This is a genomic window from Halopelagius fulvigenes (assembly GCF_042662625.1).
Lineage (GTDB): Archaea > Halobacteriota > Halobacteria > Halobacteriales > Haloferacaceae > Halopelagius > Halopelagius fulvigenes.
The window spans coordinates 127,662-344,642 of sequence record NZ_JBHSXH010000009.1 but is presented as its reverse complement, the minus strand read 5'-3'; the positions used below and the strand labels follow the sequence as shown (position 1 = coordinate 344,642).

The window sequence follows — 216,981 nt, the reverse complement described above, 5'->3', positions numbered from 1 at the left end:
GGTGGACTTCCTGGCTCTCCTGCCGACGTTCGCGGTGTTGCTGTTGCCGACGCCCCTCGCGGCGAACATCGGCTTCCTCCGGGTGCTCCGAGTCGTCAGAATCCTGCGGTTCTTCCGGTTCACGCAGGACGAGGAGTTCTTCTTCGGCACCGTCTCCGCGGAGACGCTTCGGGTGACGAAGCTGCTGTTGACGGTGCTGTCCATCTTCTTCGTCACCGCGGGCCTCTTCTACAGCATCGAACACCGGGTGAACCCCGGCGTCTCGAACTTCGGGGACGCCTTCTACTTCGCCGTCGTGGGACTGACCACCGTCGGGTTCGGCGACATCGTGCCGGTGACGGCGGCGGGTCGGTTGGTGACCGTCGCGTCGATTCTGGCGGCCATCGTCCTCGTCCCGTGGCAGGCGGGGAAGATTGTCCGCGAGTGGTCGAACAAGGGGAAGGTGAACGTCACCTGCCCGAACTGCGGCCTCTCGCACCACGACCCGGACGCCTCCCACTGCAAGGCGTGCGGCCACGTCATCTATCAGGAGTACGATTCGCGGCGGTAGAGGGGAGTCAGAGCGGCTTCTCGGGCGCGCCCTCCGCGAGCATCGACTCGAACATCGCCCGGAACAGGTCCTCGTCCACCGACTCGACGACGCGCGTCCGGGGTTCGCCGTCGGTGATGCCCAACTCGTCTACGAGACTGTACCCGCGGGTCATCCCCTCGCGTTCGTCCACGTCCACGAAGTACCGCGAGGACTCGGTGACGAGTTCGTCGTCCGCGACGAGGCACGCCGCGGTCAAAGAGTCCGGTTGGGTCGTCGCGTCCTCGCCGCGGCGTTCGCGACTGAACTCCCGCACCCGTTTCGTCGCCGTCCGATAGAACTCCGAGTACTCGGTATCTATCTCCGCCAGTCGGTCGAGGAACTCCGCCTCGAACGTCGCGTCCCTGACGGTGAGGCCCCAATCGACGAGATTCACGTCGAGTTCCCGGACGACCATCTTCGCGGCGTCGGGGTCGGCCCAGAAGTTGTACTCCGCCGACGGGGTGTCGTTGCCGAGGGTGTTGACCGCCCCGCCCATCACCCACACCTCGTCCAGCAGTTCGTTCAGTTCGGGCTCCCGCCGGAGGGCGAGGGCGACGTTCGTCAGGGGCGCGATGCAGCAGAGCGTAATCTCGCCCGGCGACTCGCGGGCCGCCTCCGCGATGGCGTCGGGCGCGAACCCGTCGGCGGAAGGGACGCCCGTGTCCGGGAAGAAGTCGCCGCCGAGTCCGCCCTCGCCGTGGATGTGCGGGACGTGTTCGTGGTCCTTCACCAACGGCCGGCGTGCGCCCTCGTAGACGGGCACCTCGCCCGCGAGTCCCGCTACATCGAGGGTGTACTTCGCGTTCTCCACGTGGTAGTCGAACTCGACGTTCCCCGGGGCGACGGTGACCGCCTCCAAGTCGATAGAGTCCGCGGCCGCCAACAGGAGTATCGCCTGCGTGTCGTCGCCCGCAGTGTCCGTATCGACGATAACTCGACGAGACATAACCTCCTCCTTCGAAGCGGACGTTCTTAACCGCCGTGATCCGTAAGATACCTTACCTCATCGGGTGGAGAAGCGAGTCCGGGTGTGGGGCGTCGTGCGCGGCGCGACGGAGGCGACGCGGACGGAGCGGTCGATTCCGCTGGTGGAAGTCGTCGGTATCGCGTCGGTAGAATCGTGACCGCGGGTCGAACCGCCCGCCCGGGCGTTCCGCGCCTCAGTTCAGCGTGTCCACTTCGTCGGTCAGGTCGCTCCGGTCGTCCACGGGGCCGTTGACGAACAGACCGTGGCCGATGAACGCGGCGGCGACGACGCCGAACCCCGCGACGGAGAGACTCGAAGACACCGAGGTGAGGGTGCCGACGGCGACGCCGAGAACCATGCTCACGAAGACGCCGACGAGAATCAAGTCGTAGTACTGCCACGTGTAGCCCATACGGGCACATCGCCGCGCAGAACCGAAGTTCTGGCGGTCGAATCTCCCTCGTTTACCGCGAGAGCCTCCTGCGAGCGCGTACCACGGAAGCCCTATCAACGACGGGATGCTGAACTACGTATGGAATACGCTGATTCTCTCGACCGGGCTCTCGACGTTCTTCCGGACCGCTCGCAGGAACAATCTCGACTCACTATCCCGGATCCCGAGGGCGAAACCGACGGCGCGTTCACCCGCCTGACCAACCTCGGCTCCATCGCCGACGCCCTCTCTCGGAAGCCCGAACACGTCCACCGCTTCATCCAGCGAACGCTCGGGACGAACGGGCAACTCGACGAGAACCGCGCGCGGTACAGCGGGTCGTTCTCGGTGTCGGACTTCGACGAGGCCCTCGACAGCTACGTCGCCGAGTACGTCACCTGTTCGGAGTGCGGACTCCCCGACACCCGCCTCGTGACCGAGAACGGCGTCGACATGCTCCGCTGTGAGGCGTGCGGTGCGTTCCGCCCCGTCGAAAAGCGCTCCTCGCAGTCGAAACAGCAGACGCAGGAGGCCGTCGAGGAGGGTCGCACCTACGAGGTGAAGATCACCGGAACCGGCCGCAAGGGCGACGGCGTCGCCGAACGCGGCAAGTACACGATATTCGTCCCCGGCGCGCAGGAGGACCAGGTCGTCCGCGTCCTCATCGAGAACGTGAGCGGGACGCTCGCGTTCGCCCGACTCGTCTAAGCGCTCTCGACTCCTCTCGACGCTCTTCTCCGAGTGCCGTTTTCGTTTTCCGCTGCTCGCTTCGCTCAGTCGTACGTCTGCCACGACGCCGACCCCACGTCGATCCGGACGAGGACGTTCTCCTCCCACGCGTCGGGGTCCGCGCCGTACTTCTCGTTTATCTTCCGCGTCGCCGCCCGCGTCTCCGCCTCGTCCTCGACGACGGCGGCGGTGCCGAGGAGCGTCACCATCCACTGCGCGTGCCCGCCCTCGTCTTTCTGCACCGACAGCGCCACCTTCGGGTTCTCGCGGACGTTCCGCAGTTTCGTCCCGGTGGTGACGAGTTCCACGACGCCGTCCTCGTACCGGTACCAGAGCGGTGCGACGTGCGGGCGGCCCTCGTGGCAGGTGGCGAGGTGCGCCATGAGCGGTTCGCTCGTCAGCAGTTCCTCGGCTCTCGAATCGACGCCGCGGGACATGCGAGAGTCGTGACGCGCCGACGACAAAACGGTTCGGCGCGGACGGCCGACAGAACACGTCAGAAACCGGTACGGTCGCCCGAAACCGCCCGAACGCTTCTGTCGGTCGCGTCCGTACCTCCCCGTCCGCGGGACGCGTCCGCGAGTTCAACTATGTCATCGGAAACCGACGATTCGACGGACGGAGCACAGCGGTTGTCAGTCCACCTGGCGAACGGTCCGACCGTCGCCTGCGGGAACTTCAAAGCCATCGAGGAGGGGATCCTCCTGTTCGAGGACGAAGAACGGGAGCGAATCTCCGGGTTCGTCCCGTACGGCGAACTCCGGTTCGTCCTCCCGACGGACGGCGACATCCGCCCCGCCGCGACGGACGCCGCGGGAGGCGGCGAGGGCGGGACTGACGGGGGCGAAGAGGAGATGGAAGTCGAGACGGAGGTGGAGGTAGAGGCAGGAGACGGGGTGGAAGTCGAAGTCGAGGCGGAGACGGAACTCGAACGGGAGGGCGGAGACGAGATAGAAGCCGAGTCCGAGGTGGAAGTCGAGGCCGAACGCACCGACGGAGCGGAGTCGGAGGCCGAAAACGAGGAGGAGGAAGAGGAAACCGAGGCCGACGGTGCGGACGAACCCGCGACCGCGCAGTTCGACGACGACAGCGAAGACGAGGCCGACAACGTCGAGGTGCAGGGCGCGGAGGAGGCCGCCGAGGCGGAGGCGCACGAACCCGACCCCGCGACCGAGGCCACGGCGACCGGCGAGGAGTCGGAGACGACGTCGGAGGCGGCGGCCCCCTCGCAAGCGACGACCGAGAGCGAATCGGACACCTCCCGAAGCGCCGGCGACCCGACGGAGGTAGGCGGCATCGGCGAGGCGTACGGCGCGGACCTCAGAGACGCCGGTATCGACTCGCTCGCCGCACTCGCGGACGCGAACGCCGAGGACGTGGCGGACGCCGCCGACGTGAGTCCCGAACGGGCCGAACAGTGGGTGGCCGACGCCGCCGAGGCGACCGACGGAGACGTCGCAGAGGAGGAGTCCGACGGGACCGGCGCGGAGGCGTAAGCCTCAGTCGTCGGCGACCCGGTTCGCCGCGACGAACTCCTCGGTCGTCTCGCGCCACGCGGCGACGAGTTCGTCCTCGAACGGTTCGGTCTCCAGTGAATCGACGGCGTCCCTCTCGTCCAACCAGCCCACAGTCCGGCGGACGCCCGTCTCGAAATCGACGGTGTACTCGAACCCCAAGTCGCGTTTCGCCTTCTCGTTGTCGAAGACGGTGCTGTACCGGAAGTGGTCCCTGAGCATCCGCGTCCTCTCGGGCGCGACGGCGGTGAGAACGTCCGTCGGGACGTGGACCAACTCGGGTTCGGGCGCGTCGAGTGCCGACGCCACCCGGCGGTGGTACTGGTTCCACGTCATCGTCTCCTCGCTGGTGACGTTGTACGCCTCGCCATAGGCGTCCTCGTTGCCGACTGCGCCGACGAACGCCGCGGCCACGTCGTCGCGGTGACAGGGGCCCCACAGCGAGGTGCCGTCGCCGTGGACGACGACGGGCACACCCTCGCGGATTCTGTCGATGTAGTACGACCCGGTGCCGAACGTGTGGACGAGGGTTCCGCCCTCGCCGTAGGTGTTCCACGGGCGGACGACGGTCACGTCGAACGCTTCGCCGTGATTCTCGAAGAAGACGTCCTCGGCGGCCGTCTTTCCGGCGGCGTAGTCGCTGACGGACGGGCGGCGGGGCGCGTCCTCGGTCACCGGGTTCCGCGGCGGCGGGCGGTGGTAGACGTCGATAGTGCTGCAGAAGACGTACTGGTCGATTCGGCCGCGGAAGGCGCGGACGGCGCTCTCGGCCTCCGCCTCGGTGAAACACACCATGTCGATGACGCAGTCCGGTGCGGGGTCGAGTTCGCGCATCTGCGCTTCGAAGCGGTCGAAGTCGGTCCGGTCGCCCCGGAGCGTCGAGACGGCGTCGGGAATCGCGGCGTCGGTTTCGCCGCGGTTGTAGACGGCGACGTCGTGGCCCGCATCGACCAACTGTCGGGTGATGCCGGTACTGATGAGACCGGTTCCGCCGACGACGAGAACGTGCATGGCTTCGACGCGTCCGCCGGGCGTAAAAACCTCGGCGTCCGGCGTGTCGGTCGCGGACCGGACCGCGGGCGGGCATCAGGCGGGCCTCAGGCGAGCGTCACGTCGAGGTAGAGCATCACGGCGACGCCGACCATCATCCCCGCGGTGGCGACGTGTTCGTGCCCGCGCGCGTGCGTCTCGGGGACTATCTCGTGGCTGATGACGAACAGCATCCCGCCGGCGGCGAAGCCCATCGCGTAGGGGACTATCGGGGCGACGAACGCCGCCGCGACGGCCCCGACGACGGCCAGCGGAATCTCGACGAGGCCGGCGCGCACCCCCGCGACGCCGGCGTAGAAGTACGACCCGAGGCCGGCGCTCCGGGCGGCCAGCGAGACGGCCAGTCCCTCGGGGACGTTCTGCGCGCCGATGGCGAGCATCAGGGCGACGGCGTTGCCGATGTCGCCGGACCCGAACCCGACGCCGACGGCGAGTCCCTCGGGCATGTTGTGGAGCGTGATGGCGACGATGAAGAGGACGACGGACGCCATCCTGCTATCTCCGGGGTCGACCCGACGGCCGGTGACGACCTGTTGGACGTTCGGAGCCCAGTCGTCGGCCCTGTCGAGGAGGACGACGCCGAGTGCGAACCCGACGAACACCGGGAACGGTCCGCCGAGTTCGATGCCCGGAAGCAGGAGGCTCGTGAAACTTGCCGAGAGCATGACGCCCGCGGCGAACCCCAGCGCGGCGTCTAACGCCCGTTCGCTCGGGTTCGGGTAGACGACGATGGCGAGTGCGCCCGCCGTGTTACAGAGCGCGATGAAGACGCCCCCCGCCAGTCCGAGCAACAACGGGTCCGTCCCGACGAGGGAGACGAAGGTGTCGGCGACGTTCATCTTCCTTCGAGCGTCGTCCCGGCGGTACGTGTACCTTCCGCCGCGTCGGAGTTCGTTTCCGCCGACCGTTCTCTCCGCGCGGGAACGGAGGGGAGGATATAGGCGTGCCGGGTGCAAACGCCCGAGAGAGGTATGTTCCAGCGAATCCTGTTGCCCACGGACGGAACCGACTCGATGCAGACGGTCGTCGAAATCGCCGCCGACGTCGCCGAACGTCGGGACGCGGAGGTACACGTCCTCTACGTCGTCGACGACCGGGCCTTCCTGACGCTCCAAGAGGAGATGCAGGAGGACGTCATCGCCGAACTCGAGGGCGAGGCCGAAACCGCGACCGACCGTGCGGCAACCAGCCTCTCGGAGGCGGGCGTCGCCGTGACCGAAGCCGTCAGGAAGGGCGACCCCGCCGACGAGATTCTCGCGTACGCCGACGAGATAGACGCCGACCTGATAGCGATGGGGACGCGCCGCGGCGACTACACGAAGAACCTCATCGGGAGCGTCTCGCAGAAAGTCGTCGCCGGGTCGAGCGTCCCCGTCCTGACGGCGAACCTCAACGGCGACGGGGAGTGACCGGATAGCGGCGTCCGTCGGTTCTCGGCGTCGGCGTCGCCGCCGCCTCAGTTCTCGTCGCTCTCGAAGTCGATGGCGACGGAGTTGATGCAGTAGCGCTTGCCCGTCGGGTCGGGGCCGTCGTCGAAGACGTGTCCGAGGTGGCCGCCGCAGTTCTTACAGAGCACTTCGATGCGGCGCATCCCGTGGCGGGTGTCCGTCTCCGTCTCGACGTTGTCGTCGTTCGCGGCGAAGAACGCCGGCCACCCGCACTCGGAGTCGTACTTCGTCTCGGAGTCGAACAGTTCCGCTCCGCACCCCGCACAGTGGTACGTCCCCTCCTCGGAGCGGTCCAGATGCTCGCCGCTGAATCGGGGTTCGGTGCCTCGCTCCCGCAGAATCTCGTACTCCTCGTCGGTCAGTCGTTCGCGCCACTCGTCCTCGGAGTTCGGCATGTCTTCCGCCGCGCGTTCGCTCATACCTCTCGTACGCGCCGCGGACGGAAAACGGCTTTCCGCGCTACTCGTCGCGCCGGAGCAACGACGGGATGCGCAGCATCTCCAGTTCGTCGACGTCGAGTTCCAGCATCGACGCCCGGGAGACGGCCTTCGGCAGACCCGCCGGCGTCCGGTCCACGTCGAGCGTCGGCGGCGCTTTCGGCGACCCGTCCTCGTCGATGAGGGCGTCCCACAGGTCGGAGTCGGCGTCGAAGTCGCCGCGGACGTCTTGGACCTGCCTGCGGCCCTCGTTGTAGGCGAGGTCCAGCACGCTCCGCTGGTACGCCGTGCTCGTGAGGCGTCGGATGCGCGTCCGTTCCTCGGGGAACTCGTGGCCGAGTTCGCTGGCGATACCGAGGGCGTACATCCGCCGAAGCGCGTCCTCGGCTTCGAGCGTCCGCCAGTCGGTATCGAATACCTTGTCGTACATGGCCTACAGGTCCACGCGCTTCGCCGGGTCTACCACCAACCCGTCGTCGGAGAACTCCAGCGAGCGAATGTCGCAGTCGATGTCCGTCCCGCGCATCTTCACGACCTGTATCCCGCGCGTCATCCCCGTCGCTTCGAGGTAGTTGTGGAAGAAGATGACGCCGTGCGCGAGGTAGTGCTCGTCGGAGTACGAACTCGGGTCGGTCATCTCGGAGATGAGGAGCGTCGTCGCCTCGCCCTGCTTCAACGCGGTGAGAAAGCGCGTCATCTCCTCGTCGCCGCCAGCGAAGAACAGGCGGAGCAGCATCGTCGAGTCCACGACGAGGCGGTCCACCTGCCGCGAGTTGACGAACGCGACGATCTTGTCCGTGAGACTCTGCACGCTGGACGGGTTGTTCCCCTGCGAGAACTGGTTCAGCAGGTGCTTGCCCTTCTGGCTCACGAGGTTGATGAATCGGAACTGCTCGGACGACGTGAGGGTCTCGAAGCCGAAGTCGTACCCCGACATGTCGTTCACGAGTTCCTCTTTCGTCTCGTGCATCGTGATATACATGCAGTTCTCGCCGTTACGAAGTCCCTCCGCGATGAACTGCGCCGTGAACGTGGTCTTGCCACTTCCCGGCGGACCTGACAACACGTAGAGTCGTTGGGGGAGGAACCCACCTTCGATGAGATGGTCGAACCCGCTAACCCCACTCGGAATCCGCATAGGGGTACTCTCCGAAGACTGGGTTATAACAATTCCGGGGTTGGCGAGACTGAATGTCTCACTCGGGGAACAGTTCCACCTCGCGTTCGACGGCGTCGATTCGCGCCACGTCCTCCTCGTCGAGGGTCAGAGACGTCACCGCGTCGCGGTTCGCGCGGAGGTGTTCCGCCGAACTCGACTTCGGGATGACCGAGAAGCCTTTCGCGCGCAACCACGCGAGACTGACCGCCTGCGGCGTCGTCTCGTGTTTCTCGGCCACCGCGACGACTTCCTCCACTCGGGTCACCGCCCCGCCCGCCATCGGCGAGTACGCCACTGGGACCGCGCCGTGTTCACGCGCGTCCGCGAGGAGTTCCGGTCGGGTGAAGAGCGGGTGGTACTCCGTCTGGTGGGCCGCTATCGGCGAATCGAGGTGGTCGCGCGCCGTCGCCAACTCCTCCGGTTCGAAGTTGCTCACGCCGACGTGGCGAATCAGGCCCTCGTCGCGGAGGCGGTCGAACGCCGCGAGGGTGTCCGCGGGGTCGTACGCGTCGATGGGGCGGTGGACGTACAACAGGTCGAGGTACTCCACGCCGAGTCGGTCCATACTCTCGCGCGCGCTCGATAGCACGTCGTCGTACGCGAGGTTGTCCGCCCACACCTTCGTGGCGAGGAACACCTCCTCTCGGGGAACGGCGGCCGCCGCTATCGCGTCGCCGACGACGGACTCGTTGTCGTAAATCTGCGCGGTGTCGACGTGGCGGTAGCCCATCTCCAACGCCGTCGTCACCGCTTCGGCCTCCGACGGCGTGCCGAGACCCATCGTCCCGAGTCCGAGTGCGGGCACGTCCGCCTCCCCGAGCGTCGGTATCTCCGGTTCGTCGTCCATACGCACACGGGGGACCGTAGGGATTTGAGGTTCGGGGGTCCGTCCCCGAACCGTAATGCGGGGTGCGCCCCTACGCCCGCCCATGCGACGCCCGAATAAATCGAGCCACTGCGGGGCGACTGGCCGTGATAGCGACCGAACCGCGCCGCGAGACGGCGGGAGCGAGGCGTGACGGGGCGAGTCGGCGTCGTCGGCGCCGGGGCGGCGGGCGTCGGGGCCGCGTACGCCATCGCGGAGGCGGGCGCCGACGCCGAGGTGACGATACTGGAGAAAGGCGGCGGCGTCGGCGGGCGCGCCGCGACGCGGCGGCGACGCGGGTGCCGATACGACCACGGCGCGAACTACGTGAAGAACGCCGACGAGCGGACGGCCTCTCTGATTCCCGAACTGGGCGCGGAGGGCCTCGTGAACGTCGAGGAACCGGTGTGGACGTTCGACGCCGCGGGCGAACTCTCCGAGGGGGACGCGGCGGAGAACGCCCCCGAGAAGTGGACGTGGACGGAGGGAATCGCGGAACTCGGCACGCGCCTCCTCGACCGAACCGACGCCGACGTGCGGACGCGAACGCGGGTCGAAACCGTCGCGCGCGAGGACGACGGGTGGACCCTCTCGTGCGTCGACGGCGAGACGTTCGGGCCGTTCGACGCCATCCTCCTGACGCCGCCCGCGCCGCAGACGGCCGCCCTCCTCGATATGACCCACTGGGACGACGACCGGTTGGACGACGTGAGACGGAAGGTCAGTGCAGTCCCGTACCGGACCGTCAAAACCGTCGTCCTCCACTACCCGTTCCGCGAGGAGTACCCGTGGTACGGCCTCGTGAACGCGGACAAGGAACACGAGATAGGCTGGCTCTCCCGCGAGGAGTGCAAGGACGGCCACGTCCCCGAGGGCGAGAGCCTGTTCGTCGCGCAGATGAGCCCCGAGTGGTCCGCCGAACGATACGCCGAACCGGTAGAGGAGGTAGCGCCCGCCGCGGCCGGACACGTGGCCGAACTCCTCGGCGACGACCGGTACCGCGCGCCCGACTGGACCGACGACCAAGGGTGGCGACTGGCGCTTCCCGACGAGGGCGTAGACGAGGACGTGATTCGCTCGGCGGAGGACGCCGGCCTCTACTTCGCCGGCGACTGGGTGGCCGGCGAGGGGCGCGTCCACCGCGCCCTCTGGAACGGGTACGACGCGGGCGAGCGAATCGCCGAGAGCATCTGAGACGCGTCCCCGCGGTCACTCCGCCTCGTGTATTCGCTCGCCGCGGTGGAGGCGCGCGGCGATGGTGAACGTCTGCTCCCGTTCGCGCCGCGTCGGGAAGTGAGCGGCGAGGTACCGCGCGACGGCGACGAACAGCGTCCGAATCTCCTCCGGGTCGTCCCGCACGTCTATCTGCGAGAACCCGGCTTCGAGGGCCTGAAACGTGTGGAACCCGGCGTCTTCGCGGAGGAGCCCCCGCCCGAGTCGTTCGCGGAGTCGCGCCGGGTCGCCGCCGCGGTCTAAGAAGTGCGCGGCGTGCCGCCCCGCGGCGTCCACCCGCCCCTCCGCGTCGAACGCGGCGAGGAGTCCGTCGAGGTGCGTCTCGGCGTCTCCCTCGCCGTCGGCGTCTCCGCCGGGCCGGTCCGGCACCGGCGCGGGCGGCGTGTTCAGGAAGCGGTCGAGGTAGACGTTCGTCGCCGCGTCGAACACGCCGCGGTAGAGTTCCGTCGCCCCCGTCCGCCGCGCCAACCGGTGGACAGCGTTGGCGTAGGTGAACGTGTGGTGGACGGTGTTCCAATCAGAGAACTCGTTGACGGTGCCGAACCGGGCGACGTGCGTCCCGGCGGCGTAGGCGACTTCGCCCGCGAGTTCCTCCACCGTCGCGCCCTCGGCTATCGCCGACGTGAGCGCCGAGAACACCGTCTCGGGGTCGTCCGCGAGGAGCGTCTCGGTGAACCCCTCGGGGGCGGTCCACGACTTCGACTCGCCCGCCGCGACGAGTTCGTCCAACCCGTCGAACGTCCCCTCCAGCATCGACGCGAGGTCCACGGGTTGCCGCCACGAGGACCGTTCCTCGGCGCGGGCCGCCGTCGCCAACCCCCGAACCAGAGTCGGGAGGACCGCCTCCGCGCGGTCCCGCCCGACCGTATCGAGGGCTTCGAACGCCTTGTTGACGAAATCGAGCGTGTGACCGGCGTTCAGGTAGCGGTGGTCGGTCGCCGCCGCGGCCAGCATCTCGGCCACCCGCGCGTCCGAGCAGTCGTTCGCTATCGCCGTCCGGAGGACGCGTTCCGCGCCGTCGGCGTCGCGCACCTCGACGTTCTCGCGGAACCACGACTTCAACCGGTCGTACGGCACGTCGCGCGCGCCGAACGCCTCCTGGTCGAACCGCGGCGGTTCGTCCGCGCAGTCGTTCGCCACCTCCGCGAGACCCTGATACAGCGCGCGCGTTCGGTCCTCCTCGCGGAGGTGCGGGAGGACGTTCGCCATCGCGGTCAGGACGGTCAGTCCCGGCCCCCACCCCGCCTCTCTGTACCGCGCGCCGAACCGGACGCCCGTCTCGACCACCTCCGCGGACGGGACGCCCGCGTCCGCGAGGCCGAGTACCGACTTGGCGACGACGAGTCGGAGGTTCCGTTCGAGGCCGTCCTCCAAGCGCGCCGCCCACCGCTCCGCGGGCGGTTCGTCGCGTTCGGGGTCCGGGTTCACGTACACGTCGCCGTCGCGCACCTCGACCGGGTACGTCCGCACGTCGTCCGCCCACGGGTCGAAGGTGTCGCCGCAGGAGAGTTCGAAGCGGGCGTGGTGCCAGTGGCAGGTGAGGACGCCGTCTTCGACGCTGCCGTCGGTCAGCGGAAAGCCCATGTGCGGACACCGGTTGTCGGTCGCGAACACCTCGTCCTCGTGGTAGAAGACGGCGAGCGGCGTCCCCCGTCCGGTGACGAGCGTTCGACCCTCCTCCTTCAGTTCGTCGAGGGCGCACGCGCGCACGAAGTCGCCCTGCGGTTCGGATGCCATGCGATGAGTAACCGTGCCACGCACCGTAAGCGTTCGCTGAAGCGAGTATACGTAGCGTCGGTGACACGTCTCGGCGCGCTGCGGAGGTTACCCGGAGACGGGCTTCGAGAGGGAGTGAGGGACGGTCTCGATACGTAACGGCGGCGTGCGGTGGGCTGACACCCGTCTGCCGATAGCTTTTATTCGAGGAGAGCGAACAGTCTGTCGTGCCTGCCCTCACCGTTCGAATCGACCCACACGTCCACTCGGATGCGTCGTACGACGGCTCGGACCCCGTGGAGTTGATTCTCGAGCAGGCGGCCGAAATCGGCCTCGACGCCGTCGTCATCACGGACCACGACGTCATCCACGAGTCGATTCGGGCCGCGGAACTCGCCCCCATGTACGGACTCGTCGGCATCCCCGGGGTGGAAGTCTCGACGGCCGACGGGCACCTCCTCGCCCTCGGCGTCGAGTCGATGCCGCCGCGCCGCGAACCCCTCGGCGACACCGTCGAGTGGATTCGCGACCGCGGCGGCGTCGCCATCGTCCCGCACCCGTTCCAGCGGAGTCGCCACGGCGTCCGCAAGAGCCAACTGACCGACGCCGACGCCATCGAGGTGTACAACTCGTGGCTGTTCACCGGGTGGAAGAACCGCCGCGCGCGCCGGTTCGCCCGCGATTACGGCTACCCCGGCGTCGCCGGCAGCGACGCGCACAAGGTCGGATACGTCGGCCGCGCCTACACCGAGATAGACGTGCCCGACGTGACCCGCGCGACGCTCACCGCCAAGGACGTCCTCGACGCCATCTACCACGGGACGACGCGCGTCGAGGGGCGGCGGACCCCGATTCCGACGAGCACTCGCCACTACGGCGGCGCGGCGTTTCGGAAGAGCGGCTACTACGCGAAGTTAGGCGCGATCAAGAGCGGGTCGCTGGCGAAGACGGGCGCCGTGCAGGCCGCGCGAACGCTCGCCCGCGTCGGCCCGTTCTCCAGATGACGGCGCGCGGCGGCGAGTAGCACCACTCCGATCCGACGGTCGCCGACGCGGACGCCTCTGCCGAACGATATACGGGCGTCTACCGTGCACGTTCTCTCGTGTCTCTAGGAATCGGCCACTTCGCGGTCGGCGCGGCGGGAGCCCTCGCCCTGCTTCTGGTCACAGGCCTCCACCGGAGGACCCACCAAGACGGGGCCATCGCCATCGTGAGCGGACTCTGGGCGATCGTCCCCGACGTCGGACAGGTGATTCCCGGCGTCACCAGCACCGACGGAACGCCGCTTGCCAACCTCTTTTGGTTCCACTACTTCCTCGATTCTCACCCGTTTACCGATAGCGCGGCGGGGAGCGCGGTGTTCGTCAGCGCTCTCGTCTGTGCGGTGGCGTTGCTGGTTCTGATAGAGGGGAACAGAGAGGGAACGTAGCGGCGTTCGGCTATCCGTCTCGCTCCGCCGAACTCACCAACTCCTCGTACTGCGCGCCGGTCTGTTTCAGCGTCTCCGTCGAGTAGAGGCGTTCGTGGTCGAACGGCAGGTGGTCGGCGGCGAGTTCGTCTATCTTCTCGTCCACCGCGTCCGCCTCGCGGCCGTGAATCATCGTAAAGAGGTTGTAGTCCCAGTCGAGGTCCTCCCGGCGCGGCCGGTGGTAACAGAGCGTCACGTACGGAAGCCGACCGGCGGCCTCGCCGCGAGCGTCGAGTTCGTCGTCCGGCACGTCCCAGACGACCATGCAGTTCGAGTCGAAGCCGGTGACGACGTGGTTGACGACGCAGCCGATTCGCTTGATGCACCCGTCGTCGAGGAGGCGGGAGATGGCCGAAACGACGTCGTCCACGTCCGCGCCCACGGCCTCGGCCACGTCCGCGTACGGCGTCGGCGAGAGCGGAAAGCCGTCCTGAATCTCGACGAGGAGGTCGGCTTCGAGCGTCGAGAGGTCGCCGGTCGCCTCCTCGGAGATGCGCGTCGCGGAGACGTCCGTCGCTTCGAGGCTCTCGCGGGCGAAGCGGTCCCGGTTCACGACGGGAAACTCCAAGTCGATGTAGTAGTCCGTGAGCATCGGCAGGTTCAGTACCGTACAGCCGGTTCGCTCCTCGATTTCCGCGAGAATCTCGTCGCGGCGGTCCCGCGAGGCGGCGGTGACGACGAACCACATGTTCCACTCGTGGTCCCGGCGGTAGTTGTGGTTCACCTGCCGGTAGCCGTTTACCACCTCGGCCACCTCCGCGAACCGCGACTCGGGCGCGCTGACGGCCGCGAGCGTCGAACTCCCGATGACCGGCGGGTTCAGCACCGCGCCGAACCGCCGGAACACCTTCCGCTCTCGCAGTCGCCGCACCCGTTCGACCACCTCGGACTCCGGGACGCCCAGTTCCTCCCCCACCGTCCGGAACGGCCGCGGTTCTATCGGGAATCCGCTCTGGTACTCGTCGATGAGGGCGGCATCGACGTCGTCCAGTCTCGCGCGCCAATCGCCCTCCAGTGCGCTCATTGCGTAGACGTAGGAGCGAGCGAACGTACAGGTTTCGGGTTACGACGGCGCGATCTGACGGCCCCCGCGCGAGTAGTTCGACCGGCGGATTCCGACCCTCGAACGGACTACTTTTGTCGGGGCAGACCAACGTTCAAACATGGCTCAAGCGTCCGAGACGGACGAGTTCGGGGAGTGGCCGCTGAAGCGTCTCATGACCGAAGTGGTCGGCTCCGGGACCAAGTCCGCGGAGGACATGACGCGCGAACAGGCGCAGGACGCGATTCGGCGCATCTTCGCGGGCGAACCTGACCCGACCACCCTCGGAGCCTTCTGGCTCGCGAACCGCTGGAAGCACAACAACGCCGAGGAACTCGCGGCGTACGCCGACGTGATGTGCGAGCACGTCGAGTACGCGGAACCCGACGCCGACCCGGTCGACTGCGGCGCGAACTACGACGGCAAGGGGAAGACGGCGATTCTCGGCGCGGCCGCGGGCATCGTCGCCGCCGCCGCGGGCACGCCCGTCGTCGTCCACTCCGGCGACCGGGTGCCGACGCAGAAGCGGGACGCCTACAAGCACGTCCTCGACGAACTCGGCGTCCGGACAGAACTGGAACCCGAGGAGAGCGCCGACATGGTGGACGAGACCGGATTCGGCTTCTACTACCAACCCGCGTTCAACCCCGTCGTGGACGACCTGTGGGACCGCCGCGACCGGATGGGCGTCCGCACGTTCTTCAACACCATTGAGACCATCGCGAACCCCGCCGACGCCGACGTCCACCTCGGGTCATTCTACCACCTCACGTTCGCGAAGAAGATGGTAGACACCTTCGAGCGGTCCGAACACCACGACCTGCGCCGCGTCCTCATGTTCCAAGGCATGGAGGGGTACGACGACATCCGGCCGGGGTACACGAAGGTGGCCGAGTGGACCGACGGCGAGTTCGACGACTTCGAGATAGAGACGGCCGAGTACGGCATGGACTTCGAGTACGACGACTTAGGCGTGAGCGAGGACGACGTGGCGGGCGACTCCGCCGAAATCACGGAAGCTGTCCTCGCCGGCGAACGCGACGACCGCTTCGCCGACGCCGTCGCCCTCAACGCCGCTCTGCGCATCTACGCTCGCGAGGACGCCGACAGCATCGACGAGGGTCTGGAGGTGGCCCGCGACGCCATCGAGAGTGGCGACGCCGAGGCGGTCCTCGAAGACCTGCGCGCGTTCTGAGCGACGCCCCGGAAACCCTCTCTCTTTCGTCGCAGTTTCGAATTCGGACCTGTCGCCTCCCCGCCGAAGCAGTCAACCGCCTGCGGAGCGAGTTCGTCGGGGATGGAGTACACGAACCTCGGGAACACGGGACTAGAAGTGTCTCGGCTGTGCATGGGCTGTCTGAACTTCGGAACCGAACAGCCGTGGATGCTCCACGACCGAGAGGAGGCACAGGAGGTCCTCGACAGGGCGTTGGAACTCGGAATCAACTTCTTCGACACGGCGAACGCCTACTCGGGCGGCGAGAGCGAGGAGATTCTCGGCGCGGCCGTCGCCGAACGCGACAGGGAGGAACTCGTCCTCGCGACGAAGGTGTACTTCCCGATGCGCGAGGGGCCGAACGGAGGCGGCCTCTCCCGGAAGCACGTCCTCGACCAAGCGCACGCGAGTTTAGAGCGCCTCGACACCGACTACATCGACCTCTACCAGATCCACCGCTGGGACGAGAACGTCCCCATCGAGGAGACGCTCTCGGCGTTGGACCGCCTCGTCGAGGAGGGGGTCGTCCGCTACGTCGGCGCGAGTACGATGCCCGCGTGGAAGCTGATGAAAGCGCTGCACGAGGCCGACGTGAACAACTACGAGCGGTTCGTCTCGATGCAGTGCGAGTACAACCTCGTGGACCGCCACGAGGAGGCGAACGTCCTCCCCCTCTGTGCGGACCAGAACCTCGGCGTGATTCCGTGGTCGCCCCTCGCCGGCGGGTTCCTCACGGGGAAGTACGAACGCGGGGAGGACCCCGACGAGGGCCGGGCTGCGACGGACGAGTACACGGAGAACCGGTTCACCGACGAGAACTGGGCGGTGCTCGACGTGGTCGAGGAACTCGCCGAGGAGAAGGACGCGACGGCGGCGCAGGTGTCTCTGGCGTGGTTACTGCGCAAGGAACTCGTGGACGCGCCCATCGTCGGTCCGCGGACGGTCGAACACCTCGAAGACGACGTCGGCGCACTCGACGTGGACCTCACCGACGAGGAGATGGAGCGGTTAGAGGAGCCGATAACGCCCGTCTGGAACCGGGACATCGGCGACGTGTGAGGGCCTCCTCGGAGACGGGCGGCGGCGTCACTCCACGCCGTCGCGTAGCGGAAGCGCGATACCGACGAGCGTCTCGCCCGCGGTGACCGTCGCCTCGCGCGCGACGGAGTAGACGAACCCCGCGCGGTCGGCCGTCACCTCCTGTAGCACCTCGTACGTGGTCGGGTCGTAGACGCGCCCGAGGTGGTCGCCCGCCTCCACCGTCTCGCCGAGGACGGTGTCGGGGCCGGGGTGGAACAGCCCCGAATCCGAGGCGGTGGCGCGCCCGAGGTGGTTCCGCGCCGTCCGCAGGTCCGCGGGCATCTCCGGGTCGCCCGAGAGCATGTCGAGTTCCTTGAGGACGTTCGTCACCCCGCGGACGCCGGTTTCGATGGCGGGTTCGACGAGTTGCTTGCTGTGGGCCAACTCGGGCGTGATGGAGGGGATGCCCTCGCGGGTGGCCGCGACGCGGAGTTTGCCGCCGAAGTTCCGCTCTGACCACTCCGCGTCCGCCTCGTCGCCGGCGGCCTCCGCCAGTAGCAGGTCGGTGCCGAACGCCGCGGCGAGCCGTCGGGACTCGTCGCTGCCCTTCAGGTAGACGGTGTGGGTGAGCATCTCGGGACTGCCGGTGTGTAAATCGACTATCGCGTCGGCCTCGCCGGCGTACTCCCAGAGGGCCGCCGCCATCCGTTCGTGGAGCGACCCGTCGGCGTCGCCCGGCCAGACGCGGTTCATGTTGGAGTTGACCGAGTCGAGTTCCTCCGGCGTCGTGTAGGAGACGCGGTCGAACGTGAGGGGGTCGGCCACGGGAACCGCCACGAGCGTCCCCGAAACCGCGTCGTGGTCGAGTCGTTCGTGGAGGCGGCGGAGGACTTCCGTCCCGTTCACCTCGCGGCCGTGTTGGGCGGCCTGCACGTACAGCGTCGGGCCGTCGGCGTCGGCGGCGCCGCCGTACGTGTGGACGGTCGTCTGCACCGGAACGCCGGAGGGCAAGCGCGCGAGGGTGAGCGTCTCGGCCGTGTGCATACCCGCACCTCGGACGGGCGCGCCTTGTATCATGCGGGGGTCGCCCCTCGAAGGCACCGTTTTTGTACCCGACGACCCACCATCCCCTATGGTAGACGAATCCGCGATGGACGACCCCGAGAATCCGGTTGCGACGCTCCAGACGAACCGCGGCGACATCGTCGTCGAACTGTTCGAGCAACGCACCCCGCGGACCGTCGAGAACTTCGTCGGCCTCGCGACGGGCGAGAAGGAGTGGAGCGACCCGGAGACGGGCGAAACGCGGACGGACTCGCTGTACGACGGCACCGTCTTCCACCGCATCATCGAGGGCTTCATGATTCAGGGCGGCGACCCCGAGGGGACTGGCCGCGGCGGCCCGGGCTACACCTTCGACGACGAGTTCCACGACGAACTCAACCACGACGAGGCGGGCAAACTGTCGATGGCGAACCGCGGTCCGAACACGAACGGGTCGCAGTTCTTCATCACCCTCGACGCCCAACCCCACCTCGACGGCAAGCACGCCGTCTTCGGGCAGGTCATCGAGGGGATGGACGTCGTCGAGGAGATCGGTAGCCTCCCGACGGACCGCAACGACAAGCCGATGAAGGACGTCGTCCTCGAATCCGTCGAGATCGAGGAGTAGAACTCGTAAGCTCAACGGAGGCGGGACCGGAATCGCCTCGCTCGCGATTCTTTTTCGTGACCGCAATCGACAGCGCAAAGGCCGGCGGCGCACTAGCTCGGCGTAATGAGTGAGTCCGACGGGTCCGGGGATGGACCGCTTCGCCCGAGCGATATCGGCGACGACGAGAACGCGCCACCGATAGAGGAGAAGCCCTACAAGATCATCTTCGAGGCGAACAAGTGCTTCGCGGCCGGGCGGTGCGCGGAAGTCGCCGACAACTGGGAGATGGACCTCGCGACGAACCTGGCGAAGCCGAAGTCGTACTTCATCGGCGAGGACGAACTGGAGGAGAACGTCCGGGCGGCGGAGGTGTGCCCCGCGAAGAAGGACCGCGGCGTCATCCACGTCGTGGACCGCCGGACGGACGAGGAGATAGCGCCCGACCCGCACGGGGACGGGACGCTCAGCGTGGACTGGTAGTTCTCGGGTGCGTCCGCCGCCGACGAAGCGAAACCATCTTTGGTCAGTCCCCGGAAGTGGTGGGTGCGCGGGGGTGGCTGAGCCAGGCCAAAAGCGGCGGACTTAAGATCCGCTCCCGTAGGGGTCCATGGGTTCGAATCCCATCCCCCGCACTTCTCGTCGCCGAACGACAGTGAGGCGTCGGTATCGTACCGATGGCGTTCGACTCGGAAGCGGAGCGAGCGGTAGTGAGCGGAGAGACCGTGGTTCCCGTGAGCGACGCGAACGGGAACTCGTGAGACGCAAAGCGTCTCACGGTGGTTCGAATCCCGTCCCCCGCGCTCGTTTCTCCGAACTGCGACCGCCGAGGGGCCCGAACGCCACCGACGTGCGCCTCACCGCCAGAGAGATAGCTTGTGACCGGTCGAAGGGGCGTCCACGACCTCTTCTTCCGGTTTCCACGGCGCGGACCGCCTCCACTCGTCGGCGCTCTCGATCAAGTTTCGAACGTCCCGTACGAACGGCATGGGGTCGTCCGCGCTGAGGTAGTCGAACCGAGGGTGTCGGACGAGCGAGGACGCGACGTCGACGACGGCGTCCGCGAATCGGGGTCGTTCGACGAGGTTGTACTCCTCGAAGAGGACGCTGTGGAGGTAGAGCAACTCCCCGCGGAGGAGGTGTCCGCCCATCCCCGCGGTGTAGGTCGCTTCGGACGCGGCCTCCGCGAAGCGCGGGCGGTCGGTCGCTTGTAACCAGTAGAGATACGGGAAGTCGACGCCGGCTTGGACGGTGAACGGGAGCGACGACCAGAACCGGGGGTTCACCTCCATGAGTTTGAACTCGCCGGTCCGTTCGTCGCGGAGGAACTCCACCATCGCGACGCCGTGCCAGTCGAGTCGGTTCAACAGACTCCGCCCGGCCGCTTCGAGTTCCGGAATTCGGACCGACTCCCTGTACGCGCTCGGCCCGCCGGCGTACTTCCACCCCCGTCGTTGGCGGTGTTGGAACGTCGCCATCGGCTCGCCGCGGTCGTAGATGGCGAAGAAGCCGTACTCGTCGGACTGCGGGACGTACTCCTGAACGAGGGGGACGTGACCCATCTCGGCGCGTATCTCCGAGCGATTCGGTTCCTCACCGGGCGCGAGATACACCGTCGAGGCGTCCGACACGCCGCTTCGGGAGCCGTCGACGTACTCGGGTGCCAGAACGGTGTACCGCGACTTGACGATGGTCTCGCGGTCCCAGTCCGACCACTCGTCGAGCGTCGCCGTCTCGGGGGAGCCGACGCCGGCCGCCTCCGCCTCCGCGAACAGTTTCACCCGGTCTTGGACCTTCCGTAGCGTCTCCATCGTCGGCCACGGCGTCCCGACGTACTCTCCGAGCGTATCGCGGTTCTGCGCGAGTACGTACACGTCGGCTTCCCTGAACGGGACGACGGTCCGAACGTCGGGCCGTTCGGCGAGGGCCACCAGCGCGTCTCCGTACGAGTCGAGGCTCTCTCCCGGGTCGGGAACGCTCGCGCGCCCCTCGCAGTACTTCGAGCTGAATCCCGGCGGCGTCGCCTTCTCCGACACCGCGAGCGTTCGAACCCCGCGGCGCCCGAGGGACCGAAGGCAGGCGGCGCTGCTGGCGACGTTTATGGCGGGAACGACTGCGACCCCTCCCCCATCGGCCATTTGCTTGTTCATTGTTGACATTTTCAGTCCAACGACGCCTAATTATATCGGTGCTTACGCCACGTAGGCTGTCAATTAATGGGATAGATCACACGAATCGGGACATGAGAAGGCGCACTCCGGGACGTCCGAAGCGGCGGTGAGTTCGAGCGTCCGCATCGCGGACGACGGAGACGAACGCGCCGCGCGGCGGTCCGCACGTCGATAACGCACCGCTCCTCCGACGACGTTATCCCCGTCTCGCGCCAGTATAGGGGATGAAGACCGCGAGCCGGTCGCACCGGTACTCCGACGGACAGGGCTTCGACGACCCCTACGAGGGATTCGACCTCGGACCCGACGGGCCGGTGGTGGACGTAGACCCCGTGGACGACTACGCGCTCGCGGAACTCGTCGAGGAGGCGTCGCTCGTAGCCGAGGACGTGGACGTGGCGGCCTTGGTGGACGTGGGTCTCGACTACCTCGCCGTCGAGCAGTACGAACAGGCCATCGACGCGTTCGGCCGGGCGGCGTTCTACGCCGAGGAGGGGAGTCGAGAGGCCCGAACGGCGTGGGTGAACAAGGGCGTCGCACTCGCCCTCCTCGGGGAGTACGACGAAGCGGCCGGCGCGCACCGCGAGGCACTCCGCATCGGCGACGGGACGCCGGCGGACGGTCGGGCGTCGTCGACGTCACCGGACGACGATATCTCGGCGACGGCGCACGCGAATCTCGCGTACGCCCTGTGGGAACTCGGCGAGAGCACGCGTCCGTTGGAGCACGCCGAACGCGCCGTGACGCTCGACCCCCGCCTCGCGGAGGCGTGGTACGACAGGGGGTACTTCCTCAATGAGAGCGGTCGGCACGAGGAGGCGCTGACCTGCCTCGACAACGCGCTGACGCTCGGTCTGCGCGACTCGTGGGTCCACGACGAACGCGCGCGCGCACTCGACGCCCTCGGCGAGTACGAGGCGGCGGCCGAGGCGGAAAACCGGGTGACGGGCGGCCGCATCCGCCGGGGGGACGCCGCCCGTCTCACCGAGTGAGAACCGTCTTCGACGCGCGTGCGAGCCCCAACTTATTCGGGGCTGGCTAATTAGATGTAATTACACGATGTCCGTACGACCGCTCGTGGGGCCGACCCGGTACGATTACCAGCTCGGCGTAATGGGGATGAGTCTCGTCTGCGGCGGCGCGGTCGGCGCTCTCTCCTCGATTCCGCTGTACGTCGCGGGCAGTCTCGGCGCGCTCTTGGCGGCGGTCGTTCTCGTCGTCGGGACGGTCACCGAGTTCGCGTGACGTTCTCTCCCCTGCTAGCGACGAGAAAAGTGGACGTTCTTCCGCGTTTCGTCCGGAAGAAGACGACGGCGAATCGACGTTCGGACCGTCTATCGCCGGCGTCGGCGGACTCGGCGCAGAGCGACGACTGAAGGTCGGAGAGCCTCCTCGGAGATTCTCCCCGGCGGACGGACTGTCTCTCCTATTCGTACGAAAGCCGTTGGACGGTGACAGGTCGTCGCGGACGGACGGAGATGCCGCTACGCGTCGAACGAACTCGGCGTCGTAACGGACGGGTGCGTCGCTCCGAACGCGGCGTGGCGACTGGCGGTGTAGCAGAATGGGAAAAGGTAGCGGCCAGCCGGGAGCAGCCCGGCGAGCCGCTGCCGCCCTGAATTGGTCCCCGCTGACGCTTCGGCCCTCCAAAGCGAAGCGTCACTCGGTGAGATGGCCGGGAGGAACTTAAAAGTGCCGCACCTGCCGCGATACGTTCGCCGCCGCTGATGTATCCAACGAGATACGTCGCCCGAGTGAGGATTCCGCGCGGGCGTCGGACGCGAGGGGCTTTTGCCCCGCCGTCCCCTCCGTGGGACCATGAGCGACGTATCCGGACGCGTCCGACGGGCGTTCGATGACCACAACTCCTTCGAGCAGGTAGGCGACGAGACGTTCGAATCGACCGCGACTGCGTTCGACGGTCGGGTTCGCGTCTCCGAGGACGGCGCGGAGGTGACGTTCGACGTGGAGGTTCGCGTCCCCATGCTGGACGCCGTCGTCGAGGGCGACGTGGCCGACGTGGTCGAAGACGGGTGGTACGAGACGTTCGCGCTTCGAGCGGAGGACATCGGCGGCGTGACGAAAGTCGAACGCGACCTGTCGGTGGACGTGCGCCGGGAGGGCGAGGAGGCGGTGGTCGAAACCTCGTTCGCCGACGTGAACGAACGCCGCGGCGCGGACGACGCCGGCGCGGTCATCGACTACGTCGAGGGGACGTACGTGCAGGGCGTCATCCCCGGATACGAGTACACCGACCCGGTGTCGAGCCTCATCGACCGGGCGAGCGAGGCGGCGGGCGGAGACGGCGGAACGCCGCTCTGAACGGCGAGAAATTAGGGTTTCGGTGACGGAGCGGACGGCGACGGGGGGAGTCAGTCCATCGCCATGTACGTCTGCGTGTCTTCGATGCCGTTTATCTCGTGGATGCCCGCGGCGATCTCTTTCACCTCGCCGGGGGAGCCCACCTCCGTTTTGACGACGAAGTCCACGTCGCCGGCGACGATACTGACGCTCCGGACGCCCTCGTCGAGCGATAGCATCTCCTCGCGGAGGCGGTCTACGTCCCCGGTTGACGCCTTCACCATGACGTAGGAGGTGACCATCTCAGGCACCCCCCGTGGACGCGGACAGTTTCTCGCCGACGACGAGTTGCCGGACTTCGTCCAACACGGAGAAGTCCGCGAGCACCGCGATTCTGTCCCCCTCCTCCAGCGAGTGGTCCGGCATGGGCAGTCCCATCGGTTCGTCCGCCTTCCCGAACGCGAGGATGCGCGCGTTCGCCGGGAGGGCCACCTCGTCTATGGTGTACCCCTGCATCGGCGACTCCTCGGAGACGGTCATGAGGACGACCTGAAGGTGTTGTGCGATGTCGGCGATGGCGCGAACGGACCCCCCGAGGAGGGCGTTCTTCGCGCCGATCGCGCCGAGGCGTTCGGGGTAGACCACCTCGTCCACTTCGTTGGCGTACTTCTGGTACACCTCCTCGCGGTAGTCCTCGTCCACGCGGAGGACCGTCCGGAGGCCGTGGTGTTTGGCGATGGAACAGGCGGCGAAGTTCACGTTCAAATCGCCCGTGAGTGCGCCGAGCGCGTCGGACTTATCGATACCCGCCGCTTCGAGCGTCTCCTCGCGGGCGCCGTCTCCCTCCACCACCTCGAATCCGGCGTCGCGGGCCCGGTCGATTCGGTCCCGGTCCCGTTCGACGAGGGCCACCTCGTGTCCCTCCCCTTTGAGAACCCGGGCCGTTCGAAGACCGACACGTCCGGCACCGATGATAACGAACCGCATATGAGAGACGTACGCCGCGTGAGATGAATAACCTTGCCCCGGCGAGCGGCACAAACGCTTTGAGCCGATGCGTGCATGTGTCTGTCATGGTACACGCCTTCATCATGGTGAAAACCGCCGCGGGCGAGTCGGAACGGCTGCTCGACCCCATCCGAAAGCTCTCGACAGTCACGGAGGCGCACATCGTCGCGGGCGACTACGACATCATCGCGGAAGTCGAGTCCGAGGAGGTGTACGAGGTACTGAAGACCGCCTCCAGCGGCGTTCAGGGGTTGGAGGGCGTGACGGACACGAAGACGTACATCTCGATGGATGACTGACGGGGGCGGTCAGCGGTCGAGTTCGTTCGGGTCGTGCCGCGAGAGGTGGTCCCGCATCGCCGCCTTCTGCCGTTCGACGCCCGGCGGGAGCGACCCGTACGCGTGGTCGAACACGTCGTCGGGGTCCGCCGGCGGGACGGACTCGGCCTCCTCGACCGCGGCTTTCAGCTCCGCCTCCGTCTCCTCGCGGACCGTCTCGACGAAGTCGTCGTCTATCACGCCCTCCCCGCGGAGGAACTCCTCGTACCGTTCGAGGGGGTCGCGCGTCCGCCACTCCGGTAAGTCGGGCTCCTCGCCGCGGTAGACGCTCGGGTCGTCCGCCGTCGTGTGCGGCCCCCGCCGGTATGTGAGACTCTCCACGAGGACCGGGTCGCCGCCCCGCGCCGAGGCGAGGGCGTCGGTGACCGTCTCGCGGACCGCCAACGGGTCGTTGCCGTCCACCTGCACGCCCTCGAAGCCGTACGCCTCCGCTTTGACGGCGATGGAGTCGCTCGCAGTCTGTCGGTCCCGGCGCATCGAGATGGCCCAGTCGTTGTTCTCGCAGAAGAAGACGACCGGCGCGTCGAAGACGCCCGCGAAGTTCAGCCCCTCGTGGAAGTCGCCTTCGCTCGTCGCGCCGTCGCCGAAGCAGACGAGGACCGCGTACTCCTCCTCGCGGTAGTTCGCGGCCATCCCCGCGCCCGTCGCCAGCGGTATCTGCGTGGCGATGGGCACCGCCTGCGGGAAGACGGGGACGTCGTGGTCCGAGTGGTACTCCGCGCGGCCGCGGCGGAACAGGAGTACGTCGCTCATTGGGACGCCGCGGGCCAGTTGGAGGGCGTTCGAACGGTAGGTTGGGAATAGCCAGTCGTCCTCCCGAAGCGCGTGGGCCGCGCCCACCTGCGACGCCTCCTGCCCGCGGAACGGCGGGTACCCGCTCATCCACCCGCGTCGCTGGAGGGCGAGGGCGCGGTCGTCGAACCGACGCGCCCGGACCATATCGCGGAAGGCGGCGCGGGCGTCCACCTCGGTGAGCCACGTCTCTTCGAGGGAGCGCTCTCCGACGAGTCGGTGCATGCCCGAGTTCTCGCCGCGACTCCTGATAAAGTTCCGCGATCGTCCGCGAGAGCGGGGACACCTCGAAACCCGAGGGTGTAAAGTTCGGCGGCGACGTACTCGGCGTATGGTCTCGGTCGTCAACCTCGTGCTGTTCGGGGCGGTCCTCGTCGGTCACACGCTCCTGGCGGCGGTGTTAACCCGGTTCTTCCGCATCCGGCTGAAGACGCAGTGGGGGTACGTCGTCTACTCGCTGCTTCTCATCCCCGTCGTCCTCATCGTCTCGACGCTCGTGTTCTTCGGCGTCCTCCCCATCGGTGCCGGGTTGAACCTCGACGTCCCGGTGTTGCTCGGGGCGTCCGTCGGCATGCCGCTGGCTCTCGGGTTCGCCATCGACACCCTGTACGTGCCGCCGCCGGAGGAGTACGACCTGCCGGAGACGCAGTAGTCGGTTACGCTTCGTCGCGCCGTTCGCGTTCCCGCAGGAGTCGTTCGACGCTCCGTTCGACCATCTCGACGACGTCCTCCGGCGGTTCCGTCGCGTCGATGCGGACGAAGCGCTCGGGGGTGGCCTCGATGAGTTCCTCGTAGTTGTCCCGCACGTCGGCGAGGTACTCCGCTCGCTCGAACTTGTTCGTCGCCCCCGCGCGGGCGGCAGCCGTCTCGGGGTCCACGTCGAGGTAGATGGTCGCGTCCGGCGGGCGGGAGAACGCCGCGTGGATGCCCTGCACGTATTCGAGCGGTCGCGTCAGGTCCGTCTCCGAGAGCGTGGCCGCCTGATAGGCGAACCGCGAGTCGGAGTAGCGGTCCGAGACGACGAGCTTCCCCGCCTCCAACGCCGGGCGAATCACGCGCGAGAGGTGGTCGGCGTGGTCCGCAGTGAACAGGAACAACTCGGCCAACGGGTCGGCCCCCTCGTCGGACATCGACCGGTAGACGGCGTCGCCGTACCACGACTCCGTCGGTTCGCGGGTGAACACCGCGTCGGGATAGGCGTCATGTAGCGCCTCCCACGCGGTCGTCTTCCCGCTTCCGTCGAGTCCTTCGAGCGTGATGAGCATACTCCGACGTGGAACTCGGAGGGAGTAAAGCGTCGCGGGATTCGGACGGGCGGACGCCCGCCGCGCCGCCGACGGGTCGCCGGACGGCGGCGGGACGGCGGCAGAACGGCCGCGAAACCGGGGGACGGGAGTACATTTACCTGTCCAGAAGCCGACGTAGACGCCATGAACGTCCTCGTCGTGGGCGGAACCGGATTCATCGGGAGCCACCTCTGCCGCGAACTGATCGAACGCGGGCACGAAGTGACGGCCCTCTCGCGGAGTCCCGGCGGCGACGGCTTGCCGGAGGCGGTGAACAACGCGATGGGGAACGTGACCGCGTACGACTCCATCAAAGGCGCGTTCGAGGGGGTGGACGCCGTGTTCAACCTCGTCGCCCTCTCGCCGTTGTTCAAGCCGAAGGGGGGCAACGAGATGCACGACAAGGTCCACCGACACGGAACCGAGAACGTCGTCCGCGCCGCGGAGAACAACGACGTGGACCGGTACGTCCACCTGAGCGCGTTGGGCGCGGACCCCGACGGCCCGACGGCGTACATCCGCGCGAAGGGCCGGGCCGAGGAGATAGTCACCGACTCGGACCTCGCGTACACCATCTTCCGTCCGTCGGTGGTGTTCGGCGAGGGCGGCGAGTTCCTCTCCTTTACGAAACTGCTCGCGCCGCCGTACGTGAGTCCGCTTCCCGGCGGGGGGAAGACGCGGTTCCAACCGCTCTGGGTCGGCGACTTCGCGCCGATGCTCGCGGACGCGGCCGAAGCGGAGGAACACGTCGGGCGAATCTACGAAGTCGCCGGTCCGGAGAAACTCACCCTCGCGGAGATAGCGAAACTCATCCACGAGTCCGAGGGTCGGTCGACGACCGTCGTCCCGGTTCCGATGCCGTTGGCGCGAATCGGCCTCGCCGTCGGCGGGGCGATTCCGGGGTTCCCGATGGGGGCCGACCAGTACCGCTCACTTCAGTTCGACAATACGACCGACGACAACGACGCGGGCGCGTTCGGCGTCGATAACGACGACCTAACGACGGTCCGCGCGTACCTCTCCCGTCGGAACGCTGACGACTGAGCGGGGGGTCGCTCCGGAGCCGAGCGGCCGAAAAGATTATAAACGAAGTGATCCTTCCACCTCGAAGGACTCCCATCCGTCGGTGTAACGACTCGTTAACAACACGGTTACGTCCGGCGATTTACCCCGTTATAGTCACCTAAGCAGATATTCCTCCATCACAAAACTTATATCTACGTTGATGTTCGCATATATTCAATGGCGAGGGGACCGGAGAAACGATGAAGCTCGCAATGATCGGATTCGGGCAGGCTGGGGGAAAAGTAGTCGATAAATTCGTCGAATACGACAAGCGTCAAGGGTCGGGCATCGTCCGCGCGGCCGTGGCAGTCAACTCGGCGAAGGCAGACTTGATGGGACTCAAACACATTCCGCAGGACCAACGCGTGCTCATCGGGCAGTCGCGCGTGAAGGGCCACGGTGTCGGTGCCGACAACGAACTCGGCGCCGAAATCGCCGAGGAAGACATCGACGAAGTTCAAGGTGCCATCGACTCGATCCCCGTCCACGAAGTGGACGCGTTCTTGGTCGTCTCCGGACTCGGAGGCGGTACCGGGAGCGGCGGTGCGCCCGTACTAGCGAAACACCTGAAACGAATCTACACCGAACCCGTGTACGGCCTCGGCATCCTGCCGGGCAGCGACGAGGGGGGAATCTACACCCTCAACGCCGCGCGGTCGTTCCAGACGTTCGTCCGTGAGGTGGACAACCTCATGGTGTTCGACAACGACGCGTGGCGGAAGACCGGGGAGTCCGTACAGGGTGGGTACGACGAGATCAACGAGGAGATAGTCAACCGCTTCGGCGTCCTGTTCGGCGCCGGAGAGGTCGAACAGGGGGGCGAGGTCGCAGAGAGCGTCGTCGACTCCTCCGAGATCATCAACACGCTCGCCGGCGGCGGCGTCTCCACCGTCGGGTACGCCTCCGAGACCGTCGAGGGGTCGGGCGGTTCGGGCGGGGGACTGCTCTCTCGACTCACCGGCGGCGAGGAGGACACGAATCTCGACACCGCCCACACGACCAACCGAATCACGTCGCTCGTGCGTAAAGCGGCGCTCGGACGCCTCACGCTCCCCTGCGAGATAGAGGGAACCGAACGCGCCCTTCTGGTGATGGCCGGCCCGCCGGAGCATCTCAACCGGAAAGGTATAGAGCGCGGGCGGAAGTGGATCGAGGAGCAGACCGGGAGCATGGAGGTCCGCGGCGGCGACTACCCCATCCGAGGGGCCGGGAAAGTCGCGTCCGTCATCCTGCTTTCGGGCGTCACGAACGTCCCGCGCATCAAGGAGCTCCAGCAGGTCGCCATCGAGGCGCAGGACAACATCGACGAAATCCGAGAGGAGAGCAACGACAACTTGCAGAACCTAATCAACGATGACGAAGACGAGCTTGAATCGCTGTTTTAAGCTCGCGTTGGCCTGCGTGCTCGTCCTCTCTCTGGCGGCCGTCCCAGCGGCGGCCGTCTCCGTCGGGGACGACGACGTTCCCGCCGAGAGCGAAGTCGGTCAGCAGGTCACCGCGACGGTGACGCTCGACGAACTGTACAAGGACCCGCAGCTTGAGTCGTGGACGCTCGCGGGCTCTACCGAACTGACCGACGTGACCTGGACCGTCGTCTACTACGACCAGACCGGCGCGAAAGTCGGACAGGACGAGTTCGACGGTCAGAACTTCAGCGGCGTGGACGTCTCCGCCGCCGACGGGACGAGCGAAGTCGAGGTGACCGTCACCGGCACCGTCCCCGAGGTGGAGTCGTACAGCTACGACCCCGCACAGGAGTTCACGGCGATGCAGCTGACGCAGACGCGCTCCGGCGGGTCCTCGAACGAGATAGGCTCGTGGTCCACGCACCACTTCACGCAGGAGAGCAACGACGCGCGCGCCGCACTCGACGACGCGAAGTCGGCTATCGAGAGCGCGTCGGGCGCGAACACGAAGGAGGCCGAACAGCAGCTCGCCAACGCGGTGGAAGCCTACGAGGGCGGGGAGTTCGGTCTGGCGACGACGCTGGCGAACGAAGCGCAGACGAAAGCGCAGAAGGCACAGAAGTCGAGCCAGACGAAACAGCTCGCGATGTACGGCGTCGGCGGTCTGCTCGTCTGCTCGTCGTCGCCCTGTTCGTCGGTGGGTTCCTCTACTGGCGGTCACAACAGGACACCTACGACAAACTGGGCTAACGCCCGCTCGAACGCACTTTTTTTAGTGGCGCTCGCTCGAACGTAGTGGCGATGCGCGTCGTCGTCCCGTACGCCGGTCGCGACCCGAAGAGTCGGCTCTCCGAGCGTCTGACCGAGTCGGAGCGGCGAGCGTTCGCTCGGGCGATGTTGCGCGACGTTCTCGACGCTATCGAGGCGGCGGGACACGACCCGGTGGTGTTGGCCACCGAACCCGTCTCGGTTTCGGACGCCGACGTCGTCGTGGACGACAGACCGTTGACGCCCGCCGTCAACGCCGTCCTCGCGCGCCTCGACGGATCGGACGGCGACGGCCCCGCCTTCGCGGACGTGGCCCGCGACGGCGAGGTGGCGGTGGCGATGGCCGACCTCGCACTCGCCACGCCGGAGGCTGTGCGGCGACTCGCGGACGCCGAGGGCACGGTGGTCGTCGCGCCCGGGCGCGGCGGCGGGACGAACGCACTCGTCGTCCGCCACCCGGAGTTCCGCGTCGATTACCACGGCGCGTCCTACCGCGACCACCGCCGCATCGCCGAGGAGGTGGGGGCGTCCGTCCGCGTGGTCGATTCGATGCGCCTCTCGACCGACGTGGACGAACCGTCGGACCTCGCGGAGGTCTTGCTCCACGGCGGCGGGGAGTCGCGGCGGTGGTTACGCGAGGCCGGGTTCGAACTCAACATCCGCGGGGGGCGCGTCGGCGTCGTTCGGGAGGCGTAACCGCAGGTTTCCTAAACTATCTGCCAGTAAAGACATATGGGTAGAGACGAATCGTCACTGTGCGCGGCACGTCGGGTGTTCCGGCACACCGGTTGAACCGCACTGTCGCGCGTCGCCCCATCCCCTGTCTTCGCGGACGGACCTCCCGCCGTCCGTCCTCTCGCGGAAGCGCCGCCGCGCCCCCCCGTCCCGCGGCGGCGCCGTGCGCTCCCCGTTTCCCCCTGCGGGGAGTGTACACCCTTTTGTGCCCTCGGGTCGCACCCGAACGCATGTTCCCCGGCATCGACGAGTACGACGTGTCCGTCGACGTAGACGAGGGCGACGTCGAACGACTGCTGGCGGCGTCCCCGGCGGACGTCGAGGCGGCGCCGGAACTCACGTTCTCTCGGAACATCTTCCTCCCGTTGACGACGGCCTGTCGCTACACCTGCACGTACTGCACCTACTACGACGTGCCGGGCGAGGCGTCGTTGCTCTCCCCCGAGGAGGTGCGGCGGCGACTGCGCGTCGGCGCGGACGCCGGGTGCACGGAGGCCCTCTTCACCTTCGGCGACAAGCCCGACGACCGCTACGAGGAAATACACGCCCAGTTGGACGAGTGGGGGTACGACGACATCCTCGCCTACCTGCGCGACGTCTGCGAGATGGCGATGGAGGAGGGACTCCTCGCGCACAGCAACCCCGGCGACCTGACGGAGGCGGAGTTCGAATCGCTCGCGCCGGTCAACGCCAGCATGGGCGTGATGCTGGAGACGACTGCGGACGTGCGGGCCCACGCCGGGACGCGCCGGAAGACGCCCGGCCAACGACTGAACACCATCGAGGCCGCGGGCGAAGTCGGCGTCCCGTTCACCACGGGCATCCTCGTCGGCATCGGCGAGACGTGGCGCGACAGGGCGGAGAGTCTGCTGGCGATTCGCGAACTCCACGAACGGTACGGCCACGTGCAGGAGGTCATCGTCCAGAACGTCGTCCCGAACGAACGCTCCGACTTCGAGAAACCGTCGGTGGAGACGATGCGCCGCGTCGTCGCCATGGCGCGCGTCGCCCTCCCCGAGGAGGTATCGGTGCAGGTACCGCCGAACCTCTCGCCGACGCGCGAACTCCTCGACTGCGGCGTGGACGACTTGGGCGGCGTCTCGCCCGTGACGGACGACTACATCAACCCGGACTACGAGTGGCCCGCCCTGCGGGAGCTCCGCGACATCGCCGACGAGGCGGGCGTCCCCCTGTACGAACGTCTGCCCGTCTACGACCGCTACCTCCCCGGATCTCACCGACGCGAGGACTTCGACGGCCGCGAGGCCCCCGGCGAGTGGCTTTCGCCCGCCGTGCGGGACGCGATAGCGGCGGACGACGTTCACGGCGAACGCTACCGCGGCGTCGCGCGCCGCGACGGCCCCCTCGCGGTCGGTGCGGACGACTGACGGTCCGACGCCGGCGTTCCCGGAATCCGAGAACCACCGGCGACTGCCTTAGCCTCGCCCGCGAAGGGTACCCTATGTGTCAGATAGACGCGCCGTGGGCCGTCGCCGTCCCCGGTCCGATTCCGTTCTGCGAGACGTCCCGCCGGTCCGCCGCCGACCGCCGTCGCGGCGGCTAAGCGCCGAGGAACGCTCCGTTTCGCGCGTCAGCGAGACCGGAAGAACGAGACGACGGTCACGACGGCGGTCAGAACCGGCGGGACGGGGAGTTCGACCCGGCCGGAGAGCTGCGGGATGCGCTTTCGCGCCAGCGTGTACAGCGCGCCGACGACGAGGAGCGCGACCGTTCCCCCCCGAACGGCCGGGCCGTAGAGGACGAGACCCGGAACCGCCAGGACGGCCGCGAGCGCGAAGTCCTCCGGCGCGCCGTCGTAGCGAACCCAGCGACGCGGTGCGACCCACCCGCTGGCCGACCGGAGGTAGACGCCGCGGTTCGTCGCCGCCTCCCACGGGCGCGCCTCCGAACTCCCGCCCGCCACGTCGAAAACCGGGTGGAGCGTCGCGGCGACGGAGAACGCCGCCGCCGCGGTCGAAAGCGCCGACGGGGCGACGAACGCGAGGGCGAGACAGGCGAACGCCGCGACGGCGTACGCCTCCGCGACGTGGAACGTCCGGCGGTGTTCGCCGACGACCATGTCGATGTCGGGGAAGACGCTCCCCGCCACGGCCCCCGCGAGTGCCGCGGGCGCGAGGTCCGGCGCGAGGAGGGCGACGGGCGCGGCGAGGGCGAGGCCGACGGCGACGTGCGTCATCGCCATCATCGGCGACCACCCGGACCCGCGCGACGCCTCTCCGTACTCATCTCACAGCGATTCAACCGCCACCGACGTATATCTCTTGCGCGACGGGATTCGTCGCGGCGACCGTCGCCGGGTCAGATGCCGAGCACGTCGGGGACGCGCTTTCTGAACACCGTGTAGGCGAGAGCGAGGAGGACGCCGACGACGACGACGAGGCGGACACCGCCGTCGAAGACGTAGGCGGCCGGGGCGGCGAGGGCGACGGTCAGGAGGAAGTCCTCCGGCGCGCCGTCGTAGCGGACGACGTACTTCGGGCGAAGCCACCGCCGGAGGGGGTGGACGTAGACGGCCCGCGGCGACGTTCGCTCCCACGGGCGGAGTTCCTCGCCCGCGCCGAACCAGTCGGAGATCGAGTGGAGGCCCGCGGACAGCAGACAGAGAGCGAGGGCGACCGAAAGCGGCGTCGGTGCGGCGAACGCGACGATAGCGGCGAGGACGCCAGCAAGCGTGTAGTAGACGGGGAAGTGGAGCGTCCGGCGGTGGACGCCGACGAACAGGTCGAAGTCGGGGAGGACGCCCCCGACGAGGGCACCCGCGACGGCCGGGACGGCGAGTTCGGGGGCCCTCGTCGCCACGGGTACCGCAAGGAGGAGTCCCGCCGCGGCGTGCGTCGTCACCATCACGGTCCGGCCTCAGTCGTCGGCGGGGGCCGTCGAACCGGTGCCGTCCGGTCGGTCCGAGAGCATCGGCGTGCCGTCGGCGCGGGGGCCGAGCGTCGGGCCGTGCGGGCCGTCGTCGGGGTCGATGCGCCGTCGCTCCCTGTAGTCGGTCGAGCGTTCGACCGGCGGGCGGCCGATGGCCGACACCATCGCCACGTAGTCGTCGAACGACCGGTACTCGCCGTACCCGCCGCCCGCGCGCTTGGTGATCTCCTCGGAGAGGATGGTCCCCATGAAGTCGTTCGCGCCGCAGTTGAGTAGTTTCAGCGACTTCGCGTTCCCGAACTTCACCCACGACGATTGGATGTTCTCGACGTTGTCGAGGAACAGGCGCGAGACGGCTATCATCAGTTCGTCCTCGTCGTCTGACGCCCCGCCGGTGACGAGTCCGCGGTCGTACAGGGGGGTGTTTTGGTGGACGAACGAGAGGGGGACGAACTCCGTAATGCCGCCGGTGCGGTCCTGCAGGTCCCGAATCACCTTCAGGTGCATGACGCGGTGGGCCTCGTTCTCGACGTGACCGTACATGATGGTGGCTGTCACGTCGAGTCCGGCGGCGATAGCGCCCTCCATGCCTTCGACCCACTCCTCGGTACCTATCTTCCCGGGGCAGATGACCTCGCGCACCTCGGGGACGAGAATCTCCGCCGCGGTGCCGGGCGCCGAGGAGAGGCCCGCCGCCTTCAGTTCGCGGTAGACGTCCTCGTAGGACCAGTTGGTGCCGCGCCGCGCGTGGTACGCCTCCTCCGGCGTCATCGAGTGGAGGTGCGCGCCGCCGACGGACATCGCGCGCATCTGTTCGACGTACGTGCCGGGGTCTTTGTCGTACGCCGCCGGCGGTTTGTAGTCCGCCTCGGCGTAGGGGTCGTCGTAGGTCTCCAGAATCTCGCGGTGTTCCTCGTTGAGGACGAACGCGGGGTGGAGACCGGAGACGGAGGTGACCTCGTAGATGCCCGTTTCGAGGGCCTCTTCGACGATTTCGCGGGATTCGGTGGGCGTCTTCGTGAACCCGGTGTGCTCGCCCTCGTAGTCGGACTCGAACTGGTGGGCGGTGTTCTTGAAGTTACAGAACAGACAGCCCGTGTTGCACGCCGTCGTGACGTTGTTGTTCAGGTTGGCGACGAACGTCACGTCGTCGCCGACCACCTCCGCGCGGCGTCGGTCCGCGGCCTCCAGCACTTGCTCCTTGCGAACCGGGTCGATACCGGAAACGTCGGTTCCCGTCGTCATCAGTTCGATGCCGTCGGCGACGGTGAGTCGCGCGCCGTCTCGCGCCTTCGCCAACGCGTTCTCGAACGACTGGTCCGTCTCGGGCGTGTGTTCGAAGTCGAACTCGTCGGAGTTCGAGTCCGTCGCCGACGCGTCGGTCATGCTACGACGACACAATCGGCAGGCACAAAAATCGGCCGGTCGCGGCGGCGATGACCGACGGACGGCGACGAGGTGTCCGCCGAGTCGAACGAAGTCGCCACCGTCCGACGACGAGCACCCAGCGACGAACGCCGACGGCGGACCGCGAGCGACGAGCAGTGAGCGACGGACGGCGCGTCCGTGAGAGCGGTTATTACCGCGGCGTGCGTACCGTGGGGTATGAAAACGGAGCCCACGATAGAGACCGACTGGTCCGACGTGGACGACGGGCCGCGTTCGTCGAGTCGGCGGGACGCCCCCGCCGAGGGGACGGGGTTCTGGGTCAGCGCCCTCCTCGGCGCAGTCGTGAGCATCGTCGCGTCGTTCGTGCCGTTCTCGCCGATTCTCGGCGGGGGCGTCGCGGGGTACCTCCACCGGCGAAGCCGCGAGGCGGGCGCGCGAGTCGGCGCCGCGTCCGGCGCACTCGCCGCCGTCCCCCTCGTGGCGGTTCTCACCCTCGTCTTCGCCGCGTTGGGCTTCTTCACCGTCGTCGAGAACGCCGTCGCCGGAACGCTCCTGTTCCTGTCTCTCCTCGCGTTCTCCGTCGGCGCGACGCTGGTCATCTCGGCGGGACTCGGGGCCGTCGGCGGCTACCTCGGCGTCTACGTGCGCGAGGAGGCGGACGGCGGCGAACCGCCGCGGGCGAGGGACGCGAACAGGGACGAAGGGGACCGAGAGCGTTCGACGGCGTGAGGCCGTCCCGTTCGCGCCGTCACTCCCGAAAGGGGGCGCGAACGACGACGAGGACGACGACGACGAGCGTGAGGAGAAATCGCGTCGAATAGAATCGGCTCGGTCCGGTCGTCGCGTCGAGCGAACGCTCTCGCGCCTCGACCGTACCGGTCGAAGTTGGCGGTCGTCCGCTCGCGTGCGGACGGTTCGGCGTCTCAGACGGACCGCTTCGCGGCCAGACGCGCCTCGACCATCTCGACGAGTACCGGAAGCGCCTCCGTCGCGTCGCCGCGGACGACGTGGTGGGCGACGCGGTCCGTCTCCGTCGCGTCGAGGTTGACGACGGCGAGTTCCCCGCCGAATCGCGACGCCTCCTCGGGAAGCGACGCGGCGGGTTCGACGGTCAGAGACGACCCGACGGCGAGGAACAGGTCGCCCTCGCGGGCCATCCGGCGCGCGGCGTCGAACGGGTGGTACGGCAGTTCCTCGCCGAACAGCACCACGTCGGGCTTCATGAGGCCCTCGCAGGCGGGACACCGCGGCGTCTCGCCCCCGCGGACCGCCTCGAACGCCTCCGCTGCGGGCACCGTCGCGTCGCACTCGACGCAGGCGGCGCGCGCGGCGTTGCCGTGGAGTTCGATGAGGCGACCGGTGCCGGCCTCCTTGTGGAGGCCATCGGTGTTCTGCGTCACCACGGCGTCGAGGACGCCCATCTCTTCGAGTCGAACGAGGGCGTCGTGCGCCGGATTCGGTTCCGGGTCGGCGGCGAACATCCGCCCGTGCAGTTCGAGTCGGTCGCGCCAGAAACCGTCGGGGTCCGCTCGGAATCGGTCGATGCTGAAGTCGTCCGGGTCGAAGTCGGTGTTCCAGATGCCGCCCTCGCCGCGGAAGGAGGGGATACCCGACGCCGTGCTGACGCCGGCCCCCGTCATCGCAGTCGCACTCTCGGCGGTCGCCAGCGCGTCCGCGACGTCGCCGAGGGTATCTCGGCGGCTCGCCGAACGTCGTCCGGAGTCGCCGCCAAACTCGTCGTCCATACTACCAGTAGAAAGTCCTAGATGAAAAGTGTCGCGCCGATCCGGTTATCAAGGCAATAACCACGAACGTGCATATGAAATGCCCCGTTAACGGGGTCGGTGGGCACGGAAGTGGAAGGTTACTTGTGCGATGGGGGGCCACGGAGGCACATGACCAGCGTGAAGGAGTTCCGAGTCGAGGAGTCTCCAACGGCCGACGAACTCGGACGGGGGCGGTTCGTCTTCACCGACCAGTACTCCGTGTTCGACTGGGGCGAGATGCCCGACCACATCGAGGGGAAGGGCGCGTCCCTCTGTACGATGGGCGCGCACAACTTCGAACTTCTCGACGTGAACCACGTGCCGACGCACTACGTGGGGGTGGTCGAAGACGGCGAGGTGAAGGAACTCGGCGAGTGCGAGGAACCGCCGACGGAGATGGCGATCGAACTGACGCAGGTGCCGGACCTCCCCTACGTCGGCGACGGAGCGTACGACTACGACGCCTACCACGAGGCGGCGGGGAAGAACTACCTGATTCCGCTCGAAATCGTCTTCCGGAACACCGTCCCCGTCGGGTCGAGTCTCCGCAAGCGCGGAACGCCCGCGGCGTACGGCCTCGACTACGAGGAGTGGCCCGACGAAGCGGTCGAACTCCCCGAACCGGTCGTCGAGTTCTCCACCAAGTACGAGGAACAGGACCGGTATCTGGACCGCGGGGAGGCCGACGAAATCGCCGGCGCGGTCGATATCGACCGCCTCGAGGAACTCGCCCTCGCGGTCAACCACGTCCTCAACGGCCGCGCGGAACGCGGCGGGTTCGTCCACGAGGACGGGAAGATAGAGTGTCTGTACCACGACGGAACCGTCAAAGTCGCGGACGTGGTCGGCACGTTCGACGAGAACCGCTTCTCCTACGAGGGCCAGGAGGTGTCGAAGGAAGTCGTCCGGCAGTACTACAAGCGCGCGGACCCCGAGTGGGTCGACGCCGTCTCGGAGGCGAAGTCCCGCGCGGACGCCGAGGGCGTCGCCGACTGGCGGACCCTCTGCGAACGCGACCCCGAACCGCTTCCCGCGGACGTCCTCGACGCGGTGGCGGAGATGTACGCCGCCGGGACGAACGCCTACACCGGCGCGGAGTGGTTCGACGCGCCCGGCGTCTCTGAGGCCGTCGAACGCGTCCGGGACCTCTGATCACTCGAATCACGACTGGACGACGCGGACCGCCCGTTCGCCGAGGCCGGCGGCGCCGACGACGGTGAGTACCCCCGCGCCGACGAAGGCCGCCCGCGACGAACGCCCATCCGCCGTAGAGGACGAAGGCGAGGCGGCGGAGTCCGGAATCCACGACGGACATCGCACGAGCCTCGGCAACTGCGTCGCGGCGACGTGACAGAAGACCTATTACTCCGTTTTTCGAGCGTGTCACCGTGCACCCTCCGACCCGCAGACGCGTCCTCGCCGCCCTCGGTTCCGCCGCCGCCCTCGGCACCGCGGGGTGTACCGGCCTTCGAGCGCGGTATCTCCCCCGCACGCACGAACGCGACGCCGACGTGTCGGGCGACTCCGGCCCGTGGCCGACGCTGGGTGGCGACGCCCGTCGGACGGCGTCCGCCGACGGGCCGGGACCGGACGCCGACGCCCGACTGACGCGCCTGCACGGGGCGAATCACTTCCCCGAGCGACAGGTCGTCGTCGGCCCGGATTTCTTCCTGTTCGTCGTCCGACGGTGGTTCGACCCGGGCGGCGGAGACGGAGACGACCCGTTCTCGGGCGTCATCGCGGCGGACCGAGAGGGGTCCGAGCGGTGGCGTCTCCCCACCGAACCCGACGTGGGAGTGCCGACGGTCGTCGGGAACACCGTCCTCGTCGAGGACACGAACGGGACCCGCGCCGTCGACGCGGAGACGGGCGCGGTGAACTGGCGCTACCGGAGCGGATACGGCTTCCCGCACGTCTCGCCCGCCGTCCGTCGAGGGCGCGTCTACGTCGGCGGCCGGCGGTTCCTCGCACTTGACGCCGCGACCGGCGAACGCCTCTGGCGGACGGACGTGGAGATGCCCGCCGTGCAGACGTGTTCGGCGACCGAGGACCGAGTCGTCGTCTCGAACGGGTACGACGGGAACGGCGGCGGTCTGTTCTGTCTCGACGCCGAGGACGGGAGCGTGCGGTGGGAGGCCGACGTGGCCGCCACCTACGACCCCGCGGCGGTGGGCGAGAAGCGGTGCTTCTCGGTCGACGAGGAGGGCGTCCTCTCGGCGGTTTCGATGGCCGACGGGAGCGTCGAGTGGACGCGGAACGGGGCGGCTGACGGCGACTACCTCCGGTACGAGCAACCCGTCCTCGCGGGCGGAGTCGTCCTCGTCGGCGGGTGGAACGCGCCGCTTCGTGCGTTCGACCGCGAGACGGGCGAGACGGCGTGGACCGCCGGCCCCGCCGACGAACGCCACTACGCGCCGGTCGCGGCCGAGGACGGCGTCTACGGCGTCACGTGGGAAGGAACCGTCTACGAAGTCGGGTTCGACGGGACCGAGCGCTGGCGTCGGTCGATAGCGCGGACGGTGACGTGCGCGCCGTCGGTGGCCGACGGAGCGCTCTACTTCGGAAGTCGAAGCGGCGAGACGGTAGAAGAGTGGCGGGGCGGGTTCGACCGCTTCGGCCCCTGAGAGTCGGAGAATCGGAGCGTCGGGCGTCAGTCGTCGGAGGGGTCCGGCGCCGCCTCGTCGCGGGCGTCGTCCGCCGGTTCGTCGTCCCCGTCCTCCATCTCGGGCGCGTCGGCGAGTGCGTCGCCGAGTCCGTCGACGGGGCGGTCCGGGTTCGCCTCGCGGGCCTGCTTCGTCATGCCGAGTTGGTAGTCGGACTCGTCGGCGTCCTGGCGGACGCTGGTCCGGCCGCGGTGGACGCTGACCGCGCCGTCGAGGTGGAGTTGGACCGCTTCGAGGAGGGCGTCGGCCTCCAGCGGTTGCCCGAGTTCCTTTATCTCCTCGACGCTGGCGTCGTCCGGCACGTCGAACGCCCGTTGGGTGATGATGGGGCCTTGGTCCAGGTCCGTCGTCACGTAGTGGGCGGTGACGCCCGCGATGCGGACGCCCTCCTCCTTGGCCTGCCGGTAGGCGGCCGCGCCGGGGAACGCCGGCAACAGGGAGGGGTGGATGTTGATGATGCGGTCCTCGTAGCGGAACACGACGTTCGGGCCGAGGATGCGCATGTAGCGCGCGAGGACGATGAGGTCCACGTCGTAGCGTTCGAGCAGTTCGAGCAGTTCGTCCTCGTCGGGCGACCCCTTCTCGTCGCCGATGTCGTGGAACGGCACGTCGTACTGCGAGGCCAGCGGTTCGAGGGAGTCGCGGTTCCCGATGACGACGGAGATGTCCGCGCCGAGTTCGTCGTTCGTCCACGCCTCGAAGAGGGCCTCCAGACAGTGCGACTCCTTGGTCGTGAGCACGGCGATCTGCTTCGTCTCGCGGTCCGACGGGAAGCGGACCTGCACGTCCACGCCGAGTTCGTCGCCGAGATCAGAGAGTGCGTCCCGGAGCGTCTCCTCGGTGCAGACCATCTCGGAGGTGTCCGCGTGGAGCGTCATCCGGAAGATGCCGTCGCGGACCGCCTGATCTAAGTCCTCGACGTTGATTCCGCGCTCGAACAGCAGGGTGGTGACGTTCGCGATAAGTCCGGTCTTGTCTCCTCCGATGACGGTGATCTCGGTCAGGTCAGTCATCGGTCCCACCTCCAGCTGCTTTCGAACGGAGTCATCGACGGTTCGAGGGTATCCGAACGCAAAAGGGTGTCCATCTCCGCGCGTCTTTCGGCCGTCGTCGCCGCGAGGCGGCCGTCTCCCCCGCGCTTCCGACTCGCCGACGCCGCTGCGCCCGCGCCGTCGCGGTCGGCCCCCGTCCCGGCCGTGTTCACCACGTTCGTGCATATCGAAGGCAGTCCAAAACGTCTTTTGCCCATGACCGCGCACCCAAACACGATGACGACCTACACCGCGACGGTGACGGTCCGCCTGAAGCGCGGCGTCCTCGACCCGGAGGCCGAAACCACGAAGCGAGCGCTCGAACGACTCGGCTTCGAGTTGGAGACGCTCCGCTCCGCGGACCAGTTCGAGGTGGACGTAGACGCCGAGTCGGCGGGCGAGGCCGAGGACCGCGCCGACGAGATGGCGGAACGACTCCTCGCGAACCCGACCATCCACGACTACGACGTCGAGGTGGCGGAAGCGTAGATGTTCCGCGAACTGACGGTACACGGAGGCGTCTCCCGATGACGGTCGCCCTCTCGACGCCGCCCGTCGAGGCGACGAACGGAGGCGTCACCCGATGACGGTCGCCGTCGTCCAGTTCGGCGGGTCGAACTGCGACAGAGACGCCGTGCAAGCGCTCTCGCACCTCGGCATCGACGCCGAACGGGCGTGGCACGAGGACGGCCTCCCGGACGACGTGACCGGCGTCGTCCTCCCCGGGGGGTTCTCCTACGGCGACTACCTCCGCGCCGGAGCGATGGCGGCGCGGTCGCCCGTAATGAACGAGGTTCGGGAGGCCGCCGAACGGGGCGTCCCCGTCCTCGGCGTCTGCAACGGCGCGCAGATAGGCTCCGAATCCGGCCTCACCGGCGGCGCGTTCACGACGAACGAGAGCGCGCGCTTCCAGTGCGAACGCGTCCACCTCCGGGTGGAGAACGCCGGCACGCCGTGGACCGCGGCGTACGAGGAGGGCGACGTGATAGAACTGCCCATCGCTCACGGCGAGGGTCGGTTCGAGATAAGCGACGACCGCTACGAGGAGCTAGAGGCGGCGGACCGCGTCCTCTTTCGGTACTGCGACGCCGACGGGAACGTCACCGAGGAGGCGAACCCCAACGGCTCTCGCGGCAACGTCGCGGGCATCCTCGGCGAACGCGACAACGTCGCCGTGCTGATGCCGCACCCCGAACGCGCCTGCCTCCCCGACGCGGGAGAGAGCACCGACGGTCGGGGCATCCTCGCGGGGTTCGAGGCCGCGTAATCGGCGTTCGAAGAGCGACGTTCGGTCCCGTCTCAGGGGACGACTTCGCTCGGCGAACTGGTGGCGATCCACGCGTCGGCGTTTTCTTCCGCGGAGATTTCCAGCCAACCGTCTTCGTAGTAGACCGTGTTGTACGTGTACATCGTTTTGGACGGGCGACGCCCTCGCGTGGAACCGTGCGCGGAGGCGTCGCACTCGGTCGAAAGCGAGGGCGGGAGAGAACAAGACTACGCGCCGCCTTCGCGGGCGGTAACGAGCGCCTACCGGAGTTTGCGGCCGCTTAACTACCGCGTCAGCGGCATCGAGTAACTCGTCTCCTCCTCTAGGACGACTTCCCACGTCCCCTCGCACTCGCAGGACACCTGCTCGAACACCGAGGGGTCCTGCCGCAGGTCGAAGTCCTTGATGGCCTTCTGCACCAGGTCGTCGCAGTCGCCGCAGTTGTGCGGGCCGCGGTCGGATCCGTGACCGACGGGATCGGAGACGACGATGGCGTCCGCGTCGGCGGTCGATTCCAGCACGTCGGCGACCGACCAGAGCCACGGCGGGCGGTAGCCGCCGTTGAAGTAGAGTTCGTCCACCATCGTGTACCGCTGGACGTTCGTCGGGTTCATCGAGACGGTGTGGCAGTTCTCCACCTCGGCGCACCGCCGGACGGAGGACTTCATGTCCTCGAGCGCCTCCGACTCGGTGAGGAACGGCGGCTTCATCAGCAGGTACGCCTTCACGCCCGCGCCGGCCTCCGCGGCCTCCGCGCAGGCGTCCTCGAAGTCGGAGAAGTCGAAGTACTTGTTCACGCAGTCGTGGCGCACCCGGTCCGTCGCCGTCTCCAAGCCGACGGCCACGTCCGTCTCCAAGCCGACGCCGGTGAAGTCCTCGAGTTTCTCGCGTTCCACGAAGTCCGGGAGCGACTCGACGACGATGCGCTCTCGGTCGGCGAACGTCTCGCCGATGGCCGCGCGCGTCTCCGCGCCGACCTCGCGTTCGTCGAGGAACGAGCCCGAGGTGTAGATTTTGACGAGTTCGGAGGGTTCCTCGGCGTTCTCCTCCTCGTGGTCGAGACAGACCCGAATCTGGTCCATCAACGCCTCGTGGGCGACGCTGCCGCCCTCGACGGACTCGGCGACGTACCCGCACATCGTACACCCGCCGGCGCGCGCCCAGCGACACCCGCCGGTGTTGAGGATGATAGTGAGCGACTGCTTGACGCCGTCCGGCGTGTTGTCCTCGTCTATCCAGACGCGCGTCGGTTCGTGCGGGTCGTATGTCCTGTCCTTGCGCGACCGTATCTCGCGCATCACCTGATTGTGGGCGTCCATGCCCTTCCCCCGCTCGTACACTTCGGGGCTCGGCTTACTCATTACGCTCCCGTACCCGACGAGTCCGTAAATCCGCTTCGTCTGCGTCGTCGCCGCAGAGGGGGTGCCCCCGCGCCTCTCGCAGCCGACGGAAATCGAACGACGGGACGGACGTAACCGCTCCCGGTTACTACCACGTGGTAACGACTAACAGGACGCGGGCCGTACTTAACCACGAACGACCATGACAGAGTTAGGAGGATTCCAGGACAACGTCGCTCGGGTCGACCTCTCGTCGGGCGAGGTGCGGTACGAGGGGATAGACGACGAGGACGCCAAGAAGTACATCGGCGGCCGGGGACTCGGCGTGAAGTACGTCTTCGACCAGGGGCCGGAGGTTGACCCGTTGGGGCCGGACAACCTCCTCGCGTTCGTGAACGGCCCGCTGACGGGGACGCAGGCCCCGATGAGCGGTCGAATCGCGGTCTGCACGAAGTCCCCGCTCACGGGGACGGTGACGGACTCCCACCACGGCGGGTGGTCCGGCGCGCGCCTCAAGTGGTCCGGGTTCGACGGACTGCTGTTCGAGGGGCAGTCGGACGACCCCGTCTACGCCGTCGTCGAGGACGGCGAGATCGAACTCCGGGACGCCTCCCACCTCTGGGGGAAGGGCGTCCACGAGACGCGGGACACGCTCGAAGAGGAGTGCGAGGGCTCCTACGGCAAGAACATGAGCCTCATGGCCATCGGCCCCGGCGGCGAGAATCAGGTCCGCTACGCCGCCATCCTCAACGAGGACGACCGGGCGTCCGGTCGCGGCGGCACGGGGTGCGTCATGGGGTCGAAGAACCTCAAGGCCATCGTCATCAAGTCGGGCACGAAGATGCCCAAGCCCGCGGACGCGGAGACGTTCACCGAGGGCTACCAGCAGGCGATGCAACTCATCACCGAGTCCGACGTGACCGCGCCGAACGAGGGCGGCCTCTCGCTGTACGGGACGAACGTCCTGATGAACCTGACCGAGGAGATGGACGGCCTCCCGGTGCGCAACGGGAAGTTCACCTCCGGGCACAGCGAGGCGGAGGCGATGCCCGACGACGTGAACGTCGACCCCGAGAGCGTCTCGGGCGAGAACGTCCGCGAGAACATCCTCGTGGACGAACCGACGTGTCACTCCTGCCCCGTCGCCTGTAAGAAGGAGACGGAGGTCACCGTCGAACGCAAGGGCGAGGAACTGAACGTCCGCGGCGAGTCCTACGAGTACGAGTCCGCGTACGCCCTCGGCCCGAACTCGATGAACGACGACCGCGACAAGATCGCGGTCATGATCGACATGTGCAACGACCTCGGTCTCGACACCATCGAGGCGGGCAACATGATCGCCATGGCGATGGAGATGACCGAGGAGGGCAAACTCGACGACTTAGACGAGGGGATCGAGTGGGGCGACGCCGACCACATGATGGACGTGTTGGAGGACATCGCCCACCGCGAGACCGAACTCGGCGACCTACTGGCGAAGGGCGCAGAGCGCATCGCCGACGAACGCGACGCCGAGGACAACTCGCTGGCCGTCAAGGGCCAGACGATTCCCGCCTACGACCCCCGCTGCATGAAGGGGATGGGAATCGGCTACGCCACCTCGAACCGCGGCGCGTGCCACCTCCGCGGGTACACGCCGTCGGCGGAGATTCTCGGCATCCCCGAGAAGGTGGACCCCTACGAGTGGGAGGGTAAAGGCGAACTGTGCGCTCTGTTCCAGGATCTGCACGCCATCTCCGACAGCTTCGACATCTGCAAGTTCAACGCCTTCGCGGAGGGCGTCGAGGAGTACGTCCTCCAGTACAACGGCATGACGGGCCGCGACCTGACGGAGGACGAACTGATGGAGACGGGCGACCGCATCTACACGCTGGAGCGCTACTACAACAACCTCGCGGGCTTCGAGGGGTCGGACGACTCCCTGCCGAACCGCTTCGTCGAGGGCGACAACGCCATGCCCGGACAGGGCGCCTCAGAGGGCGAACTGTGCGAACTCGACGAGATGAAAGCGGAGTACTACGAGCGTCGCGGGTGGGTCGACGGCGTCGTCCCCGACGAACGCCTCGAAGAACTCGGCATCGACGTCGGCCCCGGAACCGGCGTCTCCCGCGGCAGTGGCGGCGCGACGCCCGCGGACGACTGATTCGCCTTCGATCACTTTTTCCACGCCGCGTGCCGCACGCCCGACCCGCGAGCGTCGGGTACGCCGCGTTCGGCGGCGAGCGTCCCTCAAACCGCGAAGCGCAGGAGCCACAGCGTCACCATGCCGACGGAGATGGTGACGAGGAGGCTGTCGGCGTACCACGTCGCGGCGGCGGCGACGACGCCCGCGAGGAGGCGTTCGTTGCCGGGGCCGACGGCGACGGATCCCTCGACGACGACCAACGAGGGCGCGACGAGGGCGGCGAACACCGCGGGCGGGACGTACCGGAGTGCGCGCGTGACGGACGGGGGCACCTCGTCGATGCGGCCGAACAGGTAGACGAACGACCCCCGGATTGCGAACGTGGCGACGCCGGCGGCGACGATGACGGCCCAGATGGGGAGCGGTCCGTAGTCGGTCGCCATCAGTTCTCCACCTCCCCGAGGCCCGCGTCCGGCACCTCACCCGTGAGTTCCTCGGCGAGGACGCCCGCGAGGACGCCCGCGACGGCCCCGGCCATCAGGCCGAGGTTGAACGGGAACGCGAGGGCCTCGCCGACGACGGCGACGGACCCCCCGACGGCCGCCGCGGCGACGGTGGGCGCGTCCGAGACGACGGGGACGAGGAGGCCGAGGAAGACGAGGGGGACGGCGAACTCCAACCCCCACGAGGAGGGGAGGCCCGTCCCGAGGAAGACGCCCGCGACGGTACAGACCTGCCAGACGAGCCAGATGAAAAAGCCCGCGCTGAGGAAGTACCGCCGTCGCGCGGCGGCGTTCAGTTGCTCGTCCGCGTACCGGGCGATGGCGAGGGCGTACGCTTGGTCCGTCAGCGCGTACGAGCAGAGCGCCTTCCACCGAGCGCTGAACGACCGGAAGTACGGCGCGATGGAGGCGGAGTACATCGTCATCCGGAGGTTGATGACCACCGCCGTGAGGACGACGACGACCAGTTCCGCGTTTCGACCCAACAGGTCGATGGCCGCCAACTGCGAGGTGCCCGCGTACACGAGGACGGAGAGTCCCATCGCCTGCGCGAGCGAGAGGCCGGCCTCGACGGCGGCCACGCCCGAGACGAGGCCGAACGGGACGAGGCCGAGAGCGACGGGCGCCGCGTCGCGGACGCCGCGTCTGACCTCGGGAGGGACGCGGAGGTTCATGACCTGAGGCTTCGGCCGCGGCCACACAAACAGGTATCGTTTCGAAAGCCAGAGCGACGCTACCCTCTCGCAGTCGGTCGATTGTCTCGTTCGAGGACCGGGAACCTCGGTCAGACCGAGTCCCGACCAACGACGAGGGCCTCTCGTATCTCCAACGCGGTGACGAACTCCTCTCTCCGGTCCGCCTTCGACCCGATGCGTCGGAGTTGCTGGGCGTGCGCGCGCCTGAGTGCGTCGGCCTCGCGCGCTTCGAGGCCGAGTTCCGACCCCACCTCCTCCCAAAAGTCCGTCGGGACGAGGAAGACGGCGCGTTCCTCGTCGTCCTCGACGGTCTCATAGGTGCGTTCGTACTCGTCGAGTCTGGGCGCGAGGTGTCGTTGCGCCCGTCGGACGAGTTCGGGGAGTCTGTCGGGCGAGACGCTAGCTTTCGCCCCCGCGAGGACGAGTACGTCGCCGTCCAGAGGCAGTTCGGACCCGTCTACGGCGTCTTCGTCCACGGTTAGCCCCCGGCGCGCATGGCCTTCTGCGAGAAGCGTTCGACGAGTCCCTCGAGCACCTCGGGGTCGCCCTCGAACGACACCGTCACCTCCGTCAGCGACATCGTCGGCCCGATGGATACCTTCTCGGCGTCGAGCGTCGCCCGCCAGTCGTCGGCGACGACGGTGTCCTCGTCCGCCTCCTCGCCGCCCAAGTTCACGAGGTAGTGTCTGGCGAGTCGCTTGGAGATGCCGCGGAAGGACTTCTCGCGCGTGACCGTCGTCGCGTCGTCGGACACGACTATCCCCCCGCGACGGGCGGGAACACGCTGAGCGTGTCGCCCGATTCGAACCGCGTCTCCACCCCGTCTTGGTACTCGACGTCCCGTCCGTTTCGGAGCACGTTCACCTGCGAACGGACCCGTCCGTCTTCGAGTAGTTGGCCCGACAGGCCGTCGAACTCCTCTTCGAGGGCGCGGAGGACGTCGCCGACGGTGGCGTCCTCGGCATACTCGCGTTCGATGGTCTTCGAACCGACGGCCTCGCGGAACGTGGCGAAGAACCGTAGCTGTACGTCCATACGCCTCGATGCGTCTCGCCGGGCAAAAAAGGTGCGCGCCGTCGCGCCGTCAGCGCTTTCCGAACCGGATGCCGTCCTCGACGAGGCGGTAGTTTCGCTCGCGGTCGACGTGGTCGGCCAGCCACTCGTGTTCGTTTATCTGCATGATGAGGTCGGCCTGCAGGTTGCGCCACGCGATGGCGTAGATGGGCGATTGCCCCCACGCGCGGAGTTCGGGGACGAACTCGTCGTACGTCTCCATCCGCTCTTCGAGGTGTTCGACGAAATCGACGACGTGACCCGCCGCCTGCGCGTCGCTCTCGGCCTCCGCGACGAGTCGGTTCAGCCGGGATTCGAGGCCGCCGACCGCTCGCTTCATGTCCGCCTCGGCGTTACCCCCGTCTTCGGGGAGCGAGTCGAGTATCTGCTGGGGAACGCCCAGAGAGAGTTCTCGCTCGGAGTCCTCAACCATACGCGACTACTCGGTCCGCCGGATGAAAAAGTCGCGGGACGACCGACGCGAACCGCGGAACCGCGCCGCTGCGTGGCCGGAAAAGCGGAGAAGGTCGATTCGCGCGTTGCTCGTCGTACTAGAGGTGTATACTAGCAGTAGAAGAACGTTGGTGAGAGGGGGTGAAGCTGGCAGTGAGGCCCGTTTGCGGGCGCACGCGGCCGCCGACAGAACGCTTACTCGGTTCGCTCTGCGAGTCGCTCCTCGACGAGTGCGTCGAAGTCGACGCCTTCGGTTCGGTACTTGTCGCGCAGTTCGACCACGACTCGCCCCTTCTCGGTGATCTCGTAGAGCCCGGAGTTCGGCGCGGGACCAACACGCTCCACCAGTCCGTAGTCCGCGAGGATGGGGAGGCGGGTGTTGATGTACGACCGGTTTTTGTCGAGCACGTAAGAGAGGTTGACGGCGGTGTTCCGTCGTCCGTCGGAAAGGGCATCCAAGATGTCGAAATCCGTAGGGACCGCCAGCTTCATACGAGCGAACAATCTCCGTCCGGGGATAAATAGGCCTTGTTTATCTGAGTGTCATGAACGGAAGTTAAACCGCTGAAAAGGGACAATGGCGACAGAAGTGAGGGGCGGAGAGGGGGCGGCGGGCGTCGGCCGGTCAGTCGGCGTCGATTCGTTCGCGTTCGTCGGCGGCGGCGAGAGCGAGTTCCAGATCCTCCACGATGGCCTCGTGGCGGTCGATGGCCTCGCGGATGTGCTCTTTCGCCGACGAGAGGTCGGAGGACTCGTCGTCGCGGTACTGCGCCCGGACGAAGTACGCTTCGAGGGCCCGCGTGGTTTCGGCGTTCGCGGTCAGGAGACTCCGGACCGCGGTCCAGTCGAGAGCGTCCTCGTCGGGGAGTTCTTCGAGGGCGTTGGAGGTCACGTCGCAGGGATGGCTCATCATGTCAACGTGGCATCCCGTTAGTATTTAAATTTTTGACTGTTCAAGGAAATCCGTCGAAGTTCGGGGGTAGAACGGGAAGTTTAGTGTCGGAGTTCCGGCTTAATCGAGGGTTTAGCCGTCGGGGTCGTCCGCGAACGCGCCCACCGCCTCGTCCACGAGGGCGTCGCCGTCCCTCGCGTGCGACGTCGCCGGTCCCCCTCGGAGACCGGACGCTCGCCGTCGCGGGCAACGACCACGCACTCCGTCGATTTCCGTTTCCGGAGTCGGTGGCGAACGCCGCTCTCGTACCACCCGACGCACCTCGTCGCCGGCGCGGAGACGATAGTCCGCGCCGGGTTCGACGACCACGGGAGAGGGAGGGACGCGCGGAGGGGTCGCGTCGGCGCGTACGACCGGAAGACGGGTGAGACGCTGTGGGAACTGACGCTCGATAGTTCCGCAAACGGCCTCGCAGTCGCCGACGGCGTGTACGTCACGCAACGGACGACGTGGCGCGTCGGGGACGACGGGACGCCGATGCGCGGTGCCGACGCCGCCCATCCGACGGTCGTGAAGTTGACCTGAGCGACGGAACCGGCGAAAGCCCTGAAGCGTTCGGGGGCACAACCTCGAAGGGATGACGGATTCCGAGCGCCGAGACGACGGCTTCGTCGCGTTCTACCGCGAGTACACGAAGACGTGGGTCCACGCCCTCGCCACCGTCGCCCTCACGGCGTTCGGGACGCTGACCACCCTCGACCGCCTGTTTGCCGTCGTCGCCATCGCCGCCTACGTCGTCCCGTTGGTCGTGCAGTACCTCCGGTACTCGCCAGAACCGGAGGCGGAGATGGAGGCGGAACCGGAGGCGGCGGACGGGGCAGACACGCGCCCGACTGCGAGAGGCACGGACGAGGCCACGGGGACGAACGGCGGGACGGAGGCGGAGGCGACGGCCGAACAACCGACAGCCGAACGAACCACGGGAGATGCCGCGAGGATGACCGAACCCGCGAGAGCCGGCGATTCCGGACCGGTCGACTCGCTCGATCCGGAGACGCCGGACCCGCCCGCGCCAGACCCCGAGTGGATCGCTATCGACGCTGCGACGGACGAAACGCTGTTCGACGCCGCGATAGCGGGCGACGACGCCTACGCCGTCGGGTCGGGGGGCGTCGTCGTCGCCGGGTCCGGTACCGACGACTGGCGCGTCGTCCTCCCGGACGGCCCCGGCGCGGGCGGGAACGCGCTTCGCGGCGTCGATTCGACCCCCGGCGGCGTCTGGGTCGCGGGCGACGGCGGCGCAGTCGGTCGGGTGGACCCCGAGACGGGCCGGCACGTCGATTACTCCCCCCCGGACGGCGACACGTCGAACGTGACGGCCGTCGCCGCGGCGGGGGGACCAGGCGACGAGACGGTTCTCCTCGCCGACGGGTCCGGGCGAATCCGCCGAGGGTACTATCGGGACGGAGAACTCTCGTGGGACGACCCGGTGAAACCCGGTAGCGGGTCGAGCGTCGCTGGCGTCGTCCTCCTCGACGGCGGGGTGGGATTCCTCTGCGACACGAACGACGGCGCGTACCGGACGGGAGACGGCGGGCGGACGTTCGAGTCGGTCGGTCCCGTCGGGGCGGACGGAACGCTCACCGACGCGGCGGCGACCGGACCAGAAACGTGCCTCGTTGCCGCCGACGACGGCGCGATACACCGGTACGGCGGGACGACGTGGACGCCCGAACGACTCTGCGAGGAGTCGGTCACCGCGCTCTCTTCGGACGGGAACGGAGCCGTCGCCTGCACCGCGGACGGCGCGGTGTACGAGCGGTTCGGCTCGAACGGGTGGGAGAGAGTCGAGACGGCGGCGTCGGCGTCGCTCCGAGGCGTCGCGGTCGGTGGAGAGACTGCCGTCGCCGTCGGCGACGAGGGAAGGGTCGTCGAACGCCGCGCGGGTTCGAGGTGAAAACAGGCTACTTCTCTTCGACGTGGCGAACCTCGACGGCGACGCCGCGTGTGCTCTCGGCCATCTCCCGGCCGAACATCTCCGCGCGGCCGACGGCGAACGCCTTCGGCCCCTCGACGACGACTTCGTCGCCGACGCGGATGTCGTCGTCCGCGTCCACGACGCCCGGCGCGAGGACGCTCCCGTGCGGCGCGAAGTTGTCTATCTCGACTCGCTTGGTGGGCGCGTCCGACTCCACCCACGTCTTCGCGCCGCGGAGGGTGAAAGAGAGGACGCCGTACTGCGGCACCATCGTCGCGAGTTGTTCGCCCTCGCCGTCTCGGACCTGCAGCTTGGGGTAGCGACTCGTCATCGACACGTCCGCGTCGGCGAACAGTTGGTCGCCCGCGCCCGGTCCGAACTGGTAGTCCGCGAGGGCCTTGACGGTGTTGTGCTCTCGCTCCCGCTTCGAGTACTTCAGTTCGCCGTCGAGGGCGGACATGAGGTTCGAGATGGACTCCGTCGTCGTCGGGTGGTCCTCGACGGTGTACTCGAACGGCACGTCCACCTCCGCCTCGACGCGTTCGCAGATGTCGCGGTAGCCGTGGTCGGGCACGTGCGCGATGACGCGCGGGTAGTCGTTTCGCTCCAGATATCGCCGGAGGACCGTCGCGACGAACTGCTTCTCGTCCTCGGACCACCGACCGGTCACCACGGAGTCGTAGTGTTGCGCCGGGTAGGTGAGTTCGAGTTCCTGCGGGACGACGCCGATGGGAGAGGTCATCGAGGCGAGGTGACCGCGGAACTGGATGGCGTCGTGGAACTGCCCGTGACTCTGCGACTCGCTGTAGGGCTTCTTCGCCGAACAGGGGACCAACACGAGCGGATTCCGGAAGCGGTTCTCGTACCGCGTCGTCACGCGTTCGGCGAACCGCTGAATCTCGACGCGGCGGACGGTGTCGGAGGTGGCCGCCGAGAGTTCGGCGTTGCGGATGAGGGGCGTTCGCTCCTCCATGTAGCCGTACTGCTGGTCGAACTCGCGGAACGCCGCCGTGAGCCACTGGTCGTGGCGGGCCTGCCCCTCGACGTAGTCGCGGAGGCGGCCGTCGCGGACGCGGCGGCGAACCGTCGCCAGTTCCGTCCGGAGGGCGTTCACGTTGTGTTCGGCGCAGTCCGCGCGGGTGAACTCCTCGCGGGGCGTCCGACACGCCGAACAGGGGCAGGGGAGTTCGTCCAAGTCTTCGAGGAAGTACTCGTTCTCGCCGGTGAGGTAGAACCCCTCTCGTCCCTTCACGCGGGCGAGTTTCGAATCGAGGAGGTCCACGCCGGCGTAGACGAGGGTGGCGGCGTTCCGCGGGGTGGCGACGCCGGAGAGGTAGAGGGCGGTGTCGGCGGGCGTCGCCTCCTTCAGGGCGCGAATCTCCTCCTCGAAGGCGGCGGCGTGGCCGACGAACCCCTGCGCGTCGGCGACGACGTACGCGTCCGCGCCGTAGTTGTCGGCCGTCTCGGCGGTGACGACGGCGGCGTGCGGGTAGTCCACGTCGGGGAACTCCACGGCGAACGACTCCTGCACGCGTTCGTCCGTCCCGGCGGGGAACGCCCGGTGGGGGAGGACGGTCAACGCGTCTTCGGACCCCTCGGGGACCTCCTGCTGTGCGGCCCAGAGACTGCCCGCGTCCTCGACGTACCCCTCGCGAGACTGCGTCTCGCGGGCTTCCGAACGCGGTTCGGAGACGTCCACGAGGGCGGGCGTCGTGACGGGGTCCGACAGGCGAAGTTCGCCGATGCGGGCGGCCCCGTCCCGCGAGTGAACCTCGAAATACTCGGTCATGGGTCGGAGTCGGCCGCGGAGCGTGAACTATCTTCCTTTCTCCGGCGACCGGCACCTCGCGGTTTTTTCCACCTGCCGTCCGTACGAACGGGCGTGAACCTGACCGGCCCGTGGTCGGAGTCCGAGGCGGCCGAGTACCTCCGCGAGGCGACGGTTCCGGTCCGAATCTCCTGTCGGACGCCCGAGGGCCACCCGTGGATGCTGTCGCTCTGGTACGAGTGGACCGAGACCCCCGACGGAACGCCCGAACTGCGCTGTGCGACCGGTGCGGACGCCGACGTGGTTCGCTACCTCCGGAACGACCCCGAGGTGGCGTTCGAGGTGTCCGAGAACGACCCACCGTACCGCGGCGTCCGCGGGCGGGGGACAGCGACCGTCGAACCCGACGAGGGGAAGGCGCTCCTCCGGTCGTTGCTGGAACGATACCTCGGCGGCACCGACAGCGAACTCGGCGACCGACTGCTCTCGGACGACCGCGAGGAGGTGCGCATCCGCGTCACCCCCGAACGACTGCACGCGTGGGACTACACGGCCCGAATGCGGAACGTGGGCGCGGAGGACGACGCGGAAGGTAGTAAGAAAGACTGATAGTTCGCACCGAGAGACTGTCGAGGGATGTCAGCCCTCCCCGACCCTCTCGTCCGACTGTTCCTCCCGTTCCGCGCCGACGAACCCGCGAACCCGACGCTCGCCGCAGTCGTCGTCTTCGCCGTCGCCGTCCTCGTCGGGTGGAGCGTCGCCGCCACCGCCCCCGTCTTCGAGACGCACGTCTCCGGTACCACGACGGTTGACAACCCCGAACGTCCCGCGGACGTGTTCTGCGAGGACGACTTCTTCGACGCCGAGGGGTGCGACGAACCGAAGACGATTCAGAAGGAACTCGCACCTCACGCCGCGAAGACGGCGACGAACCTCGTCCTCTCCTTCGGCCTCGCCGTCCTCCTCGGGTGGCCCGTCGCCGCGGCGACCCTCTGGACGCTCACCGGCGCGTCGGAGGCGTCCGGGACGTTCGGCGACGTTCTCGCGGGGACGGGGTGGGCGTTCGTCCCGTTCCTCCTCCCCGCGGCGGCCCGCCCGTCCCTCGTCGAACGCGCCGCCCGGACGTTCGACTTCCCGGAAACGCTCGACGGCGTCGCCGCCGCCGTCCGGTCGATTCTCGTCGGGTTCCAGAGCGAACCGCTCACCGCCCTCTCGCTCGTCGCCCTCGCGTGGTCCGCGTACGTCTTCGCGGGGGTGGCCCGGCAGGTGCGCGGCGTCTCGCGCGGGCAGGCCGTCGCCGCCGCCCTCGGGCCGGCGATACTGCTTGTACTCCTCTCCGCCGTCAGGAGCTCGTTCGGACCGATGCCCGCGGAAGCGGTCGGCTACGGGGTCCTCTTCGGCCTCTTGGGAACGCCGTTCCTCGTCGCGCCGCGGGAGATGATAGAGTTCGACAAGCAGTTCGAACTCGTCGGCTTCAGGAACACCCGGTCGGTCGAACCCGAGGAGTGGTACGTCTCGCTCCACCGTTTCGGCGGACTCGCGTTGGTGGGGGTGGGCTACTTCGTCGCCGGCGGCCCGGCGCTCTTGGTCTGAGACGCCGGCGGCGTCCCCTTAGTCGTCGGACGGCACGCGGCCGAGCGGTTCTGCCGTCACCGAGTCCGGAACCCGCGCGAGGGCCGTCTCGGGCCACCCGTCGTGCGCGAGGACGAACTCCGTCTCGGGGTGCGACTCGACGAGGCGCGCGACGCCCTCGGCGGCCATCTCGTACGCCGCGCGGTCGGTTCGCTCGGGCACCTCGGCGGTGAGCGGGTACGTCTCCGAGAGGGCGCGCGGGAACGGCCCGAACGGCGGGACGACGCGCCACGAGGCGTCGAACCGGTCGCCGGAGGCTTTCCCGCCCTCCGTGAGGAGCACTCGTCCCTCCGCTTCGAGGCGTTCGAGGCGTTCGTGGTGTCGAACCACCTCGGGACGGCGAGCGCTCTCCGAGGAGAGGTAGAAGAACGACCCCTTAGAGGCGGGGTCCTCACGTTCGAGTTGTTCGGCGTGGTCCAAGAGGGCGCGGTAGCCGTCGAGCATCGCGGGGTGTGACCGGGCGCGTTCCTCCACGAGTTCGAGGAGTTCGCCCGCGCGAATCGCCTGCTTCACGCGGCGAATCTCCGCGAAGGAGACGTGCAGGTTGTGTTCCGCGAGCAGTTGCTCCCGTTCCTCCCCCTCCGTCTCGCGGAGTTCCTTCGGCGAGTATTCGGAGCAGACGGCGCACGAACAGGGGAAGTAGTCGAGTTCGTCGAGGTGTTCGGTGCCGTGGACGGTGAGGTAGCGACCGTCGCGGGCGTAGAGGGCGTAGGCGGCCGAATCGAACAGGTCGCATCCGAGGGCGACGGCGAGGGCGAACATCATGGGGTGGCCCGCGCCGAACAGGTGCACCGGCGCGTCCGCGCCGAGTCCGCGCTTGGCGGCGGCGACGGCGTCCACCATGTCGTCGTAGCGGTAGGCGTTCATCAGCGGGACCACCGCGCCGACGGGGAACACGTCCAAGTCCGTCGCGTCGGCGGTCCGGCCGGCGCGTTCGCGCAGGTCCGGGTACGTCGACCCCTGCACGGGCGCGTTGACGAGCATCTCGCCCGTCTCGGCGTCCTCGGCGTCGCGGAGGGCCTGCTCCGTCACTTCGAGTTCGCGTTCGGCGCGTTCGCGCGACACGTCCGGCGGCGTCGGGATGTCGACCGGCGTGGCGATGTCCGTCCCGATGTCGCGTTGGAACTGCAGAATCTGGTTCGTCGTCACGTCGATGTCGCCGTACTCCGCGAGTTGGAACGACCCCGAGTCGGTCATTATCGCGCCGTCGAAGTCGAGCATCTCGTGGAGGCCGACTTCGAGGGCCTCCTCGCGGAGGTGGTCGTTCGTCTTGATGATGTAGGAGTTGGTGATGAGAATCTCCGCGTCGAACTCCGATTCGAGTCGGGCGGGAGAGACCGTCACGATGTTGGGGTTGACGACCGGCAGCAACGCCGGCGTCTCCACCGTCACCCCCGCGCGGGGGACGGTCAGTTCGCCGATTCGACCGGCGACGTCCCCGTCGCGTATCTCGAAGTGGTCGCGCATGGGTGGGCTTTCCCGGGCGCGTTGCTAAGAGTTGCGTTCGGCCGGCACGGCGGAACGGCCGGGCGAAATGCGACTCACTCGTCCGCCGACGCTTCGACGATCGACAGGAAGTTCTCGAAGACGCGCGCCGCGTTCACGTCCTCGAACCGCAGGTCGGACTCCTCCCACCCGAAGTCGTCCTCCAACCGGCCCCGGAGTCCGGGGGTGAACTCGGGGTGGAACTGAACGGTCCAAAGCGGCGCGTCGCGGTGTCGCGTGCCGAACGCGCGGTAGTAGTCCGCCGATGCGATGATCTCCATCCCGTCGCCGACGCTCGTCACGGCGTCGCCGTGGACGGCGGGGACGACGGGCGAGACGCCCTCGAAAAGCGGGTCGTCGGCGAACTCAACTTCGACCAGTCGGGCCGTGGTGCCGACGCTCTCGACCGCGCCGCCGAGGGCGTGGTTGGCGAGTTGGTGGCCGAAGCAGACGCCGAGCGTCGGAATCCCCCGTTCGACCGCCTCCGCGAGCAGTCGCCGTTGCTCGTCTATCCACGGGCGGTCCGTCCGTTCGTAGACGCCCGCGGTGCTCCCCGTGAGGACGAGTCCGGCGGCGCGGTCCAAGTCGGGGCGTTCGCCGGCCGGAAAGTCCACCTCGCGGGCGTCGGGGAAGTTCCCCGAGAGGGCGTCGCAGTGGTACTCGTACTCCGAGTGCACCTCGTTGCGGACGACGGCTATCTGTGGCGAACTCACGTCGGAACGGGGTACGGGTCGGCGAGGAAAAACGGTACGGGTGCGCGCACCGGACTTCGAGAACCGGACGGGCGGTCAGAACAGCAGGAAGCCGCCCTGCGGCATGGAGTCGGCGAACTTGATGCCGAGGTAGAGAATCGAGAACAGCGTCGCGTTGTAGATGCCGTGGGTCAACGCGGGGACGACGATGTTGTCCGTCAGTTCGTACACCGTCCCGAAGACCAGCGTCGGAAGCACGAGCACGGAGATGGTGACGAGTCGCGCCGAGGGCGCGCCGATGAGCGACGTGTAGTGTATCGCCGCGAAGATGAGGCTCGCGAAGGGGATGGCGATGACCGGGGAGAACACCTCGCGGAGGCGGCGTTGGACGACGCCGCGGAACAGCAACTCCTCGCCGGGACCGATGATGAGTATCGCCGCGGGGATGAGTATCAACAGCACCTCGGGGTTCTCGAATCCGGTCTGCGCCGCCTGATTCTGCGCCGTCTGGACGCCGAGCGTCGTCACGACGTACGAGGCGGAGATGGCGAGGCCGAACGCGCCGAGGAACCCGACGGCGACGAAGACCAGATCGCGGAACGTCGGGACGCGGACGCCGACCCACGACCAGCCGTACCCCCGATATCTGAGGTACGCGGCGGCGACGCCGCCGAATCCGACGCCGGTGGCGAGGACCAACGAGAGGACGATGGCCAGCAACGGTGTTATCTCGACGCCGAGAACCCTCAACCCGAGTGCGCCAGCGATGACCAGAACCGAGCCGAGGGCGATGCCGACGAACGCCATGAGGAGGGCGACGACGACGGCGCGAATGGAGCTCCCCGACGGGTCCGTCGGGCCCGAATCGTCGTCGAGGCCGGATTCCGGAGTCTCCGTGGAAGGTTCCGAGGACACACCCCGTCTTCGTTCTCATCTGTCAAAATGGTTCGTTTTCGGGAGGGTGACGCCGCACGTCTCTCCGCCTTCGTATCGAACTCGCGACGACTCCGAGGCGTCGAACCCCCGTCCCGAGGGTTCTCCGGCCGCCGGCGGGTAGGAGAGGGCTTATCTTGGTCTCGTGAATACATACCCCGTGACCACTCCAAACGATCTGCCGGGGTCCGGCGGAGAGCTCGTCCCCCTCCCCGATATTCTCTCGCTCCTGACCCGGGCGGAGTTCGGATTCGTCCAACTCACCCCGGACGGAGATATCAGCGTCGTCAACGACGCGTTCGCGGATCTGTCCGGTTACAGCCGGGACGAGCTTCTGGGAACTTCGTTTACGAGCTACCTCGCGACCGTCCCGTCGCCTCTCGAATCGCTGTTCAGACGGGAGTCCGAGGCCGGCGAACCGGCGAGTTCGGTGCTGCCCCTCGAAACCGCGGACGGCGACATCCTCGTCTGCAAAGCGCAACTCGCGGCCGTCCGCGAGGAAGACGCGGTCATCGGCCTGTTCACTCCGCAGTCGGACCGCGAGTCGGAGAGTCCGCAGTTGAACCCGGAACACGACGACGAAACCGCCGCGAAGGCGTTCATCGCCCTCGCGGACTCGCTCTCCGACGGCATCATCGTCCTCGACACGGCGAGCCGAATCCAGTACGCGAACCCGGCGGTCGAAGATATCCTCGGCTACTCCTCGGAGGAACTCGTCGGCGAGAGCAAACTGAGCATCATCCCCGAGCGTCTCCGAGAGGCCCACCTGTCGGGTCTCAACCGATATCTCGAAACCGGCGAGCGGAACATCGATTGGCGGTACGTGGAACTCCCCGGCCAACACGAGGACGGCCACGAGGTTCCCCTCGGCATCTCGCTGAACGACTTCTTCTTCGAGGGGAACCGCTACTTCGTCGGGCTGTTCCGGGACATCTCGGAGCGGAAGGAGGTCGAACGGGCCCTCCGCGAACGCGAACGGCAGTTAGAGGAGTTAGTCGAGAAGTTAGAGGAGTCGAACGAACGGTTAGAGCAGTTCGCGTACGCGGCGTCTCACGACCTGCAGGAACCGCTCCGGATGGTCACCAGCTACCTCTCGCTCGTCGAACGGCGGTACGGCGACGAACTGGACGAGGACGGCGAGGAGTTCCTCGAGTTCGCCGTCGACGGCGCAGAGCGGATGCGCGAGATGATCGACGCACTGTTGGAGTATTCGCGCGTCGATACGCAGGGCGACCCGCTCGAACCGACCGATCTGAACGAGGTGCTCGCGGACGTCCGAACCGACCTCACGGTGAAAATCGAGGAGACGGACGCCCGAATCGAGTCCGAGGAACTGCCCCGCGTTCGGGGCGACGACAACCAACTGCGACAGCTGTTCCAGAACCTGTTGGACAACGCGCTCACCTACACCGGCGAGGAACCGCCGCGCGTGGAGATCACCGCCGAACGAGACGGCGAGGAGTGGATACTCTCGGTCAGCGACAACGGGGTCGGCATCGACCCCGAGGACACCGACCGGGTCTTTCAGGTGTTCCAGAGCCTCCACACCCGCGAGGAGGGCGGCGGAACGGGCATCGGGTTGGCGCTCTGCAAGCGCATCGCGGAACGCCACGGCGGCGACATCAGGGTCGACTCGGAACCCGGCGGAGGGACGACGTTCTCGGTTTCGCTTCCGGCGGCGTCCGACGACGGTTGAGACCCGCGCCGACTCAGCGCGACCGGTCGGCCAGTTCGTACCGGGAGAGGCCGACGACGGCGCGGCCGTCGCGGAGTTCGCCGTCTACGGCCGCCGCGAGAAGTTCGTCGTACGCTTCGACGGAGACGCGGATGCTCTCGTTGAAGTCGAGTTCCTGTTCCGCGGTCGGTTCGCAGTCGCGCGCGACGAAGAAGTGGTGGACGCTGTCGAGCAGGCCGTTGGCGGGTTCGACCGTACAGAGGCGTTCCACCTCGTCCGCTTCGTACCCCGTCTCCTCGGCCAGTTCGCGCCGCGCGGCGACGGTCACGTCGTCGTCCTCGGGCTCTACGGTCCCCGCGGGGAGGCCGCGACTGACGCGGCCGACGGCCTGCCGCCACTCCTCGATGACGACCACGTCGCCGTCGGGCGTGAACGGCAGGACGACCACCGCGGGCGGTTCCGACACGTAGTGGAAGTCCGTCTCCGTCCCGTCGGGCAGCACCATCTCGTCCCGACGAACGTCGAACCCCGGACAGGAGTAGTCCACCGCGGAGTCCGTCGTCTCCCACGCCAACTCGTCTGCGTCGTCGGTCATGGCTCCGCCTCCGAGCGGCGGGTGCAAAAAAGCGCGTGGTCGTCGTCGCCGCCTCAGTCGCGGACGGTGCCCCAGACGACGAGACCGACGCCGGCGAGGACCGCGAGGAGGGAGACGAGGGAGACGGCGACGTGGAGTTCGGTGAACCAGAACGGTACTTGCAGGCCGGTCTGAACGACCATCAGGAGGAAGGACAGCACTGGAATCTTCCCGTCGCCCGCGGCACCGTCCCCGTTATCCGCGTAGGAGACGCCGCCGACGGTTTCGCCCTCGGGGAGCCGTTCCGCCTCGTAGGGGACCTGCGGCGTCTTGTAACTCCAGACCACCTGTCCCGACTCGTTCACCTCGACGACGCGCTGGTTGAGCGAGTCGGTGATGAGGGTGTTGCCGTTCGAGAGGCGGTCGGCGTCGCGCGGCCAACTGAACGGGACGCCCTCGGCGGAGTACAGCGCCCACGCCTCCTCCCACTCGCCCGTCTCCTCGTTGCGGTGGAGTTCGACGATGCGGTCGTTGTGGCTGTCGGCGACGAGCACGGACCCGTTACCGAGCCACTGGGGGTTGTGCTGTTGGCGCAGGAGCGTCGGGTCGCCCTTCCCGTCTCCGTCCTCGTCTTTGTTTATCACTTCGACGACGCCCTCGCCGCGTTCGACGACGAGGAGTTGGTGGGCGTTACGGACGGAGACGAGGTACCGGTCCTCGCCGATGACGTCCACGTCGTTGATGTGGAGCCAGTCGGTCTTCGTCGGGTCGGCGGGGGCGTCGTACTGCGAACTCGCGTTCCACTGCCACGTCACCTCGCCGTTCTTCACGGTGAAGATGCGCTCGTACTCCATGTCCGTCACGAGGAACTCCCCGGAGGGGAGCAGTTCCACGTCGTGGACTTCGCTGTTCACGCGCGTCCGCACCGGGAAGGAGTACTCGTAGACGACTTTGGGTTCGGCGCTCGCGTTGTCGGCGTTCGGGTCGATGACGCGGAACCCGGTGTGCGTGCAGGGGGAGTCGTAGGGGCCGCACTCCTGATACCCCGAGTCCATGAACCCCGCGAGGACGCTCCCGTTGTCGAGCATCGTCACGTCGAAGTAGCTGTCCGTGTCGTCGGCCCGCCACGCCGTTTTCTTTCCTTCGAGCAGGTAGACCGACCCTTTCTCGTGCAGTCCCGGCCCGCCGCCCTGCGACCCGACGAGCGTCCGTTGGGACCCGTCGCCGCCGGACGCGGAGCCGACTTCCGGCGCGAGAGCCGCGCTGACGCCCAGCGACAGGACGAGGAGGAGGACGCCGAAGACGGCTAACGCCGCCCCCGCCCGCCGCGGCGAGGAGGGGAGAGATGGTGCCATGAGTTAGGTATCTCAATCGGATGGGCGACGAAAAAGCGTTCGGAACCGCCGGCGACCGTCAGGCGACTTTCAGTTCGAGCGTGTAGCCGAACGGGTCCGTCACGTAGACGGCGGGGTTCGTCCCCGTCGCGCCCAGCGGTTCGAGTTCGCGGTCCACCTCGATACCCGCCGCGTCGAGTTCGGCTTTCAGCGACTCGACGTCCGCTGAGACGGTCACCGCGAGGTGGTCGAAGTTCGTCGCCGCCGGAGGTTCGAAGTCCGGGTCCGGTTGGACGTGGACGACGTGGGTGGGGGTGAGGCGGACCGAGAAGAACGGTTTCTCGCCCGACTCCAACAGGTCGAGGTTCTCCACGTCGAGGCCCAAGCCGTCGCGGTAGAACGCCACCGCCTCCTCGACGCCGTCCTCGGGGATGTGAAGATTCGCGTGGTCTATCGCTTCGACGTCCATGCCGGGCGTTCGTCCGGCGGGGTGAAAACGGTCACCCCGCCGTTCGCTACGAGAGGGCTCCCGTGTCGGGGTTCAGCAGCTTCGCCTCGGCCTTGCGGAGGTGTTCGAGCAGCGTCGTCTTCGAGATGTCCAGTTCCGCCGCGAGTTCGCGGGCCGAGATGCCGCGCGGCCAGTCGTAGTAGTCCCGCTTGCGCGCCAACTCGAACACCTCGCGTTGCCGCCCGGACAGTTCGTCGGTCCGCCACGTCGCGGCATCGACGCCCGCGTCAGCGCGGGTTATCTTCGTCACGGTGATGTCGGCGTTCGTCTCCTCGCGCACTGCGTCGAGTCGCCGCCGAACCCCCTCCCGGTCGTCGTCCACGAACAGCGACCAGTACTCCCGGCCGTCGAACACCCGAACCGGCGCGGACTGCACGAAGTCGTTGGCGATGAACACGTCGCTCATGCTGTTTTCGGGGTCGTACTCGACGAACAGTTCCCGCGAGGTGTTGCCCGGCGGCGTCCGCCCCCTGAAGTCGTGACGACGCTGCATCTCGACGACGGAGTGCGTCAACGGCGACTGCTCCGCGGCCGCGACGAGTTCGTCCACGGCCGCCGTCGTGTCGCCGTACGCCGTGAAGTGCCCCTTCACCCGGTCGTTCGCCGCGTTGAACACGGTGTGGGCGAGCAAACCGGCGGGCGTCTCCTCCGTCACCTCCAGCGTCCAACAGTTCGGATGCCAGATCTCCAGCGTCAGGCGCGATCGACTCCCGTGCAAGTCATCCACAGGCATAGTGGTGAATATCGTCGGCGAGTCACGAAAACAGTTGCGACGGCGCGAGTGCGTCCGTCGCTCGGCGGTCGGCGGTCGACGGTCAGCGCCCGGCGACGCTGAACCCGCCGAGCGTGTCGTCCGGGTGGACGAAGAACGTGTGCTCGCCGGTGACGTAGGCGCGCCCGCGCACCTCCGGCGTCGTCACCGTCACGCCGTCGCGTTCCTCGGCGTCGCGCAGTCGGCCCGTGAACCGCGACCCGACGACGCTCTCGTGGGCGTACCGTTTGCCCACGTCGAGCTTCCCCCGTTCGTGGAGGAGCGTCATCTTCGCGCAGGTACCCGTCCCGCACGGCGACCGGTCCACCGACCTGTCGCCGAACACGACGAACGTCCGGTCGGCGTCATCGGACTGTGTCCGATGGGCAGTCGAGCTCTGCTCGACTACGTCGCCGGGGTTCCCTCGGCGGCCCGACGGACCCCGTCCGTCGGCGTCGCGGCCCGACTCGTAGAACTCCGTCAACGAGACGCGGGCGGGGTCCCCCGTGAGCGGATTGACGACGTCTAGCTGGTCGTTCGCCGCCGCGCGGATTCGGAGTCCGAGGTCGATCAACTCCCCCGCGTCGTCCGCGCCGACGGACGGTTCGACCGCCGCCGCGTCCACCATCGCGAAGAAGTTGCCCGCGTACACCACGTCCACGGGTATCGCCAGGTCGCCGCGGTCGGTTTCGACGGTGACCGTCGCCTCCTCGGCGACGAACGACCGGACGTTCTGCACCGCGACGCTCTCGACCCGGCCGTCTTCGACGGTCGGTCTGGCGGTGACGACGCCGGCGGGCGTCTCGACGCGGAGTTCGGGTTCGGGGGCCAGTTCGCCGCGTTCGACGAGTGCGGTGACGACGCCCATCGTCCCGTGGCCGCACATGTCGAGGTAGCCGCCGCCGTCCATGAAGAAGAGGCCGAAGTCGGCCTCCTCGGCCCGCGGCGGGACGCGAACCGCGCCGAACATGTCGTCGTGGCCGCGGGGTTCCTTCATCAGGAGTTCCCGGACCTCGTCGTGCGTCTCGGCGAAGGCGTCTCGCTGGGCGGCGACGCTCCCGCCCTCGAACGCCGACCGGTCGAGGCCGTCCGTGATGAGGCGGGTCGGTTCGCCGCCGGTGTGCGTGTCGAGCGTCTCGAATCGGGTACCCGCGGTCATAGTTTTTCGAGCGATTCGACCTCTTTCTCGTCCCAGTCGTAGAACGGTTCGTCGATGCTCCGAAGCGCGTCCACGCACTCGTTGTGCCGGCGCACCGCCTCGCTCCTGAGGGGGTCGTCGGGGTTCGACCGTATCCACGACCGCAGTTCCGCCAGTCCGCGCGGCGAGTACGTGTCGATGCGGTCCTGCCTCTTCAGCAGTTCGAGCTTCCGGTCTTCGTCTCGAAGCGACTTGACCAGCGAGACGCTGGCAGTACCCATCAGCACCGCTATCGATGCGAGCATGACCGTCCACGTGACTATCGTGAGCGCCATCTTCAGTTCCCTCCGTCGGTCGCTTTCGGGACCGACTCCGTTCGGCTGTCCACGAACTTCATCAGGACCGTGCTGACAGCCAGCAACGCGAGCATCAGGGCGATGCCCCCGAACATGAGCAGTTCGTTCTCGGTGCCGAGACTCGTCACCGCGCCGTACGCCATGATGAACACCATCACGACCGGGATCACGTACTTGATGATGCCGTTCCACCACGACCCGACGAACATGTCGGAGTTGCGGTTGAGTTCGAGGACGCGCATGCGTTCAGCCCCGAACTTCCACCCGACGAGGCCGATTATCGCCAGTGTCGCGAGCGGAAGTCCCCAGTTACCGAACACGAAGTCCATCTGCCCGAGGAACTCCGAGGAGTATGCGCTGGGGATGCCCAGAAGCCAGATGAGGAGCGACACCGCCGCGACGGTCTGTCGGCGGTCCAAGCGCGTCTCCTCGGCCACCGTCGTCACGCCCACCTCGGTGATGCCGAGTCCGGAGGTGAACGTGGCGAAGAAGAAGCCGAGGAAGAAGGCCATCGCCCAGATCTGACCGCCGACGAGTTCGGGGAACACCTGCACGAGCGAGATGAACATCAGGTTCGCGCCCGCCGTCGGTTCGAGACCGAACGCGAAGACGACGGGGAAGACGGCGAAGATGGCCAAGAGGCCGATGCTGGTGTTCCCGATGGCGGTGAACACGCCCGCCCCGAGGGGCACGTCGTCGTACTTCCGGAGGTAGCTTCCGTAGGTGAGGGCGATGCCCCACCCGAGACCGGTCGAGAAGAGCGCTTGTCCGAGTGCGGCCACCCACGTGTCACCCTGCACGAGGTACTGCCAGTCCGGCGTGAACGCGAACGCCAGACCCTGCATGCCGCCGTCGAGGGTGACGCCGCGGATGGCGATGGCGACGAGGGCGATGACCATGAACGGGATCATCCACTTCACGACGCGTTCGATGCCCTGCCGGATGCCGAACAGGAGGACGCCGCCGATGGCCGCCACCGTCACGGTGTGCATCCCTATCATCAGTAGCGGCGACCCGGCGAACGACTCCCAGAACGCCGTCGCGTCGAACCCCGGTTGGAAGAAGGTCAAGAGCAGAGAGTGGACGGCGTAGTACAACGCCTGCCCGATGATGGGCGCGTAGTACGACATCAACGCGATGTTGACGAGGACGACGACGAGGGAGACCCCCCGGAACCGACTGTCGCCCGCGACCTGTTTGAACGACCCGATGACTCCCTTCTGGGTGTACCGCCCGAGCGCAGTCTCGGCCATCAACCCGGGGACGGCGATGAGAAACAGCAACAGGACGTAGGCGAGGAGGAACGCCCCGCCGCCGTTCTGGCCCGTCGTGAACGGCATGCGCCAGATGTTCCCGGCGCCCACCATCGCGCCGACCATCGCCATGAGGAACCCGAATCGACTCCCCCACTCCTCTCGTGCGGTTCGCGCGTTGTTGTCTGCCATTGTATCACACACGCATACGACTGCGGGAAATCCCACTATAGGGATGCCCTATCATGGACGGTGGTGTCGGAGTTGAAGAACGTGGCTGAATCGGCTCGGGATGCCGGCGGAGGGGGGAGACCGTCGACTGGGACTTGTAATTACTACTCTGCGCGGGCGTACGTGGTGAAATAACATAGCATGGTCGCGGCGCGGTCGGTCCGTTCGCGGGGGTCCCGCCGCAGAACTGCGGTCGGCGGCCGGACCGGCGGCGTCAGTCGTCGCCGTCGCCGCCGAGACTCACCGTCGCGAGGTCGGACTCGAGTTCCTCGACGTGGTCGTTGTACGCCTCCACGAACCCCGCGAAGTCGTCGGTGAGGCGGCGAACGTCGGGTGCGGAGGGCGGTTCGTACTGCGAGAGGAGGTAGATGCCGCCCTCGCCGCCGACGCGGAGGTACGACGCCCGGCCGTCCTCCCACTTCAGTTCCCACCGCGTCCCCGACACCGTCGTCGCGAACGACCCGTAGTTCGTGCCCTCGTAGCGGTACAGTTCCGAGGCGATGGCGTCCGAGACATCCCGGATGCGCCCGACGATTCTGTCCCGTTCGGCGACGACGGTCTCCGTGGAGACGGCCTCGGGGAACTCGTCGGGAACGTCGTCTAAGACGCCGTCAAGGGACTCGACGTGGTCGTTGTACGCCGCCACGAACGCGTCATAGTCCGTCATCGCGCGGGCGAGTTCCTCGGGGTCCGGCGGGTGTTTCGTCGAGACGACGTACGTCTCGCCGCCCGAACGGCCTTCGTACCGGAGATACTGCAGGTCGCCGCCCTCGTACTTCACCGTCCACGACCCCTTGTCGGTCTTGAAGGTGGACTGCCCGTAGTCGCCGCCCTGAAGCAACGCGAGTTGCCGCGCGATCTGTCCCGCGTGGTCCGTCACCCACGAGACTACCTCGTCTCTGTGGGAAACAACGTCATGGGCGTCGGTAACATCGAACTCAGGTCCCTCGTTCATCTACTATCCCTAGCCGCGGGACGGGTATAACGCCTCTGTCGAACGATCGTTAACGCGGAATGAACCGCCGCCGTCTGTCGATTAGAACGGTCAGAAACAGTTACCATCCTTGCATGTGTATTTACCACTATTAGAGAACGAACATATTACAATAGTGTATTTATTGCAATACACTTCAACAATCCGCCAACGCGTATTTTAGGCAGACACGAATAAGGACTGCCTGCACGACAACCTATGTCCCGAACAACCAGACGGTCACTATTGAAGACACTTGGTGTCGGAGGTACAGTATTCGCGTTCGGTGCCGGTGCGGGCTACGCACAACAGAGCGGACAGAGCGGTACGGAGAACGGAAGCAGTCCGTTCCCCCCGAGCGAGAACACGGCGCTCGTTCGCGCCATTCACGCGTCGCCGGACGCGCCTGCGGTCGATGTCTACATCGACGGCCAGCAGGTCGCGCAAGGCGTCCAGTTCGGAAACATCACCGGCTATCTGGACCTCTCGCCGGGCGAGGTGCAGGTTCAGGTGTATCCGTCGCAGGACGGCGGCCAAGGCGGCAACCAGACGACGACCGGTGGCGCTCTCGGCAACGAAACGGGCGCCAGTAACCAGACGAACGCGACTGGCACCGGCCTGAGCAACGAGACGAACGCGACCGGCACCGGCAACGAGACGAACGTGACCGGCACCGGCAACGAGACGAATGCGACCGGCCTGAGCAACGAGACGAATGCGACCGGCCTGAGCAACGAGACGAATGCGACCGGCCTGAGCAACGAGACGAATGCGACCGGCCTAAGCAACGAGACGAACGCGACCGGCCTAAGCAACGAGACGAACGCGGGTTCCGCGTCACAGACGCCGTCCACGGAGCCTCTCCTCGACGAGAGCTTCAGCGTGGAAGGTGGCCAGAGCTACACCATCGCGGCCGCCGGCCGATCCCAGGATATCAAGGCGCTCGTCTTCGAGGACACCCCCGAGGGTGAGCAGACGCAGGACGAGCAGGACGCGAACACGGACACCGCGCTCGTTCGCGCGGTCAATCTCTCGCCCGACGCGGGCGTCCTCAAGGTGCGCGCCAGCAGCTACGTCGTCGGCGGCGCGATAGAGAGCGAGGAAGCGAGCAACTACGCCACCATCCAGGCCGGCAACACGCAAGTCGAGGTGCTCCAGACGGGCAGCGCCGACCCGATCGCCACCGCCAACTACCAGTTCGAGGCGGGCGAGCGGTACAACCTGTTCCTCGTCGGGATGGTCGACCCCGAAAGCGCGGCGCAAGCCCAGGGCGGCCTCGTTAACCAGTCCAGCACCGGCAACGAGACGGCCGTCGGCAACGAGACGGGCGTGATGAACGAAACTGGCGTCAACGCCACGAACGAAACTGGCATCAACGCCACCAACGAAACCGGCATCAACGCCACGAACGAAACTGGCATCAACGCCACGAACGCCACCAACGAAACTGGCGTCAACGCTACGAACGAAACTGGCGTCAACGCTACGAACGAAACTGGCGTCAACGCCACCAACGAAACTGGCGTTAACGCTACGAACGAAACCGGCGTTAACGCTACGAACGAAACCGGCGTTAACGCTACGAACGAAACCGGCGTCAACGCCACCAACGAAACCGGCGTCAACGCTACCAACGAGACGACCGTCGGCAACGAGACGGCCGTCGGCAACGAGACGACCGGCACGCAGGCGCAGGGTGCCGGCAGTCAGACGCAGGTGGCCGAGTTCCAAATCGTCGGCGTTCAGGACAGCGACGGAACCATCCTCAAAGAGTCGGAGCAACAGACTCCCAGCGCCGACGATCTGTTGCCCATCGACCTGAGCGGTGGTAACGACACGGCCCAGAACGGTACGAGTCAGAACGCCACGGCCACGAACGACACGGCCACGAACGACACGGCCACGAACGACACGGCCGCCAACGCCACGGCCGAAAACGGCACGACCACGAACGGTACGACCGAAAACAGCACGCTCACGAACGGCACGGCCACCGAGACGGGCAACACGACGACGAGCAGCTAACGACGCGACGACGAGGCTCCGGCGGAACGCGTACCGACCGGCATCACGGAGGTTGGTGACCTCCGAAAACGGGGCATAGTGGGCTCGACCCGGCGGCGCGGACCGACGTCCGCCGCCGTCGGGGACGACGGGCCCACGGGAGCGCACGGGTGATTCTTCTCGCCGTATCTCGCCGACTCCACGGAGCGTCGAGATCGATCGGTCCGTTCGAGGAGCGGTAAATTCGTCCGATGGTGAAATACGAGATGCCGAGTGTTTCAAGCATTTATACTACAGATCCGCTCGTATCTAGCGATTATCACGTAAGTTATTAGACAGTAAATCCCGTTATCGCGCAGGTAACAAGGTGGCCGTGCGGCGGGCGTGTAGAGAGACGGCCGCACCGGCGAACGAGGACGTGCTGGGCGGTAGTATCTTCAACCATGACTAGCTCGAGAAAGCGGAGTAAACTGTCGGACGGGGAAGACGCCTACGCCGTCCGACCGTATCGGTCGGGAGACAGAGAAGGATTCCTCTCGCTTTACGACACCGTCTTCGGTGCGACCAGCGAGGAGTGGTTCCGCTGGAAGTACGTGGACAACCCCTACGCGGACCGAACGCCGATGTACGTGGCAGAGCGCGAGGGAGAGATCGTCGGCGCGTCGCCGTTCTTCGCTCTCCGGGTGCAGGTGGGCGGGGATTCGGTGTTGGCGCTGCAGCCCGCCGACGCGATGGTCCACCCCGACCACCGACGGCGGGGCCTCCTGACCCGGATGACCGAGGCGGCGATAGACGACTACGAAGCCGGCGACCCGGCGATGTTCTTCAACTTCCCCAACCCGACCGCGAAGGGGGCGTTCACGAAACTCGGTTGGGTCGAGGTGGGAGACGTGACGACGCACTACCGCGTTCAGAACCCGGCGAACCTCACGCCGACCGAGAGCGCGTTCAACCGACTGACCGCTCCGGGGACGGCACTCGCGCGGGCGTACTTCTCCGTCCGGGACCGCCTCGTCCCCGAGGAGACCGAACGGGTGACGGTGAACCGGTGCGACGAGATACCCGCCGCCGAGTTCGCGGCGTTGTACGCCGAGGACCCTCCCGATGAGATACACGTCGTCCGCGACGAACGCTTCTGCCAGTGGCGGTACGAGAACCCGAAGTGGGAGTACACCTCCTACCTCGCCCGGCGCGACGGCGACCCGGTCGCCGGCCTCGTCGTCGGAAACCGCACCTCGGACGGGACGTGGATAACCAAGTTGGTCGACGCCGTCCCGTGCTCCGACGAAATCGGGGCGAAGGCGTTGTCCCGCCTCGTCCACCGGGCCATCGACGACCACCGCGACGCCGACCTCGTCGGCGCGTGGGACGGAACGCTCCCCGACGGCGTCCTCGAACGGTTCGGCTTCCGCCCCGACGACCACTTTCCGCTCTCTCGGGTGTCGACTCGGACCGCCGTCGTCGCCCGGGGGTTAGAAGACGACACGGACGCCCTCCGCGGCGTCGAACTCGACGACCGGACGAACTGGCGGTTGATGTTCGCCGGGAAAGACACCTGCTAACAGCCGGGTCGGTGTTCCTAGGAGTTTAGGCGCGGTGTACTTCCTCGTCCGTTATAGAACGGATAGTATGAACAGGAAGAGGGGGACGCGGTCCGCTGACTCGGGCAATCCGACGCTGCGGTGCATCGCGGACGGACGACGGCGGGCGGCACTTCGCATCCTTCTCGACGCGGGAGAACGACTAGCGGTACGGGAATTAGCGTCGCGTCTCGCCGACGCGAAGAGCGGAGCCCCCGACGCGGCGGAGAACGCCGCCGAGACGGAACTCGTCCACGCCCACCTCCCGATGCTGACGGACGCGGGCCTCGTCGAGTGGGACCGAGACGGGAGGCGCGTGGAGGCGGCGGCGCACCCCGCCCTCGAAGACCCCCGGTTCCGGAGACTGCTCGAAACGGAGACGGAGGGAACGGACGAAGCGCTGTCCGCCCTCGCGGACGAGCGTCGCCGCCTCGCGCTCACCGCCCTCAGAGACGACGGCGCGGCGGCGTCGCGGTTCGCGCTCGCGGGCGAAGTGCTCCGGCGCGAGACGGGCGACTCGGACCCGGACACCGACGACATTCGGCGCGTCGAACTCCAACTTCACCACGCTCACCTGCCGAAGCTCGACGACGCGAACTTCGTCGCGTACGACGCGGAGACCGGCCGCGCCGAGTACGCCGACCACCCGGCGCTGGAGGCGGTGTTCACCACGATTCACGAACCCGAACCGAACCTCGTCGACAGGTTCGACGGCTTCCTCGGAGGGATGAAGGCGTCCTACAGGCGGTCGGCGGACGAAGCGAACGACCGACTGGAGTGGCCCCACTTCTGGAAGCACCCCGAGCATGTCTAAGCCCCCGGAACTGTGGGCGTTCGTCATCGCCAACACGGGCCTGTTCGTCGCAAGCGGGGTGTTGACGGCGCTGAGTTACGTCGCCTACCGGCAGAGCGGGGGCGACTCGTCGTACCGGACCGCGGCCCTCGGATTCGGATTCGTCGTCCTCGGCGGCCTCGTCGAACCGGTGTACCAGTTGGGAGTGAAGGGCGGCGACTACTCGCTGACCGGGAGCGAACTCCTCGTCCTCCAGTCCGGCGAGGGCGCCCTCATCACCCTCGGACTCGGACTCCTCTTTTGGGCCATCGTCAACCACCCCGGGTCGGCGTCCGCCGCGGAGGCGAACTCGGAGGCGGTGGGGTTCGACGACCCCTCCGTCGGACGCGGACGCCCCCCGCAGACGTGGTCGGAGCGGAACGACTAGGCGGCCGACGCTCGAAGGCCGAACGACGATACGCCGCGGCCCCGTGGTGAGCGTCGTGGACGACCACTCCGCACCGCCCTCGGACCGAGACGAGGGGTACCCCTCTTGGCTCGACCGAACCCGCTACCCGTTCGCGTCGCGCCGCTTCGACAGTTCGGACGGGACGCTTCACGTCCTCGACGAGGGCGAGGGGCGACCGGTCGTGATGCTGCACGGGAATCCCACGTGGTCGTTCCTCTATCGCCACCTCGTCGGCGGCCTCTCCGACGAGTTCCGGTGTATCGCCCCGGACCTGCTCGGGTTCGGGCTCTCGGACCGCCTTCGGGACGACTCGGCCGGGCGGCCCGCCGCCCACGCCCGCACCGTCGAACGACTCTTCGAGGAGTTCGAACTGCGGGACGCGGTGATTCTCGGCCACGACTGGGGCGGACCTCTCGGGATGGACGTGGCGACGCGGAACCCCGAGTCCGTCGCCGGACTCGTGATGACGAACACGTGGACGTGGCCGCGGAGGGACCTCTTTCCCCGCGCGTTCGGCCGATTGGTCGGCACCTCGGCGGGGAAGCGATTCGTCGTTCGGCACAACGCCTTTGCGCGGACGGCCCTCGGAGGGCCCGCCCTCCTCCGGTCGAGCTTCGAGCGGTCAGCCTACCGCCACTACGCGGCCCCCCTCGCGACGCCGTCGGACCGCGTCGGGTCGTGGGTGCTCCTGCGCGAACTCGTCGAATCGAACGACTGGCTCGGAGAACTCTGGAACCGCCGCGCCGCCGTCGCGGGGACGCCGACGCTCCTCCTCTGGGGGATGCGCGACCCGATACACGCGCCGTTCCTCCGGCGGTGGCGGGCGCTGTTTCCGAACGCGTCGGCGGTCACGTACGACGGTGCGGGTCACTTCGTGCCCGAGGAGGTCGGAGCCGGGTTGGTTCCGCCGGTGCGGGAGTTCCTCCGCGACCTGTGACGACGCTTCGATATCGTGAGGCGGCGAGAAAGCCGCCCGCGTCCGACGAGAGCCGAGAAGGCGGCAGATTTCGGGGGAGACGCGTCACTCCTCGTCGCTGGGCAGTCGGACGAGCGAGAACCAGAACCGTTCCAGCGTCTGGATCGTCGAGATGAACTCGTCGGGATCCACCGGTTTCGTGAGGTAGGCGTTCGCACAGAGGTCGTACGAGTGGACGATGTCGTCATGCGCCGTCGAACTCGTGAGGATGATGACGGGGATGCGCCTGAGTTCGGGGTCGTTCCGTATCTCTTCGAGGACGGCGTCGCCGTTCTTCCGCGGGAGGTTCAGATCGAGCAAGACGAGGTCCGGCCGGGGAGCGTCCTCGTAGTCGCCGCGCCGATAGAGGAAGTCGAGGGCCTCAACGCCGTCGGTCGCGACGTGCAGCGTGTTCTGGATTCGCCCGTCCTTGAACGCCTCCTGCGTCAACCGAACGTCGCCGGGGTTGTCCTCCACGAGCAGTATCTCCGCCGGTTCGGTCCGGTCCGTCCAATCACTCATCGTTCTCACCCGCTACGGGGAGCGTAAAGGAGAACGTCGACCCCTCGCCGGGTTCCGACTCGACCCAGATCTCGCCGCCGTGTCGCTCGACGATGCGCCGGCAGAGCGCGAGTCCGATGCCCGTCCCGGCGTGTTCCTCCCGGCCGTGGAGTCGCTGGAACACCTCGAAGATGCGGTCCTGACCGTCGGGGTCGATGCCGACGCCCTCGTCGCGGACCGAAATCACCCACTCTCCGTCGTTCCGTTCGGCGGTGATGTCGATTCGAGGCGGTTCGTCGCCGGAGTACGTGAGTGCGTTGTCGAACAGGTTTTGCATGAGTTGACGTAGCTGGTTCGCGTCGCCCTCGACTCGCGGGAGCGACTCCGCCGTGATGTCCGCGCCAGTTTCCTCGATGTGTAGCTGCAGGTCCGCGAGAACGTCGTCGAGCACCACGTCTAACTCCACCGGTTCGAAGGGGTCGCCTTTCGTCTCGACGCGCGAGTACTTGAGGAGGGCGTCTATCATGTCGCGCATCCGGTCCGCGCCGTCGACGGCGTACTCGAGGAACTCCTCGCCGTCCTCGTCGAGTGCGCCCTCGTATCGGCGTTCGAGGAGTCGGAGGTAGCTCGACACCATCCGGAGGGGCTCTTGGAGGTCGTGGGAGGCGGCGTAGGCGAACTGCTCTAAGCGCTCGTTGGACTCCTCTAACTTCTCGACTAACTCCTCTAACTGCCGTTCGCGTTCGACCTGTTCGGTGATGTCCTGCGTGAAGCTCAGCCCGGCGAAGATGTCGCCGTCCACGTCCCGCAGGGGCGTGACCCACACCTGCCAGTTGCGACCCCCGAACTCGGTGGTGGTGTTGTCGGTCCTCCCGTCCTCGATCGCGGACCTGAACAGCGGTTCGATGTCGGCGACGGTGCGTTCGGGGAAGACGTCCGGCATCCGTACTCCTTCGAGTTCGTCCGCGGTGGGGAGCCTCTCGCCCAGTACGCGGCCCGCCGTCAGCGTGTACCGAAGGTCGCGGTCGTAGACGCCGACGGCACCGTTCGGGAAGTACTCCGCGAGCGTGCGGTACCGACGCTCGCTCTCCTCGAGTTTGCGCTCGTACTCCTTGCGGTCGGTGATGTCCTGCGCCATCGTCATGCCGGCGAAGACGTTCCCGTCCGTGTCGGTTATCGGCACCGCGTAGATGACCCAATCGCGGTCCACGTACGAGACTTCGACGGCCCTCTCCTCTCCGTCGAGAGCGTCGCGCAGTGCGGGGTCGATTCGAGACCCCACGTCGTCGCCCCACACCTCGTACGGCGTACTGCCCTCCAAGTCCTCCTTCGAGACGGGGAGGTACTCGAAGGCGCGACCCTCCGCGAGCGTGTAGCGCAGGTCGTCGTCGTACATGGTGACGATGCCGTTCGGGAAGGACTCCGCGAGCGTCCGGTACCGGCGCTCGCTCTCCTCCAGTTGCCGTTCGTACTCTCGGCGTTCGGTGATGTCGCGGTCGGAGACGATGACCGAGACGACGTCGCCGTCGTCGTTCGTGACGGGTCTGAAGACGCCGTTGATAGCGTACCGGTCGCCGTTCGGGTGCGAGAGGTCCGCCTCGAAGTCCACGTACTCGCCGGACGCGGCCCGTTCCGTCCACTCCCTGACGTCGGCCCGCGCCTCCGCTCCCTCGCCCCACCACGGCGTCTCCCAGAACAGTTCGCCGGTCACGTCGTCGAGGTCGGCGTCGATGTACTCCATCGCCGTCTGGTTGATGTCCAGCACCGTCCCGTCGGCGTCGAGGAGGCCGACGAGGATGTTCGGGTCCTCGAAGATGGCCTCGAACCGACGCTCCGTCTTTTCGAGTTCCTGCTCGCGCTTCTTCCGGTGGGTGGTGTCGCGGAAGTAGACGGAGAGGCCGGTCTCGGAGGGGTACGCGCGCACCTCGAACCAACTGTCGAGCGGTTCGGGGTAGTACTCCTCGAAGGAGACCGTCTCCTGTTCGTACATCGCTCGCTCGTACTTCGGCTTGAACGCCCGTTCGGTCGCCGCCGGGAACAGTTCCCAGACGGACTCTCCGACCAGCGTCAGCCCCTCCGGGTTGATGAGTTCGTGCGCCTGTTCGTTGAGGTAGGTGAAGTTCCACTCCTCGTCCAACGCGAAGAACGCGTCCGAGATACGACCGTAAATCTCCTCCAGTTCGCTCTTGGTCCGCTGGTTCTCTATCGCCGACGCGAGGACGTTCGCGACGCTCTGGACGAAGTTAGCGTCGTACCGCGTGAACTCGCGTTCCTCCGTCGTGTGCGTCCCCAGCACGCCCCACGGGTTCTCGACCGATCCGATGACGACGCTGATTCCGCTGACGACGTCGTGGCTGGTCAGCAGTTTCGGCCCGGAGAAGCGCTCCTCGGTCCGCAGGTCGTCCACCACGACCGGCGCTTCCGAGAGGAGCGTGTACCCCGCCTGCGAGTCCCGGTCGGTCGGAACGGTCGCCGACCCGACGAGCCCGTCGCGCCACCCGACGCCCTGCCGGAGGAACACCTCCTCGCCCCCGGGCAGTAGTTCGAGTACCTTCGCGTACTCGTTGCCGAGCGTCTCGGCGACGGCGACGGACGCGTCGTGCATCAGCTGGTCGAGGTCGTCAGTTTCGAGGGCCTGTTGACCGAGTTCCGCGACGACCTCCTGTTGGCGGATACGGACGTCCGATTCCGTATCTGACCCGGTGGAGGAGTGCATCTACCCGTACATCGGTTGAGTGAGCCTAAAGCCTTCTGCGGGAACGCTCCGCGCGGCCGTCGAATTCGACGGCGCAGATTCGACAGCCACCGCTCGAGGCGGAGGATGCGGGAGAAGTGGGCCGCCGCGACTTCGCGTCGCTCGTCGCGAGCCGTCGCTCACTTCGTTCGCGACGACGGCGCAGATTCGAACTGGGCGAGACTCGCTTCGCTCGTCTCGCTGGCTCGAACCTTCTGCGTCACCACAACCGCATTTCGGTAGTATGACTCGCGACCGCTTCGCGTCGCTCGTCGGGACGAAATGCGGGAGAAGTGGGCCGGCGCAGATTCGAACTGCGGTTACGGCCACCCGAAGGCCGAAGGATACCAAGCTACCCCACCGGCCCGCATATCTATTTGAGTCCTGCGCCGCGTTTAACAGTTGTGATTCACCTTTCGAACCGCGGCCGGGGACCGTCAGTAACGCTCGAATCCCTTGGTGTCGAGGTAGTTGTGAGAGACGGTGATAGCGTGGTCGGCGTGCAGGAGTTGCGGTCCGAGGCGGACGCGTTCGTCCGCCGCCTCCGCGAGGAGCGTCTCCTCCTCGTCGGTGAAGTCGTGGTGGTCCGAGAGGACGAAAAGCGGGTCCTCGGGCGGTTCGACGTCCACCACCGGGTCGCCGTCCTCGTGGAGTTGAACGACGGTGGCGTCCGCCGCCGCCTCCCGCAACGTCTCTTCGAACCCCATCCGGCGGATGCTCACGCCGGGGGAACTGTCGGCGGCCATGTGGCCGATGGCCTCGTCGCGGTTCTCCAAGGCCTTCCGAATCAACGCCGCCGTCGTCCGTTCGTCGGGGTTCAGTCGGCGGAGCTCCGACCCCTCGAATCGGACCGTGTACTCGTCGCCGAGGACGAGGTGGACGCGCACCGCCTCGCGGATGTCGTGCGAGAGGAAGAACGCGGAGTTGACGCACCGACAGAGGACGTCGAGTCTGCCGGCACCGCCGGCGATGTCGTCGAGCGAGAACTCCGGCGTCGTCGGCGCGTCGTGTCCGGTGATGAGGAACTGTCGCATGTCTCCCCCGTGGACCCTCACGGTGATGTGTCTGTCTCATCGCCGCAGCCACAACGTTAACGTTCGATGTTCGCTTACGCCGAGTAACGTTAATGAACGTTCACCCAGGTACATAAGCGTACATTCGTGAGCCGTTTAGCGTATATAGAGGACGGACATCCAAATATATCTGGATAACACCCTCTAGTCGAGACAAATTATCGACGACCGGATAGTTGTTTCGGGTGTTGATTTCTCCACTAAATCAGTGAAAATTGCGCTCTGTGCGCTCGATAGACGCTGTGTCGTGATAATTTCCTGATTCAAGAACTATTCGTCAGTTATTTATCCAACGGGAGTTTGAATCACGGTATCCCTCAACAAAGGGTGTTCCAACCCAATGTCTGACGAGAAAACCTTCCACAGCAAGATAAACCGCCGTCGGGTCCTGCAAGGACTCGGTGGCGTCGGTCTGGCCGGCATCGCGGGATGCTCCGGTCAGGGCGGTAGCGGCACCGGCACGGGCGAGGGAACCGACAGCGGTTCCTCCAGCAAACTCAAGATCGGGCAGACGAAGAGCCCCATCGAGTTCGACCCCATCGTCCTGAACGACGTCCCCTCGACCGAAGTCGTCGACCGCATCGTCGAGGGTCTGTACACCTACGACAAGAGCACGGGCATCGTCCCCCTCCTCGCCACCGGCGAACCCGAAGTATCCAAGCAGGGCAAACGGTACGTCGTCGAAATCGAGAAGAACGCGGCGTTCTCCAATGGCGACACCGTCACCGCCGAGGACGTCAAGTACTCGTTCGAAGCCCCGGTGAAAGAGGAGACCGAGAACGCCTCGGAACTGAACATGATCGACACCATCACCGCGGTGGACGAGAAGACCGTTCAGTTCGACCTGAAGTACGGCTTCGCCCCGTTCCCGAACACGCTCACGTGGTACGTGGTTCCGAAGTCGGTCCGCGAGAAGGACAAGAAGGCGTTCAACACGGGCGACGCCCTCGTCGGGTCCGGTCCCTTCACGTTCGAAGGGTGGTCGGAAGGCCAGTTCGTGCGCATCAAGGTGAACCCCGACTACTGGGGCGACCCCAAACCGAAGCTCGACGAAGTGGAGTACGTTCCCGTCGAGGAATCGACGACGCGCGTCACCACACTCAAGAACGGCGAGAACGACATCATCAAGGGCATTCCGCCGAAGCAGTACTCGACGATCCGCAACATCTCGGACGTGAGCATCAACGAGGTACCCAGCATCGGGTACTACTACGCCGCGTTCAACTGCAAGTCGGGTCCGACGACCGACCCCATCGTCCGCGAGGGCGTCGATTACGCCTTCAACATGGACCAAGCGGTCCAGTCCTACGTCGAACCGACGGGCGTCCGTCAGTACAGTCCGTACCCGAAGGCCGTCGTCGACGAGTGGAGCTTCCCCATCGACCAGTGGAAGCAGATCCCCCACGACAAGAACGTCGACAAGACGAAGGAACTGTTCGACAAGGCCGGTGTGCCGGACGACTACTCGTTCAAGATCATCGTCCCGCCGGACGACATGCGCGAACAGATAGGGATCAGCATCTCGAACGGTCTGAAGGAGGCCGGATGGGAGGCCAGCGTCCAGCGCCTGGACTGGGGTAAGTTCCTCGAGAAGTACATCTCGGGCGACGACTCGGACTACAACATCTACACGCTCGGGTGGTCCGGCACCCCCGACCCGGACGCGTTCACCTACTACATGTTCGGTGCGACCAAGGACACCCTCGGCGTCACCGACGGGACGTTCTACCACGACAGCAGCGAGAAGGCCGCGAAGGCCACCGAGAAGTTCGTCCAAGCGCGCAAGTCGAACGACCAGAAGAAGCGCAAGCAGCTCTACGTCGAGGGGACCACCACGGTTCTCGAAGACCGCGCGCACCTGCCCGCGTACAACCTGAAGAACAGCTTCGGTGTGAAGGACTATGTCAAGGACTTCGCATCCCACCCGGTCCTCAGCTTCACGCTGTCTACGGACCACAACAACGTCTCCGTCCAGAAGTAAAGAGACACGACGGAGACGGGTACGTCATATTTATGTACAAAACGGCCGCAAAAACGGCGATTAGAGACATGAACGCCTCGCAACGTGTGGTGCAATAATGGGACGTCTTCGGTACACGATCAGTCGACTGCTCCAGGCGATTCCGGTGGTCATCGGCGTGATTACCATCACGTTCTTCCTCACCGACGCCATCCCGGGGGACCCGGTGTCGATAATGCTGGGACCGTCGCCGAGCGCACAGCAAGCCGCAGAGATTCGGGCGAAGTTCGGACTCGACCAACCGCTCCACGTTCGGTACTTCAACTACCTCCTCGACGTGGCGCAGTTGCAGTTGGGCACGAGCCTCTACTACCAGGTGCCGGTGACGCAGAAGATAGCCGAGCGACTGCCGATAACGCTGTACCTACTGCTTTCGAGCTTCACGTTCGCGCTCGTGACGGCGGTACCGCTGGGTATCGTCTCCGCGAAGCGCCGGAACAAGCCGGCCGACCACGTGTCGCGCGTCGTGGCACTGCTCGGCGTGAGCACGCCCTCCTTCTGGATCGGGCTGATGCTCATCATCGTCTTCTCGTTCTGGCTGAACATCTTCCCGTCGACGAACCTCGTCTTACCGTGGGCCTCGCCCGCCAGCGTGGGCGGGGCGTCGAACCAGTTCGAGGTCGTCGTCACGTCGATTCGCCACCTCATCCTCCCGATGATAACGCTGGGGACGCTGCAGATGGCGGCGTTCACCCGCATCGAGCGCTCCTCGATGCTGGAGGTGCTCGGCGAGGAGTACGTGACGCTCGCCCGCGCCTACGGCGTGAGCGAGAGCAAAATCGTCCGGAAACACGCGTTCAGGAACGCACAGCTCCCGCTGATCACGCTCGTGGGACTCAACCTCACGTCGGCGCTCGGCGGGGCCGTGCTGACCGAGACCGTCTTCTCCATCAACGGGATGGGGCGGCTCATCATCACGGCGATTCAGAACCAAGATTACCCGCTCGTCATGGGGACGACGCTGGTGTTCGGCCTCGTGTTCGTCATCGGGGTCATCATCACTGACCTCTCGTACGCGTACGTCGACCCGCGGGTCACCTTCGACGGGAGTGAGTGACAATGACCGAACAACCAACGACACGGACCAATGCGGACGCCGGCGCGGACGCCCCCGACGCGGAGGGCGAGGAGAAACTCGAAGCGCGGGTCGGGTGGCGGTACACGCTCGCGCAGGTGAAACGCGACCCGACGGCGCTGGTCGGGATGTGCATCATCGGGGTGATGATAGTCATCGCCGCCATCGCGTTCGTCGACGGGGTGCTCTTCGAGTACCTCTCGGACTACGCGTTCTTCGCCAACCTCGGCGTCCACCAGTACGTACTCGCGGAGACGTTCTGGGTCAATCCGGCCGTAGACCCGGGTAGCCCACAGATCCTCCGCCCGCCGGTCGGACTGACGAACCAGCTGTACCCGGAGGATCCGGGGACGTGGGCGCACCCGCTCGGGACGGACCACCGCGGGCGCGACATCCTCGTTCGCCTGTTCTACGGGACGCGCATCGCCATCACCGTCGGCGTCATCTCGACGGGTATCGCCCTCGTTCTGGGGGTACTCGTCGGCTCCGTCGCCGGCTACTACGGCGGCTGGATAGACGACGCGCTGATGCGCGGGTCCGAGACGCTGTACGCCATCCCGTTCCTCGTGTTGGTCATCGCGTTCATGACCGCGTTCGGACAGAACCTCATCTACGCGATGGTCGGCGTCGGCATCGCCACCATCCCGACGTTCGCCCGCCTCATCCGCTCTCGCGTGCTCTCGGTGCGCGAGGAGGACTACGTCGAGGCGGCGCGCGCCGCGGGCGTCCGCGACCGGAACATCATCCTGCGGCACGTCATCCCGAACAGTTTCGCACCCGTACTCGTGCAGGCGACGCTCCAAATCGGCGTGAACATCCTCATCATCGCCGGTCTGTCGTTCCTCGGGTACGGCGCACAGCCCCCGACGCCGTCGTGGGGACAGATGCTCTCGAGCTCGCGCCAGTACATGCTGCCGAACCCGTGGTTCAGCATCTGGCCGGGCATCGCCATCCTCATCACCGTCGTCGGCTTCAACCTCATCGGTGACGGGCTGAGAGACGCACTCGACCCCCGGATAAACAACTGATGAGCGACGAACCACTACTCAAAGTAGAGAACCTGAAGACCCAGTTCTTCACCGAGGAGGGGACCGTCCGCGCGGTGGACGGCATCTCCTTCGAGGTGAACGAAGGCGAACTCGTTGGCCTCGTCGGCGAGTCCGGCGCCGGGAAGTCCGTCGCCACGAGCTCCATCATGCGACTCGTGGAAGACCCCGGCGAGATCGTCGGCGGGACGGTGACGTACAAGGGAAAGAAGATAATCGACATCGAGGAGGGGCCGGACGGCGAACTCCAGCGCTCCCCGGAGATGCTCTCGAACGCGGAGATGCGCAAGCAGATTCGGGGCAAGGAGATAGCCATCATCTTCCAAGACCCGATGGAGGCGTTGAACCCCGTGTTCAAGGTGGGCGCGCAGCTTCGCGAGTTCATCGAGATAAACCGCGACGTCTCCGGCAAGAAGGCCAAGGAGATAGCGGTGGACATGCTCCGGGAGGTCGGCATCCCCGAACCGGAGAAGCGCTACGACAGCTACCCCCACCAGTTCTCCGGCGGGATGCGCCAGCGCGTCCTCATCGCCATGGCGCTGTCCTGTCAGCCCGACCTCATCATCGCCGACGAACCGACGACGGCGCTCGACGTGACGGTCGAAGGCCAGATTATCGACCTGGTGGACGACCTCAGGGAGAAGTACAACACGTCGTTCATCTGGGTGACGCACGACTTGGGCGTCGTCGCGGAGATCTGCGACCGGGTGAACGTGATGTACCTCGGCGAGATTATCGAACAGGCCGACGTGGACGACCTGTTCCACAAGACGCGACACCCCTACACGGACTCCCTGTTGGACTCCATCCCCCGGCCGGACCAGACGGTGGAGGAGCTTCAACCCATCAAGGGCGTGATGCCCGAGGCCATCAACCCGCCCTCCGGGTGCCGCTTCCACACGCGGTGTCCGGACGCGCGGACCGTCTGTCCGGAGGTCCGCCCGGAGTATCAGGACGTGAGCGACCCCGGCGAGGCGAGACACATGGTCTCGTGCGTGAAGTACGAGAACGTCGGCTACGACGACGCCGAACCGTTGGAGACGGAGGCCACGTCGGCCTTCGGCGGCGGCCTCGTCGAAGCCAGAGGTGACGACGAATGAGCGAAGTGATAACCAAAGAAGAGACGGATTCGGTCGGATTCGGCGAAACGCTCATCGAAATCGACGGGCTGACCAAGCACTTCACGCAGGGCGAGGGCCTGCTCTCCGCGTTCTTCGAGACGGAGACGGTGAAGGCCGTAGACGACGTGACGTTCGACATCGCCAAGGGCGAGACGGTCGGCCTCGTCGGCGAGTCCGGGTGCGGAAAATCGACGCTCGCTCGGACCATCCTCAGACTGCTCGAACCGACCGACGGGGCCGTCCTGTTCAAGGGCAAGAACCTCGCCGAAATCGGCGGGGAGGAGCTGCGGTCGATGCGGAAGGACATGCAGATGATATTCCAGGACCCGCAGTCCTCGCTCGACCCCCGGATGAAAGTCGGTCCCATCGTCGAGGAACCGATGAAGGCCCACGGACTGTACGAGGGCGAACGCGAGGAACGCGCCCGGATGCTCTTAGAGAAGGTCGGTCTGGACCCCCAGCACTACAACCGGTATCCGCACCAGTTCTCCGGCGGGCAACGCCAGCGCGTCAACCTCGCGCGCGCACTCGCGGTCAACCCGGACTTCATCGTCTGCGACGAACCCACGTCGGCGCTCGACGCCTCCATCCAGGCGCAGGTGCTGAACACGATGCGGGAACTGCAGGAGGAGTTCGGCCTGACGTACCTGTTCATCAGCCACGACCTCTCGGTCATCCGCCACATCTCCGACCGCGTGGCCGTGATGTACCTCGGTCAGTTGGTCGAACTCGCCGAGACGGACGAGCTGTTCGAGAACCCCCAACACCCGTACACCGACGCCTTGCTCCAGTCGATTCCGGTGCCCGACCCGCGGGCGCGGGGGCAACGCGGCGTTCTCGAGGGCGACGTGCCGTCGCCCATCGATCCGCCGTCGGGGTGCCGGTTCCGCACGCGGTGTCCGAAGCTCATCTCGCCCGAGGAGTACGACCTGACGAAGAGCGAGTGGGAGGACGTCCGCCGCTTCATGCGCGCCGTCGAGCGCAGGACCTTCGAAGTCGATGGCGAGGCGTCCTTGCGCGCGGAGTTCTTCCCCGACGGGACGCCCGGCGGCGAGGCCGGACGCATCGTCGAGACGGGCATCGACGAGGTGCTCGAAGACGAGTGGGAGTCCGCCGCCGACCGACTCGTCGAGTCGTTCGCGGAGCAGTCCATCTGCGCGAAGGAGCTCCCGGTGTACGAAGTCGAACCCGAGTTCGGAGGCGGACCGCACCTCGCGGCGTGTCACCTCCACCGCGAGGGCGGCGGCGAAACCGCCGACTGAGAACGGACGCCCCGCCACCGCTCGCGTCTCTCACTTCTCGATTCGTATCTCGACGCTGTCTTCCGGTTTCTCCGGCACGTCGACGAACGCGCCGATTTCGTGGACGCCCGGTTCGGCTTCGACCCACCGGGTCGGTTCGCCCTCCCCGCCGACGCGCTTGAACCGACCGTCCCACGTGTGCGTGAGGACTTTCCGCTCTTTCGCCCGGAAGGAGAGCGTTCCGGCGGCGTCGCTGAGGTACACCCGTTCGTCGCTGGCCTCGAGTTCGCCGTCCACCGTCCACCCCCAGAGCCGCCGCGTCTCCGTCTCGACGGCGACGGGCAGGGGAAGGGAGTTCTCGATGACGACGGTGAGTTCCACCGGGTCGCCGGGCGCGTACACCTCGCGGTCCGTCTCGACGGTCACCGACAGGGACCGCCGGGCGACCGACTGCGGGACGAACTTGCCGAGGGCGGCGGCGATGGGACTGCTCGTGTCGTCGAACCCGTAGCGGTCCTGCCGGTCGGTGGCTCCGTTCGAGGGCGGCATCGTCTCGGTCGGAGTACGGCGAGGCGGCGTTTACTTTCGTCGGTTAGCGGGCGCGGGACGGGGGGCGACCGCTCGCGTTATCTCCGCGCGGCGCTTACCCGGGGTTAGTCTCGGAACCCGACGGGCGACGGGGCGGGAGTTGAGGACCACGACGACGAGAGACGGAGACGGCGGTGTCGTACCGGCCGCGGACGAAGCGCGCGGCGACCCGATGGTCCGACTGTTTCGGACGTACGGACGCGCGGACCTGCCGTGGTTCGTCGTCGGCTTGGTCGCGAGCGTCCTCGGACGGTTGGTCGGGTTGCTCCCGCCCCTCGTCCTCGGCGTCGCCATCGACGCGACGTTCAACGACAACGCGCCCTACCGCCTTCCGTTCGTCCCGGCGGCGTGGATCCCGGCCGACGCGTTGGGACAGGTCTGGTTCTCCGTCGGCGCGATACTCGTCGCGTTGACGCTCGGCGTCGCCTTCTCGTTCGTGACGGGCGTCGGCCTCTCGACGTACTCGAACCGCGTCCAACACGCCGTCCGCGTGGAGATGTACGCGACGATGCAGCGACTGGATACGGCGTTCTTCGACGACAAACAGACCGGGCAGGTGATGAGCGTCCTCAACAACGACGTCCGGAACCTGCGGTCGTTCCTCGACAGCACGCTCAGCGGCGGCATCCAACTCGTCGTCAGCGTCGTCGCCATCGCGGCGGTCCTGTTCTCTCTGAACCCCGGCCTCGCCCTCGTGACGCTGGTGGCCGTCCCCCTCCTGACCGCCTTCACCGTCTGGTTCAGGTACACCATCCGCCCGATGTACCGCGCCCTCCGCGAGAGCGTCGGCGCGTTGAACACGCGACTGGAGAACAACATCAGCGGCATGGAGGTCATCAAAACCTCGACCACCGAGTCCTACGAGGAGGCGCGCATCGAGGAGGCGTCCCGGGAGTACTACGACCGGACGCTCTCCGTCGTGAAACTCGACTCGGTGTACCAACCGAGCATGGAACTGCTCGTCGGCGTCTCCTTCGCCTACGACGACGGCCGCCCCGTCCTCCGCGACGTGTCGTTCGTCGCGGAACCCGGGCAGATGCTCGCCCTCGTCGGCCCGACGGGCGCGGGCAAGTCCACGGCGGCGAAACTGCTCATGCGCCTGTACGACGTGACCGAAGGAGCGGTTCGCGTGGACGGCTACGACGTGCGCGACGTGACCCTCGATTCGCTCCGCGGGGCCATCGGCTACGTGAGTCAGGACGTCTACCTGTTCGACGGGACGGTCAGGGAGAACCTGCTGTACGGCGCGTTCGACGCGACGGAGGCGGAGATGGTGGCCGCCGCGGAGGCGGCGGAGGCCCACGAGTTCGTCTCGGACCTCCCGAACGGCTACGACACCCGCATCGGCGAACGCGGCGTGAAACTCTCCGGCGGCCAGAGACAGCGTCTCTCCATCGCCCGAGCGACGTTGCGCGACCCGGCCATCCTCGTGTTGGACGAGGCGACCAGCGCCGTGGACACGGAGACGGAACGGCTCATAAAGCGCGCGCTTGACCGCCTGACCGCCGACCGGACGACGCTCGTCATCGCCCACCGCCTCTCGACGGTGCGCGACGCCGACCGAATCGTCGTCCTCGAAGACGGCCGCGTCGTCGAGGACGGCACCCACGACGCACTCGTGGACGACGGCGGCCTGTACGCGACGCTGTGGAACGTCCAAGCGGGCGAGTCGGAGCGGACTCCCGAGACGGGCGCGCGCCTCGAAACGCGGGCCGAACCGACCGACGGCGAGAACTGACACGGGTCACTCTCCGTAGCGACGCGCTGGGTTCCCGTCGAGGGCCGCGCCGGCCCAGATTCGTCACTCACCAACGCGACCCGTCCGATCACTTGACCGTTTCTCGTCTCAATAGCCCTGCGCGTTCCCGTCCTTCCGGGGTTCGGTCGCCGCGGAGAGCGTCCCGTTATCGTTCCGCGCTATCTGCGCGCCGCCGAACATCGAGGGGTACAAGAGACGCACGTCGTGTCCCCGCCGGACGAGTTTGGTGCCGAGACTGTCGCTCAGACGCTCTTCGACGGCGAGGGTGTCGTCCTCGCGGTAGCGCCACCGGGGGTAATCGAGGGCCGCCTGAAGCGGCATCCCGTAGTCCACGATGTTCGATATCACCTGCACGTGCCCCTGCGGTTGCATGTACCCGCCCATGACGCCGAAGGCGGCCCAGTCGCCCTCGTCGAACTTCGCAATCGCCGGGATGAGGGTGTGGAAGGGCCGCTTTCCTGGTTCGAGGCGGTTGGGATGCTCGGGGTCCAGGGAGAATGAACTCCCCCGGTTCTGGAGGGCGATGCCGGTGTCGCCCGCGACGAGGCCGGACCCGAACCCGGCGAACCGGGAGTTGATGTAGGAGACGACGTTGCCCTCGTCGTCCGCGACGGTGAGGAGGACGGTGTCCGCGTCCTCGGGAGGCTCCGGAGGCTCCCGAGGGGTCGGTGGACCGCGTTCACCGGCGTCCTCGGCGTCGGCGTCCGGAACGCCGAACGACACGTCGCGGTTCGCCTCCTCGCTCACCTCCTCGGCCCGCGTTCTCGCCCACTCCTTCGACGCGAGGGGCGGAATCTCCTCGTACTCGGGGTCGGTGACGTAGCGGTGGCCGTCGCGGAAGGCGAGTTTCGTCGCCTCCGCGAAGTAGTGGACCCGGTCCGGCGATTCGAGGGGGTGGTCGCCCGCGCCGAGTTCCTCGGCGATGTTCAGCGCTTCCAACGCGATGAGGCCCTGATTGTTCGGCGGGAGTTCGAAAACTTCCGCGCCGTTGTACGTCGTCGAGACGGGGTCGGGGAACTCCGGTTCGAAGTCCGCGAGGTCGGAGACGGTCAGGAACCCGCCCGCCTCCTGCACCTCCTCGGCGATCTGCTCGGCGACGTCGCCCTCGTACACCACGTCCGCGCCCTCCTCGGCGATGCGTTCCATCGTCGCGCCGAGGTTCGGGAGGGTGACCGTCTGGCCCGCGTCGGGCGCTTCGCCGTCGAACAGGTACGCCTCGCGGGCGTTGTCGTTCTCGAACAACTCCTCGCCGTGTTCCCACGCGTTCGCGATGATTTCGGAGACGGGGTACCCCTCGGTAGCGTAGCGAATCGCCGGTTCGAGGGCGTCCGAGAGCGTCAATCGCCCGAGTTCTTCGACCGTCACCTCCCACCCGCGGGCGGTGCCGGGGACGGTGACGGCGTGGGGGCCGGTGTCGGGCATCTCGGCGTCCTCGGGGTCCACGCCCTCCTCCTCGGCGACGGCCGCCCGGACGTTCTCGATGGTCGCGTCGGCGGGCGCGCCGCCGCAACTCCGCATCGCGCCCACCTCGCCGTCGGCCGTCCGGTAGAGGGCGAACACGTCGCCGCCGAGTCCGGTCGAGGTGGGTTCGACGACGTTCAGGGCCGCCGCGGTGGCGACGGCGGCGTCGAAGGCGTTGCCGCCCGCCCGAAGCGTCTCGACGCCCGCCTCCGCCGCGAGGGGTTGGCTTGTCGCCACGACGCCGCGTTGCCCGTACACCGTCGAACGACGCGAGGTGAACCTGTCTACGTCCGCGTTCCCGTCGATGTCCATGCGAGACGGTTCGAAAACGGCGGCCAAAAGTCCACCCGAAGGGGCACGAGACGGAGGGTATCGCTCGTCGGGGTTCGACGCCGCTATCGACCGAGGAGGACGAACGCGGGTACGGCGTCGGGGAACGACGTCGCCGCACTCCACGCGAAGAAGGCGACGAAGCCGACGACGAACGAGAGGGCGGCGACGAGACAGAGCGTGACCGTCGTCCGGACTCCCCACGCTCGGAGGAGTCCGTACCCGGCCGCGCAGACGAGGAGAACTGCGAGCGCAGTCACCGGGGCGGCGGGGCCGTCGAGGGCGAAGGCGGTTTCGAACCACTCCCGTCCGACGACGCTCCACGCGACGCTAACCACCGCGACGGCGAGTATCCGTTTCGAGGAGACCACGGTCGGCCGTCGCGGACGGTCGATATATGCTTTCTCGGTGTATCGAACGCCTCAGCGGAGGTTTCGGAGCGTCTCTATCGGGCCGCTACTCTCCACCCGCGCGCGGACGAGTGCGTCGAACCACGCCGTCGGCAGGACCGCCCGGAGAACGGGCAGAAGGCGCGCCTGCCACGTCACCGGGTAGCGAGCCTTCGGGTCGTCGGCTTGGATGGCTTCGACGACGGTTTCGGCGACGCGTTCGGGCGTCGTCCCGCCCGGGTCGAACGACTCGCGGACGCGGCGGTAGTCGTCGGCGTACGGCGTCTCCTCGCCTTCGTACGCCCAGAGCGCCTCCTTCGCGCGTTCGTTGAACCCCGTCCTGACCGCGCCGGGTTCGACCACCGCGACGGAGACGCCGTGCGGCGCGAGTTCGACACGGAGGGCGTCCGAGAGGGCTTCGACGCCGTGTTTCGTCGCGCCGTAGACGCCGTGGAACGGGAGCGTCACCCGCCCGAGGACGGACGCGACGGTGACGAGGCGGCCGCCCGACTCCCGGAGGGCCGGGAGGAACGCGCGGGCGACGAAGAGCGTTCCGAAGACGTTGACCCGGAACTGCCGTTCGACCGCCCCTCCCGGCGCGTCCTCAACAGCGCCGAGTTCGTAGTACCCCGCGCAGGTGAGGAGCGAATCGACCGGTCCGCCGTCGGTCACCGCCTCGGCCACCTCGCGGACGCGTTCCTCGTCGGTCACGTCGCAGACGTGCGTCTCCACCGCTTCGGGGAGGCGGCCGAGGGCGGACTCGTCCGCGTCGAGGACGACGACGTCGTGTCCGAGAGCGCGGAGGCGTCGGACCGTCGCGCGTCCGATTCCGGATGCCCCGCCGGTGACGACGACACGTTGGTACACCATCACGTCCGAAGAGGAGAACGCGGGGGTTGAGCGTTGCGGTGTCTCGGACGGGCCCGTCGCGCCCCGCCAAGGATAATGCCGACGACGGCCTAGTCGCGCCGTGACCCTCGGAAAGATACTGCTGGTACTGGGCATCGCCGAACTCGTCGCGCCGCGGCGAGTCGTTGACTTCTTGATGGGGTTGGCGACCGAGGAGGGGTCGGACGTCGAACTCCGGCAGTGGGTGTACACCGCCGCGCGAGTTGAGGGAGCGGTCATCCTCCTGTGGGTGCTATGGCGGAGCGTGACGAAACGCGCGGCGAGGCTGACCGACGGTTCGTAACCCGACGTTCGTTTTTTCGTCTCGCCGCCGGGTGAGGCCGATCAGGTGCGGCGCGGGAGCCCGGTCAGTCCGTCAGGCCGTACCCGCGGCGGAAGAGGACGACGTTGAACGCGGTGACGGCGGCGGCGAGGACGACGAGGACGACGAGCGAGGCGTTCGGGTCGACCTCGCTGACGCCGAGGAAGCCGTAGCGGACGCCGTTGACCATGTATATCATCGGGTTCAGGAGCGACACCTGCTGGAGCGTCTCCGGCAGTTCCGCGATGGAGTAGAAGACGCCGCCGAAGAACACCAGCGGTCGGAGGATGAACTGGTTCAGCATCGTCAGGTCGTCGAAGTCCTCCGCCCAGAGGCCGCCGAGGACGCCGAGACTCGCGAACAGCAGCGTGATGACGAGCATGAACGCGACCAGGTAGAACGGGTGGGTGACGCCCACCGACGTGAAGAACGCGCCGATGAGGGCGACGAGCGTTCCGACGATGACGCCGCGGAGCGCCGACGAGAGAATGTACGCCCACACCATCGAGGAGTACGAGAGCGGCGAGGTCAGCGCTTCCTCGATGTAGCGGTTCCACCGGCCGTGGAAGATGGAGAAGGAGGCGTTCTCGAAGGCGTTGGAGATGGCTCCGAGGACGATGAGGCCCGGCAGGATGAAGAGGATGTACGGGACGCCGGCGATTTCGTTTATTCGCTCGCCGAGGATGACGCCGAAGACGGAGAAGTACAGCACGTTCGTGATGAACGGCGGGACGAACGTGTTGCGGGGGCGGCGGACGAACCGGAGGATTTCGCGGCGAAGCAGGGCGACGAACCCCGTGGTATCGACGCTCGCCATCAGTTCGACACCTCCATCGTCTCCCTGTCGTCCTGCCTCGTCATCTCGACGAACACCTCTTCGAGCGAGGTGCGGGTGATCTCGAGGTCGACTATCTCGTGGCCCGCCCTGTCGAGTGCGCGCACGAGGTCCGGGGCGACGAGGCCGCCCTGCTGGGCGGTGACGGCGATGCCCGACTCCGTGAGTTCGGCCGCCTCGTACTGCCCGTCGAGGGCCAAGAGGTCGGGCACCGCGGACGGCGGGTCGCGCAAGGAGACGGTGATGCGGTCCGTCCCGCGATCCATCAGTTCGTCGGGACTCGCCACGTCGACGACGCGGCCGGAGTCCAAGATGGCCACCTCGTCGCAGAGGCGTTCGGCCTCCTCGATGTAGTGCGTCGTCAGGAGGATGGTCGTCCCGTGGTCGTTGAGGTCCGTGATGGTCTCCCACAGTTCGTGGCGGAGTTGCACGTCCACGCCCGCCGTCGGTTCGTCGAGGATGAGCAGGTCGGGTTCGGTGATGAGAGCGCGCGCGAGCACGAACCGGCGCTTCATCCCGCCGGAGAGCCAATCGAAGCGCGTGTCGCGCTTGTTGTAGATGCCGACGCGCTTCAGCACCTCGTCGGCGCGTTCCCGAGCCTCGCTCTTCGGGACGCCGTGGTACCCCGCCTTGTGTTCCAGAACCTCCCGGATGGGGAAGAAGCGGTCCACGTTGAACTCCTGCGGTGCGAGGCCGATTCTGTCCCGCGCCTCGCGGTAGTCGTCCTCGACGTCGTGGCCGAAGACGCGGGCCGTCCCGCCCGACTTCCGGACCAGACCGACGAGGATGTTGATGAACGTCGTCTTCCCCGCGCCGTTCGGTCCGAGCAAGCCGAAGAAGGACCCCTCGGGTACGTCGAGGTCCACGCCGGAGAGGGCCTGCACGTCGCCGTACGACTTCCGTAAATCGCGTATCTCTATCGCAGGAGGCACTACCCGTCAGTCGGCTACGGACGGGATTAAGCGCACCGACCCCGGAACGGCGTGCGCTTCCATGGCACGGAGACGCGGGAGAGCCTCGGCCGTCCGACGGACGCGGTCCGTCGGCGTCGCACCGCTCTGGGTCCGCGGACGAACGGGCGAGAGAGCGACCCGCGACCGGCCGTGCGACCGGCTCTCACTGATACCGCCTTCGAGTCCTCCCTGTCGATTAAACTCATTAAAGAATATTATCACTATCAATCATTATGTTTATTCGTGTGATGGTCCTCGGGTAGGGTGAGGCGACGACGAATGAACGTACGCACCACCAAATCTGCCGGCGTAGCAGACGTCCACGAGCGAACGACCGCAACGACACCGACCGACCGACCCGATCGACCGATACGCGACATAACATGACACGAACGACCCGACGAACCGAAGAGACCCGAACCGCCGAACGAACGCGACGACCGACCGAAGAAGAGGACAGAGAGGCTCCCTTGGTTCCCATCATCGACACGACTCCCCGACGGTATCGACAGACGGAGCGGACGCGACGACCGACCGACGAGGAGGACGCGGAGGCGCCGTTGGTCCCCCTCATCGAGACGGGCACCGACCCGGACGCGGAGTACGACGACGTCCGTCGCGAAATCGCCAATCTGAAGACGCAACTGAACCGCATCGAATCGACGCTCGGGGGAAGCCGATGAGCGAGGACACCATCGGCGGCGACGAGATGGGTGCCGAGGAGGTGTTCACCCGCGACGTGGACAACCCCGCCGGGCGGGAGTTCCGCCGCCTCCTGGATGAGCAGAACTTCACCTTCGCGCCGGGCATCTACCACGCCCTCGACGCCCGCCTCGCGGAACTCGCCGGACTCGACGCCGCGTACATGAGCGGGTACTCCACCGTCCTCGGCCAGTTCGGCTTCCCCGACCTGGAGATGGTGACGATGACCGAGATGGTCGAGAACGCGAAGCGGATGGTCGAGGCGACGAACCTGCCCGTCGTCGCGGACTGCGACACGGGGTACGGCGGCATCCACAACGTCCGCCGCGCCGTCCGCGAGTACGAGAAGGCCGGCGTCGCCGCCATCCACATCGAGGACCAGACGACGCCGAAGCGGTGCGGCCACATCGCGGGCAAGCAGATCGTCTCCCGCGACAAGGCCCGCGCCCGGTTCGAGGCTGCCGTCGACGCGAAGCAGTCCGAGGACACGGTCATCATCGCGCGGACCGACGCGTACGGGTCCGCCAACGGCGACTGGGAGGAACACCTCGAACGCGGCCGCATCTACGCCGACGCGGGCGTCGACCTGGTCTGGCCCGAGATGCCGGACCCCTCGCGCGAGGACGCGGTCAACTACGCCGAGACGATCCACGAGACCCACCCGGACCTCGATCTCGCGTTCAACTACTCGTCGTCGTTCGCGTGGTCCGAAGAGGAGGACCCGCTCACCTTCGAGGAACTCGGCGATCTCGGCTACAAGTACATCTTCATCACCCTCTACGGCCTCCACTCCGGCGCGCACGCCGTCTACGAGGACCTCAGCAACATCGCCGACAACGACGAGGAGGCGCAGTTCGACCTCGAATCGCGCTACATCGGCCACCCGACGGAGTCCCACCACGAACTCTCGTTCGTCAAGGACTTCCAGGACATCGAGACGCGCTTCGACAGGGAGGCGAGAGAGCGCATCGAGAAGTCCGAGGGGTTCTCCGAGGAGGAGTCCGACCCGATAAAGAGCGGCGACGACTGAGACGCCGCGAATGACCGTCGAACCCCCGACGTTCGGACCCCTCGCCGACCGAACCCGGTCGGGTTCGACGGTGCCGTGGGCGGTTCCCGCAGAGAGCCATGGTGAGCCCTCCGACGCATCTGTGATACATATTAGCACACCCGGACAATCGTTAAGTAGCGACCGGGTGACTCATCGACCGAGTCCCGCGACCCCGCGGGCGGAGCATCCGATGACCGACCACACCGCCACCCGTCGCACACCCGCCGCGGCGTCCGCACTTCGCGCGGCGTCCGCATCCAGCGACGGGTCTCGGTGCCCGGTCGTCGGAAACGCCGGCACCCTCGGTGTATCCACCGTATCCGCGGCATCCGCCGCGTCCGGGGTATCCGGCATCCTCCGCATCCGGTCCGCGTTCGGCGCGTAACGTCGCGCCGCGCGGGCGGGGTCGGGGGGACCCGATTCCGTCGCGCACGGTACGGAATCGGCCCCTCACTCTTCTCGCGTGACGCACCTCGCGCCGCCGCGGAGCGACCGGACCGCTCCCGTGTCGGCAGTCGTCTTCGACGCGCGTTCGAGTCGCGCCGGGAGCCTCATGGCGATAAAGCAGTCCAGTCAGAACGAATCGCAACCCGACCGCCCCGCCGCCGTCCGCGCGTCGATGACGGTGCTCGTCACGCGCGACGCCGACGGCGACTTGGCCGCGGGCGTCCGAAAGCGCCTCGCCGCCGTCGAGAGCGTCGAGAGCGTCGAATCGGTCGAGATACGCGGCCTCAAGCCCGCGCTGAACGACCTGCGCGTCGGCGTCGACGCGACGCTTCGCCTCGACGTTCCGCCGGACGACCGAGAGCGGGCGGCGGAGTCGTTAGCCGACGGCTTCGGCGTCAAGGCCGTCGAGAGCGTCGAGTTCCGGTGACAGCCGGTTCCGGTCGTCGGTCGCTCTCGACTCCGTCCCCGGCGACCGGCCCGTCCAGCCGGACGGGGCGTTCAAGTCGCCCGGACGCCTCTCCCCTCCCGCGAACGCGCCGGATTACCGCCGCGACGGCGACGGGAGCGAGGCGTTCTCGGAGACGCCCCTCGGCGTCGCCCTGTCCGCGGCGACGACGCTCGTCGGCGCGGGCGTCGCCGCCGGCGTCTGGTGGCTTCTCTCCGCGGCTGGACTGCTCTGAAAAGGCAAGACAGAAACCCAGTCCCCGTCAGGAGAGGGTATGAGCATCCTCGAGGACGCCCGAGCGTTGGCGGAGAGCGGTCCCGTCTGCGACTCGTGTTTGGGCCGCGTCTTCGCCGACCGGAGTTTCGGACTGACGAACGCAGAGCGAGGGCGGAGCCTCCGCGTCGCCGCCGCACTCGACGACGACGAGGCGTTCGAGGCGACGGACACCGAAGCGTGCTGGGTGTGCGAGGGGGAAGTCGCCCGCTTCGACGAGTGGGCCGAACGCTGCGCCGAGGCCGTCGAGGACGTGGAGTTCGACACCTATCAGGTCGGCACGCGCGCGCCGCCCCTCGTCGAGGAGAACGAGGTGCTCCTCCGGGAGGGGGCCGGACTCCCCGAGGACGCCGGCGAACTGTTCAAATCGGAGTTCAACCGCGAGGTGGGCAAGCGACTCGGCCGCCTGACCGGGACGGAGGTGGAGTTCGGCCGCCCGGACGTGATGTTCCTCCTCGACATCGAGGCGGACGAGGTGGAGGTGGACGTCCACTCGGCGTTCGTCTACGGTCGCTACCGCAAACTCGAACGCGACATCCCGCAGACCGAGTGGCCCTGCAACCGGTGCGACGGGTCGGGCTACGTCGGCAAACAGGTCTGCGAGAAGTGCGGCGGGTCGGGCTACCTCTACGAGGAGAGCGTCGAGGGACTCACCGCCCCCGTCGTCCGCGACGTGATGGACGGGACGGGCGCGAAGTTCCACGGTGCGGGGAGGGAAGACGTGGACGCGTTGATGCTCGGGACCGGTCGCCCGTTCGTCATCGAGATCGTCGAACCGCGCCGCCGCCGCGTCGACACCGACCGACTGGAGGGCGACATCAACGTCTTCGCAGAGGGGAAGGTCGAAGTCGAGGGCCTCCGCCTCGCGAACTACGAGATGGTCGAACGCGTGAAGAAACTCGACGCGAGCAAGCGGTACCGCGCCGCCGTCGAGTTCGACGCCGACGTGACCGAAGCGGAACTCGACGCCGCGATCGAGGAACTCGACGGCGCGACCGTCGAACAGTACACGCCGCACCGCGTGGACCACCGTCGGGCGAACCTCACGCGGACCCGCGAGGTGTACGAGGCGACGGGCGAACTCGACGACGCGCGCCACGCCACCGTCGAGGTTCACGGCGCGGGCGGCCTCTACATCAAGGAACTCGTCTCCGGCGACGAGGGCCGGACCGAACCGAGTCTGGCCGACATCCTCGGCGTCGGCGCGGAGGTGACGGCACTCGACGTCGTCACCGTCGAGGGCGTCGAGGAACCGTTCGAGGACGAGGAGTACTTCCGCGACTGAGCGCCCGAGACGGATCCCGACGCCGTTTTTCCGCCTCCTCCGACGACTCCGCACAACGTTTTTCAGACCGCGGTCGCAATCTCGGTGTGAGGGAAGATACCATGTGCCATCACCGAGAGTCGACGGCCGAATGGGAGGCACTCGTCCGCAGAGAACTGAAAGCGCACCGCGAAGAGGAGGGTGACGACGAGGAGTCGGAACCGGAGAGAGAACGCGCGGAAATCGAAGCGCCGGGGATTCCGCCGGCGGACGACTGAGTCGGAGGCGACCTGTCGATAGCGGCGTCGTTTCGCGGCGTCAGCCCCCGGCGGAGCGTTCCCCGTCGGCGGGGGAGAGCGACGGGACGCGGACGGTGACCACCGATCCGGCCGGGTCGTTGGCCTCGAAGGTGACCGTCCCGCCGGCGACGCCCGTCGCCCACGTGACCAACCAGAGGCCCAGACCGCTCCCGTGGATCAGCGGCGACTCCGTCCCGCGTTCCAGCACCGAGCGCTCGTACTCGTCGATGCCGGGGCCGTCGTCGACGACGGCAACGCTGACCCACTCGTCGGTCACCTCGACTGTGACCTCGACGTGGGGGTCGTCGCTCGGGTTGTGTTCCGCGGCGTTCTCGAGCAGGTTCGAGAAGACGGGGTCGAGGACGGTGGCGACGTACGCGTCCTCTGGGACGGAGTCGCAGGCGACGGTCGCCTCCGGGTACGCCTCGCGGATGGCCGCGACGTGTTCGCGGAGGAGGCCGGCCAACGGCGTCGCCTCGGTCGGTTCGCGCCCCCGCTCGAAGATGTCCGAGATCTCCCGCGCCTTCTCCCCCATCTCCGCGATGTTCGAGGCGTGCCGCTTGACGGTGGCGGCGCGGGGGTCGCCGCCGTCCTCCGCGATGAGGTCGGCGTACCCGGCGATGAGGTTCGTCTCGGTGCGGATGTTGTGTCGGAGCACCCGGTTGAGCACTTCGAGACGCTGCTGCTGTCGGATGTGCTCGCTGACGTCGTGGAGGGTGATGACCCGGCCGATGGCGCGCCCGCGGAAGTCGGTGATTCGCGTGACCGTGGCGTCGTACAGCGCGTCGCGGGAGTCGCCGTCGAGGGTGACGTACCCCGTCGCCGCCCCGTCCTCGGGTAACTCCTCGTACTCCGGGAAGAACCGCGCCGCCGGTCGCCCGAGAATCTCCCGCGGCGCGACGCCGAGCGTCGCCGCGGCGCTCTCGTTTACGTCCACCACGTAGTCGTGGCTATCGACCACGACGGCGGCCTCCTGCATCCGTCGGAAGACGAGGCGGCGCGCCCGCCGGTTCGGCGACGGGTTCGTCCCGAGGAGCCGAAACCGCGTGAGCGCGCCGAGGTAGGCGACGCCGGAGACGGCGAAGGCGATGGGCGTCGGGTCGAGCCCGGTGACCGGAACCACGCCCGCGACGAACAGGGCGTTACTCGCCCACGGGGCCAGCGTTCCGACGAGCAGGGCGATGCTCTGCCCGCGGAACGGCAGCGAGTCGCTCCGGACGAGACCGAGGAGCGGAATCGACCCCAGCAGTCCGAGCAAGTACGTGTACGCCGTGATGACCCAGAACCACGGGCCGGCGGTCCGAAAGAGCGTCGCGACGCCGTTTCGCCGAACCAGCGTCGATTCGACGTACAGCAGGTCGTGGGACCGGCTGGTCACGGCGAGGAGGACGGTGAGGAGGGGGACGACGGAGAGGACGGCGACGTACCGGAGGCGGACGTACTGGTCGTGGCCGGTGTACTCCAACGCGAACAGGAACCACGCCACCGGGATGACGACGACGCCCACCCACGAGAGGTTCATCCAGAGCAGTTTCGAGTCGAGCGTCGTCGCCTGCAACTGAAAGATGAGGAAGGCGGACCACCAACACTGCCCCGCCAGCATCGCCACGAGGGGAACCGACCCCGGTTCGGGCCGTTCCCGCCACGCGAGGAAGGCCGCCGTCGTTCCGACGGTAATCGTGACGAACAACACCGGCGGTAGCAGGGTGACGGGGAGCACCGCTCTATGATGAGACGTGTCGCATCATACATTAACTGACCGGTGAATGTGTCGTAAAAGTGCAGGTAGCGCCGGTCGGCTACTCAGACGGGAAGCGAGCGGGCGACTCCGAGCGCGACGAACACGAAGAGGAACGTGCACTCGGCGGCGACGACGAGAGCGTCCTCTCTCTCGGTCCGACCGACGAACGAGGTGACGGCGCAGGAGTAGCCGACGCCGACGAGCAACGCAAGCACCGCCGCGGCGGAGAGGTACCCCGAGAGGGCGGCGTAGCCGGCGAGTGCGGCGACGGCGAGGTTGATACCGTAGAGGACGTGCCGCGTCCGGCGCACGCCGAAGACGACGGGCAGCGTCGAGACGCCTATCTCTCGGTCGCCCTCGACGTCGCGGACGTTGGGGATCTCGGCGTTGACGAACGTCGCGAGGAAGAAGTACGCGAAGACGACGGTGGCCGTCGGCGTGAACGCCGCGTCCGCGAACGCGAGGGGGAGGAACGTCAGCGTCGCCGCCCACGCGAACGCGACGACGGCGGAGTTGACGAGGAGCACCTCCTTCAGGCGGTGGAACGGCAGGCCGCCCGCGGGCACCCAATCGGAGGCGTAGAGTATCCAGAACACGCCCGGGAGGAGCGTGATCGCGAGCGCGACCGGCCCGCCGAGGACCGAGAGCGCGACGGCGAGACCGTACGAGAGCGACGCGAGCACGTACAGCACGTCGCGGTGCCGGCGGGCGAACGCGGCCTGTCTGGGGTTCGAAACCGCGTCGGTGTCCGCGTCGGCGATGCGGTCGCTCGTGTAGACGGCGAAGGTGACGAGGCCGACGACGACCGGCGCGGCGTTCGGCGGGAGCGACAGGAGGTGCATCACGACGGCGACTTCGGCCACCGCGATGAGTGCGAGGTACGCCGAACTGTACACCAGCGCGTCCCACCCCCGTTCGCCCTGTCTCCTCGCCCACTCGTTCAATCTGCTGTGCATCGGCGCGGCTCTGTCGGGTTCGTTCGACAGAGCTTGTGTGTCGTGTACCATTAGTGAGACCTCTGCGACAGCGGGGACGACCGAACCGCCGCGACTGTCGCTAACGTATCCTCGGAGGCGGCTGAATTAAATACGAGACATTAACTTGTCATTTGGAACCTCCCGGCGGGCCGAAGACGCGGTTCGAGCGGAGAACGTGCGGCGGGGACGGCGGCGTTCCCGCGGACCACAACCGCTTAGTCGCCGCCGCGTCCTTGCGGCGTACATGGAAGACGGACGCGGCGGAGGCGGCGACGGGCGCACGTTTCGCGTCGGATGCGACGAGGCGGGGAAGGGGCCGGTCCTCGGTCCGATGGTCGCCGCCGCGGTGCGGGCGGACCCGGCGGCGCTTCCCGACGGCATCGACGACTCGAAGCGCATCGCGCCCTCTCGGCGGGAAGAGATAGCCGCCGCCCTCCGCGAACGCGACGCGGTGACCGTCGGCGTCGCCGTCGTCCCGCCGTCGCGCATCGACGCTCCGGAGACGGACATGAACTCGTTGACCGTCGCCGCGCACGCCGAAGCGGTGGCCGCCGCGGCGCGGGACGGCGACGCCGTCGTCGCGGACGCCGGCGACGTGGACGAAGCGCGGTTCGGACGCCGCGTCGCGTCGGGCGTCGGCGACGCCGGCGTCGAGGTGAGCGTCCGCGCCGAACACGGCGGCGACGAGTCGTACGCACTCGTCGGCGCGGCGAGCATCGTCGCCAAGGTGGAACGGGACGCGCGCGTCGCCGCCATCGCCGAGGAGTACGCCGAGTACGGCCCCGTCGGAAGCGGCTATCCGAGCGACGGGACGACGCGGGCGTTCCTCCGCGAGTACGTGGGCGAGACGGGCGAACTGCCGGACTGCGCGCGCGCCTCGTGGTCCACGTGCGACGACGTTCTCGCCGCGGCGGCGCAGTCGTCACTCGACCAGTTTTAGCGCGAAAAAGACTCGCGATGTTCGACGGCCGAACTCAGCGCATGTCGGCGAGCGAGACGAACGAACCCGACTTGGCGGATATCCACGTCGTCACCAACTCGTCGTCGTCGGCGTCGGCGGGGTAGATAGTACACTCGTCGGGTTCGTCGTCGTAAGAGACGACGGTGGCTTCGTACGCTGGCTGCGACGCCGGTTCCCCGAGTCGCGGACGGGGACCGACGCGTCGCGGAACCTCAGCGTCGTTCGTCGCACCGATGACGTCGCCCGTGAGATGCCGATTTGTATCCATCGTTGTGTCTTCGGACCCCGTTCGAAACCGACGGGGGGCGGCTTCGGTCGTCTCTCGGTACGCCTACCCGTACCTCCTACGGGGATATTTAGGTAATGGCCGATTCTACGTTCCCGAGAATCAGACTGTATTCCTAATGGACGGCATCAGATAGCCCGATACCACCTAACGAGCGGTTAGATACGCCGATAGCGTTCGACTCGCGCGTTCGATACCCGGCGAAAAAATGAATCCCGAGCGATACGTATAAATGACTGAACGTTTGCGGTTCAGCGCTCCTTCGTCGTGAGGGCGCGCAGGATGTCGCCGTACGCCGGTCGAGTGATGAGAACGCCCACGAGGACGCCGAGGATGGTGAAGATGGCGAAGCCCTGCAGGTCGCCGAGCGACAGCACCGCCAGCGGAGACATGGCGATGATGGTCGTCGCTGCCGCCGCGCCGATGACCCAGAACGCCTTCTTGAAGCGCGACTGGAAGACGCGTCGGGAGTTGATCTGCCCCTCCGCCATCACCTCGTCGGCGATGATGATGAGGTCGTCCACCCCCGTCCCGATGACGGCGATGAAGCCCGCGATGACCGAGAGGTCGAGCGGATAGCCGATACCGGCGGCGAACCCGAGGAGGATGACCACCTCGGAGAGGGCGGTGACGACCATCGGCGCGGCGACGCGCACCTCCCTGTAGCGGAAGAACACCACGCCGCTAACGGCGAAGACGGCGACGAGACCCGTCAGCAGCGAGTTCGACTTGAAGTCCGACCCCTGACTCGGCGAGACGTACGAGGAGGTGCCGCCGTCGGGGCCGGTCATGTCGAGTTTCGCCGGAAGCGCGCCCGCGCGGAGGTTGATGGCGACTTGCTGCGCCTCGGTGAGGTTCCGCGTCTGGAGTTGGAATTCCGGCGCGTTCGCCCACTCGCCGGAGCGCATCCCCTGCGCGAGGCCGGGACTCATCCCGAACGCGTTGACGACCTCCCCGTTGACGACCAACAGGAGGCACGGTTCGGTGCCGTTGGGGTTCTCCCGGTACGTGCAGGTCGTGCCGCCGGGTTGGGCGATGCCCGTTTCGACGGCCGCCTGCTGGAAGTCCCGCGCCGCGGACTGCTCGACGGTCACCGGGACGAACGCGCCGCCTCGCTGGCTCTCCGTGGCGGTCCCGATGCTCTGGAAGTCGTCCTGTTGGAGTATCTCGCGGGTCTGGTAGCCGCTTCCGTTCTCCGCGGGGTAGTACGCCTGGATGACGACCGTCCCGCGTTCGCTCACGAGGTCGAGCACTTCCGAGCGGTCCCGGTTGGGCACTTCGATGAGGATGAAGTGCTCGCCGGTCGCCGTCCGCACCGTCTGGACGGTGCCGCCGGAGAGGCCGGCCTCGTTTATCTTGTTCTCGAGGACGGAGACGGCGTCCTGCCGGGTCGTCTCGGTCACGCCGTCGCGGACGGTTCCGTACTCGTAGCCCGCCCGTTGGAGCGCCGACCGGAGTTCGGCCTGGGTGACGTTCTCGACGGTCACCTCGACGGTGCCGACGTTCTGGCCGGTCGGGCGCGCGATGACGTCCGAGGGCGTCGCGTTCGACAGTTGCGAGGCGACGTTCCGTTCGACCGCCCGCGGTTGGTCGCCGCCGAACTGCACCTCCTCGGCGGTGATGCCGACGAGGGGCGCGCGGACGCGCGTCCCGCCGGACAGTTGCAGGCCGTACTGGAGGTTCGTCACCCCGCTATCGTTCGCAACCGCGCCGCCCGCGCCGCCCGTGTCGTCCGGGGCGAGCGTCGGCGAGAACAGCGCGAACGTCGACACGAGGACGAACACGACGAGCAGAGCGATGCGCCAGTTGTCGCGGAGTGAGACCATTATCGGGCCACCCCCTCGTACTTGTACCAGCGGAGGAGACTCAGGTTCAGCATGTAGGTGTTCATCAGGTCGACGGAGAGACCGAAGACGAGGACCGTCCCGATGGCGGCCAGCAGTTGGATGCCGAAGATGGTCGCCGTCACGGTCATGACTATCATCGCCGCGATGGACGTGAGCGTCATCGTCACGCCGGTCCGCATCGCGCGGTAGGTGGACTCGTAGAAGTCACCCGACCGGCGGAGGATGTGGTTGTTCAAGAGGATGTCCGAGTCCACGGAGTACCCGATGAGCATCAGAAGCGCGGCGACCGTCCCCAAGGACAGTTCGATGCCGAGGACGTTCATCAGCGCCAACGGGATGACGATGTCGGAGAACGCCGAGATGACCACCGCGATAGAGGGGACGAACGTCCGGAACATCGCGAAGACGAGGAGGCTCATCCCGAGGAACGCCACCACCACGCCGCCGAGTGCGAGCGTCTGCGTGTCGCCGCCGAAACTCGGCGAGACGGAGGAGATGGCTCGAATCTCGAAGCCCGCTTGCTCCGCCTGCCGTTCGAGTTGCGAGGGGTTCACCGACGACCCGTCCTCCGACTGGAACGTCACGATGTACGTGTTCTCGGTCGGAACCGAGCGGATGGACTCGGGTTCGGCGGTGAACGCCTGCCGTATCTGTTGTTCGGCTTGCGCCGGCGGTGCATCGACCGCGACCTGTATCTCGGTGCCGCCGGTGAACTCTATCCCCTGGTTCACCGGCGCACCGGTTGCGACGTACCATCCCGCGATGACGAGAAGGGCGACCACGAGAACCGCGAGTGGGACCGCCGCGAGTTGGCGATTCGTGTACCGGGTGTAATCTACCTCCGGTACAGTGAACTCGGCCATGGAATCCGTTCATCTTGGATGCCGAATAAGCCTTCCTAAGTACGTTAACTACTCGTGAATGCCCAGAGCGCGTCTCTGTGGACGTTATTGGGTCTAAGATGCTTAAATAACCGCTCGTGGTTATCGGGCCAGATGGTCAGAATGGAGTACTAACATAGTTCATGTTTTTCTAAGTAAACAGTACTCACCCTGTACGTTTTTGGAGGGCTCAAAGGCTGCACGTTGCAGAACAACTCGTTCGATTGACTACGTTTCAATTCTTCTCTCGACTCAATTCCGGTATTCTGGGATGGTTTGATTATCTTACGTGTTCGCAGGGGTCGGCGACCCGTCCCCCTGCGAGTGCCGGCGGGAGGGCCTTTGCGTTCGAGCGCGTATTTGAGGGCATGAGCACCGACACCGCACGCAGAGTCGTCGTCTCGTACCCGGACGAACTCAGCGCGTGGGGGCGCGACCAACTAGAGACCGATCGGTTCAGGTCGTACCTCCGGCGCGTCGTCGAGAGTCCGAGCGTCGGCGACACGTACGAGGAGTTCGTCGATACCGGCTGTTGCGGCGACTCCTTGGACGTTCCCCTCCGCATCGAATCAGTGGAGGGGCCGTCGGCGATGGGGTCGGAGACGGAGATAGCGTACGCCGCCCGCGACACGGAACCCGGCGAGATAGAGGGCGGATGGAAGGTCCAGAGCAACGGCGGGCCGGGCGCGACGACCGGTAAAGCGCGCGACGGAGGGAGTTGAGGACCCGACGCGTCGAGCGACGCGGTTGCGGAGGGCGACGCGCGGCGTCAGGAGAGTACGACGTCGGAGCCGAGTAAATCGAGGGCGGTAGTGACCCCCCAGAAGCAGGCGGCGACGACGAGAGGCCAGAACAGCACGTCGTTCTCGGCGGCCGTCTCGAATTCGTCGTCGGTTTCGCCGCGCACGACGCTCCGTGCGAGAACCACCAGTAGCAGAAGTCCGCTGGCCGCGGCGAAGACCGGCCACAAGGAGATGCCCTCCGCGAGGAGTCGTAACGTTCCGCGGACCGTGAGGTGTACTCCGAAGACGACGTAGGCGAGTACAACGATTCGCTGTCTCTCCATGCCGGCCCGTTTCTCGACAAACGTATACTATTTCTTCACCGGCCGCACTCGTCGCCCGCGTTCAGGGCATGTACCGCACGACGACGACGCCCGGTTCGGAGCGAATCTCCACGCGGTTCACGCCGAGGCGCGCCGCCCGAGAGAGGGTTCCTTCCTCGTCGTCGGCCACGTCCGAAACCGCCTCGTCCGTCGTCTCCTCGGGGACGGTGATGACGTGCAGTTCGCCGGTCCCCGCCCGTTCCTCCCGCGTCAGTTCGCCCACCGGTTGGTCGGCGGCGATGTCCCGGGCGCGGGCCGTCGGCGACTCGTCGCTCACCTCCAGCGAAAGCGGTCTGCGCTCTCGCATCTCCACGAGTTGGTAGGAGACGTTCATCGGCGGGTCGGGGGAGACGACGCCCTCGACGGCGTCGTGGCGTTCGACGCCGGGGTTCGACGAGAGCGTGTGGACCTGTCCCGTCTCGACGTCTTTCAACACGGCCGAGTCGTCGTCCGCGGCGGTCACGAGAAACGTGCCTTCGACCCGTTCTTCGTCGGTCATCGCCGCGAGGTACGCCGCGCGCCCCCTTCGGGGTTTCGTCATCGGCGGCCGCCGCCTTCCGAGCGTTTATCCGCCGCCTCGGCGACCACCCGCACATGCCCGCGCTCTGGCGGTTGACGCGGAACGAACGCGCACGACGGGTGTACGAGGCGCTGAAGCGGGTCGGAATCACGGGGACGCGGATGTACCAGTACGTCGCCGACCCGCGGGACGACGCCGGGGCCGACGCCGCCGTCGAAGGTGTCGCGTTCGCGGCCCGCGACCCGACGGCGGTAGGCGGGGAGTACGAGGCGTTCGCGGAACTCCGCGACGACGAGACGGTCCTCTGCGCACTCGACGGCGACGAGATAGTGGGCCACCTGTTCGTCAGCGTCGACGCGACGCACCGCATCCACCCCCTCGAAGAGACGCTGACGTTCGACGGCGGGTACGTCAGGCGCGTGTTCGTCCGCCCCTCCCACCGGGGGCGGGGAATCGCCACCGCCCTCGTCTCCCGGGCCCGCACCGTCGCCGCCGACGCCGGGGCCGGGGCGGTACACGCCCTCGTCGCCCTCGACAACAAGCCCTCGCAGTGGATGTTCGAGGCCAACGGCTTCGAACGCCGGTTCGAACACGCCTACTACCGCGTCGGCCCACTGCGGCGGCGACGCGTCGAAGATATTGAGCGCACGTAGATCTCGATAGCGCTCCGTTTCTATATATCTTCTATTTAATTATGTAGCGCGGCGGGAAAATTTATGCGCTCTCGGGACCGTTATCGGCGTAGAGAGCCACATGTCCAACGAAGGGAGGTCCGTACTTCGGGGCTGGAGCGAACAGGTGGACGCGCGGGCGCGTCGGGTGCTCCGTTCGACGGCGGGCGACAACATGGTGAGTCGGTTGGGTGTCGCGGACTGGTTGAGCCTCGCCGCGTTGTTCTGGGCGTGGGTCGGCGCGGTGTTGTTCGTCCAGAACGAACCGAACTGGGGCATCGTCGCCGTCCTCGTCGGGTTCGCGTTCGACAAACTCGACGGCTACTACGCGCGAGAACACGGCAGTCCGTCGGCGTTCGGGCGGCAGATAGACTCCTTCATCGACATCTTCACCTACCTCGTCTCGGCGGCGTTGCTGTACCACGTCGTCGTCTCGCCGCACGCCGTCGCCAGCGCCGTCGTCGGGTTCGTCGTCATCATGTTCGGCGGCCTCAGACTCATCCGCCACAACGACGAGGGGTTCTTCGACGAGGAGGGGACGAGTTACTACCACGGCACCACCGTCGTCCACACCCACGCCGTCGTCCTCACGAACTACTTCCTCTTTCAGTTCGTCCCCCTCTGGAACGGGTGGGTGGCGGGACTCACCGTCGTCGCCGTCTGTCCCCTGATGACCTCCGAGTACAAGGCGTACAAGACGGACTTCGCGCACACGTTGGTCGGCGTCGGCGGCGGCGTCACCATCGCGCTCTGCCTCGCCCTCGAATTCGGATACGCATGACGGTCCGGCGAGTTCGAGACGATGCGGACGTGGAGAGCGGCGACGCAGACAATACCGACGGCGAAGACGACACCGACGGCGCTGGCGACGCAGGCGGGTCGCTCTTCGGTCGCTATCGGGCGCTGCGGTTCGACCCGCACGTCCACTCGGAGGACTCCTACGACTGCGAGACGCCCGTGGAGGCGATACTCGAACGCGCCGCGGCCGCCGGACTCGACGCGGTGGCGGTCACCGACCACGACGCGATAGGCGAGTCCCTCCGGGCCGCCGAGTTGGCCCCCGCCTACGGACTCGTCGGCGTCCCCGGCGTCGAAGTTTCGACTGCGGAGGGGCACCTCCTGGCCCTCGGCGTCGAGGCGGTTCCCGAAACCGGCCTTTCGCTCGCCGAGACGTCGCGCCGCGTCGCCGACGCGGGCGGCGTCAGCGTCGTCCCCCACCCGTTTCAGCGCTCGCGGCACGGGGCGCGGCGGCGCGCGATAGACGCCGCATCGGTGAACGCCGTCGAGGTGTACAACGCCCACACGCTCACCGGACTGCGGAACGGGCAGGCCCGGTCGTACGCCGACGCCCGAGGGATGCCCGGCGTCGGCGGGAGCGACGCGCACGGCCCCGCACTCGTGGGGAGAGCGTACACCGTCGTCGGCGTCCCCCGGGGGCGGGAGGCCGACCCCGAGGCGGTTCTGGACGCCGTCGCCGCGGGGCGAACCGCCGTCCGCGGGGAGCGAACGACCGCCCGCCAGTATCTCGAAAAGTACGCGACGAACGCGAGCATCCTGACCGCGTCGATACTCTGAGATGGGACGCGTCTTCGAGTCCGACCGCGCCCGGCGCGACGCCGCGATTCGCCTCTCCGCCCTCCTCGTCGTCGCCGTCGCCGCGGCGCTTTCGGTTCACGCCTTCGCGCCGTCCCTCGCGGACCCCGAGCGGATTCGCATCGCCGTCGAACGCCTCGGGCCGTACGCGGGCGTCGCGTTCGTCGGCGTGCAGGCCGCGCAGGTCGTCTTCGCGCCGATACCGGGGCAGACGCTCGGCGTCGTCGGGGGCTACCTGTTCGGGACTCTCCGCGGTGCGGCGTACAGCGTCGTCGGCGTCGTCGTCGGCAGCACCGTCGTCTTCGTCCTCGCGCGGCGGTTCGGCCGCCCGTACGTCGAACGCGTCGTGGACGATTCCGTCCTCGAACGGTTCGACTCGTTCGTCGAGGAACGCGGCGCGGTCGGTCTGTTCGTCGTCTTCCTCTTTCCCGCCTTCCCGGACGACGCCGTCTGCGCCCTCGCGGGTCTCACGACGCTCCGGATACGGACGCTCGTCGCCCTCGTCGCCGTCGGGCGGGTGCCGACGTTCCTCCTCGTCGCTCACGTCGGCGAACGCGCCGCGTCCGGACGCCTCCTCGCCGCCGGGTCCGTCGCGGCGGCACTCGTCGCCCTCTCCGCACTGATCTACCTCGGACGCGGGAAGTTCGACGCCGTTCGGTGACCTCCCTCTCACCCGAAGAGGCGGTGGACCGCCCCGATGAGGAGAGCGCCAACGAGGGGGACGACCCACGAGAGGGCGGGCGGAATCGCGTAGAGGAGGGCGACGACGGGGGCGAAGACGCCCGACGGCGCGGGGCGGGTGACCGTCTCGCCGTCGAGGACGAACGTCTCGGGCATCGACGCGACGAGGCCGAGGTACAGAGAGAGCAGAAACAGGAAGCCGGCGACGGCGAGGGCCGCCTCGTACTCGTCCCGCGACTCGATGCCCCGGCGGTGCCGCCGCGCGACGACGAGCGTCGGAGCGACGGCCGGGAGGACGACCAGCAGACCGACGACGATGTAGAACGCCCGCGAGAGCGTGAGCGACCCGCCTTGGACGGCGGCGGTGTTGCCGACGAGGACGACGACGCCCATCAGGACGAAGAGCGAGACGAGGCCGACGGCCGCCGCGCTCACCAGCACGTACGACTTGAACAGGAGCGACCGACTCGACCGGAACGCGTAGGGGAACGCGCCGAGGACGCCGTTGTACCCGTCCGCCATTGGCGGCGATTGGACTCGGCGGCGATTAAGCGAACCGGTCCGCAGCGGGCGTTTCATTCTCCCGCCGCGGTTCGCGTCCGTCGGAACCGGGGACCCACCTTTTTCCCCGCCGCCGTCGGCTGTTGTCGTATGCACGTCGATATCGGGAACGTCCTCGACGGGACGCCGAGCGTCTCGCGAGACAGCCTCGAACGGTTGGACGAGACGGTCGCCGCCGCGCACGAACGCATCGAGTCGGGACGCGCCGACGCCGAACACGGCTACGCGGCGTTGAACCTGCCCGAGACGGCGGACGCCGACGGGATTCGCGCCGCCGTCGAACCGTTCGGTGACGCCGAGGCGATAGTCACCGTCGGCATCGGCGGGAGCGCCCTCGGCGCGGCGACGCTGACGGAGGCCCTCGCCGACGAGGACGACCCGGACGCGTACTACCTCGACAACGTTGACCCCGAGCACGTCTCGACGCTCGCGGAGTCGCTTCCGCTCTCCGAAACCGTCGTCAACGTCGTCTCGCGGTCCGGCACGACGGCGGAGACGCTCTCGAACTTCCTCGTCGTCCGCGATGCGATGGAGGCGGCGGGCGTCGACTGGACCGACCGCACGTTCGTCACGACGGGCGAGGAGGGCAACCTCCGGAACCTCGCGGAGAAGCACGACCTGCCCGCGTTGGACGTGCCTGAGGGGGTCCCCGGCCGGTTCTCCGTGCTCTCGACGGTCGGACTCGCCGCGGCGGCGATTCAGGGCCACGATTTGGATGCCTTACTGACGGGTGCGGCCGAAGAGGCGGACCGCCTCTCGGGGTCGCTGTTCGACTCTCCGGCGTACGCCTACGGGGCGACCACGTACGCCCTCGCGCAACGGGGCGCGCTGACGAACGCGATGATGCCCTACGCGGAGTCCTTGGAGTACTTCGCCGAGTGGTTCGCGCAGTTGTGGGCCGAGAGCCTCGGCAAGGACGGCCTCGGCCAGACGCCCGCCCGCGCCCTCGGGGCAACGGATCAACACTCCCAACTCCAACTGTACCGGGCCGGCCCGCGCGACAAACTCGTGACGCTGGTCCGCCCGCGCGAACGCGAGGACCGGGAGATTCCCGAGACGGACCTGCAGGGCCTCTCCTACCTCGGCGGGTCGTCGCTCGGCGAACTCTTAGACGCCGAGTTCGAGGCGACGGAGGCGAGTCTCGCCGCCGCGGGCGTCCCGAACGTCCGCATCGAAATCGACCGCGTGGACGAACGCGGACTGGGCGAACTGCTCTACGGGATGGAGGCCGCCTGCGTCCTCTACGGCGAACTGGCGAACGTCTCGACGTTCACCCAACCCGCCGTCGAGTGGGGTAAGCGGGCCGCGCGCGGCTTGCTCGGCGGCGGCGACTTCGAGGAGGCCGACGCCGTCGCGGAGAAGACGACGCTGGTCGTCGAGTAGTCGGGCGGGGCGGAACCGGCGACCGCGCGCCCGATCGGTGATTCTATCCGCCGCGGCGGCCTACCGACTGCCGTCTTCGCCATGGCAACCGATCCTCAAGCCTCGTCGCTCCACGACGCGCGGACGCACCTCCGGGCGTTCGGTGGGGCGTTCGTCGTCGTCGGCCTCGCGATCCTCGCCGCCGGCATCTTCATCTCGCTCGGCCGACCCCTCATCGAAGCGTTCGGCGTCGCGCCGGAGAGCGCACTCGGACGCGCGTTGATCAGCGCCGCGCAGTTCGTCGGGTTCGGCGTGGCCGCCGTCGGCTACCTCGTCGTGACGGATCAACGCGAGTTGGTGTCCGTCCGCGCGCCGACGGCCCGCGACGCGGCGTGGGTGGCCGGCGGCCTGTTGGGACTCGTCGGCCTCTACCTCGCTATCGTGTTCGGGATGAATGCGCTCGGCATCGAGATGGCCGGAAGCAACCTCGTCGCGCAGGGGCAGGACGAACCGGTGTACTACCTCTACCTGATTCCGGTGACCGTTCTGTTGGTGGGGCCGACGGAGGAACTCGTCTTCCGCGGCGTCGTGCAGGGGTCGTTCCGCCGCGCCTACGGCACCGCGTTCGGTATCGTCGCCGCCAGCGCCGTCTTCGCGGCCATCCACTGGAGTTCCTTCTCGGGGAGCGGTCGGTTCGTCACCCTCGGCGTCATCCTCCTCCTCGGCGCGACGCTGGGGACGGTGTACGAGAAGACGGAGAACCTGTTCGTGCCCGCGGCGGTCCACGGCCTGTTCAACACCGTCCAGTTCGCGTACGTGTACGCGACGGCGACCCACCTTTTTTGAGGGGGTCCTCGCGCGCCGGAGGCGCGCTCGAACCCCCTCCAAAGATCTGGACCAAAAAGTGCCGCGAGGGGTCGCTTCGCTCGCCTCGCGGTACAGGACAGAGTCGTTACTCGTCCCAGATGCAGATACGTAACCGATGCGCGGAAATCGGTGATCCAAGAACAGGTCGCACTACCGTCTCGTACCGCGAGCGAGGCCGGAGTTCCCGTGAGCCGAAGGCGAACGGGAGCGCGGAAGAACCCCGTTCTTCCGAAGGCCGAGCCTCGCGGCCTTTTTCCCTCCAGGTTTTTGCGGGGAGGGTTCCCGCAGTGCGCCGGAGGCGCGCGAGGAAACCCTCCGCGTGAAAAGGTGGGTGGGCGGTTACGCCGGGTTCTTCCGCGCGAGGTCCATCCCGCAGACGGGACAGCGGTCCTTGTTGTCGTCGAACTCGCGCCCGCAGCCCTGACACTGGTACTTCCAGTTTCGCTGCTCGGAGATGCCGTCCTGCGCGATGACTTCGACCTGCACGTTGAGTTTGTCGGCGACGTTCTGCATCGCGTAGTCGTCGGTCACGAGGACGCCGTCGAGTTCGAAGGCGGCGGCCAGAAGGCGGATGTCGGTGTCCGAGAGCGTCTCCCGGTCGCCCGTCTCACCCGCCGCGCGGCGGACTTTCTCGACGGTGCCCGAGGCGGGGATGTGGATGTGCATCCCGGAGCCTTCCATCGCGTCGAAGCGGAAGGACGCCTCTCCCTCCAACTCCTCGTTGACCATGGGGATAGAGGCCGTCTGTTCTGTGGTGTGGTACTCGTTGATGAACGCAGAAGAATCGAGGATGTGCATCGGCGTCGATTAGCGTTGGATGACGATGTAGTCCTTGACCGCCTGCACGCGGGAGACGGGGACGCGGAATCGACCTCGGTCGTCCTGTTCGAACGCGAACTGTCCCGGGCGAACCTCGTCGTTCGGGGAGACGAGCAAGTCGTGTAGCGCGCCGGTCTTCAAGTCCATCGTGATGTTGTACAACTGTCCTAGCTCGGTTCCGTCCGAGCCCATGACGGCCTTCCCCGAGAGGTTTTCGGCGAGTATGTCGGCCATGCAGGTGCATACCGTGTAGCCCCACATAAACTCCACGGGCCGTCTGACGACCGGCCGACGAATCCGGCGGCGAGGACCGCCGAGCGCTCGAGCACCCCGAACCGTGCTATCAGTCCCCGAGGGAGCGGAAGACGCCGTTTCCGACGCGAACGCCGCCCGGACGTGACGATGGACTTAACTGCGATCCCGAACAGGCTACGGACAAGAGAACTTCTCCGGGGTGATTCTTCATGTCTGACACAGACTCCGACGCCGACGCGAACTCAGCCGCAGAACCGAACACGCTCCGCACCCCCATCGTCGCCGTTCTCGGGCACGTCGACCACGGGAAAACGACCCTGCTCGACAAGATACGCGGCTCCGCCGTCAGCGAGGGCGAGGCGGGCGCTATCACCCAGCACATCGGCGCGACGGCCGTCCCCTTGGAGACGGTGTCCGAGATGGCGGGCAGTCTCGTGGACCCCAGCGACTTCGACCTGCCGGGACTGCTGTTCATCGACACGCCGGGGCACCACTCCTTTACGACGCTGCGGTCCCGCGGCGGCGCACTCGCCGACATCGCCATCGTCGTCGTGGACGTCAACGACGGGTTCCAACCGCAGACCATCGAGGCCCTCGACATCCTCAAGCGGACGGGCACGCCGTTCGTCGTCGCCGCGAACAAGATAGACACGACGCCCGGGTGGAACCCCCACGAGGGCGCGCCCATCCAGCAGACGTACGAAAAGCAGTCGCAGAACGCCAGCCAGCGACTCGACTCGAACCTCTACGAGATAATCGGGAACCTCTCGGACGAGGGGTTCTCCGCGGACCTCTACTGGCGCGTCCAGAACTTCCAGAAGAACGTCGGCGTCGTCCCCATCTCCGCCATCACGAGCGAGGGGATTCCGGACCTGCTCGCGGTGCTCATGGGCCTCTCCCAGCGCTACATGAAAGAGCAGATGGAGATAGACGTCGCCGGCCCCGGCGCGGGGACGGTCCTCGAAGTCAAGGACGAACGTGGGTTCGGGACGACGCTCGACGTGGTGCTGTACGACGGGACCATCGCCGAGGACGACACCGTCGTCGTCGGCGGGATGGACGGCCCCATCGTGACGGACGTGCGGGCCCTCCTGCAACCGCGCCCGAACGCCGAGATTCGGACCGAGAAGCGCTTCAACAAAGTGGACTCCGTCACCGCCGCCTCCGGTATCAAAATCGCCGCGCCGGACCTCGAACTGGCGATGGCCGGCGCGCCGATTCGCGTCGTCCGCGACCGAGAGCTAGACGACGTCATCGCGGAAGTCGAGGCCGAACTCGCCGAGATAGAGGTGGACACCGAGGAGGAGGGCGTCGTCGTGAAAGCCGACACCCTCGGCAGTCTCGAAGCGATGGCGAACGCGCTGAAGGAGGCCGAAGTGCCCGTCCTCCGCGCCGAAGTCGGCGACATCGCGCCGCGCGACGTGGCCATCGCCTCGACGGCCCGCGAGGACGAACACAAGGTCATCCTCGGCTTCAACGTGGACGTCCTGCCGAACGCGAAGAAGGAACTCGACGAGAACGACGTGCGCCTGTTCGACGACGACGTCATCTACCAGCTCATCGAGGACTACGAGGAGTTCGTCGAGGAGCGAAAACGCGCCCAACAGGAGACGGTGCTCGACAAGATAGTCCGGCCCTGCCGGTTCCGCATCCTCGAAGACCACGTGTTCCGGCAGTCGAGTCCGGCCGTCGTCGGCGTGGAGATACTCTCCGGGACCCTGAAAAACAACACGCACATCGCGAAGTGGGAGGGGAACGAACCGAAGCGCGTCGGTCAACTCTCCGGCATCCAACAACAGGGCGAGGACGTCTCGAAGGCCCGCGCGGGCAAGCGCGTCTCCGTCGCCATCGACGGGCCGACGGTCGGCCGCCAGATAGAGGAGGGCGACGAACTGTGGGTCCAACTCCCCGAGAAGCACGCGAAGATTCTCGAACAGGAGCTGTCCGACGACATCCCGGCGGACGAACTGGAGGCCCTCACGGGCTATCTCGATAAGCACCGCCAACGCGACCCCTTCTGGGGGAAGTGACGGCCTAACGGACGTACTCGTTTTTGTGCGTTCCGCGCGAACGCGCTCGCATGGTGTCCCGAGAGAACAAGGTCATACTGGGGTTCGGAGCGTTGGCGCTTCTCCTCTCGGCGGTCGGGTCGCAGTTCGTGTGGTGGAACTCGTGGATGTTCGTCGCCGTCGTCGTCGTCGTCGGCGTCCTGTTCCCGTTGGCCGTCAACGACGGCTTCGAGGAGGAGGAAGAAGAGGAGGCGGAGGAGTAGCGCGGACCCGCCGGCGGCGGCGTCCCCGTCACTCGAAACTGAACTCCGCGCCGCCGCAGTTCGGACACTCGTCGCGTCCCAGCGGCGTCGGGCCGAGCGATTCGAGGGCTAACAGTGCGAGTCCGCACTCAGCGCATCTGACGTTCTTCGGCACCGTCCTACGTCACACCCTGACGGCGTCGCCGCCGGACGAGTTCCCGAGCTTGCGGACGCGAACGTTGCCGTCGCCGTCGACGGTAACGTCGTAACCGAGGTAGGTGAAGGAGATCTCGGCCACACCGCCGAACGCGACGAGCTGTTCGAGGGCGTCGGGGTCGACGGACTCGTACAACGGCGGCATCGAGAGCACGTCCGTCCCTTCGCGGTCCGCAACCGAGATGAGAATACGTTCGGTGACGCTGTCGGCGGCGTCTGCGCGGAGAGAATTTCGAGTGTAGACCATCGCCTCTTCGTACGCCACTAGAGTATAAAAACGTGACTGACAATATAAAAGAGATTAATTTTCCTCAATTCTCATCCAGTATTAATCGTCGGACGCGAGTTCCGACGAGAATCCGCTGAACGCCTGTCGATGGTGGTCCGAGATGAGGTGTTCCCGCTCGATTCGGAGTCCGAGGTCCTCGATGTCGTAGGCGAGGTTGGTGACGTCGTCTTTGGCTCTCGCCGCCGCGATGACGTAGACGTTCTCGTTGCCGGTCATGAGGGAGATGACTTCGACGACGCCGGGGTACTTCCGAACGTCGGCGGCCAGTCGGGCGCGTTCGGCGACGCGCGCCGTGCAGACGAACATGAACAGGTGCTGAATCCCCGCGTTGTCGTAGTTGACGTTCGCCTGATAGTCCTCGATGATGCCCTCCTCCTCCATCTTCCGGATGCGGTTGCGGACGGTGTTGTCCGAGACGTCCACCGCGTCCGCGATGTCGGTTATCGCGCGCCGACCGTCGCGTTGGAGGTGAAATAGGATGGCTTGATCCACGACGTCCAGCGGAGACGGATCCATACCCCGCCTTCGCCCCTCCCGGACAAACGTGCTTCGGCGGGGCCGACCTCGAAGCGCCTCGTAAGTTATGGAGACGTTCGGCGGATAGGCTATCGCGGTTCGGAGTAATATTTACTACGGAGCCGTCCATACGTTACGTCGGAGGTGAGTTACATGAGCACGAGACAGACACCGACCGGTGAAGCGATAGTACCGACGTTCGAGTCGGAGTACGACGTTCTGCTGCTGTTGTTGCCGCTTCCGCTGATGCTGGGCGTGGTCGGTGCCGTGCTCACGTCCGTTCCGGTCGCCGTCGGCGCGGGCGTCGGCGGTCTCCCCTCGGCGGCGTTGCTCGCCTACGGCCTGTTCGTGAAGCCGCCGATGCCCGACCGCCTCGGCCGACGCGGATGAGGCCGCGACCGCTCGGTACGGTCGCGATAGAACCGTCTCGTTCGAGCGTCGCTCTCTCGGTTTTCGCAGAATAGCGTGACGCGTTCGTCGCGCGGAGACGCCTCAGCGAGCGGTCGGCGTGAGTTCGTCGCCGACTGCGTTCATGACCTGAAACGCCGCGGAGGCGGCGAGTCCGCGAGCCACTTCGTCTCTGTCGTCGTCGGTGAGACCCGACTCCAAGTCGTTCTCGTCGGGGGTGAAACCGGCGCTGACCGGCCGGCCGACGGGCGGGTGGACGGCCACCGTCGCCTGCGGACCGTTGCTGCCGTAGGAGAGTTCCGACCCGATGGCGTACCCCTCCGGAAGATACGACTGCGTGCGGGAGACGATTCCCGCGACGGCCTCGCGCAGCGTCCGGACCTGTTCTGTCGAGAGGTCGTCCTCGCTCGGACGGCCCGCATCGACGACGCCGGGAGAACCCGCGTAGGGGTTGTTTCCGTTCATGAGGATAAGTCACTCTTCATAAGCGTAGTACGCTGATAAAGCCGTCGAAGGGTGCGAAACTCTATCACAGTATCGGCTCGCTCTCGCCGTAGGCGGCGACGGTGACCGCCGTGGTGTACCCCTCGCCGTCGGCCTCCGCGGCGGTGATAACGACGCGTTCGTCGTCGAACTCCCACTCGCGGAGGCCGCGGCCCGCCGCCAACCCGTCTTCGACCGCCCGCCGGACCGCCTCGGGGTCCTCGCCCGACGCCTCGTAGAAGAGGCCCGGTCCCGGTCCGGTCGCCCACCCGAGTCCGGCGGCGACGGTGCCCTCCTCGGCCGTCGTCGCCCGCGCCTGCACGACCGTCAGGCGATTGCCCGCCGGGCCGAGGTTCGGCGCGGTGTCGACCTCCTCGACGGACGCGCCCTCGGGGACGATGGAGGAGACGGTGACGAGGTTGTAGTTGTGCACGTTGGCCGCGGCCAAGGCGGCGTCGTACGACGCCATCTTGGTGGGCGCAGTGCCCACGCCGCGAACCACGTAGATTGTGCTCATCGTCGGAGAACGGCGGCGCGGGAAATAAGGAGTTACGAAAGTAAGGCGTCGGGAGTCAGTACTGGTAGTCGGTGTGGCCCGGAAGCGTCGTCGAGTCGTCGGTGGATTCGAGTTTCTCGTAGGCGGCCTCGAAGTCCGCGCGGGTGACCTCCGTCCGTTCGTCGCGGATGGCGAACATCCCCGCCTCGGTGGCGAGGGAGGCGATGTCCGCGCCGGAGTAGTCCTCCAGTTTCTCCGCGAAGTCCGCGAAGTCCACGTCGTCGGCGACGTTCATGTCGCGGGTGTGAATCTCCAGGATCTTCTGGCGACCCTCCGGCGCGGGCTTGGGCACCTCGATGAGGCGGTCGAACCGACCGGGGCGGAGGATGGCCTCGTCGAGCATGTCGAAGCGGTTCGTCGCGGCCATGATGCGAATCTCGCCGCGGTCGTCGAAGCCGTCCATCTCCGAGAGCAACTGCATCATCGTCCGTTGGACCTCCGCGTCGCCGGACGTCTTCGAGTCCGTCCGCTTCGAGGCGACGGCGTCTATCTCGTCAATGAAGATGACGGCGGGTTCGCGGTCCGCGGCGAGTTCGAACAGGTCGCGGACGAGGCGGGAGCCCTCGCCGATGAACTTCCGGACGAGTTCCGACCCGGCCATCTTGATGAACGTCGCGTCCGTCTCGTTGGCGACGGCCTTCGCCAGCATCGTCTTCCCGGTGCCCGGCGGGCCGTACAGGAGGACGCCGGACGGCGGGTCGACGCCGACTTCCTCGAACATCTCGGGGTTCTTGAGGGGGTCCTCGACCGCTTCGCGGACCTCCCGGACCTGTTCGTCGATGCCGCCGATGTCCTCGTACCGGACGTCGGGCGACCGGTCGACCTCCATCGCCTGCGCGCGCGAGTCCGTCTCGTCGTCCAACAGCGTCTGGATGGCGAAGGAGTCGTTGATGGCGACGCGGTCGCCGGACTCGACTTCGGCATCGAGGTGCGGCGAGGCGTCGGTCAGCACCTCCTGGTTGTTACCGTGCTGTTTGATGACGACGCCGTCGTCGGTCACCTCTTCGACCGTCGCGACGTACAGCGACGACGTTTTCAGCGCCTCGTTGCGGTTCTTCAGCTGTTCGACTTCCTCCTTCAACTCCTCGCGTCTGTCGAGCGCCTCCGAGAGTCGGTCGTCGAGCTCGTCGTTCACCGCGACGAGACGCTCGAAGTGCTGCCTGATAGCCGACAGGCGCTCGGCCTCGGACATCTCCGGGTCGAGGTCCAGACGAGGGCGTTCAGGGAGAGAGGGGCTTCTGGACATCAGTTGCACAACCTTTGGAGTCGCGCGTAAATGTGCCTTTGGGTACCCCAAGTCGTTTGTGGCGGCCTATTTCGACGGAGAACGCGCAGGAAAACGGGACATTCGCAACCCGCCGGACGGGGACGTGTCGAACGCGCGTCAAGAACCGCGGGACGGGTCGTCGGCCCGGCGAAACGCCGACCGGACGGCGCTCTCTCCGGGTCGTCCACCGGAACGACGCGGGGACTCAATTGATTCTTCGCGCGCGTACCCAGAGAAGTAACGAACCACGCGGACGCGGTCGATAATCCACGGATCGGGAACTCGTCGGCGACGGCCGCCGGGTTCGGCGTCTCGAAGAACGTCGGTCGGGAGCGTTCGGGGTCGAGGCTCAGTCCACGCGTTCGCCCTGATACGACCCGTCGTACGTCCCCTCGTGGTCGGCCTCGGCGAGAACTAGCTGCGCGACGCGCGCGCCGCGTTCGAGTTCTATCTCGTGGTGAACCTCCAACAGGCCCTCGCCCTTCCCCTCGTATCCGGCGTCCCAGACGGCGGTGTCGAGCATGCAGGAGTTTCGCATCAGCGACGAACGGGGGTAGAGAAAGCCGACGTGTCCCTCGGGGATGCGGATGGTCTCGGCGTACTGGAGGACGTACCCGCCGGGCGAGAGGTGGTAGACGCCATCTTCGGTGTCCAGTTCCCGCCTCTCGCCGATTCGTTTCCCGTCCACGCCGATTCTCCCGGGTTCGACCTGTTCGAGGACGGCGGCGACGGTCAGGTCCACGCCGTTCGGTTGCACCTGCGAGTCGTCTATCGGGTCGATGCGGTCCGCGACGAATCCTCCGGAGCGAAACATAGCGGGAGAGTCTCGGCGACCGAAAAAGCGCTGTCGTTGTCTCCGCGACAGTCATATCAGCCTGAAGATACAAAAAATCGAACGACGGAGGCGTTGTTCATGATTGTCGTAGATATTCTTCTTATGCGTATAAGGAACATACCTCTATCCTCAAACACGCGGGATTTATAATCGTAGACGGCCGACTCCGACACGTTATGGGACAGACGCTTACTGAAAAAATACTCGACGACCATCTCGTCGAGGGCGAGCTCGAGCCCGGCGAGGAAATCGGAATCGAAATCGACCAGGTCCTCACGCAGGACACCACGGGGACGATGGTCTGGCTCCAGTTCGAGGCGCTCGGCCTCGACGAACAGCAGACCGAACTGGCCGCGCAGTACTGCGACCACCAGACGTACCAGTTCGACTTCAAGAACACCGACGACCACCGCTTCCTCCGCTCGGCGGCGGGCACGTACGGTGCGCACTTCTCCCGACCGGGCAACGGTATCTGCCACAACGTCCACAAGGAGAACTTCGCCGCGCCCGGAAAGACGCTCCTCGGCTCCGACTCTCACACGCCGACGCCCGGCGGCCTCGGCGAACTCGCCATCGGCGCCGGTGGCCTCGACATCGCAGTCGCCATGGGCGGCGGCGCGTACTACGTCGAGATGCCGGAAGTCGTCAACGTCCGCCTCGAAGGCGAACTGCCCGACTGGGCGTCCGCGAAGGACGTCATCCTCGAGATGCTCCGTCGCCTCTCCGTGAAGGGCGGCGTCGGCAAGGTGTTCGAGTACACCGGCCCCGGCGCGGAGTCGCTCTCGGTGCCCGAGCGTACCACCATCACCAACATGGGGACGGAACTCGGCGCCACCTCGTCCATCTTCGAGACGGACGAGAAGACGAAGGACTACCTCGCCCGACAGGACCGCGAGGACGAGTACGTCGAACTCAAGGCCGACGAGGACGCCGAGTACGCCGACGAAGTCGTCATCGACCTCTCGGAGATCGAACCGCTCATCGCCAAGCCGTCGATGCCCGACAACGTCGTCCCCGTCCGCGAAGTCGAGGGGACGGAAGTCGACCAGGTCATCGTCGGTTCCTGTACCAACGGCGGCTACGAGGACATCCTCCCGGCCGCGAAGATGGTCAAGGGCCGCGAAGTCGCAAAGAGCACCGACCTCATCGTCGCGCCCGGTTCGAAGCAGGCCAGCGAGATTCTCGCCCGCGAAGGCTGGACCGCCGAGATGATGGCGGCCGGCGTCAACGTCTCCGAGGCGACCTGCGGGCCGTGCATCGGCATCGGCCACGTCCCGGCTTCGGACTCGGTCTCCGTCCGGACGTTCAACCGCAACTTCGAGGGTCGCTCCGGCATCGAGGACGACTCGGTCTTCCTCGCCTCGCCGCAGGTCGCCGCCGCGGCCGCGCTAAAGGGCGAGATCGTCGACCCCCGCGACCTCGCGGACGAACTCGACGACCTGGAAGCGCCCGGCGTCGAACTCCCCGACCAGTACGACGCGTCGAAGGCGGACCTCATCGCGCCCGACGAGGCCATCGACGACGAACTCATCAAGGGCCCCAACATCGGCGAAGTGCCGCTGAAGGACCCCCTCCAAGCGAACATCGAGGGTGAGGCGCTCCTGAAGATGGAGGACAACATCACGACGGACCACATCATCCCGGCGACGTCCGACATCCTCAAGTTCCGCTCGAACATCGAGCGTCTCTCTGAGTTCACGCTCTCGCGCGTCGACGACACGTTCGCTCAGCGCGCGAAGCAGGCCGACAGCGGCTTCCTCGTCGCGGGCGAGAATTACGGTCAGGGATCCTCCCGGGAACACGCCGCGATGTGCCCGATGTACCTCGGCATCGAGGGCGTCCTCGCGCAGTCATTCGCGCGCATCCACAAGGCGAACCTGTTCAACTTCGGCATCGTCCCCCTCGCCATCGACGAGGAGACGTACGAGAAGATAGAGCAGGGCGACGACATCGCAATCGTCGACGACGTCGCCGAAGCCGTCGAATCCGGTCAGGAAGAGTTCACGGTCCGCGTGAACGACGACTGGGAGGCGACGGCGACGCTCGACGCGTCCGAACGCGAACGTCACATCCTCACCGCCGGCGGCAAGCTGTCGCTGACGAAGCAGCAGAACGAGGAAGACTCCTCCGGCGGCGCCGCGCCCGCGGACGACTGAACTCCCGTTCCGCGCCGACCATCGTCCCATTCTTTCGGTTCTCTTCCGGTAGCGTCCGGTCCGTCTCGTCCGTTCGACTCCCCCGCCGTCGTCCCCGGAGTCGTCGCGTTTTTGCGCCCGTCTCGCGTACGTGCCGACAGTGAACGAGAGGTCACGGGACCCGGACGGGACCGACCGGAACGCGCGGGCCGACGGGTCGGGCCCGGACGCCGCCGCGCCGGAGAACACGGTCGTTCGGAGGGCGACGCGGTCGGACCTCCTCGACGTCTACCGCATCGAGAAGAGCTCGTTCTCCCAGCCGTGGCCCTACTCGGCGTTCGAGACGTTCCTCGACGAACCGGGCTTTCTCGTCGCCGTCCGCGGGGCGGCGGTGGTGGGCTACGTCGTCTCGGACGTGATGCCGAACCACGGGCGGGGTATCGGACACGTCAAGGACATCGCCGTCCGCCCCGACGCGCGCGGGGCGGGACTCGGCCGCTACCTCCTCGAACGCGCCCTCGTCGCGTTGGCCATCGACGGCGCGACGCTCGTAAAACTGGAGGTGCGCATCGGCAACGAACCCGCGATATCGCTGTACCGCGACGTTGGGTTCGAGCCGGCGCGCCGCGTCCCCGGCTACTACGCCGACGGCGAGGACGCGTTCCTGATGGTGTTAGACCTCGACGCGTGGCAGGCCTGAGCGGATCGACGCCGCGCGACTCGCCCCGCCGGGCGATAAGGTGATACCCCCGCGTAGCCGACGAGCATCTAGTGACCGACAGGAACACCATCCTCGTCGTCGGCGACCCGCCCGCCCTCTTCGGCGCGGCGTTCGACGCCGTCCTCGGAGATCCGACCCTCTGGCGGGCGTCGGCGGACGACGCGGCGGCGCGCGTCGGCGACGTGGACGAGGGACGAGTAGACTGCATCGTCGGGGCCGTGCCGCCCGAGGCGCGAGCGAAGCTGGTCTCCGACGTGCGGGAACGGGAGCCGGGGCTGCCCGTCATCCTCGTCGTGGACCCCGACGAGGAGGAGGGCGGCCGGGAGGCGTTCGACGCCGGGGCGACGGACTATCTCGCCGCGCGCGGCACCGACGCGGAGGCGACGTGGCTGGCGCACCGCGTTCAGGCGGCCGTCGAGGCCCACCGGAGCGACCGAGAGCGGACGCGCCGCATCGCCCAACAGTACGTCATCTCGGACCTCGGCGCGTTCGCCCTCTCGGGGCCGACGTACGAGCGACTGTTCGAGGAGACGGTCGAACGACTCGCGGCGGCGTTGGACGCGGCGTACATCGCGGTCGGTCGGCACCGCCCGTCCGTCGGCGACGTGGAACTGCTCGCCGTCGAGGGGTGGCCCCAAAGTTACGTCGGCGGCGTCTCCCTCGGACCGGGCACGCACGCCGAACGGACGCTGTGGGCCGACGGCGCACTCGTCTCCGACAGGGTGTTCCTCGACGACCGCTTCGACTCCAGCGCGTTGGAGGACTCCGCGAACATCCAGAGCGGACTGAGCGTCGCCATCGAGGGACGCGACGGGCCGTGGGGCGTCATCACGGCGCACTCTGAGAAGCCGGGGATGTTCGACGAGACGGACGGGCGCTTCATCGAGAACATCGCGAGGCTCGTCGGCGCGGCCATCGAACGGCAGACGCTCCGCTCGACGCTCGAAGAGGTGTTTGAGCGCATCGGGGAGGGCGTCTACGGCCTCGACGAGGAGTGGCGGATAACGTCCGCGAACCCGAAGGCGGCCCGCCTCCTCGGCGCGGAGTCCGAGGACGTGGTCGGCCGGAGCGTCTGGACCCTCTTCGAGGACGACTACGTCCGCGCGCAGTACGAACGCGCCCGCTACAAGCGCGAACCGACGACGTTCGAGGCGGTGTACCCCCCGACGGGCGCGTGGTACGAACACCGGGTGTACCCGTCTCGAAACGGCGTCTCCGTCTACCTGACCGACGTAACCGAACGGCGGGAGCGCGAACTCGAACTGCTCCGCTACGAGTGGATGGTCGAGACGGCCGACGACGGCGTGTACGCCCTCGACGACGAGTTCCGCTTCGTCGAGGTGAACCAGGGGTTCGCCGACCTGTTCGGCCGGAGCAGGGAGGAACTGCTGGGGACGGCCGGCACGGACATCATGGACGAGGAGACGGCCGAGAAGATAGCGGAGCTGCGCCGGCAGTCCGCCGAGACGGGGGAGGCCGCCACCGTCGAGTTCCCGTTGGACCGACCGGACGGCAGTTCGGTCTGGATAGAGACGCGGTTCTCAGCGCTGTTCGAGACGGACGACGACGGCGAACGGCGGTTCGTCGGCACGGTCGGCATCTCGCGCGACGTGTCGGCGCGCCGGCGGCGCGAACGGTTGCTCACCACCCTGCAGGAGCACACGCGGTCGCTGACGCGCGTGACCGACTACGACGCGGCGGTCGAGCTGACGGTCGAAGCCTGCGAGGACCTCTTCGAACCGCTCTCCGTGGACTTCTTCGAGTACGACCCCGGAGAGCGGACGCTCCGCCCGCACCCGGCGTCGGACGCCGACCCGGACGAACTGGTCGCCCCCGGCGGGAACCCGTGTTGGCGCGCGTTCGCCGAGGAGAAGACGGTCATCGTGGACAGCGGAACCGGATGCGGACGGAACCTCGTCGCGGAGGCGGTGGGGCAGTACGGCGTCCTCTCCGTCGAGATGGACCGCGACACAGTCACCGACGAGTCGGGCACGGACGTGTTCCGACTGCTGGCCTCCACGATGAGCGAGATACTGTCCGTCGTCGAGGCGGAGGCCGCCCTCGGCGACAGGGACCGCAGGCTGGAGTCGCAGAACGAGCGCCTGACGAAGCTGAACCGCATCAACCGGACGATACGCGAGGTGACCGGAGCGGTCGTGCAGGCGGCGACGAGCGAGGAGGCCGCCGCCCGCGCCTGCGAGCGATTGGCCGATGCGCGACCCTACCGGTTCGCGTGGTTCTGCGAGATGGACGCCGCGACGGGGTCGCCGACGCCGACGACGACGAGCGGCGTCGAAGACGGCTACGCGCACCGCCTCGGCGAGGTCCTCTCGACCGACCCGTTCCCGGAAATCGTCGCCAACGCCGTCGAGAGCCTCTCCCCCGCGGTGGTGAAGAACGTGGTGGACGCGCCGGGGTGGGAGGCCCACAGGCGCGACGCCCTCTCGTACGGCTTCCAGTCTCTGGCCGTCGTCCCCGCGGGGGAGAGTCGCCTGCTCGTCGTCCACGGGACGGACGCCGACGCGTTCGCCGAGGAGGACGGCGAGATGCTGGCCGAACTCGGCGCGACGCTCGGAAACGTCATCGACCGACTCGGTCGGTCGCAGGCGATGCTCGCCGACCGGCGCACGGAGATCGAACTCGCGGTGACCGACGAACGGCAGTCGCTGCTCGCCCTCGCCCGCCAGACGGGCCGGGAGGTTCGCGTCACGGGCGTGATTCCGACCGCCGACGGCCGCTACCGGACGTTCGTCCAGACGCGGGCCGACCGCGAGGCGGTCGAAGAGGCGCTTCCCGCGGGGACGTCGCTCACGGAGCTCACCGACGGCGACGACGACGACGACCACCGCTACGAGATGCAGTTGCCGGACCGGGCGTCGTTCGAGGTGCTGTACGCCGGCGGCGGGCGACTGCGCGAGATGACGGCGACGGAAACCGCCTGTCGGGTCGTCGTCACCCTCCCCGAGAACGTCAACGTCCGCTCCGTGGTGGACGCGTTCTCGGCCATCCACCCGGAGACGACGCTCGTCTCGAAGCGCACCGTGACGAACCCGATAGAGACCGAAGACGGGTTCCGCGCGCGCCTCGAAGACGAGTGGACCGAGCGACAGAAGGAGGCGATAAGCGCCGCGTACCACGGCGGCTTCTACGAGTGGCCACGCCGCACCACCGCGACGACGTTGTCGGGCGTATTCGGCATCTCCTCGCCCACGTTCCAGTACCACCTCCGGGCCGCCGAGCGAAAGTTGGTCCGGACGGCGTTCGCGTGATCGGCGGAGAGGTACTATTCGAATAGAGTCGTCAGACGCGCTCGCACTACTATAGTAGAGGCGAGGACTAAGCCCAATGGAGGACTACTGAGAGTAACGGTTGCGGTCGGTACAGCAAATAATTGGCATACACATGGACGAAAAACGAGTCATAGGGGAACGAGTCGAACCGTACGAACGAAACGGCAGCGAGGAGCCGGTCGTTTTGCGACACGACTGGGAGGGCGCGACCGGCATCGCGGTCACCGTCGCGCGCGCGGTGGCGGAGGCGTGGACCGGCGACCAGACGGACGCGCTCTCGCTTCCGCCGGTCGGGTCCGTCGTCGACACCGACGCGCTCGAACGCCTTTTCGAGTCTCTCAACCGGAACCCTCCGGTCCGGAACCGCGACGAGAGCGAACTCGCCGTCGTCCAGTTCGGATACATCGGATACGAGGTCAGCGTGCGCGAAGACGGCCAGGTGACCGTCGAAGAGCCGCCGTACTGACCCCGTCGCCGAACGCCGGTAGCGGCCCGCCGGACTTCGTTCGGCGACTCGTTCTCCTCGACCCGGTTCGACCGCACGACCCTTGTACGACGGTCGCCAACGGACGACCATGGGGTACGCCTGCCCGGTCTGCGACACGCCGCAACGAGACGCAGAGCACCTCGCGAACCACGTCGCCTTCACCGCGATGCTCCACGGCGACGAACACGAGACGTGGCTCGACGAACACGTCCCCGAGTGGAGTTCGACGAACGCGGACGAACTGGGTCCGGTCGTCGCCGAGTACGCCGAGGAGACGGAGTACGAGGAGGTGTTCGAGGACACCGTCCACGACCACGGCGGACGCGGCCGCACCGGAGGCGACCACGGGTCGCCCTTCGAGGGAGGAGCCGAGACGAACCCCGGATTCAACGCGGCGGCGGCCGCCGGAATGGGCGGCGAAACGCTCGACGACGAGGCGCGCGCCGTCCTCGAAGAGGCGAAGGAACTGACGGAGCAGATGCGCGCGGAACGCGTCGCGGACGAGGACGAGGGCGAGACGGACGACGAGTGACCGTCGGCGCGGACGCGAGGCGGCCGACGCGGACGAACTCTTCTCTCGGCGCACCGCCCGCGGCGTCGAACGCGACGGAAAGCGGTTAGTGACCGCGCGGGAGACGAAGATGCATGGAGACCGAAGGGAGCCTCGAACCGGAGAGCGAGTCGGCCGCCGAGGCGGCGTTCGAGTCCGCCGGACCGACCGCGCAGTCGGTCGTCCGCGAGGTGGCGAAGGCGATGGAGTTCGATCGCGAGGAGTACCGCGAACGGGTGACCGGCGACGTGGTCGAGACGGCCCGGAACGTGCTGTTCGCGGAGCGACTCGCCGTCACCGTCGGCGCGCGCGAGGAGTTCGACGCGTGGTGCGAGGACCACCCGGAGTACGAGGTGACCGAACTGGGGAGTCCGTCGGTCGAACGCGTCGCCTGGCACGCCGCGCCGTTCGCCGGCGAAGTCGTCGCCGCCACGTTCCAGAACGAACGCGAGGCGGCCGTCGGAACGCTCCGCAGACGGGCGTTCGCCCGCCTCTATCGCCCGCGGTTCCAGGGGTCGGACGACGCCGGTGAGAACGAGGCGACGGACGACGCCCGATCCGCGTAGCCGCGAGTGGAACTAAGGGCGCGCGTCTCCGAGTGACGGCCGACATGGCCGAAGACGGACGGAGACACGAATCGTTGGCGGACCCGGAGTGGCCCGTCGTGGAGTCGGAGACGGAGTACGAGACGCCCTGGTACACCGGCGGGTACGACTTGGTGGAGCAACCCGACGGGAGCACGAACCGCTACTACTGGGCCGAACTGGCGACGGCGGTGGTCGTCGTCGCCGTCGAGGACGGGCAACTGCTGTTCGTCGAGCAGTACCGACCGACGGTGCGGGAGACGCAGTTGGAACTCCCGGCGGGCATCGTCGAGGAGGGCGAGTCCTACACCGCGGCGGCGGCGCGCGAACTCCGCGAGGAGACGGGCTTCGACCCCGCCGGAACGTCGGTCCTGCAGGACCTGTGGTGTTCGACCGGCCTCCTCCGGCACCGGCGCGCGTACGTCTTCGCGGAGGGTCTCACCCCGGTCGAACCGGAGTTGGACGAAAACGAGTTCCTCTCGGTCCGGTCCGTCCCCGTCGAGGAGGCGCTTTCCGTCGCGCGGGAGAGCCCGACGAACGACGCGACGGTCGAAGGCGTCCTCCTCGCCCGCGAGGAGGGACTGCTGTAGAACTGCGCGGAAACGAACGAGGGCGGCGAGAGGAGGACTTTTACCCCGCGACCGGCTTCTCGCGGATATGGACGGCGAAATCGACCCAGCAGAAGTCGAGACGCTCCTCGACGACGAGGACCCGCCGCGGGTCGTCGACATCCGCTCGCCCGGCAAGTTCTCCCGCGGGCACATCCCGGGGAGCCTCAACATCCCCTTCGGGGAACTGCCGACGCGCGTCGCCGAGATAGGCGACGCCGACCGAATCGTCACCGTCTGCCCACACGGCCAAGCGAGCGTGCAGGCCGCCCGCCTCATCAAGTCCTACGAGGGCACGGCGGACGCGCGCGTCGAGAGCATGGCCGGCGGACTCACCGAGTGGGACGGCCCCCTCGAAACGCGAAGCGAGACGGCCGACCCCGGCGCGAACGCCGACGAAGGACCGGAAGCCCCGTTCTGACGCGCGACTCGCCGTTCGACCGGCGTGCGCCCTCGGCGATAGATTCCGCGAAAACGGTGCGACCGCCCCTCGCTCCCGGGCGAACGGTCCGACCGCTGGCAAGGGGGGAGACGCTCCGAAAACGGCTCGACGCCGGACTGGGATTAGAGGACGGTCACGCGACGTTGAAGCCCTTCTCGCGGAGGAAGTCCTCCACGCGGCCGGTGTGGTTACCTTGGAGTTCGATGGAACCCTCTTCGACCGTGCCACCGCAGGCGAACTTCGACTTCAGGTCCGAAGACAGGCTGTCCATGTCCACGTCTTTGGGGTCGAACCCTTCGATGACCGTTACCTCTTTTCCGTAGCGACGCTCGTCGATGCGGATGGCTATCTCCTGAGACTCCTTGGCCACGTCTTCGCAGACGCAGAGTTCCTCAGGCAGCCCGCACGTCGAGCATACTTCCGACATTACGAGTTGAACGTACAAGACCGGGATATTAAACAGTATCGGGAACTCACCTCGCGCCGCACCGCCGTTCGGTCGTTCGGTTTTCGCCGCGCCGACGGACGCGACGGGGCGCGGACCTGTCAGCGGACCGCCTCAGTTCCGCCGGAGGCGACCGAGAACCGGCGTAGACTCCTTCACTAAGCGGTCTACGACGGCTATCGCCTCGTCCGCCTCCGCGCGGGTGACGCCGTCGCCGTACCGGGCGCGTTCGTACGTCTCGCTCACCCGGCGGGCGTCGTCGTCCAGCCCGACCCTGCGGAGCGACGAGACGTAGTCCCGCGGCGTCTCGCCGGTCCGCCGCGCCCGGTACCGCCGTTCGAGGAGGTATTCGAGCCGTCGGTACGCGCGGACGGCGTCCTCCGACGGGTCGTCGTGCGCGCCCTGGTACCTGAGCCAGACGAGGCGGTACGCCCGTCCGGCGACGCCCGTTCGTCGGGCCCCCGCGACGAGTCCGGCGAGGGCGACGAGTCCGAGCGCGAACGTCCGCCCCGGCGGCAGACTCGGGATGGGCGAGTTCCCGCCCGGTTCCGTCGTCGAGGTTTCGACGCCCGGCACCGCGTCGGGCGACGGGGTGACGCCGCCGGCGTTCTCGTCGTCCTCCGCGACGGTGGGCGTGGGCGTCTCGGAGTCCGACGCGTCGCCGGGGGCGGCGTCGGTGTCGGTGGTGGCGGGCACCTCCGTCGGCGTCGGCGTGGCGGTGCGCTCCGTCGCCTCCGTATCGACGCCCTCCTCGCCGTTCTGCCGCGCCTCCGTGAGGCGGGTGGACTCGGCCGTCTCCCGCGGCGTGGACGGCGTGGGGTCGAAGCGGACCCAGCCGACGTCCTCGAAGTACACCTCGACCCACGCGTGGGCGTCGAGGCCCCTGACGACGTACTGGCCCTCGCCGGTCCGTTCGCCGGGCGTGTACCCGGTGACGAAGCGGGCGGGGACGCCCTCCGAGCGCAGGAGGACGACCATCGTCGTGGCGTAGTAGACGCAGTACCCCGCGTCCATCTCGAACAGGAACGCGTCGGCGGTGTTGCCCGACGGTTGGCTGACCGACAGCGAGTAGCGCTTGTTCTCTTCGAGGTACGCCTCGATGGCGCGGGCCTTGTCGTAGGGGTTGTCCTCGTCGCCGGCTATCTCGTCGGCTTTCTGTCGGACGCGGTTCGGAGTGCTGTCGGGGAGTTGGAGGTACTGCTCCTCTATCACCTCGGGGTAGTCGGTTCCGGACCGGCGGAGTTCCTCGGTGGTGTAGAGCGGCATCTGGCTGGTGACGGTGTACTGCTCGCCGGAATCGAGCGACCGCGTCGGCCTGAGGTTCCCCTGTTGGGTCACCTCGGCGTCGGACGCCACGTCGCCGTCGAGTTCGACGGGCCGCCACGCCGCGGGGAGGATGGAGATGGTGTCCTTCGCGGTCACCGTCTGCTCGACCGTCCGGGACGCGCCGGGCGGCCCGCGCAACCGCCCGGAGTAGGGGTCGGTGCTGCCGGTCCGAACCCATCCGTCGCCCGTGTACCGGTCGTACGCCGCGGTCTCCCAGTACGACGGTTCGGAACTGTTGACGGTGAACCGGACCTTCGGCGACAGGCGGATGCTGCCGACCACGCCGATGCGGTCCTGCGCGTCCACGAGGTTCGCCTCCATCGTGGGCGATCCGCGGTTCGGGAGGAGGGGCGCGCCCTCCGCGCCGGGGACCACCGAGACGGTCGCCGCGGAGACGATCATCGCGGCCAAGAGTATCGTCATCACGTCGACCTGCGCGACGCCCGCGCCGTACCGTTCGAACGTCGCCGCCGCGACGGCGACGGTGCCGCCGACGACGCCGACGAGCGTCGTCAACTGCCCGGCGTCGCCCGTCAGGACGAACAGGGAGAGGGCGACGCCGCCGACGGCGACGGCGGCGACGTAGCGCCGCCGCAGCGCCAAGTACCACGAGAGGAACACCGGACCGGGGGTGATGGCCATCGCCCAGACGCTCGCCCCGGTCAGTCGCAGGACGGAGAGGCCGGTGAGGAGCGCGACGGTGTCCGCGAGGATTCGCCCGGGCGTGAGCAGTTCGAGTTGGCTCCGCGGCAGGGAGAACACGTAGAGGCCGAACCCGCCGACGAGGAGGCCGACGGCGACGAGGGCGGCGACGCGCACGCCGAGGAAGCGGCCGAACAGCGTCGCCAAGAGGAAGGCCCCGGCGGCGATGCCGAGGAAGGCGGTCCGACCGCCCACCACGTCCGTCACGTGATAGAGGACGCTCAGGTACGCGCCGGTCAGGACGAGGATGCTGCTGAGTGCGAGGGCGCGCGCGCCGGGGGTGCGGTCCGCCGAGAGCGACCCGAGGCGGTCCCGCGTCTCGGCGCTCACGCCGTCACCTCCTCGAAGCGGGCGGTTCGGTTCGCGTCGCCGCCTTCGAATCCGGTCGCTTCGCCGGACTCGTCGCCGACGAGGCTCTCGAACGTCGTCTCCTCGCCGCCCACGACGACGGCGGTGTTCGACTCGCCGGCGCGGACCACCACGTCCGCCGACTCGTTGGGGACGCGGCCGCTCTCGGCGCGGGCGAGGTGTTCGAGGAGCGTCCGTTCGTCGCCGACGGGCGCTTCGACGACGCCCGAGGGCGTCGAGAGCGTCACCGGCACCCCGTTCCGGACGAGGCGGACGGAGAGCGTCGCCGCCGCCTCGGCCATCCGGTCGCCCGCGGAGCGAACGCCGCCCGCGGACAGCAGGACGCTCTCCGTGTCGGACTCGGGGACGTACTCCTTGACGATGAGGTCGCTGCGCTTCGCGCTCGATTTCCAGTGGACGTCCCGGAGGGAGTCGCCGCGGGCGTACTCGCGGAGGTGGTCGAACTCGTCGCGGCGGTTCGACGGTTCGGGGTCGTGGAGCGACGAGAGGTCCTGCGTCGCGGAGCGCGTGAGTCGGCGGACGGGCGGGTAGACCACCACGGAGTCGGTTCCCCGGGCGACCATCTCGCGCTTCGCCAACCCGAGAACGTCCCGCGCGACGAGCGAGAGCGGTCCGATTTCGTGCTCGCCGCGCGTTCGGTACGTCACCCCGTACGAGACGGGCTCACCGCCGACGACGACGTCGAGCGTCGAGTCGCCGTCGAGTGCGGCGGGGAGTTCGTCCGTCACCGTCGCGGGGTAGCTCCGCTCGGACTCCAGAGAGAGCGTCACGGCGCCCGCGGTGCCGGGGAAGTCGGCGGCGGGCGTCCTGCGTTCGACGCGCGGCGGGTCGGCCCGGTACACCTGTACGGCCGCCGCCGCGAGGGCGACGACGGCGGGGAGGACCAGCGCGTTCAGCGCCCGCGGCCCGAACACCGCCGCGAGGACGACGCCCGAGGCGACGACAACGAGGAGCGCCACTCCGCGTCGAGTCGGGCGCATCGCTCACTCCACCGCGACCCTATCGAGCGCCTCGTCGATGAGCGACGCGCTCCGGTCGCCGCCGGTCCGAACGCGGTGTATCCAGACGGAGCGAACCTCCGTCTGCACGTCGTCGGGGACGACGTAGTCGCGGCCGTTCAAGACTGCGCGCGCCTGCGAGGCGCGGACGAGAGCGATAGCGCCGCGGGGACTGACGCCCAGATCCGCGTTCTGTCGGGTGTATGCGGCGAGTCGGGAGACGTACGACCGAACCGGTTCGCGGACGGTCACCCGCGAGACGGTCTGTTGGGCGCGGCGGACGTCGTCCGTCGAGGCGACGGGTTCCAGCGAGTCGATGGGGTGTTCGCCCGCGATGCGTCCGAGCAGTTCCGTCTCCTCGGTTTCGGAGGGGTAGCCGAGCCGTATCTTCTTCATGAAGCGGTCTATCTCCGCCACCGGGAGTTCGTACGTCCGGCCGGGTTCGACGTCGTTCTGGGTGGCGATGACGGTGAAGGGGTTCGGCACGGCGTGCGCCTCGCCGTCCACGGTGACCTGTTGTTCCTCCATGACCTCCAGAAGCGACGACTGCGTCTTCGGCGGCGCGCGGTTTATCTCGTCGCCGAGGACGACGTTCGCAAAGACGGGGCCCGGTTGGAACTCGAACTCGTTGGTCTTCTGGTTGAACACGCTGACGCCGGTGACGTCCGAGGGGAGGAGGTCGGGCGTGAACTGGACCCGCTTGAACGACCCGTCCAGCGACGTGGCCACCGACCGGGCGAGCATCGTCTTGCCCACGCCGGGAACGTCCTCCAACAGGAGGTGCCCGCGGGCGAGGAGGGTGATCAGGATGTGCTCTATCGCGTCCGACTGGCCGACGATGACGCGTTCGACGTTCTCGGTGATTCGCGTGGCGAGGTTCGACGCATCCTCCACGTCGAGCGTCGGTTTGAGGTCTGTCTCCGGTTCGGGTACTGCATCTGCGTCGGTCATGTGTCAAAGAGGACTGCGGGCGGACCAGAGGCCGCGACGGGCGTAGCGTCTCACCGCTACGCGGGGATGGTCCGCGCGCACGTGGAACGGAGTTGCATCCGAACGAACGTAACTTTGCTGGGCGCAGGCATCCGTCCTATCCGTCCGGCGGACGCTCTCGACGCGAGGAAGCTCGGAGACGGACGCCGTGTTCGCACGCTGTCCGCGCCGCGGTTCCCGTTCGCTTTTGTCCCTTCGTCGCCCTCGGTACCACATGGACGACGCGGACGGAACCGAGACGCACGCGGACGACGGGGCGAGTTCGCCGGACGCGGGCGCGTCGGACGAGGACCTCCGACCCGAGGGACCGCCGCAAAAACTGCTTGCGAACCGCGAGGAGTTGACGCCGATGCTGTCGCAGTATCTCGACCTCTGCGAGGCGCACCCCGACGCGGTCGTTCTCTTCCAGGTGGGCGACTTCTACGAGGCGTTCTGCGAGGCGGCGGAGATGGTCGCGCGCGTCTGCGAGGTGACGCTGACGAAACGCGAGGACTCCACCGGTCGGTACCCGATGGCCGGTATCCCCATCGACAACGCGGCGTCGTACCTCGAATCGCTCCTCGATTCGGGGTATCGGGTCGCGATCGCCGACCAAGTCGAGGACGCCGAGGAGGCGTCGGGACTCGTGGACCGCGCGGTGACGAACGTCGTCACGCCCGGCACCGTCGTCGAGGACGAACTGCTCGACGCCGCGACGGCGACGTACGTCGGCGCGGTGGCGAGAGAGAGCGACGGGCGCGGCGACGACACGTACGCGTTCGCCGCCCTCGACGTCTCGACGGGCGAGTGTCAGGTGACGAGCGCCGACCGACTCCGAATCGCGGAGGAACTGGAGCGACTCGAACCCGCAGAACTACTCTTCGGCCCCGGAGTCGCCCTCGACACGGAGTCGCTGGCGTTCGAGGCGATGGTCACCGACCACGACCCAGGGGCGTTCGACGCCGAGTCGGCCGCCGAGACGCTCTCCTCGTACCTCGCGAACCCCGAGGCGGTCCTCTCGAACCCGACGGAACGCCGGGCGTGCGGCGCGCTACTGGACTACGCCGAGTACACGCAGGGCGACGACGGCGCACTCGACTACGTCTCTCGGGTTCGGCGGTACGACCCCCGCCGGACCCTGCAGTTGGACGCGACGGCCCTGCGGAGCCTCGAACTGTTCGAGTCGCGGAGTCACCGGAGCGGCGATACGCTCGCGGACGCGGTGGACGAAACGGCCTGCGCCCTCGGGCGGCGGCGACTCGTCTCGTGGCTTCGGCGACCCCTCCTCGATAGATCGGAGATAGAACGCCGCCACGACGCCGTCGCAGAGTGGGTCGAACGGCCGATGGCGCGGGAGACGGTCCGCGACTCCCTGGCCGACGTGTACGACGTGGAACGACTCATCGCGCGCGTCTCCCGCGGCCGGGCGAACGCCCGCGACCTGCGCTCTCTGAAGGCGACGCTGGACGTGGTTCCGGACCTGAAGGACGCCATGTCCGAGGTGGAGAGCGACGCCCTCGTCTCGCTTCGGGAGTCGTTGGATGAACTCGAAGACGTGCGCGCCCTTATCGGCGACGCCATCCGGCCGGACCCGCCGCAGGAGGTGACCGAGGGCGGCGTCGTCCGCGAGGGGTTCGACGACGAACTCGACGAACTGCGCGCGACGGAGAGGGAGGGCCGCGAGTGGGTGGCGAACCTCGAAGAACGCGAACGGGAGCGAACCGGCATCGACTCCTTGGACGTGGGCTACAACCAGGTCCACGGCTACTACATCGAGGTGACGAACCCGAACCTCGACAGGGTGCCGGACGACTACACGCGGCGGCAGACGCTGAAGAACTCCGAGCGGTTCTACACGCCCGAACTGAAGCGCCGCGAGGACGAGATTCTCGGCGCGGCGGAGAAAGCCGACGCCTTGGAGTACGAGGTGTTCCGCGAGGTGCGGGAGGCCGTCGCCGAGGAGGCCGACAGGGTGCAGTCGCTGGCGGATTCGCTCGCCGACTTGGACGTGCTGACATCGTTCGCCGCCGTCGCCGCCGGACACGACTACGTCCGCCCGGAGATGGGCGCGGCGGACGTGCGAATCGAGGGGGGCCGCCACCCCGTGGTCGAACGCGCCCGAGACGAGTTCGTCCCGAACGAGGCGGACTTCACCGACGGGCACGTCGCCGTCATCACCGGCCCCAACATGTCCGGGAAGTCGACGTACATGCGGCAGGTGGCTCTCATCGCCGTCCTCGCGCAGGCGGGGAGTTTCGTCCCCGCCGACGCCGCGGAACTGCCGATTCTCGACCGGGTGTTCACCCGCGTCGGCGCCTCAGACGACATCGCGGGCGGCCAATCGACGTTCATGCGCGAGATGGCCGAGTTGACCGACATCCTCCACAACGCCACGGAGGATTCGCTCGTCCTCTTAGACGAGGTTGGCCGCGGCACCTCGACGGCGGACGGCCTGGCCATCGCCCGCGCGACGACGGAGTTCGTCCACGACGAGGTGGGCGCGACGACGCTGTTTGCGACGCACTACCACGACCTGACCGCCCTCGCCGACGAGTTGCCGAACGCGTTCAACCTCCACTTCACCGTGAGCAAGCGCGGGGGCGACGGCGACGGCGGCGACTCCGGCGGCCCGGACGTGACGTTCCTCCACCGCGTCGCGGAGGGGGCCTCGTCCTCGTCGTACGGCGTCGAGGTGGCGAAGATGGCGGGCGTCCCCGACGCCGTGGTGGAACGGGCCAGAGAGTACGTCGCGGATGCCGAACGGAGCGCCGAAACCGGCGTCGGAGCGGACGCCGAACCCGAAGCGAGAACCGAGTCACGGTCGCCCGGCGAAAGCCACAACTCCGCCGAACGCCAAGAGAGAGCGACGAACGGCCGGGCCGAGAACGGCGCGTTCGGCGACGAACCGTCCGCGGACGGCGACCCCTCGACGGACGACGAACGACCGACGGACGGAACGCTCGCCGCCTACGTGGACGGGTTAGAACCCGGAGGCGACCAGTCCGAGGCGACGCCCGCGGAACGCGACGTGGCCGAGGAGATACGCGAACTCGACATCGCCGGAACGACGCCGTTGGAGGCCCTGAACACCCTGAACGAACTCAAACGGAAACTGGATGACTGACGCAGACCCGAGCGAACGCTCGGTCAGACGACTGGACGACGAGACGGTGGCGCACATCGCCGCCGGGGAAGTCGTCACCCGCCCCGAGGACGTGGTCGTCGAACTCGTCGAGAACGCCGTCGACGCGGGCGCGTCCCGCGTGACGGTGACCGTCGAGGGCGACGGTACCGACCTGCTCCGCGTCCGCGACGACGGCCGCGGCATGAGCGAAGCGGACGCCGCCCTCGCCGTCGAACGCCACACGACGAGTAAACTGTCGGACGCCGACGAACTCGAGGCGGTGCGGACGCTCGGCTTCCGGGGCGAAGCGTTGCCGAGCATCGCCTCGGCCGCCGGAACGCTCAAACTCGTGACGAACGACGGCGGGCCGCGGGGGACGCGCGTCCGCGTCGAAGACGGAAACAAGGAGGTCACCACCGCGGGGCGGGCGCGAGGGACCACCGTCGAAGTCCGCGATCTGTTCGCGGAGATGCCCGCGCGGCGGCGTTCGCTCGCGTCCTCCCGCGCGGAGTTCGCCCGCGTCTCCGACGCCGTCTCCCGGTACGCCCTCGCCCGCCCGGACGTTGCCTTCTCCGTGGTCCACGGCGGGAGCGAGGTGTTCTCCACCGCCGGGTCGGGGTCGTACGCCGACGCCGTCCTCGGCGTCTACGACCGCGACGTGGCGAGTCGGAGCACGGCGTTCGAGGCGGAGCGAACCGTCGCGGACGGCGGCGAGGAAGCCGCCGTGCGCGTCGAGGGACTGCTGGCGCACCCCTCCGTGACGCGTTCGCGGCGCGACCACGTGTACACGGCGGTGAACGGGCGGGCGTTCCCCTCGAACGCGCTTCGCCGCGCCGTCGTCGAGGGGTACGGCGACCTGTTGCCGGACGGCCGCGCTCCCGTCGCCGTCGTCAGCGTCTCGCTTCCGCCGTCGTGGGCGGACCACAACGTCCACCCGGCGAAGCGCGAGGTCAGACTGCGGGCGCAGGAGGACGTGACGGAGGCGGTGCGCGACGCCGTCGCCGAGGCGCTTACGACCGCGGACCTCCGGCGGAGCGGGGAACTCGCCATGGACCTCGAAACCTCGCTGGAACCGCTCTCGGAGGCCGACTCGGAGTTCGATGACGCGACCGTCATCGGGCGGTACCGCGGCCTCTACCTCCTCTGTGAGTCCGACGGCGAACTGCTCGTCGTCGACCAACACGCCGCCCACGAGCGAATCAACTACGAGCGACTGCGCGCCGCGGCGGACGGCGCGCCCGAGTCGGCGGCGGTGGACCCCCCGGCGACCGTCTCGCTGTCGCCCGCACTCGCCGCGACGGCGAGAGAGAGGCGGGCGGAACTGGAGCGGCTCGGGTACGACGTCGAACCGTTCGGCGGCGGGACGGTACGCGTCGCCGCCGTCCCCGCGCCGATGGGACGCGCCGCCTCGCCGGAGAGCGTCCGCGACGCCTTGGACGCCCTCTCGAACGGGGAGACGCCCGACGAGGGGCGAGACGCGATGCTGAAGGACCTCGCCTGTCACCCGTCGCTGAAGGCGGGCAACGAACTCGGCGAGGAGGACGCGGCGGCGTTGGTCGAACGACTCGGCGCGTGCGAACGCCCGTACGCCTGCCCGCACGGCCGTCCGACCGTCCTCGCCATCGACGAGGAGACGTTCGTCCGCGGGTTCGGGCGGCGCGCGACGCGGATGGGGTGACCGGGGAGGGCGGGCGCGACGCGGGGACTCAGCGGTAGCCGCTCGCGACGAGGAGGATACCGAAGAGGAGGCCGACCGCGACGAGTGCCCCGCCGCCGATGGCGTAGAGCTCCGCGGCGGTGTACCGGAACTGTTCGCCGTACCGCATGATTCCCGCCGACACCAAGAGCGTGAGTCCCGACCCGGTCAGAACCGTCGCGACGTCGAATCCAGCGGGGTTACCGATATCCGGCATACGGACGAAGTGTGATCGGCGTAACGTGATAGAGGTGGTGATCGGAGCGCGGGACCGACTACCACTCCTTGCAGGACTCGCAGACGAACGTCTCGCTCCCGTCGGCGTCCGCCGTCCAGACTCGTTCGACGGACTCCCCGCAGGCGGCGCACTCGACGCCATCTGGGTCCCACCGGTACGTCGCGACGGCCGGGCCCGGCGCGTCGCCGGCGTCGTCCTCGTCGTCGGGAGCGTCGGCGGGTTCGGACTCGTCGACAGATTCGGACGCGTCGGCGGATTCCGCGGCGTCGTCGCCCTCGTCGTCGCTTCCTCCGACGAAGTCCTCCAGCGAACGGTCCTCGGTCATGGTCGGACGAAATCCGCCTCGCACCTTAGCGGTGGCGACATCCCGGGCGGGGCGCGGCGTGCCGTCCATCAACACACAAATACCGGGAACCCGAACGGTCGCGCATGGTCACGGTACTCGATTTCGTCGTGATGTTGCTCGAGAGCGCCGTCGAACTGTTAGTCACCGGCGGACTGCGTATCGTCGGCACCGGCGACCCGCTAACCATCGTCTCGTTCCTCGTCGGCGGGGTGCTGATAGCGTTCTCCGTCGCCGCCTTCGGCTACCTCGCCCTCGGCGGACTGGTGAACTGGGCGACCGGTCTCGGCGCTAGCGCGCCGAGTCGTAGGCCTCGGCCGCGAGAGTAATCGCCTCGTCGGGGTCGGGCCCCAACGGCGACCCGACGACGATACCGTCGGCGTGGTTCAGGACGGCCGCCATGCGGTCGGCCACCTCTTCTCCCGTCCCGGCCATCGCGAAGGCGTCCACCATCGCGGGCGTCACGAGGCCGAACGCCTCCGAGAACGCGCCCGCGCTTATCTTCTCGCCGATTTCCTCCGCCCGAGAGCGGTCGATGCCGTGCCTGTCGAGGACCGGCGGGGCCGCGCCCGCCGCGATGAACGCCACGGGCGGGCGGGCGGCCTCTCGCGCGGCCTCTCTGTCCTCGGCGACGCTGACGCTGGCGTACGCGAGGAGTTCGAAGTCTCCCCCGTCCGCGGGGCGGTCGGAGACGCCCTCCGCGACGCGTTCGCCTGCCCACGCCAAGTCGTCGGGGTGCGACCCGTTGAACAGCAAGCCGTCGGCGTGCTTGCCGGCCATCCGGCACATCTGCGGCCCCTCGCCGCCGACGTACACCGGAATCTCGCCCGGCACCTCGAAGTTGAGTCCGGCGTCCGTCGCCTCGAACGTCCCCTCGTGGGAGACGCGTTCGCCCGCCCAGATCCTCCGTGCGACCTTGAACGACTCCAAGACCGACCGCAGGCCGCGTTCGTCTTCGAGGCCGAGGTTTCGGAGCGTCGAGGGGTCGCCCGGGCCGATGCCGAAGACGGCGCGGCCCTCCGACAGTTCCGCGACGGTGGCCGTCTTCGCCGCCAGCGTCACCGGGTGGAGTTCGTAGGGGTTGGCGACGCCCGGGCCGAGTCGGATGCCGTCCGTCTCGGCCGCGAGGTGCGAGAGGACGGCGAACGGGTCGCGGTTGTTGTAGTGACAGGAGACGAACGCCGCATCGTAGCCCGCTTCCTCCGCGAGGACGCCGCGTTCGACGACTTCGGGGACGGGGTGTTCGGGCGTCAGTTCGACGCCGAACAGTCCCTCACCCGTCATACTCCCACCCCCGGAGGGCCTGCCGGACGAAGTCCGTCCCCGCGTCGCGGAAGTGTTCGTCGCTGCCGCCGTGGTCGCCCCACTCGAAGTCGCGGACGACGACGACGGGCGTGCCGCCCGCCCCCTCGCCGGCCAGCAGGTTCGCCGCCGCCGCGAGTTCGTCCACGACGTTCTCGACGGTCACGCCGAGTTCGCGCCCCTCGCGGTCGGTCTCGCCGCGCCAGTCTCTGGACGCGCGCGTGCCGGCCCACCCGATGGCGACGCCGCGTTGCCCGTGGCGGAACGGCCGCCCGCAGGTGTCGGTGACGACGACGCGGTCGGCGGGTAACCCCGCGCGGATTCGCTCGGCGCTCTCGGAGGGGCGTTTCGGAAGCAGGAGTAGGTCGTGGTCGGGGACGTTCGAGCGGTCGATGCCGGCGTTGACGCCGACGTGGCCGAACCGCGTCTCCGTCAGCAGGAACGGCGACTCCGTCAGCAGTTCGACGCTCTCTTCGAGGACCGCTTGGGCGAATCGGGGGTCCTTCTCCTCTCCCGTCGCCGCTTCGAGGTTCGCGGCGATCTCCCTCGCCCGCGGCCCCGCCGGAAACTCCGAGAGGTCGGCCTGCCGGCCTTCGGCCTTCGAGATGACGGTGGAGGCGACGCAGACGACGTCGTCCTCGCGGAGGTCGACCCGTTCTCGGACGACGGCCGCTAAGTCGTCCCCCGGACCGACCTCCGGCACGTCGGGGACGGCGAATAGTTCCATACCCGAGGTGGGGGACGCGCCGGTAAAAAGCGGGGAGATGTTGGAGAATGCGGCCGGTTTTCGGAGGCGCAAGACCCGTCACCCCGGAGGCCGAACTCGTGGGTATGGCCCACGTCGTGACCTGCTTCGTTCGGTATCGCGGGCGGGTGCTCCTCGTCCGCCGAAGCGACAGCGTCGGAACGTTCCCCGGTCGGTGGGACGGCGTCTCGGGGTACGTCGAGGGCGACCCGGCCGCCGCCGAGGACGACGCGCGGCGCGAACTCCGCGAGGAGGTCGGACTCGGCGACGGGGAGGTCGAACTCGTCCGCGTCGGCGCGCCCCTCGACGCCTCCACCGCGGAGGGCGAGTTCACCGTCCACCCGTTCCTGTTCGAGGCGGAGACGGCCGAGACCACGACGAACGAGGAAGTCGCCGAGGCGGAGTGGACCGACCCGACGACAGTTCTCGAACGGGAGGCGGTACCCCAGTTGTGGGAGGCGTGGCGGCGCGTCGCGCCCACGCTCCCGACCGTCCGCGAGGACCGAACCCACGGGTCGGCGTGGATAGCCGCGCGCGCGCTCGAAACGCTGCGGGACGCCGCCGCGGACGACGACGCCGACGACTGGGAGTCCGCCGCTCGGACGGCGCGGAAACTCCGCGACGCCCGGCCGAACATGGCCGCCGTCTCGAACCGGGTGAACCGGGCGATAGCGACGGCCGAGCGAACGCCCGAGTCGGTCCGAGAGCGGTGCGTCACCCTCCTCCGAGAGTCCATCGACGCGACCGACGCCGCCGCCGCGAACGCCGCCGAACGACTCGCGGACTCGGAGGCGACGACGCTGGCGACGCTCTCGCGGTCCGGTACCGTCCGGGCGACCGTCGCCGAGTCCGACCCCGAGGCCGTCGTCGTCGCGGAGTCGCGCCCGGAACGCGAGGGCGTCGGCGTCGCGGAGTGGGTCGCTTCGGAGACGGACGCGAGAGCCACGCTGACGACCGAGGCCGCGCTTCCGACGGCGCTCTCGGAACTCGACGTCGACGCCGCCGTCGTCGGCGCTGACGCCGTCCTCCCCGACGGCCGCGTCGTCAACAAGACCGGAACGACGGCGCTGGCACTCGCCGCGCGCGAGGCGGGCGTCCCCCTCTACGCCGTCGCCGCCCGCGACAAGGTGCGCCCGGCGGGCGACGACTGGACGGCCGACGAGGGCGAGGCGTCCGACGCCGTCTACGACGGGACGGAGTCGGTGTCGGTGTTCGCGCCGACGTTCGAGGCGACGCCCGCAGACCTCGTGGACGCCGTCGTGACCGAGACGGGACTCGAGGACGCCGACGACGTGCGCCGCATCGCCGAGGAGCACGCCGAGAACGCCGCGTGGGACGAGTCGGGACCGTAGCGGCCGCGTCGCGGAGTCGGAGCCGAACGCGTCTCTCCGCGGTCAGTCCGCGAGCGTGTCCGGGAAGGTCGGCGGCAGCGGTTCGGGACGCTCGACGCTCGTCTCGATCGAGACGTGGGTCCCCTCCGCCGACGCGTCGCGTATCCCGTCGAGGATTTCGAGCACGTGATTGGCGAGGGCCCCGTTCGTCCGGTGACGCCAGTCGCCGCGAATCGCGGCCGCCAGGTCCGCGACGCCGGCCCCCCGTCCCGCGGTGTACTCGTGGGTCAACTCGACTTCCTCCGTCGTGCCGTCCGCCGAACGGACGTGAACGGGGCCCTCGAAGTGGTTGGGATCCGGGAGTCGGAGCGTCCCCTCCGTGCCGTAAATCTCGAACGCGGGGGACCCGAACGTCGAGCGACCGGGCGCGTCGAAACTCGTCAGGACGCTCGCAGTCGCTCCGTCGGCGAAGTCGATGATTCCCGATTCGTGAGTAGGGACCTCGACGTCGATGGTCTCCCCGCAACGGGGGTCGCTCGTGATGGTGCGCCGGTCGGAGGTGCGGGTGGTCGAACCGGTGACCCGCTTTGCGGGGCCGAGCACGGAGACGAGCGCGGTCACGTAGTACGGCCCCATGTCGAAGAGGGGACCGCCGCCGCGCCGGTAGTAGAGGTCGGGCGACGGGTGCCAACTCTCGTGTCCGCCCGACGCCCAGACGGCCGTCGCCCCCACCGGGTCGCCGATTCGCCCGCCGTCGACGACCGACCGAGCGGTCTGCAGGCCCGCGCCCAAGACGGTGTCGGGGGCCGACCCGACCAGCAACCCCTCGGCCTCCGCGGTGTCGAGAATCGCGTTCGCGTCCTCGAAGTCGGCGGCGAGGGGTTTCTCGACGTAGACGTGCTTGCCGGCCGTCAGGATGTCGTGGCACGTCTCGAAGTGGACCGACGGCGGCGTCAGATTGACCACCAACTCGATGTCGTCGTCAGCGAGCATCTCGTCCGGGGCGTACGCCCGCAGGCCGTACTTCTCGGCGGTCTCCCGCGCACGCTCGGCGTCGATGTCGGCGCAGGCGACGATATCGTACACGTCGAAGCGGTCGTCCGCGCCGAGGTACGCCTCGCTGATCGTTCCGCAACCGAGAATACCCGTCTGAACTGGACCCATACGTCCCTCCCGACCAACAGGGGGAAAAAGGCATAGGTCGACGGAGGGTGACCGGTGTTCGACCAGCGGACGGGCGGCGAATAGCGTAGAAAAAAGTACTCTCGGTCGGTGTCTCGAACATGGCAACCGAGACACAGGCCCTGCTCCTCGGCGGTAACAGGTTCCCGTTCCACCGGTTCGAGCGGATGGGACCGGTACTCGAAGAGACGCTCGCGCCGGTCGGCGTCGAGGCCGACCTGACGACCGACCGGGAGTCGGTGACCGACCTCGACGGCTACGACGTGCTCGTCGATTACACGACCGACAGCACGTTCACCGACGAACAACTCGACTGCATCCTCTCGTTCGTGGAGTCGGGGAACGGCTACGCGGGCGTCCACTGCGCGTCGGACCTGACGACCGTCGACGGGGAGAACCGGGACGACCCCGTGCCCGAACTCCGAGAACTGCTCGGCGGACATTTCGTCACCCACCCGTCGCAGGGGGCGTTCGACGTGAACGTCGTCTACAGCCACCACCCCGTCTCGGCCGACCTCGACGACTTCCGGGTGTGGGACGAACCGTACGTCGTCGAGTACGACGACGACGTGACGGTGCTCGCCCGGATGGACCACCCCGAGAACGGGGACACGCCGGTCTCGTGGGTGAAGGGGTACGGCGACGGGCGGGTGTTTTACTGCTCGCTCGGGCACGATTACCCGGCCATCGTTACCGACGGGACGCAGGCGCTCCTTCGCAACGGCGTGCGGTGGGCGGCGGACACTCCCACGTTCGGGTAGACGGACGCGGAACTCGTCGACGCCGACGCGTGAGTCCGTCGCGGCTAGTCGCGTACCGGGTGGTCGCTTTCGACCGCCCGCGACGGAACCACCCTCCGAAGTCGCCCGGCGGTGTTCTTCCGGAGGTAGTCGAGGACGTCCGTCCCCGTCGGCGGGTAGCGAACCTCTCCGAGTCGGTCCGGTTCCGCGGGCGTGAACGCCGGGTCGGCGACGTTCTCGACGGCCGCCGAGAGCGTCCCCTCCGCGACGCGGAACGCGCGGGCTTTCACCTCCTGCCACGTGTGCAACTCCGAGATGTCGAAGCGTTCGAGGGCGACGATTCGGCCGCCGTCGATCGTCTCGGTGAGGCGTTGCACCGTGACGCCCATTTCGTCGCGGCCCTCCAAGAACTCCCAGAAACCCGCGCCCATCACGCCTCGGTACTCCCGGATGTCGCCGACGTGGTAACTCAACACGCCGTGGGTCGGCGCGCGCAGGACGTCGCCCATCAGGATGCCGAACCCCGTCAGTCGGACGGCGACGTCCGCGTCGGAGACGGCGCTTTCGACGACGGAGTCGGGGAGAACCTCCCCCAGTCCGTCCGCGGGTTTCGGCGCGCAGTACGTCCACTCCGCCTCGGGCACGCCATCGACGTCTTTGATCGGCGCGAGTCGTTCGTACTTGGGCGTTTCGGTCGCCATCCGAACCGCGCCGACCATCGACCAGAGGGGGTACTCGCGCACCTGACGCGCCGCGGCCCAGAGGAACGCGCCGACGCCGTCCGGTCGGGCCTCCGAGTCCCGAAACACGACGTGAGAGATTTCGGCGTCCGTCCGCGAGACTGTACGTTCGAGGGCTCGTTTCTCCCACCGGGGGACGCACTCGTCGCAGAGAACGACCACCCGGAGGGGCCTCTCGGAGTTCGCAGTCATAGTCGAGAACTACGCGGAAGAGGAAACCAGGCGTAGGTAGTTACAGTTGATCTACGCAGTGAATTGCGAGTCATAATTGAAGAAATACGAAGAATCAGATACAGAGCCCTCAGAGGCATCAAATGGGATAAAACAGCCGGGCAGTAAATGACAGATTACAGAGGAAAATTCGCGTCGAGCGGAGAAAGGTGGATTCTTGACGTTCCGGCCGAAAGGGACGGACGGTGGCAGTGAAGACAGTTACCCCCTCCGAGCCCCTTGTGACGAGGACTTCTCCCGAGCCACCGTCTACCGACGCAGCGTGAGTTCCGCCGCGTCCGTCTCTTCGCCTCGGAGCGGAACGCTCGGCGTCTGATTCAACTGACGAACTTCAGCAGGTCGTCGCGCTTCTGTTCGTGGAAGTGATTCTGGAGAGCCGACAGTAATGGGTCGATGTTCCCGCGTTTGGCGGTTATCGGCGCGATGGTGTCCCGCCACTGTTTCCACGGCGGCATCAGGCCGAGTCGGTCGCAGAGTTCGTCGAGGCGTTCGTCCTCGTCGTCCACCTTGTCCATCTTGTTGACGGCGACGACGACGGGGATTTCGAGTTCGCGCAGGAAGTGGAACATCTCCACGTCGTGCGGTATCTCGTCCGGGCCGGAGTGGCGGTCGATGATGTCCACGACGCTCTTTCCGTCCACGACGAGGACGCCCGCCAGAATGTCGTCCGCGTTGGCCTCGACGTACCGCACGATGTCGGTCGTGATCTGCTCGCGGCGGTCCGCCTCGACGCCGGACATGAACCCGAAGCCGGGGAGGTCGGTGAACATGAAACTCTCCGGGGCCCAGTCGAAGTGGTTGGGCTTCCGCGTCACGCCGGGTTTCTTCCCCGTCGTGAACTTCGAGTGCCCCGTCAACTCGCGCATCAGCGTCGATTTCCCGACGTTTGAACGCCCGACGAGGACGACCTCCTGTCGGTCCGGGCGGTCTTCGAACATGTGTGGACGGACGCCGCCGCGGCGGTTAATGCTGACGTTGACGACTTCGTCGAGTGCTCTCTTCGACCCGTGCCCGGAAACTGCCGACCGAGCGTCTCCCGAGAATAGCTCTATCTTCGAACAATCTCTTCTAAGCAACAATCTTATTACGGTGGCTGTGGAGGCTGAGACGGATTCACATGCAGCGGACTTCCGACCAGCCCTCGAACGGACCCCAGCCGGGTGACTCTCCGGAGGAGCTCCGGCAGGCACTTCGTGACGCGACCGCCCTCCTGAACGACGACGTCGAACGGCCGCAGTCGTTCTTCGTGGCGATGCAGTACGGCAACGGGACGGACTACATCCACGCCCACGCCGACAGCAACGACGACCAACTCGACCGGAAGGTGTACGACCTCTTCTCGCCGCTGGCGGTCCATGTCCAGCAGGTCGCCGAGGCGGCCAACGCCGACCCGGAGAGCGTGCTCGAGTGCACCGCCAAGATGCTCGACAGTATCGATGAACCCGAGCGTCTCGGTGAGTAGTCGGAGCGACGCGAGTCCTCACCGCGGCGGGTCCTAGCGGCTCAGGGGGTGAACACCGGTCTGATGCAGCCGTCTTCCTTCTCTTTGAACATCTCGTACCCGCGCGGGGAGTCCTCCAGCGAGAACTCGTGCGTGGCGAGGTACGAGGGGTCCATCTCGCCCTCCTCGACGTGTTCGAGGAGTTCGGGGACGTACCGCTGACCGTGCTGTTGGGCGGTGCGGACGGTGAGGCCCTTGTTCATCACGACGCCCATCGGGAACTTGTCCATCACGCCGTAGACGCCGAGAATCGAGAGTGTGCCGCCCTTCCGACAGGCGCGGATGGCCTGCCTGAGGGCGTCGCCGCGGTCGGTGTGGAGTTTCAGCGCCTGCTTCGTTCGGTCGTAGGCGTGGGCGACGCCGGTGCCGTGCGCCTCCATCCCCACCGCGTCGATGCAGGCGTCCGGGCCGCGTCCGCCGGTCATCTCGTGTAGCGTCTCGACGACGCTGTCTACCTCCGTGTAGTCGATGGTCTCCGACCCCGCTTCCTTCCGCGCCGTCCGCAGTCGTTCGGGGAAGCGGTCGATGCCGATGACTCGCTCCGCGCCCATCAGTCGGGCGCTGTGTTGGGCCATCAGGCCGACGCCGCCGCACCCCCAGACGGCGACGATGTCGCCGGGTTCGATGTCGCAGAAGTCCGCGCCCATGTAGCCGGTGGGCCACGCGTCGGAGGCGAAAAGCGCCTGCTCGTCGCTCAGTTCGTCGGGGACGTGGAAGCAGTTCTCCTCGGCGTGGGGCACCCGGACGTACTCGGCGTGCGACCCGGCGTACCCGCCGAACGCGTGCGTGTAACCGTAGATTCCGGCCGTCGCGTCGCCGAGAATCGGCTCCTGCAACTCGGGGTTCGGGTTCGTGTTGTCGCAGAGCGACCACAGGTCGTCCCGACAGTACGCGCAACTGCCGCACCCGACGAACGAGGGAACGACCACCCGGTCGCCCTCTTCGAGGTTCTCGACTTTGCGCCCGACCTTCGCGACTTCGCCCATGAATTCGTGGCCGATGACGTCGCCCTCGCGCATCGACGGGAGGTAGCCGTCGATGAAGTGGAGGTCGGAACCGCACGCCGTCGTCAGCGTCACCCGCAACACCACGTCGCGCGGATTGACCAGTTCCGGGTCGGGGACAGTCTCTACGCCCAAGTCGTTGACGCCGTTCCAGCAGAGTGCTCTCATTGGTGTCTCCTCATACCGTATCACCGCGTCCGCGAGCGGAGGGGTTGCCTTCGAGCGTCGGAATCTCGCCCGTCTCGACGAGGCTCTTGAACCGGCGAAGCGCCTTCTTCGCGAGGACGGCGGGGACGAACCCCGAGAACTTCATCGCCGCGTTCCCGATTTTCCCGCCCGGCGGGTCGAAGCGCAGGTGGAGCGTCACCTCCGTCCCCTGGTCGCCCGGTGCCGGGCGGAGCCGAATCGACCCCTCGTTCGGCACCGTCGCGTTCTCCACCGACTCCCAGCGCAGGAGTTCGCCGGGCCGACGCTCCACGAACCGCGTCTTCCACTCCATGTCCCGGCCGAACGGGCCGTGAACCGTCCAGTGGAGTCTGTCCTCGTCCACCGGGTCCACGTCGGCGAAGTGACCCATCACCTGCGCCAACTGCTCGGGGTCCTGCCACCGTTCGTACAGTTCGTCCGCGTCGGCTCCGACGGTGACCGTCCGTTCGACGTCCGTCTCGACGGGTTCGGCGTCGCCCTCGCCGCGACTCCCGCCGCGGCCGAAGACGCTCGGGAGGGGGCTTCGCCCCGGGATGCTCCGGTGGAGCAACCACCCGCCGACCAACGCGGCCGCCGTCCCGGGCCACGTCCGCCGCCTGACGCCGAACAGGAGAAGCGCACCGCCGAGAACCGTGGAGGCGATTCGTACCCCCTTCCCGACGCCGGGTTCGGCGTCGGAGGGGTTCGACGTCGGCAGGGCGGACGTCTCCCCGTCCAGTACGTCCTGAATAGGGGCGGTCATGGTGGGACTCGGTTCGACGTACTACTCGTTCGACCCGCGCGCGGCCGACGTTCCGCCGTCGTCCGCCGGCGCTCTCGATACGGTCGGTTCATAGACATTGTGTAACACGCCCTCGTCGGGAACTGGCGGGGCGACGGCATGTGCGTTGGGCCTGCAAACGCCGGAGGTTTCGGTTATTAGTGTCCCGCCCGCCTCCGTTGAGGCATGGAGAAGCAGGAACTTCGAGAGCGCATCTGGGACGAGTTGGAGGAGAGCGGCGAGGCCCGATTTCCGTACCCGCCGCACGGCCGGATTCCCAACTTCAACGGGGCGAAAGAGGCGGCGGAGCGATTGGCGGCCACCGAGGCGTGGCAGGAGGCCGAGACCGTCAAGTCGAACCCCGACGCGCCGCAGTTACCCGTCCGTCGGGCCGCACTGCGGCGGGGGAAGACTGTCTACATGGCCGTTCCCCGCCTCCGAGAGGAGAAGTGCTTCCTCCGCCTCGACCCGGCGGAGATAGACGACTACGACTACGCGAGCACCATCGGCGGGTCGGCGGAGGTGGGCGTACAGGTCCACCCCGAGGAGATGGAACCCGTCGACCTGATAGTGAGCGGTAGCGTCGCGGTGGACGAGTCGGGCGGGCGAATCGGAAAGGGAGAGGGGTACAGCGACTTGGAGTTCGCCGTCCTGCGCGAGTGCGGACTCGTCTCGGACGAGACGACCACGGCGACGACGGTACACGAGATGCAGGTCGTAGACGACGACATCGACGCGGGGGCGCACGACGTACCCATCGACGTACTCGTCACGCCGGAACGGACGGTCAGAGACGAGGCGGAGGAGAAACCGTCCGGCGTCCGGTGGGAGGAACTGTCCGAGGAGCGAATCGAGGAGATACCGATTCTGCGCCGGTTGCGCGCGGAGTAACGCCAGAATTTATCCGGCGTTAACGGCGTCATGAGCGTCTAAATCCACGTTTTCCGGAATGAACGGCCACACCAGTTATCCGTTCTTACGCCGAACGTCTCCCACAGAGCCGAGCCGTACATCGCCGCTCACCGACACCCCGCGAGGGTGAGCGAAAACCGGAGGAGACAAAGCCCATGAGCCAGACCCAACCCCAGACGAACGCGGTAGAGACAGTACTCGATTACGCACAGAAAGACACGTCACCGGAGGACGCCGGCATCGCCGACGTGTCAGAGGCGGTGTTGCAGGACATAGACGATATCGGCGAGGGAGACCTCTCGGCCGAAGTGGTCGGACGCGCCATCGGCGAGGCGTTGGGGCGTGAAATCGGCGCGCGCCTCGGAAACGAACTCGGCGAGTGGTTAGCGCTACGGATACGCGACGCGGTGAAGGGCGGCGACGAGGCGGGGTCGTTCACGGAGATGCTTCGGTCGTGGGTGAGAGCGCTCAAAGAGTGGCTCCGAACGGCGATGGGAGACGCACTGCCCGGAGTCGGCGACGGAAGCGAGGGGGCGCTACCCGCCGGCGAGGAGGTGGAGGACGCCATCCCCGTGTCCGGCGGGTCGGCGGAGTCCGACGAGGAGTCCTCCGACGAAGGAACGTCGGACGACCAGCAAGCCATCATCGACCGCATTCAGGAGTCGTTCGACGTGAGCGCCGAGGAAGCCGCCGCCATCGTCCGCGGCGACGAGAGCGACTCCGAGCAGTCGGATGCCGACGAGGAAGGGACGGACGCGAGCGACGGCGGCGACGGTGCCGAGGAACCCTCGGAAGGGACCGGCGACGGCGTCGCCGCGGACGAGGGAACCGTGGACGAGGCGGTGAGCGCCGAGTCTGACGCCGGCGCGGTCGAAGAGGAAATCGAAGCGGACGCCCAAGGCAGCATAGAGGAGTCGGCCGAGGAAGCCGAAGAAGCGAAGGAGGAGTCCGAGGGCGACGACTCCGAGGCGGAGAGTTCCGACGCCGACGAGGAGGAGACGGACGCGAGCGACGACGGCGGAGACGAGGCGGACGAGTCGAGCGCAAGCGAGGAGTCAGAAACGGACGAGTCCGGCACGGACGACTCGGACGCCGAGGGAGACTCGGACGCCGAGGGAGACGCAGACGCAGGAGGCGACTCCGACGAAGACGACGGTGCGACGAGAGACGAGGTGACCAAGCAACTGGACGGTATGTCGAAAGAGGACCTGCAGGGACTCGCGCAGGACCTCGTGAACGAACTCAAGCAGCGTCAAGAAGGGACGGCCTGACCGCGACTACCGCAACGTAACTACCGTTCGTCCGCGTCCGATTTCTTCTCCGCGTTCTCCGAGGCGGTGAGCCGAGAGCGCATCGGGTGCTGAGCGACCTCCTCCCGACTCAGCTCCCGTTGTACCTCGTCCCACTCCTCGAACATGCCGTACTCCCGCATCGTCGCCATACCCGCGAGGGCGGCGCGGAGTTTCAGCCCCACGAGGGGGATGTCGGCGACGGTGATGAGCACGTCCGCCTCGACGACCGCGCCCTTGTGGAGGAGCATATCGACCAGATCGACGACCGCGTGCTGGTCGCCCTTGCTCGGTTTCACGGCGACCCCTCCTCCGTCGCGCCGACGTCGAGTTCCGGCGCGAAGGAGTACGGCGGCCACGGGCCGCTGAACCGCACCTCCACGCCGTCCTCGGCGGCCACCTCGTCCAGTATCTCGCCGATGTCGTCCTCGCGGTCCACGGGGGCCAACACGGCGAACCGGACGGAACTCATCGAGTCGTCGTCGTCCGGTTGCGCGCCGACGAGCGACGCGCTCCGGTTCTCGCCCAACCGTTGGACCCGTTCGGCGTACCGGGCCAGTTCCTCCGCGACGGCCTCGGCCTCGTTCTCGCGGTGTTCGCGCAGGAGGTCCTCCAACCGCTGTTCGTACTGCTTGCCGACGAGGAACCCGGTTCCCTCCCCGGCCTCCTCCTTCTTCTCACGGAGTTCGCCGAGGCGGTCGTCCGTCTCCGCGAGGCGGTCGGCGAGGGTGCTCTCGTCGCGGCGCACCTCGATGCGGTACTCTCGTCGCCCGGCCAGGGCGTCGAGGGCGTCCCGGAGGCCGTCCGCGGACTCCCGAAGCCACTCCCGCACGGCGTCGTCGTCGCCCGTCAGCACCGTGTCGAAGCGGACGGGGAGCGGGGTGCCGAAGGCGTCCGCGGCGGCGTCGGTCACTCGCTGGTGGGCCAACAGCCAGCGCTTCAGCGTCGTCGGGTCGTCGCTGTCGTACAGTGACTCGCAGCGGTGAACCACCGCGCCGACGTCGCCCTCGGTCACGAGGCGGACGGGTTCGTCCTCGATACCCTCGACGTCGAACTCGGCGTCGGCGTCGTCGGCCCGGACGACGCAGTAGAGGTACCGCCCCTCGTCGAACTCGGTGGCGGAGGCGTCACTCATCGCGTTCGACCTCCGTCGCGGGTTTCACCCACTCGGTGTCCTCGACCTGTCGGATGGCGTCTTCGACCAGTCCGTCCAAGTCGCTCCGGAGGTCCTCGACCGGTTCCTCGATTCCCTCCTGCTCTTTGAGCGACTCAATTTCGGACTCGATTGCGGCCAACTGCCGACCGAGGCGCTCTATCTCCTCGTCGGAGAGGTGACCAGACTCCATGCGCCGGACCGCCTCCCGTTCCAACGCCTCGACGAGCAGTTCGACCACGGTGACGACCAACGCCACCAGCCCGGTTCCGGCGTTCTCGTCGTCTATCTCGATGGTGGTCATGCTTCGTCCCCGTCTCCTTCGTCCTCGGGGGACGTGTCTTCGTCGGCCGATTCCGCCTCCGCGTCGTCCTCCGTGTCGGCGTCGTCGGAGTCCGTGTCGTCGGCCTCCGCATCACTGGACTCCGCGGAGACCGACGACGCGGAGTCTCTCTCGTCCGCGTCGGCGTCGCCGGCGTCCGGTTCGTCGGACGCGTCCGCCGCGGGGTCGCTTTCGTCCGGCGACGCCGGCGTCTCCCCCGTCGCGGGCGTCTCCGCCGACGTCCGCGTCTGACCGCTCGCGGGAGTCTGACTGGTCACGGGCGTCTTCGCGGTCAGGAACTCCGCCTCGTCCCAGTCGTCGTCTTCGTCGTCTTCGTCGTCTTCGTCCTCCTTCCCCCGGGCCTCCGCCGCGTCCAGTTCCTCCTTCGATGACTCGGTCACCGTTACGGGCGCTTCCGCCTCGGAGAGGCCCTCGCGGCGTTCGCCTTTCGCGGCGGCCTCGACGCGGTCCATGTCGGTCCCCTCGGGGAACTCCAGTCCGTACTCCGCGGCCGTCTCGAAGGAGGCGATGGCCGCGCGCACCTTCACCCCGAGGAGTTCGGTGTCGCCGATGGAGACGACGATGTCCGCGTTGATGACGACGCCTTTGTCCAGAAGCATCTCGACCATCTCGGCGAGGTCGGTCTTCTGGCGGGACGGTTGCTCAACCATCGGACTCACCCGTCTCCGGTTCCGTCTCCGCGTTCGGTTCCGTCTTCGTCTCCGATTGTGACTTGCGTGTCTCCGGTTGCGACTTGCGCGCCTCCTGTTCGAACCGAGAGCCGTAGATGCGCTTGCGGTTCGGCGCCGTTGAGTAGCGCGTCTCCTGCGGAATCGTCGAGTAGTGCGTCGCGTGCCCGATGTCGCCGCGGTCGTTCTGTATCGTCCGGACCGCGGTCGGGTTCCGCGAGGAGGTTTTCTTGCTCCGGTTGCTGGTGCGCTCTTGGTTCTTCTCGTAGACCGTCTTCAGTTTCTCGTGGGCCTCCAGCATCCCCGCCCGGAACTCGTCTACGGCCTCCATGGCCTTCGACTGAATCCCTATCTGGACCGCCTCCGGGTCGTAGTCGCCGAGTCCGTCGCCGTCGCCGCCCATCAACCCGCCGTCGTCTCCGGCGACCAGTCCGTCGCCGTCGTCGTCTCCGGCGAGAATCCTGTCGTCGTCGGAAGCGGCGTCGTCTGAATCGCCGCCGGTGAGGGCGTCCGCGGCGCTCTCGACGAACGATTCATCCTCCTCGTCCGCGTCGTCGGAGTCATCGCCGGTGAGGGCGTCCGCGGCGCTCTCGACGAACGATTCGTCTTCTTCGTCGTCGTCGCCGTCGATCAGCCCTTCGAGTTCCGCGATGACGTCGTCCTCCTCGGCGTCCGCGTCCCCGTCGTCGGATCCGCCGAGGAGGCCCGAGTCGTCGCCGCCTGAATCGAGCAGGCCGGACTCTTCGCCCCCGAACATCTCGGAGTCCCGCGACTGCTTCCAGAGTTGGCGGACGTCGGTCGCGTCCAGCATCTTCCGGAGTTCGACCGCGCGGAGGAGTTGCCGGTAGTCGACGGCGTCCCCGATGTCGCCGTCGCGGAGTGCGTCGGGGACTTCGCCGGCGTCGACGGCCTTCACGAGTTCCCCGCCGTCCACGGCGTCCGGGAGTTCGCTCAGGTCCACCGTGTCGAGGACGTCTTCGAGTTCGTCCGCCGTGCGAACCAGTCGCTGGAGGATCTGGAGGGCCTCCTCGACGTTCTCGTCGTCCATCGACTCTTCGAGTTTCGCCATCTCCTCTTCGGTCCGGTCGAGGAGTTCGTCGAGGTCTTCGCTCATCGGTCCCGCCCTCCCTCGGGTTCGATTCTGACCTGTAGGACGCCGTTGTTGAGTCGCGCGGTCGTGTTTCGATCCGGCGGGACGTCAACGGGAATCCGGTCCACTTGGCTACCGTCCACGGCGACGACCAACTCGTCGCCGTCCAGTCCGACCGTCACGTCGTCGGGGTCGAAGTCGCGGAGGTCGACGGTGACGACAGCCACGTCCTCGTCGTGGCTGACCGCCGACGGGAGATCCGCGTTCGTGCGCCGTTTCGTCCGGGGTCGCTCCTTCCGGGGCGTGCGCCCCAGACTGTCGCGCGTCGACCGTTCGTGCTCCGGCCCGTCGCCGAGTCCCGACTCGACGGAGTACCGGTACTCGACGGAGGACCGGTCGGTGTCGAACAGGCCCGAACCGCTCTTTCGGTTGCGCTTTCCGAGCGCCGACAGCAGGTCCGTCAGCGCCCGCAGTCCCGCACCGAGCGACACGCCGTCCCGGTCGTCCGATCGGTTCTCGTCGTCGTCGTTTGAATCGTGCATTAGCGTTTCACCTCTACCTTACCGCCGGACAGTTGCTCGCGCACCTCCTCCGCGAGCGCCAGTTGCTCTTCGAGCTCCTCCTTCCGACGCTCGTACTCCTCTTGCGGCCGTTCGCCCAGTTCGTACAGCAGCTGGTTCTCCTTCAGTTCGTCCTGCAGCGCTTCGATGTCGTACATCTCCTCGAGCGCCAGCTGGTGGAGGACGTCGAGAAGCGAGATAAACGGCCGTACGAGCAGGTCATCGAGGAGGAACATGGCTCATCTGTCGACGCCGACGTGGATGTCGACGAAGTTGTACGGCGCCCACGGACCGGTGTACTGCACCAGCACGTCGCCGAGTTCGGCCTCGAGTTCGTCCACCGCTTCGCCGAACTCGGCCTGCGCGTCGCGCTCGACCAGATACGAGCGATTGAGCAGCAGTCGGTCGCTGAACTGGCCGTTCTCGACTTCGTTGACGCTGACCTCCGTGAGGCGCTCTGCGGCTTCTTCGACGGTGCTCTCGTCGAGGTCGGTGTTCTCCTCGGCGACGACCTTCACGCCCAGTTCGACCATTCCCTCGACGTCGTTGAGGGCGCGCTTGAACGCCGGGCGCGTGCCTCGGAGGACGTTCTTCAGCGTCCGCGCGTCCTTGAACGCCATCCCGAACTGCATGGGAACGACCGTCCGGCCGTCGCCGTGTTCCAGTACCGTCCGTAGCACTTCGTCGTGCGCCTGTACGTTCTCGTCGGTCCGTTCCGGGTCCGTGGTGTCGATGTCGGAGACGATGGCCGAGATGGTCTTGTGGGTGATCGTGTACACTCGCTCGGCCCCTCCGACCCCGGATATCTCTAAATCGAGGTCCTCTGCGTCGATGGCTCCGTAGACGTACAGGTTCTCTTCGCTCATTGGAATCTTCGCGCGGAACCGCGGCCGTCCGCGACGGCTGCCCGCACACCTACATATAAGGGGAGCGAGCCGGATAAGACATGGTGTTTATCAAAATTACTGAATTTACCCTGTTCGATTGTTTTCTCAACACAGGGATTAATTCGCTAATTGCTAACTGTATGTCCTGATAATCTGTCTACATTCACATATTGGCCTCAAGCCTCATTACGCTCCGGTTCGGAGATGAGTTCCAGGTCGATTAAAATGGCACAACGAACACCCAACTCGTCAAGTCTCGCGGAAGTCCTCGACCGGGTCCTCGACAAAGGCGTCGTCATCGACGTCTGGGCCCGTATCTCCGTCGTCGGTATCGAACTGCTCACCGTCGAGGCGCGCGTCGTCGTCGCGTCGGTCGACACCTTCCTCCACTACGCGGAGGAGATAGCGAAGATCGAACAGGCGAGCGCCTCGGGCGACATCGACGAACTAGAGGAGATAGAAGTCGAAACCGAGCCAGCGCAGACGCAGTAACCGACTGAATGTCCGACGGCTCCGAACACAACCGGACGGTACGCGGCCTCCGCGTGCGGTCCGACAAGGAGGGAACGCAGCGCCGAAGCAAGGAGGAGAAGGACCTCGACCGGCACCGGTCCGAGGTGGACGAAGGCGGCGACGACGGCCCCTTGTCGGCCGAGGAGGTCGCCCACCGGTTCGAGCCGTTCGTCGAAACCGACGAGACGCAAGCGCTCGTAGAGCGCATCAACAACTGGTGGGCGGCCGAACAGCCCGTCCACCTCGTCGGACCGACCGGGTGCGGCAAGACGACGATGGCCGTTCAAGCGGCCGTGGCGCGCGGACGCCCCATCGTCTGGATAGAAGGCGACGACGCGGTGGACACCGCCGCGCTCGTCGGCGAGCACGCGGGTAAAGAGCAGTACACAGAACGCGACCAGTACGTCAGAGACGTGGTGAAGAAGAAGTCCATCACCCGCGACCGCTGGGTGGACAACCCCCTGTCGGTCGCCGCGCGGGAGGGCGCGACCCTCATCTACAACGAGTTCTCGCGCTCGAAACCCGCCGCGAACAACGTCCTCCTGTCGGCGTTCGAGGAGGGCCTCCTGGAGTACTCGACCGGTCGCGGGGCGGACCGAACCGTCGAGGTCCACCCCGAGTTCCGGACGGTGCTCACGTCGAATTCGATCGAGTACGCCGGCGTCCACCGCCCGCAGGACGCACTTCTCGACCGACTCGTCGGCATCCACATGGGCTTCTACGGCCGGGAGACGGAGGTGGAAATCGTCGATTCGGAAGTCGACGAACTCGACCGCGAGAGCATTGAGAAGATCGTCACCATCGTCCGCGGCCTCCGCGAGGAGATGGACATCACCGTCGGCACGCGGGCCGCCATCATGGCCGCGCGCGGACTGGCGGCGTTCCCAGCGGACGACGACGTCCTCGTGGACATCTGCACCGACGTCCTCGCCTCGAAGGTGTCCTCGCACGAGGAAGTCGAGGAGATTAGGGGCCAGATTCAATCCATCGTGGGAGGAATGTGACACTATGGCCGAAGCCCCAGCGACGACTGACGAGACGGAGCGATGTATCGCTCTCACCCGCGACGGCGAGCGGTGTTCCCGAACCGCCGGCGACGGCGAGTTCTGTTACCAACACGGAGAGAGTGACGAAACGATAGACGAGATAGCCGCGGACGGCGGGACAGAGGCGGAGAGCGGTAGCGAAAGCGACGGCGGGAACGGAGGCGACGCGCAAAGCGAGGAAGATACCGAACAGAGCGGAGGCGACGGCGAAAACGAATCCGAGAGCGACGCCGACTCGGAATCTGACGCCGACGCCGATTCGGAATCCGACGCCGACGCCGACGCCGACGCGGAGTCCGCGGACGGAACCGAAGCGAGCGACATCGGCCGGGAAGGCGACGAGACGGTGGACTCGGACGCGGACGGAATCGAGGACGCCGCCGAGGGAACCGGCGGGGAGTCCGTCGATATCCTCGAGGTCAGACAGATCGTCGAAACCACCGCGTCTGACCTCATCGGACGGGAGTTAGACGGCATCAGCGAAATCAGGGCCGAGGAGGACGGCTGGTTGGTCGTCGTCGACCTGATAGAGCGTCCGGCGGTGCCCGACTCCCAGGACATCCTCGGCAGTTACGAGATCGAACTCGGACCCGGCGGCGCGATTCAGGGCTACCGCCGCGTCAACCGCTATCGACGGAGCGACACGGCCGACGTGGAGTGACGCCCTCGCGCGATTTTTCTGTCGCGGCTCGCGATTGTCGTTACTACCGTGACTGAGAGCGTATCCCCCGAAGTTTTCCCCCGTCCGTCCAACGTTCAGTCGTGCGACTCGTCCAAGTGATGGTTCCGACGGGGAAGCGACAGGCCGTCGTCGGAGTCCTCGAAGAGGAGGGAATCGACTACGCCCTCTCCACCGAGTCGAGCAACCGTCAGTACGCCGCCGTCGTCGCGTTCCCCATCCCGAAGGCGGCGGTCGAACACATCCTGAACCGCCTCCGCGACGTCGGGATAGAACGCGACTCGTACATCGTCGTCACCCAGGCCGAGACTGTCGTCTCTCGGCGGTTCGACGAACTCCAAGAGGAGTGGGAGGAGGAGAACCCCGAGGGGAGCGACCGGATCGCGCGCGAGGAACTCGTCGCGCGCGCCGAGGAGATGGCGCCGCGGACGCTGACGTTCGTCGTGATGACCATCATCAGCGCCATCGTCGCCACCGCGGGAGTGCTCCTCGACTCGCCCGCCGTCGTCGTCGGGTCGATGGTCATCGCTCCCCTGGTCGGCCCGGCAATGACGACGAGCGTCGGCACGATAATCGACGACCGGGAGATGTTCGTCCGCGGGGCGAAGTTGCAGACGTCCGGCATCCTCCTCGGCATCGTGAGCGCCGCTCTCTTCGCGTTGATACTCCGGACGACGAACATCGTCCCCCTCACCGGGCAGGAGGTGTTCTCCATCGGGGAGGTGGAGTCGCGCCTCTCGCCCGACGTTCTGTCGCTGGTCGTCGCTCTCGGTGCGGGGGCAGCCGGGGCGTTCTCGCTCGCCTCCGGCGTCTCCGCCGCCCTCGTCGGCGTCATGATCGCCGCGGCGTTGGTGCCCCCGATGGCGGTCGTCGGTATCGGCCTCGCGTGGGGGTCGCCGGTCGCGGTGCTCGGGTCCATCGTGCTCGTCCTCGTGAACGTCCTGTCCATCAACGTCGTCGCCCTCGTCGTGTTGTGGCGGTTGGGGTACCGGCCGAAACTGTGGGTCCAAGAGAACGAAGCCCGGTCGATCATGATGACGCGCGTCACGACGTTCAGCGTGATTCTGCTCATCCTCACGGCCGTTCTCGGCGCCGCCACGTACGGCTCGATTCGGAGCGCGGAGTTCGAGAACGACGCCCGGGCCGCCATCGAGGCGTCGCTTCCGCCGGACGCGAGTCTCATCTCGATGGAGGTCGGGTACCGGAGCTTCCCCCTCCTGACTCCGGAACGCATCACCATCACCATCGGCTATCCGCCGGGCGAACCGCCGCCGCAGGTCGCCGACGAAATCAGCCGCAAACTCAACGCGCAGGTGCCCGATACGCTCGAACCGTGGAGAGAGGAGGGCATCCAAGTGGAGGTGCGGTACATCGCCATCCAACGGCCGGGAGGGGCCGGCGATGCGACGACTTCCAGAGACCAGGACGGCGGCCCCGAACGCCCCGCGGTGTCCGCGGCGGGGGTCGGACCCGGGTCGCTCGCGGCGTGAGTGACTGAAAGAGGCCTTTGTTCATACGGCGAGTTGAATACCTGAGCCGCCGATGTACTATCATGCGATACAGAGCGTACCTACTCCCGACCGCACTCGCCGTCCTCGTCCTGCTATCGGGGTGCCTCGCGCCCCTGCAGACCGACGGCGGAAGCGACGACGGGGCCGCCGCCGGCCCCGCGACTATCTCGGCGTCCGGGTCCGGCGACGTGACCGCTGAGGCCGACCTCGCGGTGATTTCGGTCTCCGTGACCGCCACCGCCGACTCGGCCAACGCCGCCCGCGAACGAGTCGCCGAAGACGCAGACCGGATGCGACAGGCCCTGCGCGACGCGGGCGTGCCCGACGACGCCGTCGAGACCACCGCCTACCGCGTCGACCCCCAGTACGACCACTCCGGGGGCAACCCCGAAGTCGTCGGCTACCGCGCGGTCCACACCTACAGCGTCGAAGTCGAACCCGCCCGCGCGGGCGAAATCGTGGACGTCGCCGTCGGCAACGGCGCGAACGAAGTCGGCCACGTCGCGTTCACCCTCACCGAGGAGACGCGCGCCGAACTCAGGCAGCAGGCGATAGAACGCGCGATGGACGCCGCCCGCACGGACGCCGAGACGCTGGCGTCCGCGTCGAATCTCACCCTCGGCGAGGTCAGGTCCGCCTCGACGGACGGCAGCAACTCCCCGATGTACTACGACCGCGCCGCCGCCGAAACCGCCGCGGGAGGCTCCACCTCCTTCGAACCCGGCCCGGTGACGGTGACCGCGACGGTCAGCGTCACCTACGAAGCCGAGTAACCGCGAGTAACCGCAGAACAGTCGCTTCGGCCCTCCACCGAAATCCGTATTTTCCGACCTACTCCCGCCGAGACGGCGGGATGTCCGGTTCGTATCCGACCGCGTCGACGGCGGCGTCCAACACGTCGTCGATGCTCTCCTCGTTCTCGACGCTCATGTAGAGGTCCGCCTCCACGTCCGTCGAGCGGTCGCTCTTGTTGCAGACGGTCAGGACGGGCACCGGGAACTGCGCCTCGACGGAGTCGCGGAGCACCAACTGCGATTCGAGGGGGTAACCGCACGCTTCGCTCGCGTCCACGACGAAGATGACGGCGTCCGCGAGGTGCTTGAGTGCGCTCGCGGCCTGCCGTTCGATGTCGTTTCGCTCCTCCTCGGGCCTGTCGAGGAGTCCCGGCGTGTCGATTATCTGGTAGCGAATTCGGTCGCGTTCGAAGTGGCCGATTTGGACGCCGCGCGTCGTGAACGGGTAGCGCGCTATCTCGTTGGAGGCGCGGGTGACCCTGTTGACGAACGACGACTTGCCGACGTTGGGGTAGCCCGCGACGACGATGGCGGGTTCGTCCGGGCGGATGTCGGGGAGGTCCTTCAGGTCGTCGCGCGCCTCGCCGATGAGGAGCAGGTCGTCTTCGATTTCGTCCATGATGTCGGCCATCCGGGCGAACGCCTGCTTGCGGTGCTTCCGCGCCGTCTCCGGTTCGGTCCTGCGGAGTTTCGGCTGGTACTCGCTGCGGATCTCGGATATCTGCCGACTCGCCCACGTCACCTCGGAGAGGGCCTGCCGGAGTTCGTCGACGTCCACGATGGCGTCCGCGAGTTCGTAGTAGAAGGGGTCCACGGTGCCGAAGTCGGGCCACTCGGTGACGACGTTCTCTAAGTTGTCCGAGAGGATGGACGAGGCCGTCTGGAGCATCGACTGCTGGGCCTCCAAGCCCGACTTCGCACGTCCGGACCGCGCCGCGCGCGAGAACGCCTTGTCGAGAAGTTCCTCCGACCGCGGCGTCGTCGGTAGGGACTCGAAAATCATGTTGCAGCGTCTACTCGGCCGAAGGGTAAAAGGGCGTCCTTTGGTGTCGCGGCCCCAGACCGGGGTTCACCGCGGCGACCGACGACGCACGTCGAGTTTGACGCGGTACGGAAAGTCGCCGCCGCCGTCCCCCTCGCGGCCGCCGTCATCGTCGCTCTCGACGCTCACGTCCCCGTCGAGTAGCCACGTGCCCGCCCCGCCCTCGTTATGGAGCGACAGGGAGAACGTAGCGGGGTCGAACGGCGCGCGCGGACTCGCGGACGGTCGCCTCGACGGAGAGGGGAACGTCGCGCACGTCGCTGACGTACGTGGTGTAGTACCGGCCGGCCGCGCGGAGGTAGTCGGCCGCGCGGAGGCGTTCGAGTGCGGAGTCGGGCAGGTCGTTCGCCCCGAACGCGCCCGGCGCCGCGGCGGCCTCTCGGAGCGTCGGACGGACCGACTCCGGGAACGACGAGAGCGCGACGCTCTCGCCCCGCCGTTCGGTGCCGAGGTCGTTGAACCGGAGTCCGTAGTCGAATCGCTCGGCCGTCGCGTCGAGTTCGTATCGCCGCGTTCGGTGGAGGACGCCCGCGCCGACGGCGACGCCCGCGGCGGCGAGGAAGCGGCGGCGTTTCACGCGAAACGGTTGGGGTTCCGACATCGAAACGGTTTCGGAGCGACGCTTCGGGCCGCCGCACCGGACGGTAAGAGCGGACTGCCACGATGCTTTTGCGCGCGAGAAACGTACGTTCGACCATGGCAATAGACTGGCGCGCTGTCGCCGTCGGCTTCGTCGTCATCCTCGTCGTCGGAGCCGTCGGCCTGAGTCTGCCGGTGATCGGACAGATAGGCGCGGGACTCCTCGGCGGGTTCGCCGCGGGCTACCTCGCCGGCGGGAGTCTCGGACACGGCGCGTGGAACGGCCTCGTCGCCGGGTCGATTTCGGGCATCATCCTCACGGTCGGTCTCGCCCTGTTGGGGAGCCTCGTCGGCCTCGCCGGCGGTCCCATCGGGTCGGCCATCGGCGGCGGGGGCGTCCTCCTCGTCGGACTGGTCGTGACGCTCCTGTTCGCTATCGACAGCGCAGTCGCCGGCGCGGTCGGATCGTGGGCGAAGGGCGTCTAAAACAGCTCTTACTCCTCGCGGCCGCGGTCGAGGTACTCGCGTTGAACCTCGACGACCTCCGTCGAGTCCTCGCAGGCGGCGTAGCGACGCAACGGTTCCTCGTTGAGTTCGAGGAAGGTGTGACCCCACGTGAACTTCGAGAGAATCCCCTCCGCGCGGTCTCTCCGGCCGAAGATGCACAGCGCCGCGGCCAACGCCTCGACGGTCGTCAGGCGCATCGGCCGCCCGAAGTTGACCGGGTTGGCCGCGACGAGGTACGGCAGGGCGCGGTGGTCGCCGGGCAGCGAGAACATCGCCTCGCCCGCCGACCCCCACGAACAGTCGAGGGCGACGAGGTTCGACGCCCCCCCGTCTGCGGGAGAGAGCGCGCGCTCCGCGTGGGGGTTCAGGACGACGCCGTACGGCGTCGCGCGGTCCGAGCGGTGGAGTTCCGCGAGGTCGAACTTCGCGAGTTTCCGGGCCGTGCACTTGTTCGGGTCGTCGTCGCCCTCGTAGCGAACGTGGAGTTCGTACGCGCTCCGATCCCGCGTCCCGTCGGCGTCGGCGTCCGCAGTCACATTCTGTCGCAGGCGGCGCGCCGACAAAAGGGGTTCGTCGCGCCGCGGGCGACAGACAGATGCCGCTCGTGGCAGAGAGGAACGGTATGGAACCGACGGACGCTGACGAGACGCAGAGCGCCTCACCCGCCAACCAGAACGCGGAGCGTTCTGGTGACGTCGCAGAACACGGTTCTGCGGGCAGCGAGACGCAGTCTGGCGACGTTGACGAGCGAAGCTCGTCAGCCCGCCAGACGCAGTCTGGCGACGACGACGACGGAACGGACGCCGCCGGAGACGGCCGAGACGAGGCGGACGCCGCACTCCGATACTATGAGGCCATCGACGCGGGCGACTACGACCGGCTCCGGTCGCTCCTCGCCCCCGAGTTCGTCCACGATCGACCCGACCGGACGTTCGAGGGGCGGGACGCGTTCGTCGCGTTCATGCGCGAGGACCGTCCCGAGACGGACACGACCCACGAGGTGGTGGACGCGTACCGCGCGGCCGACGGCGACGGGCGGGCCGTCCGGGGGCGGTTGGTCGGCGCTGACGGGACGGTCCGGTTCGAGTTCGTCGACGCGTTCGCGTTCGACGGCGGTCGAATCCGCCGAATCGACACGTTCACGCGGTGAGCGTCACGGCTCGTCCCTGACCGCGATGACGCCGTCCGTGTCGACCCTCACCTCTCGGTCGCCGATGTAGAGCAACACCGAGAGGTCGACGCCGGCGTCCCGAGCCCTGACGAGTAGGTTCTCGACCGCCTCCGGGTCCGTCCCGGAGAGGCAGGTGGGGCGTTCGGCGTCCGCGTCCAGAGAGAGGAGAATCGACGCGTCAAGTTCGTCGGGGTCGTCGAATCGGTGGCGTCCGACGGCGTACCACCGCGACTCCTCGGCCGCCGTCATCGAGTATCACCCGGTACATCGTAGCGAATCCGTCTGACCATACCCGCCGGTCATCGTGGAACGTCAAGTAAGGGGCCGGCCGTGGCAGCCAGTTTCGCCGAATTACGCCGAATTTCTGGATTAAACGGCGGATTAAACGGAGCAGAACGCGACGGACGCGGCGTCAGTCCTTCGTTCCCGAACCGAGAGCCGATTCGCCGATTGGGTCGCCGCCCTCAATAATTTCACGGCCACCCATGTAGGGTCGGAGCGGTTCGGGGACGGTGACGGTGCCGTCGTCGTTCTGGTAGTACTCGAGGATGGCGACCATCACGCGCGGGACGGCGAGGCCCGACCCGTTGAGCGTGTGGAGGTACTCCGCCGATTCGTGGCGTTCGGGCCGGTAGCGCAGTCCGGCGCGGCGGGCTTGGAAGTCTTCGAAGTTCGACACCGACGACACTTCCAGCCACCGGCCGCCCTCCTCGGGGCCGCCCTCCATGTCGTCGCCGGGAGCCCACACCTCGATGTCGTATTTCTTCGCCTGCGTGAAGCCCAAGTCGCCCGTACACATCTCCAAGATGCGGTACGGGAGGCCGAGGCGGCGAAGCACCTCCTCGGCTTCGTCGACGAGTCCCTCGAATCGCTCGTAGCTCTCCTCGGGGCGGACGAAGTTGACCATCTCCACCTTGTTGAACTGGTGGACGCGGACGATGCCGCGCGTCTCGGTGCCGTGTTCGCCCGCCTCGCGCCGGAAGTTCGGCGTGTACGCCTGCAGCTTCAGCGGCAGGTCCTCGTCCAAGAGGATCTCGTCGCGGTACATGTTCGTGACGGGCACCTCCGCCGTCGGGCAGAGCCACAGGTCGTCGTCGTCGTACGGTTCCTCGTTCGACGCGCCGAGGCGGTAGGCGTCCTCGGTGAACTTCGGGAACTGGCCCGTCCCCTCCATCGACCGCGAGTTGACCGGAACCGGCGGGAACACGTCGGTGTAGCCCTGTTCGCGGTGGACGTTGAGGAAGAACTGGATCAGGGCGTGTTCGAGCATCGCGCCCTCGCCCTTCGTGAAGTAGAAGCCGCCGCCGGTCACCTTCGCGCCGCGTTCGAAATCTAAGATGTCGAGTTCCTCGCCGAGGTCGTAGTGCGGGACCACCTCGTCCGGAAGCGAACGCAAGTCGTCGAACCCCTCGCGGCGGCGTTCGACGTTCTCCGACTCGTCCGCGCCGACGGGGACGTCCTCGTGGGGAATCTGCGGAATCCGCATGAGGGCCGCCTCCAGTTCGTCCTCCAGTTCGTCCGCGCGGTTCTCGACGTCCTCCAACTCGGCTTTGAGTTCCTGCGACTTCTCGATGGCCGCCTGCGCCTCCTCCTCCTCGCCGGCGGCTTTGAGTTCGCCTATCTTCGAGGAGGTCTCGTTGCGTTCGTGCCGCAGGTCGTCGCCGCGGTTCTTCAGCGACCGCCACTCCTCGTCCACTTCGAGGACCCGGTCCAAGTCCACGTCCTCGACGCCCTTGTTCCGTAGCGCCTCCCGGACCGTCTCCGGGTTCTCGCGGAGGAACTGCCTGCTAATCATTGCTCCGAGATTCTGACGGGCGCGGCAAAACCGTGTCGCATCTGTGTGCCCGCGGGGCAGGGTTTACTCGGCGTCCGGGAGCGACGAGCGAGCGCTCCCCAGCGCCGTCCGCGCATCCTCGACCAGCGTCTCCACGATGGTCGCCGCCGGAGCGACCTCTCGGGTCAACCCGACGCTCTGTCCCGCGTACAGCGGTAGTTCGGTCACGTCGCCGTCCGTTCCCGGAACCGCGAGCGAGTCCTCGTACCGCGAGAGCGGTTCCCCGTCAGGGGAGCGAGCGACCGTCTCGCCCTCGCCGGGCCGTCCCCTCTCGGGTTCGCCCGCTTCCCGCCATCGGTCGGTCGTCTCGTTTCGGATGACCCGGTGGGGGACGCCCGGCCACCCGTCGGGGTACGGCGTCCCGTAGACCGTCTCCGTCTCGTCGGCCTCGACGACGCGGCGGCGATACGCGCGGTGGACGCGCGCCTCCTCCGCCGCGAGGAATCGGGTTCCGAGCCACGCCCCGTCCGCGCCGAGCGTCAACGCCGCCGCGAGTCCCCGTCCGTCGGAGATGCCGCCCGCGGCGACGACGGGCACGTCCACCGCGTCGGCGACGCGCGGAATCAACGGCATCGTCGCGACGTCGCTCTGGACGTGACCGCCCGCTTCCCAGCCTTGGGCGACGACGACATTGACGCCGGCGTCCACCGCCGTCCGGGCCTCCTCAGCGCTTCCGACGGTCTGGAGCACCGTCCCGCCCTCGTCGCGTATTCGGTCCACGAACGGGGCGGCGTCGCCGAAGGAAAAGGAGAAGATACCGATCCCGACATCGAGGCACGCCTCCACGTGGTCCGACGCGGGAACGTCCGACGCGTCGGGGTCGAGGACCACGTTCACGCCCACGGGGGCGTCCGTCCGCCGGGTCGTCTCCCGAACGGCCTCCCTCGCGTCGTCCGGGTCGCGCCACGTCACCGCGAGCATCCCCAGTCCGCCGGCCTCCGAGACGGCCGCGGCGAGTTCGGGGCAGGTCGCGCTTCCGACCGGCGCCTGCACCACCGGTCGCTCGATACCGAGTCGCTCCGTCAAACGCGTGTCCATGCTCGTCACCTCGAATCGTCGGCGAGCGAACACTTAGGTCTCCCCCGAGTGGCCGACCGAACGCTTTTGGCTCCGGGCGTCCCCCCTCACGCATGGCGATTGGCGACGTGGAGGCCGTCTCCGGCCACGACGACGTGTACTATCTGGACACCGGGATGTACGACACGGAGGCGTACGGCTCCGTCTACATCGTGGACGCGGAGCGACCGACGCTGGTCGATTCGGGCATCGGCACGCACTACGAACGGACGCTCGACGCCCTCGAATCGGTCGGGATCGCCCCCGAGGACGTGGCGTTTATCCTCCCGACGCACATCCACCTCGACCACGCGGGCGGCGCGGGCTGCCTCGCGGAGGCCTGCCCGAACGCGACGGTGATGACCCACGAGAGAGGCGTCCCGCACCTGGTGGACCCCGAACGCCTCGTCGAGGGGACGAAGGCCGCCGTCGGCGACCAGTGGCGGTTCTACGTCGACCCGAAACCGGTCCCCGAGGACCGAATTGAACCGCTGACGGACGGCGACGAGATATCGCTCGGCGACCGGACGCTCGAAGTCGTCCACGCGCCGGGGCACGCGCCCCACCAGACGATGTTCTACGAACCGGGCGAGGAGATACTGTTCACCGGCGACGCCGCGGGCATCTGGGTGCCGGCGAACGGCGAGATACGGCAGACAACGCCGCCCTCGCAGTTCGACCTCGAAGCCTGCCTGGAGGACGTCCGAACCATCGAGGAACTGTCGCCGGAGACGCTCTGCTTCGGCCACTTCGGCCCCCGCGAGTACGACGACGACCTGATGGAGACGTACAAGCGGACGCTCGTCGAGTGGGTCGAGGCCGTCCGGCAGAAACGCGAGGAACTCGGCGACGACGAGGCGGTGGTGGAACACTTCGCCGAACACACGCAGATGGTGAACGTGTGGGGCGAGACGAAGGCTCGCGAGGAGGAACGCCTGAACGCGCGCGGGGTCCTCGGCTACCTCGACTGGAAGGCGAAGCAGGGCGAGAGCGGGGAGTGACCGCGCCGTCGGCCGTCTCGGCGGGCGGCGACGGAACAACTCCTCGCGGACTGCAGCCAGTTGAACGCCGAACAACGTTCGGCCGCGCGAACGTACATCGTTTTACGTTGCGGACGAACGAGGAAGAGACATGGACTGGCGGGACGCGGAAGCGGCCTTCGACGACGAGGTAATCGGCCGCACGACGCTTGCGAGAACGTTCGAAGACAGCGCTGAGCGGAACGCTCAACGGGTCGCTCAGCGGTACAAAGGCGGCATCTACGACCGTTCGCTCGTCGAACGGGGGGCCGTCGCCGCCGCGCCGGCGGGAGCGTTCGCCGACCTGAGGTACCGCGAGATGCGCGACGTGGTTCGCAACCTCGCCGCCGGCTTTCGCGAACTCGGCGTGACCGCCGACGACCGCGTCGGTATCTTCGCGCACACGCGCATGGAGTGGGCGCAGACCGACTTCGCCCTCCTCGCGGCGGGCGCGACGGTCACGACGGTGTACACCTCCTCCTCCGAGAGACAGGTTCGGTACCTGCTGGACGACTCGGACGCGACGGGCGTCGTCGTGGAGAACGCCGACCTCCTCCGGCGGGTCCTCGCCGTCGAGGACGACCTGGATCTGGAGTTCGTCGTCGTGATGGACGAGATACCCGACGGGAGCGGGATGGCGGGGGCCGTCCGCGACAGGGACGACCTGCTCACGTTGGGCGAACTCCACGACCGCGGCGCGGAGGCGTTCGACGAGGCGGCCTACGAGGGGTGGGTGGACGACTCCGACCCCGGGGACCTCGCCTCCCTCATCTACACGTCGGGGACGACGGGCAGACCGAAGGGCGTGCGCCTCACGCACCGGAACTTCCGCTCGAACGTCAACCAGTGTTACCGGCGGTTCGGCCCCCGGCCCGACAAGGACGACGCGCCCGTCATCGCGCCGGGATCGGTGACGCTGTCGTTCCTCCCGTTGGCGCACGTCTTCGAACGCCTCGCCGGGCACTACCTCATGTTCGCCGCGGGCGCGACGGTGGCGTACGCCGAGAACCCCGACACCCTCCGCGAGGACTTCCAACTCGTCGCGCCGACGACCGGCACGAGCGTTCCGCGGGTGTACGAGAAACTGTTCGACGCCGTCCGGACGGAGGCGTCGCAGTCGGCCCTGAAGCAGCGCGTCTTCGAGTGGGCCGTGGACGTGGGGCGACGGCACCACGAGAGCGACGCCCCCGGCTACCTCCTCGGCCTGCAGCACAGAGTCGCCGACCGACTCGTCTTCGAACAGGTCAGGGAGGCCCTCGGCGGGCGGATAGAGTTCTTCATAAGCGGCGGCGGGAGCCTCTCTTCTGAGCTGTGCGCCCTGTATCACGGGATGGGGCTGCCGATTCTGGAGGGGTACGGGCTGACCGAGACGTCGCCCGTCATCGCCGTCAACCCCGTCGAGGAGCCCAAAGTGGGAACCATCGGCCCGCCGGTGGAGGACGTCGAGGTGAAACTCGACGACACCGTCGTCGGCGACATCGAGGGCGAGGCGGGCGGCGAGGTGGGCGAGCTCCTCGTCCGCGGCCCGAACGTGACCGACGGCTACTGGAACCTCCCCGAGGAGACGGCGGAGTCGTTCGAGGGCGGATGGTTCCGGACGGGCGACATCGTGGAACTGCGACCCGACGGGTACGTCGCCTTCCGAGAGCGCGCGAAGCAGATCCTCGTGCTCTCGACGGGCAAGAACGTCGCGCCCGGTCCGATAGAGGACGCCTTCGCCTCCAGTTCCGTCGTCGAACAGTGCATGGTTCTCGGCGACGGCAGGAAGTTCGTCTCCGCGCTGGTCGTACCGAACTTCGAGGGAATGCGCGAGTGGGACGAACGGGAGGGGCTCGGCCTGCCCGAAAAGCCCGAGGACCTCTGCCGCGACGACCGAGTTCGGGCACGGGTGCGGGAGGAGGTAGACCGGGTGAACGAGTCCCTGGAGTCCTACGAGCGGATAAAGCAGTTCCGCCTCGTCCCCGAGGAGTTCTCCGAGGACAACGAGCTCATGACGCCGACGATGAAGAAGAAGCGGCGGAACATCCTCGATCGGTACGCGGATCAGATAGAGATGCTGTACCGCGCTCCCGACGGCGAGGACGAGACGGCCGCCTCCCGCGACTGACCCTTTCTACTACTTTTGTCCTATTTGGGAGATTTTCCGAACGTACGTTCAGTTCCACACCCGGAAACAGCGTTGGGAATGTATGGACTTATGGTTGTTCGCCACATCGCCACAGTCACATGGAGGTGTCATAGTGGCTACCGCCGAAGGGGCGAACCTCATCCCGATCGTCGCGGCCATCATCGGCATCGGAGTCGTATCGCAGGTACTCTCCGACCGGTTTCAGGTCCCGAGCGTCGTCTTCTTGCTGTTCTCGGGAATCGTCCTCGGTCCGGAGGTACTGGGAGTCATCGGTCCGAACTCGTTCGGGAACGCTCTCTCGGCCATCGTCGGCCTCTCCGTCGCCATCATCGTCTTCGAGGGCGCCTTCCACCTCCGGGCGTCGAAACTCCGCGAAGCGCCGTCGGCGACGCTCGGGTTGGTGACCATCGGCGCGGTGCTGTCGCTTCTGGGAACCGCCGCCGCGGTCCACTTCCTTCTGGACGCCGCGTGGCCGATCTCGTTCCTCATCGGCGCGTTGCTCGTCGCCACGGGGCCGACGGTCATCACGCCGATTCTCGAAGTCGTCCCGGCGCGGGACCGAGTCGAGGCGGCGTTGGAGACGGAGGGTATCGTCAACGACGTGACGGCCGCGATCCTCGCCGTCGTCATCTTCGAGGCCATCATCTCCGGCATCACCAGCGGACCCGAGCTTCTGACGCTGTTCGCCGAACGCCTCGGCGTCGGCATCCTCGTCGGCGGACTCGTCGCCGCGACCATCTACTACGCGCTTCGGTACGTGGACCTCTCGCCGGGGAACGCTCCGCAGAACGCGCGACTGCTCGTCCTCGCCGGCGCACTCGTCGCGTACGGTGCCGCCGACACCATCGCCACCGAGTCCGGCATCGCCGCGGTGGCGACGGCGGGTCTCCTCCTCGCCAACCTCGACGTGCCGTACGAGGAGGACATCTCCGCGTTCAAAGGCGACATCACCCTGCTGGTGCTCTCGTTCGTCTTCATCGCCTTGGCGGCACTCCTGCAGTTCGAGACGCTCATCGCGCTCGGCGCGGGCGGGCTCGGCGTCGTCGTCGCCGTCGCGCTCGTCGTTCGACCGCTCGGCGTCTTCTTATCGACCGTCGGCGACCGGTTCAGCTTCCAAGAGCGGATGTTCATGAGCCTCGTCGGACCCCGCGGCATCATCCCCGCGTCGGTCGCAACGCTGTTCGCCATCCAGCTCCGTGCGGAGGGGTTGACGGAGGCCGCGGACCTTCTTGTCGGCACCGTCTTCCTCGTCATCCTCGCTACGGTCGTCCTCGAAGGCGGGTTCGCCCGCCGAATCGCAGAATACCTCGACATCATACCAATGCGTGTACTCGTCATCGGAGGCGGAAAGGTGGGGAGAGAGCTCGCCGCCCGCCTCGAAAACCGCGGAGAGAACGTAGTGCTCATCGACCAGAGTCAGGAAGCCGTCCAAATCGCCCGCAACGAGGGCTTCACCGTCCACAAGGGCGACGGCACCGACACGGACGTGCTCCGTTCGGCCGGGGCCGACAACAGTCGCATCGTCGTGGCCGCGACCGGCGACGACGACGTGAACCTGCTCGTCGCCCAGCTCGTCAACTCGAAGTTCGACCCCGAGACGGTTCTGGCGCGGGCGAACAACCCCGACAACGTGGACGCGTTCGAGGAGCTCGGCGTGCGGACCATCTCCTCGGTTCTCGCCACCGCGCAGGCGATGGACAACTACATCGAGCGGCCGGCGATGATGGACTGGATGGGCGAAGTCGGCCACACCGGCGACATCCAGGAGGTCGAACTGACCGCCGAGGAGCACATCGGACGCACCGTCCGCGAAGTCGGTCCGGAACTCCCGGGCGACTGCCTCATCGCGTTGGTCGCCAGAGACGGCGACACGCGCGTTCCGAGCGCGGACTTCACGCTCCAGCGGGGCGACCGAATCACCGTCATGGGTGCCAACGAGTCGGTCCGCGAGGCGCTACAGTACGTCCACCCAGACGACTAGCCCGCGGAACCGCCGCGACGGTCGCTCTCGCTCACTCGTCGCCGCGGGCGCGAACCGCCGCGGCGGCGGCCGCCGCGCCCACGCCGAGGACGCCCGCGACGGCGTCGAAGCCGGGAATCGCCCCGCCCGACGTCGTCCCCTGCGGCGTCGGCGTCTCGATACCGGTCGCGCCGACCTCTTCGAGGGTGACCGTCACGAAGTTGCTCGGACAGGGGTTCTGACTGTTGATGACGAACACCGACCCGGAGTCGATGATGCTCCCCTGCGTCACCGCGAAGATGGTCGTCTGCGCGGACCGTCGGTCCCCGGTCGTCTCGAAGATGGTCGCGTCGAAGCCCGTGATGTCCTCGTTGCTCTCGGCGAACCCACATCGGCCGGCGCCCGAGGTGTCCGCCTCCCGGTCGTAGCCGGTCACCTGCAGGAACAACCCGGTGTAGTCCGACTGGCCGAACGTCGGGGCGTCCGTCGGGAGGGCGGCCTCCGCGGCCACCTCCTCCTCGGGCGCACTCGTCCCCGACTCCTCGGTGGGGAACTCCGTGGGCGGTTCCGTGGGGCTGTTGTCGGTCGTCACCGTCCCCTCCTGCGCCGACGCGCCGCCGACGAACGCCGGGAGCGAGGCGGCCGCGCCCGCGGTTACGACGCCTCTCAGTAGCCGTCGCCGCGAGAACGTCCCCGAACTCTCCCCAGCGTCCGACGCGTCCGCTCTAGGCTCTGTCGTCATGTGTGGGGACTCACTCGGAACGCCGAAAAGCGTCGTGGCCTCTCGCCCGTCGCTCACCGCCTACCGACTGAACTCGATGGCCGCGCCCTGCCCGAATCCGACGCAGAGCGTCGCGAGTCCGCGCTCTTCGTCGCGCTTCAGCATCTCGTGAATCAGCGTCACGGGGAGGCGCGCGCCGGACGCGCCGAGGGGGTGGCCGAGGGCTATCGCGCCGCCGTTGACGTTGTACCGCGCGTCCTCGACGCCGAGTTCCTCGCGGGCGTAGACGGCCTGACTGGCGAACGCCTCGTTCAGTTCCACGAGGCCGTAGTCGGAGATGTCCCGGCCGGCGCGTTCGAGGAGTCGCCGCGTCGCCGGCACCGGGCCGATGCCCATCACCGTCGGGTCGACGCCCGCGACGGCGTTCGTGCCGACTTCGGCGAGGATGTCGAGGCCGTTCTCCTCGGCGAACTCCCGACTCGTGACGAGAACCGCCGCCGCGCCGTCGGTTATCTGCGAGGAGTTCCCCGCGGTGACGGTGCCGTCGCCGGTGAACGCCGGCGAGAGACCCGACAGCGCCTCCATGGAGGTGTCGTGGCGGATGCCCTCGTCCGTCGTGACGACGCCGTCGTCCGTCTCGATGGGGACGATTTCGTCGTCGAAGCGGCCCGATTCGGTCGCCTCCGCGGCGCGATTGTGACTCCGCAGGGCGTACTCGTCCTGTTCCTCCCGGGAGACGCCCTCCTGTTCGGCCACCTTCTCCGCCGTCATCCCCATCTGGAGTTGGAAGATGTTGTACTTCTCCGACAGTTCGGGGTGGAGGTGCTGGTAGGAGTCGCCGTCCATCGGGACGCGACTCATGCTCTCGACGCCGCCGGCGATGATACACTCGCGGTTCCCCGCCGCGATGGCGTCGGAGGCGGAGATGACGGCCTGCATCGAGGAGGCGCACCAGCGGTTGATGCTCGTCGCCGGCGTCCCCTCGCCGAGTTCCGAGAGGAGGGCGATGACGCGCGCGACGTTGTTGTCCTGTTCGCCGCGTTGCTGGGCGACCCCCCACATGAGGTCGTTCACGTCGGCGCTCTGCAGGCCCGTCTCCTCCATGATGTGGTCGATGAGGGCGACCGAGAGGTCCTCGCTTCGCGTGTCCTCGAAGACGCCGCCGGCCTTGCCGAACGGCGTTCGGTACGCGGCCGCGATGACTGGCGTAGGCATACTCCCAGTTCGAACGTCTGCGGCAATAAATGGGGTAGAACTCGAAGGATAGCACACGGAGTTTCACGTGCTCCGGGTTCCTCCGGGCGGGTCACCGAAACCACCGGGCGAGGCGTCCTCGACGGCGAGCAGTTCGCGCGGCGTCCGCGGTAGTCGCCCGCAGACCTTCGAGACGTATTATCGGTATAAGGTATTTCTCGCCGGCGTCGGCGGGCGACGCGGTAACACGAGCCGTCTCTCTCGCCCACCCTTCGACGGTCTTAAGCGTTCGTGGCCGCAACTTCTTACGGATGAGTAATCGGGCTCTCGAGGTAGTCGAATTTCTCCTCACGGCTCATCTCTACACGGAAAACCGGGGGTTGGACGAGAACGACCTGCCGCCGCGGTACCGCCGAGTGTTCTGGGCGGAACCGGACGATGACGCCGAGACGGACGAGAACGCCCCAATCGGTATCGAGCGACCGCTCGTCGTTACCGAGAGTACGGCGAGGAAAGCAACCGGCGTCGAACACCCGTGGGACGCCGTCTCCGACCTGCTGTTCACCCAGCGCGAGGACTTCTCCGGCCGCATCTCGCTGACGCAACCCGAGATGGCGACCGAGTGGTTCCTCGACAGGGCCGAACGCGACCGGTTGGAGACGAACCCCACCATCGCGGCGACCGTCGAGGACCGCGGCGACGTGGACGTGACCCACGCCGAGGCGCGCGAGCACACCCGGCCGATTCAGGCCGACCGCGTCTGGATAGACAGCCTCCTCGACGAGTACTTCGACGAGGAGGAGGACGCGGAGATGCTCGACCTGGTGCAGGTCCGCGCGCCGGAGGAGATAGAGATGACCCTCCAAGACTTGGTCCTCACGCAGGACCAAGAGGGCGAGATACAGAAGCTGATGAAGGCCATCGAACACCGCGAGTACCTCGCGGAGATCGGTCTCCGCGAGATAGGGAAGATCCTGTTCGTGGGGCCGCCGGGGACGGGCAAGACCACCGTGACGCGCGCGCTCGCCCACGAACTCGGGCTTCCGTTCGTCGAGGTGAAGCTCTCGATGATAACGAGCCAGTACCTCGGGGAGACGGCCAAGAACGTCGAGAAGACGTTCGAGGTGGCAAAGCGCCTCTCGCCGTGCATCCTCTTCATCGACGAGTTCGACTCCGTGGCGAAGACCCGGCGATCGGACGAGCACGCCGCGCTCAAGCGGGCGGTCAACACCCTGCTGAAGAGCATCGACGACATCTCGCTCATCCGCGACGAGGTCATCCTCATCGGCGCGACCAACCACCCCGACCAGCTCGACTCGGCGGCGTGGCGTCGCTTCGACGAGATCGTCAACTTCCCCAAGCCGGACCGCGACATGCGCGCGGACATCCTCCGCATCATCACGAGGCGGATGGACGTCGCAGAGTTCGACCCCGAGTCCGTCGCCGACCGGACGGAGGGTCTCACCGGGTCCGACCTGCGGATGGTGATGCGGGAGGCCGTCCTCGAAGCGCTCACCGAAGAGCGGATGTCGCTCACGCAGGAGGACATCCTCGACGCCGTCGAGGACTTCGAGGAACGGGACAACCTGAAGAACATGGACATGATGTCCGACGGCGAGCAGTTGGTCGCGGGCGACGGCAGCGGTCACGACCACGACCACGGCCACGACGGCCACGACCACGACTGAGGCGACGCGATGCGGTGCGGGTCGCCCTCCTTCTCGACAACGTACTTGGCGGGCGGTCGGGAACCCGTCGAGCGATGCCCTCCACCAGACGCGCGTTCGTCGGCGGAGTCGCCGCAGTCGCCCTCCTCGGCGGGTGCCTCGGCGGCGCGCCGACCGCATCGAAGCGCGGTGACTGCGACGGTGACGCTCGACGGCCGGACGGCGACGCGAACCGTCCTGACGTGGGTTCGGTACCTCGAAGCCAGTGCGAGCGACCACCGGCCGCCGAACCGAGACGCCTAATTGTCCGGCGGACGGTCGTACGCCCGTGAACCGCCGCCTCGCAACCGTCGGCCTGTTCGGGACGCTCGCCACCCTCTGGGGCTTTTCGTTTCTCGCCATCTCCGTCGGCCTCGAATCGCTCGAACCGGTGCTGTTCGCGGCGTTCCGCTACGACCTCGGAGCGGTGCTCCTGTTGGGCTACGCCCTCGCTAGCGGCGCGACGTGGCGGCCGACCGACCGCGCGAACGCCGCGGCCGTCCTCGCGGGCGGCGTCTTCCTCGTCGGGATGAACGCCTTCCTGTTCGTCGGCCAGCAGACGGTTCCGAGCGGCGTCGCGGCGATTCTGCAGAGTCTCGTCCCCATCGCCACGTCGCTGTGGGCGCTGGGACTCCTGCCGGAGGAACGCGTCTCGCCGGTCGGAGCGGTCGGCATCGCCCTCGGCTTCCTCGGCGTCGTCCTCATCGTCCGGCCGGACCCCGCGAACCTGCTGGGCGACCGAGTCGTCGGCCGACTGCTCATCCTCGTCCAAGTCTCGGGCGTCGCGTTGGGCGGCGTCCTCGTCCAACGGGCGCGCCCGACGCTGGACAACGCCGCCCTCTCCGGGTGGTCGATGCTCGTCGGCGGGGTTCTCCTGCACGCCGTCAGCGTCGGCCTCGGCGAGTCGTTCTCGCTCCCGACCACCCTGCGGGCGGGGGCCGCGGTGGCGTACCTCGGCGTCTTCGCCACCGCCGTCGCCTTCTTCATCTACTTCCACCTGCTGGAGACGCAGGGCGCACTCGAAACGTCGCTCGTCGCCTACCTCGTGCCGGTGGTCGCCACCGTCGCCGGCGTGGCGATACTCGGCGAGACCGTCACGCTCGCGACGCTAGCGGGCTTCCTCGTCGTCTTCGCCGGGTTCGTCGTCCTCAAGCGCCAGGCGATAGCCGACCTCGTCAGCGACACCGCGGGCGCCGTCGGGCGCGCGGGCGACTGACCCGGCGGCGGGCGACTGACCCGGCGGCGGGCGAACCCGCAGACCGGGACGCATCGACTACGCTTATCAACCGGCGGAGACGTACCTCGTGGTGATGCGGGTCACTCTCCTCGGCACGGGCGACACGACGGGAACGCCGACCGTCGGATGCGACTGCGACACCTGCCGGTCGGCGCGCGAACGCGGCGTCGAGCGCAGTCGCTTCTCCGTTCACGTCGAGAACGAGAGAACCGACGAGTCGCTTCTCGTTGACTTCAGCCCCGACTTCCGGCACCAGTTCCTGACGCGCGACGTTCCCCTCCCGGATGCGGGCGTCGTGACGCACGTCCACTTCGACCACATCGACGGCCTCGGCAACGCCTACCGCGTGTTCGACGAGTTGCCCGTCCACGCGGCGAACGAGACGGACCCGAAGACCGGCGAGAGCGTCGCCGAGACCGTCGCCGACAAGTACGACTACCTCGAACGGGTCACCGTCCGCGGGCACGCGCCGTTCGAGTCGTTCCGCGTCTGCGGCCTCGACGTGACCCTCGTCCCCGTCGATCACCCGCCGCTTCTCTGTTACGGACTCGCCGTCGAGGACCCCGAGACGGGCGCGAAGCTCTCCGTCTCGGGCGACACGAACTTCGCCGTCCCCGAGGAGTCCCGCGAGGTGCTTCGCGACCCGGACCTCTTTCTCGCCGACGCCATCGTCCCGGCGTCGCTCTGCGAACACCACCCCCTCGGCGGACGGCATCACGACGAGGACGGCGTCCCGCGCACGTTCGGAACGAAGCACATGACCAGGGAGGGTGCGCTCTCCCTCGCCGACGACCTGAACGCGTCGGAGACGCGTCTCGTCCACACGGCGCACTTCTACCCGTCCGACGAGGCGTTCGAGGAGCCCCTCGCCGTGGACGGGGAGACGTACGATCTCTGAGAGCGTCGCCGCCCCCGCGTCGCACGCGTCGCACATTCGGGCACGTCGCGCCCTCTCCCACCAGAGGATACTTCGCCGCGGGGCGACCCGATAGAGTATGCCGACTGTCTCCTCTGACATCCGCTACGCCGTCGCAAGCGCCGTCGCCGGCGGCGTCGTCTTCGTCGCCCTCTCGTGGGCGGTGGAGGGAGAAGTCGACTGGGTGCGCGGCGCGGCGTTCATGCTGGCGTTCGGGGTCGTCGTGACCGTCGCACTCGTCTACTCGAAGCAGGAGAAGTGAGCGTCAGACGAACCTGTCGAGTCCGCTCTGCCACCGGGCGACGCCTTTCGGGTTTCGGACCCACGCCGTCCGGGCGTCTCGGAGGGCGGCGGCGTCCGCGTCGGGCGCGTCGCCCTCCTCGCGCGCCGGGCAGTCCGCGCCGCACTCCCGCGAGGGGTCCACGACGCGGCCGAAGTGCGAACAGAGGGGTCGCCCGTCGGCCGTCGCGCCGGCGCGGGCGCAGGCGGGGAACTCGTACGTCCGCCAGCCCTTGCCGTAGGCGCGTTCCGCGAGTCGCCGCCGCGCGCGGGTCTTCTCCGCGGCGGAGACGACGGCCACGTCCGTCCGCAGGGGCCGTTCCTCGACGAGTTCGACGCCCGGGCGGTCCGTCGGCAGGGGCGCGGGTTCCCGAACGACCGTCCGGTCGCCCGTCTCGGGGTCGAACCGCCAGACGCCCACCTCCTCGGGCAGGCGGTTCAGGTGGGCGCGGGTGACGTAACTCTCGGTGGCGAGGACGACGCTGTCGAAGAGGCCGAGGCTCACGTCGGTCCGCAACTGGCGTTCGAGTGCGCCCGGCGCGTCCAAGTCGGGTTTGTTCTCGACGCCGACGAGGCCGGAGAACCACTCGTCGGGGTAGCGGGTCGTCCGACGAACGTACTCCCGCGCGCCGCGGCGTTCGCGTTCGAAGAATCCGCTCTCGACGGCGCGGTCCACCGCGGTTCGGGCCGCCTCGCGGGAGCAGTCGAAGGCGTCACGCCAGTACACCGCCTCCCCGACGCCCACGTCGCTCTCGATGGCGCGCGCGGGAATCGTGTCGGCGGTGACGGCCGTTCGCTCCTCGAACTTCGGGCCGGGGACGACGGCGCAGATGTCGACGATGCGGCGGCCGGGAGCGACGACTGCCGCGCCGAGTTGTCGGGCGGGGAGCCACTCGGTTTCGGCTTCGAGGTGGGCGCACAACGCGAGTTCGAACGCGAACTCTCGCGTCCGGTCGTCCGAGGCGGGCACGGGGGACACTCCGGGCGGCGCGGACAAAAGCACCTCGCCGGACGGCGAGGGAGCGAAACGGGGGAGGCGGACGGGGGTCAGGCGAACGCTCCGACGGTAGACACTTCCAGAACGGGCGTTCGACGTCCGAGCGAAATCCGGGGCGTCGTCGGAGCGAGGGGGTTGCAATCGCGCGGTACATGTTAGATACCAGAAGATAACTACTTTTGTGAATACGCCCCACCCCCGACGACGGATGCACCCCGGAAACGAACGAAGTGAGACCGACAGAAGCGGGAACGAGGGGAGAGAGGGATGGAGCAGACGGGCGTACCTCGGCGTCGCGGCCGCCGCGGGCGCGTCTGCGCTCGCCGGATGTAGCGGGCAGGGGGCGACGGTGAGCGCCGCGCGGCGGCCGCCGAAGGTCCCCGAGAGGCGACTCGACGAGGGCGGGTGGGAACGGACGGACGACGCGACGGAGGACCCGGCGTTCGAGCAGTCCGTCGGGCCGGTGACGCTCACCGCCGCCACGCGGACGCTCCTCTACGAGGACGCGGCGCTTCGGACGAAGATAGCCGACAAGACGCTGGGGCGCGCGGACGCGCAACTCGCGACGTTCTTCGCCACGCGGGCGACGTTCGACCCCGACATCACGAGTCTCCCGGCGGGCGCGGGCCGCCAGCGACTCCTCGACAGGGTCGAAGCGCAGTCCCGGCGGACGTTCCGGTCGCGCCTGAAGCAGGCGGGCCTCGCGGACGTGACGCAGACCGGCGAGGAGACGATGCAGGTGGCGTCGGGCGCGGAGGCGCGCCTGACTAACTTCGAGGCGGCGTACGCGTTCGACGGCTTCTCGGTCGGCTTGGGCGACGAGGAGATAACCATCGAGGGCGGGGAGATAACCGTCGCGGGGCACCTCGCGGCGTGGATAGGGAACGACTCCGTCCTCGTGACGGGCGGAGCCTACCCCGACGAGAACTTCGCGCGGGAGGTGACGAAGACGCCCTCGGAGGCGATATCGCTCACCGTGGATGTGGACCTCGGACTGAAGCCGAAGACGTACCGCGACGAACTGTTCGACCTGATGAAGCGGGTTCGGTAGTCGCCGCGTCGAGAGGAGCTACTCGCCTTTTGCGTCGGGTTCTCCTAGCGGCGGCGATGCCAATCACAGACGGAATCCGTACGACGGAGTCGGTCCGCGAACGGTCGAGCGTCGCCGACGAGACGGTCGTCGTGACCGGCGCGTCCAGCGGTATCGGGCGCGCCATCGCGGAGACGTTCGTCGCCGACGGCGCGGACGTGGTCATCTGCTCTCGAACGCGGGCGGACGTCGAGGCCGTCGCCGAGGAACTGAACGCGGCCGACCGCCCCGGGTCGGTCTTCCCCGTCGAGTGCGACGTGACCGACCGAGGCTCGGTGGCGGCGTTCGCCGACGCGACCGTCGAGGAGTTCGGCGGCGTGGACGTCCTCGTGAACAACGCGGGCGGGGCGGGCTCCGGCGACCCCCTCCACGAGGTCGGTCCCGACGACTGGGACGGCGTCGTCGAGGTGAACCTCACCGGGACGTACAACGTCACCCGCGCGTTCGCCGACGCACTCCGGGAGGGCGGCGGCGCGGTCGTCAACACGTCGAGCATGGCCGGTCGCTACGGCGTCGCGGGGATGGGCCCCTACAGCGCCGCGAAGGCGGGCGTGAGCGCGCTCACGCGAACGCTCGCCGTCGAGTGGGCCGGCGACGACGTTCGCGTGAACGCCGTCGAACCCGGCTTCATCGCGACGCCGGCGGTGCGGGAGTGGCTCGGAATCGAGGAGATGCCGGAGCGAGACCCGGTGGACAGGACGGTCGGCACGCCCGACGAGGTGGCCGACACCGTCCGCTTCCTCGCCAGCGACGCCGCCTCGTTCGTCACCGGACAGACCCTCTCGCCGACCGGCCCGCCGAACACCTTCGAACCGCCGGCGGACTAATCACGCCGGGCCGCCTAGTCGTCTTCGAACAGTGTTCGGGGGAGGGACGACTCCCTCTCCTGCGGGAAGTTCACACGACACGGGCCGCAGAGCGTCCGCCCCGCGACTATAACAGCAACTTTATCAGGCGCTCGGGGCGAAACTTCCCCAAGATTACTTCAGGAGGTCAATGGTGACGCAAAATCCACAACAACCGGAGGTGAACATCGGACTCGTCGGTCACGTAGACCACGGCAAGACGACGCTCGTGCAGGCGTTGTCGGGTTCGTGGACCGACCAGCACTCGGAGGAGATGAAGCGCGGCATCTCCATCCGACTCGGGTACGCGGACGCGACGTTCCGCCGAATTCCCGGGACAGACGAACCGGAGTGCTACACGGTCGAGGAGACCGACGAGGAAGGCAACGAGACGGAAATACTGCGAACGGTGTCGTTCGTGGACGCGCCGGGTCACGAGACCCTGATGGCGACGATGCTGTCGGGCGCGGCCATCATGGACGGCGCGGTGCTCGTGGTGTCGGCCACGGAGGACGTGCCGCAGGCGCAGACGGAAGAGCACCTGATGGCGCTCGACATCATCGGCATCGACAACATCGTCATCGCGCAGAACAAGGTCGACCTCGTCGACCGCGAACGGGCAGTCGAGAACTACGAGCAGATACAGGAGTTCGTGAAGGGAACGGTCGCCGAGGACGCCCCCATCGTCCCGACCAGCGCCCAGCAAGGCGTCAACGTTGACCTCCTCATCCAGACCATCGAAGAGGAGATTCCCACGCCCGACCGCGACGAGGGCGAGGGCGCGCAGATGTTTACGGCGCGGTCGTTCGACATCAACCGCCCGGGCACGACGTGGGAGGACCTCTCCGGCGGCGTCATCGGCGGATCCGTCGTCACCGGCAAACTGACCGAGGGCGACGAACTCGAACTCCGCCCGGGGCGCGAAGTCGAAGAGGGCGGCCAGACCGAGTGGCGGCCCATCACGACCGACATCCGTTCGCTGCAGGCGGGCGGCCAGATGGTGGACGAAGTCCGCCCCGGCGGCCTCTGCGGCGTCGGGACGGGTCTCGACCCGAGTCTCACGAAGGGCGACGCCCTCGCGGGGCAGGTCGCCGGCGAACCCGGGTCCCTGCCGCCGACGCGCGAGGAGTTCACGATGGACGTCGAACTCCTCGACCGCGTGGTCGGCGAGGACGAGGACACGGTCGAGGAGATTTCGACCGGCGAACCCCTCATGCTCACCGTCGGCACGGCCACCACGGTCGGTGCCGTCACGAGTGCGCGAAGCGGCGAGGCGGAAGTATCGCTGAAGCGACCCGTCTGCGCCCAGTCGGGCGCGAAGATAGCCATCAACCGCCGGGTCGGCGCGCGGTGGCGACTCATCGGCATCGGGACGCTGAAGTGACGAGGAGAGACGCGACACGAACCCAGAGGAAGACGTGACGACGGTAATCATGGACACGAACGCGCTGATGATGCCGGTCGAACTCGACGTGCGACTGTTCGAGGAACTCGACCGGGTACTCGCCGCCGACCTCGACCTCGTCGTCCCCCGTGCAGTCACGGTGGAGTTGGAGAAACTCTCCCGCGGGGGCGGCACAGAGGGCGTGGCGGCCAGCGTGGGCGCCGACCTCGCCGCGGAACGGTGTCGCGTCGTCGAAACCGACGCATCGTACGCCGACGACGCGGTCGTCGAACTCGCCTTCGGCGAGTGCGACTACGTCGTCACGAACGACAAGCCCCTTCGGGACCGACTGCTCGAACGCGGCGTTCGAGTAATCGGTATAAGGGGTCGGGACAAACTCGAAATAACGGAACCATAGCCATACGATGTACAAACGGGTACGACTCAAGGACACGGTCGAGGTCCCGCCGGAGCATCTCGCTGACGTGACCCCCAATCGGGTCAAGCGACTCCTGCAGGATAAACTCGAAGGACGGATGGACGAAGATGTGGGCAGCGTCGTGAGCGTCGTGAACGTCCACGACATCGGCGAAGGGACGGTCCTCCCGGGCCGCGCCGGCGTCTACTACGAAGCGGAGTTCGACGCCATCACGTACGACCCAAGCATGCAGGAGGTCGTAGACGGCGAAGTCGTCGAAGTCGTGGAGTTCGGCGCGTTCGTCGGAATCGGTCCGGTGGACGGACTGCTACACGTCTCGCAGATATCGGACGAGTACCTCGCCTACGACGGCGAGAACCAGCAGTTGGCCTCCACGGAGTCGGGGCGGACGCTCGGCGTCGGCGACTCGGTTCGGGTCCGAATCGTCACGAAGAGCATCGACGAGCGGAACCCCCGCGACTCGAAGATCGGCCTCACGGCCAAACAGCCGGGACTCGGCAAGCACGGCTGGCTCGAAGAGGACCGCCAGAAGAGCGAGGCCGCCACCGGCGCGGAGGGGAGCTAGATGGCGAAGCCGCGTCTCGCCTGCCGCGAGTGCCACTACATCAACGACCCGGACGCGAACGTCTGCGAGAGTTGCGGCGCGACCACCCTCACGGAGGACTGGGCGGGGTACGTCGTCATCACCCACCCCGAGGAGAGCGAGATAGCCGAGGAGATGAACGTGAACGAACCCGGCGGCTACGCGCTGAAGGTCCGCTGACGCCAGCGTAAGACATGCTCAGACTGCCTCGCGACCTCCGCGGCGCGTTCAAGGAGCCGTTCGGACCGGTCTATCGGCGCGCCGACCGTCTGCTCGACGACGCCGGCGACCCGATAATCGCCGTCGGAGACGTCGTCACCTACCACCTCCGCGAGGCCGGACGCGTGCCGGACGTGGCCGTCGTGGACGGGCAGACGAAGCGCGAGGCGATAGACGAGGAGATTCGCCGCGCCATCGCCGCCCCGGACGACGGCATCGACGCCGCGAACGAGGCCGGGACCATCGGCGAGGAACTTCTCACGGCGCTCGCCACCGCACTCGCAGAGTACGACGACCCGGTCACCATCGTCGTCGAGGGCGAGGAGGACTTGGCGACGCTTCCGGCCGTCGTCGCCGCGCCCCTCGGCGCGAGCGTCGTCTACGGGCAACCCGACGAGGGGATGGTCCTCGTCTCCGTCACCGAGGAGGCGAAACTGGAGATGCGGACGCTGTTGCGCCGGATGGAGGGCGACGCCGACGCCGCCCTCGACGTACTGGGCGTCGAACCGTAACGGAGGCGGCGCGGCGGAATCGCCGCCCGGCGGGCGAAATCGAGTCGCCGAGGCGTCCGTTCGTCCCTTCGAAATCCTTTTACTTGCATCGGGAGCATTTTAACCCAACTGAACCATGGAAATCGAAGTCATCTCCGAAGACGAGAACCCGATGCTACACCGGAGCGACGTTCGCTTCGAGATAGTGCACGAGGAAGCCTCGCCGTCCCGGCTGTCGGTCCGCGACAGTCTCGCGGCGAAGCTGAACAAGGACTCCGACGAAGTCGTCGTCCACGAACTCGACACGAAGTTCGGCATGCGCAAGACCGTCGGCTACGCGAAGGTCTACGACTCGCCCGACTTCGCGCGCGACGTCGAACAGGACTACATGCTCGACCGGAACAAGATCGCCGCCGACACCGAAGAGGTCGAGGCGGAGGCCGAAGAGGCCTAACTCTCGGTCGAACGGACTCTAACCGGTCTTCGAATTCTCGATGCGAGTTCTCGGAATAGAGGGTACCGCGTGGGCCGCCAGCGCCGCCTTGTTCGATAGCGAGGCCGACGAGGTGTTCATCGAATCGGACCCCTACCAACCCGATAGCGGCGGCATCCACCCGCGCGAGGCCGCAGAGCACATGGGCGATGCGATTCCGGCAGTCGTCGAGACGGTCCTCGACCGGGCGGCGGAGACGGCCGAGGGCGAGGGAGCCGACATCGACGCCGTCGCCTTCTCGCGCGGACCAGGCCTCGGCCCGTGTCTCCGCATCGTCGGCACCGCCGCGCGCGCCCTCGCGCAGACGTTGGACGTGCCCCTCGTCGGCGTCAACCACATGGTGGCGCACCTCGAAATCGGCCGCCACCAGTCGGGGTTCGACTCGCCGGTCTGTCTGAACGCCTCGGGCGCGAACGCGCACCTGTTGGGCTACCACAACGGCCGGTACCGCGTCCTCGGCGAGACGATGGACACCGGCGTCGGCAACGCCATCGACAAGTTCACCCGCCACGTCGGGTGGTCCCACCCCGGCGGCCCGAAGGTCGAACGCGCTGCGAGGGACGGCGAGTTCCACGAACTGCCGTACGTCGTCAAGGGGATGGACTTCTCCTTCTCCGGCATCATGAGCGCCGCCAAGCAGGCGGCGGACGACGGCGTGCCCGTCGAGGACATCTGCGCGGGCCTGCAGGAGACCATCTTCGGGATGCTCGCGGAGGTGGCCGAACGCGCCCTCTCTCTGACGGGGACGGACGAACTCGTCCTCGGCGGCGGCGTCGGGCAGAACGAACGCCTCCGCGAGATGCTCGAAGCGATGTGCGAGCAACGCGGCGCGGAGTTTTACGCGCCGGAACCGCGGTTCCTCCGCGACAACGCCGGGATGATAGCCGTCCTCGGCGCGAAGATGTACGAGGCGGGCGACACCCTCCCGATCCCGGAGTCCTCGGTGGATCCGAACTTCCGACCCGACCAGGTGCCGGTGACGTGGCGCGGCGACGAGGAGTCCGTCGCGCGCGACCCGACGATCGGCGGGGAGGTTCGCGGCGCGGAGGCGACGGTCACCATCGACTCGGACCGCGTCGTCAAGCGCCGCGTCTCGAAGGCGTACCGCCACCCCGAGTTGGACGACAGACTCCGGCGGAAGCGAACCGTCGCCGAGGCGCGCCTCACCAGCGAAGCGCGGCGCGTCGGCGTCCCGACGCCCGTCGTCCGCGACGTGGACCCCGCGGAGGGCGTCATCGTCTTCGACCGGGTGGGCGAGTCGGACCTCGCGGGGAACCTCACGGCCGACCGGTGTCGGACCGTCGGCGAACACCTCGCTCGTATCCACCGGGCGGGGTTCGTCCACGGCGACCCGACGACGCGGAACGCCCGCGTCGGCGAGCGGACGTACCTCATCGACTTCGGCCTCGGATACCACACCGGTCACGTCGAGGACCACGCGATGGACCTCCACGTCTTCGGCCAGAGCGTCGAGGGGACGGCGGCGGAACCGGAACCCCTGCTCCGGGCGTTCGAGGAGGGGTACGGGAGCGAGGGCGACGACGAAGTGCTCGCCCGCCTTCGCGAGATAGAGGGTCGCGGGCGGTATCAGTAGCCTCCGACCCGTTCGACTCGTTCAGTACTCGTCTGCGTCGGCCGAACGCACGAGCGACGCTAGCTCTTCGAGGTGCGTCGGGGTCACCGTCCTCCCCTCGGCGTCGTACGTGATGGCTCCCGCGTCCGCCAGCCTCGGGAGGTGGTTGTGGTGGAGGGTCGCGACGGTTTCCTCGGTGCGTCCCATCGGCGTCTCCCCCGACTTCTCGGTGCGTTCCGGTACCGTGCCGTCGGACTCCTCGGTGCGTTCTCGCGCCGTTACCTCGGCGGCGAGTTCGGACAGCGAGATTCGAGACTCCCGGTCGGCCAAGAACGAAACGACGTGGCGGCGGCGGCGACTGCTCAGGAGTGCGAAGACGGTGTCGGAAAACTGTACGCTAGCGGGGCGTGATCGAGTTGTATCATCCATCTACTATTGTCACCAACGTTGCCGCATCTGCCGATATCCGCTCGACTACAGCCCGATATGTCCGTCACGCAGTTAGCGCGTTTGACACTCCTGGAGGTACAACTGGACTGTTGTTCCTCGGGGAACACCCTTCAAGTCATACCCGTCGGTGAACTGAACTCCGACATGGACGACGCTGAGGCCGCGGTAGACGCACTGGAGCAACTCGGACTGACCGAGTACGAAGCGCGGTGTTTCGTCGCGCTCACGCGACTCCCGCACGCGACGGCCAAAGAGGTGGGACAGGTGGCCGATATCCCCCGGTCGCGTGTGTACGGCACGATGGACCGCCTCCGGCAACGGGGGTTGGTGGAGGTGCAGGAGGGGGAACCGCGGACGTTCCAGAGCGTGTCGATAGACACCGCCGTCCGAGTGCTTCGGAAGGAGTACGAATCGAACTTCGAGACGGTGGAGCGGACGCTCCGCCGGATGGAGCCGATATACAAGGAGGCCCAACAGGCCGTCTGGGCGCTCAGCACGCACGAACAGGTCACGGAGCGCGTCATCGACCTGGTGGACAACGCGGAGCGCGAAATCGTCCTGATCGTGTTGGGCGAGTCGCTTCTCGGCGACGAACTCCTCGCGTACCTCGAAGAGGCCGCGGAACGAGGGGTCAGCATCAACATCGGTACGGTCGTCGAACCCATCTACGAGCGTATCGAGGACGCCGGGTTCAACGCCGACGTGTTCACCACCGACCTGATAGAGTGGTTCCACGCCATGAGCGGTTCCCCGCACATCGGGCGACTGCTGATGGTCGACCGAGGGCCGGTGTTGGTGAGCGCGCTTCACGACGAGCGACTCCCGGGGGTGCCCAACGAGACGGCGGCGTGGAGCGACGGTATCAACCACGGGATAGCGACGTTCACGGAACGGGTGCTGACCTACGAGTTGCAGGAGAGCGTCGGAGAGGCGTACCGGCCGGACGACGACGAGTAATCGCCCCGCGCGGCCCGTCGTAAACCGGTGGGCGCTTTCTCGAATTCCGACTCGGCCTCGGGTGCACCGTCCGAGAGCACACCAAAACGATTTATCAGCCGCCCGCCTAATCGTGTAGTATGGCAGACAAACCCCAGAGCGGTGAAATCCTCGGAATTCCGTACAACTTCGAACGACCGTCCATGGGCCGGATGCTCTCGTCGTACTGGCAACCCGGCAAGGGGATGCTCGTGAAGAAGCCGTTCGGAATCGGGTACACCCTGAACCTCGCCAACTGGCGGTCGTGGGTCGCGCTGGTCGTCGTGGGCGCACTCCTCTGGCAGGAGCGTTCCTCGGGCGGGGACACCGTGGCCACGATGGACGACGACGGCCCCGTCGAAGTCATCGTGGACGACGACTGAACGGCGGACACCGACGCCTCTTTCTCTCGACCCGCCCGACGTTCGAGCGGATGCTCCGATACGTCACGACGAATCCGGGGAAGGTCCGCGAGGCGCTAGAGTACCTCGACGAAGTCGAGCAGTTGGACTACGACTACACCGAGGTGCAGGGTTCGGACCTCGGCCCCATCGCGGCGCACGGCGCGCGCGAGGCCTACCGGCACGCGGGCGAACCCGTCCTCGTGGACGACGCCGGCCTGTTCATCGACGGCTTCGAGGGCTTTCCCGGCCCGTACTCCTCGTACGTCGAGGAGACGCTGGGCGTCGAGGCGGTGTACCGACTCGCCGAACGGGAACTGGACGAACCGCGCCGCGCGGCGTTCAAGTGCACGCTCGCGTACTGCGACGGCGAGGAGTTCGAGGCGAGTCCCGATCCGATAGACCGGGACGACCGAACCGTCGCGGCGGCCCACGGCGCGGAACGGGACGAAGAGGAGACGGAACCGCTCCCCGTGCGGATATTCGAGGGGACCGTTCGCGGGCGCATCGTCCCGCCGCGCGGCGACGGCGGATTCGGCTACGACCCCATCTTCGAACACGACGGGACGACGTTCGCCGAGATGGACGCCGAGGAGAAGAACGCCGTCTCGCACCGCGGGCGGGCGTTGGCGAAGTTCGGAGAGTGGTACTCGGAACGAACGAAGTGAGTGACGAGTACCTCGTGAGACTCGCTACGCTCGCCTCACGGTAGGTACGCCGAACGCTAGTGAGGCGTGTCTCGCCGGGCGCGAAGCGTCCGGCGGCGGTCCCGTGAGGGAGCGGAGCGACCGAACGGGAGTCTGAGAAGCGAACCACGTCGAACGAACACGGAGTCCGACCCGCCCCGCCTCACCCACCTGGCAGGAACACTCTCGATTTATTACCGTTCGCTCGCACGTCGTACTCGTATGCCCCGCTACGCAGCGACCACCGACGCCGCCATCAACGGGGTCGTCGGCCTCGTCCTCCTCTCGGTCGGAAGCGCCGTCGCGCCCCTCATCTTCACCTCGTTCGACCCGTGGATGTCCGCCCTCCCGGCGTTTCTCGTCTGGTGCGTCTTCGCGTACTACGCGATGAACCAGTTTGCCCACGGAATCTACACGGTCGTCGAGGAGGCGACGGAGGCGACGAATCGCCATTCAACAAAGTGATAACGCCCCTCGTCAGAGACGACTCCAATGGGAACGAACCGATGGGAACGACCGACTAGACGGCGCTTTTTGGCGTCGATAGGCGTCGCCGCCGCCGGCGTCTCGGCCGGGTGTTCGGCCGGGGGCGGCGTCGGCGACGCGTCGTCGGACGAGCAGTCGTCCGGCGGAACGCTCGCAGTCCGCGTGACGAACCGAACCGAGACGGCCCAGACCGTCTCGGTGACCGTCAGAGACTGGGACGAGAACGTGGTCGACCGAGTCGAGGAGGCGTCGGTGCCGCCGAGCGTCGAGAGCGAAGTGTTCCGCGCCGACTACGACGGAACGTGGTACAGCGTCGAAGTGCGGGGCGACGAGTGGGAGACGAACGAGTGGTGGAAGCCAAAACTCTGCCGGTCGTACGCGTTCGCCATGACGCTCGAAACGGTGGCCGGCGTCCCGTCCGTCCGCACGAACGACGCCTGTTCGATTTCGGCGAACGAGTGAGACTCGTCCGTCTGCGCGGCCGGGCGCGGGCGACTCACTCCCGCGGGTCGCGGTCCGGGCCGGGGTAGTCGCCCCCGACGACTTCTTCGTGGAGGCTCTCCGCGTCGAACAGCGTCGCGAACGCGCGGGGGTGGTGGACGCTCACCGGGAACTGACCGCCGAGCGTCGCGCCCGCCTTCGAGGAGAGCAACCGGTCGTCGAACGAGAGGACGTGCATCGCGCCGCCGCGGTACGCCGACCCGAGGGCGGGGTGGTCGTCCGCCGGGTGCGAGACGGGTTCGCGCCCCTGTTCGACCCGTTCGCGCCAGTCGGCCGCGAGCGATTCGTCGCCGAGCGATTCGACGACCGCTTGGGCGTCGTCCAGAAGGGGGTCGCTGGCGACGAGCGTCGTCCACGAGTGGCGGCGGAGGGCGTCCAACGCCTCGCGCGAATCGTCGTCGCCGAACAGGTCGGCCGCGAGGACGTCCGCGTCGGCGACGACGCGGGCGGGACTCCGTTCGACGTCCTCCGGGTCGGGGACGTCGGCGGTTCGGCCCGCGTCCGCACTCTCGTCGTCGTCGCCCTCCCGGCGCGCGTCGAGTGCCTCGCGCGCGTCGTCGGCCGTCCGTTCGAACGACGCCGCACGGTCGAACAAGGCGGTCCACGATTCCATAGACCGGCGTTCGGTCCGCGGACGGAAGGGCGGTTCGGTCGGTCGGAATCGCTTACGCCGACCCGAACCGGTCGAGGAGTCGGTCCGCTGCCGCGCCGACGAGGAACGCCGCGCCGACGTTCGTCAGGAGGCCGACGACGCCGACGGCGGCGACGAGGAGCAGACGGTCGCTCCGGGCGGCGGCGCGGCCGAGGTGCCACGCGACGAGGACGAGGAGGACGCCGAGGACGGCGGTGGGGAAGGCGGTCACGACGCCCGCGACGCAGGCGGCCGCGAGGTAGAGAGCGCCGAGGACGACGTTCGCGCCGCCGGTCCGCGCGCCGAAGGCGTGCTTCCCAGCGAGTCCGCCGCTTCCGTGGCACATCGGCAGGCCGCCGAACGGAACCGCCGCGAGGCACATCGCGCCCATGCTCCCGGCGAGTCGGTCCGGCGGCACGTCGGCGTCGAACAGGTCCGAACAGAGCAGAGAGGTGGCAACGGCGGCGTTTCCGGCGGTCATCGCCAGTTGGCCCGCCGTCGCCTCCGCCGCGCCGAGCGTCGGCGTCGGAGCGGTCGGAAACGCGGCGAGGGACGGGAGCGTCGGGGAGACGCCACCCGCGGCGACGGCGGCGAGAACCGCACCGCCCCCGAGGACGAGGAGCGATGAGAGGCGGGCGCGCCCGGCGATTGCGGCGAGGACGACGACGCCGACGGACGCGGCGGCCAGCGTCGGGTCGCCGACGGCGAGTTCGACGCCGGTGCGCGCGAGGAGGAGAGCCACGGCGAGTTGGACGCCGCGAACCGCCGCCTCGCCGACGAGCGACTCGATTCGGCCGAGGACGCGGAGGCGGGCGGCGACGACGAGGGCGACGCCCGCCAGCAGTCCGGCGGCGACGAGTTCGCCCGCGGTTATCGTCCCCGCGATGGCGAGTCCGACGAGCGCTTTCATCGGTTCCACCGAGAGCGGAAGTCCGTACGCGAGGCCCCAGACGAGTTGGAAGACGCCGAACCAAAGCAGTACGCTAGCGACGGAGAAGGGCGTGAGCGCTCCGAGGGCGACGACGAGGGGGAGCACCGTCACCGAGTCGCCGAGCGCACCCGCCACTTCCCCGGCGTCGAGGCGGAGCGAACGCCCGGCGCGAACGTCGGCGAGGGCCATCGGCGAGTCGGTGGTCGAGAACGAACTTGAACGTTTTCGGTAACTACGACCGGGAAAAGAGGGGAAAGTAGTAACCACCGGCGGTTACGTACCGAGGAGTACCTTTATTTCGAGCGCACCCATCGTTGTTCCCATGTCGATACAACGGCGGCGGTTCCTCCAGGCGGCGGGCGTCGGAACGGTCCTCGGCCTCAGCGGATGCGCGGGCGAGGAGGGCGGTTCGACGGCGACACAGGGGGACGCCGGAACGCGGGAGCAAGTCGAGAGTGAGGGGTCCGGCGGCGGGTCCGACGACATGCAGTTGACGCTGGCGACGACGACCAGCACGTACGACACGGGGCTTCTCGGCGAGTTGAACGCGGCGTTCGAGGAGCGATTCGGCGCGACCGTCAAGACGATACCGCAGGGGACGGGCGCGGCCATCGAGACGGCGCGCAACGGCGACGCGGACGTCATCCTCGTCCACGCCCGGGGCGCGGAGGACACGTTCCTGCGGGACGGGTTCGGCGTCAACCGCCGGGACGTGATGTTCAACGACTTCGTCATCGTCGGCCCGAGGGACGACCCCGCGGGAATCAACGGCACGTCCTCGGCGACGGAGGCGTTCGCCACCATCGCGGAGACGCAATCGACGTTCGTCTCCCGCGGCGACGACTCCGGGACGAACAAGAAGGAACTGACCATCTGGGCGGAGTCCGGCGTCGAACCGTCGGGCACGTGGTACCGCGAGATAGGAAAGGGGATGGGAGACACGCTGGTGCAGGCGAGTCAGTCCGGCGCGTACACCCTCGCAGACCGGGGGACGTACCTCTCGATGAAAAAGGAGGTGAACCTCGCTATCCACGTGCAGGGACCCCTGAAGGACGGGCCGACCATCCTCAAGAACCCCTACGGCGTCATCCCGGTGAACCCCGCGACGTACGGCGACGTGAACTACCAACTCGCGATGGCGTACGTCGGCTTCCTCACGGGGCCACAGGGACAGAACCTGATAGACGGCTACACCGCCAACGGGTCGCAGTTGTTCTTCCCGAACGCCCTCTCGAAGGAGCCGAACTTCGCGCAGTACGTGCCCGAAGGATGGGACGGGTCGAACCCCTCGAAGGAGGATATCGCGTTCAAATCGTGGGTGGACCGGCGCGTCCCCGAGGACTTTTAGTCCGACCGGGAGGGAGAGATACCCGTGTTCCTCGGCGGCGCGTTGGGCGAGTTGAACGTGCAGTACCTCGTCAGCATCACGCTCGTCTCCCTGTACGTCAGCACCGCGGCCGTCCTCGTCAGCACCGCCGTCAGCCTCCCCGCGGCCGTCGCCGTCGCGTTCGGCGACTTCCGCGGGAAGTCGCTTCTCACCTCGCTCATCTCGACGGGGATGGGCTTTCCGAGCGTCGTCGTCGGGTTGGTGGTCCTGTTGGCCCTCTCGAACTCCGGCCCCCTCGGCGACTTCGGACTGCTGTTCACCCCGCAGGCGATGATCATCTCTCAGACCATCCTCGCGACGCCCGTCGTCCTCAGCGTGTCGCTCTCCGCCGTCGAAGGCGTCTCCGCGGACCTGCGCGACGCAGCCTTCGCCGCCGGCGGGACGAAGGCGGACGTTGGACTGGCGGTCCTCAGCGAGGCCAGATACGGCATCGTCACCGCCGTCCTCGCGGGGTACGGGCGCGCCATCAGCGAGGTGGGGTCGGTGCTCATCGTCGGCGGCAACATCGTCTTCTCCGACCAGACGTCGTTCACGCGGACGCTGACGACGGCCATCACCGTCGAAGCCCGGAAGGGTAACATCGAGACGGGCATCGCACTCGGCGCGATACTGCTCGCTCTCGTCCTCGGCGTGAACGCACTCGGCGCGCGGTTCCGCGACCGGACGTCCGGCGGGGCGGCGTCGCAGGGGCGACAGTCGCGCGGGCCCGCCGGAAGCGGCGGAGGTGAGCGATGACCGACGCCGCGCGGACGGCCCGGAAATCCGACCGCACGCGCCGAAACGGCGAGCACGCCGCCGAACGCGGCGGAACGCGCCTCGCGGCCGAGGGCGTGACCCACGGGTTCGGCGAGGGACCGGTGTTCGAGTCGGTGGACCTGACGGTCGAACCCGGCGAAGTGCTGGCGGTCGTCGGCCCGTCGGGGACGGGGAAGACGACGCTGCTCCGACTGTTGGCGTGCTTTCACCCGCCGGACGAGGGCGTCGTCAGCGCCGACGGAACCGACGTGTGGTCGCTCTCGGAGGCCGACCGGTTGGCCGTCCGCCGCCGCGTCGGCATGGTGTTTCAGGTGCGGAGCCTCTTTTCGACGACCGCCGCCGAGAACGCCGCTTACGGCCTGCGCGTGCGCGAATCGTGGACCGACCGCCTCCGGACGGCGGCGCGGCGCGCCCTCGGATTCGAAACGACGCCGACGGCCGCGAGAGAAGCGCTCTCGACCGTCGGGATGGCCGACAAAGCCGGGAGGCGCGCCGCGTCGCTCTCCGGCGGCGAGGCCCAACGCGTCGCCATCGCGCGCGCCCTCGCGCCCGACCCGGACGTGCTACTCTTGGACGAACCCACGTCGAACCTCGACCCGCGGAACACCGCGCTCGTCGAGGAAGCCGTCGAGGCGGCCAGAGAGCGCGGTATCGGCGTCGCCATCGCGACGCACGACATGCAGCAAGCCCGGCGCGTGTCCGACCGCACCGCGGTACTCCTCGACGGGTCGATAGTCGAGTGCGGGCCGACCGACCGCGTCTTCGAGTCGCCCGACGACGAGCGAACCCGGAAGTTCGTCGCGGGCGAACTCGTCTACTGAGCGTCTGACTCGCGTACCGATTTTTACCGCCGGGGCGCGTCCGACCGCGTATGGTGGACGACTGGTTCGAGGCGTACCTCGACGCGGACGGCGTCAGCTTCGACGACGACGACGCCGCCCTCCTGCGCGCCGTCGCCGAGACGGGGTCCGTCAGCGGTGCCGCCTCCTCGCTCGGCCGTTCGCGCCCCCGGTGTCTCGCGCGACTCCGCGAACTCGAAGGCGCGTTGGGGTCGCTGGTCGAACGCCGCCGCGGCGGGTCCGACGGCGGCGGCAGCGAACTCACCGCGACCGGACGCGAACTGTTGGCGCGGTTCGACCGACTCCACGCCGCCCTCTCCGGCACCGCGGGCGTCCCCGAGACGGTGACGCCCGGTACCGTCGCCGGCGTCGAGGGCGAACTGTGCGACGTGGAGACGGCGGCGGGACCGGTCCGAACGCTGGGCGAGAAAGCGGCGCGCGAACCGGGGCGACGGGTCCAAGTGAGCGTCAGAGCCGACGCCGTCACCCTCCACGCGCCGGGCGACTCGCCCGCGCCCGACTCGACCAGCGCGCGGAACCGCCTCGACGGGTCGGTGACGGCCCTCGAACGCGGCGACGCCGTCGTCCGCGTCGCGGTGGACGTCGGGTTCGAGGAACCGTTGCGGGCGCTCGTCACCGCCGACAGCGCCGACCGACTCGGACTCGAACCCGGCGCGGGCGTCGTCGCGTCGTGGAAGGCGACGGCGACGCGGGCGACGGCGGTGGCGGCGTCGGCGGGAGACGAGGGTGGAGACGAGAGCGGCGGAGAGAGCGGAGAAGAGGGCGGAGAGAGCGACGCGGACGCCGCCGAACTCGACTGCGCGTGACCCGGACGCTCAGTCGTCCGCGTCTCGCCCGGCGGCGACGGCGAGTTCTTCGAGGTGCGACCGAACGTCCTCGGACACCGGTCGGAGCGGCCTTCTGACGGTTCCGGCGGGCGCGCCGCGCGCCCGCATCGCGGCCTTCAACCCGGGGACGCCGAACCGGTCGGTGACGGCGCGGTTCAGATCGACGAGCGACGCGTTCAGTCGACGGGCCACCTTCTCGTCGCCGTCGCGGTGTCTCTCGTACACCTCGACGGCCGCCTCGGGGGCGACGTTGGCGAGGCCAAGGACGCCCCCGTCCGCGCCCGCGCCGAGGGCCTGTGCGAAGACGCCGCCGGCCCCGACCAACAGGTCGAAGTCGTCGTCGCGCGTCGCGCGGCGTTCGCGGATGAACCGGTCGATGTCGCCGCTCGAGTCTTTCATGCCCGCGATGTTCGGGTATGAGGCGAGGCGTCCGACGAGTTCGGGCGAGAGCGCTACGCCCGTGTGCGTCGGAACGCTGTAGAGGTAGACGGGGATGTCCGCCTCGTCCGCCACGTCGCGGTAGTACGCTTCGAGTTCGTCCTCGTCGTGGGGGTAGTAGAACGGCGTGACGACGAGGGCAGCGTCCGCGCCCGCCGCCGCGGCGTCTGCGGTGGCCCGCACCGTCTCCTCGTAGCCGGGGTGGCCCGTGCCCGCGAGAACCGGCACGTCAGACTCCGAGACGACGATCTCTATCACGCGGGCGCGTTCCTCGGCGGACATGAACTCCGCCTCGCTACTCGACCCGCAGGGGGCGATGAAATCGACGCCGCGGGCCTCCACCCAGCGGACGAGTTCGCGGAGTGCGCGTTCGTCGAGCGTTCCGTCCTCCTCGAAGGGCGTCGCCAACGGGGGTCCGGTTCCGTGCACGGTCGCAATGGGGCCGGCGCGCGGATGTAGTTTGTCGCAGAAGACGCGGGGCACTCGTCCGTCTGACACGGATTTAAGGCGGGTCGTTGCCGATACTTTTTCGGGCGCGCACGACGGCCTCAGTTCCCATCCTCCCGACGCGCGCCCGGCACACCCACCGCCGCGGCACCTCCCGATGCCGCGGCGGGCGGCGCACTCTCCCCCCCACGGCGCCGTCATCGCTCCCGTTCCCCCGTTACTCCCGTCGAGAAGTCCTCACCCGCCCAGCAACGCCGTTCGAACGCCATCTAGGGCGTCCCGTTCCGTCACGAGTGCGAGTTGGTCGCCCGCCTCGATTTTCGTGCCCGGGAGCGGAATCGTCATCGCCTCCCGCGCGCGTCCGTGAGCGTAGACGATGCCGTCCTCTCCGAGGTCGACGTCCGCGACTTTCTCTCCGACGACGGGGGAGTCCTCGGGTATCGTCACCGTCGAGAGGCGGAGTTGCTCCGTCAGGTCGCCGATGGCGTTGAAGTTGCCGCCGAGGAGGGCCGTCTTCGCGCCCGCCGCGCCGAGTCGTTCGGGGTAGACGACGTCGTCCACGTCGTCGGCGTACTGCTCGTATATCTCCTGCCGGTAGTCCTCGCTGATTCGCATCACGGTCCGACACCCGAACTCCGCGCCGACCATGCACGCCGCGAAGTTGACGTTGGGGTCGCCGGTGAGTCCGCCGACGGCGGTGGCGTCCTCGATGCCCGCGCGTCGGAGGACGGATTCGTTGCTCCCGTCGCCCTCGACGACTTCGAAGCCGGCCTCCCGGGCGCGTTCGATCTTCGTCTCGTTGTTCTCTATGACGACTACGTCGTGTCCCTCCTCGTTCAACACTCGGGCGGTGCGGGCGCCGACTCGACCGTACCCGACGATAACGAACCTCATGGGAGTACCTGACGACCGCGGAGGGTAAAAGCTTGAACGGCGTCGCGGGGTCAGCCCGCGCGGGCCTCCTCGATTCGCTGGTGGGCGCTGTCCACCACCGCAGCGAGCGTCTCCGTGCCGAACAGGCCGACGAGAACCGCGCCCACCGTGTCGAAGAGGAGGTCCACGATGGTGTCGTCCAACCCGTACTGGACGAGAACCGCCTCCATCCCGACGGCGTCGGCGGCGAGGCGGGCGAAGAACTCCAGCACCTCCCAGAAGACGCCGAACGCGAGGGTGAACGTGACGATGAACACGAACATGAACCGCCGGGGAAGGTGGACGGCGTCGCTGTACCGGTCCACCGAGCGCGCGGTGGCGTATCCGACGCCCGCGACGATGGTCGCAGAGAGCGTGTGCGTCACGTGGTCGTACCACCCCACGCCGTCGTAGAGGCCCAACATCCCCACCGCGTGGAGGAAGACCGCGAGCGTTATCCACAGCGTCAGGCCGGGCGAGAGGCGGATGCCCCAGTCTCGGCTCAGGACGGAGGGGAGGAGCGTCACCGCGAGGCCGAACACGCCGTTGACGGCGACGCTGACGTTGCGTGCGAGGACGCCGGCGACGAAGATGCCGACGATGGCGACCTGCATCGCGCGAACGGCGTGGCGGGCGGGGAGGGACCGTCGCCGAGCGTTCATGACTCACCGTACGAGCGAAGTGGGATAAACGGCTATGGTGTCAGCGTGCTAACTAGTGACACGACAGGGTTTTTCCCTCGTTTCCCCTACGTGACGGCGATGATGGCAACAACGCACGCCCTCGCAGGGGTCGTGCTCGCCGTCGTCTTCGCCGCGTTCTTCCCGGAAACCGCGGCGGGGACGGTTCCGATACCGGTCGTAGCCGCGGCGCTGGGCGGCGTGTTCCCCGACTTCGACCTGTACGTCGCGCACCGAAAGACGCTGCACTTTCCGGTGTACTTCAGCATGCTCGCGGCGCCGGCACTCGCCGTCGCCCTCCTCGTTCCGACGACGCTGACGCTGTCGGTGGCGCTGTTCTTCGCCGCGGCGGCGCTTCACTCGGCGATGGACGCCCTCGGCGGCGGACTCGAACTCAAGCCGTGGCTCGGCACGTCCGACCGCGCCGTCTACAGCCACTACCACGGCCGGTGGATTCCGCCGCGGCGGTGGATCCGCTACGACGGCGCGCCGGAGGACTTGGCCGCCGCCGTCCTGTTCGCCGCGCCGACGCTGTACGCGTTCGACGGCTACGTCCAGACGGGCGTCCTCGTCGCCCTCGGCATCTCCGCGGCGTACGTCGTCCTCCGGAAGCCGATGGTGACGGCAGCCGAACGCATCGTCGCTGCGCTTCCGGCGGGCGTGTTGGCGTACGTGCCGAACCGGTTCGTCGAGGACTTCCGCTGAGCGCCGACGGATTTTTCGAGAAACAGAGATTACCGGACGCCGCGCAGTTCGCGGACGGCGGCCGTCAGCACGCCGTCGACGTAGATTCGAGTCCGCTCCTCGCCCGCGAGTCGTTCGAGGCGGCCGCTCTCGACGCCCGCGCCGATGCGGGCGACTATCGCCCGGCGGACGCGGACGACGACGGTGACGCCCGCGTCCGCCAACCTGTTCCCCGAGTGGTCGAGTGGCGGCGGGAGGTCGCCGACGCGGCGCGCGATTCGGAGCGCCGACGCGAGCGACGGGGCGTCCACGTACACGTCGCCGAACGGCCCCGTGGACACCGCGGCCGTCTCGCCCTCGACGGTGAGCGTCAGGTCCGCTTCGACGCGGAGGACGTCCGATGCGTCGGACATCCCGATTAGTCGTTCGGCTCGGAGGTGCGGATTTTGATCGTCCCGTCGAGTTCCCAGTGGGCGTACTCAGCGTCGTCGCCGGTCTCGCTCGGAACGTCCACGGACATGTCCTCGAACTCGTACGTTATCTGCGCGCCGCGACCGGTGAGCCGGTCGTACAACCCGACGGCGAGTTCCGGCCACGTCGTCGTCTCCTCGATGCGGTCCGACGGCTGAGCGTCATCTGTACTCATGCGTACGCCGTATCGGAGACGACGCGGATAAGAAATTGGGCGGACATCCCAGAATATGGCGTTTCAGCCCCCGACACCGCTAATTTCACCAATTCGCCAATGTACGCGTTCGATACCAGAGTACGTTGACGGTGGCCAAAACAGGCATCGAACACATCCGGTTCGGAGGCGACGAGCGAGGACGGCGGCGCGGATTTCCGGGACGGTGCGAGGGCGTCTCGGTTCGTCCGCGCGACTCGACGCCGAGAGGCGGCGCGAGAACGCTTGCGAAAGTCTGCCGTCTTCTCTTTCCTCCAAGGAGCATCTTACCGTTACCCTCGGGGACGTTCCCTCGGGGAAGTGATACCGATGACTGACAACTACCTGTCGAACGACCAGTCGCGCCGCACGTTCATGCAAAAGGGAGCCGCCGCCTCGGGTGCCGTGGCGCTCGGCCTCGTCTCGTCGGGGTCCGTCGCCGCCCAAGAGGGTACCGGGACGCAGCAGGGGGGAACCGGCACCCAGGACGACGACGGCTTCACCGACGAGGGGTACAAGGCGCTCATCTTCGAGGACGACTTCCAACCGGCCGCCCGGTTCACGTTCGTCTCGGGCGTCATGGAGTGGGTGCCGAACTGGGCCGACATCCGCGACAGCGCGTGGTCCGAGTACAACACCTACCAGATACGGTGGCTCCACAACGGACAGGTCGATACGCTGTTCGTCTCCCAAGACGCGTCCGAGCAACTGCAGGAGTACGACCCGAACCTCGGCTTCATCCCGGACGAGGACGACGTCAACCAACCCTCCGTCTGGGAGATGAGTCGCGAGTGGGCTCCCTTCGGCGACAACGAGCAGCTCCAAGTGGTCAACTTCAGCGAAGTCAACGAGGAGGAGGAGAACGAAATCCTCCAAGAGGACGCCTGGTGGGACGACCAGAATCAGAGCGAGGGTCAAACGCAGACGCAGACCCAGACGCAGACCCAGACCCAGAATTAGAGCCGAGCGCCCGGTTGCTCGATCACCCCCGCTCTTTTCGCCGGTTACGCTCCTCGGTCGTCCGTCTCCGCGCTCTCGTAAGCGCCTTCCTTGCGGAGTTTCCCCGTCTCCTTCAGAACGCTCGGCGTCCGACAGACGCCGGGCGCGCCCGTCACCTGCGGGACGGTGCAGTTGTTGCAGTTCTCGCACGTCGCTTCCGCGTCGCCCTCCCGACTTCGGCCCGCCGCGTCGGTCTCGTCTCCCTCGGGTCGGAGGAACCGCGCGGCGATGCGAGGTTCCGCGTAGAACGGGCGGCCCATCCCCACCATGTCGCACCGCCCCGTAGCGAGGAGGCGGTCCATCTGCGTCCGCCGCCGGATGCCGCCCTCCGCCAGAACCGGGACGGAGACTGCCTCCTTCACGCGGGCGCAGAACGAGTCGTTCCACGCGGGGTCGAACGACTGGCTCCGGGCGTGGAGTCTGTGCGCGAGGGCGACGAGTCGCGGTCGGATCCGCCCGCCGAACGCCTCCCGGTAGCCCTCGCGGAACTGCGCGTCCGACCACGCGCGTTCGGGGTACTCGCCGCGAATCAGGCTCATGTCCCAGAAGACGGAGACTTCGACGGGCACGAGGGCGTCGAAGCCGACGGCCTCCAGTCGCCGGGCGATTCGGACGCCGTCCGCGACGGAGAGGCGGGACCGGACGAACGGCGGCGACGCCGTCTCGGCGGGCACCTTGGTCACGACGGGAACGTCGTCGCCAACTCGCTCTCGAATCTCCTCGTGGACGACTTCGAGAAAGCGGACTCGCTCCCCGAGGCTCCCGCCGAACTCGTCGTCGCGGGCGTTGTAGAACGGCGAGAGGAACTGCTGGACGATGCCCATGTTCGCGCCCGCGATGTGGACGCCGTCGTACCCCGCCGCCACCGCGTGTTCGGCGCACCGGCCGAAGTCCGCCGCCAGTTCGTACACCTCCTCGGTCGAGAGGACGCGCGCGTCGTAGGAGAGAACCCCCGCCGCGTCCAGCAGTTTCAGCGGCGTCGGAGGCGGCGAGACGGCGAGTTGCTCGGGCGCGGAACGCTCCTCCCGGTAGGCGGCGTGCCACGTTTCGAGGCTCCGAATCCCGCCGTGGTCGAGTTGGGCGAGTATCCGCGCGCCGTGGTCGTGAATCGCGTCCGTGAGGGGTCGCAGGCCGCGGACGAACTCCCGGTCGGCGAAACTCGTCATGTTCGGCGCGACGTGGCCGGTGTCCTCGCGGACGGGACTCGCGCCCTGACAGACGAGGCCGACGCCCGACGCCGCCGCGGGTTCGAGTTCCTCGCGGAGGACGTCCACCGCGTCCGGCCCCTCCCCGGCGCACTCCAAAAGCGGGGCGCGGTAGAGGCGGTTCGGAACGTCGAGCCCGGCGATGCTGATAGGGTCTTCGAGGGCGGGTGCCACACGGCACACTACTCGCAGAGCGGATTAAGCGTCCCGCCCGGACGCGCGGGCCGGACGCGGCGGTGACGGCGGCGTCACCGGGCGACGGCGACGCCCGCAAACCGTTAGTCCGCCGCGGAGAGACACTCGGCTATGACCTGCCCCTACCTCGCGTACCGCAGTTCGGCGGACGGCGAGGAATTCGACGCCGAACGGGCGTACTGCACCGCCGCCGGGCGGTTCGTCCAACCGATGCGCGCCGACATCTGCAACGACCGCTACGGGCTGAACCACGCCGAGCACTGCGAGATATTCCGCGCGCACGAGGCGGAGGACGAGTCGTGACGTACGAGTCGTACCTCGCGGGCGAACCCGTCGTCGTCACCGCGGCGTTGACGGGCGGCGTCCACGGGAAGGAGGCGAACTCGAACCTCCCGGAGACGCCCGAGGAGATAGGGAAGGCCGCCGCGGCGGCGGAGGCGGCGGGCGCGGCGGTGGTCCACCTCCACGCCCGGACGCCCAACGGGGAGCGGTCGTTCGCCACCGAGCGCTTTCAGGAGATAGACGACGCGGTGCGGCGGTACGCCGACGACGTGATTATCCAGCACTCGACGGGCGGAACGGGCGCGCCGGACGAGGACAGACACCTCCCCCTCCGGACGGACCCGCCGCCGGAGATGGCGTCGCTCGACATGGGGCCGCTGAACCGCTACGACCACCTGACCAGCGAGAACACGCGGGCGCTCGTCGATTCGCTCCACGAGGAGATGCGGGAGAGAGGAATCAAACCCGAACTGGAGGTGTTCAACGACGGCCACCTCAACGAGGTGTACGGCCTCTTAGAACGGCGAGAGCTCGCGGACCCGGTGTACGCGACGCTCATCTTCGGCGGCGGAACGCTCACGCGTCCGCGCCCGCGGAACTTCCTGAACGCAATCGACAACCTCCCGGACGGCGCGCAGTTCAACACGCTCGGGTTCGGCCCGCACCAGCTGCCGTTCGCGGCGATGGGCGTCGTGTTCGGCGGGCACGTCCGCGTCGGACTGGAGGACAACGTCTACTACCGCCGCGGCGAACTCGCGGAGAGCAACGCGCAACTCGTCGAGCGAACCGTCCGCGTCGCCGAGGAACTCGGCCGGGAGGTGGCGACGCCGTCGCAGGCGCGCGACGTCCTCGGACTGTGAGCGGGAACCTGCCCCAGATTCTATTCCGCGCCTCCGCGTACCTAGACGGTATGCCATCCGACATCCCCGGAATCCACCACGTCACGGCCATCGCCAGCGACCCCGGGCGGAACCTCCGGTTCTACACGGAGACGCTCGGACTGCGGTTGGTCAAGCAGAGCGTGAACCAGGACGACGTGTCCGTCTACCACCTGTTCTACGGCGACGACGAGGGGTCGCCCGGCACGAGCATGACGTTCTTCCCCTACCAGAACGCCCGGGAGGGGCAAGTCGGAACGGGACAGGCGAGTGCGACGCAGTTTCTGATTCCCGCGGCGTCCGTCGAGTACTGGACGGACCGCTTCGAGGCGGAGGGCGTCGAGGCGGACGAACCGCGGGAACGGTTCGGCGACACGGTGATTCCGTTCTCGGACCCCGACGGCCTCCCGCTCGAACTCGTGGCGCGCGACGACGCCCCCGAGGGGAACCCGCCGGACGGACCGGTGCCCGCGGAACACGCGATTCGCGGCTTCTTCGGCGTGACGCTCTCTCTGGACACCGCCGGAGGGATGCCGGGCCTCCTCGGGACGATGGGGTTCGAGGAGACGGAGAGCGACCACGACCGAACCCGCTACGAGGCCGACGGGGAACTGGGCTACGTCGTCGATATCCTCGAAGACCCGCAGGGCCGGCGCGGACGCCCCGGCGCGGGCACCGTCCACCACGTGGCGTTTCAGGTGACCGAGGCGGAACAGGCCGAGTGGCGCGAGGTACTGCAGGACCGCGGCCTCCGGCCGACGGAGATAATCGACCGGAAGTGGTTCGAGTCCGTCTACGCCCGCACCGACGGCGGCGTCCTCTTCGAGTTTGCCACGAAGGAACCCGGCTACACGGTGGACGAGGACCCGGAGGAACTCGGCGAACGACTCGTCCTCCCCGAGTGGTTGGAGGACCGCCGGGAGGAGATCGAAGCGGGCCTGCCCGACTTGACGCCCTCGGACGCGACGGAGTAGGCGGAACGGTTCGACCGCGGAGACGGTCACCCGCCGAACGGTGTCGTCAGTCGGCTGACGATTAACTGCCTCTACTCGTAGCGTTTCGAGCGTACGACTCGGTGACGGACGGCGAGACGCGGAGTTGGAAGCCGACTCAGACGTCCGCGTCCTCGCGTCGGAGTGCGGCGTACGTAACGACGGCGTCGGCGACCGCAGTCACGATTGCGGAGGCGGCCCGCCCGACCAAGACGGCACCGGGGACGACGACCGGAAGGAGGTACCAGAGGTGGTTACCGGTCGCGGCGTACAGGCCGACCGTCCCGAGGAGCAACGGCCAACAGAGGACGTCGACGTCGTCGAGACGGCGGGTCAGGACGGATTCGACGACCGACACCGTCGCGGCGACGGGTAACAGCGTCCACGCGACGCCGAGGTAGGACGGCGCCTCCCGGAGGTAGGGGTAGTGCATGAACTCGAACGTCGTGGAGTCGTACGCGACGAACCGCGCGCCGGTCGCCCGGTCGGCGACCTGTTGGAGGAACATCTGCCCGAGGAGTTCCTCCGGGGCGAGTGCCGCGACGGCGGCGAACCACGGGACCACGACGAGGGTGCCCGCGCCGACGACGCGCCCGACGCCGGCCCACCCGAGGTCGTCGCGGTGCCGGACGACGAACGGGAGGGCGAACAGCGCGAACGGCGCCGCGGCGATGCCCTTCGAGAGGGTCGCGAGGCCGAACAGTCCGCCGGCGAGCAACTGCCACCGCGCGGCGGACGTCTCGACCGCGACGACCAGCGCGTATATCGACGCGATTCCGAAGAAGACGAGCAACGCGTCGGTCCCGATATCCGTCGCGCCGTGCGTCATCAGGTACGCCGGGGAGAGCAACAGCACGGCCGCGGTGAAGCCGCCGGCGGGCGGGCCTCTGAGTCGAATCGCCAACAGAACCGCGACGCCGACCGTGCCCGCCGCCGCGAGGAGTGACGGGAGTCGCGCCGACGCCGGCGAGACACCGAACGCGGACATCGCCCCGGCCTGAAGCCAGTACGCCAGCGGCGGTTTGTGGAGGAACGGCGTGGGGACGGTGAGCGGGTGCGATTCGAGCGTGAACTGCGGAAGCAACCAGTGACCGTCGAGGACGTTCTGAGCGACGTTGTAGTATATCTGCTCGTCCCACCGACGGACCGCCTTCCTGTGGAGGCCGGTACCGAACTGGAAGTACGCGAGTACCGTCGCGAGGCCTGCGACGAACCACCGATACCGGGGAGCCATACCGAGTGACATCGGGAGCGGGCATTAAGTTCGACGGCCGTGCGCATCGGTCGAAGGAATCGAGGGGGCGGCGACCGGACGAGACGCCCCGAGGAGACGCGGTGCGACGTGAGTAAACGGAGCCGGACGCGGTGCGACGTGAGCGGACGAACGCGGCGTAAAGAGGCTCTATGACCCCAGATACGGGCGTTTTCCCTCCCGCAGAGTTACACCCGTCGGTGGGGGAATCGGTACCACGCGTTGACTTGCCAAGACGAGTCGGAGTCACGGCTCGATGGAGTTGGTCGAACGGCCGACGCCCGAACCCGACGCCGACGAGGCGCTTATCGAAGTCGAGTACGCGGGACTGTGCGGGAGCGACGCCAGAATCTACGAGTTCGAGTCGGCCTTCGAGCGGATGAATCTCCCGAACGTCATCGGCCACGAGTACTCGGGGCGCGTCGTCGAGGTAGGCGAGGCCTCCGGCGACGTGGACTGCGAGACGTTCCTCGACGACCGCTTCTCGCTTCTGGACGCCGACGAGGCGTTCGAGACGTTCGTCGCCGGCGGGACGTGCAAGCCGGTGTTCGACGTGTCCGAACTGCGAGAGTGAGGTAATCCCGCGCCAGTCCGCCTCTGAAGCGCCGATTCGCGTCGGAAAGAAGGAGCGCGACAACCGAGAACCCGAGAAGGGAGAGGGACGCTTCAGTACGGGATGAGCGTCAGACCGAGAGCCAAGAAGGGAACGAGGAGGAGGAGCATCGTCACCGCGTAGCCGAACATGTCTCGCGCGCGCATCCCGGTGATGCCGAGGAGCGGGAGCGCCCAGAACGGCTGGAACAGGTTCGTGTGAGCGTCGCCGACGGCGTAGGCCACCGTTGCCTGCCCGATCGGAATCCCGAGTTCCTGCGCGGCGTTCAAGACGGTCGGACCGATGACGGTCCACTCGCCGCCGCCGGACGGCACGAAGACGTTGACGATACCCGCGGTTATCCACGCCACTGCGGGGAACGTCTCCGGCGTCGAAACGGAGACGAGCGTCTCCGCCAGAACCGTCGAGAGGCCCGAGGAGTTCATCATCCCCATTATGCCCGCGTAGAAGGGGAACTGGAGGATGATGCCGCCGGTCGAGGTGACGGCGTCGTAGAACTCCTCTTGGTACCGCTTAGGCGCGGTGTACAGGAGGATGCCGAGGAACAGGAAGGCGAAGTTCATCGTATCGAGGCTGAGCGCGTCGAGTCCCTGCGTGAGGAACACCGACCCGACATAGAGCACTCCGCCGAGCCCGATGAGGCCGCCGAGAAGGGAACTCCGGTTGATCCGTTCGCCGGGCGTGTCCGCCCCGGGTGACTCCGCCGCGGTTTCGGGGTCTTCCGCGTACACCGGGTCGTCGTCGTCCGCGGCCGTCGCCGCGCCACCTTCGTCTCGCTCGATTCCGCCGCCGTCCTCCGCGGTCCGCGGTTCCCCGAGTCGGCTCTCGGGCACGTACTCCGTGATGTCGGAGACGTCGTCCGCGGGCGGTGCGAGCAGATAGAGCATGGCCGCCCCGTAGACGATGCCGAGCACCGTCAGCGTCAGCGTGTAGGGGTGGAGGATCGTCTGTGAGACCGGGACGAGACCGTCCACGACGCCCTGTTGGAGGAAGACGTTGTCCGGGGTGTTCATCAGAAGCGGTGCCGACGCCGCGAGGCCCCAGTGCCACGTGAGACCCATCCCCATATACCCCGCGACGCACAGGAGGGGGTAGTGGACGGCCAGTCCGCGCCGGTGGGCCTGTCGGCCCATCTCGCGGGCCATCACCGCGCCGACGATGAGTCCGAGTCCCCAGTGGACCCACGCGACCACCATGGCGATGACGCCGACGAGAACGACCGCCTGCTTGCCGTCGTTCGGCACCGCCGTGAGCCTAGCGACGCCTCGTTGGACCCACGGGTGGTACGCGAGGGCGTACCCGGTCACCAAGATGAGCACCATCTGCATCGCGAAGGTGAGCAGGGCCCAGAACCCGTCGTTCCAGAAGCCTACCATCTCCACCGGGCCGTTCCCGAGGGCGAGTCCGCCCGCGAACACCACGTACGACAGGAGGATGGCGAAGAGGAACGGACTCGGCATCCACCGTTCGACGTGTCTGGAGATACGCGCTCCCAGCCGTTGTATCGCCGTACCGCCGGAGTCGTGTGACATACGAGCCCACACACCACACAAAGCACCATAAAATCACGAGATAGATGATTTTCTGGCGGTTCGGTCGGGAACGCGGCAGAGAGTCGGGTGCGCCGAGTTCAAAACGGACGGAGAACGGCGACGAGACGTGAGTGCGTCGGAGAGAGAAAGAGGCGTCTCGTCCGGCGGACGAGTTCGGCTACGGGAAATCGGAGCCGGCATCACGGCAGTCTGTCCAGAGTCCGTCCTGTTCGGCACCGCGGGCGGGTCCGCGAGGAGAACTCGCCGTTCCCTTTTAGCGTACTCGTCGCGACGAAGCGGCCGGACGGAGAGGACCCAGTTGACCGCGGAGTCGGCGTCTCACTCGTCGTCCGATTCCGGGTTCTGTTGTCGCCGATACATCCCGGCCATCTCCCAGAGCACCTGTTCTATGTCCCCGCCGTCGGCGGCCGTCTCCAGTTGCTTGTAGAGGTCGTCGGAGATGGTTAGTTCGGGCATTTCACTAGTGGTAACCCGCGACACGGCAAAGTATGTTCGGGCCCGTCGGGTAACGGGGAATTACCTCGCTCAGATAGGGTCACGACGACGCCAGAGAACCGATTTTCGGACTTCCTATTCGGGAAGAGTGACGGGACGATTACGACGAGACGCAACGCTCCGAACGTAGGTTCCAGAAAAAGCCTAGGCCGGGATTTGAACCCGGGCTCTCGTCCTTACCAAGGACGCGCTTTACCGCTAAGCTACCCAGGCGCGTCTTCTGATAATGCCGAACTCTCTTTAGGCGTTTCGATTCGGATGCGGTGCGACAGGGAGTTTCACGGGGGCTATCTGTCCGTCGCGGACGAGGGCACACGCTCGTCGGACCCCGCCTCGGCGGCGGACAGCGAGGCGATGCGGTCGGTCGTCGCCTCGGAGAACGCCGTCGCGGCGGGAGCGAGGCCGTCCTCCACGTCGCACTCGCGGCCGAGGTCGGTCGCGTACTCCAACAACGCGGGCGACGCCTCGCCGCCGACGGCGGTGGTGCCGGTGAGGACGGCGAGCGCGAAGATGTCGGCCTCCAAGTTCCGGTCGAGGGCCGCCGTGTCTGCGCCCTCGGCGCGGCGGTGGGTCTGGTCGCGGCCGAACGCCCGAACCACCTCGACGGCGCGGGTGGCCGCGTCCGTGCGGGCGAGGAGGTAGAACCCCCGAGAGACGAGTACGTCCGCCGCGAGAACGTCCAAGTCCGCGGCGATGTCGTCGGGCTTCGCCCGACTGCTTGCCGAGGTTCCCTCGGCGATGTCGCTGTCGTCCGTCATCGTCGTCCACGGGACGTCGTGGGCGAGCGAACGGGTGAGTCGGAGGCCCTCGTAGATGAGTTGTACGCCGGCGGCTTGCTTCGCGATTCCGTCGGTATCGCCGGCGTTCGTCCGGCGGCCCGCAGAGGACTTCTCTGCGGCGTCTGCGTCGGCGTCCATGCCCGGGTCGAGTGCGCGCGCGCTCAACAACGTCAGCACCGCGGGCGTCATCGAGGTGTCGGCGAGGCGGTCGAACAGCACCTCTCTGAGGCGTTCGGGTTCGATGTCGTCGAGCACTTCGCGCGCGGTATCGCGGGCCCGCACGGCGTCGTCCATCGAGCGAGGGTTACGGCGGGAGGGGCAAAGACCTTTGGAAAACGCACCGGAGAACGGCGCATGATTCGGACGACGGCGGACGGACGCGTTCGGACGGTGACCATCGACCGGCCGGCCCGGCGAAACGCGCTCAGACCCACGGACCTCGACGCCCTGCGCGCGGCGATAGCGGAGGCGGACGCCGCGGAGACGCCGGTCGTCTACCTCCGCGGCGCGGGCGAGGACGCCTTCTGCGCGGGCGCGGACCTCGACACCGTGACCGCCCTCTCGGACCCCGAGGCGTTCGCGCGCCACGGCCAACGCGTCGCCGCCGCCGTCGCGGACGCCGACGCCGTCGTCGTCGCCGGTATCGACGGTGCGGCCCGCGGCGGCGGCGTCGAACTCGCCCTCGCATGCGACGTTCGGGTCGCGACGCCCGCCGCGACGTTCGCGGAACCGGGCGTGCAGTTCGGCCTGTTCGGCGCGTGGGGCGGGACGGTTCGCCTCCCGCGGGTCGTCGGCGAGGGCGAGGCGATGGACTTCGCGCTCTCGGGGCGGGTCGTAGACGCCGGGGAGGCGTTGCGGATGGGACTCGTCTCCCGCGTCGTCGCCGACCCGCGGCCGGTGGCCGAGGAGATAGCCGAGAACCGCCCCGACGCGCTTCGGGTCGTGAAAGAACGCCTCCGCGACGAGGCGGACGACGACGCCCGCGAACGGGCGGAAGCGGAGGCGTTCGCGCGTCTCCACGGGCGGTACGCCGACGACATCGCCGCCGACCGGGAGTGAAGAACGGAGAGAGAGAGCGCCCAAAAGATCCGAAATCGGTGTTAGGGACGAAGCGACTCGGGCGCGGGCGGCATGCGGCGCTTGTGTTCGCTCCGTTTGTAGAGTTCGACGACGCGTTCGACCTGCGACTCGGAGACGTCGAGGTTTCGGACGGTGGCCGCCTTCGAGAGGGGGCCGTCGACGTGGAGGGCGAGGACGGCGTCGAGGGTGTCGTAATCCATCCCCATCTCCTGTTCGTCGGTCTGTCCGGCCCACATCTCCGCGGAGGGCGTCTTCGCCACGAGGTCGTCCGGAACGCCCATCGAGGCGGAGAGTTGCCGGACCTGCTGTTTGTAGAGGTTTCCGATGGGATTGCAGTCCACCGCTTGGTCGCCGAACTTCGTGAAGTAGCCCAACAGCGCCTCCGAACGGTTGCCCGTCCCGAGGACGATGTTGTTCTCGTAGTTGGCGACGAAGTAGCCGAGGATGCCCCGCGTCCGCACGTAGACGTTGCCGGCGGCGCGCTTGTCGTCGGCCGCCTCGGGGAACGCCTCGAAGAACTGCTCGGCGATGGGCTGAATCTCGACGACGTCGTACTCGATTCCGAGCGCCTGGGCGACGCGTTCGGCGTCGCTCATGTTCTCCTCGGCGTTGACCTCGCTCGGCATCACGACGCCGTGGAGGTTCTCCTCGCCGAGTGCTTCCGCCGCGAGGTACGCCGTGGCCGTGCTGTCGATACCGCCCGAGAGACCGAGAACCGCGCCCTCCGCGCCGGCGTCGTCCACGACGTCGCGGATGAACTGCAGGATGTGGTCGCGCGTCCGTTCGAGTTCTTCGTCCGAGAGGCGGAGGTCGAGCGGGGCCGACTGACTGAGAACCGTCGTTTCTTCGCTCATCGACTGCGAATACCGTCTCGGAGAACTAATAGTCACGTGCTGTCGGCGTCCGGTGGACGAACGTCCAGCCGATCACGTCGGGGCGGGCGGTGTGCGCGGGCGGAGCGCGTCGAAAATCGTGAGGTGCCGTCGGCGTGTGGCTAAAGCAGCAACGCGACGACGGCTAACACCAGGAACACCACGACGAGAATCTTCGCAATGTCCATCGACAGTCCGGCGATTCCCTGTGCACCGACTGCGTACGCGACCAGTGCCAACACGAAGAACACCAGCGCGTAGTAGAGGAAATCGCCGCTGAACTGAAGGGGCGACAGTACCTGAGCGATCGTCGGTTGTAACATGGGTGTCTCACTCTCCTGCCCGCGTCCCCGGCGAACGGGGTCCGCTCGCCGCCGCTCCCGCTTCCGTTGGACTCGGGCACCTACAGATACACCGGCGACGGAGAAGAGGACCCCGCCAAACCAGTTTGGAAAACGGTTGTCGTTCCTGACTGTGCGAACACTTTCGCGGGCGTCAGCCGAGGTAGCACGTCGTGCCGCAGGAGCTACACTTGAGGACGCCGTCCCGCGACAGCATCACGCCGTCGGAACACTTCGAGCAGCGACCGCAGACGTTGACGCCCGTCGCCCTCCCGACGGCTTTGAGGGCCGTTTCGAGCCACCGAATCTGCTCTCCCTGTTTTTCGACCGCGGCCGCCAACGCGTCGAGGCGTTCGTCCGTGCTGTTCGCGTTTCGGGTCCTGCTGAGGAGTTCTTCGTTCATGGTCGTGGTGCGTCGGTCGGGTCGGCCGCGCCCGCCCCGGGCCGCCTACGCTTATTCTGTTGTACGCGCTCCGTCGATATCTCCTCACCACCTACATATGTTGGTAGTCGAATCGGAACTCGCGACCCAGACTCGCCGGCGCGAGGGGGGAAATCGCGTCACCTCAGCGCTTCCAACTCCCGGGCTTCGCGCCGTGGAACTCGCCTTTCGCCTGCCGCCGAATCGGCCAGACGGTGAGTGCGGTGACGAGGAGGAAGAACCCTCCCACGGCCGCGACGACGACGGCGCCTGGGACGCCCGGGACGGACGCCGTCGCTAACAGCGACTGCTCCGGTTCGAACAGCGTCACGCGGAAGAGCCACGCAACCCCCAACAGCACGTAGAGGGGGTAGTAGACGCGCCGCAGTCGGCGCGATAGCGCCTCGCGGTACGACACCTTGAGCGTCGGCGTCCGAAGGTCGTTGCCGAGTTCGATGCGCCACTCTTCGAGGGGCGCGCCCGAGGGGTGAAGCGAGTTCGCGAAGAGGTTCTCCTCCAACACGCGGACGCGGGACCGACTCGCGTCGTACGTCCGGTACCGCCGCACGTCGAACAGGAGGAACAACGAGACGGCGACCATCCCTATCAGGAGGAGGTACGCCGTGGTGTCCGTCCCTTGGAACGCGAGCGCCAGCACCGCCGCCACCACGACTATCGCCCAGTCGGTCGTCAGGTCGAGTCGAGCGAGCAGGGTCCCGCTTTGGGACACCTCGCCGCGGTAGTAGTGCGGCATCAGTTCGAGGAACTCGTCGCGGTTGGTTCCGGCGACGCCGGCGACTTCCCGCGCCTCGGGGGCCGCAGAGTCGAACGTTTCGGGACCGGCGGTCACCGCCCGCCCCCTCCGCGGAGCGACTTCGACTCGCGGAACTGGATTTTGCGGGCGCTGCGGTTCGAGCGGGGACGTGTGGGAATCCTCGGAGACATACTACCCATACGCGCGGGGCGACGATGGCGCTTTCTACGGGGACGCGTCTCGCGCCGAGTCGGGGCGCGGGCGGAGTTCGTTCCCGGTGTCGAACGGGTAGCCCCGCATCGTGCGGCTATCGGACCGGTGCGATTGAGAAAGGAGGCGGCGGACGGCCGGTCACACGCCGTCTATCGGATTGGCGAAGTACGGAACGCCGCCGACGCGCCGCGCACTCTGTCTCGCGTACGTCCGGAGGAACTCCTCGACCGGCCGTCGCCGAAGCGACTCGCGGTTCGCGTAGAGAAATCCGAGTCGGACCAGCGGGGTCGACTCGCCGTTTCGCTCTGCGGCGTCGGGGGCGGCCAGAGCGTCGCTCCCCGGCGCGTAGTAGCCGACGCCGCCGGAGCCCGTCGCGTACTGGAACTCCCTGACGCCTCGGACGAGGACCGTTCCGTCCGACGCCGGAGATGCCGCGCGCGAACGGCGACTCGCCCCGCGTTCCCCGCCGGCCGCGTCGGACGGGCGGTGGGCGGTGACCGCGCCCGCCGTACCCGCCGCGCCGCCCCGCGCGACTTCCGCCCACGTCTCGACGGGTCCGTCGCCGCCCCACGTCTCGGCGAGTCGGTTCGGCCGGAGGCAGTCGCACCACGCCCCCGGCGGGAGCAACGCCATCCGGTCGGTCGGAATCTCCCGGCCCTCGAACGCGACGCCGTTCTCGGCCGCGCGCGCCCGTTCGTCGGGCAGTATCGGTCGGCTACCGACCAACACGTCCACCTCGCCCTCGGCGAACCGCCCGAGCGCTTCCGTCGTCTCCGCGACGTCGAGGGAGACGTCCGCGCTCGGATTCCGGGTCCGAAGTCCGTCGAGGGCGATGCCCGCCGCGGCGCGTTGGGACGGACTCGCGTCTATCGTCACGGTTCCGGCGCGCCCCGCACCGTCCGCCGCAGACCCCGTCACCAGACCGGCCCCGGCCGTCGCCCCCGCCATCGCGAGGAACGTCCGGCGCGAGGTCGGATATCGGTCGCTTCCGCGGGACCCGCGAGCGTCGTTAGTCGTGGTCATTGGACGAATACTCCGTCACCGGTTACTTCCCGTCGCCGTCGTCGGTCGAATCGGTCGTGTTCGTCGGAGTGTCGGTTTCGGTCTCCGTGTGCGTCTTCGTCTCCGTCTCGGTGTGGTTCTCGCCGTCACCCGCGAAGGCGTCTTCGCCCTGCGGCGACGGGTCGTTGAACGTCTCGGGTTTCGACGGCTGTATTCCGGGGTCGTACCCCTCCAGGTCCTGTTGGGTGGTGTAGGAGAACGTCCCCTCGTCGTCCGGGGACTTCCCCGTCGTCCACGGCGTCTCGGGGTCGGGCTGCTCTTCGAGGTTCGTGGACATGAACGCGTAGTTGAACTCCTGATTCTCCGCTTCGTCCGGGAAACTGTCCGGGATGGGGAACACGTCCCACGGGTCCTCGGGGTCGGCGAGGTCCTTCAGAATCTGCACCCACTGGTTCTGGTGCATCGTGTCGCGGGCGATGAGGTACGCGAGCATGTCCTTCATGCCGGAGTCGTCGGTCATCTCGTACAGGCGGCACGCGAGTTGCCGACCCGTGGACTCTGCCGAGATGTTCGCGCACATGTCGGCCGCGAGGTTACCGGAGGCGACGACGTAGTTCCCGTTGAACGGCGCGCCGTTGGCGTCCACGAACAGAGGGTTCAGACCGCTGGAGAGGAACTGTCGGGGTTGCAGTCCCGCGAGCGTCGCGTAGTCGTTCCCGTCCAGAACGTCCTCCTTCAGCTGGACCGGTGCGCCTTGGAGGTTCTTGTGAATAGCCGTCGCGTACATCTCGATGTGGCCGAACTCCTCGGCGGCCGTGTCGATGAGCGCTCTGCGGTACGGCTTGAACTCCTCCGTCTTCGGCAGGCCTATGGCCTGCGCCATGTACTGGAGGGCCACGCGGAGTTCGCCTTCGACGCCGCCGATGCCTTCCTGCAGCATCTTCGCGAACACCGGGTCCGGCTCCTCGACTTCGACCTTGTACTGGAGTTGGTCGCCTTCGTGGTAGAACATCTATGACACCGTCTGAAGTCACAACCCAATGTCACATATATCTGATACGGGATGCCCCTGAGTGTGCGAGTATCGGCAAATTATCCGGTTTAACACCCTCTCTCGGTATTGTATTTAGTTTGTCAGATTCTCGCTCGCTCATCAACCGGGCGCGGATTGCTTCGAGTTTCTACGCGGCGAGAGGCGGCGCTGACGGGGGGAGACTGCGACGAGAACGAGATTCGGTCGGGTCCGGACTACGCTCGCTCGGACGACGTGTCCGCGTCCCCGCCCGCTTTCACCGTCGTGCCCTCGTCGAGGGCGCGGACGTACTCGTCGGGGTGTTCGAGGACCCACTGCCGCGCCGCGTCGAAGTTGTACTCCGCTAGCCCGTCGAGAACCTCCTCCGAGAGCATGTCGTGCGTCCCCATCTGGCGCATCGTCACGAGTTCGCAGTGGACCTGACGCGGCACCGCCACCGGTCCGGTATCGGAGTCGCTCATGGTCGTCGCCTCGCGTGGGTCGCACTTAGGCCTCAGTATCAGTTCGCCGGTCTATCCGGCGGAGCGAACGGTTGTCGCCACTCGCTCCGTCGAGAACGTACTGACGCAAGGAGGGGAGAACTCGAGATAGGTGCCTCTGACCGCGGTTATCACTCGTTTCGCTACACTTTCGCACTGATGCCTAAGGTGATAGGGTCGAGAGGGCTCCGGGGTGTCATTCGTAATCGATATAAACGGCCGCGCCCTGATTTCGATGCGAGCGCCGACGCCGAGACGGACGGTGTCCGTCGATGCTCGGTGCGAACGACGTGCGCGCCGATGGTCCAGTGGTAGGACATTAGCTTCCCAAGCTAATAGCCCGGGTTCAATTCCCGGTCGGCGCACTCCTGTCAGTCGTCCGCCGCCGACGTTCACCTCGCTTCGCTCGATGAACTCCCGGTCGGCGCATCTTCTCCGAGGCGAAGCCGGTTCCTTACTCCCGCGCCGTAGTCGTCACGCAGGCGTCGGGCGTGTCTTCGACCCAGACGCCGAGTCCGCCGTCGGCGTCGATGCGGCCTTCGAGGCCGTAGCACGGGAAGTCGGTCTTCCCGGTGTCGAACGTCCGCCACTCCTCGCGTTCGTCGATTCGGAAGTGGACCGTGTAGTTCCCTCGACCGTCGGTCCACGGCCCCTCTACCCGTTTCATCGCCTCGTTCGACCCGGTGCCGAGTCGGTAGGACGACCAGAAGGCCACCTCGCCGCCGCGTTCGACGAGGACGTGCATCGTGTGCGCCTCGCCGTGGCGGTTCACCACTCTGACGTACCCGAGACTCGTCCGGTCGTCGGCGGCGGCGGTCGCGGTTTCGGTCTCGGTCGCGGTTCCGTCGGCGGTGCCTCCGTCGTCGGTGGGTTCGCCGGTCGCGGTTCGGTCGTCGTTTCGGGCGTTCGTTCCGCCGCACCCGGCGAGGGCCGCCGCCCCGACGGCGGAGAGCGAGAGGAGATTGCGGCGAGAGAGCGGTCGAGCAGTCGGTTCGTCGCGTCGGTTCATGAACGCGACTCCGTAGCAGGGGTGAAAAGGTTTGCCGTCGAGAATTACGTTCGAGCGTGAGCGTCGCCGGCGGCGTCCGTCCCCGATTCGGGCGGGGAGACGACGACGTAGCCGTCGTCTTCGAGTGCCGTCGCGATCACCTCGTCGAGGTGGTCGCGCATCGCCTCCGAGAGGCGGGCTATCTTGGGGTCCTCCTCGGTGAGTTCGACGCGGGCGGCGTCGCCCTCCGCGGCGAAGCGGTATCGACGGCCGTACTTCTCGCCGTTGTTGCCGTAGGCGATGACCGTGAGGTACGGTCGGCCGCGGTACTCCAGTCCCGGGGCCGCCTCGGGGTCGTACGCCGCCCAACTGCCGACGGGGTACGCCGTCACGAGTGCGAACTCCGAGAGGTTCGTCGCGTACCGACCGACGACCAACGCCTTCTCCAAGGTTTCGCGGTCCCACGTCGTCTCCTCGCCGGTTCGGGCGTGTCGACCGACGACGCGTTCGGGGGTGATCTCCGCGACTTCCCACTCGTCGATGCGGACCGACTCCACGTCGCTCGCGGCGTTCTTGATTCGGTCGCCGACGCGGACGCCGTAGTAGACGGGGCGGCCGGGGCGCCACTGGATGTGCAGTTCGTCGGGGTACCGGAGGATGCGCACCTCCCGTCCCTGGATGATTCGGTGCTCGACCGCGGTGAACCCGTCGCTCTGAGTCGTTGCCATAGGCTCACTAATCGCGCGCTGAGGAGATAATCCTCGCTACGCGCCGGATTGCCGGATGGTCACCCGAAGAACTCGGCGAACTGCCGGGAGTCGAGGAGTGCCAGAAGCGTCGCGGCGGCGTCCTCGTCGAACCAGAGGCGGCGACGCCACCACGGGCCGCGGCCGGAGTCGTTCGACAGTCGGGTGACGATTTCGTTCGCCTCCGCGCCCGCCGTCGGGGAACTGAGGGGGACCACCCGGTCGAACAGGCGGGAGTTCCGCGTCCCGGCGACGAGGACTTTCGCGTCGAACGGGTCGCGCTTGACGTGGGCGTTGTTGGCGAAGCGTTCCCGGTCGGCCGTCGGGAGCGTCTCGTACTCCTCTCCCGTCACCGCGACGTCCACCTCGAACGCGCCGATGAGGTAGACGCCCCAGTCGGGCGGGAGGTGAGAGGCGGCGTCTTCGTACTCGCCGTGGAAATCCAGCGTGGCGTAGAAGAGGAGCCAATCGCCGGGGTCGAGCGTCGAGAGCGGACCCGCCTTCACCGCGTGTTCGTCGCCGTACGTGTACGACTCGCAGAAGGGGTACGTCTCGAACTCCGGGTCGAGGTGGACCGGTCGGTCCATCACCTCCGGGGGGAGTTCGACCGGCGGGTCGAGGTCCGCGTACGTCGGCACCGAGGCGGCGGGACGCGTCGGTTCTCGTTCGGGGATCGGGACGTAGGCGAACGTCCCGTCGGGGTATACCGGCCCCCGGACGCCCGGGAGGTTCGTGTTGGCGGCGACGTTGATGGCGATTGCGCGGGGCATGAATGGAGCGGTCGGACTACGCGGCGGTCGAACGTCGGCGAGAGCGTCGTCGGGCGGACGGGCGCGTCACGTGAGCCGACTCGTGCAGTTCCAACACCGGTCGAAGGTTCGGTCGGGTTCGTTCTCCACCCCGCACCGCGGACAGACGCGCGCGTCCGACCGGGTCTGCTCCCGGTCCCACGCCTCCGTCGCTTGCAGGCGCGAGACGCCCACCGCGTCGCGTCCCCGCGGCGCGGTCCGCGCACGCGACTCCGCGTCCTCCCCGTCGCTCCCGAACCCCCCCTCGTACGTGACGCCCTCGTCGTCGCTGAGGAGGTATCGGTACACCACCAGCTGGAGCACCGTGAGGCCGATGGCGTAGACGACTATCCATCCCCACGCGTCCATACCGTGATAAACGATACCAAGACACTTTATCCTTCGGTCGCGGGGGAACGCGGCGGCCGAGACGCGTTCGTCGGCGTCCGCCCGCAGGTCGGGGTCAGGAGGCGTCCGGCGGCGACAGGTCGCGGTCGAACTCGTCGAACGCGTCCAACCCGTCGGGCAGGTCGTACGGGATCTTCCGCTCGTCCTGCCGGTTCGTGAGTCGGTCCTCGATGGGTTCCGCGACGGACTCCCACCCCGGTTTCACCTTCACGCTCTTGGCGGGGATGCCGACGACGATGTGATGGGGGGGCACGTCGCCCTGCACGGCGGCGCGCGCGCCGACGACGGCGTTCTTCCCGATGCGGCATCCGGCGCGCACCATCGAGTCGTACGTGACGCGGGCGTCGTCCTCGACGATGGTGTGGAAGTTCTCGACTTGCGTCTGGTCCACGATGTCGTGGTCGTGGCTGTAGATGTGGGCGTTGTCCGAGATGGACACCCGGTCGCCGATGGTCAGCTTCCCCCGGTCGTCGAGGTGGACGTCGTCGTGGACGACGGTGTTGTCGCCGACGGTGATGTTGTGGCCGTAGGTGAACGTGATGCCCTTGAAGAAGCGGCAGTTGTCCCCGCACTCGTCGAAGAGATGCTTCGCCAGCATCTGCCGGAACCGGAGCGCGAAGTGGATGTTGTCGGCCATCGGCGTCGCGTCGAACTGCCGCCAGAGCCACTGGAGGTGCTTCGAGCGCGTGAACGCCTCTTCGTCCTTCTCCGCGTAGTACTCCGACTCCAGCGTCGCGTTGCAGGGGTCGTACCCCTGCAGCCGAACGCGTTCCGCCGCGGAGATATCCTCGCCCGCCTGCCACCGCTCGTACGCCCCGCGGTCGCCGTAGAGGTCGATGAGAACGTCTCTCACGACCTTACAGGTGTCCTCCTCGGAGGAGAGTCGCTCGTCCACCTCGTCGATGAACGACTGGACGTTCCGCTCCGCCTCCTCAGGGAGAGAGACGTGGACTTTCGTCATTGCACCTAGGTTCGCCTCCCGAAGACAAATCGGTTCGGTTGTGCGCAGGCGGTGGTGAACCGGATCTCCTCGCCTGTCGTTCCGCGATTTCGGCGGATACGAGTGCGTACTGCGGCGATTCGATATCGGCGACGGAGCGGGGTGAACTACTACCGCGTGAGTCAACGATGAGAGACCGACGCGCACTTTAGCGGCGTCCGAGAGGATGTCGCCATGGACGGCAATCGAGGACCGGACGGTCCGTCGGACGCGCCGGCGCGGGCGGCGTGGATGCGCGACCACGCGTCCGAACTCCGGCGCGAGGACTCGAACGTCGCGCCGGTCATCTACCCGACGGACGAACGGATCGACGACGAACTCCACGTCTGGGACACGTGGTTCCTCCGGGAGCGAGACGGGAGTATCGCCGAAATCGACGGCTATCGGGTCATCGTGGCGCTGACGGCGTCCTCGGACCTGCTCCCCGGAAAGCGCCACGACGTGGCCACCCTCCGCTACTTCTACTCCGATGACGGGGAAAACTGGGAGACGGGCGGGCCGGTGTTCGACGGCGAGGCGTTCGGCTCTCGGCAGTGGGCGGGGTCGGTGCTCTACGACGACGGAACCCTCTACTGCTACTACACCGCCGCCGGGCGCGCGAGGGAGAAGGAACTCTCCTACTCGCAGCGAATCGCTCTCGCGGAGGGCGGAGCGGTGACCGTCGACGACGACGGAGTGACCGTCGACGGCCCGTGGGAGCACTCGATTCTGCTCGAACCCGACGGGGAGTGGTACGAGACGGAAGCCCAGTACCGCGGGATGACGTACACGTTCCGCGACCCGTGGTTCTTCGAGGACCCCGCCTCCGGCGAGACGTACCTGCTGTTCGAGGCGAACACGCCGGTTCCGGAGGGCTCCGACGCCTGCGGGGGCGACGCCGGCCAACAGGAGTTCAACGGGAGCGTCGGTGTCGCCCACTCGCCGACGGGCAACCCGACGGACTTCGAACTCCGGCCGCCCCTCTTAGACGCCGTCTGCGTGAATCAGGAACTCGAACGCCCGCACCTCGTCGTCCGTCAGGGGCGGTACTACCTGTTCGTCTCCAGCCACGTCCACACGTTCGCCCCCGGACTGGAGGGGTACGACGCCCTCTACGGCTTCGTCGCCGACGGGTTGCGCGGCGACTACGAACCGCTGAACGGCCACGGGATGGTCGTCACGAACCCGGCGGGCGCGCCGTTCCAAGCGTACTCGTGGCTGGCGTACGACCACGGCGACGAACTCCTCGCCACCTCCTTCTTCAACTACCGCGAGTACGACCGCCCGACGATGGACGACGTTGCCCTCCTCCCGGAGGACGAACAGCGTCGTCGCTTCGGCGGAACGCTCGCGCCCACCGTCCGAATCGAACTCGACGGGGCGGAGACGCGCGTCGTCGGCGCACTCGACCACGGCCATCTGCCGCTTCCCCGCGAGGAACTGCCCAAACCGTGGTGGAAGCGAGCGGAGGGCGGCGATGGCGACGGAGACGGAGAGTACTGACCTCGACTCTCGGTCAGCGCTCCCGCGCCTCGAACGCCGCGCCGAGTTCCCACGCGGCCGTCTCCGCGAGTTCGACGTCGCCGCCGACGGCCCGGAACGACGCGCCCTCGGCGTCCGCCCGCGTCGGATAGACGCGACTCGTGAGACAGCGCCGTTCGTTCGCGAACAGTTCGACGACGGACCCGTCCACGAACGCGCGGAGCGACAGGGAGTCTCCCTCGACAGGCATCCGTTGCTCGCTCGTATCGGGCACGCCGTCGAGAGCGCTCTCCGAGCGGTCCACGACGAGTTCGTCGCCGTCGTAGCGGACGGCGGTTCGTTCGTTGCCGGCGGGCGACTCGAACAGGCCGAGTTCGAGCGTCGCCCCCGGTTCCGTCCGCGCGTCGAACGCGAGTTCGTAGGCGTTGCCGGACACGTCGAGCGTGCGCGATTCGCCGGGGGTGAGGCAGATATCCCCCTCCGCGGCGCGGCGGCGGCGAAGGTCGGCCAGTTCCCGCGCGGGTCGCTGACGGAGTTCGCCGCCCTCGACGGACAGTTCGCGGGGAACGGTCAACAGCCCCGACCACCCGGCGTGCCACTGCGCCTCCGCGTCGCGGGCCTCGGGGGTCCACCCCCACGTGAGGACGCGCCCGTCGTCCGTCCGCGTCGACTGCGGGGCGTAGTAATCGCCGTAGTCCAGTCGTCCGCGGTGCTCCACCTCGAAGGAGGGGTCCCCGAGGTCGGCGGTGCCGAGGAAGTACTCGACGTGGCTGTAGTTCGAGACGTGCAACACCTGTTTCTCGCCGAAGTCGAGCAGTTCGGGACACTCCCAGACGACGCCGTGGCCCTCCCAGTCGCCGACCAAGAGGGGGCCGACGTACTCCCACTCGCGGAGGTTCGGTCCTCTGTAAAGAAGCGCCGCCCCGCCCGTGTCCTCGACGCCCGCGCCGATGAGGTGGTACCACGTGTCATCGCCGGACTCCGTCCGGCGGCCTGACGAGGTCCCCTCGTCAACGCCCTCGCGCCAGACGTTGTGGTCGCGGAACTCCGCGCGCCAGTCGTCGGTTTCGAGCAGGTCGATGGAGTCGGTGGGGGCCGAGAGGATGGGGTTCTCGCCGTGTTTCTCCCACGTGTCCAACGTCGGGTCGTCCGTCGTCGCCAGACAGGGGAGTTGGTCGCGCCCGCGCCCGCCCGTGTAGACGAGCGTCGGCGTCCCGTCCTCGTCGCGGACGGCGCACCCCGACCAGACGCCGTCTCGGTCCGGGCCGTCCGGGTCGGGCGCGAGGGCGACAGGGCGGTCCTCCCAGCGGACCAAGTCCTCGCTCGTCGCGTGCCCCCAGTGGATGGTCCCGTGGAACGGCCCGCCGGGGTTGTACTGGTAGAAGACGTGGTACGTCCCCTCGTGCTGGATTATCCCGTTCGGGTCGTTCAGCCATCCCCCCGGCGGCGAGAGGTGGTAGCGCGGCCGCCGGTGGTC

241 protein-coding genes, 4 tRNA genes and 4 pseudogenes (1 of these 249 cut by a window edge) are annotated in these 216,981 nt (G+C 67.6%); 121 read left to right on the top strand and 128 right to left on the bottom strand.

Going from position 1 to position 216,981, the window contains the following annotated elements:
• Window positions 1-550: the 3' portion of an ion transporter gene (locus tag ACFQEV_RS04130; protein ID WP_379692830.1), read on the top strand. Its footprint begins 290 nt before the window's first position; the window shows 550 of its 840 coding nt (coding positions 291-840); its start codon lies off the left edge, out of view; it ends in the stop codon at window positions 548-550.
• Between the two features lie 7 nt (window positions 551-557).
• On the opposite strand, the gene ACFQEV_RS04125 is transcribed toward ACFQEV_RS04130, so the two are convergent.
• Window positions 558-1,517 carry a nucleoside hydrolase gene (locus ACFQEV_RS04125; RefSeq protein ID WP_379692828.1) on the bottom strand — a complete coding sequence of 320 codons (960 nt, stop codon included), beginning with the start codon at window positions 1,515-1,517 and terminating at the stop codon, window positions 558-560.
• 214 nt (window positions 1,518-1,731) lie between these two features.
• Window positions 1,732-1,950 carry a DUF8015 family protein gene (locus ACFQEV_RS04120; protein ID WP_379692826.1) on the bottom strand — a complete coding sequence of 73 codons (219 nt, stop codon included), beginning with the start codon at window positions 1,948-1,950 and terminating at the stop codon, window positions 1,732-1,734.
• A 120-nt stretch (window positions 1,951-2,070) separates the two neighbouring features.
• Between ACFQEV_RS04120 and ACFQEV_RS04115 the strand changes: the two genes are divergently transcribed.
• Window positions 2,071-2,679 (top strand): translation initiation factor IF-2 subunit beta, encoded by a 609-nt coding sequence (locus ACFQEV_RS04115; RefSeq protein ID WP_379692824.1) that lies wholly within the window; start codon window positions 2,071-2,073, stop codon window positions 2,677-2,679.
• Window positions 2,680-2,744: 65 nt separating this feature from the next.
• On the opposite strand, the gene ACFQEV_RS04110 is transcribed toward ACFQEV_RS04115, so the two are convergent.
• A complete protein-coding gene (locus ACFQEV_RS04110; protein ID WP_379692822.1) occupies window positions 2,745-3,137 on the bottom strand; it encodes a pyridoxamine 5'-phosphate oxidase family protein in 393 nt (130 codons plus the stop codon).
• 153 nt (window positions 3,138-3,290) lie between these two features.
• Here ACFQEV_RS04110 and ACFQEV_RS04105 point away from each other — a divergent pair, with 153 nt between their 5' ends.
• Entirely contained in the window at window positions 3,291-4,196 is a 906-nt protein-coding gene (locus ACFQEV_RS04105) for a helix-hairpin-helix domain-containing protein (RefSeq protein ID WP_379692820.1), read from the top strand.
• Between the two features lie 3 nt (window positions 4,197-4,199).
• On the opposite strand, the gene ACFQEV_RS04100 is transcribed toward ACFQEV_RS04105, so the two are convergent.
• Both ACFQEV_RS04100 and ACFQEV_RS04095 read right to left on the bottom strand, forming a co-directional pair.
• The gene (locus tag ACFQEV_RS04100) at window positions 4,200-5,225 is read right to left on the bottom strand and encodes an NAD-dependent epimerase/dehydratase family protein (protein WP_379692818.1); all 1,026 of its coding nucleotides are present in this window, start codon (window positions 5,223-5,225) and stop codon (window positions 4,200-4,202) included.
• 86 nt (window positions 5,226-5,311) lie between these two features.
• Window positions 5,312-6,103: a ZIP family metal transporter gene (locus tag ACFQEV_RS04095; protein ID WP_379692816.1), complete on the bottom strand. Its 792-nt coding sequence runs from the start codon at window positions 6,101-6,103 to the stop codon at window positions 5,312-5,314.
• 132 nt (window positions 6,104-6,235) lie between these two features.
• Between ACFQEV_RS04095 and ACFQEV_RS04090 the strand changes: the two genes are divergently transcribed.
• A complete protein-coding gene (locus ACFQEV_RS04090) occupies window positions 6,236-6,673 on the top strand; it encodes a universal stress protein (RefSeq protein WP_379692814.1) in 438 nt (145 codons plus the stop codon).
• Between the two features lie 47 nt (window positions 6,674-6,720).
• Here ACFQEV_RS04090 and msrB read toward each other — a convergent pair whose 3' ends face one another.
• Genes msrB through ACFQEV_RS04070 form a run of 4 tightly spaced genes read right to left on the bottom strand, consistent with a single transcriptional unit; the run spans window position 6,721 to window position 9,155 of the window.
• Window positions 6,721-7,131, bottom strand: a complete 411-nt coding sequence (gene msrB, locus ACFQEV_RS04085) for a peptide-methionine (R)-S-oxide reductase MsrB (protein WP_379692812.1) — start codon at window positions 7,129-7,131, stop codon at window positions 6,721-6,723.
• 40 nt (window positions 7,132-7,171) lie between these two features.
• A complete protein-coding gene (locus ACFQEV_RS04080; RefSeq protein WP_379692810.1) occupies window positions 7,172-7,579 on the bottom strand; it encodes a hypothetical protein in 408 nt (135 codons plus the stop codon).
• A gap of 3 nt (window positions 7,580-7,582) precedes the next feature.
• Entirely contained in the window at window positions 7,583-8,287 is a 705-nt protein-coding gene (locus tag ACFQEV_RS04075) for an RAD55 family ATPase (protein ID WP_092532123.1), read from the bottom strand.
• A 58-nt stretch (window positions 8,288-8,345) separates the two neighbouring features.
• Window positions 8,346-9,155, bottom strand: coding sequence for an aldo/keto reductase (locus ACFQEV_RS04070; RefSeq protein WP_379692808.1), 810 nt, complete (start codon window positions 9,153-9,155; stop codon window positions 8,346-8,348).
• A 168-nt stretch (window positions 9,156-9,323) separates the two neighbouring features.
• Between ACFQEV_RS04070 and ACFQEV_RS04065 the strand changes: the two genes are divergently transcribed.
• Complete coding sequence (locus ACFQEV_RS04065) at window positions 9,324-10,367, top strand: NAD(P)/FAD-dependent oxidoreductase (RefSeq protein ID WP_379692806.1); 1,044 nt, start codon at window positions 9,324-9,326, stop codon at window positions 10,365-10,367.
• A gap of 15 nt (window positions 10,368-10,382) precedes the next feature.
• Here the strand turns inward: ACFQEV_RS04065 and ACFQEV_RS04060 are convergent, their stop codons facing one another.
• A complete protein-coding gene (locus ACFQEV_RS04060; RefSeq protein WP_379692804.1) occupies window positions 10,383-12,143 on the bottom strand; it encodes a Rieske (2Fe-2S) protein in 1,761 nt (586 codons plus the stop codon).
• A gap of 206 nt (window positions 12,144-12,349) precedes the next feature.
• Here ACFQEV_RS04060 and ACFQEV_RS04055 point away from each other — a divergent pair, with 206 nt between their 5' ends.
• Together ACFQEV_RS04055 and ACFQEV_RS04050 are read left to right on the top strand one after the other, a co-directional pair.
• On the top strand, window positions 12,350-13,126 hold the full coding sequence (locus tag ACFQEV_RS04055; RefSeq protein ID WP_379692802.1) for a CehA/McbA family metallohydrolase: 777 nt from the start codon (window positions 12,350-12,352) through the stop codon (window positions 13,124-13,126).
• Window positions 13,127-13,224: 98 nt separating this feature from the next.
• Window positions 13,225-13,551: a hypothetical protein gene (locus tag ACFQEV_RS04050; protein ID WP_379692800.1), complete on the top strand. Its 327-nt coding sequence runs from the start codon at window positions 13,225-13,227 to the stop codon at window positions 13,549-13,551.
• Window positions 13,552-13,561: 10 nt separating this feature from the next.
• On the opposite strand, the gene ahbB is transcribed toward ACFQEV_RS04050, so the two are convergent.
• The gene (gene ahbB / locus ACFQEV_RS04045) at window positions 13,562-14,614 is read right to left on the bottom strand and encodes a siroheme decarboxylase subunit beta (RefSeq protein WP_379692798.1); all 1,053 of its coding nucleotides are present in this window, start codon (window positions 14,612-14,614) and stop codon (window positions 13,562-13,564) included.
• Window positions 14,615-14,753: 139 nt separating this feature from the next.
• Between ahbB and ACFQEV_RS04040 the strand changes: the two genes are divergently transcribed.
• Window positions 14,754-15,827, top strand: a complete 1,074-nt coding sequence (locus ACFQEV_RS04040; RefSeq protein WP_379692796.1) for an anthranilate phosphoribosyltransferase — start codon at window positions 14,754-14,756, stop codon at window positions 15,825-15,827.
• 102 nt (window positions 15,828-15,929) lie between these two features.
• Complete coding sequence (locus ACFQEV_RS04035) at window positions 15,930-16,907, top strand: aldo/keto reductase (RefSeq protein ID WP_379692794.1); 978 nt, start codon at window positions 15,930-15,932, stop codon at window positions 16,905-16,907.
• A 27-nt stretch (window positions 16,908-16,934) separates the two neighbouring features.
• Here ACFQEV_RS04035 and ACFQEV_RS04030 read toward each other — a convergent pair whose 3' ends face one another.
• On the bottom strand, window positions 16,935-17,912 hold the full coding sequence (locus ACFQEV_RS04030; protein WP_379692792.1) for a succinylglutamate desuccinylase/aspartoacylase family protein: 978 nt from the start codon (window positions 17,910-17,912) through the stop codon (window positions 16,935-16,937).
• An 88-nt stretch (window positions 17,913-18,000) separates the two neighbouring features.
• Between ACFQEV_RS04030 and ACFQEV_RS04025 the strand changes: the two genes are divergently transcribed.
• The 3 genes from ACFQEV_RS04025 (at window position 18,001) to ACFQEV_RS04015 (ending at window position 19,154) form a co-directional block, all read left to right on the top strand.
• A complete protein-coding gene (locus ACFQEV_RS04025) occupies window positions 18,001-18,540 on the top strand; it encodes a peptidylprolyl isomerase (RefSeq protein WP_379692790.1) in 540 nt (179 codons plus the stop codon).
• 105 nt (window positions 18,541-18,645) lie between these two features.
• Window positions 18,646-19,002, top strand: a complete 357-nt coding sequence (locus ACFQEV_RS04020) for a ferredoxin (protein ID WP_379692788.1) — start codon at window positions 18,646-18,648, stop codon at window positions 19,000-19,002.
• A gap of 67 nt (window positions 19,003-19,069) precedes the next feature.
• Window positions 19,070-19,154 (top strand) — tRNA-Leu (locus ACFQEV_RS04015).
• Between the two features lie 222 nt (window positions 19,155-19,376).
• On the opposite strand, the gene ACFQEV_RS04010 is transcribed toward ACFQEV_RS04015, so the two are convergent.
• On the bottom strand, window positions 19,377-20,669 hold the full coding sequence (locus ACFQEV_RS04010) for a carboxylate--amine ligase (RefSeq protein ID WP_379692786.1): 1,293 nt from the start codon (window positions 20,667-20,669) through the stop codon (window positions 19,377-19,379).
• A 245-nt stretch (window positions 20,670-20,914) separates the two neighbouring features.
• On the opposite strand from ACFQEV_RS04010, the gene ACFQEV_RS04005 reads away from it, so the two are divergent.
• From ACFQEV_RS04005 to ACFQEV_RS03995, 3 genes are all read left to right on the top strand, one after another.
• Window positions 20,915-21,682, top strand: coding sequence for a tetratricopeptide repeat protein (locus ACFQEV_RS04005; protein WP_379692784.1), 768 nt, complete (start codon window positions 20,915-20,917; stop codon window positions 21,680-21,682).
• Between the two features lie 67 nt (window positions 21,683-21,749).
• Complete coding sequence (locus tag ACFQEV_RS04000; RefSeq protein ID WP_379692782.1) at window positions 21,750-21,935, top strand: DUF8015 family protein; 186 nt, start codon at window positions 21,750-21,752, stop codon at window positions 21,933-21,935.
• A 573-nt stretch (window positions 21,936-22,508) separates the two neighbouring features.
• Window positions 22,509-23,012, top strand: coding sequence for a DUF5813 family protein (locus ACFQEV_RS03995; RefSeq protein ID WP_379692780.1), 504 nt, complete (start codon window positions 22,509-22,511; stop codon window positions 23,010-23,012).
• Between the two features lie 50 nt (window positions 23,013-23,062).
• On the opposite strand, the gene ACFQEV_RS03990 is transcribed toward ACFQEV_RS03995, so the two are convergent.
• The gene (locus ACFQEV_RS03990; RefSeq protein ID WP_379692778.1) at window positions 23,063-23,293 is read right to left on the bottom strand and encodes an Lrp/AsnC ligand binding domain-containing protein; all 231 of its coding nucleotides are present in this window, start codon (window positions 23,291-23,293) and stop codon (window positions 23,063-23,065) included.
• A 1-nt stretch (window position 23,294) separates the two neighbouring features.
• The gene (locus tag ACFQEV_RS03985) at window positions 23,295-23,978 is read right to left on the bottom strand and encodes a potassium channel family protein (RefSeq protein WP_379692776.1); all 684 of its coding nucleotides are present in this window, start codon (window positions 23,976-23,978) and stop codon (window positions 23,295-23,297) included.
• A gap of 86 nt (window positions 23,979-24,064) precedes the next feature.
• Here ACFQEV_RS03985 and ACFQEV_RS03980 point away from each other — a divergent pair, with 86 nt between their 5' ends.
• On the top strand, window positions 24,065-24,298 hold the full coding sequence (locus ACFQEV_RS03980) for an Lrp/AsnC ligand binding domain-containing protein (RefSeq protein WP_379692774.1): 234 nt from the start codon (window positions 24,065-24,067) through the stop codon (window positions 24,296-24,298).
• Between the two features lie 9 nt (window positions 24,299-24,307).
• Here the strand turns inward: ACFQEV_RS03980 and ACFQEV_RS03975 are convergent, their stop codons facing one another.
• A complete protein-coding gene (locus ACFQEV_RS03975; RefSeq protein WP_379692772.1) occupies window positions 24,308-25,354 on the bottom strand; it encodes a thiamine pyrophosphate-dependent dehydrogenase E1 component subunit alpha in 1,047 nt (348 codons plus the stop codon).
• Window positions 25,355-25,460: 106 nt separating this feature from the next.
• Here ACFQEV_RS03975 and ACFQEV_RS03970 point away from each other — a divergent pair, with 106 nt between their 5' ends.
• Entirely contained in the window at window positions 25,461-25,781 is a 321-nt protein-coding gene (locus tag ACFQEV_RS03970) for a hypothetical protein (RefSeq protein ID WP_379692770.1), read from the top strand.
• A gap of 4 nt (window positions 25,782-25,785) precedes the next feature.
• Here the strand turns inward: ACFQEV_RS03970 and tmk are convergent, their stop codons facing one another.
• Window positions 25,786-26,394, bottom strand: coding sequence for a dTMP kinase (tmk, locus tag ACFQEV_RS03965; RefSeq protein WP_379692768.1), 609 nt, complete (start codon window positions 26,392-26,394; stop codon window positions 25,786-25,788).
• 165 nt (window positions 26,395-26,559) lie between these two features.
• On the opposite strand from tmk, the gene ACFQEV_RS03960 reads away from it, so the two are divergent.
• The 5 genes and pseudogenes from ACFQEV_RS03960 to cofG all read left to right on the top strand — a co-directional run bounded on the left by ACFQEV_RS03960 (window position 26,560) and on the right by cofG (window position 31,777).
• Window positions 26,560-27,459: a complex I NDUFA9 subunit family protein gene (locus ACFQEV_RS03960; RefSeq protein WP_379692766.1), complete on the top strand. Its 900-nt coding sequence runs from the start codon at window positions 26,560-26,562 to the stop codon at window positions 27,457-27,459.
• 221 nt (window positions 27,460-27,680) lie between these two features.
• Window positions 27,681-28,865, top strand: coding sequence for a tubulin/FtsZ family protein (locus ACFQEV_RS03955; RefSeq protein WP_379692764.1), 1,185 nt, complete (start codon window positions 27,681-27,683; stop codon window positions 28,863-28,865).
• A pseudogene (locus ACFQEV_RS03950) lies at window positions 28,834-29,636 on the top strand (DUF4398 domain-containing protein). Before ACFQEV_RS03955 ends, ACFQEV_RS03950 begins: the two are co-directional and overlap by 32 nt.
• A gap of 51 nt (window positions 29,637-29,687) precedes the next feature.
• Entirely contained in the window at window positions 29,688-30,350 is a 663-nt protein-coding gene (cofC, locus tag ACFQEV_RS03945; RefSeq protein WP_379694526.1) for a 2-phospho-L-lactate guanylyltransferase, read from the top strand.
• A gap of 269 nt (window positions 30,351-30,619) precedes the next feature.
• A complete protein-coding gene (gene cofG, locus ACFQEV_RS03940; protein WP_379692762.1) occupies window positions 30,620-31,777 on the top strand; it encodes a 7,8-didemethyl-8-hydroxy-5-deazariboflavin synthase subunit CofG in 1,158 nt (385 codons plus the stop codon).
• 203 nt (window positions 31,778-31,980) lie between these two features.
• Here the strand turns inward: cofG and ACFQEV_RS03935 are convergent, their stop codons facing one another.
• The 3 genes from ACFQEV_RS03935 to cofH form a co-directional block, all read right to left on the bottom strand.
• A complete protein-coding gene (locus ACFQEV_RS03935) occupies window positions 31,981-32,592 on the bottom strand; it encodes a hypothetical protein (protein ID WP_379692760.1) in 612 nt (203 codons plus the stop codon).
• Between the two features lie 116 nt (window positions 32,593-32,708).
• Complete coding sequence (locus ACFQEV_RS03930; protein WP_379692758.1) at window positions 32,709-33,257, bottom strand: metal-dependent hydrolase; 549 nt, start codon at window positions 33,255-33,257, stop codon at window positions 32,709-32,711.
• A gap of 9 nt (window positions 33,258-33,266) precedes the next feature.
• A complete protein-coding gene (gene cofH, locus ACFQEV_RS03925) occupies window positions 33,267-34,664 on the bottom strand; it encodes a 7,8-didemethyl-8-hydroxy-5-deazariboflavin synthase subunit CofH (protein ID WP_379692756.1) in 1,398 nt (465 codons plus the stop codon).
• A 219-nt stretch (window positions 34,665-34,883) separates the two neighbouring features.
• On the opposite strand from cofH, the gene ACFQEV_RS03920 reads away from it, so the two are divergent.
• Window positions 34,884-35,396 carry a DUF5518 domain-containing protein gene (locus ACFQEV_RS03920; RefSeq protein WP_379692755.1) on the top strand — a complete coding sequence of 171 codons (513 nt, stop codon included), beginning with the start codon at window positions 34,884-34,886 and terminating at the stop codon, window positions 35,394-35,396.
• Window positions 35,397-35,590: 194 nt separating this feature from the next.
• Here ACFQEV_RS03920 and ACFQEV_RS03915 read toward each other — a convergent pair whose 3' ends face one another.
• On the bottom strand, window positions 35,591-36,412 hold the full coding sequence (locus tag ACFQEV_RS03915; RefSeq protein WP_379692753.1) for an NAD-dependent protein deacylase: 822 nt from the start codon (window positions 36,410-36,412) through the stop codon (window positions 35,591-35,593).
• A 150-nt stretch (window positions 36,413-36,562) separates the two neighbouring features.
• Here ACFQEV_RS03915 and ACFQEV_RS03910 point away from each other — a divergent pair, with 150 nt between their 5' ends.
• The 3 genes from ACFQEV_RS03910 (at window position 36,563) to ACFQEV_RS03900 (ending at window position 39,057) form a co-directional block, all read left to right on the top strand.
• Window positions 36,563-37,585 carry a phosphoribosylaminoimidazolesuccinocarboxamide synthase gene (locus ACFQEV_RS03910; RefSeq protein ID WP_379692751.1) on the top strand — a complete coding sequence of 341 codons (1,023 nt, stop codon included), beginning with the start codon at window positions 36,563-36,565 and terminating at the stop codon, window positions 37,583-37,585.
• A gap of 64 nt (window positions 37,586-37,649) precedes the next feature.
• A complete protein-coding gene (locus tag ACFQEV_RS03905; protein ID WP_379692749.1) occupies window positions 37,650-37,784 on the top strand; it encodes a hypothetical protein in 135 nt (44 codons plus the stop codon).
• 37 nt (window positions 37,785-37,821) lie between these two features.
• Entirely contained in the window at window positions 37,822-39,057 is a 1,236-nt protein-coding gene (locus ACFQEV_RS03900; protein ID WP_379692747.1) for an outer membrane protein assembly factor BamB family protein, read from the top strand.
• Window positions 39,058-39,083: 26 nt separating this feature from the next.
• Here the strand turns inward: ACFQEV_RS03900 and ACFQEV_RS03895 are convergent, their stop codons facing one another.
• Together ACFQEV_RS03895 and ACFQEV_RS03890 are read right to left on the bottom strand one after the other, a co-directional pair.
• Window positions 39,084-40,109 carry a formyltetrahydrofolate deformylase gene (locus ACFQEV_RS03895; protein WP_379692745.1) on the bottom strand — a complete coding sequence of 342 codons (1,026 nt, stop codon included), beginning with the start codon at window positions 40,107-40,109 and terminating at the stop codon, window positions 39,084-39,086.
• On the bottom strand, window positions 40,106-40,303 hold the full coding sequence (locus ACFQEV_RS03890) for a hypothetical protein (RefSeq protein WP_379692743.1): 198 nt from the start codon (window positions 40,301-40,303) through the stop codon (window positions 40,106-40,108). The genes ACFQEV_RS03895 and ACFQEV_RS03890 overlap by 4 nt, the downstream gene beginning before the upstream one ends.
• A 61-nt stretch (window positions 40,304-40,364) precedes the next feature.
• Here ACFQEV_RS03890 and purS point away from each other — a divergent pair, with 61 nt between their 5' ends.
• Both purS and purQ read left to right on the top strand, forming a co-directional pair.
• Window positions 40,365-40,616 (top strand): phosphoribosylformylglycinamidine synthase subunit PurS, encoded by a 252-nt coding sequence (gene purS / locus ACFQEV_RS03885; RefSeq protein WP_379692741.1) that lies wholly within the window; start codon window positions 40,365-40,367, stop codon window positions 40,614-40,616.
• Window positions 40,617-40,710: 94 nt separating this feature from the next.
• A complete protein-coding gene (gene purQ, locus ACFQEV_RS03880) occupies window positions 40,711-41,394 on the top strand; it encodes a phosphoribosylformylglycinamidine synthase I (protein WP_379692739.1) in 684 nt (227 codons plus the stop codon).
• A gap of 284 nt (window positions 41,395-41,678) precedes the next feature.
• Here purQ and ACFQEV_RS03875 read toward each other — a convergent pair whose 3' ends face one another.
• A complete protein-coding gene (locus ACFQEV_RS03875) occupies window positions 41,679-42,755 on the bottom strand; it encodes an archaeosine biosynthesis radical SAM protein RaSEA (protein ID WP_379692737.1) in 1,077 nt (358 codons plus the stop codon).
• A gap of 181 nt (window positions 42,756-42,936) precedes the next feature.
• Here ACFQEV_RS03875 and ACFQEV_RS03870 point away from each other — a divergent pair, with 181 nt between their 5' ends.
• Entirely contained in the window at window positions 42,937-44,877 is a 1,941-nt protein-coding gene (locus ACFQEV_RS03870; protein WP_379692735.1) for an aldehyde ferredoxin oxidoreductase family protein, read from the top strand.
• An 86-nt stretch (window positions 44,878-44,963) separates the two neighbouring features.
• Here the strand turns inward: ACFQEV_RS03870 and ACFQEV_RS03865 are convergent, their stop codons facing one another.
• The 8 genes from ACFQEV_RS03865 to ACFQEV_RS03830 form a co-directional block, all read right to left on the bottom strand.
• Window positions 44,964-45,302, bottom strand: coding sequence for an AzlD domain-containing protein (locus ACFQEV_RS03865; RefSeq protein WP_379692733.1), 339 nt, complete (start codon window positions 45,300-45,302; stop codon window positions 44,964-44,966).
• Complete coding sequence (locus ACFQEV_RS03860; RefSeq protein WP_379692731.1) at window positions 45,302-46,036, bottom strand: AzlC family ABC transporter permease; 735 nt, start codon at window positions 46,034-46,036, stop codon at window positions 45,302-45,304. The genes ACFQEV_RS03865 and ACFQEV_RS03860 overlap by 1 nt, the downstream gene beginning before the upstream one ends.
• Before the next feature lie 110 nt (window positions 46,037-46,146).
• Entirely contained in the window at window positions 46,147-46,533 is a 387-nt protein-coding gene (locus tag ACFQEV_RS03855; protein WP_379692729.1) for a DUF8048 family protein, read from the bottom strand.
• 2 nt (window positions 46,534-46,535) lie between these two features.
• Window positions 46,536-46,811, bottom strand: coding sequence for a MoaD-like domain-containing protein (locus ACFQEV_RS03850; protein ID WP_379692727.1), 276 nt, complete (start codon window positions 46,809-46,811; stop codon window positions 46,536-46,538).
• 2 nt (window positions 46,812-46,813) lie between these two features.
• A complete protein-coding gene (locus ACFQEV_RS03845; protein ID WP_379692725.1) occupies window positions 46,814-47,092 on the bottom strand; it encodes a ubiquitin-like small modifier protein 1 in 279 nt (92 codons plus the stop codon).
• A 49-nt stretch (window positions 47,093-47,141) separates the two neighbouring features.
• Window positions 47,142-47,543 (bottom strand): hypothetical protein, encoded by a 402-nt coding sequence (locus ACFQEV_RS03840; RefSeq protein WP_379692724.1) that lies wholly within the window; start codon window positions 47,541-47,543, stop codon window positions 47,142-47,144.
• 215 nt (window positions 47,544-47,758) lie between these two features.
• Window positions 47,759-48,055: an ArsR family transcriptional regulator gene (locus ACFQEV_RS03835; protein ID WP_379692723.1), complete on the bottom strand. Its 297-nt coding sequence runs from the start codon at window positions 48,053-48,055 to the stop codon at window positions 47,759-47,761.
• A 133-nt stretch (window positions 48,056-48,188) separates the two neighbouring features.
• The gene (locus ACFQEV_RS03830; protein WP_379692722.1) at window positions 48,189-48,476 is read right to left on the bottom strand and encodes a DUF8103 family protein; all 288 of its coding nucleotides are present in this window, start codon (window positions 48,474-48,476) and stop codon (window positions 48,189-48,191) included.
• 177 nt (window positions 48,477-48,653) lie between these two features.
• Between ACFQEV_RS03830 and ACFQEV_RS03825 the strand changes: the two genes are divergently transcribed.
• Window positions 48,654-49,040: a hypothetical protein gene (locus ACFQEV_RS03825; protein ID WP_379692721.1), complete on the top strand. Its 387-nt coding sequence runs from the start codon at window positions 48,654-48,656 to the stop codon at window positions 49,038-49,040.
• 52 nt (window positions 49,041-49,092) lie between these two features.
• The gene (locus tag ACFQEV_RS03820; protein WP_379692720.1) at window positions 49,093-50,412 is read left to right on the top strand and encodes a WD40/YVTN/BNR-like repeat-containing protein; all 1,320 of its coding nucleotides are present in this window, start codon (window positions 49,093-49,095) and stop codon (window positions 50,410-50,412) included.
• Between the two features lie 7 nt (window positions 50,413-50,419).
• Here ACFQEV_RS03820 and arcS read toward each other — a convergent pair whose 3' ends face one another.
• On the bottom strand, window positions 50,420-52,222 hold the full coding sequence (arcS, locus tag ACFQEV_RS03815) for an archaeosine synthase subunit alpha (protein ID WP_379692719.1): 1,803 nt from the start codon (window positions 52,220-52,222) through the stop codon (window positions 50,420-50,422).
• 93 nt (window positions 52,223-52,315) lie between these two features.
• On the opposite strand from arcS, the gene ACFQEV_RS03810 reads away from it, so the two are divergent.
• Together ACFQEV_RS03810 and ACFQEV_RS03805 are read left to right on the top strand one after the other, a co-directional pair.
• Complete coding sequence (locus ACFQEV_RS03810; RefSeq protein ID WP_379692718.1) at window positions 52,316-52,810, top strand: pyridoxamine 5'-phosphate oxidase family protein; 495 nt, start codon at window positions 52,316-52,318, stop codon at window positions 52,808-52,810.
• 27 nt (window positions 52,811-52,837) lie between these two features.
• Entirely contained in the window at window positions 52,838-53,794 is a 957-nt protein-coding gene (locus ACFQEV_RS03805; protein ID WP_379692717.1) for a Yip1 family protein, read from the top strand.
• Window positions 53,795-53,812: 18 nt separating this feature from the next.
• Here ACFQEV_RS03805 and tgtA read toward each other — a convergent pair whose 3' ends face one another.
• The 3 genes from tgtA to ACFQEV_RS03790 all read right to left on the bottom strand — a co-directional run bounded on the left by tgtA (window position 53,813) and on the right by ACFQEV_RS03790 (window position 56,925).
• On the bottom strand, window positions 53,813-55,300 hold the full coding sequence (gene tgtA / locus ACFQEV_RS03800; protein ID WP_379692716.1) for a tRNA guanosine(15) transglycosylase TgtA: 1,488 nt from the start codon (window positions 55,298-55,300) through the stop codon (window positions 53,813-53,815).
• Window positions 55,301-55,374: 74 nt separating this feature from the next.
• Window positions 55,375-56,031 (bottom strand): type 1 glutamine amidotransferase, encoded by a 657-nt coding sequence (locus tag ACFQEV_RS03795; protein WP_379692715.1) that lies wholly within the window; start codon window positions 56,029-56,031, stop codon window positions 55,375-55,377.
• Between the two features lie 75 nt (window positions 56,032-56,106).
• Window positions 56,107-56,925 (bottom strand): CPBP family intramembrane glutamic endopeptidase, encoded by an 819-nt coding sequence (locus ACFQEV_RS03790; protein WP_379692714.1) that lies wholly within the window; start codon window positions 56,923-56,925, stop codon window positions 56,107-56,109.
• Between the two features lie 163 nt (window positions 56,926-57,088).
• Between ACFQEV_RS03790 and ACFQEV_RS19880 the strand changes: the two are divergent.
• Together ACFQEV_RS19880 and ACFQEV_RS03785 are read left to right on the top strand one after the other, a co-directional pair.
• Window positions 57,089-57,451 (top strand): annotated as a pseudogene (locus tag ACFQEV_RS19880) (PAS domain-containing protein); the annotation flags it as partial.
• A 51-nt stretch (window positions 57,452-57,502) separates the two neighbouring features.
• The gene (locus tag ACFQEV_RS03785; protein WP_465261205.1) at window positions 57,503-58,639 is read left to right on the top strand and encodes a sensor histidine kinase; all 1,137 of its coding nucleotides are present in this window, start codon (window positions 57,503-57,505) and stop codon (window positions 58,637-58,639) included.
• Between the two features lie 13 nt (window positions 58,640-58,652).
• Here the strand turns inward: ACFQEV_RS03785 and ACFQEV_RS03780 are convergent, their stop codons facing one another.
• The 8 genes from ACFQEV_RS03780 to ACFQEV_RS03745 form a co-directional block, all read right to left on the bottom strand.
• A complete protein-coding gene (locus ACFQEV_RS03780; RefSeq protein WP_379692712.1) occupies window positions 58,653-59,213 on the bottom strand; it encodes an NUDIX hydrolase in 561 nt (186 codons plus the stop codon).
• 53 nt (window positions 59,214-59,266) lie between these two features.
• A complete protein-coding gene (locus ACFQEV_RS03775; protein ID WP_379692711.1) occupies window positions 59,267-60,547 on the bottom strand; it encodes a hypothetical protein in 1,281 nt (426 codons plus the stop codon).
• Window positions 60,548-60,605: 58 nt separating this feature from the next.
• Window positions 60,606-60,995, bottom strand: a complete 390-nt coding sequence (locus ACFQEV_RS03770; protein WP_379692710.1) for a VOC family protein — start codon at window positions 60,993-60,995, stop codon at window positions 60,606-60,608.
• A gap of 46 nt (window positions 60,996-61,041) precedes the next feature.
• On the bottom strand, window positions 61,042-61,767 hold the full coding sequence (locus ACFQEV_RS03765) for a helix-turn-helix domain-containing protein (protein ID WP_379692709.1): 726 nt from the start codon (window positions 61,765-61,767) through the stop codon (window positions 61,042-61,044).
• Between the two features lie 82 nt (window positions 61,768-61,849).
• Entirely contained in the window at window positions 61,850-62,944 is a 1,095-nt protein-coding gene (locus ACFQEV_RS03760) for a proline racemase family protein (RefSeq protein ID WP_379692708.1), read from the bottom strand.
• Window positions 62,941-63,258 carry a hypothetical protein gene (locus ACFQEV_RS03755; RefSeq protein WP_379692707.1) on the bottom strand — a complete coding sequence of 106 codons (318 nt, stop codon included), beginning with the start codon at window positions 63,256-63,258 and terminating at the stop codon, window positions 62,941-62,943. The genes ACFQEV_RS03760 and ACFQEV_RS03755 overlap by 4 nt, the downstream gene beginning before the upstream one ends.
• A 2-nt stretch (window positions 63,259-63,260) precedes the next feature.
• On the bottom strand, window positions 63,261-64,724 hold the full coding sequence (locus ACFQEV_RS03750; protein ID WP_379692706.1) for a sodium-dependent transporter: 1,464 nt from the start codon (window positions 64,722-64,724) through the stop codon (window positions 63,261-63,263).
• Between the two features lie 253 nt (window positions 64,725-64,977).
• Entirely contained in the window at window positions 64,978-65,718 is a 741-nt protein-coding gene (locus tag ACFQEV_RS03745; RefSeq protein WP_379692705.1) for a hypothetical protein, read from the bottom strand.
• Window positions 65,719-65,982: 264 nt separating this feature from the next.
• On the opposite strand from ACFQEV_RS03745, the gene ACFQEV_RS03740 reads away from it, so the two are divergent.
• From ACFQEV_RS03740 to ACFQEV_RS03720, 5 genes are all read left to right on the top strand, one after another.
• Window positions 65,983-67,761 (top strand): DUF4397 domain-containing protein, encoded by a 1,779-nt coding sequence (locus ACFQEV_RS03740; RefSeq protein WP_379692704.1) that lies wholly within the window; start codon window positions 65,983-65,985, stop codon window positions 67,759-67,761.
• Between the two features lie 422 nt (window positions 67,762-68,183).
• On the top strand, window positions 68,184-69,302 hold the full coding sequence (locus tag ACFQEV_RS03735; RefSeq protein WP_379692703.1) for a GNAT family N-acetyltransferase: 1,119 nt from the start codon (window positions 68,184-68,186) through the stop codon (window positions 69,300-69,302).
• Between the two features lie 67 nt (window positions 69,303-69,369).
• Window positions 69,370-70,134: a DUF7344 domain-containing protein gene (locus ACFQEV_RS03730; protein WP_379692702.1), complete on the top strand. Its 765-nt coding sequence runs from the start codon at window positions 69,370-69,372 to the stop codon at window positions 70,132-70,134.
• The gene (locus tag ACFQEV_RS03725) at window positions 70,127-70,540 is read left to right on the top strand and encodes a hypothetical protein (protein ID WP_379692701.1); all 414 of its coding nucleotides are present in this window, start codon (window positions 70,127-70,129) and stop codon (window positions 70,538-70,540) included. Before ACFQEV_RS03730 ends, ACFQEV_RS03725 begins: the two co-directional genes overlap by 8 nt.
• 55 nt (window positions 70,541-70,595) lie before the next feature.
• On the top strand, window positions 70,596-71,498 hold the full coding sequence (locus ACFQEV_RS03720; protein ID WP_379692700.1) for an alpha/beta fold hydrolase: 903 nt from the start codon (window positions 70,596-70,598) through the stop codon (window positions 71,496-71,498).
• Between the two features lie 84 nt (window positions 71,499-71,582).
• On the opposite strand, the gene ACFQEV_RS03715 is transcribed toward ACFQEV_RS03720, so the two are convergent.
• The 4 genes from ACFQEV_RS03715 to trmY all read right to left on the bottom strand — a co-directional run bounded on the left by ACFQEV_RS03715 (window position 71,583) and on the right by trmY (window position 75,785).
• The gene (locus ACFQEV_RS03715; protein WP_379692699.1) at window positions 71,583-72,038 is read right to left on the bottom strand and encodes a response regulator; all 456 of its coding nucleotides are present in this window, start codon (window positions 72,036-72,038) and stop codon (window positions 71,583-71,585) included.
• Window positions 72,031-74,733, bottom strand: a complete 2,703-nt coding sequence (locus tag ACFQEV_RS03710; protein WP_379692698.1) for a PAS domain-containing protein — start codon at window positions 74,731-74,733, stop codon at window positions 72,031-72,033. The genes ACFQEV_RS03715 and ACFQEV_RS03710 overlap by 8 nt, the downstream gene beginning before the upstream one ends.
• Window positions 74,734-75,045: 312 nt before the next feature.
• A tRNA-Pro gene (locus tag ACFQEV_RS03705) sits at window positions 75,046-75,118 on the bottom strand.
• A 70-nt stretch (window positions 75,119-75,188) separates the two neighbouring features.
• Entirely contained in the window at window positions 75,189-75,785 is a 597-nt protein-coding gene (gene trmY / locus ACFQEV_RS03700; protein ID WP_379692697.1) for a tRNA (pseudouridine(54)-N(1))-methyltransferase TrmY, read from the bottom strand.
• A gap of 379 nt (window positions 75,786-76,164) precedes the next feature.
• On the opposite strand from trmY, the gene ACFQEV_RS03695 reads away from it, so the two are divergent.
• The 5 genes from ACFQEV_RS03695 to ACFQEV_RS03675 all read left to right on the top strand — a co-directional run bounded on the left by ACFQEV_RS03695 (window position 76,165) and on the right by ACFQEV_RS03675 (window position 82,348).
• Complete coding sequence (locus tag ACFQEV_RS03695) at window positions 76,165-77,805, top strand: ABC transporter substrate-binding protein (protein WP_379692696.1); 1,641 nt, start codon at window positions 76,165-76,167, stop codon at window positions 77,803-77,805.
• 97 nt (window positions 77,806-77,902) lie between these two features.
• Complete coding sequence (locus ACFQEV_RS03690) at window positions 77,903-78,901, top strand: ABC transporter permease (protein WP_379692695.1); 999 nt, start codon at window positions 77,903-77,905, stop codon at window positions 78,899-78,901.
• Window positions 78,902-78,903: 2 nt separating this feature from the next.
• The gene (locus ACFQEV_RS03685) at window positions 78,904-79,947 is read left to right on the top strand and encodes an ABC transporter permease (protein WP_379692694.1); all 1,044 of its coding nucleotides are present in this window, start codon (window positions 78,904-78,906) and stop codon (window positions 79,945-79,947) included.
• Window positions 79,947-81,065, top strand: coding sequence for an ABC transporter ATP-binding protein (locus tag ACFQEV_RS03680; RefSeq protein WP_379692693.1), 1,119 nt, complete (start codon window positions 79,947-79,949; stop codon window positions 81,063-81,065). Before ACFQEV_RS03685 ends, ACFQEV_RS03680 begins: the two co-directional genes overlap by 1 nt.
• Window positions 81,062-82,348, top strand: coding sequence for an ABC transporter ATP-binding protein (locus ACFQEV_RS03675; protein WP_379692692.1), 1,287 nt, complete (start codon window positions 81,062-81,064; stop codon window positions 82,346-82,348). The genes ACFQEV_RS03680 and ACFQEV_RS03675 overlap by 4 nt, the downstream gene beginning before the upstream one ends.
• Window positions 82,349-82,378: 30 nt before the next feature.
• On the opposite strand, the gene ACFQEV_RS03670 is transcribed toward ACFQEV_RS03675, so the two are convergent.
• A complete protein-coding gene (locus ACFQEV_RS03670; RefSeq protein WP_379692691.1) occupies window positions 82,379-82,876 on the bottom strand; it encodes a hypothetical protein in 498 nt (165 codons plus the stop codon).
• Between the two features lie 211 nt (window positions 82,877-83,087).
• On the opposite strand from ACFQEV_RS03670, the gene ACFQEV_RS03665 reads away from it, so the two are divergent.
• Window positions 83,088-84,653 carry an ABC transporter ATP-binding protein gene (locus tag ACFQEV_RS03665; RefSeq protein WP_379694524.1) on the top strand — a complete coding sequence of 522 codons (1,566 nt, stop codon included), beginning with the start codon at window positions 83,088-83,090 and terminating at the stop codon, window positions 84,651-84,653.
• A gap of 108 nt (window positions 84,654-84,761) precedes the next feature.
• On the opposite strand, the gene ggt is transcribed toward ACFQEV_RS03665, so the two are convergent.
• From ggt to ACFQEV_RS03650, 3 genes are all read right to left on the bottom strand, one after another.
• Entirely contained in the window at window positions 84,762-86,447 is a 1,686-nt protein-coding gene (gene ggt / locus ACFQEV_RS03660; protein ID WP_379692690.1) for a gamma-glutamyltransferase, read from the bottom strand.
• 83 nt (window positions 86,448-86,530) lie between these two features.
• Window positions 86,531-86,836 carry a hypothetical protein gene (locus tag ACFQEV_RS03655; protein ID WP_379692689.1) on the bottom strand — a complete coding sequence of 102 codons (306 nt, stop codon included), beginning with the start codon at window positions 86,834-86,836 and terminating at the stop codon, window positions 86,531-86,533.
• A 51-nt stretch (window positions 86,837-86,887) separates the two neighbouring features.
• Entirely contained in the window at window positions 86,888-87,724 is an 837-nt protein-coding gene (locus ACFQEV_RS03650) for an SDR family NAD(P)-dependent oxidoreductase (protein WP_379692688.1), read from the bottom strand.
• 100 nt (window positions 87,725-87,824) lie between these two features.
• On the opposite strand from ACFQEV_RS03650, the gene ACFQEV_RS03645 reads away from it, so the two are divergent.
• Window positions 87,825-88,046, top strand: a complete 222-nt coding sequence (locus ACFQEV_RS03645; protein ID WP_379692687.1) for a hypothetical protein — start codon at window positions 87,825-87,827, stop codon at window positions 88,044-88,046.
• Between the two features lie 64 nt (window positions 88,047-88,110).
• Here the strand turns inward: ACFQEV_RS03645 and ACFQEV_RS03640 are convergent, their stop codons facing one another.
• Window positions 88,111-88,881: an ABC transporter permease gene (locus ACFQEV_RS03640; protein WP_379692686.1), complete on the bottom strand. Its 771-nt coding sequence runs from the start codon at window positions 88,879-88,881 to the stop codon at window positions 88,111-88,113.
• Window positions 88,881-89,831 (bottom strand): ABC transporter ATP-binding protein, encoded by a 951-nt coding sequence (locus tag ACFQEV_RS03635; protein ID WP_379692685.1) that lies wholly within the window; start codon window positions 89,829-89,831, stop codon window positions 88,881-88,883. Before ACFQEV_RS03635 ends, ACFQEV_RS03640 begins: the two co-directional genes overlap by 1 nt.
• Window positions 89,832-90,235: 404 nt before the next feature.
• Between ACFQEV_RS03635 and ACFQEV_RS03630 the strand changes: the two genes are divergently transcribed.
• The 5 genes from ACFQEV_RS03630 to ACFQEV_RS03610 all read left to right on the top strand — a co-directional run bounded on the left by ACFQEV_RS03630 (window position 90,236) and on the right by ACFQEV_RS03610 (window position 94,312).
• Window positions 90,236-90,535: a hypothetical protein gene (locus tag ACFQEV_RS03630; RefSeq protein WP_379692684.1), complete on the top strand. Its 300-nt coding sequence runs from the start codon at window positions 90,236-90,238 to the stop codon at window positions 90,533-90,535.
• A 26-nt stretch (window positions 90,536-90,561) separates the two neighbouring features.
• Window positions 90,562-91,584 (top strand): isocitrate lyase, encoded by a 1,023-nt coding sequence (aceA, locus tag ACFQEV_RS03625; protein ID WP_379694521.1) that lies wholly within the window; start codon window positions 90,562-90,564, stop codon window positions 91,582-91,584.
• Window positions 91,585-92,110: 526 nt separating this feature from the next.
• Window positions 92,111-92,479, top strand: a complete 369-nt coding sequence (locus tag ACFQEV_RS03620; RefSeq protein WP_379692683.1) for a hypothetical protein — start codon at window positions 92,111-92,113, stop codon at window positions 92,477-92,479.
• 292 nt (window positions 92,480-92,771) lie between these two features.
• Complete coding sequence (locus tag ACFQEV_RS03615; protein ID WP_379692682.1) at window positions 92,772-94,055, top strand: tRNA pseudouridine(54/55) synthase Pus10; 1,284 nt, start codon at window positions 92,772-92,774, stop codon at window positions 94,053-94,055.
• Window positions 94,056-94,141: 86 nt separating this feature from the next.
• Complete coding sequence (locus ACFQEV_RS03610) at window positions 94,142-94,312, top strand: hypothetical protein (RefSeq protein ID WP_379692681.1); 171 nt, start codon at window positions 94,142-94,144, stop codon at window positions 94,310-94,312.
• Between the two features lie 40 nt (window positions 94,313-94,352).
• On the opposite strand, the gene ACFQEV_RS03605 is transcribed toward ACFQEV_RS03610, so the two are convergent.
• Both ACFQEV_RS03605 and ACFQEV_RS03600 read right to left on the bottom strand, forming a co-directional pair.
• Window positions 94,353-96,053, bottom strand: a complete 1,701-nt coding sequence (locus ACFQEV_RS03605; protein WP_379692680.1) for a histidine kinase N-terminal 7TM domain-containing protein — start codon at window positions 96,051-96,053, stop codon at window positions 94,353-94,355.
• Window positions 96,054-96,136: 83 nt separating this feature from the next.
• Entirely contained in the window at window positions 96,137-97,081 is a 945-nt protein-coding gene (locus tag ACFQEV_RS03600) for a UbiA family prenyltransferase (protein WP_379692679.1), read from the bottom strand.
• A 214-nt stretch (window positions 97,082-97,295) separates the two neighbouring features.
• Here ACFQEV_RS03600 and rnhB point away from each other — a divergent pair, with 214 nt between their 5' ends.
• The gene (gene rnhB, locus ACFQEV_RS03595; protein WP_379692678.1) at window positions 97,296-97,991 is read left to right on the top strand and encodes a ribonuclease HII; all 696 of its coding nucleotides are present in this window, start codon (window positions 97,296-97,298) and stop codon (window positions 97,989-97,991) included.
• A gap of 34 nt (window positions 97,992-98,025) precedes the next feature.
• Here the strand turns inward: rnhB and ACFQEV_RS03590 are convergent, their stop codons facing one another.
• From ACFQEV_RS03590 to secF, 3 genes are all read right to left on the bottom strand, one after another.
• On the bottom strand, window positions 98,026-98,280 hold the full coding sequence (locus ACFQEV_RS03590; protein ID WP_379692677.1) for a DUF7511 domain-containing protein: 255 nt from the start codon (window positions 98,278-98,280) through the stop codon (window positions 98,026-98,028).
• A gap of 269 nt (window positions 98,281-98,549) precedes the next feature.
• Entirely contained in the window at window positions 98,550-100,124 is a 1,575-nt protein-coding gene (locus tag ACFQEV_RS03585; protein ID WP_379692676.1) for a preprotein translocase subunit SecD, read from the bottom strand.
• The gene (secF, locus tag ACFQEV_RS03580) at window positions 100,124-101,008 is read right to left on the bottom strand and encodes a protein translocase subunit SecF (RefSeq protein WP_379692675.1); all 885 of its coding nucleotides are present in this window, start codon (window positions 101,006-101,008) and stop codon (window positions 100,124-100,126) included. The genes ACFQEV_RS03585 and secF overlap by 1 nt, the downstream gene beginning before the upstream one ends.
• 386 nt (window positions 101,009-101,394) lie before the next feature.
• Here secF and ACFQEV_RS03575 point away from each other — a divergent pair, with 386 nt between their 5' ends.
• Window positions 101,395-101,748, top strand: a complete 354-nt coding sequence (locus tag ACFQEV_RS03575; protein WP_379692674.1) for a hypothetical protein — start codon at window positions 101,395-101,397, stop codon at window positions 101,746-101,748.
• A 47-nt stretch (window positions 101,749-101,795) separates the two neighbouring features.
• On the opposite strand, the gene ACFQEV_RS03570 is transcribed toward ACFQEV_RS03575, so the two are convergent.
• Together ACFQEV_RS03570 and ACFQEV_RS03565 are read right to left on the bottom strand one after the other, a co-directional pair.
• Complete coding sequence (locus ACFQEV_RS03570; RefSeq protein WP_379692673.1) at window positions 101,796-102,092, bottom strand: hypothetical protein; 297 nt, start codon at window positions 102,090-102,092, stop codon at window positions 101,796-101,798.
• Window positions 102,093-102,153: 61 nt separating this feature from the next.
• Window positions 102,154-102,630 carry a DUF5812 family protein gene (locus tag ACFQEV_RS03565; protein WP_379694519.1) on the bottom strand — a complete coding sequence of 159 codons (477 nt, stop codon included), beginning with the start codon at window positions 102,628-102,630 and terminating at the stop codon, window positions 102,154-102,156.
• A 95-nt stretch (window positions 102,631-102,725) separates the two neighbouring features.
• Here ACFQEV_RS03565 and ACFQEV_RS03560 point away from each other — a divergent pair, with 95 nt between their 5' ends.
• The 4 genes from ACFQEV_RS03560 (at window position 102,726) to ACFQEV_RS03545 (ending at window position 105,576) form a co-directional block, all read left to right on the top strand.
• Window positions 102,726-103,304: a GNAT family N-acetyltransferase gene (locus ACFQEV_RS03560; RefSeq protein ID WP_379692672.1), complete on the top strand. Its 579-nt coding sequence runs from the start codon at window positions 102,726-102,728 to the stop codon at window positions 103,302-103,304.
• 100 nt (window positions 103,305-103,404) lie between these two features.
• A complete protein-coding gene (locus tag ACFQEV_RS03555) occupies window positions 103,405-104,103 on the top strand; it encodes a CDP-alcohol phosphatidyltransferase family protein (protein ID WP_379692671.1) in 699 nt (232 codons plus the stop codon).
• Complete coding sequence (locus tag ACFQEV_RS03550; protein WP_379692670.1) at window positions 104,100-104,897, top strand: CehA/McbA family metallohydrolase; 798 nt, start codon at window positions 104,100-104,102, stop codon at window positions 104,895-104,897. The genes ACFQEV_RS03555 and ACFQEV_RS03550 overlap by 4 nt, the downstream gene beginning before the upstream one ends.
• A gap of 1 nt (window position 104,898) precedes the next feature.
• Window positions 104,899-105,576 (top strand): TVP38/TMEM64 family protein, encoded by a 678-nt coding sequence (locus tag ACFQEV_RS03545; protein WP_379692669.1) that lies wholly within the window; start codon window positions 104,899-104,901, stop codon window positions 105,574-105,576.
• A gap of 8 nt (window positions 105,577-105,584) precedes the next feature.
• On the opposite strand, the gene ACFQEV_RS03540 is transcribed toward ACFQEV_RS03545, so the two are convergent.
• On the bottom strand, window positions 105,585-106,118 hold the full coding sequence (locus ACFQEV_RS03540; protein WP_379692668.1) for a hypothetical protein: 534 nt from the start codon (window positions 106,116-106,118) through the stop codon (window positions 105,585-105,587).
• Between the two features lie 129 nt (window positions 106,119-106,247).
• Here ACFQEV_RS03540 and ACFQEV_RS03535 point away from each other — a divergent pair, with 129 nt between their 5' ends.
• Window positions 106,248-107,540, top strand: a complete 1,293-nt coding sequence (locus ACFQEV_RS03535; RefSeq protein WP_379692667.1) for a glucose-6-phosphate isomerase — start codon at window positions 106,248-106,250, stop codon at window positions 107,538-107,540.
• 81 nt (window positions 107,541-107,621) lie between these two features.
• The gene (locus tag ACFQEV_RS03530; RefSeq protein WP_379692666.1) at window positions 107,622-108,365 is read left to right on the top strand and encodes a CPBP family intramembrane glutamic endopeptidase; all 744 of its coding nucleotides are present in this window, start codon (window positions 107,622-107,624) and stop codon (window positions 108,363-108,365) included.
• A 360-nt stretch (window positions 108,366-108,725) separates the two neighbouring features.
• Here ACFQEV_RS03530 and ACFQEV_RS03525 read toward each other — a convergent pair whose 3' ends face one another.
• The gene (locus tag ACFQEV_RS03525) at window positions 108,726-109,184 is read right to left on the bottom strand and encodes an NOB1 family endonuclease (protein WP_379692665.1); all 459 of its coding nucleotides are present in this window, start codon (window positions 109,182-109,184) and stop codon (window positions 108,726-108,728) included.
• 9 nt (window positions 109,185-109,193) lie between these two features.
• Window positions 109,194-109,439, bottom strand: a complete 246-nt coding sequence (locus ACFQEV_RS03520) for a PRC-barrel domain-containing protein (protein ID WP_379692664.1) — start codon at window positions 109,437-109,439, stop codon at window positions 109,194-109,196.
• Between the two features lie 230 nt (window positions 109,440-109,669).
• Between ACFQEV_RS03520 and infB the strand changes: the two genes are divergently transcribed.
• Together infB and ACFQEV_RS03510 are read left to right on the top strand one after the other, a co-directional pair.
• Window positions 109,670-111,490 carry a translation initiation factor IF-2 gene (infB, locus tag ACFQEV_RS03515; RefSeq protein ID WP_379692663.1) on the top strand — a complete coding sequence of 607 codons (1,821 nt, stop codon included), beginning with the start codon at window positions 109,670-109,672 and terminating at the stop codon, window positions 111,488-111,490.
• Window positions 111,491-111,540: 50 nt separating this feature from the next.
• Window positions 111,541-111,732 carry a hypothetical protein gene (locus ACFQEV_RS03510; protein ID WP_379692662.1) on the top strand — a complete coding sequence of 64 codons (192 nt, stop codon included), beginning with the start codon at window positions 111,541-111,543 and terminating at the stop codon, window positions 111,730-111,732.
• Between the two features lie 28 nt (window positions 111,733-111,760).
• On the opposite strand, the gene ACFQEV_RS03505 is transcribed toward ACFQEV_RS03510, so the two are convergent.
• From ACFQEV_RS03505 to ACFQEV_RS03495, 3 genes are all read right to left on the bottom strand, one after another.
• Window positions 111,761-111,886 carry a hypothetical protein gene (locus tag ACFQEV_RS03505; RefSeq protein ID WP_379692661.1) on the bottom strand — a complete coding sequence of 42 codons (126 nt, stop codon included), beginning with the start codon at window positions 111,884-111,886 and terminating at the stop codon, window positions 111,761-111,763.
• A gap of 9 nt (window positions 111,887-111,895) precedes the next feature.
• Window positions 111,896-112,174, bottom strand: a complete 279-nt coding sequence (locus ACFQEV_RS03500; RefSeq protein WP_379692660.1) for a HalOD1 output domain-containing protein — start codon at window positions 112,172-112,174, stop codon at window positions 111,896-111,898.
• 81 nt (window positions 112,175-112,255) lie between these two features.
• Window positions 112,256-112,732 (bottom strand): Lrp/AsnC family transcriptional regulator, encoded by a 477-nt coding sequence (locus ACFQEV_RS03495; protein ID WP_379692658.1) that lies wholly within the window; start codon window positions 112,730-112,732, stop codon window positions 112,256-112,258.
• 153 nt (window positions 112,733-112,885) lie between these two features.
• Here ACFQEV_RS03495 and ACFQEV_RS03490 point away from each other — a divergent pair, with 153 nt between their 5' ends.
• On the top strand, window positions 112,886-113,122 hold the full coding sequence (locus tag ACFQEV_RS03490; protein WP_379692657.1) for a DUF8015 family protein: 237 nt from the start codon (window positions 112,886-112,888) through the stop codon (window positions 113,120-113,122).
• A gap of 102 nt (window positions 113,123-113,224) precedes the next feature.
• Here ACFQEV_RS03490 and ACFQEV_RS03485 read toward each other — a convergent pair whose 3' ends face one another.
• From ACFQEV_RS03485 to ACFQEV_RS03470, 4 genes are all read right to left on the bottom strand, one after another.
• Window positions 113,225-113,605 carry a DUF5811 family protein gene (locus ACFQEV_RS03485; RefSeq protein WP_379692655.1) on the bottom strand — a complete coding sequence of 127 codons (381 nt, stop codon included), beginning with the start codon at window positions 113,603-113,605 and terminating at the stop codon, window positions 113,225-113,227.
• Window positions 113,606-113,669: 64 nt separating this feature from the next.
• A complete protein-coding gene (locus tag ACFQEV_RS03480; RefSeq protein WP_379692654.1) occupies window positions 113,670-114,140 on the bottom strand; it encodes a pyruvoyl-dependent arginine decarboxylase in 471 nt (156 codons plus the stop codon).
• Window positions 114,141-114,195: 55 nt separating this feature from the next.
• The gene (pan2, locus tag ACFQEV_RS03475) at window positions 114,196-115,425 is read right to left on the bottom strand and encodes a proteasome-activating nucleotidase Pan2 (protein WP_379692652.1); all 1,230 of its coding nucleotides are present in this window, start codon (window positions 115,423-115,425) and stop codon (window positions 114,196-114,198) included.
• A gap of 370 nt (window positions 115,426-115,795) precedes the next feature.
• Window positions 115,796-116,311, bottom strand: coding sequence for a deoxyuridine 5'-triphosphate nucleotidohydrolase (locus ACFQEV_RS03470; RefSeq protein WP_379694516.1), 516 nt, complete (start codon window positions 116,309-116,311; stop codon window positions 115,796-115,798).
• A 146-nt stretch (window positions 116,312-116,457) separates the two neighbouring features.
• Here ACFQEV_RS03470 and ACFQEV_RS03465 point away from each other — a divergent pair, with 146 nt between their 5' ends.
• From ACFQEV_RS03465 to ACFQEV_RS03430, 8 genes are all read left to right on the top strand, one after another.
• The gene (locus tag ACFQEV_RS03465) at window positions 116,458-118,437 is read left to right on the top strand and encodes an aconitate hydratase (RefSeq protein WP_379692650.1); all 1,980 of its coding nucleotides are present in this window, start codon (window positions 116,458-116,460) and stop codon (window positions 118,435-118,437) included.
• A gap of 139 nt (window positions 118,438-118,576) precedes the next feature.
• A complete protein-coding gene (gene rimI, locus ACFQEV_RS03460) occupies window positions 118,577-119,116 on the top strand; it encodes a ribosomal protein S18-alanine N-acetyltransferase (protein WP_379692649.1) in 540 nt (179 codons plus the stop codon).
• A 71-nt stretch (window positions 119,117-119,187) separates the two neighbouring features.
• Window positions 119,188-122,406 carry a bacterio-opsin activator domain-containing protein gene (locus tag ACFQEV_RS03455; protein ID WP_379692648.1) on the top strand — a complete coding sequence of 1,073 codons (3,219 nt, stop codon included), beginning with the start codon at window positions 119,188-119,190 and terminating at the stop codon, window positions 122,404-122,406.
• Between the two features lie 133 nt (window positions 122,407-122,539).
• The gene (locus tag ACFQEV_RS03450) at window positions 122,540-122,893 is read left to right on the top strand and encodes a HalOD1 output domain-containing protein (protein WP_379692646.1); all 354 of its coding nucleotides are present in this window, start codon (window positions 122,540-122,542) and stop codon (window positions 122,891-122,893) included.
• An 82-nt stretch (window positions 122,894-122,975) separates the two neighbouring features.
• Window positions 122,976-123,446 carry a DUF5810 domain-containing protein gene (locus ACFQEV_RS03445; RefSeq protein WP_379692644.1) on the top strand — a complete coding sequence of 157 codons (471 nt, stop codon included), beginning with the start codon at window positions 122,976-122,978 and terminating at the stop codon, window positions 123,444-123,446.
• Window positions 123,447-123,559: 113 nt separating this feature from the next.
• Window positions 123,560-124,030: a DUF5809 family protein gene (locus ACFQEV_RS03440; RefSeq protein ID WP_379692642.1), complete on the top strand. Its 471-nt coding sequence runs from the start codon at window positions 123,560-123,562 to the stop codon at window positions 124,028-124,030.
• 44 nt (window positions 124,031-124,074) lie between these two features.
• Window positions 124,075-124,638 carry an NUDIX hydrolase gene (locus ACFQEV_RS03435; protein WP_379692640.1) on the top strand — a complete coding sequence of 188 codons (564 nt, stop codon included), beginning with the start codon at window positions 124,075-124,077 and terminating at the stop codon, window positions 124,636-124,638.
• 67 nt (window positions 124,639-124,705) lie between these two features.
• Window positions 124,706-125,077: a rhodanese-like domain-containing protein gene (locus ACFQEV_RS03430; protein WP_379692638.1), complete on the top strand. Its 372-nt coding sequence runs from the start codon at window positions 124,706-124,708 to the stop codon at window positions 125,075-125,077.
• 154 nt (window positions 125,078-125,231) lie between these two features.
• On the opposite strand, the gene yciH is transcribed toward ACFQEV_RS03430, so the two are convergent.
• The 4 genes from yciH to ACFQEV_RS03410 all read right to left on the bottom strand — a co-directional run bounded on the left by yciH (window position 125,232) and on the right by ACFQEV_RS03410 (window position 129,889).
• The gene (gene yciH, locus ACFQEV_RS03425) at window positions 125,232-125,525 is read right to left on the bottom strand and encodes a stress response translation initiation inhibitor YciH (RefSeq protein WP_379692637.1); all 294 of its coding nucleotides are present in this window, start codon (window positions 125,523-125,525) and stop codon (window positions 125,232-125,234) included.
• Window positions 125,526-125,657: 132 nt separating this feature from the next.
• Complete coding sequence (locus ACFQEV_RS03420; protein ID WP_379692636.1) at window positions 125,658-127,901, bottom strand: transglutaminase TgpA family protein; 2,244 nt, start codon at window positions 127,899-127,901, stop codon at window positions 125,658-125,660.
• The gene (locus tag ACFQEV_RS03415) at window positions 127,898-128,920 is read right to left on the bottom strand and encodes a DUF58 domain-containing protein (protein WP_379692634.1); all 1,023 of its coding nucleotides are present in this window, start codon (window positions 128,918-128,920) and stop codon (window positions 127,898-127,900) included. The genes ACFQEV_RS03420 and ACFQEV_RS03415 overlap by 4 nt, the downstream gene beginning before the upstream one ends.
• Window positions 128,921-128,923: 3 nt before the next feature.
• Window positions 128,924-129,889, bottom strand: a complete 966-nt coding sequence (locus ACFQEV_RS03410; RefSeq protein ID WP_379692632.1) for an AAA family ATPase — start codon at window positions 129,887-129,889, stop codon at window positions 128,924-128,926.
• A gap of 253 nt (window positions 129,890-130,142) precedes the next feature.
• Between ACFQEV_RS03410 and mutS the strand changes: the two genes are divergently transcribed.
• Window positions 130,143-133,031 (top strand): DNA mismatch repair protein MutS, encoded by a 2,889-nt coding sequence (gene mutS / locus ACFQEV_RS03405; protein ID WP_379692631.1) that lies wholly within the window; start codon window positions 130,143-130,145, stop codon window positions 133,029-133,031.
• Entirely contained in the window at window positions 133,024-134,709 is a 1,686-nt protein-coding gene (gene mutL, locus ACFQEV_RS03400) for a DNA mismatch repair endonuclease MutL (protein ID WP_379692630.1), read from the top strand. Before mutS ends, mutL begins: the two co-directional genes overlap by 8 nt.
• Window positions 134,710-134,737: 28 nt before the next feature.
• On the opposite strand, the gene ACFQEV_RS03395 is transcribed toward mutL, so the two are convergent.
• Together ACFQEV_RS03395 and ACFQEV_RS03390 are read right to left on the bottom strand one after the other, a co-directional pair.
• Window positions 134,738-134,944 (bottom strand): hypothetical protein, encoded by a 207-nt coding sequence (locus ACFQEV_RS03395; RefSeq protein WP_379692629.1) that lies wholly within the window; start codon window positions 134,942-134,944, stop codon window positions 134,738-134,740.
• Window positions 134,945-135,002: 58 nt separating this feature from the next.
• Complete coding sequence (locus tag ACFQEV_RS03390; RefSeq protein WP_379692627.1) at window positions 135,003-135,290, bottom strand: DUF7573 domain-containing protein; 288 nt, start codon at window positions 135,288-135,290, stop codon at window positions 135,003-135,005.
• A gap of 104 nt (window positions 135,291-135,394) precedes the next feature.
• Here ACFQEV_RS03390 and ACFQEV_RS03385 point away from each other — a divergent pair, with 104 nt between their 5' ends.
• Window positions 135,395-135,637, top strand: a complete 243-nt coding sequence (locus ACFQEV_RS03385; protein ID WP_379692626.1) for a hypothetical protein — start codon at window positions 135,395-135,397, stop codon at window positions 135,635-135,637.
• Here ACFQEV_RS03385 and ACFQEV_RS03380 read toward each other — a convergent pair.
• Together ACFQEV_RS03380 and ACFQEV_RS03375 are read right to left on the bottom strand one after the other, a co-directional pair.
• Window positions 135,600-136,577 (bottom strand): 5,10-methylenetetrahydromethanopterin reductase, encoded by a 978-nt coding sequence (locus tag ACFQEV_RS03380; RefSeq protein WP_379694514.1) that lies wholly within the window; start codon window positions 136,575-136,577, stop codon window positions 135,600-135,602. The genes ACFQEV_RS03385 and ACFQEV_RS03380 overlap by 38 nt on opposite strands.
• 4 nt (window positions 136,578-136,581) lie before the next feature.
• Window positions 136,582-137,337 carry a coenzyme F420-0:L-glutamate ligase gene (locus tag ACFQEV_RS03375; RefSeq protein ID WP_379692625.1) on the bottom strand — a complete coding sequence of 252 codons (756 nt, stop codon included), beginning with the start codon at window positions 137,335-137,337 and terminating at the stop codon, window positions 136,582-136,584.
• A gap of 104 nt (window positions 137,338-137,441) precedes the next feature.
• Here ACFQEV_RS03375 and ACFQEV_RS03370 point away from each other — a divergent pair, with 104 nt between their 5' ends.
• The gene (locus tag ACFQEV_RS03370) at window positions 137,442-138,707 is read left to right on the top strand and encodes an eIF2B alpha/beta/delta subunit family protein (RefSeq protein ID WP_379692623.1); all 1,266 of its coding nucleotides are present in this window, start codon (window positions 137,442-137,444) and stop codon (window positions 138,705-138,707) included.
• 42 nt (window positions 138,708-138,749) lie between these two features.
• Here the strand turns inward: ACFQEV_RS03370 and ACFQEV_RS03365 are convergent, their stop codons facing one another.
• Entirely contained in the window at window positions 138,750-139,850 is a 1,101-nt protein-coding gene (locus ACFQEV_RS03365; protein ID WP_379692622.1) for a Gfo/Idh/MocA family protein, read from the bottom strand.
• A 119-nt stretch (window positions 139,851-139,969) separates the two neighbouring features.
• On the opposite strand from ACFQEV_RS03365, the gene ACFQEV_RS03360 reads away from it, so the two are divergent.
• Window positions 139,970-140,629, top strand: a complete 660-nt coding sequence (locus ACFQEV_RS03360) for a ThuA domain-containing protein (protein ID WP_379692620.1) — start codon at window positions 139,970-139,972, stop codon at window positions 140,627-140,629.
• A gap of 44 nt (window positions 140,630-140,673) precedes the next feature.
• On the opposite strand, the gene ACFQEV_RS03355 is transcribed toward ACFQEV_RS03360, so the two are convergent.
• The gene (locus ACFQEV_RS03355) at window positions 140,674-141,540 is read right to left on the bottom strand and encodes a formyltransferase family protein (RefSeq protein ID WP_379692618.1); all 867 of its coding nucleotides are present in this window, start codon (window positions 141,538-141,540) and stop codon (window positions 140,674-140,676) included.
• 356 nt (window positions 141,541-141,896) lie between these two features.
• Entirely contained in the window at window positions 141,897-142,517 is a 621-nt protein-coding gene (gene engB, locus ACFQEV_RS03350; protein ID WP_379692616.1) for a GTP-binding protein EngB, read from the bottom strand.
• Between the two features lie 179 nt (window positions 142,518-142,696).
• On the opposite strand from engB, the gene ACFQEV_RS03345 reads away from it, so the two are divergent.
• Window positions 142,697-143,041, top strand: a complete 345-nt coding sequence (locus tag ACFQEV_RS03345; RefSeq protein WP_379692615.1) for a hypothetical protein — start codon at window positions 142,697-142,699, stop codon at window positions 143,039-143,041.
• Window positions 143,042-143,082: 41 nt separating this feature from the next.
• Here ACFQEV_RS03345 and ACFQEV_RS03340 read toward each other — a convergent pair whose 3' ends face one another.
• On the bottom strand, window positions 143,083-144,252 hold the full coding sequence (locus tag ACFQEV_RS03340; protein ID WP_379692614.1) for a zinc-dependent alcohol dehydrogenase: 1,170 nt from the start codon (window positions 144,250-144,252) through the stop codon (window positions 143,083-143,085).
• 10 nt (window positions 144,253-144,262) lie between these two features.
• Entirely contained in the window at window positions 144,263-145,033 is a 771-nt protein-coding gene (locus tag ACFQEV_RS03335) for an SRPBCC family protein (protein WP_379692612.1), read from the bottom strand.
• Window positions 145,034-145,237: 204 nt separating this feature from the next.
• On the opposite strand from ACFQEV_RS03335, the gene ACFQEV_RS03330 reads away from it, so the two are divergent.
• Together ACFQEV_RS03330 and ACFQEV_RS03325 are read left to right on the top strand one after the other, a co-directional pair.
• Entirely contained in the window at window positions 145,238-145,942 is a 705-nt protein-coding gene (locus ACFQEV_RS03330; protein WP_379692611.1) for a 5-formyltetrahydrofolate cyclo-ligase, read from the top strand.
• 176 nt (window positions 145,943-146,118) lie between these two features.
• Complete coding sequence (locus tag ACFQEV_RS03325) at window positions 146,119-147,234, top strand: putative sodium/potassium/calcium exchanger (RefSeq protein ID WP_379692610.1); 1,116 nt, start codon at window positions 146,119-146,121, stop codon at window positions 147,232-147,234.
• A gap of 20 nt (window positions 147,235-147,254) precedes the next feature.
• Here the strand turns inward: ACFQEV_RS03325 and gvpM are convergent, their stop codons facing one another.
• Genes gvpM through ACFQEV_RS03285 form a run of 8 tightly spaced genes read right to left on the bottom strand, consistent with a single transcriptional unit; the run spans window position 147,255 to window position 151,932 of the window.
• Window positions 147,255-147,551, bottom strand: coding sequence for a gas vesicle protein GvpM (gene gvpM, locus ACFQEV_RS03320; protein WP_379692608.1), 297 nt, complete (start codon window positions 147,549-147,551; stop codon window positions 147,255-147,257).
• Entirely contained in the window at window positions 147,548-148,387 is an 840-nt protein-coding gene (gene gvpL, locus ACFQEV_RS03315; RefSeq protein WP_379692606.1) for a gas vesicle protein GvpL, read from the bottom strand. Before gvpL ends, gvpM begins: the two co-directional genes overlap by 4 nt.
• Window positions 148,380-148,709 carry a gas vesicle protein GvpK gene (gene gvpK, locus ACFQEV_RS03310; protein WP_379692605.1) on the bottom strand — a complete coding sequence of 110 codons (330 nt, stop codon included), beginning with the start codon at window positions 148,707-148,709 and terminating at the stop codon, window positions 148,380-148,382. Before gvpK ends, gvpL begins: the two co-directional genes overlap by 8 nt.
• Entirely contained in the window at window positions 148,706-149,398 is a 693-nt protein-coding gene (gvpJ, locus tag ACFQEV_RS03305; RefSeq protein ID WP_379692604.1) for a gas vesicle protein GvpJ, read from the bottom strand. The genes gvpK and gvpJ overlap by 4 nt, the downstream gene beginning before the upstream one ends.
• Window positions 149,391-150,530 (bottom strand): hypothetical protein, encoded by a 1,140-nt coding sequence (locus ACFQEV_RS03300; protein ID WP_379692603.1) that lies wholly within the window; start codon window positions 150,528-150,530, stop codon window positions 149,391-149,393. Before ACFQEV_RS03300 ends, gvpJ begins: the two co-directional genes overlap by 8 nt.
• Window positions 150,527-151,048 (bottom strand): gas vesicle protein GvpH, encoded by a 522-nt coding sequence (gene gvpH / locus ACFQEV_RS03295; protein ID WP_379692602.1) that lies wholly within the window; start codon window positions 151,046-151,048, stop codon window positions 150,527-150,529. Before gvpH ends, ACFQEV_RS03300 begins: the two co-directional genes overlap by 4 nt.
• The gene (gvpG, locus tag ACFQEV_RS03290; protein ID WP_379692600.1) at window positions 151,048-151,302 is read right to left on the bottom strand and encodes a gas vesicle protein GvpG; all 255 of its coding nucleotides are present in this window, start codon (window positions 151,300-151,302) and stop codon (window positions 151,048-151,050) included. Before gvpG ends, gvpH begins: the two co-directional genes overlap by 1 nt.
• A gap of 3 nt (window positions 151,303-151,305) precedes the next feature.
• Window positions 151,306-151,932: a GvpL/GvpF family gas vesicle protein gene (locus tag ACFQEV_RS03285; RefSeq protein WP_379692598.1), complete on the bottom strand. Its 627-nt coding sequence runs from the start codon at window positions 151,930-151,932 to the stop codon at window positions 151,306-151,308.
• Between the two features lie 246 nt (window positions 151,933-152,178).
• On the opposite strand from ACFQEV_RS03285, the gene gvpA reads away from it, so the two are divergent.
• From gvpA to ACFQEV_RS03260, 5 genes are all read left to right on the top strand, one after another.
• A complete protein-coding gene (gene gvpA, locus ACFQEV_RS03280) occupies window positions 152,179-152,445 on the top strand; it encodes a gas vesicle protein GvpA (protein ID WP_217628970.1) in 267 nt (88 codons plus the stop codon).
• An 8-nt stretch (window positions 152,446-152,453) separates the two neighbouring features.
• Window positions 152,454-153,470 (top strand): gas vesicle protein GvpN, encoded by a 1,017-nt coding sequence (gene gvpN, locus ACFQEV_RS03275; protein ID WP_379692597.1) that lies wholly within the window; start codon window positions 152,454-152,456, stop codon window positions 153,468-153,470.
• A gap of 4 nt (window positions 153,471-153,474) precedes the next feature.
• On the top strand, window positions 153,475-154,173 hold the full coding sequence (gene gvpO, locus ACFQEV_RS03270; RefSeq protein ID WP_379692595.1) for a gas vesicle protein GvpO, halophile-type: 699 nt from the start codon (window positions 153,475-153,477) through the stop codon (window positions 154,171-154,173).
• Window positions 154,174-154,274: 101 nt separating this feature from the next.
• The gene (locus ACFQEV_RS03265) at window positions 154,275-155,681 is read left to right on the top strand and encodes a TIGR00341 family protein (protein WP_379692593.1); all 1,407 of its coding nucleotides are present in this window, start codon (window positions 154,275-154,277) and stop codon (window positions 155,679-155,681) included.
• 62 nt (window positions 155,682-155,743) lie between these two features.
• Window positions 155,744-156,475, top strand: a complete 732-nt coding sequence (locus ACFQEV_RS03260; RefSeq protein ID WP_379692592.1) for an SIMPL domain-containing protein — start codon at window positions 155,744-155,746, stop codon at window positions 156,473-156,475.
• 58 nt (window positions 156,476-156,533) lie between these two features.
• On the opposite strand, the gene ACFQEV_RS03255 is transcribed toward ACFQEV_RS03260, so the two are convergent.
• Window positions 156,534-157,499, bottom strand: a complete 966-nt coding sequence (locus ACFQEV_RS03255) for an NOG1 family protein (protein ID WP_379692591.1) — start codon at window positions 157,497-157,499, stop codon at window positions 156,534-156,536.
• A 205-nt stretch (window positions 157,500-157,704) separates the two neighbouring features.
• Window positions 157,705-158,115, bottom strand: coding sequence for a hypothetical protein (locus ACFQEV_RS03250; protein WP_379692590.1), 411 nt, complete (start codon window positions 158,113-158,115; stop codon window positions 157,705-157,707).
• A 119-nt stretch (window positions 158,116-158,234) separates the two neighbouring features.
• Here ACFQEV_RS03250 and ACFQEV_RS03245 point away from each other — a divergent pair, with 119 nt between their 5' ends.
• Complete coding sequence (locus ACFQEV_RS03245; RefSeq protein ID WP_379692589.1) at window positions 158,235-158,603, top strand: DUF5518 domain-containing protein; 369 nt, start codon at window positions 158,235-158,237, stop codon at window positions 158,601-158,603.
• Between the two features lie 8 nt (window positions 158,604-158,611).
• On the opposite strand, the gene ACFQEV_RS03240 is transcribed toward ACFQEV_RS03245, so the two are convergent.
• Complete coding sequence (locus ACFQEV_RS03240; RefSeq protein WP_379692588.1) at window positions 158,612-159,160, bottom strand: DUF367 family protein; 549 nt, start codon at window positions 159,158-159,160, stop codon at window positions 158,612-158,614.
• A 248-nt stretch (window positions 159,161-159,408) separates the two neighbouring features.
• On the opposite strand from ACFQEV_RS03240, the pseudogene ACFQEV_RS03235 reads away from it, so the two are divergent.
• Window positions 159,409-159,774: pseudogene (locus ACFQEV_RS03235) on the top strand (nuclear transport factor 2 family protein); the annotation flags it as partial.
• Window positions 159,775-159,777: 3 nt separating this feature from the next.
• Here ACFQEV_RS03235 and ACFQEV_RS03230 read toward each other — a convergent pair.
• The 3 genes from ACFQEV_RS03230 to ACFQEV_RS03220 form a co-directional block, all read right to left on the bottom strand.
• Window positions 159,778-160,044, bottom strand: a complete 267-nt coding sequence (locus ACFQEV_RS03230; RefSeq protein WP_379692586.1) for a hypothetical protein — start codon at window positions 160,042-160,044, stop codon at window positions 159,778-159,780.
• Between the two features lie 163 nt (window positions 160,045-160,207).
• Window positions 160,208-161,590: a serine--tRNA ligase gene (gene serS, locus ACFQEV_RS03225; protein WP_379692585.1), complete on the bottom strand. Its 1,383-nt coding sequence runs from the start codon at window positions 161,588-161,590 to the stop codon at window positions 160,208-160,210.
• Window positions 161,591-161,653: 63 nt separating this feature from the next.
• The gene (locus ACFQEV_RS03220) at window positions 161,654-162,667 is read right to left on the bottom strand and encodes an NAD(P)H-dependent flavin oxidoreductase (RefSeq protein WP_379692583.1); all 1,014 of its coding nucleotides are present in this window, start codon (window positions 162,665-162,667) and stop codon (window positions 161,654-161,656) included.
• A 92-nt stretch (window positions 162,668-162,759) separates the two neighbouring features.
• On the opposite strand from ACFQEV_RS03220, the gene ACFQEV_RS03215 reads away from it, so the two are divergent.
• From ACFQEV_RS03215 to ACFQEV_RS03205, 3 genes are all read left to right on the top strand, one after another.
• Window positions 162,760-163,686 carry an MBL fold metallo-hydrolase gene (locus tag ACFQEV_RS03215; RefSeq protein ID WP_379692581.1) on the top strand — a complete coding sequence of 309 codons (927 nt, stop codon included), beginning with the start codon at window positions 162,760-162,762 and terminating at the stop codon, window positions 163,684-163,686.
• A gap of 130 nt (window positions 163,687-163,816) precedes the next feature.
• Window positions 163,817-165,811, top strand: a complete 1,995-nt coding sequence (locus tag ACFQEV_RS03210) for an AMP-dependent synthetase/ligase (RefSeq protein ID WP_379692580.1) — start codon at window positions 163,817-163,819, stop codon at window positions 165,809-165,811.
• A 133-nt stretch (window positions 165,812-165,944) separates the two neighbouring features.
• Window positions 165,945-167,813, top strand: a complete 1,869-nt coding sequence (locus ACFQEV_RS03205; RefSeq protein ID WP_379692579.1) for a cation:proton antiporter domain-containing protein — start codon at window positions 165,945-165,947, stop codon at window positions 167,811-167,813.
• A 31-nt stretch (window positions 167,814-167,844) separates the two neighbouring features.
• On the opposite strand, the gene ACFQEV_RS03200 is transcribed toward ACFQEV_RS03205, so the two are convergent.
• On the bottom strand, window positions 167,845-168,534 hold the full coding sequence (locus ACFQEV_RS03200) for a hypothetical protein (protein ID WP_379692577.1): 690 nt from the start codon (window positions 168,532-168,534) through the stop codon (window positions 167,845-167,847).
• A gap of 60 nt (window positions 168,535-168,594) precedes the next feature.
• Window positions 168,595-169,728: a thiolase family protein gene (locus ACFQEV_RS03195; protein WP_379692576.1), complete on the bottom strand. Its 1,134-nt coding sequence runs from the start codon at window positions 169,726-169,728 to the stop codon at window positions 168,595-168,597.
• A 290-nt stretch (window positions 169,729-170,018) separates the two neighbouring features.
• Here ACFQEV_RS03195 and ACFQEV_RS03190 point away from each other — a divergent pair, with 290 nt between their 5' ends.
• The 5 genes from ACFQEV_RS03190 (at window position 170,019) to ACFQEV_RS03170 (ending at window position 173,828) form a co-directional block, all read left to right on the top strand.
• A complete protein-coding gene (locus ACFQEV_RS03190) occupies window positions 170,019-171,395 on the top strand; it encodes an ATP-binding protein (RefSeq protein ID WP_379692575.1) in 1,377 nt (458 codons plus the stop codon).
• 9 nt (window positions 171,396-171,404) lie between these two features.
• Window positions 171,405-171,677, top strand: a complete 273-nt coding sequence (locus ACFQEV_RS03185) for a hypothetical protein (RefSeq protein ID WP_379692573.1) — start codon at window positions 171,405-171,407, stop codon at window positions 171,675-171,677.
• A 25-nt stretch (window positions 171,678-171,702) separates the two neighbouring features.
• Complete coding sequence (locus ACFQEV_RS03180; RefSeq protein ID WP_379692571.1) at window positions 171,703-172,629, top strand: DMT family transporter; 927 nt, start codon at window positions 171,703-171,705, stop codon at window positions 172,627-172,629.
• A gap of 94 nt (window positions 172,630-172,723) precedes the next feature.
• Complete coding sequence (locus ACFQEV_RS03175) at window positions 172,724-173,548, top strand: MBL fold metallo-hydrolase (protein ID WP_379692570.1); 825 nt, start codon at window positions 172,724-172,726, stop codon at window positions 173,546-173,548.
• A 97-nt stretch (window positions 173,549-173,645) separates the two neighbouring features.
• On the top strand, window positions 173,646-173,828 hold the full coding sequence (locus ACFQEV_RS03170) for a hypothetical protein (protein ID WP_379692568.1): 183 nt from the start codon (window positions 173,646-173,648) through the stop codon (window positions 173,826-173,828).
• 3 nt (window positions 173,829-173,831) lie between these two features.
• Here ACFQEV_RS03170 and ACFQEV_RS03165 read toward each other — a convergent pair whose 3' ends face one another.
• The gene (locus ACFQEV_RS03165) at window positions 173,832-174,815 is read right to left on the bottom strand and encodes a DUF5787 family protein (RefSeq protein ID WP_379692566.1); all 984 of its coding nucleotides are present in this window, start codon (window positions 174,813-174,815) and stop codon (window positions 173,832-173,834) included.
• Window positions 174,816-175,050: 235 nt separating this feature from the next.
• On the opposite strand from ACFQEV_RS03165, the gene ACFQEV_RS03160 reads away from it, so the two are divergent.
• The 9 genes from ACFQEV_RS03160 to ACFQEV_RS03120 all read left to right on the top strand — a co-directional run bounded on the left by ACFQEV_RS03160 (window position 175,051) and on the right by ACFQEV_RS03120 (window position 181,980).
• Window positions 175,051-175,893: a DUF6517 family protein gene (locus ACFQEV_RS03160; protein ID WP_379692564.1), complete on the top strand. Its 843-nt coding sequence runs from the start codon at window positions 175,051-175,053 to the stop codon at window positions 175,891-175,893.
• A gap of 56 nt (window positions 175,894-175,949) precedes the next feature.
• Window positions 175,950-176,759, top strand: coding sequence for an SDR family NAD(P)-dependent oxidoreductase (locus ACFQEV_RS03155; RefSeq protein WP_379692563.1), 810 nt, complete (start codon window positions 175,950-175,952; stop codon window positions 176,757-176,759).
• 172 nt (window positions 176,760-176,931) lie between these two features.
• Window positions 176,932-178,161 (top strand): translation initiation factor IF-2 subunit gamma, encoded by a 1,230-nt coding sequence (locus ACFQEV_RS03150; RefSeq protein ID WP_379692561.1) that lies wholly within the window; start codon window positions 176,932-176,934, stop codon window positions 178,159-178,161.
• A 49-nt stretch (window positions 178,162-178,210) separates the two neighbouring features.
• The gene (locus tag ACFQEV_RS03145) at window positions 178,211-178,579 is read left to right on the top strand and encodes a PIN domain-containing protein (RefSeq protein WP_379692559.1); all 369 of its coding nucleotides are present in this window, start codon (window positions 178,211-178,213) and stop codon (window positions 178,577-178,579) included.
• Between the two features lie 7 nt (window positions 178,580-178,586).
• Entirely contained in the window at window positions 178,587-179,165 is a 579-nt protein-coding gene (locus ACFQEV_RS03140; RefSeq protein WP_379692558.1) for a DNA-directed RNA polymerase, read from the top strand.
• Window positions 179,166-179,363, top strand: coding sequence for a transcription elongation factor subunit Spt4 (gene spt4, locus ACFQEV_RS03135; protein ID WP_379692557.1), 198 nt, complete (start codon window positions 179,166-179,168; stop codon window positions 179,361-179,363).
• A gap of 14 nt (window positions 179,364-179,377) precedes the next feature.
• Window positions 179,378-179,914, top strand: coding sequence for a GTP-dependent dephospho-CoA kinase family protein (locus ACFQEV_RS03130; protein WP_379692556.1), 537 nt, complete (start codon window positions 179,378-179,380; stop codon window positions 179,912-179,914).
• 115 nt (window positions 179,915-180,029) lie between these two features.
• Entirely contained in the window at window positions 180,030-180,347 is a 318-nt protein-coding gene (locus ACFQEV_RS03125) for a 30S ribosomal protein S24e (protein ID WP_092531616.1), read from the top strand.
• Between the two features lie 40 nt (window positions 180,348-180,387).
• Entirely contained in the window at window positions 180,388-181,980 is a 1,593-nt protein-coding gene (locus tag ACFQEV_RS03120) for a bifunctional N(6)-L-threonylcarbamoyladenine synthase/serine/threonine protein kinase (RefSeq protein ID WP_379692554.1), read from the top strand.
• A 21-nt stretch (window positions 181,981-182,001) separates the two neighbouring features.
• Here ACFQEV_RS03120 and ACFQEV_RS03115 read toward each other — a convergent pair whose 3' ends face one another.
• A complete protein-coding gene (locus tag ACFQEV_RS03115; RefSeq protein ID WP_379692553.1) occupies window positions 182,002-182,388 on the bottom strand; it encodes a DUF7344 domain-containing protein in 387 nt (128 codons plus the stop codon).
• A 165-nt stretch (window positions 182,389-182,553) separates the two neighbouring features.
• Here ACFQEV_RS03115 and ACFQEV_RS03110 point away from each other — a divergent pair, with 165 nt between their 5' ends.
• From ACFQEV_RS03110 to ACFQEV_RS03090, 5 genes are all read left to right on the top strand, one after another.
• Window positions 182,554-183,366 carry a TrmB family transcriptional regulator gene (locus ACFQEV_RS03110; RefSeq protein ID WP_379692552.1) on the top strand — a complete coding sequence of 271 codons (813 nt, stop codon included), beginning with the start codon at window positions 182,554-182,556 and terminating at the stop codon, window positions 183,364-183,366.
• A 119-nt stretch (window positions 183,367-183,485) separates the two neighbouring features.
• Window positions 183,486-183,767: a DUF5808 domain-containing protein gene (locus ACFQEV_RS03105; protein WP_379692551.1), complete on the top strand. Its 282-nt coding sequence runs from the start codon at window positions 183,486-183,488 to the stop codon at window positions 183,765-183,767.
• A 50-nt stretch (window positions 183,768-183,817) separates the two neighbouring features.
• Window positions 183,818-184,453 carry a non-canonical purine NTP pyrophosphatase gene (locus ACFQEV_RS03100; RefSeq protein ID WP_379692549.1) on the top strand — a complete coding sequence of 212 codons (636 nt, stop codon included), beginning with the start codon at window positions 183,818-183,820 and terminating at the stop codon, window positions 184,451-184,453.
• A gap of 240 nt (window positions 184,454-184,693) precedes the next feature.
• On the top strand, window positions 184,694-184,936 hold the full coding sequence (locus ACFQEV_RS03095) for a hypothetical protein (protein ID WP_379692548.1): 243 nt from the start codon (window positions 184,694-184,696) through the stop codon (window positions 184,934-184,936).
• A gap of 27 nt (window positions 184,937-184,963) precedes the next feature.
• Window positions 184,964-185,419: a hypothetical protein gene (locus ACFQEV_RS03090; protein ID WP_379692547.1), complete on the top strand. Its 456-nt coding sequence runs from the start codon at window positions 184,964-184,966 to the stop codon at window positions 185,417-185,419.
• 34 nt (window positions 185,420-185,453) lie between these two features.
• Here ACFQEV_RS03090 and ACFQEV_RS03085 read toward each other — a convergent pair whose 3' ends face one another.
• Window positions 185,454-186,071, bottom strand: a complete 618-nt coding sequence (locus tag ACFQEV_RS03085; RefSeq protein ID WP_379692546.1) for a DUF7384 family protein — start codon at window positions 186,069-186,071, stop codon at window positions 185,454-185,456.
• A 52-nt stretch (window positions 186,072-186,123) separates the two neighbouring features.
• The gene (locus ACFQEV_RS03080; RefSeq protein WP_379692544.1) at window positions 186,124-187,209 is read right to left on the bottom strand and encodes a putative sulfate/molybdate transporter; all 1,086 of its coding nucleotides are present in this window, start codon (window positions 187,207-187,209) and stop codon (window positions 186,124-186,126) included.
• A gap of 133 nt (window positions 187,210-187,342) precedes the next feature.
• Between ACFQEV_RS03080 and ACFQEV_RS03075 the strand changes: the two genes are divergently transcribed.
• Genes ACFQEV_RS03075 through ACFQEV_RS03060 form a run of 4 tightly spaced genes read left to right on the top strand, consistent with a single transcriptional unit; the run spans window position 187,343 to window position 190,829 of the window.
• Window positions 187,343-188,368 (top strand): ABC transporter substrate-binding protein, encoded by a 1,026-nt coding sequence (locus tag ACFQEV_RS03075; protein WP_379692543.1) that lies wholly within the window; start codon window positions 187,343-187,345, stop codon window positions 188,366-188,368.
• 24 nt (window positions 188,369-188,392) lie between these two features.
• On the top strand, window positions 188,393-189,142 hold the full coding sequence (locus tag ACFQEV_RS03070) for an ABC transporter permease (protein WP_379692542.1): 750 nt from the start codon (window positions 188,393-188,395) through the stop codon (window positions 189,140-189,142).
• Window positions 189,139-189,984, top strand: a complete 846-nt coding sequence (locus ACFQEV_RS03065) for an amino acid ABC transporter ATP-binding protein (protein WP_379692540.1) — start codon at window positions 189,139-189,141, stop codon at window positions 189,982-189,984. The genes ACFQEV_RS03070 and ACFQEV_RS03065 overlap by 4 nt, the downstream gene beginning before the upstream one ends.
• A 53-nt stretch (window positions 189,985-190,037) precedes the next feature.
• On the top strand, window positions 190,038-190,829 hold the full coding sequence (locus ACFQEV_RS03060; RefSeq protein WP_379694512.1) for a TOBE domain-containing protein: 792 nt from the start codon (window positions 190,038-190,040) through the stop codon (window positions 190,827-190,829).
• Between the two features lie 9 nt (window positions 190,830-190,838).
• On the opposite strand, the gene ACFQEV_RS03055 is transcribed toward ACFQEV_RS03060, so the two are convergent.
• The 3 genes from ACFQEV_RS03055 to ACFQEV_RS03045 form a co-directional block, all read right to left on the bottom strand.
• Window positions 190,839-191,717, bottom strand: a complete 879-nt coding sequence (locus ACFQEV_RS03055) for a dihydrodipicolinate synthase family protein (RefSeq protein WP_379692539.1) — start codon at window positions 191,715-191,717, stop codon at window positions 190,839-190,841.
• 255 nt (window positions 191,718-191,972) lie between these two features.
• A complete protein-coding gene (locus ACFQEV_RS03050) occupies window positions 191,973-192,629 on the bottom strand; it encodes a potassium channel family protein (protein ID WP_379692537.1) in 657 nt (218 codons plus the stop codon).
• Between the two features lie 50 nt (window positions 192,630-192,679).
• A complete protein-coding gene (locus ACFQEV_RS03045; protein ID WP_379692535.1) occupies window positions 192,680-193,309 on the bottom strand; it encodes a DUF2238 domain-containing protein in 630 nt (209 codons plus the stop codon).
• 99 nt (window positions 193,310-193,408) lie between these two features.
• On the opposite strand from ACFQEV_RS03045, the gene ACFQEV_RS03040 reads away from it, so the two are divergent.
• A complete protein-coding gene (locus ACFQEV_RS03040) occupies window positions 193,409-194,032 on the top strand; it encodes a metal-dependent hydrolase (protein ID WP_379692534.1) in 624 nt (207 codons plus the stop codon).
• Window positions 194,033-194,061: 29 nt separating this feature from the next.
• On the opposite strand, the gene ACFQEV_RS03035 is transcribed toward ACFQEV_RS03040, so the two are convergent.
• Window positions 194,062-194,424 (bottom strand): hypothetical protein, encoded by a 363-nt coding sequence (locus tag ACFQEV_RS03035; RefSeq protein ID WP_379692532.1) that lies wholly within the window; start codon window positions 194,422-194,424, stop codon window positions 194,062-194,064.
• Between the two features lie 5 nt (window positions 194,425-194,429).
• A complete protein-coding gene (locus ACFQEV_RS03030; protein ID WP_379692531.1) occupies window positions 194,430-194,657 on the bottom strand; it encodes a hypothetical protein in 228 nt (75 codons plus the stop codon).
• A 348-nt stretch (window positions 194,658-195,005) separates the two neighbouring features.
• On the opposite strand from ACFQEV_RS03030, the gene ACFQEV_RS03025 reads away from it, so the two are divergent.
• Window positions 195,006-195,635: a twin-arginine translocation signal domain-containing protein gene (locus ACFQEV_RS03025; RefSeq protein ID WP_379692529.1), complete on the top strand. Its 630-nt coding sequence runs from the start codon at window positions 195,006-195,008 to the stop codon at window positions 195,633-195,635.
• Between the two features lie 44 nt (window positions 195,636-195,679).
• Here the strand turns inward: ACFQEV_RS03025 and ACFQEV_RS03020 are convergent, their stop codons facing one another.
• Entirely contained in the window at window positions 195,680-197,053 is a 1,374-nt protein-coding gene (locus ACFQEV_RS03020; RefSeq protein ID WP_379692527.1) for an oxidoreductase, read from the bottom strand.
• A 132-nt stretch (window positions 197,054-197,185) separates the two neighbouring features.
• On the opposite strand from ACFQEV_RS03020, the gene ACFQEV_RS03015 reads away from it, so the two are divergent.
• The 3 genes from ACFQEV_RS03015 to ACFQEV_RS03005 are packed head-to-tail and all read left to right on the top strand — an operon-like array spanning window position 197,186 to window position 199,208.
• Window positions 197,186-197,377, top strand: a complete 192-nt coding sequence (locus tag ACFQEV_RS03015; protein ID WP_379692526.1) for a hypothetical protein — start codon at window positions 197,186-197,188, stop codon at window positions 197,375-197,377.
• The gene (locus ACFQEV_RS03010) at window positions 197,374-198,216 is read left to right on the top strand and encodes a beta-keto acid cleavage family enzyme (RefSeq protein ID WP_379692525.1); all 843 of its coding nucleotides are present in this window, start codon (window positions 197,374-197,376) and stop codon (window positions 198,214-198,216) included. The genes ACFQEV_RS03015 and ACFQEV_RS03010 overlap by 4 nt, the downstream gene beginning before the upstream one ends.
• Window positions 198,217-198,266: 50 nt before the next feature.
• Window positions 198,267-199,208, top strand: a complete 942-nt coding sequence (locus ACFQEV_RS03005) for a VOC family protein (RefSeq protein ID WP_379692524.1) — start codon at window positions 198,267-198,269, stop codon at window positions 199,206-199,208.
• Between the two features lie 136 nt (window positions 199,209-199,344).
• Here the strand turns inward: ACFQEV_RS03005 and ACFQEV_RS03000 are convergent, their stop codons facing one another.
• Window positions 199,345-200,460, bottom strand: a complete 1,116-nt coding sequence (locus ACFQEV_RS03000) for an ArnT family glycosyltransferase (protein WP_379692523.1) — start codon at window positions 200,458-200,460, stop codon at window positions 199,345-199,347.
• Between the two features lie 274 nt (window positions 200,461-200,734).
• On the opposite strand from ACFQEV_RS03000, the pseudogene ACFQEV_RS02995 reads away from it, so the two are divergent.
• Window positions 200,735-200,917: pseudogene (locus ACFQEV_RS02995) on the top strand (alcohol dehydrogenase catalytic domain-containing protein); the annotation flags it as partial.
• Between the two features lie 227 nt (window positions 200,918-201,144).
• On the opposite strand, the gene ACFQEV_RS02990 reads toward ACFQEV_RS02995, so the two are convergent.
• From ACFQEV_RS02990 to ACFQEV_RS02975, 4 genes are all read right to left on the bottom strand, one after another.
• Window positions 201,145-202,623 carry a short-chain fatty acid transporter gene (locus ACFQEV_RS02990; protein WP_379692521.1) on the bottom strand — a complete coding sequence of 493 codons (1,479 nt, stop codon included), beginning with the start codon at window positions 202,621-202,623 and terminating at the stop codon, window positions 201,145-201,147.
• 339 nt (window positions 202,624-202,962) lie between these two features.
• Window positions 202,963-203,100 carry a hypothetical protein gene (locus tag ACFQEV_RS02985; protein ID WP_379692520.1) on the bottom strand — a complete coding sequence of 46 codons (138 nt, stop codon included), beginning with the start codon at window positions 203,098-203,100 and terminating at the stop codon, window positions 202,963-202,965.
• 180 nt (window positions 203,101-203,280) lie between these two features.
• A tRNA-Thr gene (locus ACFQEV_RS02980) sits at window positions 203,281-203,352 on the bottom strand.
• Window positions 203,353-203,426: 74 nt separating this feature from the next.
• Complete coding sequence (locus ACFQEV_RS02975) at window positions 203,427-204,212, bottom strand: DUF7114 family protein (RefSeq protein WP_379692518.1); 786 nt, start codon at window positions 204,210-204,212, stop codon at window positions 203,427-203,429.
• A gap of 60 nt (window positions 204,213-204,272) precedes the next feature.
• Here ACFQEV_RS02975 and ACFQEV_RS02970 point away from each other — a divergent pair, with 60 nt between their 5' ends.
• Complete coding sequence (locus ACFQEV_RS02970) at window positions 204,273-204,977, top strand: enoyl-CoA hydratase/isomerase family protein (RefSeq protein ID WP_379692516.1); 705 nt, start codon at window positions 204,273-204,275, stop codon at window positions 204,975-204,977.
• 41 nt (window positions 204,978-205,018) lie between these two features.
• Here the strand turns inward: ACFQEV_RS02970 and ACFQEV_RS02965 are convergent, their stop codons facing one another.
• From ACFQEV_RS02965 to ACFQEV_RS02935, 7 genes are all read right to left on the bottom strand, one after another.
• Window positions 205,019-205,852, bottom strand: coding sequence for an NAD+ synthase (locus ACFQEV_RS02965; protein WP_379692515.1), 834 nt, complete (start codon window positions 205,850-205,852; stop codon window positions 205,019-205,021).
• Between the two features lie 140 nt (window positions 205,853-205,992).
• Complete coding sequence (locus ACFQEV_RS02960; RefSeq protein WP_092531561.1) at window positions 205,993-206,193, bottom strand: DUF1328 domain-containing protein; 201 nt, start codon at window positions 206,191-206,193, stop codon at window positions 205,993-205,995.
• 172 nt (window positions 206,194-206,365) lie between these two features.
• On the bottom strand, window positions 206,366-206,614 hold the full coding sequence (locus tag ACFQEV_RS02955) for a hypothetical protein (protein WP_379692513.1): 249 nt from the start codon (window positions 206,612-206,614) through the stop codon (window positions 206,366-206,368).
• A 163-nt stretch (window positions 206,615-206,777) separates the two neighbouring features.
• Window positions 206,778-207,482, bottom strand: coding sequence for a DUF2270 domain-containing protein (locus ACFQEV_RS02950; RefSeq protein WP_379692512.1), 705 nt, complete (start codon window positions 207,480-207,482; stop codon window positions 206,778-206,780).
• A 255-nt stretch (window positions 207,483-207,737) separates the two neighbouring features.
• Window positions 207,738-208,622: a substrate-binding domain-containing protein gene (locus tag ACFQEV_RS02945; protein ID WP_379692511.1), complete on the bottom strand. Its 885-nt coding sequence runs from the start codon at window positions 208,620-208,622 to the stop codon at window positions 207,738-207,740.
• A gap of 22 nt (window positions 208,623-208,644) precedes the next feature.
• On the bottom strand, window positions 208,645-209,613 hold the full coding sequence (locus ACFQEV_RS02940; protein WP_379692510.1) for a manganese catalase family protein: 969 nt from the start codon (window positions 209,611-209,613) through the stop codon (window positions 208,645-208,647).
• 236 nt (window positions 209,614-209,849) lie between these two features.
• A complete protein-coding gene (locus ACFQEV_RS02935; protein ID WP_379692509.1) occupies window positions 209,850-210,095 on the bottom strand; it encodes a hypothetical protein in 246 nt (81 codons plus the stop codon).
• A gap of 312 nt (window positions 210,096-210,407) precedes the next feature.
• Between ACFQEV_RS02935 and ACFQEV_RS02930 the strand changes: the two genes are divergently transcribed.
• Window positions 210,408-210,478, top strand: a tRNA-Gly gene (locus ACFQEV_RS02930).
• 89 nt (window positions 210,479-210,567) lie between these two features.
• Here the strand turns inward: ACFQEV_RS02930 and ACFQEV_RS02925 are convergent.
• The 5 genes from ACFQEV_RS02925 to ACFQEV_RS02905 form a co-directional block, all read right to left on the bottom strand.
• Window positions 210,568-211,122, bottom strand: coding sequence for a hypothetical protein (locus ACFQEV_RS02925; RefSeq protein ID WP_379692508.1), 555 nt, complete (start codon window positions 211,120-211,122; stop codon window positions 210,568-210,570).
• 44 nt (window positions 211,123-211,166) lie between these two features.
• On the bottom strand, window positions 211,167-211,829 hold the full coding sequence (locus tag ACFQEV_RS02920) for a hypothetical protein (protein ID WP_379692507.1): 663 nt from the start codon (window positions 211,827-211,829) through the stop codon (window positions 211,167-211,169).
• 59 nt (window positions 211,830-211,888) lie between these two features.
• Window positions 211,889-212,617 carry an Nmad3 family putative nucleotide modification protein gene (locus ACFQEV_RS02915; protein WP_379692505.1) on the bottom strand — a complete coding sequence of 243 codons (729 nt, stop codon included), beginning with the start codon at window positions 212,615-212,617 and terminating at the stop codon, window positions 211,889-211,891.
• A 66-nt stretch (window positions 212,618-212,683) separates the two neighbouring features.
• Window positions 212,684-213,004: a DUF7577 domain-containing protein gene (locus tag ACFQEV_RS02910; RefSeq protein ID WP_379692504.1), complete on the bottom strand. Its 321-nt coding sequence runs from the start codon at window positions 213,002-213,004 to the stop codon at window positions 212,684-212,686.
• 94 nt (window positions 213,005-213,098) lie between these two features.
• Complete coding sequence (locus tag ACFQEV_RS02905; protein WP_379692502.1) at window positions 213,099-214,004, bottom strand: acyltransferase; 906 nt, start codon at window positions 214,002-214,004, stop codon at window positions 213,099-213,101.
• A gap of 213 nt (window positions 214,005-214,217) precedes the next feature.
• On the opposite strand from ACFQEV_RS02905, the gene ACFQEV_RS02900 reads away from it, so the two are divergent.
• Window positions 214,218-215,525, top strand: coding sequence for a glycoside hydrolase family 68 protein (locus tag ACFQEV_RS02900; RefSeq protein ID WP_379692501.1), 1,308 nt, complete (start codon window positions 214,218-214,220; stop codon window positions 215,523-215,525).
• Window positions 215,526-215,538: 13 nt separating this feature from the next.
• On the opposite strand, the gene ACFQEV_RS02895 is transcribed toward ACFQEV_RS02900, so the two are convergent.
• Window positions 215,539-216,981, bottom strand: a 1,443-nt coding sequence (locus ACFQEV_RS02895; RefSeq protein ID WP_379692500.1) for a glycoside hydrolase family 32 protein, incomplete at its 5' end; no start/stop codon positions are given.

Excerpts from the sequence above, each read along its gene's own strand:
- ACFQEV_RS04125 (WP_379692828.1), bottom strand. The coding sequence starts at position 1,517 with ATGTCTCGTCGAGTTATCGTCGATACGGACACTGCGGGCGACGACACG.
- ACFQEV_RS04120 (WP_379692826.1), bottom strand. The coding sequence starts at position 1,950 with ATGGGCTACACGTGGCAGTACTACGACTTGATTCTCGTCGGCGTCTTC.
- ACFQEV_RS04115 (WP_379692824.1), top strand. The coding sequence starts at position 2,071 with ATGGAATACGCTGATTCTCTCGACCGGGCTCTCGACGTTCTTCCGGAC.
- ACFQEV_RS04110 (WP_379692822.1), bottom strand. The coding sequence starts at position 3,137 with ATGTCCCGCGGCGTCGATTCGAGAGCCGAGGAACTGCTGACGAGCGAA.
- ACFQEV_RS04105 (WP_379692820.1), top strand. The coding sequence starts at position 3,291 with ATGTCATCGGAAACCGACGATTCGACGGACGGAGCACAGCGGTTGTCA.
- ACFQEV_RS04100 (WP_379692818.1), bottom strand. The coding sequence starts at position 5,225 with ATGCACGTTCTCGTCGTCGGCGGAACCGGTCTCATCAGTACCGGCATC.
- ACFQEV_RS04095 (WP_379692816.1), bottom strand. The coding sequence starts at position 6,103 with ATGAACGTCGCCGACACCTTCGTCTCCCTCGTCGGGACGGACCCGTTG.
- ACFQEV_RS04090 (WP_379692814.1), top strand. The coding sequence starts at position 6,236 with ATGTTCCAGCGAATCCTGTTGCCCACGGACGGAACCGACTCGATGCAG.
- msrB (WP_379692812.1), bottom strand. The coding sequence starts at position 7,131 with ATGAGCGAACGCGCGGCGGAAGACATGCCGAACTCCGAGGACGAGTGG.
- ACFQEV_RS04080 (WP_379692810.1), bottom strand. The coding sequence starts at position 7,579 with ATGTACGACAAGGTATTCGATACCGACTGGCGGACGCTCGAAGCCGAG.
- ACFQEV_RS04075 (WP_092532123.1), bottom strand. The coding sequence starts at position 8,287 with ATGCGGATTCCGAGTGGGGTTAGCGGGTTCGACCATCTCATCGAAGGT.
- ACFQEV_RS04070 (WP_379692808.1), bottom strand. The coding sequence starts at position 9,155 with ATGGACGACGAACCGGAGATACCGACGCTCGGGGAGGCGGACGTGCCC.
- ACFQEV_RS04060 (WP_379692804.1), bottom strand. The coding sequence starts at position 12,143 with ATGGCATCCGAACCGCAGGGCGACTTCGTGCGCGCGTGCGCCCTCGAC.
- ahbB (WP_379692798.1), bottom strand. The coding sequence starts at position 14,614 with ATGAGCGCACTGGAGGGCGATTGGCGCGCGAGACTGGACGACGTCGAT.
- ACFQEV_RS04040 (WP_379692796.1), top strand. The coding sequence starts at position 14,754 with ATGGCTCAAGCGTCCGAGACGGACGAGTTCGGGGAGTGGCCGCTGAAG.
- ACFQEV_RS04035 (WP_379692794.1), top strand. The coding sequence starts at position 15,930 with ATGGAGTACACGAACCTCGGGAACACGGGACTAGAAGTGTCTCGGCTG.
- ACFQEV_RS04030 (WP_379692792.1), bottom strand. The coding sequence starts at position 17,912 with ATGCACACGGCCGAGACGCTCACCCTCGCGCGCTTGCCCTCCGGCGTT.
- ACFQEV_RS04025 (WP_379692790.1), top strand. The coding sequence starts at position 18,001 with ATGGTAGACGAATCCGCGATGGACGACCCCGAGAATCCGGTTGCGACG.
- ACFQEV_RS04020 (WP_379692788.1), top strand. The coding sequence starts at position 18,646 with ATGAGTGAGTCCGACGGGTCCGGGGATGGACCGCTTCGCCCGAGCGAT.
- ACFQEV_RS04010 (WP_379692786.1), bottom strand. The coding sequence starts at position 20,669 with ATGAACAAGCAAATGGCCGATGGGGGAGGGGTCGCAGTCGTTCCCGCC.
- ACFQEV_RS04005 (WP_379692784.1), top strand. The coding sequence starts at position 20,915 with ATGAAGACCGCGAGCCGGTCGCACCGGTACTCCGACGGACAGGGCTTC.
- ACFQEV_RS04000 (WP_379692782.1), top strand. The coding sequence starts at position 21,750 with ATGTCCGTACGACCGCTCGTGGGGCCGACCCGGTACGATTACCAGCTC.
- ACFQEV_RS03995 (WP_379692780.1), top strand. The coding sequence starts at position 22,509 with ATGAGCGACGTATCCGGACGCGTCCGACGGGCGTTCGATGACCACAAC.
- ACFQEV_RS03990 (WP_379692778.1), bottom strand. The coding sequence starts at position 23,293 with ATGGTCACCTCCTACGTCATGGTGAAGGCGTCAACCGGGGACGTAGAC.
- ACFQEV_RS03985 (WP_379692776.1), bottom strand. The coding sequence starts at position 23,978 with ATGCGGTTCGTTATCATCGGTGCCGGACGTGTCGGTCTTCGAACGGCC.
- ACFQEV_RS03980 (WP_379692774.1), top strand. The coding sequence starts at position 24,065 with ATGGTACACGCCTTCATCATGGTGAAAACCGCCGCGGGCGAGTCGGAA.
- ACFQEV_RS03975 (WP_379692772.1), bottom strand. The coding sequence starts at position 25,354 with ATGCACCGACTCGTCGGAGAGCGCTCCCTCGAAGAGACGTGGCTCACC.
- ACFQEV_RS03970 (WP_379692770.1), top strand. The coding sequence starts at position 25,461 with ATGGTCTCGGTCGTCAACCTCGTGCTGTTCGGGGCGGTCCTCGTCGGT.
- tmk (WP_379692768.1), bottom strand. The coding sequence starts at position 26,394 with ATGCTCATCACGCTCGAAGGACTCGACGGAAGCGGGAAGACGACCGCG.
- ACFQEV_RS03960 (WP_379692766.1), top strand. The coding sequence starts at position 26,560 with ATGAACGTCCTCGTCGTGGGCGGAACCGGATTCATCGGGAGCCACCTC.
- ACFQEV_RS03955 (WP_379692764.1), top strand. The coding sequence starts at position 27,681 with ATGAAGCTCGCAATGATCGGATTCGGGCAGGCTGGGGGAAAAGTAGTC.
- cofC (WP_379694526.1), top strand. The coding sequence starts at position 29,688 with ATGCGCGTCGTCGTCCCGTACGCCGGTCGCGACCCGAAGAGTCGGCTC.
- cofG (WP_379692762.1), top strand. The coding sequence starts at position 30,620 with ATGTTCCCCGGCATCGACGAGTACGACGTGTCCGTCGACGTAGACGAG.
- ACFQEV_RS03935 (WP_379692760.1), bottom strand. The coding sequence starts at position 32,592 with ATGGCGATGACGCACGTCGCCGTCGGCCTCGCCCTCGCCGCGCCCGTC.
- cofH (WP_379692756.1), bottom strand. The coding sequence starts at position 34,664 with ATGACCGACGCGTCGGCGACGGACTCGAACTCCGACGAGTTCGACTTC.
- ACFQEV_RS03920 (WP_379692755.1), top strand. The coding sequence starts at position 34,884 with ATGAAAACGGAGCCCACGATAGAGACCGACTGGTCCGACGTGGACGAC.
- ACFQEV_RS03915 (WP_379692753.1), bottom strand. The coding sequence starts at position 36,412 with ATGGACGACGAGTTTGGCGGCGACTCCGGACGACGTTCGGCGAGCCGC.
- ACFQEV_RS03910 (WP_379692751.1), top strand. The coding sequence starts at position 36,563 with ATGACCAGCGTGAAGGAGTTCCGAGTCGAGGAGTCTCCAACGGCCGAC.
- ACFQEV_RS03895 (WP_379692745.1), bottom strand. The coding sequence starts at position 40,109 with ATGACTGACCTGACCGAGATCACCGTCATCGGAGGAGACAAGACCGGA.
- purS (WP_379692741.1), top strand. The coding sequence starts at position 40,365 with ATGACGACCTACACCGCGACGGTGACGGTCCGCCTGAAGCGCGGCGTC.
- purQ (WP_379692739.1), top strand. The coding sequence starts at position 40,711 with ATGACGGTCGCCGTCGTCCAGTTCGGCGGGTCGAACTGCGACAGAGAC.
- ACFQEV_RS03875 (WP_379692737.1), bottom strand. The coding sequence starts at position 42,755 with ATGAGTAAGCCGAGCCCCGAAGTGTACGAGCGGGGGAAGGGCATGGAC.
- ACFQEV_RS03870 (WP_379692735.1), top strand. The coding sequence starts at position 42,937 with ATGACAGAGTTAGGAGGATTCCAGGACAACGTCGCTCGGGTCGACCTC.
- ACFQEV_RS03865 (WP_379692733.1), bottom strand. The coding sequence starts at position 45,302 with ATGGCGACCGACTACGGACCGCTCCCCATCTGGGCCGTCATCGTCGCC.
- ACFQEV_RS03860 (WP_379692731.1), bottom strand. The coding sequence starts at position 46,036 with ATGAACCTCCGCGTCCCTCCCGAGGTCAGACGCGGCGTCCGCGACGCG.
- ACFQEV_RS03845 (WP_379692725.1), bottom strand. The coding sequence starts at position 47,092 with ATGGACGTACAGCTACGGTTCTTCGCCACGTTCCGCGAGGCCGTCGGT.
- ACFQEV_RS03840 (WP_379692724.1), bottom strand. The coding sequence starts at position 47,543 with ATGGTTGAGGACTCCGAGCGAGAACTCTCTCTGGGCGTTCCCCAGCAG.
- ACFQEV_RS03835 (WP_379692723.1), bottom strand. The coding sequence starts at position 48,055 with ATGAAGCTGGCGGTCCCTACGGATTTCGACATCTTGGATGCCCTTTCC.
- ACFQEV_RS03830 (WP_379692722.1), bottom strand. The coding sequence starts at position 48,476 with ATGATGAGCCATCCCTGCGACGTGACCTCCAACGCCCTCGAAGAACTC.
- ACFQEV_RS03820 (WP_379692720.1), top strand. The coding sequence starts at position 49,093 with ATGACGGATTCCGAGCGCCGAGACGACGGCTTCGTCGCGTTCTACCGC.
- arcS (WP_379692719.1), bottom strand. The coding sequence starts at position 52,222 with ATGACCGAGTATTTCGAGGTTCACTCGCGGGACGGGGCCGCCCGCATC.
- ACFQEV_RS03805 (WP_379692717.1), top strand. The coding sequence starts at position 52,838 with ATGTCAGCCCTCCCCGACCCTCTCGTCCGACTGTTCCTCCCGTTCCGC.
- tgtA (WP_379692716.1), bottom strand. The coding sequence starts at position 55,300 with ATGCGCGACCACTTCGAGATACGCGACGGGGACGTCGCCGGTCGAATC.
- ACFQEV_RS03780 (WP_379692712.1), bottom strand. The coding sequence starts at position 59,213 with ATGACCGACGACGCAGACGAGTTGGCGTGGGAGACGACGGACTCCGCG.
- ACFQEV_RS03775 (WP_379692711.1), bottom strand. The coding sequence starts at position 60,547 with ATGGCACCATCTCTCCCCTCCTCGCCGCGGCGGGCGGGGGCGGCGTTA.
- ACFQEV_RS03770 (WP_379692710.1), bottom strand. The coding sequence starts at position 60,995 with ATGGACGTCGAAGCGATAGACCACGCGAATCTTCACATCCCCGAGGAC.
- ACFQEV_RS03765 (WP_379692709.1), bottom strand. The coding sequence starts at position 61,767 with ATGCCTGTGGATGACTTGCACGGGAGTCGATCGCGCCTGACGCTGGAG.
- ACFQEV_RS03760 (WP_379692708.1), bottom strand. The coding sequence starts at position 62,944 with ATGACCGCGGGTACCCGATTCGAGACGCTCGACACGCACACCGGCGGC.
- ACFQEV_RS03755 (WP_379692707.1), bottom strand. The coding sequence starts at position 63,258 with ATGGCGCTCACGATAGTCACGTGGACGGTCATGCTCGCATCGATAGCG.
- ACFQEV_RS03750 (WP_379692706.1), bottom strand. The coding sequence starts at position 64,724 with ATGGCAGACAACAACGCGCGAACCGCACGAGAGGAGTGGGGGAGTCGA.
- ACFQEV_RS03745 (WP_379692705.1), bottom strand. The coding sequence starts at position 65,718 with ATGAACGAGGGACCTGAGTTCGATGTTACCGACGCCCATGACGTTGTT.
- ACFQEV_RS03735 (WP_379692703.1), top strand. The coding sequence starts at position 68,184 with ATGACTAGCTCGAGAAAGCGGAGTAAACTGTCGGACGGGGAAGACGCC.
- ACFQEV_RS03730 (WP_379692702.1), top strand. The coding sequence starts at position 69,370 with ATGAACAGGAAGAGGGGGACGCGGTCCGCTGACTCGGGCAATCCGACG.
- ACFQEV_RS03725 (WP_379692701.1), top strand. The coding sequence starts at position 70,127 with ATGTCTAAGCCCCCGGAACTGTGGGCGTTCGTCATCGCCAACACGGGC.
- ACFQEV_RS03715 (WP_379692699.1), bottom strand. The coding sequence starts at position 72,038 with ATGAGTGATTGGACGGACCGGACCGAACCGGCGGAGATACTGCTCGTG.
- ACFQEV_RS03710 (WP_379692698.1), bottom strand. The coding sequence starts at position 74,733 with ATGCACTCCTCCACCGGGTCAGATACGGAATCGGACGTCCGTATCCGC.
- trmY (WP_379692697.1), bottom strand. The coding sequence starts at position 75,785 with ATGCGACAGTTCCTCATCACCGGACACGACGCGCCGACGACGCCGGAG.
- ACFQEV_RS03695 (WP_379692696.1), top strand. The coding sequence starts at position 76,165 with ATGTCTGACGAGAAAACCTTCCACAGCAAGATAAACCGCCGTCGGGTC.
- ACFQEV_RS03690 (WP_379692695.1), top strand. The coding sequence starts at position 77,903 with ATGGGACGTCTTCGGTACACGATCAGTCGACTGCTCCAGGCGATTCCG.
- ACFQEV_RS03685 (WP_379692694.1), top strand. The coding sequence starts at position 78,904 with ATGACCGAACAACCAACGACACGGACCAATGCGGACGCCGGCGCGGAC.
- ACFQEV_RS03680 (WP_379692693.1), top strand. The coding sequence starts at position 79,947 with ATGAGCGACGAACCACTACTCAAAGTAGAGAACCTGAAGACCCAGTTC.
- ACFQEV_RS03675 (WP_379692692.1), top strand. The coding sequence starts at position 81,062 with ATGAGCGAAGTGATAACCAAAGAAGAGACGGATTCGGTCGGATTCGGC.
- ACFQEV_RS03670 (WP_379692691.1), bottom strand. The coding sequence starts at position 82,876 with ATGCCGCCCTCGAACGGAGCCACCGACCGGCAGGACCGCTACGGGTTC.
- ACFQEV_RS03665 (WP_379694524.1), top strand. The coding sequence starts at position 83,088 with ATGGTCCGACTGTTTCGGACGTACGGACGCGCGGACCTGCCGTGGTTC.
- ggt (WP_379692690.1), bottom strand. The coding sequence starts at position 86,447 with ATGGACATCGACGGGAACGCGGACGTAGACAGGTTCACCTCGCGTCGT.
- ACFQEV_RS03650 (WP_379692688.1), bottom strand. The coding sequence starts at position 87,724 with ATGGTGTACCAACGTGTCGTCGTCACCGGCGGGGCATCCGGAATCGGA.
- ACFQEV_RS03640 (WP_379692686.1), bottom strand. The coding sequence starts at position 88,881 with ATGGCGAGCGTCGATACCACGGGGTTCGTCGCCCTGCTTCGCCGCGAA.
- ACFQEV_RS03630 (WP_379692684.1), top strand. The coding sequence starts at position 90,236 with ATGACACGAACGACCCGACGAACCGAAGAGACCCGAACCGCCGAACGA.
- aceA (WP_379694521.1), top strand. The coding sequence starts at position 90,562 with ATGGGTGCCGAGGAGGTGTTCACCCGCGACGTGGACAACCCCGCCGGG.
- ACFQEV_RS03615 (WP_379692682.1), top strand. The coding sequence starts at position 92,772 with ATGAGCATCCTCGAGGACGCCCGAGCGTTGGCGGAGAGCGGTCCCGTC.
- ACFQEV_RS03600 (WP_379692679.1), bottom strand. The coding sequence starts at position 97,081 with ATGGTACACGACACACAAGCTCTGTCGAACGAACCCGACAGAGCCGCG.
- rnhB (WP_379692678.1), top strand. The coding sequence starts at position 97,296 with ATGGAAGACGGACGCGGCGGAGGCGGCGACGGGCGCACGTTTCGCGTC.
- ACFQEV_RS03590 (WP_379692677.1), bottom strand. The coding sequence starts at position 98,280 with ATGGATACAAATCGGCATCTCACGGGCGACGTCATCGGTGCGACGAAC.
- ACFQEV_RS03585 (WP_379692676.1), bottom strand. The coding sequence starts at position 100,124 with ATGGTCTCACTCCGCGACAACTGGCGCATCGCTCTGCTCGTCGTGTTC.
- secF (WP_379692675.1), bottom strand. The coding sequence starts at position 101,008 with ATGGCCGAGTTCACTGTACCGGAGGTAGATTACACCCGGTACACGAAT.
- ACFQEV_RS03575 (WP_379692674.1), top strand. The coding sequence starts at position 101,395 with ATGAGCACCGACACCGCACGCAGAGTCGTCGTCTCGTACCCGGACGAA.
- ACFQEV_RS03570 (WP_379692673.1), bottom strand. The coding sequence starts at position 102,092 with ATGGAGAGACAGCGAATCGTTGTACTCGCCTACGTCGTCTTCGGAGTA.
- ACFQEV_RS03565 (WP_379694519.1), bottom strand. The coding sequence starts at position 102,630 with ATGACCGACGAAGAACGGGTCGAAGGCACGTTTCTCGTGACCGCCGCG.
- ACFQEV_RS03560 (WP_379692672.1), top strand. The coding sequence starts at position 102,726 with ATGCCCGCGCTCTGGCGGTTGACGCGGAACGAACGCGCACGACGGGTG.
- ACFQEV_RS03555 (WP_379692671.1), top strand. The coding sequence starts at position 103,405 with ATGTCCAACGAAGGGAGGTCCGTACTTCGGGGCTGGAGCGAACAGGTG.
- ACFQEV_RS03550 (WP_379692670.1), top strand. The coding sequence starts at position 104,100 with ATGACGGTCCGGCGAGTTCGAGACGATGCGGACGTGGAGAGCGGCGAC.
- ACFQEV_RS03545 (WP_379692669.1), top strand. The coding sequence starts at position 104,899 with ATGGGACGCGTCTTCGAGTCCGACCGCGCCCGGCGCGACGCCGCGATT.
- ACFQEV_RS03540 (WP_379692668.1), bottom strand. The coding sequence starts at position 106,118 with ATGGCGGACGGGTACAACGGCGTCCTCGGCGCGTTCCCCTACGCGTTC.
- ACFQEV_RS03535 (WP_379692667.1), top strand. The coding sequence starts at position 106,248 with ATGCACGTCGATATCGGGAACGTCCTCGACGGGACGCCGAGCGTCTCG.
- ACFQEV_RS03530 (WP_379692666.1), top strand. The coding sequence starts at position 107,622 with ATGGCAACCGATCCTCAAGCCTCGTCGCTCCACGACGCGCGGACGCAC.
- ACFQEV_RS03525 (WP_379692665.1), bottom strand. The coding sequence starts at position 109,184 with ATGCACATCCTCGATTCTTCTGCGTTCATCAACGAGTACCACACCACA.
- ACFQEV_RS03520 (WP_379692664.1), bottom strand. The coding sequence starts at position 109,439 with ATGGCCGACATACTCGCCGAAAACCTCTCGGGGAAGGCCGTCATGGGC.
- infB (WP_379692663.1), top strand. The coding sequence starts at position 109,670 with ATGTCTGACACAGACTCCGACGCCGACGCGAACTCAGCCGCAGAACCG.
- ACFQEV_RS03510 (WP_379692662.1), top strand. The coding sequence starts at position 111,541 with ATGGTGTCCCGAGAGAACAAGGTCATACTGGGGTTCGGAGCGTTGGCG.
- ACFQEV_RS03500 (WP_379692660.1), bottom strand. The coding sequence starts at position 112,174 with ATGGTCTACACTCGAAATTCTCTCCGCGCAGACGCCGCCGACAGCGTC.
- ACFQEV_RS03495 (WP_379692658.1), bottom strand. The coding sequence starts at position 112,732 with ATGGATCCGTCTCCGCTGGACGTCGTGGATCAAGCCATCCTATTTCAC.
- ACFQEV_RS03490 (WP_379692657.1), top strand. The coding sequence starts at position 112,886 with ATGAGCACGAGACAGACACCGACCGGTGAAGCGATAGTACCGACGTTC.
- ACFQEV_RS03485 (WP_379692655.1), bottom strand. The coding sequence starts at position 113,605 with ATGAACGGAAACAACCCCTACGCGGGTTCTCCCGGCGTCGTCGATGCG.
- ACFQEV_RS03480 (WP_379692654.1), bottom strand. The coding sequence starts at position 114,140 with ATGAGCACAATCTACGTGGTTCGCGGCGTGGGCACTGCGCCCACCAAG.
- pan2 (WP_379692652.1), bottom strand. The coding sequence starts at position 115,425 with ATGTCCAGAAGCCCCTCTCTCCCTGAACGCCCTCGTCTGGACCTCGAC.
- ACFQEV_RS03465 (WP_379692650.1), top strand. The coding sequence starts at position 116,458 with ATGGGACAGACGCTTACTGAAAAAATACTCGACGACCATCTCGTCGAG.
- ACFQEV_RS03450 (WP_379692646.1), top strand. The coding sequence starts at position 122,540 with ATGGACGAAAAACGAGTCATAGGGGAACGAGTCGAACCGTACGAACGA.
- ACFQEV_RS03440 (WP_379692642.1), top strand. The coding sequence starts at position 123,560 with ATGGAGACCGAAGGGAGCCTCGAACCGGAGAGCGAGTCGGCCGCCGAG.
- ACFQEV_RS03435 (WP_379692640.1), top strand. The coding sequence starts at position 124,075 with ATGGCCGAAGACGGACGGAGACACGAATCGTTGGCGGACCCGGAGTGG.
- ACFQEV_RS03430 (WP_379692638.1), top strand. The coding sequence starts at position 124,706 with ATGGACGGCGAAATCGACCCAGCAGAAGTCGAGACGCTCCTCGACGAC.
- yciH (WP_379692637.1), bottom strand. The coding sequence starts at position 125,525 with ATGTCGGAAGTATGCTCGACGTGCGGGCTGCCTGAGGAACTCTGCGTC.
- ACFQEV_RS03415 (WP_379692634.1), bottom strand. The coding sequence starts at position 128,920 with ATGCGCCCGACTCGACGCGGAGTGGCGCTCCTCGTTGTCGTCGCCTCG.
- ACFQEV_RS03410 (WP_379692632.1), bottom strand. The coding sequence starts at position 129,889 with ATGACCGACGCAGATGCAGTACCCGAACCGGAGACAGACCTCAAACCG.
- mutS (WP_379692631.1), top strand. The coding sequence starts at position 130,143 with ATGGACGACGCGGACGGAACCGAGACGCACGCGGACGACGGGGCGAGT.
- mutL (WP_379692630.1), top strand. The coding sequence starts at position 133,024 with ATGACTGACGCAGACCCGAGCGAACGCTCGGTCAGACGACTGGACGAC.
- ACFQEV_RS03395 (WP_379692629.1), bottom strand. The coding sequence starts at position 134,944 with ATGCCGGATATCGGTAACCCCGCTGGATTCGACGTCGCGACGGTTCTG.
- ACFQEV_RS03390 (WP_379692627.1), bottom strand. The coding sequence starts at position 135,290 with ATGACCGAGGACCGTTCGCTGGAGGACTTCGTCGGAGGAAGCGACGAC.
- ACFQEV_RS03385 (WP_379692626.1), top strand. The coding sequence starts at position 135,395 with ATGGTCACGGTACTCGATTTCGTCGTGATGTTGCTCGAGAGCGCCGTC.
- ACFQEV_RS03375 (WP_379692625.1), bottom strand. The coding sequence starts at position 137,337 with ATGGAACTATTCGCCGTCCCCGACGTGCCGGAGGTCGGTCCGGGGGAC.
- ACFQEV_RS03370 (WP_379692623.1), top strand. The coding sequence starts at position 137,442 with ATGGCCCACGTCGTGACCTGCTTCGTTCGGTATCGCGGGCGGGTGCTC.
- ACFQEV_RS03365 (WP_379692622.1), bottom strand. The coding sequence starts at position 139,850 with ATGGGTCCAGTTCAGACGGGTATTCTCGGTTGCGGAACGATCAGCGAG.
- ACFQEV_RS03360 (WP_379692620.1), top strand. The coding sequence starts at position 139,970 with ATGGCAACCGAGACACAGGCCCTGCTCCTCGGCGGTAACAGGTTCCCG.
- ACFQEV_RS03355 (WP_379692618.1), bottom strand. The coding sequence starts at position 141,540 with ATGACTGCGAACTCCGAGAGGCCCCTCCGGGTGGTCGTTCTCTGCGAC.
- engB (WP_379692616.1), bottom strand. The coding sequence starts at position 142,517 with ATGTTCGAAGACCGCCCGGACCGACAGGAGGTCGTCCTCGTCGGGCGT.
- ACFQEV_RS03345 (WP_379692615.1), top strand. The coding sequence starts at position 142,697 with ATGCAGCGGACTTCCGACCAGCCCTCGAACGGACCCCAGCCGGGTGAC.
- ACFQEV_RS03340 (WP_379692614.1), bottom strand. The coding sequence starts at position 144,252 with ATGAGAGCACTCTGCTGGAACGGCGTCAACGACTTGGGCGTAGAGACT.
- ACFQEV_RS03335 (WP_379692612.1), bottom strand. The coding sequence starts at position 145,033 with ATGACCGCCCCTATTCAGGACGTACTGGACGGGGAGACGTCCGCCCTG.
- ACFQEV_RS03330 (WP_379692611.1), top strand. The coding sequence starts at position 145,238 with ATGGAGAAGCAGGAACTTCGAGAGCGCATCTGGGACGAGTTGGAGGAG.
- ACFQEV_RS03325 (WP_379692610.1), top strand. The coding sequence starts at position 146,119 with ATGAGCCAGACCCAACCCCAGACGAACGCGGTAGAGACAGTACTCGAT.
- gvpL (WP_379692606.1), bottom strand. The coding sequence starts at position 148,387 with ATGAGTGACGCCTCCGCCACCGAGTTCGACGAGGGGCGGTACCTCTAC.
- gvpK (WP_379692605.1), bottom strand. The coding sequence starts at position 148,709 with ATGACCACCATCGAGATAGACGACGAGAACGCCGGAACCGGGCTGGTG.
- gvpJ (WP_379692604.1), bottom strand. The coding sequence starts at position 149,398 with ATGGTTGAGCAACCGTCCCGCCAGAAGACCGACCTCGCCGAGATGGTC.
- ACFQEV_RS03300 (WP_379692603.1), bottom strand. The coding sequence starts at position 150,530 with ATGAGCGAAGACCTCGACGAACTCCTCGACCGGACCGAAGAGGAGATG.
- gvpH (WP_379692602.1), bottom strand. The coding sequence starts at position 151,048 with ATGCACGATTCAAACGACGACGACGAGAACCGATCGGACGACCGGGAC.
- gvpG (WP_379692600.1), bottom strand. The coding sequence starts at position 151,302 with ATGTTCCTCCTCGATGACCTGCTCGTACGGCCGTTTATCTCGCTTCTC.
- ACFQEV_RS03285 (WP_379692598.1), bottom strand. The coding sequence starts at position 151,932 with ATGAGCGAAGAGAACCTGTACGTCTACGGAGCCATCGACGCAGAGGAC.
- gvpA (WP_217628970.1), top strand. The coding sequence starts at position 152,179 with ATGGCACAACGAACACCCAACTCGTCAAGTCTCGCGGAAGTCCTCGAC.
- gvpN (WP_379692597.1), top strand. The coding sequence starts at position 152,454 with ATGTCCGACGGCTCCGAACACAACCGGACGGTACGCGGCCTCCGCGTG.
- gvpO (WP_379692595.1), top strand. The coding sequence starts at position 153,475 with ATGGCCGAAGCCCCAGCGACGACTGACGAGACGGAGCGATGTATCGCT.
- ACFQEV_RS03260 (WP_379692592.1), top strand. The coding sequence starts at position 155,744 with ATGCGATACAGAGCGTACCTACTCCCGACCGCACTCGCCGTCCTCGTC.
- ACFQEV_RS03255 (WP_379692591.1), bottom strand. The coding sequence starts at position 157,499 with ATGATTTTCGAGTCCCTACCGACGACGCCGCGGTCGGAGGAACTTCTC.
- ACFQEV_RS03245 (WP_379692589.1), top strand. The coding sequence starts at position 158,235 with ATGGCAATAGACTGGCGCGCTGTCGCCGTCGGCTTCGTCGTCATCCTC.
- ACFQEV_RS03230 (WP_379692586.1), bottom strand. The coding sequence starts at position 160,044 with ATGACGGCGGCCGAGGAGTCGCGGTGGTACGCCGTCGGACGCCACCGA.
- serS (WP_379692585.1), bottom strand. The coding sequence starts at position 161,590 with ATGATTAGCAGGCAGTTCCTCCGCGAGAACCCGGAGACGGTCCGGGAG.
- ACFQEV_RS03220 (WP_379692583.1), bottom strand. The coding sequence starts at position 162,667 with ATGGACACGCGTTTGACGGAGCGACTCGGTATCGAGCGACCGGTGGTG.
- ACFQEV_RS03215 (WP_379692581.1), top strand. The coding sequence starts at position 162,760 with ATGGCGATTGGCGACGTGGAGGCCGTCTCCGGCCACGACGACGTGTAC.
- ACFQEV_RS03210 (WP_379692580.1), top strand. The coding sequence starts at position 163,817 with ATGGACTGGCGGGACGCGGAAGCGGCCTTCGACGACGAGGTAATCGGC.
- ACFQEV_RS03200 (WP_379692577.1), bottom strand. The coding sequence starts at position 168,534 with ATGACGACAGAGCCTAGAGCGGACGCGTCGGACGCTGGGGAGAGTTCG.
- ACFQEV_RS03195 (WP_379692576.1), bottom strand. The coding sequence starts at position 169,728 with ATGCCTACGCCAGTCATCGCGGCCGCGTACCGAACGCCGTTCGGCAAG.
- ACFQEV_RS03190 (WP_379692575.1), top strand. The coding sequence starts at position 170,019 with ATGAGTAATCGGGCTCTCGAGGTAGTCGAATTTCTCCTCACGGCTCAT.
- ACFQEV_RS03185 (WP_379692573.1), top strand. The coding sequence starts at position 171,405 with ATGCGGTGCGGGTCGCCCTCCTTCTCGACAACGTACTTGGCGGGCGGT.
- ACFQEV_RS03175 (WP_379692570.1), top strand. The coding sequence starts at position 172,724 with ATGCGGGTCACTCTCCTCGGCACGGGCGACACGACGGGAACGCCGACC.
- ACFQEV_RS03170 (WP_379692568.1), top strand. The coding sequence starts at position 173,646 with ATGCCGACTGTCTCCTCTGACATCCGCTACGCCGTCGCAAGCGCCGTC.
- ACFQEV_RS03160 (WP_379692564.1), top strand. The coding sequence starts at position 175,051 with ATGCACCCCGGAAACGAACGAAGTGAGACCGACAGAAGCGGGAACGAG.
- ACFQEV_RS03155 (WP_379692563.1), top strand. The coding sequence starts at position 175,950 with ATGCCAATCACAGACGGAATCCGTACGACGGAGTCGGTCCGCGAACGG.
- ACFQEV_RS03145 (WP_379692559.1), top strand. The coding sequence starts at position 178,211 with ATGGACACGAACGCGCTGATGATGCCGGTCGAACTCGACGTGCGACTG.
- ACFQEV_RS03140 (WP_379692558.1), top strand. The coding sequence starts at position 178,587 with ATGTACAAACGGGTACGACTCAAGGACACGGTCGAGGTCCCGCCGGAG.
- spt4 (WP_379692557.1), top strand. The coding sequence starts at position 179,166 with ATGGCGAAGCCGCGTCTCGCCTGCCGCGAGTGCCACTACATCAACGAC.
- ACFQEV_RS03130 (WP_379692556.1), top strand. The coding sequence starts at position 179,378 with ATGCTCAGACTGCCTCGCGACCTCCGCGGCGCGTTCAAGGAGCCGTTC.
- ACFQEV_RS03125 (WP_092531616.1), top strand. The coding sequence starts at position 180,030 with ATGGAAATCGAAGTCATCTCCGAAGACGAGAACCCGATGCTACACCGG.
- ACFQEV_RS03120 (WP_379692554.1), top strand. The coding sequence starts at position 180,388 with ATGCGAGTTCTCGGAATAGAGGGTACCGCGTGGGCCGCCAGCGCCGCC.
- ACFQEV_RS03115 (WP_379692553.1), bottom strand. The coding sequence starts at position 182,388 with ATGGATGATACAACTCGATCACGCCCCGCTAGCGTACAGTTTTCCGAC.
- ACFQEV_RS03110 (WP_379692552.1), top strand. The coding sequence starts at position 182,554 with ATGGACGACGCTGAGGCCGCGGTAGACGCACTGGAGCAACTCGGACTG.
- ACFQEV_RS03105 (WP_379692551.1), top strand. The coding sequence starts at position 183,486 with ATGGCAGACAAACCCCAGAGCGGTGAAATCCTCGGAATTCCGTACAAC.
- ACFQEV_RS03100 (WP_379692549.1), top strand. The coding sequence starts at position 183,818 with ATGCTCCGATACGTCACGACGAATCCGGGGAAGGTCCGCGAGGCGCTA.
- ACFQEV_RS03095 (WP_379692548.1), top strand. The coding sequence starts at position 184,694 with ATGCCCCGCTACGCAGCGACCACCGACGCCGCCATCAACGGGGTCGTC.
- ACFQEV_RS03090 (WP_379692547.1), top strand. The coding sequence starts at position 184,964 with ATGGGAACGAACCGATGGGAACGACCGACTAGACGGCGCTTTTTGGCG.
- ACFQEV_RS03085 (WP_379692546.1), bottom strand. The coding sequence starts at position 186,071 with ATGGAATCGTGGACCGCCTTGTTCGACCGTGCGGCGTCGTTCGAACGG.
- ACFQEV_RS03080 (WP_379692544.1), bottom strand. The coding sequence starts at position 187,209 with ATGGCCCTCGCCGACGTTCGCGCCGGGCGTTCGCTCCGCCTCGACGCC.
- ACFQEV_RS03075 (WP_379692543.1), top strand. The coding sequence starts at position 187,343 with ATGTCGATACAACGGCGGCGGTTCCTCCAGGCGGCGGGCGTCGGAACG.
- ACFQEV_RS03065 (WP_379692540.1), top strand. The coding sequence starts at position 189,139 with ATGACCGACGCCGCGCGGACGGCCCGGAAATCCGACCGCACGCGCCGA.
- ACFQEV_RS03050 (WP_379692537.1), bottom strand. The coding sequence starts at position 192,629 with ATGAGGTTCGTTATCGTCGGGTACGGTCGAGTCGGCGCCCGCACCGCC.
- ACFQEV_RS03045 (WP_379692535.1), bottom strand. The coding sequence starts at position 193,309 with ATGAACGCTCGGCGACGGTCCCTCCCCGCCCGCCACGCCGTTCGCGCG.
- ACFQEV_RS03040 (WP_379692534.1), top strand. The coding sequence starts at position 193,409 with ATGATGGCAACAACGCACGCCCTCGCAGGGGTCGTGCTCGCCGTCGTC.
- ACFQEV_RS03035 (WP_379692532.1), bottom strand. The coding sequence starts at position 194,424 with ATGTCCGACGCATCGGACGTCCTCCGCGTCGAAGCGGACCTGACGCTC.
- ACFQEV_RS03030 (WP_379692531.1), bottom strand. The coding sequence starts at position 194,657 with ATGAGTACAGATGACGCTCAGCCGTCGGACCGCATCGAGGAGACGACG.
- ACFQEV_RS03025 (WP_379692529.1), top strand. The coding sequence starts at position 195,006 with ATGACTGACAACTACCTGTCGAACGACCAGTCGCGCCGCACGTTCATG.
- ACFQEV_RS03015 (WP_379692526.1), top strand. The coding sequence starts at position 197,186 with ATGACCTGCCCCTACCTCGCGTACCGCAGTTCGGCGGACGGCGAGGAA.
- ACFQEV_RS03005 (WP_379692524.1), top strand. The coding sequence starts at position 198,267 with ATGCCATCCGACATCCCCGGAATCCACCACGTCACGGCCATCGCCAGC.
- ACFQEV_RS03000 (WP_379692523.1), bottom strand. The coding sequence starts at position 200,460 with ATGGCTCCCCGGTATCGGTGGTTCGTCGCAGGCCTCGCGACGGTACTC.
- ACFQEV_RS02990 (WP_379692521.1), bottom strand. The coding sequence starts at position 202,623 with ATGTCACACGACTCCGGCGGTACGGCGATACAACGGCTGGGAGCGCGT.
- ACFQEV_RS02985 (WP_379692520.1), bottom strand. The coding sequence starts at position 203,100 with ATGCCCGAACTAACCATCTCCGACGACCTCTACAAGCAACTGGAGACG.
- ACFQEV_RS02975 (WP_379692518.1), bottom strand. The coding sequence starts at position 204,212 with ATGGACGACGCCGTGCGGGCCCGCGATACCGCGCGCGAAGTGCTCGAC.
- ACFQEV_RS02970 (WP_379692516.1), top strand. The coding sequence starts at position 204,273 with ATGATTCGGACGACGGCGGACGGACGCGTTCGGACGGTGACCATCGAC.
- ACFQEV_RS02965 (WP_379692515.1), bottom strand. The coding sequence starts at position 205,852 with ATGAGCGAAGAAACGACGGTTCTCAGTCAGTCGGCCCCGCTCGACCTC.
- ACFQEV_RS02960 (WP_092531561.1), bottom strand. The coding sequence starts at position 206,193 with ATGTTACAACCGACGATCGCTCAGGTACTGTCGCCCCTTCAGTTCAGC.
- ACFQEV_RS02955 (WP_379692513.1), bottom strand. The coding sequence starts at position 206,614 with ATGAACGAAGAACTCCTCAGCAGGACCCGAAACGCGAACAGCACGGAC.
- ACFQEV_RS02945 (WP_379692511.1), bottom strand. The coding sequence starts at position 208,622 with ATGACCACGACTAACGACGCTCGCGGGTCCCGCGGAAGCGACCGATAT.
- ACFQEV_RS02940 (WP_379692510.1), bottom strand. The coding sequence starts at position 209,613 with ATGTTCTACCACGAAGGCGACCAACTCCAGTACAAGGTCGAAGTCGAG.
- ACFQEV_RS02935 (WP_379692509.1), bottom strand. The coding sequence starts at position 210,095 with ATGAGCGACTCCGATACCGGACCGGTGGCGGTGCCGCGTCAGGTCCAC.
- ACFQEV_RS02925 (WP_379692508.1), bottom strand. The coding sequence starts at position 211,122 with ATGAACCGACGCGACGAACCGACTGCTCGACCGCTCTCTCGCCGCAAT.
- ACFQEV_RS02920 (WP_379692507.1), bottom strand. The coding sequence starts at position 211,829 with ATGGCAACGACTCAGAGCGACGGGTTCACCGCGGTCGAGCACCGAATC.
- ACFQEV_RS02915 (WP_379692505.1), bottom strand. The coding sequence starts at position 212,617 with ATGCCCCGCGCAATCGCCATCAACGTCGCCGCCAACACGAACCTCCCG.
- ACFQEV_RS02910 (WP_379692504.1), bottom strand. The coding sequence starts at position 213,004 with ATGGACGCGTGGGGATGGATAGTCGTCTACGCCATCGGCCTCACGGTG.
- ACFQEV_RS02905 (WP_379692502.1), bottom strand. The coding sequence starts at position 214,004 with ATGACGAAAGTCCACGTCTCTCTCCCTGAGGAGGCGGAGCGGAACGTC.
- ACFQEV_RS02900 (WP_379692501.1), top strand. The coding sequence starts at position 214,218 with ATGGACGGCAATCGAGGACCGGACGGTCCGTCGGACGCGCCGGCGCGG.